Source organism: Micromonospora sp. DT46 (genome assembly GCF_049841735.1).
Lineage (GTDB): Bacteria > Actinomycetota > Actinomycetes > Mycobacteriales > Micromonosporaceae > Micromonospora > Micromonospora reichwaldensis.
Genome location: NZ_JBNCKW010000011.1, coordinates 1 through 213,128, shown reverse-complemented (window position 1 = coordinate 213,128; position 213,128 = coordinate 1). Strand labels below are relative to the sequence as shown.

195 protein-coding genes, 3 tRNA genes and 3 pseudogenes are annotated in these 213,128 nt (G+C 74.1%); 130 read left to right on the top strand and 71 right to left on the bottom strand.

The genetic code is table 11. The annotated features are described in order from the left end of the window. Window positions 1-968: 968 nt before the first annotated feature. From ACLQ20_RS28015 to ACLQ20_RS27990, 6 genes are all read right to left on the bottom strand, one after another. Window positions 969-1,964 (bottom strand): TauD/TfdA family dioxygenase, encoded by a 996-nt coding sequence (locus ACLQ20_RS28015; RefSeq protein WP_151457695.1) that lies wholly within the window; start codon window positions 1,962-1,964, stop codon window positions 969-971. A gap of 51 nt (window positions 1,965-2,015) precedes the next feature. After that, on the bottom strand, window positions 2,016-5,021 hold the full coding sequence (locus ACLQ20_RS28010; RefSeq protein WP_425858065.1) for a condensation domain-containing protein: 3,006 nt from the start codon (window positions 5,019-5,021) through the stop codon (window positions 2,016-2,018). A 2-nt stretch (window positions 5,022-5,023) separates the two neighbouring features. Further along, on the bottom strand, window positions 5,024-6,814 hold the full coding sequence (locus ACLQ20_RS28005) for a non-ribosomal peptide synthetase (protein ID WP_151455671.1): 1,791 nt from the start codon (window positions 6,812-6,814) through the stop codon (window positions 5,024-5,026). Window positions 6,815-6,818: 4 nt separating this feature from the next. Continuing rightward, window positions 6,819-7,640 (bottom strand): hypothetical protein, encoded by an 822-nt coding sequence (locus ACLQ20_RS28000; protein WP_151455670.1) that lies wholly within the window; start codon window positions 7,638-7,640, stop codon window positions 6,819-6,821. Window positions 7,641-7,717: 77 nt separating this feature from the next. After that, the gene (locus ACLQ20_RS27995; protein WP_151455669.1) at window positions 7,718-8,467 is read right to left on the bottom strand and encodes an ABC transporter permease; all 750 of its coding nucleotides are present in this window, start codon (window positions 8,465-8,467) and stop codon (window positions 7,718-7,720) included. After that, entirely contained in the window at window positions 8,467-9,411 is a 945-nt protein-coding gene (locus ACLQ20_RS27990) for an ABC transporter ATP-binding protein (RefSeq protein WP_151455668.1), read from the bottom strand. The genes ACLQ20_RS27995 and ACLQ20_RS27990 overlap by 1 nt, the downstream gene beginning before the upstream one ends. A gap of 230 nt (window positions 9,412-9,641) precedes the next feature. On the opposite strand from ACLQ20_RS27990, the gene ACLQ20_RS27985 reads away from it, so the two are divergent. The 6 genes from ACLQ20_RS27985 (at window position 9,642) to ACLQ20_RS27960 (ending at window position 15,021) form a co-directional block, all read left to right on the top strand. Continuing rightward, the gene (locus ACLQ20_RS27985) at window positions 9,642-9,872 is read left to right on the top strand and encodes a hypothetical protein (RefSeq protein WP_151455667.1); all 231 of its coding nucleotides are present in this window, start codon (window positions 9,642-9,644) and stop codon (window positions 9,870-9,872) included. A 1-nt stretch (window position 9,873) separates the two neighbouring features. Further along, window positions 9,874-11,346: an amidase gene (locus ACLQ20_RS27980; RefSeq protein WP_327030699.1), complete on the top strand. Its 1,473-nt coding sequence runs from the start codon at window positions 9,874-9,876 to the stop codon at window positions 11,344-11,346. A gap of 120 nt (window positions 11,347-11,466) precedes the next feature. Then, window positions 11,467-12,399: an ABC transporter ATP-binding protein gene (locus ACLQ20_RS27975; RefSeq protein ID WP_151455665.1), complete on the top strand. Its 933-nt coding sequence runs from the start codon at window positions 11,467-11,469 to the stop codon at window positions 12,397-12,399. Window positions 12,400-12,407: 8 nt separating this feature from the next. After that, entirely contained in the window at window positions 12,408-13,232 is an 825-nt protein-coding gene (locus ACLQ20_RS27970; protein WP_151455664.1) for an ABC transporter permease, read from the top strand. A gap of 38 nt (window positions 13,233-13,270) precedes the next feature. Beyond that, on the top strand, window positions 13,271-14,419 hold the full coding sequence (locus tag ACLQ20_RS27965; protein WP_425858078.1) for a sensor histidine kinase: 1,149 nt from the start codon (window positions 13,271-13,273) through the stop codon (window positions 14,417-14,419). Continuing rightward, window positions 14,416-15,021 (top strand): response regulator transcription factor, encoded by a 606-nt coding sequence (locus tag ACLQ20_RS27960; protein ID WP_101411373.1) that lies wholly within the window; start codon window positions 14,416-14,418, stop codon window positions 15,019-15,021. The genes ACLQ20_RS27965 and ACLQ20_RS27960 overlap by 4 nt, the downstream gene beginning before the upstream one ends. 9 nt (window positions 15,022-15,030) lie before the next feature. On the opposite strand, the gene ACLQ20_RS27955 is transcribed toward ACLQ20_RS27960, so the two are convergent. Next, the gene (locus tag ACLQ20_RS27955) at window positions 15,031-15,999 is read right to left on the bottom strand and encodes a peptidoglycan DD-metalloendopeptidase family protein (RefSeq protein WP_151455663.1); all 969 of its coding nucleotides are present in this window, start codon (window positions 15,997-15,999) and stop codon (window positions 15,031-15,033) included. 204 nt (window positions 16,000-16,203) lie between these two features. On the opposite strand from ACLQ20_RS27955, the gene ACLQ20_RS27950 reads away from it, so the two are divergent. Then, window positions 16,204-16,929, top strand: a complete 726-nt coding sequence (locus ACLQ20_RS27950) for a Clp protease N-terminal domain-containing protein (protein ID WP_151455662.1) — start codon at window positions 16,204-16,206, stop codon at window positions 16,927-16,929. A gap of 6 nt (window positions 16,930-16,935) precedes the next feature. Here ACLQ20_RS27950 and ACLQ20_RS27945 read toward each other — a convergent pair whose 3' ends face one another. Then, on the bottom strand, window positions 16,936-17,454 hold the full coding sequence (locus tag ACLQ20_RS27945) for a hypothetical protein (protein ID WP_132240844.1): 519 nt from the start codon (window positions 17,452-17,454) through the stop codon (window positions 16,936-16,938). Between the two features lie 124 nt (window positions 17,455-17,578). Next, entirely contained in the window at window positions 17,579-17,770 is a 192-nt protein-coding gene (locus tag ACLQ20_RS27940; RefSeq protein WP_151455661.1) for a DNA repair protein, read from the bottom strand. 337 nt (window positions 17,771-18,107) lie between these two features. Here ACLQ20_RS27940 and ACLQ20_RS27935 point away from each other — a divergent pair, with 337 nt between their 5' ends. Next, window positions 18,108-18,791 carry a GNAT family N-acetyltransferase gene (locus tag ACLQ20_RS27935; RefSeq protein WP_151455673.1) on the top strand — a complete coding sequence of 228 codons (684 nt, stop codon included), beginning with the start codon at window positions 18,108-18,110 and terminating at the stop codon, window positions 18,789-18,791. 203 nt (window positions 18,792-18,994) lie between these two features. Here ACLQ20_RS27935 and ACLQ20_RS27930 read toward each other — a convergent pair whose 3' ends face one another. The 3 genes from ACLQ20_RS27930 to ACLQ20_RS27920 are packed head-to-tail and all read right to left on the bottom strand — an operon-like array spanning window position 18,995 to window position 20,731. Further along, window positions 18,995-19,693, bottom strand: a complete 699-nt coding sequence (locus ACLQ20_RS27930; protein WP_132240842.1) for a TetR/AcrR family transcriptional regulator — start codon at window positions 19,691-19,693, stop codon at window positions 18,995-18,997. Further along, window positions 19,656-20,147, bottom strand: a complete 492-nt coding sequence (locus ACLQ20_RS27925; protein ID WP_151455660.1) for a thiol-disulfide oxidoreductase DCC family protein — start codon at window positions 20,145-20,147, stop codon at window positions 19,656-19,658. The genes ACLQ20_RS27930 and ACLQ20_RS27925 overlap by 38 nt, the downstream gene beginning before the upstream one ends. Next, window positions 20,144-20,731 (bottom strand): hypothetical protein, encoded by a 588-nt coding sequence (locus ACLQ20_RS27920; protein WP_425858063.1) that lies wholly within the window; start codon window positions 20,729-20,731, stop codon window positions 20,144-20,146. The genes ACLQ20_RS27925 and ACLQ20_RS27920 overlap by 4 nt, the downstream gene beginning before the upstream one ends. Before the next feature lie 166 nt (window positions 20,732-20,897). Here ACLQ20_RS27920 and ACLQ20_RS27915 point away from each other — a divergent pair, with 166 nt between their 5' ends. Further along, complete coding sequence (locus tag ACLQ20_RS27915) at window positions 20,898-21,254, top strand: STAS domain-containing protein (RefSeq protein ID WP_425858062.1); 357 nt, start codon at window positions 20,898-20,900, stop codon at window positions 21,252-21,254. Window position 21,255: 1 nt separating this feature from the next. Here ACLQ20_RS27915 and ACLQ20_RS27910 read toward each other — a convergent pair whose 3' ends face one another. Together ACLQ20_RS27910 and ACLQ20_RS27905 are read right to left on the bottom strand one after the other, a co-directional pair. Further along, complete coding sequence (locus ACLQ20_RS27910; RefSeq protein WP_425858061.1) at window positions 21,256-22,458, bottom strand: PP2C family protein-serine/threonine phosphatase; 1,203 nt, start codon at window positions 22,456-22,458, stop codon at window positions 21,256-21,258. 91 nt (window positions 22,459-22,549) lie between these two features. Continuing rightward, window positions 22,550-24,001 (bottom strand): glycoside hydrolase family 3 protein, encoded by a 1,452-nt coding sequence (locus tag ACLQ20_RS27905; protein WP_151455629.1) that lies wholly within the window; start codon window positions 23,999-24,001, stop codon window positions 22,550-22,552. Between the two features lie 166 nt (window positions 24,002-24,167). Here ACLQ20_RS27905 and ACLQ20_RS27900 point away from each other — a divergent pair, with 166 nt between their 5' ends. Beyond that, on the top strand, window positions 24,168-25,343 hold the full coding sequence (locus ACLQ20_RS27900; protein WP_358122615.1) for an ROK family transcriptional regulator: 1,176 nt from the start codon (window positions 24,168-24,170) through the stop codon (window positions 25,341-25,343). A gap of 165 nt (window positions 25,344-25,508) precedes the next feature. Here ACLQ20_RS27900 and ACLQ20_RS27895 read toward each other — a convergent pair whose 3' ends face one another. Both ACLQ20_RS27895 and ACLQ20_RS27890 read right to left on the bottom strand, forming a co-directional pair. Further along, the gene (locus ACLQ20_RS27895; protein WP_425858060.1) at window positions 25,509-26,522 is read right to left on the bottom strand and encodes an ABC transporter permease subunit; all 1,014 of its coding nucleotides are present in this window, start codon (window positions 26,520-26,522) and stop codon (window positions 25,509-25,511) included. Further along, on the bottom strand, window positions 26,519-27,529 hold the full coding sequence (locus ACLQ20_RS27890; RefSeq protein WP_327030705.1) for an ABC transporter ATP-binding protein: 1,011 nt from the start codon (window positions 27,527-27,529) through the stop codon (window positions 26,519-26,521). Before ACLQ20_RS27890 ends, ACLQ20_RS27895 begins: the two co-directional genes overlap by 4 nt. Before the next feature lie 130 nt (window positions 27,530-27,659). On the opposite strand from ACLQ20_RS27890, the gene ACLQ20_RS27885 reads away from it, so the two are divergent. Both ACLQ20_RS27885 and ACLQ20_RS27880 read left to right on the top strand, forming a co-directional pair. Then, a complete protein-coding gene (locus ACLQ20_RS27885) occupies window positions 27,660-28,454 on the top strand; it encodes an ABC transporter ATP-binding protein (RefSeq protein ID WP_327030706.1) in 795 nt (264 codons plus the stop codon). A gap of 81 nt (window positions 28,455-28,535) precedes the next feature. After that, a complete protein-coding gene (locus tag ACLQ20_RS27880; RefSeq protein WP_327030707.1) occupies window positions 28,536-29,432 on the top strand; it encodes a ribokinase in 897 nt (298 codons plus the stop codon). 72 nt (window positions 29,433-29,504) lie between these two features. Here ACLQ20_RS27880 and ACLQ20_RS27875 read toward each other — a convergent pair whose 3' ends face one another. Continuing rightward, a complete protein-coding gene (locus ACLQ20_RS27875; protein ID WP_425858059.1) occupies window positions 29,505-30,254 on the bottom strand; it encodes a hypothetical protein in 750 nt (249 codons plus the stop codon). A gap of 57 nt (window positions 30,255-30,311) precedes the next feature. After that, window positions 30,312-30,791 (bottom strand): DUF6232 family protein, encoded by a 480-nt coding sequence (locus tag ACLQ20_RS27870; RefSeq protein ID WP_132240829.1) that lies wholly within the window; start codon window positions 30,789-30,791, stop codon window positions 30,312-30,314. 626 nt (window positions 30,792-31,417) lie between these two features. Between ACLQ20_RS27870 and ACLQ20_RS27865 the strand changes: the two genes are divergently transcribed. Further along, a complete protein-coding gene (locus ACLQ20_RS27865) occupies window positions 31,418-31,819 on the top strand; it encodes a nuclear transport factor 2 family protein (protein WP_225852309.1) in 402 nt (133 codons plus the stop codon). On the opposite strand, the gene ACLQ20_RS27860 is transcribed toward ACLQ20_RS27865, so the two are convergent. After that, window positions 31,816-32,292: a DUF6232 family protein gene (locus tag ACLQ20_RS27860; protein ID WP_151455623.1), complete on the bottom strand. Its 477-nt coding sequence runs from the start codon at window positions 32,290-32,292 to the stop codon at window positions 31,816-31,818. The two genes, ACLQ20_RS27865 and ACLQ20_RS27860, sit on opposite strands and share 4 nt — an antisense overlap. A 99-nt stretch (window positions 32,293-32,391) precedes the next feature. Between ACLQ20_RS27860 and ACLQ20_RS27855 the strand changes: the two genes are divergently transcribed. Both ACLQ20_RS27855 and ACLQ20_RS27850 read left to right on the top strand, forming a co-directional pair. After that, window positions 32,392-33,165: an enoyl-CoA hydratase/isomerase family protein gene (locus ACLQ20_RS27855; RefSeq protein WP_327030708.1), complete on the top strand. Its 774-nt coding sequence runs from the start codon at window positions 32,392-32,394 to the stop codon at window positions 33,163-33,165. A gap of 119 nt (window positions 33,166-33,284) precedes the next feature. Then, a complete protein-coding gene (locus ACLQ20_RS27850) occupies window positions 33,285-34,907 on the top strand; it encodes an acetolactate synthase (RefSeq protein ID WP_425858058.1) in 1,623 nt (540 codons plus the stop codon). Between the two features lie 43 nt (window positions 34,908-34,950). On the opposite strand, the gene ACLQ20_RS27845 is transcribed toward ACLQ20_RS27850, so the two are convergent. Genes ACLQ20_RS27845 through ACLQ20_RS27835 form a run of 3 tightly spaced genes read right to left on the bottom strand, consistent with a single transcriptional unit; the run spans window position 34,951 to window position 36,149 of the window. Next, window positions 34,951-35,385 (bottom strand): PLD nuclease N-terminal domain-containing protein, encoded by a 435-nt coding sequence (locus ACLQ20_RS27845; protein WP_327030710.1) that lies wholly within the window; start codon window positions 35,383-35,385, stop codon window positions 34,951-34,953. 27 nt (window positions 35,386-35,412) lie between these two features. Then, window positions 35,413-35,760, bottom strand: coding sequence for a DUF202 domain-containing protein (locus tag ACLQ20_RS27840; RefSeq protein ID WP_327030711.1), 348 nt, complete (start codon window positions 35,758-35,760; stop codon window positions 35,413-35,415). After that, a complete protein-coding gene (locus tag ACLQ20_RS27835) occupies window positions 35,757-36,149 on the bottom strand; it encodes a YidH family protein (protein ID WP_151455619.1) in 393 nt (130 codons plus the stop codon). Before ACLQ20_RS27835 ends, ACLQ20_RS27840 begins: the two co-directional genes overlap by 4 nt. A gap of 40 nt (window positions 36,150-36,189) precedes the next feature. Between ACLQ20_RS27835 and ACLQ20_RS27830 the strand changes: the two genes are divergently transcribed. The 4 genes from ACLQ20_RS27830 (at window position 36,190) to ACLQ20_RS27815 (ending at window position 39,516) form a co-directional block, all read left to right on the top strand. Beyond that, window positions 36,190-36,987, top strand: coding sequence for a GNAT family N-acetyltransferase (locus ACLQ20_RS27830; protein ID WP_425858057.1), 798 nt, complete (start codon window positions 36,190-36,192; stop codon window positions 36,985-36,987). A gap of 2 nt (window positions 36,988-36,989) precedes the next feature. Next, window positions 36,990-37,397: a hypothetical protein gene (locus ACLQ20_RS27825; protein ID WP_151455617.1), complete on the top strand. Its 408-nt coding sequence runs from the start codon at window positions 36,990-36,992 to the stop codon at window positions 37,395-37,397. 367 nt (window positions 37,398-37,764) lie between these two features. Beyond that, the gene (locus tag ACLQ20_RS27820) at window positions 37,765-38,544 is read left to right on the top strand and encodes an electron transfer flavoprotein subunit beta/FixA family protein (protein ID WP_425858056.1); all 780 of its coding nucleotides are present in this window, start codon (window positions 37,765-37,767) and stop codon (window positions 38,542-38,544) included. A 12-nt stretch (window positions 38,545-38,556) separates the two neighbouring features. Further along, a complete protein-coding gene (locus ACLQ20_RS27815) occupies window positions 38,557-39,516 on the top strand; it encodes an electron transfer flavoprotein subunit alpha/FixB family protein (protein WP_425858055.1) in 960 nt (319 codons plus the stop codon). 220 nt (window positions 39,517-39,736) lie between these two features. Here ACLQ20_RS27815 and ACLQ20_RS27810 read toward each other — a convergent pair whose 3' ends face one another. Beyond that, entirely contained in the window at window positions 39,737-40,522 is a 786-nt protein-coding gene (locus ACLQ20_RS27810; protein ID WP_425858054.1) for an anti-sigma factor, read from the bottom strand. Beyond that, entirely contained in the window at window positions 40,476-41,078 is a 603-nt protein-coding gene (locus ACLQ20_RS27805; RefSeq protein WP_151457463.1) for an RNA polymerase sigma factor, read from the bottom strand. Before ACLQ20_RS27805 ends, ACLQ20_RS27810 begins: the two co-directional genes overlap by 47 nt. Window positions 41,079-41,307: 229 nt before the next feature. Between ACLQ20_RS27805 and ACLQ20_RS27800 the strand changes: the two genes are divergently transcribed. From ACLQ20_RS27800 to ACLQ20_RS27770, 7 genes are all read left to right on the top strand, one after another. Beyond that, complete coding sequence (locus ACLQ20_RS27800) at window positions 41,308-42,138, top strand: DUF4397 domain-containing protein (protein WP_358122707.1); 831 nt, start codon at window positions 41,308-41,310, stop codon at window positions 42,136-42,138. Further along, complete coding sequence (locus tag ACLQ20_RS27795; protein ID WP_425858053.1) at window positions 42,135-42,791, top strand: class F sortase; 657 nt, start codon at window positions 42,135-42,137, stop codon at window positions 42,789-42,791. The genes ACLQ20_RS27800 and ACLQ20_RS27795 overlap by 4 nt, the downstream gene beginning before the upstream one ends. Before the next feature lie 119 nt (window positions 42,792-42,910). Further along, a complete protein-coding gene (locus ACLQ20_RS27790; protein ID WP_425858052.1) occupies window positions 42,911-44,086 on the top strand; it encodes a cysteine desulfurase family protein in 1,176 nt (391 codons plus the stop codon). 229 nt (window positions 44,087-44,315) lie between these two features. Further along, window positions 44,316-45,389, top strand: a complete 1,074-nt coding sequence (mnmA, locus tag ACLQ20_RS27785) for a tRNA 2-thiouridine(34) synthase MnmA (protein WP_425858051.1) — start codon at window positions 44,316-44,318, stop codon at window positions 45,387-45,389. Window positions 45,390-45,484: 95 nt separating this feature from the next. Then, the gene (locus ACLQ20_RS27780; protein ID WP_151456953.1) at window positions 45,485-46,489 is read left to right on the top strand and encodes a methionine synthase; all 1,005 of its coding nucleotides are present in this window, start codon (window positions 45,485-45,487) and stop codon (window positions 46,487-46,489) included. A gap of 36 nt (window positions 46,490-46,525) precedes the next feature. Further along, window positions 46,526-46,885 (top strand): VOC family protein, encoded by a 360-nt coding sequence (locus tag ACLQ20_RS27775; protein ID WP_151456952.1) that lies wholly within the window; start codon window positions 46,526-46,528, stop codon window positions 46,883-46,885. A 110-nt stretch (window positions 46,886-46,995) separates the two neighbouring features. After that, a complete protein-coding gene (locus ACLQ20_RS27770; RefSeq protein ID WP_425858050.1) occupies window positions 46,996-47,997 on the top strand; it encodes an ADP-ribosylglycohydrolase family protein in 1,002 nt (333 codons plus the stop codon). 162 nt (window positions 47,998-48,159) lie between these two features. Here the strand turns inward: ACLQ20_RS27770 and ACLQ20_RS27765 are convergent, their stop codons facing one another. After that, a complete protein-coding gene (locus ACLQ20_RS27765; RefSeq protein ID WP_151456950.1) occupies window positions 48,160-48,690 on the bottom strand; it encodes a type II toxin-antitoxin system PemK/MazF family toxin in 531 nt (176 codons plus the stop codon). Window positions 48,691-48,889: 199 nt separating this feature from the next. Here ACLQ20_RS27765 and ligA point away from each other — a divergent pair, with 199 nt between their 5' ends. The 6 genes from ligA to ACLQ20_RS27735 all read left to right on the top strand — a co-directional run bounded on the left by ligA (window position 48,890) and on the right by ACLQ20_RS27735 (window position 59,965). After that, window positions 48,890-51,025 carry an NAD-dependent DNA ligase LigA gene (ligA, locus tag ACLQ20_RS27760; RefSeq protein ID WP_327030718.1) on the top strand — a complete coding sequence of 712 codons (2,136 nt, stop codon included), beginning with the start codon at window positions 48,890-48,892 and terminating at the stop codon, window positions 51,023-51,025. A gap of 216 nt (window positions 51,026-51,241) precedes the next feature. Next, window positions 51,242-53,905 carry an EAL domain-containing protein gene (locus tag ACLQ20_RS27755; RefSeq protein ID WP_425858049.1) on the top strand — a complete coding sequence of 888 codons (2,664 nt, stop codon included), beginning with the start codon at window positions 51,242-51,244 and terminating at the stop codon, window positions 53,903-53,905. A 252-nt stretch (window positions 53,906-54,157) separates the two neighbouring features. Beyond that, on the top strand, window positions 54,158-54,463 hold the full coding sequence (gatC, locus tag ACLQ20_RS27750) for an Asp-tRNA(Asn)/Glu-tRNA(Gln) amidotransferase subunit GatC (RefSeq protein ID WP_151456241.1): 306 nt from the start codon (window positions 54,158-54,160) through the stop codon (window positions 54,461-54,463). Further along, entirely contained in the window at window positions 54,460-55,935 is a 1,476-nt protein-coding gene (gene gatA / locus ACLQ20_RS27745; protein ID WP_151456242.1) for an Asp-tRNA(Asn)/Glu-tRNA(Gln) amidotransferase subunit GatA, read from the top strand. Before gatC ends, gatA begins: the two co-directional genes overlap by 4 nt. A gap of 13 nt (window positions 55,936-55,948) precedes the next feature. Next, the gene (gatB, locus tag ACLQ20_RS27740) at window positions 55,949-57,442 is read left to right on the top strand and encodes an Asp-tRNA(Asn)/Glu-tRNA(Gln) amidotransferase subunit GatB (protein WP_151456243.1); all 1,494 of its coding nucleotides are present in this window, start codon (window positions 55,949-55,951) and stop codon (window positions 57,440-57,442) included. A gap of 165 nt (window positions 57,443-57,607) precedes the next feature. Beyond that, the gene (locus ACLQ20_RS27735) at window positions 57,608-59,965 is read left to right on the top strand and encodes a transketolase-like TK C-terminal-containing protein (RefSeq protein ID WP_151456244.1); all 2,358 of its coding nucleotides are present in this window, start codon (window positions 57,608-57,610) and stop codon (window positions 59,963-59,965) included. A gap of 728 nt (window positions 59,966-60,693) precedes the next feature. On the opposite strand, the gene ACLQ20_RS27730 is transcribed toward ACLQ20_RS27735, so the two are convergent. The 3 genes from ACLQ20_RS27730 to ACLQ20_RS27720 all read right to left on the bottom strand — a co-directional run bounded on the left by ACLQ20_RS27730 (window position 60,694) and on the right by ACLQ20_RS27720 (window position 65,380). Next, window positions 60,694-62,265, bottom strand: a complete 1,572-nt coding sequence (locus ACLQ20_RS27730; protein WP_425858048.1) for a metallophosphoesterase — start codon at window positions 62,263-62,265, stop codon at window positions 60,694-60,696. 57 nt (window positions 62,266-62,322) lie between these two features. Next, the gene (locus tag ACLQ20_RS27725; RefSeq protein WP_327030721.1) at window positions 62,323-63,498 is read right to left on the bottom strand and encodes a PQQ-dependent sugar dehydrogenase; all 1,176 of its coding nucleotides are present in this window, start codon (window positions 63,496-63,498) and stop codon (window positions 62,323-62,325) included. 67 nt (window positions 63,499-63,565) lie between these two features. After that, the gene (locus tag ACLQ20_RS27720) at window positions 63,566-65,380 is read right to left on the bottom strand and encodes a SpoIIE family protein phosphatase (RefSeq protein WP_425858047.1); all 1,815 of its coding nucleotides are present in this window, start codon (window positions 65,378-65,380) and stop codon (window positions 63,566-63,568) included. A gap of 191 nt (window positions 65,381-65,571) precedes the next feature. Between ACLQ20_RS27720 and ACLQ20_RS27715 the strand changes: the two genes are divergently transcribed. After that, window positions 65,572-66,498 (top strand): 2-hydroxyacid dehydrogenase, encoded by a 927-nt coding sequence (locus tag ACLQ20_RS27715; protein WP_425858046.1) that lies wholly within the window; start codon window positions 65,572-65,574, stop codon window positions 66,496-66,498. Window positions 66,499-66,519: 21 nt separating this feature from the next. Here the strand turns inward: ACLQ20_RS27715 and ACLQ20_RS27710 are convergent, their stop codons facing one another. After that, complete coding sequence (locus ACLQ20_RS27710) at window positions 66,520-66,897, bottom strand: PH domain-containing protein (RefSeq protein WP_327030724.1); 378 nt, start codon at window positions 66,895-66,897, stop codon at window positions 66,520-66,522. 203 nt (window positions 66,898-67,100) lie between these two features. Between ACLQ20_RS27710 and ACLQ20_RS27705 the strand changes: the two genes are divergently transcribed. Then, window positions 67,101-69,371: an EAL domain-containing protein gene (locus ACLQ20_RS27705; protein WP_425858045.1), complete on the top strand. Its 2,271-nt coding sequence runs from the start codon at window positions 67,101-67,103 to the stop codon at window positions 69,369-69,371. A 73-nt stretch (window positions 69,372-69,444) separates the two neighbouring features. Further along, window positions 69,445-70,269: a MerR family transcriptional regulator gene (locus ACLQ20_RS27700; protein ID WP_425858044.1), complete on the top strand. Its 825-nt coding sequence runs from the start codon at window positions 69,445-69,447 to the stop codon at window positions 70,267-70,269. Window positions 70,270-70,347: 78 nt separating this feature from the next. Here ACLQ20_RS27700 and ACLQ20_RS27695 read toward each other — a convergent pair whose 3' ends face one another. Both ACLQ20_RS27695 and ACLQ20_RS27690 read right to left on the bottom strand, forming a co-directional pair. Beyond that, on the bottom strand, window positions 70,348-73,362 hold the full coding sequence (locus ACLQ20_RS27695; RefSeq protein WP_425858043.1) for a carbohydrate binding domain-containing protein: 3,015 nt from the start codon (window positions 73,360-73,362) through the stop codon (window positions 70,348-70,350). Between the two features lie 370 nt (window positions 73,363-73,732). Then, window positions 73,733-74,752, bottom strand: coding sequence for a LacI family DNA-binding transcriptional regulator (locus ACLQ20_RS27690; RefSeq protein ID WP_151455349.1), 1,020 nt, complete (start codon window positions 74,750-74,752; stop codon window positions 73,733-73,735). A gap of 386 nt (window positions 74,753-75,138) precedes the next feature. Here ACLQ20_RS27690 and ACLQ20_RS27685 point away from each other — a divergent pair, with 386 nt between their 5' ends. From ACLQ20_RS27685 to ACLQ20_RS27660, 6 genes are all read left to right on the top strand, one after another. Further along, the gene (locus tag ACLQ20_RS27685; protein ID WP_425858042.1) at window positions 75,139-76,428 is read left to right on the top strand and encodes an extracellular solute-binding protein; all 1,290 of its coding nucleotides are present in this window, start codon (window positions 75,139-75,141) and stop codon (window positions 76,426-76,428) included. A 71-nt stretch (window positions 76,429-76,499) separates the two neighbouring features. Further along, window positions 76,500-77,516, top strand: a complete 1,017-nt coding sequence (locus ACLQ20_RS27680) for a carbohydrate ABC transporter permease (protein ID WP_151455347.1) — start codon at window positions 76,500-76,502, stop codon at window positions 77,514-77,516. An 85-nt stretch (window positions 77,517-77,601) separates the two neighbouring features. Further along, the gene (locus ACLQ20_RS27675; protein WP_151455353.1) at window positions 77,602-78,456 is read left to right on the top strand and encodes a carbohydrate ABC transporter permease; all 855 of its coding nucleotides are present in this window, start codon (window positions 77,602-77,604) and stop codon (window positions 78,454-78,456) included. Beyond that, the gene (locus ACLQ20_RS27670; RefSeq protein ID WP_425858041.1) at window positions 78,453-80,900 is read left to right on the top strand and encodes a glycosyl hydrolase 2 galactose-binding domain-containing protein; all 2,448 of its coding nucleotides are present in this window, start codon (window positions 78,453-78,455) and stop codon (window positions 80,898-80,900) included. Before ACLQ20_RS27675 ends, ACLQ20_RS27670 begins: the two co-directional genes overlap by 4 nt. A gap of 190 nt (window positions 80,901-81,090) precedes the next feature. Beyond that, window positions 81,091-81,627, top strand: coding sequence for a hypothetical protein (locus ACLQ20_RS27665; RefSeq protein WP_358117307.1), 537 nt, complete (start codon window positions 81,091-81,093; stop codon window positions 81,625-81,627). A gap of 30 nt (window positions 81,628-81,657) precedes the next feature. After that, window positions 81,658-81,813 carry a hypothetical protein gene (locus ACLQ20_RS27660; protein WP_192581447.1) on the top strand — a complete coding sequence of 52 codons (156 nt, stop codon included), beginning with the start codon at window positions 81,658-81,660 and terminating at the stop codon, window positions 81,811-81,813. Window positions 81,814-81,898: 85 nt separating this feature from the next. On the opposite strand, the gene ACLQ20_RS27655 is transcribed toward ACLQ20_RS27660, so the two are convergent. Further along, the gene (locus ACLQ20_RS27655) at window positions 81,899-82,669 is read right to left on the bottom strand and encodes a hypothetical protein (protein WP_358117304.1); all 771 of its coding nucleotides are present in this window, start codon (window positions 82,667-82,669) and stop codon (window positions 81,899-81,901) included. 288 nt (window positions 82,670-82,957) lie between these two features. Between ACLQ20_RS27655 and ACLQ20_RS27650 the strand changes: the two genes are divergently transcribed. Continuing rightward, on the top strand, window positions 82,958-83,551 hold the full coding sequence (locus ACLQ20_RS27650; RefSeq protein ID WP_151455343.1) for a hypothetical protein: 594 nt from the start codon (window positions 82,958-82,960) through the stop codon (window positions 83,549-83,551). A 249-nt stretch (window positions 83,552-83,800) separates the two neighbouring features. Here ACLQ20_RS27650 and ilvD read toward each other — a convergent pair whose 3' ends face one another. Beyond that, window positions 83,801-85,648 carry a dihydroxy-acid dehydratase gene (gene ilvD, locus ACLQ20_RS27645; protein ID WP_425858040.1) on the bottom strand — a complete coding sequence of 616 codons (1,848 nt, stop codon included), beginning with the start codon at window positions 85,646-85,648 and terminating at the stop codon, window positions 83,801-83,803. A gap of 110 nt (window positions 85,649-85,758) precedes the next feature. Between ilvD and ACLQ20_RS27640 the strand changes: the two genes are divergently transcribed. The 5 genes from ACLQ20_RS27640 (at window position 85,759) to serA (ending at window position 93,785) form a co-directional block, all read left to right on the top strand. Next, window positions 85,759-88,101 carry a putative bifunctional diguanylate cyclase/phosphodiesterase gene (locus ACLQ20_RS27640; protein ID WP_425858039.1) on the top strand — a complete coding sequence of 781 codons (2,343 nt, stop codon included), beginning with the start codon at window positions 85,759-85,761 and terminating at the stop codon, window positions 88,099-88,101. A 268-nt stretch (window positions 88,102-88,369) separates the two neighbouring features. Continuing rightward, the gene (locus ACLQ20_RS27635; RefSeq protein ID WP_151455721.1) at window positions 88,370-90,256 is read left to right on the top strand and encodes an acetolactate synthase large subunit; all 1,887 of its coding nucleotides are present in this window, start codon (window positions 88,370-88,372) and stop codon (window positions 90,254-90,256) included. Continuing rightward, a complete protein-coding gene (gene ilvN / locus ACLQ20_RS27630; RefSeq protein WP_089001623.1) occupies window positions 90,256-90,771 on the top strand; it encodes an acetolactate synthase small subunit in 516 nt (171 codons plus the stop codon). Before ACLQ20_RS27635 ends, ilvN begins: the two co-directional genes overlap by 1 nt. 127 nt (window positions 90,772-90,898) lie before the next feature. Further along, complete coding sequence (gene ilvC / locus ACLQ20_RS27625) at window positions 90,899-91,912, top strand: ketol-acid reductoisomerase (protein ID WP_151455720.1); 1,014 nt, start codon at window positions 90,899-90,901, stop codon at window positions 91,910-91,912. 274 nt (window positions 91,913-92,186) lie between these two features. Beyond that, window positions 92,187-93,785, top strand: a complete 1,599-nt coding sequence (gene serA / locus ACLQ20_RS27620) for a phosphoglycerate dehydrogenase (RefSeq protein WP_151455719.1) — start codon at window positions 92,187-92,189, stop codon at window positions 93,783-93,785. A 63-nt stretch (window positions 93,786-93,848) separates the two neighbouring features. Here the strand turns inward: serA and ACLQ20_RS27615 are convergent, their stop codons facing one another. Together ACLQ20_RS27615 and ACLQ20_RS27610 are read right to left on the bottom strand one after the other, a co-directional pair. Beyond that, window positions 93,849-94,205, bottom strand: a complete 357-nt coding sequence (locus ACLQ20_RS27615) for a hypothetical protein (RefSeq protein WP_151455718.1) — start codon at window positions 94,203-94,205, stop codon at window positions 93,849-93,851. Between the two features lie 321 nt (window positions 94,206-94,526). Continuing rightward, window positions 94,527-95,372 carry an FAD:protein FMN transferase gene (locus tag ACLQ20_RS27610; RefSeq protein ID WP_358117293.1) on the bottom strand — a complete coding sequence of 282 codons (846 nt, stop codon included), beginning with the start codon at window positions 95,370-95,372 and terminating at the stop codon, window positions 94,527-94,529. 223 nt (window positions 95,373-95,595) lie between these two features. On the opposite strand from ACLQ20_RS27610, the gene ACLQ20_RS27605 reads away from it, so the two are divergent. Beyond that, window positions 95,596-96,627, top strand: a complete 1,032-nt coding sequence (locus ACLQ20_RS27605; RefSeq protein ID WP_425858038.1) for a 3-isopropylmalate dehydrogenase — start codon at window positions 95,596-95,598, stop codon at window positions 96,625-96,627. 223 nt (window positions 96,628-96,850) lie between these two features. Then, window positions 96,851-97,948, top strand: a complete 1,098-nt coding sequence (locus tag ACLQ20_RS27600; RefSeq protein ID WP_425858037.1) for a branched-chain amino acid aminotransferase — start codon at window positions 96,851-96,853, stop codon at window positions 97,946-97,948. Window positions 97,949-98,022: 74 nt separating this feature from the next. On the opposite strand, the gene ACLQ20_RS27595 is transcribed toward ACLQ20_RS27600, so the two are convergent. The 4 genes from ACLQ20_RS27595 to ACLQ20_RS27580 form a co-directional block, all read right to left on the bottom strand. Beyond that, window positions 98,023-98,787, bottom strand: a complete 765-nt coding sequence (locus ACLQ20_RS27595) for a tyrosine-protein phosphatase (RefSeq protein ID WP_425858077.1) — start codon at window positions 98,785-98,787, stop codon at window positions 98,023-98,025. Between the two features lie 29 nt (window positions 98,788-98,816). Continuing rightward, window positions 98,817-99,275, bottom strand: a complete 459-nt coding sequence (locus ACLQ20_RS27590) for a PRC-barrel domain containing protein (protein WP_121396159.1) — start codon at window positions 99,273-99,275, stop codon at window positions 98,817-98,819. Window positions 99,276-99,490: 215 nt separating this feature from the next. Further along, window positions 99,491-100,021: a carboxymuconolactone decarboxylase family protein gene (locus ACLQ20_RS27585; RefSeq protein ID WP_132232570.1), complete on the bottom strand. Its 531-nt coding sequence runs from the start codon at window positions 100,019-100,021 to the stop codon at window positions 99,491-99,493. A 2-nt stretch (window positions 100,022-100,023) separates the two neighbouring features. Continuing rightward, on the bottom strand, window positions 100,024-100,584 hold the full coding sequence (locus tag ACLQ20_RS27580; RefSeq protein ID WP_151455713.1) for a peroxiredoxin: 561 nt from the start codon (window positions 100,582-100,584) through the stop codon (window positions 100,024-100,026). Between the two features lie 338 nt (window positions 100,585-100,922). Here ACLQ20_RS27580 and cimA point away from each other — a divergent pair, with 338 nt between their 5' ends. Continuing rightward, entirely contained in the window at window positions 100,923-102,503 is a 1,581-nt protein-coding gene (gene cimA / locus ACLQ20_RS27575; RefSeq protein WP_425858036.1) for a citramalate synthase, read from the top strand. Between the two features lie 36 nt (window positions 102,504-102,539). Here the strand turns inward: cimA and ACLQ20_RS27570 are convergent, their stop codons facing one another. Further along, the gene (locus ACLQ20_RS27570) at window positions 102,540-103,529 is read right to left on the bottom strand and encodes an endonuclease/exonuclease/phosphatase family protein (protein ID WP_425858075.1); all 990 of its coding nucleotides are present in this window, start codon (window positions 103,527-103,529) and stop codon (window positions 102,540-102,542) included. 402 nt (window positions 103,530-103,931) lie between these two features. On the opposite strand from ACLQ20_RS27570, the gene ACLQ20_RS27565 reads away from it, so the two are divergent. The 7 genes from ACLQ20_RS27565 to arfB all read left to right on the top strand — a co-directional run bounded on the left by ACLQ20_RS27565 (window position 103,932) and on the right by arfB (window position 109,600). Continuing rightward, complete coding sequence (locus ACLQ20_RS27565) at window positions 103,932-104,459, top strand: hypothetical protein (protein WP_151455711.1); 528 nt, start codon at window positions 103,932-103,934, stop codon at window positions 104,457-104,459. Window positions 104,460-104,822: 363 nt separating this feature from the next. Beyond that, a complete protein-coding gene (locus ACLQ20_RS27560; RefSeq protein ID WP_358117280.1) occupies window positions 104,823-105,872 on the top strand; it encodes an AAA family ATPase in 1,050 nt (349 codons plus the stop codon). Beyond that, the gene (locus ACLQ20_RS27555) at window positions 105,869-106,888 is read left to right on the top strand and encodes a DUF58 domain-containing protein (protein WP_425858035.1); all 1,020 of its coding nucleotides are present in this window, start codon (window positions 105,869-105,871) and stop codon (window positions 106,886-106,888) included. The genes ACLQ20_RS27560 and ACLQ20_RS27555 overlap by 4 nt, the downstream gene beginning before the upstream one ends. Continuing rightward, a complete protein-coding gene (locus ACLQ20_RS27550; RefSeq protein ID WP_151457531.1) occupies window positions 106,885-107,844 on the top strand; it encodes a VWA domain-containing protein in 960 nt (319 codons plus the stop codon). The genes ACLQ20_RS27555 and ACLQ20_RS27550 overlap by 4 nt, the downstream gene beginning before the upstream one ends. 44 nt (window positions 107,845-107,888) lie before the next feature. Next, window positions 107,889-108,752, top strand: coding sequence for a S1C family serine protease (locus ACLQ20_RS27545; protein ID WP_151457530.1), 864 nt, complete (start codon window positions 107,889-107,891; stop codon window positions 108,750-108,752). Window positions 108,753-108,862: 110 nt separating this feature from the next. Next, entirely contained in the window at window positions 108,863-109,165 is a 303-nt protein-coding gene (locus ACLQ20_RS27540) for a hypothetical protein (protein ID WP_151457529.1), read from the top strand. Window positions 109,166-109,174: 9 nt separating this feature from the next. After that, complete coding sequence (arfB, locus tag ACLQ20_RS27535) at window positions 109,175-109,600, top strand: alternative ribosome rescue aminoacyl-tRNA hydrolase ArfB (RefSeq protein ID WP_132232586.1); 426 nt, start codon at window positions 109,175-109,177, stop codon at window positions 109,598-109,600. 99 nt (window positions 109,601-109,699) lie between these two features. On the opposite strand, the gene ACLQ20_RS27530 is transcribed toward arfB, so the two are convergent. Together ACLQ20_RS27530 and ACLQ20_RS27525 are read right to left on the bottom strand one after the other, a co-directional pair. Next, window positions 109,700-110,596, bottom strand: coding sequence for a 3-methyladenine DNA glycosylase (locus ACLQ20_RS27530; protein WP_358117275.1), 897 nt, complete (start codon window positions 110,594-110,596; stop codon window positions 109,700-109,702). Between the two features lie 34 nt (window positions 110,597-110,630). Further along, window positions 110,631-111,920, bottom strand: coding sequence for a hypothetical protein (locus ACLQ20_RS27525; protein ID WP_151457600.1), 1,290 nt, complete (start codon window positions 111,918-111,920; stop codon window positions 110,631-110,633). 173 nt (window positions 111,921-112,093) lie between these two features. Here ACLQ20_RS27525 and ACLQ20_RS27520 point away from each other — a divergent pair, with 173 nt between their 5' ends. The 4 genes from ACLQ20_RS27520 to ACLQ20_RS27505 all read left to right on the top strand — a co-directional run bounded on the left by ACLQ20_RS27520 (window position 112,094) and on the right by ACLQ20_RS27505 (window position 113,751). Further along, window positions 112,094-112,897, top strand: a complete 804-nt coding sequence (locus ACLQ20_RS27520) for a fumarylacetoacetate hydrolase family protein (RefSeq protein ID WP_151457599.1) — start codon at window positions 112,094-112,096, stop codon at window positions 112,895-112,897. Between the two features lie 107 nt (window positions 112,898-113,004). Beyond that, window positions 113,005-113,076 (top strand) — tRNA-Gln (locus ACLQ20_RS27515). Between the two features lie 135 nt (window positions 113,077-113,211). After that, a tRNA-Glu gene (locus ACLQ20_RS27510) sits at window positions 113,212-113,284 on the top strand. A 394-nt stretch (window positions 113,285-113,678) separates the two neighbouring features. After that, window positions 113,679-113,751: transfer RNA gene (locus ACLQ20_RS27505), tRNA-Glu, on the top strand. A 236-nt stretch (window positions 113,752-113,987) separates the two neighbouring features. Here the strand turns inward: ACLQ20_RS27505 and ACLQ20_RS27500 are convergent. Continuing rightward, window positions 113,988-114,674, bottom strand: a complete 687-nt coding sequence (locus ACLQ20_RS27500; protein WP_013284529.1) for an IclR family transcriptional regulator — start codon at window positions 114,672-114,674, stop codon at window positions 113,988-113,990. A 49-nt stretch (window positions 114,675-114,723) separates the two neighbouring features. On the opposite strand from ACLQ20_RS27500, the gene leuC reads away from it, so the two are divergent. The 4 genes from leuC to ACLQ20_RS27480 all read left to right on the top strand — a co-directional run bounded on the left by leuC (window position 114,724) and on the right by ACLQ20_RS27480 (window position 119,813). Beyond that, on the top strand, window positions 114,724-116,172 hold the full coding sequence (gene leuC, locus ACLQ20_RS27495; RefSeq protein ID WP_151457653.1) for a 3-isopropylmalate dehydratase large subunit: 1,449 nt from the start codon (window positions 114,724-114,726) through the stop codon (window positions 116,170-116,172). 12 nt (window positions 116,173-116,184) lie between these two features. Continuing rightward, window positions 116,185-116,772, top strand: a complete 588-nt coding sequence (gene leuD, locus ACLQ20_RS27490) for a 3-isopropylmalate dehydratase small subunit (protein ID WP_151457654.1) — start codon at window positions 116,185-116,187, stop codon at window positions 116,770-116,772. Between the two features lie 172 nt (window positions 116,773-116,944). Continuing rightward, a complete protein-coding gene (locus tag ACLQ20_RS27485) occupies window positions 116,945-117,676 on the top strand; it encodes an HU family DNA-binding protein (RefSeq protein ID WP_425858034.1) in 732 nt (243 codons plus the stop codon). 130 nt (window positions 117,677-117,806) lie between these two features. Further along, window positions 117,807-119,813 (top strand): endonuclease/exonuclease/phosphatase family protein, encoded by a 2,007-nt coding sequence (locus ACLQ20_RS27480; protein WP_425858033.1) that lies wholly within the window; start codon window positions 117,807-117,809, stop codon window positions 119,811-119,813. Window positions 119,814-120,001: 188 nt separating this feature from the next. Here ACLQ20_RS27480 and ACLQ20_RS27475 read toward each other — a convergent pair whose 3' ends face one another. The 4 genes from ACLQ20_RS27475 to cofC form a co-directional block, all read right to left on the bottom strand. Next, the gene (locus tag ACLQ20_RS27475) at window positions 120,002-120,985 is read right to left on the bottom strand and encodes an NUDIX hydrolase (protein WP_151456686.1); all 984 of its coding nucleotides are present in this window, start codon (window positions 120,983-120,985) and stop codon (window positions 120,002-120,004) included. A 24-nt stretch (window positions 120,986-121,009) separates the two neighbouring features. Further along, complete coding sequence (locus tag ACLQ20_RS27470) at window positions 121,010-123,151, bottom strand: RNA degradosome polyphosphate kinase (protein WP_425858073.1); 2,142 nt, start codon at window positions 123,149-123,151, stop codon at window positions 121,010-121,012. A gap of 341 nt (window positions 123,152-123,492) precedes the next feature. After that, window positions 123,493-123,690 carry a cold-shock protein gene (locus tag ACLQ20_RS27465; RefSeq protein WP_192581542.1) on the bottom strand — a complete coding sequence of 66 codons (198 nt, stop codon included), beginning with the start codon at window positions 123,688-123,690 and terminating at the stop codon, window positions 123,493-123,495. A 21-nt stretch (window positions 123,691-123,711) separates the two neighbouring features. After that, entirely contained in the window at window positions 123,712-124,347 is a 636-nt protein-coding gene (gene cofC / locus ACLQ20_RS27460) for a 2-phospho-L-lactate guanylyltransferase (RefSeq protein ID WP_151456688.1), read from the bottom strand. A gap of 127 nt (window positions 124,348-124,474) precedes the next feature. On the opposite strand from cofC, the gene ACLQ20_RS27455 reads away from it, so the two are divergent. The 5 genes from ACLQ20_RS27455 (at window position 124,475) to ACLQ20_RS27435 (ending at window position 129,444) form a co-directional block, all read left to right on the top strand. Then, entirely contained in the window at window positions 124,475-125,212 is a 738-nt protein-coding gene (locus ACLQ20_RS27455) for a lysophospholipid acyltransferase family protein (RefSeq protein ID WP_151456689.1), read from the top strand. Continuing rightward, window positions 125,209-126,207 carry an NAD(P)H-dependent glycerol-3-phosphate dehydrogenase gene (locus tag ACLQ20_RS27450; protein WP_151456690.1) on the top strand — a complete coding sequence of 333 codons (999 nt, stop codon included), beginning with the start codon at window positions 125,209-125,211 and terminating at the stop codon, window positions 126,205-126,207. The genes ACLQ20_RS27455 and ACLQ20_RS27450 overlap by 4 nt, the downstream gene beginning before the upstream one ends. Next, the gene (locus tag ACLQ20_RS27445) at window positions 126,204-127,325 is read left to right on the top strand and encodes a cystathionine gamma-lyase (protein ID WP_151456691.1); all 1,122 of its coding nucleotides are present in this window, start codon (window positions 126,204-126,206) and stop codon (window positions 127,323-127,325) included. Before ACLQ20_RS27450 ends, ACLQ20_RS27445 begins: the two co-directional genes overlap by 4 nt. 28 nt (window positions 127,326-127,353) lie before the next feature. Next, complete coding sequence (locus ACLQ20_RS27440) at window positions 127,354-128,145, top strand: putative protein N(5)-glutamine methyltransferase (RefSeq protein WP_425858032.1); 792 nt, start codon at window positions 127,354-127,356, stop codon at window positions 128,143-128,145. A gap of 246 nt (window positions 128,146-128,391) precedes the next feature. Further along, entirely contained in the window at window positions 128,392-129,444 is a 1,053-nt protein-coding gene (locus ACLQ20_RS27435) for an ROK family protein (RefSeq protein ID WP_425858031.1), read from the top strand. A gap of 213 nt (window positions 129,445-129,657) precedes the next feature. On the opposite strand, the gene ACLQ20_RS27430 is transcribed toward ACLQ20_RS27435, so the two are convergent. Together ACLQ20_RS27430 and ACLQ20_RS27425 are read right to left on the bottom strand one after the other, a co-directional pair. Continuing rightward, entirely contained in the window at window positions 129,658-129,858 is a 201-nt protein-coding gene (locus ACLQ20_RS27430; RefSeq protein ID WP_121396135.1) for a DUF397 domain-containing protein, read from the bottom strand. Window positions 129,859-129,862: 4 nt separating this feature from the next. Beyond that, window positions 129,863-130,708, bottom strand: a complete 846-nt coding sequence (locus tag ACLQ20_RS27425) for a helix-turn-helix domain-containing protein (protein WP_425858030.1) — start codon at window positions 130,706-130,708, stop codon at window positions 129,863-129,865. 279 nt (window positions 130,709-130,987) lie between these two features. Here ACLQ20_RS27425 and ACLQ20_RS27420 point away from each other — a divergent pair, with 279 nt between their 5' ends. Next, on the top strand, window positions 130,988-131,206 hold the full coding sequence (locus ACLQ20_RS27420) for a hypothetical protein (protein WP_425858029.1): 219 nt from the start codon (window positions 130,988-130,990) through the stop codon (window positions 131,204-131,206). A gap of 114 nt (window positions 131,207-131,320) precedes the next feature. On the opposite strand, the gene ACLQ20_RS27415 is transcribed toward ACLQ20_RS27420, so the two are convergent. The 3 genes and pseudogenes from ACLQ20_RS27415 to ACLQ20_RS27405 form a co-directional block, all read right to left on the bottom strand. Then, on the bottom strand, window positions 131,321-132,415 hold the full coding sequence (locus tag ACLQ20_RS27415) for an ATP-binding protein (RefSeq protein WP_425858071.1): 1,095 nt from the start codon (window positions 132,413-132,415) through the stop codon (window positions 131,321-131,323). A gap of 3 nt (window positions 132,416-132,418) precedes the next feature. Next, a pseudogene (locus ACLQ20_RS27410) lies at window positions 132,419-132,604 on the bottom strand (tetratricopeptide repeat protein); the annotation flags it as partial. A 28-nt stretch (window positions 132,605-132,632) separates the two neighbouring features. After that, window positions 132,633-133,799: a tetratricopeptide repeat protein gene (locus ACLQ20_RS27405; RefSeq protein WP_425858028.1), complete on the bottom strand. Its 1,167-nt coding sequence runs from the start codon at window positions 133,797-133,799 to the stop codon at window positions 132,633-132,635. Window positions 133,800-133,999: 200 nt separating this feature from the next. On the opposite strand from ACLQ20_RS27405, the gene ACLQ20_RS27400 reads away from it, so the two are divergent. Continuing rightward, on the top strand, window positions 134,000-135,106 hold the full coding sequence (locus ACLQ20_RS27400; RefSeq protein ID WP_151455420.1) for a D-alanine--D-alanine ligase family protein: 1,107 nt from the start codon (window positions 134,000-134,002) through the stop codon (window positions 135,104-135,106). A 168-nt stretch (window positions 135,107-135,274) separates the two neighbouring features. Here the strand turns inward: ACLQ20_RS27400 and ACLQ20_RS27395 are convergent, their stop codons facing one another. After that, entirely contained in the window at window positions 135,275-135,925 is a 651-nt protein-coding gene (locus tag ACLQ20_RS27395; protein WP_151455419.1) for a DUF3515 family protein, read from the bottom strand. After that, the gene (locus tag ACLQ20_RS27390) at window positions 135,926-136,159 is read right to left on the bottom strand and encodes an Lrp/AsnC ligand binding domain-containing protein (protein ID WP_132232626.1); all 234 of its coding nucleotides are present in this window, start codon (window positions 136,157-136,159) and stop codon (window positions 135,926-135,928) included. A gap of 125 nt (window positions 136,160-136,284) precedes the next feature. Between ACLQ20_RS27390 and ACLQ20_RS27385 the strand changes: the two genes are divergently transcribed. Beyond that, the gene (locus tag ACLQ20_RS27385) at window positions 136,285-137,223 is read left to right on the top strand and encodes a thiamine-phosphate kinase (RefSeq protein WP_327030758.1); all 939 of its coding nucleotides are present in this window, start codon (window positions 136,285-136,287) and stop codon (window positions 137,221-137,223) included. Window positions 137,224-137,252: 29 nt separating this feature from the next. Continuing rightward, entirely contained in the window at window positions 137,253-137,720 is a 468-nt protein-coding gene (locus tag ACLQ20_RS27380; protein WP_151455416.1) for a GNAT family N-acetyltransferase, read from the top strand. A gap of 201 nt (window positions 137,721-137,921) precedes the next feature. Here ACLQ20_RS27380 and rpmB read toward each other — a convergent pair whose 3' ends face one another. Next, a complete protein-coding gene (rpmB, locus tag ACLQ20_RS27375; protein ID WP_011905179.1) occupies window positions 137,922-138,113 on the bottom strand; it encodes a 50S ribosomal protein L28 in 192 nt (63 codons plus the stop codon). Between the two features lie 293 nt (window positions 138,114-138,406). Here rpmB and ACLQ20_RS27370 point away from each other — a divergent pair, with 293 nt between their 5' ends. The 11 genes from ACLQ20_RS27370 to mutM all read left to right on the top strand — a co-directional run bounded on the left by ACLQ20_RS27370 (window position 138,407) and on the right by mutM (window position 148,661). Next, a complete protein-coding gene (locus ACLQ20_RS27370; RefSeq protein ID WP_327030760.1) occupies window positions 138,407-140,023 on the top strand; it encodes a DAK2 domain-containing protein in 1,617 nt (538 codons plus the stop codon). Further along, on the top strand, window positions 140,020-142,221 hold the full coding sequence (gene recG, locus ACLQ20_RS27365; RefSeq protein WP_358117244.1) for an ATP-dependent DNA helicase RecG: 2,202 nt from the start codon (window positions 140,020-140,022) through the stop codon (window positions 142,219-142,221). Before ACLQ20_RS27370 ends, recG begins: the two co-directional genes overlap by 4 nt. A gap of 42 nt (window positions 142,222-142,263) precedes the next feature. Then, the gene (locus ACLQ20_RS27360) at window positions 142,264-143,178 is read left to right on the top strand and encodes a serine hydrolase domain-containing protein (protein ID WP_425858027.1); all 915 of its coding nucleotides are present in this window, start codon (window positions 142,264-142,266) and stop codon (window positions 143,176-143,178) included. A 147-nt stretch (window positions 143,179-143,325) separates the two neighbouring features. After that, a complete protein-coding gene (gene rsmD, locus ACLQ20_RS27355; RefSeq protein WP_151455412.1) occupies window positions 143,326-143,889 on the top strand; it encodes a 16S rRNA (guanine(966)-N(2))-methyltransferase RsmD in 564 nt (187 codons plus the stop codon). Next, window positions 143,886-144,374: a pantetheine-phosphate adenylyltransferase gene (gene coaD / locus ACLQ20_RS27350; protein ID WP_132232638.1), complete on the top strand. Its 489-nt coding sequence runs from the start codon at window positions 143,886-143,888 to the stop codon at window positions 144,372-144,374. The genes rsmD and coaD overlap by 4 nt, the downstream gene beginning before the upstream one ends. A gap of 186 nt (window positions 144,375-144,560) precedes the next feature. After that, window positions 144,561-145,058: a hypothetical protein gene (locus ACLQ20_RS27345; RefSeq protein ID WP_132232640.1), complete on the top strand. Its 498-nt coding sequence runs from the start codon at window positions 144,561-144,563 to the stop codon at window positions 145,056-145,058. Window positions 145,059-145,167: 109 nt separating this feature from the next. After that, window positions 145,168-145,731 (top strand): YceD family protein, encoded by a 564-nt coding sequence (locus ACLQ20_RS27340; RefSeq protein WP_151455411.1) that lies wholly within the window; start codon window positions 145,168-145,170, stop codon window positions 145,729-145,731. A gap of 5 nt (window positions 145,732-145,736) precedes the next feature. Further along, window positions 145,737-145,910, top strand: a complete 174-nt coding sequence (rpmF, locus tag ACLQ20_RS27335) for a 50S ribosomal protein L32 (protein WP_018786309.1) — start codon at window positions 145,737-145,739, stop codon at window positions 145,908-145,910. Between the two features lie 114 nt (window positions 145,911-146,024). Then, window positions 146,025-147,020 (top strand): phosphate acyltransferase PlsX, encoded by a 996-nt coding sequence (locus tag ACLQ20_RS27330; RefSeq protein WP_151455410.1) that lies wholly within the window; start codon window positions 146,025-146,027, stop codon window positions 147,018-147,020. After that, window positions 147,017-147,811, top strand: a complete 795-nt coding sequence (gene rnc, locus ACLQ20_RS27325; RefSeq protein WP_151455409.1) for a ribonuclease III — start codon at window positions 147,017-147,019, stop codon at window positions 147,809-147,811. Before ACLQ20_RS27330 ends, rnc begins: the two co-directional genes overlap by 4 nt. Beyond that, window positions 147,804-148,661 carry a bifunctional DNA-formamidopyrimidine glycosylase/DNA-(apurinic or apyrimidinic site) lyase gene (mutM, locus tag ACLQ20_RS27320; protein ID WP_151455408.1) on the top strand — a complete coding sequence of 286 codons (858 nt, stop codon included), beginning with the start codon at window positions 147,804-147,806 and terminating at the stop codon, window positions 148,659-148,661. Before rnc ends, mutM begins: the two co-directional genes overlap by 8 nt. A gap of 67 nt (window positions 148,662-148,728) precedes the next feature. Here mutM and ACLQ20_RS27315 read toward each other — a convergent pair whose 3' ends face one another. Beyond that, window positions 148,729-149,571 (bottom strand): endo alpha-1,4 polygalactosaminidase, encoded by an 843-nt coding sequence (locus ACLQ20_RS27315; protein WP_425858026.1) that lies wholly within the window; start codon window positions 149,569-149,571, stop codon window positions 148,729-148,731. A gap of 105 nt (window positions 149,572-149,676) precedes the next feature. After that, window positions 149,677-150,906, bottom strand: a complete 1,230-nt coding sequence (locus tag ACLQ20_RS27310; RefSeq protein ID WP_425858025.1) for a CAP domain-containing protein — start codon at window positions 150,904-150,906, stop codon at window positions 149,677-149,679. A 374-nt stretch (window positions 150,907-151,280) separates the two neighbouring features. Between ACLQ20_RS27310 and ACLQ20_RS27305 the strand changes: the two genes are divergently transcribed. The 3 genes from ACLQ20_RS27305 to ACLQ20_RS27295 all read left to right on the top strand — a co-directional run bounded on the left by ACLQ20_RS27305 (window position 151,281) and on the right by ACLQ20_RS27295 (window position 156,026). Then, the gene (locus ACLQ20_RS27305) at window positions 151,281-151,475 is read left to right on the top strand and encodes a hypothetical protein (protein ID WP_091621030.1); all 195 of its coding nucleotides are present in this window, start codon (window positions 151,281-151,283) and stop codon (window positions 151,473-151,475) included. A 319-nt stretch (window positions 151,476-151,794) separates the two neighbouring features. Further along, window positions 151,795-155,406, top strand: a complete 3,612-nt coding sequence (smc, locus tag ACLQ20_RS27300) for a chromosome segregation protein SMC (RefSeq protein WP_425858024.1) — start codon at window positions 151,795-151,797, stop codon at window positions 155,404-155,406. Beyond that, window positions 155,406-156,026: an HAD-IA family hydrolase gene (locus tag ACLQ20_RS27295; RefSeq protein ID WP_151455315.1), complete on the top strand. Its 621-nt coding sequence runs from the start codon at window positions 155,406-155,408 to the stop codon at window positions 156,024-156,026. The genes smc and ACLQ20_RS27295 overlap by 1 nt, the downstream gene beginning before the upstream one ends. Window positions 156,027-156,055: 29 nt before the next feature. Here ACLQ20_RS27295 and ACLQ20_RS27290 read toward each other — a convergent pair whose 3' ends face one another. Both ACLQ20_RS27290 and ACLQ20_RS27285 read right to left on the bottom strand, forming a co-directional pair. Continuing rightward, a complete protein-coding gene (locus tag ACLQ20_RS27290) occupies window positions 156,056-156,577 on the bottom strand; it encodes a DinB family protein (protein ID WP_151455316.1) in 522 nt (173 codons plus the stop codon). Between the two features lie 113 nt (window positions 156,578-156,690). Beyond that, window positions 156,691-158,403, bottom strand: a complete 1,713-nt coding sequence (locus ACLQ20_RS27285) for an alkaline phosphatase D family protein (RefSeq protein WP_151455317.1) — start codon at window positions 158,401-158,403, stop codon at window positions 156,691-156,693. A 150-nt stretch (window positions 158,404-158,553) separates the two neighbouring features. On the opposite strand from ACLQ20_RS27285, the gene ftsY reads away from it, so the two are divergent. The 8 genes from ftsY (at window position 158,554) to ACLQ20_RS27245 (ending at window position 168,175) form a co-directional block, all read left to right on the top strand. Next, window positions 158,554-159,741 (top strand): signal recognition particle-docking protein FtsY, encoded by a 1,188-nt coding sequence (ftsY, locus tag ACLQ20_RS27280; protein WP_151455318.1) that lies wholly within the window; start codon window positions 158,554-158,556, stop codon window positions 159,739-159,741. A gap of 7 nt (window positions 159,742-159,748) precedes the next feature. Beyond that, the gene (locus ACLQ20_RS27275) at window positions 159,749-160,612 is read left to right on the top strand and encodes an aminoglycoside phosphotransferase family protein (RefSeq protein ID WP_192581443.1); all 864 of its coding nucleotides are present in this window, start codon (window positions 159,749-159,751) and stop codon (window positions 160,610-160,612) included. Between the two features lie 193 nt (window positions 160,613-160,805). Continuing rightward, window positions 160,806-162,251 (top strand): ammonium transporter, encoded by a 1,446-nt coding sequence (locus ACLQ20_RS27270; protein ID WP_358117221.1) that lies wholly within the window; start codon window positions 160,806-160,808, stop codon window positions 162,249-162,251. A 25-nt stretch (window positions 162,252-162,276) separates the two neighbouring features. Then, a complete protein-coding gene (locus ACLQ20_RS27265; RefSeq protein WP_176733926.1) occupies window positions 162,277-162,615 on the top strand; it encodes a P-II family nitrogen regulator in 339 nt (112 codons plus the stop codon). A 12-nt stretch (window positions 162,616-162,627) separates the two neighbouring features. Next, window positions 162,628-164,961 carry a [protein-PII] uridylyltransferase gene (locus ACLQ20_RS27260; protein ID WP_425858023.1) on the top strand — a complete coding sequence of 778 codons (2,334 nt, stop codon included), beginning with the start codon at window positions 162,628-162,630 and terminating at the stop codon, window positions 164,959-164,961. Window positions 164,962-165,142: 181 nt separating this feature from the next. Further along, on the top strand, window positions 165,143-166,702 hold the full coding sequence (gene ffh / locus ACLQ20_RS27255; protein ID WP_151455319.1) for a signal recognition particle protein: 1,560 nt from the start codon (window positions 165,143-165,145) through the stop codon (window positions 166,700-166,702). After that, window positions 166,699-167,025 (top strand): Uma2 family endonuclease, encoded by a 327-nt coding sequence (locus ACLQ20_RS27250; RefSeq protein WP_425858069.1) that lies wholly within the window; start codon window positions 166,699-166,701, stop codon window positions 167,023-167,025. The genes ffh and ACLQ20_RS27250 overlap by 4 nt, the downstream gene beginning before the upstream one ends. A 70-nt stretch (window positions 167,026-167,095) precedes the next feature. After that, window positions 167,096-168,175: an amidohydrolase family protein gene (locus tag ACLQ20_RS27245; protein ID WP_151455320.1), complete on the top strand. Its 1,080-nt coding sequence runs from the start codon at window positions 167,096-167,098 to the stop codon at window positions 168,173-168,175. A 92-nt stretch (window positions 168,176-168,267) separates the two neighbouring features. Here ACLQ20_RS27245 and ACLQ20_RS27240 read toward each other — a convergent pair whose 3' ends face one another. After that, complete coding sequence (locus ACLQ20_RS27240) at window positions 168,268-168,870, bottom strand: TetR family transcriptional regulator (protein WP_151455321.1); 603 nt, start codon at window positions 168,868-168,870, stop codon at window positions 168,268-168,270. 103 nt (window positions 168,871-168,973) lie between these two features. On the opposite strand from ACLQ20_RS27240, the gene proS reads away from it, so the two are divergent. The 12 genes and pseudogenes from proS (at window position 168,974) to ACLQ20_RS27180 (ending at window position 177,469) form a co-directional block, all read left to right on the top strand. Continuing rightward, window positions 168,974-170,389 carry a proline--tRNA ligase gene (gene proS, locus ACLQ20_RS27235; RefSeq protein ID WP_151455322.1) on the top strand — a complete coding sequence of 472 codons (1,416 nt, stop codon included), beginning with the start codon at window positions 168,974-168,976 and terminating at the stop codon, window positions 170,387-170,389. A gap of 148 nt (window positions 170,390-170,537) precedes the next feature. Beyond that, window positions 170,538-171,185: a DUF402 domain-containing protein gene (locus ACLQ20_RS27230; protein ID WP_425858022.1), complete on the top strand. Its 648-nt coding sequence runs from the start codon at window positions 170,538-170,540 to the stop codon at window positions 171,183-171,185. Between the two features lie 310 nt (window positions 171,186-171,495). Next, window positions 171,496-171,993: a 30S ribosomal protein S16 gene (rpsP, locus tag ACLQ20_RS27225; protein WP_425858021.1), complete on the top strand. Its 498-nt coding sequence runs from the start codon at window positions 171,496-171,498 to the stop codon at window positions 171,991-171,993. Continuing rightward, window positions 171,968-172,228, top strand: coding sequence for an RNA-binding protein (locus ACLQ20_RS27220; protein WP_172862164.1), 261 nt, complete (start codon window positions 171,968-171,970; stop codon window positions 172,226-172,228). The genes rpsP and ACLQ20_RS27220 overlap by 26 nt, the downstream gene beginning before the upstream one ends. Window positions 172,229-172,230: 2 nt before the next feature. Then, window positions 172,231-172,818, top strand: a complete 588-nt coding sequence (rimM, locus tag ACLQ20_RS27215) for a ribosome maturation factor RimM (RefSeq protein WP_192581565.1) — start codon at window positions 172,231-172,233, stop codon at window positions 172,816-172,818. Between the two features lie 20 nt (window positions 172,819-172,838). Next, window positions 172,839-173,612: a tRNA (guanosine(37)-N1)-methyltransferase TrmD gene (gene trmD, locus ACLQ20_RS27210; protein ID WP_425858020.1), complete on the top strand. Its 774-nt coding sequence runs from the start codon at window positions 172,839-172,841 to the stop codon at window positions 173,610-173,612. A 143-nt stretch (window positions 173,613-173,755) separates the two neighbouring features. Beyond that, window positions 173,756-174,112 (top strand): 50S ribosomal protein L19, encoded by a 357-nt coding sequence (gene rplS / locus ACLQ20_RS27205; protein ID WP_101414582.1) that lies wholly within the window; start codon window positions 173,756-173,758, stop codon window positions 174,110-174,112. Window positions 174,113-174,295: 183 nt separating this feature from the next. After that, a pseudogene (gene lepB / locus ACLQ20_RS27200) lies at window positions 174,296-175,170 on the top strand (signal peptidase I). Between the two features lie 9 nt (window positions 175,171-175,179). Then, window positions 175,180-175,800: a signal peptidase I gene (gene lepB / locus ACLQ20_RS27195; protein ID WP_151457074.1), complete on the top strand. Its 621-nt coding sequence runs from the start codon at window positions 175,180-175,182 to the stop codon at window positions 175,798-175,800. A 48-nt stretch (window positions 175,801-175,848) separates the two neighbouring features. Beyond that, window positions 175,849-176,343 carry an NUDIX hydrolase gene (locus ACLQ20_RS27190; RefSeq protein WP_151457075.1) on the top strand — a complete coding sequence of 165 codons (495 nt, stop codon included), beginning with the start codon at window positions 175,849-175,851 and terminating at the stop codon, window positions 176,341-176,343. Beyond that, complete coding sequence (locus tag ACLQ20_RS27185; RefSeq protein WP_151457076.1) at window positions 176,337-177,149, top strand: ribonuclease HII; 813 nt, start codon at window positions 176,337-176,339, stop codon at window positions 177,147-177,149. The genes ACLQ20_RS27190 and ACLQ20_RS27185 overlap by 7 nt, the downstream gene beginning before the upstream one ends. Next, a complete protein-coding gene (locus ACLQ20_RS27180; protein WP_007075222.1) occupies window positions 177,146-177,469 on the top strand; it encodes a DUF2469 domain-containing protein in 324 nt (107 codons plus the stop codon). Before ACLQ20_RS27185 ends, ACLQ20_RS27180 begins: the two co-directional genes overlap by 4 nt. A 134-nt stretch (window positions 177,470-177,603) precedes the next feature. Here ACLQ20_RS27180 and ACLQ20_RS27175 read toward each other — a convergent pair whose 3' ends face one another. Beyond that, window positions 177,604-178,710 (bottom strand): sulfite oxidase, encoded by a 1,107-nt coding sequence (locus tag ACLQ20_RS27175; RefSeq protein WP_151457077.1) that lies wholly within the window; start codon window positions 178,708-178,710, stop codon window positions 177,604-177,606. Window positions 178,711-178,915: 205 nt separating this feature from the next. On the opposite strand from ACLQ20_RS27175, the gene ACLQ20_RS27170 reads away from it, so the two are divergent. Continuing rightward, window positions 178,916-179,611, top strand: coding sequence for a murein hydrolase activator EnvC family protein (locus tag ACLQ20_RS27170; protein ID WP_425858019.1), 696 nt, complete (start codon window positions 178,916-178,918; stop codon window positions 179,609-179,611). On the opposite strand, the gene ACLQ20_RS27165 is transcribed toward ACLQ20_RS27170, so the two are convergent. After that, entirely contained in the window at window positions 179,499-180,680 is a 1,182-nt protein-coding gene (locus tag ACLQ20_RS27165) for an aminotransferase class V-fold PLP-dependent enzyme (protein ID WP_425858018.1), read from the bottom strand. The two genes, ACLQ20_RS27170 and ACLQ20_RS27165, sit on opposite strands and share 113 nt — an antisense overlap. Before the next feature lie 132 nt (window positions 180,681-180,812). Here ACLQ20_RS27165 and ACLQ20_RS27160 point away from each other — a divergent pair, with 132 nt between their 5' ends. After that, window positions 180,813-181,397 carry a GNAT family N-acetyltransferase gene (locus ACLQ20_RS27160; RefSeq protein WP_425858017.1) on the top strand — a complete coding sequence of 195 codons (585 nt, stop codon included), beginning with the start codon at window positions 180,813-180,815 and terminating at the stop codon, window positions 181,395-181,397. A gap of 232 nt (window positions 181,398-181,629) precedes the next feature. Here the strand turns inward: ACLQ20_RS27160 and ACLQ20_RS27155 are convergent, their stop codons facing one another. Beyond that, window positions 181,630-182,757 carry a tyrosine-type recombinase/integrase gene (locus ACLQ20_RS27155; RefSeq protein WP_425858067.1) on the bottom strand — a complete coding sequence of 376 codons (1,128 nt, stop codon included), beginning with the start codon at window positions 182,755-182,757 and terminating at the stop codon, window positions 181,630-181,632. 648 nt (window positions 182,758-183,405) lie between these two features. On the opposite strand from ACLQ20_RS27155, the gene ACLQ20_RS27150 reads away from it, so the two are divergent. Next, window positions 183,406-183,741 (top strand): hypothetical protein, encoded by a 336-nt coding sequence (locus tag ACLQ20_RS27150; protein ID WP_358117196.1) that lies wholly within the window; start codon window positions 183,406-183,408, stop codon window positions 183,739-183,741. A gap of 7 nt (window positions 183,742-183,748) precedes the next feature. Here the strand turns inward: ACLQ20_RS27150 and ACLQ20_RS27145 are convergent, their stop codons facing one another. The 3 genes from ACLQ20_RS27145 to ACLQ20_RS27135 are packed head-to-tail and all read right to left on the bottom strand — an operon-like array spanning window position 183,749 to window position 186,886. Further along, complete coding sequence (locus tag ACLQ20_RS27145; RefSeq protein WP_425858016.1) at window positions 183,749-184,957, bottom strand: DNA-processing protein DprA; 1,209 nt, start codon at window positions 184,955-184,957, stop codon at window positions 183,749-183,751. Continuing rightward, on the bottom strand, window positions 184,954-186,474 hold the full coding sequence (locus ACLQ20_RS27140) for a YifB family Mg chelatase-like AAA ATPase (protein ID WP_151456855.1): 1,521 nt from the start codon (window positions 186,472-186,474) through the stop codon (window positions 184,954-184,956). The genes ACLQ20_RS27145 and ACLQ20_RS27140 overlap by 4 nt, the downstream gene beginning before the upstream one ends. Before the next feature lie 52 nt (window positions 186,475-186,526). Beyond that, window positions 186,527-186,886, bottom strand: coding sequence for a YraN family protein (locus tag ACLQ20_RS27135; protein ID WP_151456854.1), 360 nt, complete (start codon window positions 186,884-186,886; stop codon window positions 186,527-186,529). A 295-nt stretch (window positions 186,887-187,181) separates the two neighbouring features. Here ACLQ20_RS27135 and ACLQ20_RS27130 point away from each other — a divergent pair, with 295 nt between their 5' ends. The 8 genes from ACLQ20_RS27130 to ACLQ20_RS27095 all read left to right on the top strand — a co-directional run bounded on the left by ACLQ20_RS27130 (window position 187,182) and on the right by ACLQ20_RS27095 (window position 196,442). Continuing rightward, window positions 187,182-188,504, top strand: a complete 1,323-nt coding sequence (locus ACLQ20_RS27130) for a hypothetical protein (protein ID WP_425858015.1) — start codon at window positions 187,182-187,184, stop codon at window positions 188,502-188,504. A 309-nt stretch (window positions 188,505-188,813) separates the two neighbouring features. Then, window positions 188,814-189,737, top strand: coding sequence for a 30S ribosomal protein S2 (rpsB, locus tag ACLQ20_RS27125; protein ID WP_425858014.1), 924 nt, complete (start codon window positions 188,814-188,816; stop codon window positions 189,735-189,737). A gap of 135 nt (window positions 189,738-189,872) precedes the next feature. Then, the gene (gene tsf / locus ACLQ20_RS27120) at window positions 189,873-190,703 is read left to right on the top strand and encodes a translation elongation factor Ts (protein WP_151456852.1); all 831 of its coding nucleotides are present in this window, start codon (window positions 189,873-189,875) and stop codon (window positions 190,701-190,703) included. A 159-nt stretch (window positions 190,704-190,862) separates the two neighbouring features. Next, entirely contained in the window at window positions 190,863-191,630 is a 768-nt protein-coding gene (gene pyrH, locus ACLQ20_RS27115) for a UMP kinase (protein WP_089001535.1), read from the top strand. 75 nt (window positions 191,631-191,705) lie between these two features. Then, a complete protein-coding gene (frr, locus tag ACLQ20_RS27110) occupies window positions 191,706-192,263 on the top strand; it encodes a ribosome recycling factor (RefSeq protein WP_151456851.1) in 558 nt (185 codons plus the stop codon). Window positions 192,264-192,557: 294 nt separating this feature from the next. After that, the gene (locus ACLQ20_RS27105) at window positions 192,558-193,760 is read left to right on the top strand and encodes a phosphatidate cytidylyltransferase (protein WP_327030781.1); all 1,203 of its coding nucleotides are present in this window, start codon (window positions 192,558-192,560) and stop codon (window positions 193,758-193,760) included. A 104-nt stretch (window positions 193,761-193,864) separates the two neighbouring features. After that, window positions 193,865-195,016, top strand: a complete 1,152-nt coding sequence (gene rlmN / locus ACLQ20_RS27100) for a 23S rRNA (adenine(2503)-C(2))-methyltransferase RlmN (protein ID WP_132232738.1) — start codon at window positions 193,865-193,867, stop codon at window positions 195,014-195,016. A 31-nt stretch (window positions 195,017-195,047) separates the two neighbouring features. After that, window positions 195,048-196,442, top strand: a complete 1,395-nt coding sequence (locus ACLQ20_RS27095; RefSeq protein WP_425858013.1) for a DivIVA domain-containing protein — start codon at window positions 195,048-195,050, stop codon at window positions 196,440-196,442. Window positions 196,443-196,542: 100 nt separating this feature from the next. Here the strand turns inward: ACLQ20_RS27095 and ACLQ20_RS27090 are convergent, their stop codons facing one another. Continuing rightward, the gene (locus ACLQ20_RS27090; RefSeq protein WP_121396083.1) at window positions 196,543-196,764 is read right to left on the bottom strand and encodes a DUF2631 domain-containing protein; all 222 of its coding nucleotides are present in this window, start codon (window positions 196,762-196,764) and stop codon (window positions 196,543-196,545) included. Window positions 196,765-197,070: 306 nt separating this feature from the next. Here ACLQ20_RS27090 and ACLQ20_RS27085 point away from each other — a divergent pair, with 306 nt between their 5' ends. Beyond that, the gene (locus ACLQ20_RS27085) at window positions 197,071-198,654 is read left to right on the top strand and encodes a Rieske 2Fe-2S domain-containing protein (protein ID WP_425858012.1); all 1,584 of its coding nucleotides are present in this window, start codon (window positions 197,071-197,073) and stop codon (window positions 198,652-198,654) included. Window positions 198,655-198,766: 112 nt separating this feature from the next. Beyond that, the gene (locus tag ACLQ20_RS27080; RefSeq protein ID WP_151456833.1) at window positions 198,767-199,414 is read left to right on the top strand and encodes a TMEM175 family protein; all 648 of its coding nucleotides are present in this window, start codon (window positions 198,767-198,769) and stop codon (window positions 199,412-199,414) included. Here ACLQ20_RS27080 and ACLQ20_RS27075 read toward each other — a convergent pair. Further along, complete coding sequence (locus ACLQ20_RS27075) at window positions 199,395-200,990, bottom strand: phytoene desaturase family protein (RefSeq protein ID WP_425858011.1); 1,596 nt, start codon at window positions 200,988-200,990, stop codon at window positions 199,395-199,397. The two genes, ACLQ20_RS27080 and ACLQ20_RS27075, sit on opposite strands and share 20 nt — an antisense overlap. Before the next feature lie 92 nt (window positions 200,991-201,082). On the opposite strand from ACLQ20_RS27075, the gene ACLQ20_RS27070 reads away from it, so the two are divergent. After that, complete coding sequence (locus ACLQ20_RS27070; protein ID WP_151456830.1) at window positions 201,083-201,736, top strand: hypothetical protein; 654 nt, start codon at window positions 201,083-201,085, stop codon at window positions 201,734-201,736. 16 nt (window positions 201,737-201,752) lie between these two features. On the opposite strand, the gene ACLQ20_RS27065 is transcribed toward ACLQ20_RS27070, so the two are convergent. Next, window positions 201,753-202,478 (bottom strand): TetR/AcrR family transcriptional regulator, encoded by a 726-nt coding sequence (locus tag ACLQ20_RS27065; protein ID WP_151456829.1) that lies wholly within the window; start codon window positions 202,476-202,478, stop codon window positions 201,753-201,755. A gap of 101 nt (window positions 202,479-202,579) precedes the next feature. On the opposite strand from ACLQ20_RS27065, the gene ACLQ20_RS27060 reads away from it, so the two are divergent. Both ACLQ20_RS27060 and ACLQ20_RS27055 read left to right on the top strand, forming a co-directional pair. After that, window positions 202,580-204,763, top strand: a complete 2,184-nt coding sequence (locus ACLQ20_RS27060; protein WP_151456828.1) for an MMPL family transporter — start codon at window positions 202,580-202,582, stop codon at window positions 204,761-204,763. 49 nt (window positions 204,764-204,812) lie between these two features. After that, window positions 204,813-205,085 (top strand): annotated as a pseudogene (locus ACLQ20_RS27055) (translocation protein TolB); the annotation flags it as partial. Here ACLQ20_RS27055 and ACLQ20_RS27050 read toward each other — a convergent pair. Beyond that, window positions 205,064-205,918 (bottom strand): YhjD/YihY/BrkB family envelope integrity protein, encoded by an 855-nt coding sequence (locus ACLQ20_RS27050; RefSeq protein ID WP_425858010.1) that lies wholly within the window; start codon window positions 205,916-205,918, stop codon window positions 205,064-205,066. The pseudogene ACLQ20_RS27055 and the gene ACLQ20_RS27050 overlap by 22 nt on opposite strands. A gap of 51 nt (window positions 205,919-205,969) precedes the next feature. Here ACLQ20_RS27050 and ACLQ20_RS27045 point away from each other — a divergent pair, with 51 nt between their 5' ends. After that, complete coding sequence (locus ACLQ20_RS27045; protein WP_151456570.1) at window positions 205,970-206,533, top strand: GNAT family N-acetyltransferase; 564 nt, start codon at window positions 205,970-205,972, stop codon at window positions 206,531-206,533. Between the two features lie 157 nt (window positions 206,534-206,690). On the opposite strand, the gene ACLQ20_RS27040 is transcribed toward ACLQ20_RS27045, so the two are convergent. Next, window positions 206,691-208,007, bottom strand: a complete 1,317-nt coding sequence (locus ACLQ20_RS27040) for a family 43 glycosylhydrolase (RefSeq protein ID WP_151456569.1) — start codon at window positions 208,005-208,007, stop codon at window positions 206,691-206,693. A 156-nt stretch (window positions 208,008-208,163) separates the two neighbouring features. Here ACLQ20_RS27040 and ACLQ20_RS27035 point away from each other — a divergent pair, with 156 nt between their 5' ends. From ACLQ20_RS27035 to ispG, 5 genes are all read left to right on the top strand, one after another. Further along, window positions 208,164-208,529, top strand: coding sequence for a hypothetical protein (locus ACLQ20_RS27035; RefSeq protein WP_425858009.1), 366 nt, complete (start codon window positions 208,164-208,166; stop codon window positions 208,527-208,529). 320 nt (window positions 208,530-208,849) lie between these two features. Continuing rightward, window positions 208,850-209,335 (top strand): Uma2 family endonuclease, encoded by a 486-nt coding sequence (locus ACLQ20_RS27030; protein WP_425858008.1) that lies wholly within the window; start codon window positions 208,850-208,852, stop codon window positions 209,333-209,335. A 43-nt stretch (window positions 209,336-209,378) separates the two neighbouring features. Then, window positions 209,379-210,593, top strand: a complete 1,215-nt coding sequence (gene dxr, locus ACLQ20_RS27025) for a 1-deoxy-D-xylulose-5-phosphate reductoisomerase (RefSeq protein ID WP_151456566.1) — start codon at window positions 209,379-209,381, stop codon at window positions 210,591-210,593. Then, window positions 210,593-211,843 carry a M50 family metallopeptidase gene (locus tag ACLQ20_RS27020; RefSeq protein ID WP_151456565.1) on the top strand — a complete coding sequence of 417 codons (1,251 nt, stop codon included), beginning with the start codon at window positions 210,593-210,595 and terminating at the stop codon, window positions 211,841-211,843. The genes dxr and ACLQ20_RS27020 overlap by 1 nt, the downstream gene beginning before the upstream one ends. Before the next feature lie 9 nt (window positions 211,844-211,852). Continuing rightward, window positions 211,853-213,025: a flavodoxin-dependent (E)-4-hydroxy-3-methylbut-2-enyl-diphosphate synthase gene (gene ispG / locus ACLQ20_RS27015; RefSeq protein ID WP_089001519.1), complete on the top strand. Its 1,173-nt coding sequence runs from the start codon at window positions 211,853-211,855 to the stop codon at window positions 213,023-213,025. Window positions 213,026-213,128: the final 103 nt, after the last annotated feature.

The window sequence follows — 213,128 nt, the reverse complement described above, 5'->3', positions numbered from 1 at the left end:
AGTTCGAGGTGGTGGCCGTTGTTGGTGACTTCGGTGCTGCCGAGTACGGAGAAGCGCATGGGTGTGCTCCGGTGGTCTGGTGGTGTGGTGGGGGTGGGTTTTGAGTTTCCCATCGGTGGTCATTGGGGAGGCACCCCTAGGGCACCCCGCAGGAGGTGTGGGTGCATGGTGGGTGTCATTGGGTTGGCAGTGTGGAGTTGCTGGTCAGGCATTGTCGGGTGGTGGTGGGGCATGAGACCGTCATCCGGGTCCGATGAACGGCGCACACACGGTGCGGGAACGGCGCCCCGCACCGGTGCGGATCGGTAACGACGTGGACCGGGACACGTTCTCTTCCCGTCGCCGCCCGACTGCCCGGCGCCACCGTTCCCCACATCCGGGCGTGGAAAGAACCGCGTGCCACGGCAGGGCCGCGCGCCGGCGCGCGCGACGATTCCGCGCGACGCATTGACGGGAGTCGCCAGCCCGTGAATGGGCCGGGGGCGGGCGACCGGGGGCGCGGAATGGTCGACCCTCGCGCCGGGAGGCGAATGGCGGCCTCGTGGGGGCACGCACCGATCGGTCAGGTGCGAATGGTGCCACGCCCGACCGCGGGGATTGACACCGCGGTCGGTGATGCGGGCCGGTCGGGATGCACGGCGCCGGACGGGGCCAGCGCGGGCGGGTGTCGTCGCCGGCGGACGGCGTCCGCCGGGCGCGCCCCGGACACGCTGGTGCGGCCACCGCACGGACGCGGCGGTGGGGCCACCGCATGGACGCGCTGATGGGGCTACCGCGCGGACGCGGCGGTGCGGCTACCGCACGGACACGCTGGTGGAGCTACCGCACGGAAGTGGTGGTGCGGCCACCGCACGGACGCGGTGGCGCGGCTGCCGCGTTCCGGCGCCGGTCACCACCGCGTCCCACGGTCCGTCGTCGACGAGCTGGCCCGTGCGTACGGGCCAGCTCGTCGACCTTCGGTCGGGCCGTCAGTTGCCGCTGTCGAGCACGTTCCCGTCGTGCGGGCGCAGGGCCCGGGAACGCCGGAAGTCGCGGTGCACGAAGATCCGCTGGAGCCACCGGTCGTAGCCGTCGTAGCGGGGCGTGAACTCGGTCCGCCCGTGCAGGGCCAGCCGGTTGTCGACGAACGCGAGGTCGCCGGGCTCCAGGATGAACGTCCGGCGGACGGTGCGCAGCGCGTCGCCGAGCACCGACAGCGCCTGCGTGGCCTCCGGGTCGAGGGGGAACGAACTCTGGAAGTCGACCTGGACGTCCGGGTCCTCGGGGCTGCCGCTGAGGATGCCGTGCGGTTCCGGCGCGCTGCGCAGGTCGCCGAACGACGCCGGCGGCTCGGTGACGAACCGTGGCTCGTGCAGCACCTTGCGGACCTGCTCGGACAGCAGGGGCAGCGCGTTGCGGATCGACGTCACCTGCAACCCGGCCACGTTGTCGTGGTCGTTGCGCAGGCAGTGCAGCCCGACGTAGTCCGGACGGTAGACGTGGAAGGCGTTCTCCACGTGCATGGACAGCGTCACCGAGCCCGCGTTGCCCTGGAACTTCTCCATGCCCGGCACCGGCACGACGTCCTGCACCAGCGCGCCGCTCTTCTCCTCCTTGAAGGCGATGAGCTCCCCGAGTTGCAGCCCGAGCAGCACCTGCGCGGCGGCGGGCACGGTGGACTCGCGCTGCGCCGAGCCGGCCACCGTGGGCGTGCACGGCAGCTCGTCGGCGTCCACGGGCAGGTTCCGCACCAGCAGCACGGCGTCGGGCCCGGGATCCCAGGCGAAGCGCCGCACCATCTGGCGCAGGCGTACGGGCAGGTTGCTGGAGAGTTCGCGGGCCGTTTCGAGCCAGGCGGCCGAGTCCACCAGGCGCGGCGGTCGGCCCGCCAGGTAGCGGGCGATCGTGTCGACCTCGATGTTCTCCTCGCGGGTCAGGACGATCGATCGGTCTGTACTGCGTGTGGGCTGGACGTCGACGGTCACGCCGAGCCTCCTCTGCTGAGGTCCGAGACGGTGTGGGGGTTGAGCGATCGGTCAGTCGTCGTCCTCGTCGTCGTCCCAGAACGCGTCCTGCAGGTGCTCCGCGAGCTGCCGTGGCGTCGGGTTGGCGAACAGGTCGGCGAGCTGTACCGGCATCGACAGTTCGGTCCGCACCCGCTGCACGAGCTGGGCGCCCAGCAGCGAGTGGCCACCGCTGGCGAAGAAGTTCGAGTCCGCGTGCAGGCCCGGCCGGTCGAGCATCTCGGTCCAGATCCCGACCAGGGCGGCGGTCGTCTCGTCCGGCGGGTCGACCTCGGCCGCCGTCCGCGCCGCCGCGAGCGCGACGAGGGCCGCGCGGTCCACGGTGCCCGCCACGGTGACCGGCAACTGGTTCAGCACGACCAGGTCGGGCGTGAGCGGCAGGGCGGCACGGGCGTGCTCGCGCAGCCGCTCCGCCACGTCGGGCTTGCGGGACTCGACGAACGCGACGACCGTGCCGTCCTGCGCGTCGCCGGTGGACCCGACGGCGGCGACCGCCTCCACGTCCGGGTGGGCGGCGAGGACGGACTCGATGTCGCGGAGGTGGATCCGCTGGCCGGCGACGCGTACGTGGGCCGACAGGGGGCCGACGACGTCGATCCGGCCGTCCGGCAGCAGTCGCGCGAGATCCCCGGTGCGGTGGAACCGCCCGTGCGTGGGGTGCTCGCCGAACCGGGCGGCGGTCAGCTCCGGCCGGCCGTGGTAGCCGGCGGCCAGCGTGTCGCCCGCGACGCACAGCTCTCCGCGTACGCCGATGCCCAGCTCGTGATCGGTGCCGGGCTCGGTGACGAACACGCGGGTCGCCGGGAGGACACCGGTGCCGTCCCGTCCGCCGTCGAGCGCGGCGTACCCGGCGACGCCGGGCGTGGTGTAGCCGTGGTGCGGCGTGCAGCCGGTGGCGCGCAGCTGCGCGGCGAGCGGGCGGGGGAGCGGTTCGTGGGCCACCAGGACGGCCCGGCCCGCGAGCCGGGCGCCCGCGTGCTCGACCACCTGGCGCCACACCGCCGGCGACGCCTGCACCACGGTCACGTCGTGCCGCTGGACCAGCTCGCCGAGCGCGTGGCCGTCGGCGCGGGCCTGGTCGGGGGCGACGACGACCCGGCCGCCGGTGGTCAGCGCGACCAGCAGCTCCGTCAGCGCCGCGTCGGTGGCGGCGCTGCCCAGCCAGGCGGTGACGGCCGGCCCGTTGGCGGCGACCCGCTCGGCGAGCCGCGCGACGGCGCAGGCCAGCGCCCGGTGGGTGACGGTCACCGCGAGCGGGGCGGGCGCGTCGAGGTCGTACTCCAGGTAGGCCACCGCGTCGAGGTCGACACCGGACGGCGCGTCGGTGCGGACCGCGTCGGTGGCGGCGGGGATGGCGGGGATGCGTACCGCGCCGGGCACGGGGAGGCCCTCGGCCGCCAGCACCGGGGCGGCACCCGAGTCGGCCAGCCGCGCGGCGAGGTCGGGGATCGGCTGGGTCGGATCGAGCAGGACGCAGCGCCTGCCCGCCAGCCACACGCCGAGCCACGCGGCGGCCAGCTCCGCGCCGCGCGGCGCCAGCACCGCGACCGTGCTCCCGTCCGAGGCGGCGACCAGGTCCCGGGTGGCGAGCGCCGCCGACCACAGCCGGCCGTACGACACGTCGTCCGCCCCGTCCCGCACCGCGACGAGGTCCGGGCTCGCGGCGACCGTCGCGTGCACGGCGTCCAGCACGGACGCCGTGGTGGCCGTCTCCGGCGCCGACGCCGGCAGGGCGAGGTCGTCCGCGCCCCGGCGGGACAGCTGCGCCACCGGCCGCTCCAGGTCGTCGCCCAGCCGCACGAGCAGCGCGTCGTACCGTTGCAGCAGCAGCCCGACGTCGGCGGCGTCGAAGGCGTCGACGCAGAACGCCGCGCGGACGGTGGTCGCGTCCTCGCCCGGCATGATGAAGAACTCCAGGTCGAAGCGGCTGTAGCCGTTCTCCACCATGACGTGGCGCAAGGGCATCCCGGTCAGGGTGGCGGAGGCGTCGACGGTGCCGGGCACGTAGTTGAACAGGTGCCGGAAGAACGAGCTGCGCCACGACGACGGCGCGTCGCCGAGCACGGCGGGGGAGACGTGCTCCAGCGGCACGTCGGCGTGGCTGATCGCCTCCAGGAAGGTGCTGCGCGTCTGCTTGACGACGGCGCGGAAGTCGGCGTCCGGGTCGACCCGCACCCGCAGCGGCACCAGGTTCGCGTGGTAGCCGATGGCGTTCATGCTGCGCTGGTCGCGCACGTTCACCGGGGTGCCGATGACCACGTCGGAGCCCGCGCCGTGCTGGGCGAGCAGCACCGAGTACGCCGCGAGCAGCACGACAGCCTCGGAGGCGCGCAGTTCGCGCTGGAAGCGGCGCACCACGGCGCGGGCCGGCGCGGAGAGCTCGTGGTGGACGGTGCGGGCGCGCAGGGACGGCGCCCCGACGGGCGGCAGGGCGCACCACAGGCCCGCCTCGGCGGCCCGCAGCCCGTCGAGGTTCTTGCGCCAGTACGCGACGCTGCGCTCGTTCGGCGCGCGCTCCGCTAGCGCGGCCAGCGGGGCGTCGTCGGGCCGGCCGCCCGCCGCGAGCGCCTCGTAGCCGGCGAGCAGTTCGCGGAGCAGGATCGTGGTCGACATGGCGTCGAAGTTCAGGTGGTGCACGACGACGCAGCACACGTCGGCGTCCGCTCCCGCGCGGATCCCCGCCCGCAGCAGGGGGCGGCCGTCGATCTCGAAGGGCTCGGCGGCGAACGCGGTCAGGTCGGCGTCCATCCCGTCGTCGCCGGCCGGGATGTCCACCACCGGCACGTCGAGCTGGTCGGCGGCGAGCACCTCCCGGGTCAGCGTCGCGTCGTCGGAGCGGAACACGGTGCGCAGCACCTCGTGCCGGGCCAGCACCGCCCGCAGCGCCGCGGTGAACAGCCCGCGGTCGATCCGGCCGGCCACCTCGAAGGCGACCGCCACGTTGTTGACCCCGGTGTCCGGCACCAGCCGCTCGAGCAGCCACATGGCTGCTTCCTTCCTGCTGGCCGCGATGCTCATGCTCACTCGTCCCCTCGGTCGGTGTCGGCGCAGACCTCGGCGAGCCGCGCCACGGTCCGGTTTTCCAGCACGTCGCGCAGCGACAGGGTGAGCCCGCGCCGGCGTGCCTCGTTGACCAGTTGGGCGGCGCCGAGGCTGGTGCCGCCCCGGACGAAGAAGTCGTCGTCGACGCCGATCGAGGAGACGGCCGTGTAGGTGGCGAAGAGCTCGCAGAGCAGCGCCTGCAACTCGTCGGCCGGCGCCCGCCCACCCGGGGTCGCCGCGACCTCCGGCGCCGGCAGGGCCGCCGTGTCGAGCTTGCGGTTGACGGTCAGCGGCAGCGCCGGGAGGCTCACCACGGCGCTCGGCACCATGTACTCCGGCAACGTCTCGGCGAGGTCCTTGCGCACCTGCTGCGCGTCGATCCTCGCGCCCTCCCCGGGCACGACGTACGCGACGAGCTGCTTGACCTCCGGCGTGTCCGTACGGATCACCGCCGCCGCGTGCCGCACCTCCGGACGGCGCAGCAGTGCCGCCTCGATCTCGCCCAGCTCGATGCGGTAGCCGCGGATCTTGGCCTGGTTGTCGACCCGCCCGCAGAACTCGTACTCGCCGTCCTCGGTGGGCCGGACCCGGTCGCCGGAGCGGTACATGCGCGAGCCGGGCGGGCCGAACGGGTCGGGCAGGAACCGCTCGGCGGTCAGGCCCGGCCGGTGCAGGTAGCCCCGGGCCAGCTGGCCGCCCGCGATGTGCAGCTCGCCGATCTCGCCGGGCCGCACCGGGCGCAGCTCGTCGTCCAGCACGTGGTAGCGCACGTCGGGCATGGGCTGGCCGATGGGCAGCGGCCCCGGCGGCACCGGCTGGTCGGGCTCGATGACCACGGTGCTGCACCCGACGGTCGTCTCCGTCGGGCCGTACTCGTTGACCACCCGCGCGCCGGGGTGCCGGCGGCGCCAGGCGTCGACGGTCTCGCCGAGCAGCAGCTCGCCACCCGCCATCAGCTCCCCGGTCGGGGACGCCTGGGCCGGCAGCGCGGTGAGCAGCGGGATGTGCGACGGCGTCACCTTCACGAAGGTGGGCCGCTGCTGCCCGGCCGGTCCGGCGGCGGGCGTGCCCATCTCCTCCAGGGCGCCGATGTGCACGCAGCCGCCCGTCATCAGCGGCGCGTAGAACGCGGTGACCGTCAGGTCGAACGCGAACGAGGAGTGCAGCAGCGCCCGGCCGCGTACGCCCGGGTAGGAGCGCACGACGTGGCGCAGGTACGTGCCGAGCTGGCGATGCTCGATCAGCACGCCCTTTGGGCTGCCGGTGGAGCCGGAGGTGTAGATGACGTACGCGACGTTGGCGGGCCGCAGCGGGGCGAGCCGGTCGGCGTCGGTGACCTCGGTGTCCGGCTGCCCGGCGTACGCGTCCGGGTCGTCGAGCAGGACCCGCGGCAGGTCGGCCGCCGGCACCGCGTGCTGGTCGTCGCCGGTGGTCAGCAGCAGCATGGGCCGCGCGTCGGTGAGCATGTGCTCCAGCCGCTGCGGCGGGTAGCTGAGGTCCAGCGGCAGGTAGGCCGCCCCGGCCTTGAGGGTGGCGAGGGCGGCGACCACCAGGTGCGCCGAGCGGATCCCGATCGCCACGAGCCGCTCCGGGCCCGCGCCGAGCGACACCAGCCGGTGCGCGAGGCGGTTCGCCTCGGCGTCCAGCTCGGCGTACGTCCTGTGGTGCTCGCCCCACATGACGGCGATGGCGTCCGGGGTGCGCCGCACCTGTTCCGCGAACAGGTCGGTGAAGAGCGCGGGCTCGCCGCCCGCCGGGCCCGGTGCCACCGCGCTACCCCGCGATCCGCTGACCGGCGTCCGCACCGGTCATCAGGCCGGAGACCGTCGCGGCGACGTCGGGGTGACGCAGCATCTGGTCGTGGTCGACGGCGAGCGGGATGGTGCGCCCGAAGCCCTGCCCGCGCTGGGTCGAGTGCGCGGAGGTGATCGCCGTCGCCGTCGCCCACTGCGGGGCGGGGTCGATCTCCGTCGCCGCCCGCAGGTAGCCGACGAACGAGGCGAAGCTGCCGCCCAGTTCGGCCCGGACGTCGTCGTCCAGGCCGAGCCGGCGGCCCGCCACGTCGATCGCGTCGGAGAAGATCCCGGCGAGCGCGGGACCGATGAGGGTGAGGTCCTCGAGCCCGTGCTTCTCCTGCACCGCCTGGCCGTCGGCGTGGAACGCCGCGATCTCCTCGGGGGTGAGGATGGTCCGCAGCGCGTCCGCGGCGGCGTGGAAGTCCCGGTACAGCCCGACGATGTTCGGCAGCTCCGGGTCCAGCAGGACCAGCCTCGGCGCCTCGTCCTGCGACTCGGCCAGCCGGGACGCGAGGGGGGCGGCGAACACCGCGCCCACGCAGTAGCCGATCACGGTGTCGACGGTGCGTTCCCGCCGGCGTACGCCCTTCGCCCACCGCTCGACGTAGTCGGCGCCGGACATGGTGTCCTCGGCGCCGGAGGCGGGTGCCACGGTCTCCCAGATCTCGCCGGGCGCGCTCAACAGGGGCACCAGGTCGCGGAAGCACGCCTGGGTGCGGCCGGTGCTGGTGAAGTCGACGGTGAGCGTGAGGCCGCCCGGCCCGCCCTTGCGCAGTATCTGCCAGGAGTTCTTCTTCACGATGGGATCCCTCGTCGTAGCGGTGCGTACGTTCGTCGTTCAGGGGGTGCGGCCCGTGCGCTCCCGGTCGCGGGCGCTCAGACGCGGGCGCTGTCCTTCAGGTACCGCAGGATCACGGCGCCGCCGAGCACGACGGTCCAGCCCGCGAGCACCACGGCGGCGAGCCCGAGCCGGGCGGTGTCCTCGAACGGGCTGTGCCCGATTTCGGCCAGCCAGTGGCTCGGCATGATCGCGGACGCCGTCTGCATCCAGTCGGGGAACGCGACCGACGGGACCAGCGCGCCGCCGAGTACGCCGAGCAGCATGTGCGAGACGGAGGTGAGCACCTGCACGCTCTCGGCCGTGGCGACCTGGCCGATGAAGACGCCCAGCAGCGCGAACGGCAGCGTGCCGACCCACACCCCGAGCACCAGTTGGAGCCAGCCGCCCACCGGCAGCCGGACGCCCTCCAGCAGCGCGCCGGTGAGCGCCACCGCCGTGATCGCCGGCAGCGCCACCACCATCGCCGCGGTCAGCTTCGCCGCCAGGTAGGAGGTCGGGGACAGGGGGGTGATGCGCAGTTGGCGCTGCCATCCGGTGGACCGCTCGATCGCCACCCTGGTGCCGACGTTCAGCGCGACGAAGAGCGCCCCGAAGGCGGCGAGACTGCCGAGCAGGTGCTCACTGAAGTTGATGCCGGCGCCTCCGCCGGCCAGGTTGGCCTGCATCATGTCGAACAGGTTGGCCTGCATCAGGTAGAGCAGCGTCGGGAACAGGAACGCGACGATCCAGAACTTGCGGGCCCGGAGCACCCGCTTCACTTCGAGCTTGAGGAAGCCGGCGCTCATCAGGCGGCCCCGCCCTTCGTCGCGGTGAGGGCCAGGAACGCCTGTTCCAGGCCGAGGGCGCCGATCTCGACGTCGTACGCCTGGGGGAAGCGCGCGAACAACTCGCGGGCGGTGGCGTCGGAGTCGGAACTGACGATCTCGACGCGCTGGCCACGGGCCTCGGCGGTCATCACGCCGGGCAGCAGGCGCAGCTGCTCGACCGTCGCGTCCGGGACGGTGGCCGACAGCGAGCGGCCCGCCACCACGGAGCGGATCTCCGTGACCGTGCCGTCGGCGATGATCTTCCCGGCCTGTACGAGCACCACCCGGTCGGCGAACTCCTCGGCCTCCTCCATGTAGTGGGAGGCGAACACCACGGTGCGTCCGGAGTCGGTGAACTCCCGCATGGCGGCCCAGAACACGTGGCGGGACTCGACGTCCATCGCCACCGTCGGCTCGTCCAGCACCAGCAGCTTCGGGTCGGACACGAGGGTCATGGCCAGCCGCAGCCGCTGGCGCTGACCGCCGGAGAGCCGGCTGCGGCGGTCGGCGACGTCGGTGAGGTCGGTGCGGCGCAGCACCTCGGCGATCGGCAGGGGGGCGGTGTGCAGCGACGCCACCATCGTGAGCAGCTCGCGGATCGACACGTCGTCGAGCAGGGCGCCGTCCTGGAGCGTCGCCCCGATGACGCCCCGGGTGATGGCCTCCCGGGGGGTGTGCCCGAAGACGCGGATCTCGCCACGGTCGGGGCGGGTGAGCCCCAGGATCATGTCGACGAGCGTGGACTTCCCCGCACCGTTGGGCCCGAGCAACGCGACCACCTCGCCGGGAGCGATCCGCAGGTCGATGCCGTTGACGGCGCGCACGTCGCCGTAGCTCTTGTGCACGTCCGCCACGTCGATCGCCTGTGGGTCCACCGCACCGGGCGTGGGTGTGGCCACGAGGTTCGCGATTGCGTTGCTCATTGATTTCCCCATTTAGATCGGTGCGGGTATGCGAATAGTATTTAGCAGCGCTAGGGAGCGGGGAGCCAGGAATTCCGGGGCCGCCGCCGCGAGAATTGGCGTCCGAGGCGCCTTATTCCGGGGTGGTGAGGGGTGACCGTAGGGGTTACCCCGCGATGGCCGTACCCGCCATCGTCGGACCTGTCGTGGTCCTGGGCTGCGCATTCCGTGGCCCGTGCGGGGAGGTGTTCGTGACACGTCAGAGGCGGAACGGTGACGGTCATTCGTCGACCGTCGACGCGGGAACGGATGTCATGGGTCGTGACGACGCCACGGCCGAGTTGTTCGCCTTTCCACACACCGACTTCTTTCGGGAAACTGTGACGGGCACCGAACGGGAATTGGCCGGTAATCGGCCCGTCAATTCCGCCGCCCCGCGAACCGTCGCGACCGGCCGGCCCGATCACCAGGTGGTGAGCTGACATGGACCGCCTCGCCGCCGCAGCCGAGCGGGCCGACCGGCTCGGGCCGATGCTCGGCACCTTCCTGCACCGCTTCCCTGTCGACGACCCCGGCACGGACGGGCCGCTGCGCGGCACGCTGATCGGCGTCAAGGACGTCGTCGCCGTCGCCGGCGCGCCGAGCACCTGCCAGAGCGTCGTGCACGACGCGGGCTGGTGGGCCGACCGCGACGCGACCGTGGTGGCACGGCTGCGCGCGGCGGGCGCGGTGATCGTGGGCAAGACCACGATGGCGGAGCACGCGCTGTCCCGGCCGGACCCGGACGCGTCCTTCCCGGTGCCGCGCAACCCGTGGGACCCCCACCGGTGGACCGGCGGGTCGAGCTGCGGCAGCGCCAACGGCATCCCCGCCGGGTTCTTCGACGCGGGTGTCGGCACCGACAGCAACGGCAGCATCCGGATCCCGGCCGCGCTGTGCGGCGTGACCGGGCTGAAGCCGACGCAGGGCCTCCTGCCGGCGGCGGGTGTCCGCCCGCTGGCGCGGTCGGTCGAGACGGCGGGTCCGCTGGCCCGTACGGCCCGGGAGTGCGCGCGGCTGCTCGCCGTGATGGCGGACCGGCCCGCGGAGCTGTCCCGGCCGGCGCTCGCCGACCTCGCGGGCGTCCGTGTCGGCGTCCCGGGGGACCTCGTGCGGTACGCCGCCGCGCTGACCGACGACACCGCCGCCGCCTTCGACGCCGCGCTCGACGAGCTGCGGGCCGCCGGGGCGGAGGTCGTCGACGTGCCCCTCGACGAGGCGTTCCCGCTCTTCGCCGCGCAGCTCGTGACGATGCTGGTGGAGGCGTTCGAGGTGCACGGGGCGCAGTTCCGGGCGCGCTGGAACGACTACGGCCGGCCGTTCCGGTGGAACGTCGCGCTCGGCGGCGTGCTCCCGGCGGAGACGTACCTGCGGGCCCAGCGGGTGCGTGGGTGGGGCGCCGAGGCCCTGCGGGCGCGGTTGCGGGACGTCGACGTCATCGCCACGCCCGCCTGGCCGTCCGCCGCCCCCCGCTACGACGACCAGGCCAGCCTCCAGACGATCTCCTTCCTGCCCAGCATCTGGAGCGCGGTCGGCTTCCCCGCGCTGGCGCTGCCGATGGGGGCCGACGGCGACGGGTTGCCGCTGTCGCTGCAACTGGCCGCCGCCCCCGGCCGCGACTTCGAGCTGGCCGCCGTCGCCGACGTCTACCAGCGGCGTACGGGCTGGCACGAGCGCGAGCCGAAGCTGGAGGTCGTGACGGACCTCGCGGCGGTCTGCGCCCCGGAGGCGCCCGCCGACGGGGTCGACCCCGTCCGGCGGGAGCGGCTGGCCCAGGCGTTCGGCGAGCTGGGCGTCCCGCTGGGGGAGGGGGACCTCGACCAGGTGACCATGACGTGGTCGAAGGTCCAGGCTCTCGCGGGGGTACTGCCGGAACTCCCGGTGGACGTGCCGCCGTTCGTCGCCACCACCGGGTGAGCCGCCGGGGGCGGGCGTCGCGCACGTGGCGGACGCACGGGTGAGGCATGCGTACGACACGGTCGGAACGTGACGCGGCGGGGGTTGGTTCTGTCGCCGGTCGACGGCAGCCTGTGAAGCATGGATGACGTCGTGATCGAAGTGGACGGGCTGCGGCGCAGCTACGGGGAGTTCGAGGCGGTGCGGGGGATCTCGCTGCGGATCCAACGAGGCGAGCTGTTCGCCCTGCTGGGCACCAACGGTGCCGGCAAGACCACCACCATCGAGGTCCTGGAGGGACTGCAACCGGCCACCTCCGGCCGGGTCCGGGTGCTCGGGCTGGATCCGGTGCGGGAGCGGGCCGCGCTGCGTCCCCGGACGGGGGTGATGCTCCAGCACGGCGGGTTCACCGGTGCGCTGACCGTCCGGGAGACGGTGGAGATCTGGCGCTCCCTCACCGTCCGGCCGCAGACCACCGCGGAGGTGCTGGACCTGGTCGACCTCGGCGACCGGATGAACGTGGCGGTCGAGCAGCTCTCCGGCGGCGAGGGCCGGCGGCTGGAGCTGGCGCTGGCCGTGCTCGGCCGCCCGGAGGTGCTCTTCCTCGACGAGCCGACCACGGGCATGGACCCGGCCTCCCGGCGCCGCACCTGGGACGTCGTCCGCGAGCTCCAGAAGGGTGGGACCACCGTCCTGCTCACCACGCACTACCTGGAGGAGGCGGAGGTCCTCGCCGACCGGGTGGCCATCATGCGGGGCGGGAGCATCGTCGCCACGGGCGCCCCGGAGGACGTCGTACGCACCCTGCCCGCCCGGATCAGCTTCCGGCTGCCGGCGACGGACGCCCTTCCCGACCTGCCGCACGCCGCCCGCATGGTCGAGGGCGACCGGGTCACGTACGAGTCCCGCCAACTCCAGAGCGACCTCACCCGGCTGCTCGAATGGGCCAACGCGGGCGACATCCGACTGGCTTCCCTGTCGGCCCGACCTGCCACCCTGGAGGATGTCTTCCTGGACATCGCCGCCGACCACGACCAGACCGACCAGCACGCGGAACCGGAGGCCGCCCGATGAGCGGGACGATGACGACGCAGAGCCCCACCACCACCGCCACCCCGCGCGACCGGGCGACCAGGCCGCTCTGGCAGATGGCCGCGATGCTCAAGATGGAGCTGCTGGCGCTGCGTCGCAACTGGACGGCCACCGCCATGTCCGTGGTGACCCCGCTGATGATCGCCATCCTGCTCATCAGCGAGTACGGGGGCGAGGCGGTGCCCGGCGTCCGCCGGGTCGTCAGCATCACCACCCTGATCATGGTCTTCCTGGTGCACCACCACCTGACCACCGTGTACGCGTCGCGCCGCCAGGAGCTGGTGCTCAAGCGGCTGCGGGCGGGGCTCGCCTCGGACCGCACCATCCTGCTCGGCACGGCCAGCAGCACCGTGGCGATCTTCCTCGCCCAGTTCGTCGTGCTGGTCGGTTACGCCCTCCTGGTGCTGGGCCTGCCGATGCCGAAGAACCCGCTGGTCATGGCGCTGGCGTTGCTGATCGGGTCCGCGATCATGGCGGCCTTCTCGGCGGCGCTCTCCGCGATCACCCGCAGCTCCGAGGCGGCCATGCTGACCACCCTGCCGACCCTGGTGATCTTCCTGGCCACGCCGGGTGCGCTGCTGCCGCTCGGCGCGCTGCCGGAGTCGCTGGAACGGATCCTCTGGTTCCTGCCCATGGGGCCGTTCACCGAGATCATGCGCGTCGGCTGGCTCGCCCGCACCGACGAGGGCCAGGCCCTGAGCTTCGCCGGGACGCTGGTCGAGACGCTGCCCTCCTTCGGGGTGCTGCTGGTCTGGCTGGCGGTGTCGCTGTTCACGGCCGCCCGGTACTTCCGATGGGAGCCCCGGCACGGATGATCGAGGTCATCGCGCCACCTGGCATCGGGAGCGTGAGCATGGAGCGGGCGCAGGTCGAGCGTGACGTCGGCCTGCGCCGCGCCCGTGCCGTCACGTTGAGCACCGTCGGCAGCGGCGTCCTGGGCACGTTGCTGCTGGCCGCCGTCGGACTGTCGCGGGAGGAGGATCCCCGCTGGGCGGCGGCCGGGGCGGTGGGCGTCGTCCTGTTCGTCGCCGCGCAGAGCGGAGCGCTGTACGGGGCGATCACCCCGTGGCTGGCCGAGTCGACGCGGCGCCGACTGCTCGCCGGGTTCGTCTGCGCCGCCGTGCTCTCCGTACCGCTGGTCGGGCCCGTGGGCGGGCCGGAGTGGGCGACCTGGGGATTCCTGGGGGCGTCGGTGATCGGCTCGGTGTCCCTGCTGCGGCAGTGGTGGGCCGCCGGCCCGGCGGTGCTGCTGTCCGTGGCGACGGCCGCCGGGGTGGCGGCCTGGAACGGGGCCCCGGTCCGCGGCCAGGTCACCATCGTGCTGGTAGCCGGCCTCTCCATGGCCGCGTGGAACGCCCTCCAGCTCTGGCTGTGGGGGCTGCTCGTCCAGGCACAGCGGGGACGGGCCGCCCAGGGGCGGCTCGCGGCCACCGAGGAGCGGCTGCGCTTCGCCCGCGACGTGCACGACCTGCTCGGGCACAGCCTCTCGGTCATCGCGCTCAAGGCCGAGCTGGCGTCCCGGCTGGCGGCGACGGACGCCGGGCGCGCCAGCCGGGAGGCCGCCGAGGTGCAGCGGCTGGCCGCGTCGGCGCTGGTCGAGCTGCGCGAGGTGGTGCACGGGTACCGTGCGGTGGACCTCGGGGACCAGATCGCCGCGGTGGAGCAGGTGCTGCGTTCCTCCGGCATCCGCTGCGCGGTCGCGCTGCCGCCGGACGACGTACCGTCGGAGATCGCCCGGCAGCTCGTCGCGGTGCTGCGGGAGGCCAGCACCAACGTGTTGCGGCACAGCCGGGCCACCTGGTGCACCATCGAGATCAGCCAGGACGAGGACGAGGTACGGATGACAATGACGAACGACGGCGCCGAGGGGGCGTCGCCGGACCGGCACAGCTTCGGGCTGCGCGGGCTGGCCGAGCGGCTGGCCGAGGCCGGGGGGACCCTGCGCCACGGGATCGACCACGGGGTGTTCCGCCTCGACGTGACGGTACGGACCCGCCCGTGATCAGGGTGCTGCTCGCCGACGACGAGGACCTGATCCGGGCGGCGCTGGCCGCCCTGCTCGGTCTGGAGTCCGACCTGGAGGTGGTGACCGAGGCGCCGGACGGGCGGGCCGCCGTGACCGCCGCGCTCGCCCACCGGCCGGACGTCGCCGTGGTGGACCTCCAGATGCCGGCCCTGGACGGGCTGGAGGTGACGGCGGAGCTGGCGCGCGTCCTGCCCGCCTGCAAGGTGGTGATCCTGACCGGGCACGGCCGGCCGCCGCACCTGCAACGCGCGCTGGCGGCCGGGGCCAAGGGGTTCCTGCCCAAGGGCGCGCCGGGCGGGACGCTCGCCGACGTCATCCGCCGCGTGCACGCCGGCGGCCGGTACGTCGATCCGGCGCTGGCCGCCGACGCGCTCACCGCGCCCGAGTGCCCGCTCACGCCGCGCGAGCTGGACGTGCTGCGGCTGGCCGAGTACGACACGCCGGTGGCGGAGGTGGCCCGGCGTACCCACCTGTCGGCGGGCACGGTCCGCAACCACCTCTCCGCGGCGGTCAGCAAGCTCGGGGTGGCCAACCGGGCGGAGGCGTTCCGCACCGCCCGGGACAACGGCTGGCTCTGACGGGCCCGCTCAGATGAGCACGCTCCAGGTCACCGGGCCGACGAGACCGTCGACGACGAGGCCGTTGCGGCTCTGGAAGCTGCGTACCGCGCTGGTGGTGACCGCACCGAAGCCGCCGTCGACGAGGAGGCTCGCCCCCCGGGCGTTGAGCGCGGTCTGGAGGCCGCGCACCAGGTCACCGGAGTTGCCCTCCCGCAGGGGCAGCACGAGCGCGGTCCAGGTGATCGGGCCGACCATGCCGTCGGCGTAGAGGCCCCGGCCGCTCTGGAACGACCTGACCGAAGCGGCGCAGCCCGGCCCGTAGACCCCGTCCACCACGACGGAGACGCCGCGCGCCCGCACCAGGTACTGGATCACCCGGGGCACCCAGCCCGAGGCGCCCTGGCCGACGCTCGGGTAGCCGGTGCTGCCCACCGGGGCCGTGGAGCCGAGGGTGATGCCCCGGTTGGCCAGGAAGACCCGGGGGTCCATCGAGGTCAGCCGGGGGTTGTGGATCTCGAAGTGCAGGTGCGGGCCGGTCGAGTTGCCGGTGGTGCCCATCAGGCCGACCAACTGGCCGCAGCTGACCTGCTGGCCGGCGCTGACCAGCACCCGGTGCAGGTGGCCGTAGTAGGAGAAGTAGCCGTCGGCGTGGTTGATGTGGACGCTGTTGCCGGTGCGGCCGCCCAGCGGACCGCTCGCGGTGTCACCCGGGTACGAGTTGGTCTTGATGTCCCGGACGGTCCCGGCGGCCGTGGCGTAGACCGGGGTGCCCTGGCTGTTGGCCACGTCCCAGCCCAGGTGACCGGGCCGGCTGGGGCTCTTGTAGCCGGAGGTCAGCGTGCCGCGCGTCGGGTTGCTCCAGCCGGCGACGGCGGCCATCGCGGGGCTGGGCAGGCCGACGACCCCGATCCCCACGCCGACGCCGAGCGCCGTGAGGAGGGTGCGGCGTCGGGCCGGTAGGTGGCTCAGGCCGGCTGTCTCCGGTGCGTCACACATGTTGCCTCCGATGTTCGTCCCGAGGGGGCGGTTGGACGATGGAGACCGGATCGTAAATCTTCTATATCGTCGGGGCAATGGTGAAACTTTCCTACGATCCGTCACGCACCGTGATTCGACGGGGTCGCGGGCCCGGGGTGCGCCACGGACGATTGCCGTCAACTTCAGGTTGACGGTCGACCGTCGTCAACCTATGGTTGACGCATGACGGAACCAGTGCAGATGAACAACCCGGTACGCCTGGACGACCTGATCCAGGCGATCAAGAAGGCGCACACCGATGCGCTCGACCAGCTCACCGACGCGGTCATCGCGGCCGACCACCTCGGCGACGTCGCCGACCACCTGATCGGCCACTTCGTCGACCAGGCCCGCCGCTCGGGCGCGTCCTGGACCGACATCGGCCGCAGCATGGGCGTCAGCAAGCAGGCGGCACAGAAGCGCTTCGTGCCGAAGGCGGACGAGACGCCGCTGGACCCGCAGCAGGGCTTCGCCCGGTTCACCCCCCGGGCCCGCAACGTGGTGATGGCCGCGCAGAACGAGGCCCGCGCCACCGGCCACGCCGAGACCCGCCCCGAGCACCTGGTGCTGGGGCTGCTCAGCGAGCCGGAGGCGCTGGCCGCGAAGGCGATCGTCGCCCAGGGAGTGTCGCTGGAGCGGGTGCGCGAGGCCGCGACGGCCGCGCTGCCGCCCTCGTCCGGCGAGGTGCCCGACCTGATCCCGTACGACGCCCAGGGCAAGAAGGCGCTGGAGCTGACCTTCCGGGAGGCCCTGCGGCTGGGGCACAACTACATCGGCACCGAGCACATCCTGCTCGCGCTCCTGGAGCACGAGAACGGTGCCGGCGCCCTCAGCGGGCTCGGCGTGACCAAGGCCGCGGTCGAGGCCTCGGTGGCGGCGGCGTTGCGGGCCGTCCAGGAGCAGGGCTGACCCGGCTCAGGGCGCGGCGGGGAAGCCGTAGCGGGCGGCGTGCTCGGGATCCGTCGGGTCGACCTGACGGATCCCGGCGTCGGCGAGCCGCTTGTTGACCTCGTCGAGCCGCTCGCGCACCAACCGGGCCTCCTCCTCGGTGACCCGGCCCCGGTGCGGCCGGCCGGCGTGCTCGATCGTGCCGTAGTCGACCCGTTCCGCGCCCTTGCGGGCCTTCGGCGGGCGGACCCGCTCGGCCGTCTTCAACAGCTGCGCCATCGGCACGTCGGTCGCCATCGCGTCGAACTCGCTCGCGGTGAGCACCACCCGGCGCGGCTCGCCGTCGCCGTGCCGGTCGTGGATCTCGACCACCGCGACGTCCAGCGCGGCGTCGTCGATGCCCTCCACCTCGACCGGGGTGGCGTCCAGCCGCACGGGCCCCGCGACCAGGTCAGGGTGCTCCAGGACGACGACGCGGACCACCTCGTCGTCGGGCTGGATGACCGTGCCGCTGAAGTCGGAGACGTGGATCGTCTTCTTGCCCATGCGCGGAGCTTCTCCTGTCGTAGGCCGGGATGCCGGACCAGAAGAAATTACCCGACAGGTGTGCGAAAGCCGCCGGTGGACCGTCCGGGTGTGTCGCGCAGCCACCCCCCGCCACGCGGGACGGTCAGCGGGTGTTCAGGCCGCCGCGCGAGGCGGCGCCGGCCGGCTGCTTGTCCACCTCGCTCCACGGCAGCGCCTCGGCCCCGGCGCGGTGACCCCGGTACGCCGACTGGGCCGGGAACCGCCCGGTGGCCTCGGTGGCCCGCCAGAGTCGCTCGGGGGCCTGGTGGTACCGGTCGTTCGGCTGATTCGGCATGACCATACCGTCCCAAACAAAGTTGTCCATGTATGAAAATGAATATGACGGACGGTCGATGCGTCTGGTTCCCGTGATCGGCCGCCGTCCCACGAACCCGCGGTCATCGACGTACCTGTACGTCTACCCGCCCGCCGCGCCGCCCAACCCTCGACGCCGGCCCGCGTGCCACGGCGCCGGGCCCGCCGGGTCACGGGACGCCGGGTGGGCCCGCCCCGTGACGGGTTCCGTGACGTGGTGCCGCCGTGCCCGCGTACGGTGATCGTCGGCGAGGCGGGCCGGGTGTCGGCGGCCCGGACGCCGAATGACCACGACGGCCGCGGGGAGGTGGGCGGCGATGCTCGACCGGCGGCTGCACCTGCACCTGGCGAGCTGGCTCGGCCAGTGGCCGGCGGGGCCCGGGCTGCACGTGGTCGGCTCGCACCGGCGGGCCCGACCGGCCTGGGACGGCCGGCTCCGGCCCGCCGTCGCGGTGACCGCCGGCGCGAGCACCGTGCTCTCCGTGGCTCCCGACCGGGTCGCGGCGGTCCGCGAGCTGGCCCGGCTGCCGGGCGGGCCGCCGCTTCCGGCGCTGCCCGCCGCGGTCGGACGACCCGGCTGGGCGGTGCACGACGACGTGTTCCGGTGGAGCGTGGCGCCGGCCCCGCTGCCGGACGTGGGGGAGTGGACACCTCCGGGCGCCGCCGGGCTGCCGTCCTGGCTGCGCCTGTTCGACCGGCCGGTGCTGGTGGTGCGCGACGCCCGGGGGCGCTATCTGGCCGGGGTCGGGATCAAGCGGCACGACGCGTACGGCCACGAACTCGCCGTCGGCACCGTGCCGGCGGCCCGGGGGCGGGGGCTGGCCCGGCGGCTGGTCGCCCAGGCGGCGCGCCGGGTGCTCGACGAGGGGGCCGTCCCGACGTACCTGCACGACCCCGCCAACACCGCCTCCGCCCGGGTGGCGACCGCCGCCGGCTTCCCCGACCGGGGCTGGCGCTCGTTCGTCGTCTACCCGCCCCGAGCGCGCCCGGACCCACTCTGACCGCGTGCCCCCTCACGGCGGGGCGCGGACCGTGGATCCCGGGCCGGATCCACGGTCCGCAGTCTCCCCCAGGGTCCCGCAGGTGACGTGCGCACCGATCACGCTACGTAACTGTGGGGGTGAAGGCAAGATGCCGTAGGTGCGATCCGGGTGTCGAATAGCGGACTTGACCTGCGGCTACTCGGGGGATGGCGTCGTAAGGGTCAGTGACGCAGCGTACGAATGAGGTCGAGCACCTGCCGGGTCACCGGGCGCAGCACGCGCAACCGGGACAGCCCCACCAGCCGGTCGACCAACGGCACCGCACCGTCGATGAGCTGCCGGGTGCGGGTCTGGCCGGGCGAGCGGTCGTAGACCCAGTAGAGCACCACCCCCATGTACCCCAACCAGAGCAGCTCCGGCAGGTGCGGGCGCAACTCCGGGTCGACCCGGGCGGTGGAGCCCTCCAGCGCCTCGGCGAAGAGACCGATCGCCGCCTCGCGCGGGCCGGACGACTCCGCCGAGAAGGGGCTCAGCGGGGAGGTCGGCTCCGCCGCCGTCTTGAAGAAGCTGGCGGCGAAGGAGTGCGACGGGGTGAGCACGTCGATCCCGGCGTGCATCACCCCCGCCAGCCGGGCGGCGAGGTCGGGTTCCCGGGCGAGCACCGGCCCGGCCGCCGCCCGGTGCTCCACCTGGGAACGGGCGTAGAACTCCTGGATCAGGTGTTCCTTGGAGCCGAAGTAGTAGTAGGCGTTGCCCACCGCCACCCCGGCCTCCTGGGCGATGGCGCGCATGGTGGTCCGGGCGTACCCGCGCTCGCGGAACAGCCGCATCGCGGTGTCCAGGATGAGCTGCCGGGTCTGCTCGCCGCGCGCGGTCGCCGGCTCACCCGCAGCGGTCGTCGGCGCAGTCTGCTCGGTCATCGGGGTCACCGTATCCCGCCAGGTCGTCGCCCGGCTCCGCCCACGGGTCGCGAACGCGTTCGCGGACCGAGGCGGCGGCGGCGACCACCCGCCGGGCCAGGGGGAGCAGGTGCGGTCGGGCCAGCCGCTCGGCGGCGCCCCGGTGGTCGGCCAGGGCCCAGAGGCAGGCGAACCAGGCGCCGTCCCCGGCGTACACCTCGCCGGTGTCCGCGACCACGGTCAGGTCGCGCAGCGTGGCGTCGTGGTCCAGGCCGGGGAAGCGCCGCCGGGCCTCGGCCGAGCCGGCGGGCACGAACTCCAGGGGTACGAGCTGGGCGCGGGACGCCAGCCAGCGCCGGGCGGACCGGCAGAGTGGGCAGTGCGCGTCGTAGAGGACGGTGAACCCCCGGACGCCACCGCCCCCGTGCGCGGTGGCGTCCGGGAGTCCGCCCGACCCGAGGGGCCTGACGGTCATCGGACGGGCGGGCTGCCGGCCGGCCCGGTCTCCGCCCCCGGGCCGGCGGGGTGCGGGCCGGTAGGGCGCGGGCCGGCGGGCTGAGCGCCGGCGGGGTGAGCACCGGCGGGGTGCGGGCCGGCGGGGTGCGGGGCGGCCGGGTGTGGGCCGGCGGGGTGCGGGCCAGCCGGGTACGGGCCGCGGGGCGCGGGCGGCATCGGCAGTCGGCCGACCGGGGCGAGCGGCGGATGGGTGGCGAACTGGCGCAGCCGACCACGGCGGTACCGGCCGAGCGCGAAGACGTTGAAGAAGTGCAGCGCGCCGAGCACCAGCAGCACCAGGCCGATCTTGAGGGACAGCTCCTCCATGGCCTGGGCGGTGGACCCGACCGGGTCGGGGTGCTTCATGGCCACCGTGACGTAGCCGAGGTTGAGCAGGTAGAAGCCGACGACGAGCAGGCTGTTGACGGCCTTGGCCAGCCGTTCGTCGGCGAAGACCTCCTCCAGGAAGACCAGCCCGTTGCGCGACAGCGCCCGGGCCACCCAGACGGTCAGCCCGATGCTGATCGCCAGGTAGACCAGGTACATCCAGACCTTTGTATCCATCGCCGACGCCCCTCTTGAACGTGTTCAAATGTTGTCGCCTCAGCGTAGGCGACTTCTTGAACACGTTCAAGAGGGGCGTCGTGACCGTCGGCGTGGTCCGGTCGGGCGGGGGTCGGTAAGGTCGAGTCGCGCCGGTGCCGGCGCGACCTTCGACGGTGAGGCGGCCATGGACCGGGGTGAGCGGAACGCGGAGCCGGGCCAGGTGGTCCTACGCCCGGCCGGTGAGATCGACATGGCCACCGCTGGCGAGTTCGAGGCGACGCTCACCGAGGCGCTGCGCCGACCCGGCGTCCGGGAGGTCGTCGTCGACCTGGCCGACCTGCGGTTCCTGGACTCCAGCGGCGTACGCGTCCTGGTGCACGGCGTCTCCGTGGGCCGCGAGCGCGACGTGACGATGTGGGTGACCGGCCCGCAGCCGGGCGTGGCGCGGGTCCTTCGGATCACCGGGGTCGGCACCCTGCTCGGGCTCGTCGACTCCGACGCCGACGAATCCGTCGCGCGGGGATGGCGCGGGCTGGACTGACTCAGGGCTCCGAGTTCGCCGCCGCGGCGGCGGACCACTCGACCAGTAGCAGGGTCGCGTCGTCCTGGTGCGTCCCGCCCTGGTGTTCCGTCACCGCGTGACTGAGGCGGCGCAGCGTCTCCGCCGCCGGGCGACCGGAACCGATGTGCCGCTCGGCGAGATCCGCCAGGCGGGAGAGCCCGAACATCTCGCCCGCCGCGTCGCGCGCCTCGGTGACTCCGTCCGTGTACAGCAGCAGCCGGTCACCGGGCTCCAACCGGGTCCGCGCCACCTCGACGCGGCCGTCGGGCAGGCCGAGCGGGAGCCGGCGGCCCCCGGTCAGCCCCTGCACGGCCCGTCCCCGGCGCAGCAGCACCGGCGGCGGGTGTCCCGCGTTGACGTACCGCAGCGTTCCGGAGCCGGTGTCGAACTCGGCGAGCACGGCGGTGACGAACCGCGCGTCGTCCCACTGGCCGGCGATCGCGGCGTCCACCGCCCGGACCAGGCCGGGCAGGTCGGAGCCGGTACGCCGGGCCGCCCGCAGCGCCGCCAGCGCCACCGAGGTGGTGAGCACCGCCGGCAGGCCGTGCCCGACCCCGTCGAGGATCGCCAGCGTCAGGGTTCCGCCGTGCACCGCGTAGTCGAAGGCGTCGCCGCCGACCTCGTAGCAGGGCTCGAGCAGGGCGCTGACCACCGCCTCCGAGGTGGCGAAGGTCAGCGGCGGGAGCAGGTTCCAGAGCAGCTCGGCGGAGACCCCCATCGGCCGGCTGCGCCGCACCCGGTGCAGGGCGTCCCCGTAGTCCCTCTTGCTGGTGACCAGGTGGCCGACGAGCCCGGAGACGAGCCGGCAGCCGTCCCGTAGCGCCTCGTCGGCGAGGTCGGCGTCGGCCGGCGGAAACACCTCCAGCAGTCCCAGCCGGTCGGTGCCGTTGACGATCGGGACCCACAGCCGGGGCGGTGGCCCCTGCCCCGCGTGCACCTCGACCTGGGTGAAGGCCCGCCCCGCGAGGCTGGTGTCGATCGGCAGCACCTCCGGCGCCGCCCGCCTCGTCCCGGGCAGCGGGCGCAGGCCGTGCTGCTCGGCGTCGACCAGGTACACGGTCGCCGTCACGCCCAACGGCCCGAGCACGGCGTCGACCGTGGCGGCGAGCTCGTCCGGGGGCAGCCGGTGGGACCGGGACACGAGGTCGGCCAGGGCCCGGTGCCATGGGTCGGTGGCGGTCATGCTGTCGCATACCCCGGCCGGGCCCGGTCGAAGCGGCCGGGCCCGCCCGTGAGTGACCGCCACCTGCCGGCGCGTACCCCCGGTGCCCGCGTCAGCCGGTCAGGCCGAGCACCTCGGCGGCCGCGCGGCCGCAGGCGTGGCTCGCGCCGTACGTGGTGACGAACGCCCGTACGCCGGCCGGACGCCACCGGGAGGGCCAGCCCATCTCGACCACGGTCACCGGGTGCTCGGCGGCCAGCGCGGTCACCAGGTCCGCGCCGCCCGGCAGCCGGTGCAGATGGCGGCCGACCAGCACGATCGGCCGGTCCCCGGCGAGCTGGCGCAGGGCGGCCGGCCCGGTCTCGGTGGCGACCACCCGCAGCTCCTCCGTGCCGTCCAGGTGCGGGCCGAGGCCCCACGGCACCCGCCCCTCGGCGATGGTCGACGCGGCGTGCAACTGGACGATCAGCGGGCGGTCCAGGCCGGTCAGCTCCCCCTCCACCCGCACGGCGCGCCGCGCCGCGGCGTACCCGAGTCCGTCGGGGGCGGCCGGCGTCGTGCCGGCGGTCCGGGTCCAGGCGGCGAGCGCGGCGGCGCGGCCGGCCGCCTCCTCCACCCGCGAGCGGTCCAGGCGGCCGTCGCCGAGCGCGCCGACGATCTCCGCGACCACCCGCTCGACCAGCTCGGCGTCGACCTGGGCGCCGATGCACAGCAGGTCGGCACCGGCGGCCAGGGCCCGGACGGCGGCCGGGCCGACCCCGCCGGCGGCCACCGCGGCGCCCTTCATCTCCAGCGCGTCGGTGATGACGGTGCCGGTGAAGCCGTACTCGCCGCGGAGCAGGTCGACCAGGACCGCCCGGCTGAACGTGGCGGGGCCGTCGCCGGTCAGCGCCGGCACCCGGATGTGCGCGGTCATGACGGCCCGCGCGCCGGCCTCGACGACAGCGGCGAACGGCGGCAGGTCGCGCCGGCGCAGCACGTCGAGCGGCACGTCCACGGTGGGCAGTTCGTGGTGGGAGTCGGCGACCGTCGCGCCGTGGCCCGGGAAGTGCTTGGCGCAGGCGGCGACCCCGGCGGCCTGGAGGCCGGTGACGGCGGCGGCGGAGTGCGCGGCGACCCGGGCCGGGTCGGCGCCGAACGAGCGGGTGCCGATCACCGGGTTCTCGTCGGCGGTGTTCACGTCCACGGTCGGCGCGAGGTTGACGGTGACGCCGAGGGCGGCCAGCTCCGCGCCGATGGCCTCGTAGACGCGGCGGGTCAGCGCCACCTCGTCGATCGCGCCGAGCGCCGCGTTGCCCGGGTACGGGCTGCCGGTGGCGTGCGCCAGCCGGGTGACATCGCCGCCCTCCTCGTCGATCGCGATCAGCACGTCCGGGCGGCCGGCCCGCAGGGCGGCGGTGCTCGCCGCCACCTGCCCCGGGTCGTGGACGTTGGTGCCGAACAGGGTGTGCCCCGCGAGCCCCTCGGCGACCAGGTCGACCGCCCAGCCCGGGGGAACCGGCCCCGGGTACGCGGCGAGCAGCGTGCCGAGCGCGAGCCGGCGCAGTCCTGGATCCAGCCCCACGTGATCTTCCCCTTTCGTCCCCGCGGCACGGAAGTCGTACCGGCGGGGGTCGGTGACGTACCGGGTCGGCCGACCACCCCGCTCCCGGGCGGCCGATACGCTGTCGGCTACCCGCTCGCAGGTCGGTTTACAGTTAGCAAGGTTTACCAAAACTAGAGGACGTGGCATGAGTGCGACCCGGCTGCCCGGCACCCCCCGCCTGTTGCGGGCGCTGAACGACCGCGCGGCGTTGGAGCTGCTGCTGGAGCGGGGGCCACTGACCCGGGCCCGGCTCGGCGAGCTGACCGGGTTGTCCAAGGTCACCGCGTCCCAGCTCGTCGAGCGGCTGGAGGAGCGTGGCCTCGTCACGCGGGTCGGCGAGCAGGCCGGCGGGCGGGGGCCCAACGCCCAGCTCTACGCCGTGCGGCCCGGCAGCGCGCACGTGGTCGGGGTGGACGTGGGCGCCGACCGGGTGGTGGCCGCCTGCGCGGACATCACCGGGGCGGTGATCGGCCGCGTCGAGCAGTCGGTCCGCGACACCGACGACCCCGTCGGGGTGGTGCACAACGCGGTCGTCCAGGCCGCGAGCAGCGCCGGGGCGCAGCTGGCGAGCGTACGGCGGATCGTGCTGGGCACCCCGGGCCTCGTCGACCCGGGGACGGGCGACATCACGTTCGCCTTCAACCTGCCCCGTTGGCACACGGGTCTGCTGGCCGCGCTCCGGGACGACCTGCACACCCAGGTGGTCTTCGAGAACGACGTGAACCTGGCCGCCGTCGCCGAGGCGCAGTCGGGCGCGGCCCAGGGACTGACGGACTTCGTGCTGGTCTGGGTCGGCGCCGGCGTCGGCCTGGCGATCGTGCTGGGCGGCCGGCTGCACCACGGCAGCAGCGGCGCCGCCGGCGAGATCGGCTACCTGCCGGTGCCCGGGGCGCCCATCCCGCGTGACGTGTCCCGCCGGGCGAAGCCGGCGTTCCAGCAGCTGATCGGCGCGGACGCGGTCCGCGACCTGGCCCGCGCGCACGGCTACCCGGACGACAGCGGCGCGGTGGCGGTACGGGCGGCGGTGGCCGACGGCACGGCGGGCGGTCCCATGCTCGACGAGGTGGCCCGCCGGCTGGCGCTGGGCGTGGCGAGCACCTGCGTGGTGCTGGACCCGCCGCTGGTGGTGCTCGCCGGCGAGGTCGGCCAGGCCGGCGGGGCGGCGCTGGCCGAGCGCGTGCAGCACGAGGTCGCGGCGATCACGCTGGTCCGTCCCCGGGTCGTGCCGACCGGGCTGACCGAGGAGCCGATCCTGCGGGGTGCGCTGCGTACCGCGCTGGACGCCGTCCGCGACGAGGTCTTCGGCTCGACCGTCGGCTGACCGGGGCCGGCCGCCCGCCGGCGCGGAGCGCGCGCCGGACCCCGCCGACCAGGGTCGGCGAGGTCGGCGGCGGCCCGGCGTCATGTGAAGGAATATTTCATCGCGGGCCGGGATGCTGCAAGGTCCTGCCGCGCTCGCGCCCGCACCGTCGACGGCGGACGGGCGTCACATCAGGTCGCGGCGGCGGAACGCCACAAAGGCGGCGGCGACCAGCGCGCCGGTCAGCCCGAGCAGCAACACCAGCGCCGGCTGCCAGGTCACCACGTAGAGGCCGTTGCAGGAGTTGGAGACCCCGTTGTCGCACGCCCGGTAGTCCCAGAACTCGACCCGGCCGTTGAGCAGGGCGGCGGCGTAGCTGGAGAGCATGTACCGGTCCACCTTGATGACCTCCAGGATCTCCATCACCAGCCGGGCGCCCAGCTCCCACACCACCAGGTAGCCGGCGATCGCGCCGAGCGCCGCCGAGGTGTGCCGGCCCAGGGTGGCGACGGCGAACCCGACCACGGTGAGCAGCAGCACCAGCAGCATGCCGCGCCCCCAGTTCGCGCCCAGCGAGCCCCAGAACTCCCCGTCGAGCCGCCCCGGCCGCCCGGCGACCTGCGCGATCAGCCAGAACGTCCCGAGGTACGCCGCCGAGGCCAGCACGGACAGCAGCGCCGTCCCGCCGAGCAGCGTGCCCAGCTTGGTGCCGAGCACGGTCATCCGCCGGGGACGCCAGAGCAGCAGGTTGACCACGCCACCGGAGTTCAGGTCGGCGCCGATGTAGGAGGCGCCGACCAGGAAGCCGAAGAGCGCGAGGAAGGCGATGAGGAAGTAGAGCAGCGGCTTCGCCTCCTCGGCGAAGGTGAACACCCCGGCGAGGTAGTCGGACGCCACGGGCGCCCGCTCCATCAGGGCCGGGTCGACCTCGCTGCAGTCGTCGGGGACGTACTCCTGCACGTCGTCCGCCTGCACGACGCCGCGCTGCCGGTCCAGGCAGAGCTGGTGGGTGCGCTCCAGTTCGCTGCGCGCCGCGGCGGCGGACTGCTGGGCGTCGAAGACCTCCTGGGCGGTGGGCCGGTGGGAGCTCGCCAGGGTGGTCGCCGCCGTGACGCCGAACGCGAGCACCAGCAGGACGAGCATGAGCTGCACGAAGCGCCGGGCGCCGAGACGCTCCAGCTCGGCACGGACCAGGTTCACGCGTCCACTCCCCGCTCGTCGAGGTCGATCACCGGTTCGGAGGGCCCGCCGTCGGGCAGCACCGAGTCGTCCACCTGCCGGGGCAGCGTCGGGTGCGCCGCCGGGCCGGTCAGTTCGAGGAAGGCGCTCTCCAGGTCGGGCCGCAGCGGGGTCAGCTCGCGCACCCAGAGGCCCGCCTCACCGAGGGTGCGGCTGACCTCGGTGGCGTCGTCCACGTCGGCCACCACCAGGTGGTCGTCGTGCCCGGTCGCCGCCAGCCCGGCCGCCGTCAGCAGCTCCACCGCCCGCTGCGGATCGTCCACCCGCACCAGCAGCTCGTGCCGGTCGAAGCCGGCCAGCACCTCGTCGACGCGCCCGGCGGCCACCCGCCGGCCCCGCGAGATGATCGTCACGTGGTCGCAGATCAGCTGGATCTCGGCCAGGATGTGGCTGGAGACCAGTACGGTCACGCCGGCCTCCGCCAGCGAGCGCATCAGGTCCCGCATCTCCCGGATGCCGGCCGGGTCCAGGCCGTTCGCCGGCTCGTCCAGGATCAGCAGCTCCGGGTCCTTGAGCAGGGCGGACGCCACCGCCAGCCGCTGCTTCATGCCCAGCGAGTAGCCCTTGACCCGTTCGTCGCCCCGGTCCCGCAGGCCCACCTGCTCCAGCACCTCGTCGACCCGGGCGACCGGCACGCCGCCGGCCCGGGCGAGCAGGCGCAGGGTGCGGTGGCCGGTGAAGTTGCCGAAGAACTGCGGGCTCTCCACGATCGCGCCGACCCGCCCGGCCACCAGGGGCAGCCCGTCCGGCGAGGGGACGCCCAGCACCGTCATCCGACCCGCGTCGGCCCGTACCAGCCCGAGCAGGGCGCGCAGCGTGGTGGTCTTGCCCGACCCGTTGGGGCCGAGGAAACCGTGGATCTGGCCGGCCTCCACCAGCAGGTCGAAGCCGTCGACCGCCACCCGGCGGCCCTGCCGCACGCTGTGGAAGGTCTTGCGCAGCCCCTCGATCTCGATGACCGCGCTCATCCGCGCGGCTCCCTGCTCCGACCGGGCATGGACCGTCCTCCGCTTGTGGTGACCAACGACACGGCGCCCCACCCTATGGCCGGGGCGCCGCCCGTGGGGGGCGCCCCGCGTTGCGTGGTTGGATGGTCGGGTGACTGGGGACGAGGATCTGGTGGTCAGCCTCGACGGCGTCGGCGTACGCCGGGCTGGCACGGCACTGCTGCACGACGTCGACTGGCGGGTCGAGTTGGACGAGCGCTGGGTTGTGCTCGGGCCGAACGGCGCGGGAAAGACGACCCTGCTCAACCTCGCCGCCGGGCGGCTGCACCCGACCACCGGCACCGCCCACGTGCTCGGCGAGCGGATCGGCCGCACCGACGTCAACGAGCTGCGGACCCGCATCGGGCTCTCCACCGCCGCCCTCGCCGAGCGGGTGCCCGCCGAGGAGCGGGTCAGCGACGTCGTCGTCACGGCCGCCTGGTCGGTGCTCGGTCGCTGGCGGGAGAGCTACGACAGCAGCGACGAGGCCCGGGCCCGCGCCCTGCTGGGTCAGCTCGGCATCGGCGGCCTCGCCGAACGCGCCTACGGCACCCTCTCCGAGGGGGAACGCAAGCGGGTGCAGATCGCCCGCGCGCTGATGACGGACCCGGAGCTGCTGCTGCTCGACGAGCCCGCCGCCGGGCTCGACCTGGGCGGGCGCGAGGACCTGGTCGCCCGGCTGGCCGAGCTGGCGTACGACCCGGACGCCCCGGCGCTGGTGCTGGTGACCCACCACGTGGAGGAGATCCCGCCCGGCTTCACCCACGCGCTGCTGCTGCGCGAGGGCGGCGTGGTGGCGCAGGGGCTCCTCGACGACACGCTGACCGGGGACAACCTCTCCAAGACCTTCGGGCTGCCGCTGGTGGTCGAGCGCTCCGGCGACCGGTTCACCGCCCGCGCCGCCTGACCGACGCCCCGGCCCGGACGACAGCCACCGGCCGGGGTCCTAGACTTCGCCGCAGCGCAACCCGGCGGCGAGGAGGTGGCGATGCGGCAGACCCGGGTCGTCGTGGTGGGCAGCGCCAACATGGACCTGGTGGGCACCGCCCCCGCCCTGCCCCGACCGGGGGAGACCCTGCTCGGCACCGACTTCGTCATGGTGCCCGGCGGCAAGGGCGCCAACCAGGCCGTCGCCGCCGCCCGGGCCGGCGCCTCCTGCGCGTTCCTCGGGGCGATCGGCTCCGACTCGTTCGGCGTCACCCTGCGGGCGCGGATCACCGCCGCCGGGGTCGACACCGGGCAGCTCCGCACGACGTACGGCACGTCGGGCGTGGCGCTGGTGATGGTCAACGCCGAGGGCGAGAACGCGATCCTGGTCAGCCCGGGGGCCAACGCCTCGATGACCGGCCTGACCGAGCCCGAGCTGACCGCCGTACGCGGGGCGGACGTGCTGCTCGCGCAGCTGGAGATCCCGGTCGCGACGGTGACCGAGGCGGCCGTCGTCGCCCGGGCGGCCGGCACCCGGGTGGTGCTCAACGCCGCCCCGGCCGTGCCGGTGCCGCCGGAGCTGCTGGCGGCGACCGACCTGCTGGTGGTCAACGAGACCGAGGCACAGGCGCTCACCGGGCGCGGCCGGGACGAGCCGTCGGCTCTGCTCGACCTGGCGCCCCGGGCGGTGCTCACCCTCGGCGCGGAGGGCGCCTGGTACGGGGACCGGGACGGCACCGCCGTGCACGTGCCGGCGGTCAAGGTCGACGTGGTGGACTCCACGGCCGCCGGGGACGCCTTCACCGCCGCGCTCGCCGTGGCCTGGGGCGAGGGCCGGGACGTGGTCGACGCGGTGCGCTGGGCGGCGGCGGCCGGGGCGGCCTGCGCCCGCCGACTCGGCGCCTCCGTCGCGCTGCCCACCCGGGCCGAGATCGACGAGCTGTACGTCCCCGCCTGATCCGGTCGACCCACCACCCGGGGGAGTCCGTCCGACAGGATCAGCGCGACGATCCGCGACGGTGCGCGGCGGTCACGCCTCGGCGTCGTCGGTGAGCTTCTCGCCCCGGCGGCGGAGCATGCCCAGCCCGGGGATGCCGGCGACGGCGAGCTTCAGGTCGCGGGTGACGTCGAGCAGGTCGTGCAGGTCCGGGCCGACCCGGTCCAGGGTGGCCAGAATCGGCAGGATGTCCGCGGTCAGGTGCTGCTTGAGCTTCGGCAGCTCGTCGACGAGCCGGATCGCGGCGTTCACCTCCTCGTGGCTGAGCTGCTCGACGAAGCGGTTCGCCATCGGAGCGCCCCGGCGCAGCGCCGGCTCGTACGCCGTCAGCAGCTCCGCGGCGGTGGCCGCCGCCTCCGCTGCGGTGCCCACGGTGCCGGCGGCCCGTACGGCCACCGCGTCGGCCTCGGCGACCACCGCGCCGGCCGTACGGGACACCTTCTCCGCCTCGCCGACCACGACGGCCGCGGCGGCCGCCACCTCGGTGGCCGTCTCGATCGCGGTGGTCGCGGCGGCGCTGATGACGGCCACCTCCCGTACCGCGCCCTCGGCGTCGGTGAGCACCCGGTCGGTGCGGTCGAGGGTCTGCTCGATCCGGTCCACCACACCGTCGACGCGGTCCACCACGCCGTCGACCCGCTTCAGCAGGGCCTCCACCGAGTCCAGCACGGCGAACGCGCGGGCCGGCACGGCGGCGAACGAGGCCGCCGAGCCGAGGGCCTGGTCGAGGGCGGAGCGGGTCAGACCGACGACCGCGGCGGGCCGGGGGAGGGGAATCACCATGGCACCAAGTGTGCGTCGCCCGCGCCCGCACCGCCGGACAGGGCGGCGGGAGCGGGGTCAGGAGTCGGTGTACTGCTCGACCGCGCGCTGCACCGCCCGGTAGATCTGCCCGAACCGCAGCGCGTCCGGGGTGCGCAGCAGCAGCACCTCCCGGCCGTGGTGCTGGACCCAGAGCTCGTGCACCTTGCTGCCCCGCTCGTAGGAGCGGTCGAGCCAGCCGAGCGGGATCTCCAGGAAGGGGGCGAGGGCCAGCGCGCCGACCACGCACGCGGCAAGAATGATCAGCGCCAGCTGCCACTCGCCCCGGTCCTGCGCCGACCAGGCCAGCGAGAGCACGCAGACCACCGCGACCAGGGGAGGCAGCGAGAGGAGCAGGACCAGGACGCCGCGCCCCAGCACCCGCCCCCGTACCGCCAGCGTCTTCGGCCCCTGCGCATGCCAGACGTACGTCACGTCGGCGATCGCCACGGCGTGGCCCCCGGCCCGGATCGACTCCGACGTCACCTGCACCGCGTCGTCCCGGTAATAGATGGTCATCACTAAGCCTAACCACTGCGGGGCGGGTCGCGCCGCTCGCGCCGCTCGCGCCGCCCGCTCCGGCGGAGGTGGCGTCGGGCGGGTCGCGCCGGGCGGAGGTGGTGCCCGGCGGGGTCATGTCGGGCGGAGATGGTGTCGCGTCGGCCCTATGGAGCTGAATCGTCTATGACATCGCCCTCTGGGTCGCTGGCGCTCGTCCCGATGCCGGACCGGCTGAGTCGTTCACGTCATCAGCTCGAAAGGACGCGCGAGGCGCATCCGCCGCTGCCGCGCGACGGGTGCGCCTGGATCCGCCTCGATCCGTTCTCCGGACCGGCGCCAACGGCAAGGCGTTGGAACGTCACCGCAAGGGTGTCCGAGCGACCCCGGAGTTGGTCCCCGGAGCCGGCCACGGCCGGGCAGCTGTCGAGCTGCCCCGTTCATGGGACCGCCCGGGGCGTGCGAGCCGGGGGCCGACTGGCGCGCCTGCCCCGTCGGGCGGGGCAGCTCGACAGCGCGGGCGGCAGGCCATCTTGCCCGACGAGGGGCCTCAAGGCCCGCGTCGCCAGCGCGTCGTCCCTGGCGGCCCGGACGTCCCTGGCGGCCCGGGCCGCCAAGGACGGCCCGGGGCGGTACCGTGACCGGTCATGACGGAGCAGGAGCGCAACGTCGAGGTGGTCCGCCGCTACCTGCGGACCTTCGTCACGAAGGACCTGGCGGAGTTGCGCGCGGTGGTCGACGAGGACGTGCTGATCTACGGTTCCGGCACGCCGGTCCGGGGGCGGCAGCACGTCGAGGGGGCTGTCACCTCGCCGGGGCTGACGGTGCTCGATCAGGAGATCGTCGAGATCTTCGCGGCTGGCGACCGCGTGGTGGTGTCGCTGGCGCAGACCTACCGGCGGGACGCCACCGGCGCGACGGCGGTGCAGAGCGCCTGCAAGATGTACCGGCTGGCCGGTGGCCGGATCGTGCAGTTCTGGGGCGAGCAGGACCTGTTCGGACTGCTGCGCGGCCTGGGCATGCTGCCGGACGGGCCGATCAGGTTCTAGCGGCGGCGGGGCGACACGGGCTGGCCCGCCTCGACGGCCCGCTGCACCGCCCGGTAGATCTGGCCGAAGCGCAGCGCGTCGCCGGTGCACAGCAGACGCACCGGCTGGCCGCGCCAGCGGGCCCAGATCTCCAGCTGCCGGCTGCCCCGGGCGTACGAGCGGTCGAGGTGCTCGAAGAGGAAGTCGGCGACCGGGCCGACCGCGAGCCCGATCAGCACCGAGGTGCCGACGATGGCGATGGTGACGGTGAGGGAGCGGTCCAGCCAGAGCGCCAGCGCGATGCCGAGGGCGGCGGCGACCAGGGGGCCGGCGAGCGCCGCGCCGATCGCGCCGCGTCCGACGAGCACCCGCCAGGACCGGCTGCCGCGTTGGTGCCAGACCATGCTGATGTCGGCCAGCCGGAAGGTCCGGCCGTCCACCCGGACGGCGGTCGAGGTGACCTGCACGGACCTGTCGTCGTAGTACGTGATCATGGCGGTACTCCCGGTGGCGGGCCTGAGACCACAGTACTTACCCCAACGATCCGGGCCGTAAGGTTGGCACGCGACTTCGACGAGGAAGTGAGGGCCAGCGTGGGCGAGTTCGTGCGGTTGGAGACCAAGGACGGCATCGGCACCATCCGGCTGGAGCGGCCGCCGATGAACGCCCTGAACACCCAGGTGCAGGAGGAGTTGCGCGCCGCCGCCGCGGCGGCCACCACCGACCCGGGCGTCCGTGCCGTCATCGTGTACGGCGGGGAGAAGGTCTTCGCGGCCGGCGCGGACATCAAGGAGATGGCCGACATGTCCTACGTGGACATGGCGGACCGGGCGGCCGGCCTGTCCAGCGCGCTCGGCGCGATCTCCCGGATCCCCAAGCCGGTCGTCGCCGCGATCACCGGCTACGCCCTCGGCGGCGGCTGCGAGCTGGCGTTGGCATGCGACTGGCGGGTGGTGGCCGAGGACGCCAAGCTCGGGCAGCCGGAGATCAAGCTCGGCATCATCCCCGGCGCGGGCGGCACCCAGCGGCTGGCCCGCCTGGTCGGCCCGGCCCGTGCCAAGGACCTGATCATGTCCGGCCGGATGGTCGACGCCCAGGAGGCCCTGCGGATCGGCCTGGCCGACCGGGTCGCGCCGGCGGCCGAGGTCTACGACACCGCGGTCGAGCTGGTCCGCCCGTACCTCACCGGCCCGGGGCAGGCCCTGCGCGCCGCCAAGCTCGCCGTCGACGCCGGTCTGGACATGGACCTGAACTCCGGCCTGGCCTGGGAGAGCCAGCTCTTCGCGGCGCTGTTCGCCACCGACGACCGGCGAGAGGGCATGGCGGCGTTCGTGGCGAAGCGCAAGCCGGACTTCACCGGTCGTTGACCGGCCCCGGGCCGGCGGGGTGACCCGCCGGCCCAGGCATCGAGTCGAGAACTGTTCACATTCCGCCTACCGGTGAGTAGCGTGTGACTCCGGCCATGCGGACGAAGGGAAGAGCGGCGATGACGGAGCGGATCGAAGGTCACGGCGGGGAGCTCGCACTCGCGGCGCTGCGTGCGTACGGGGTGCGGGAGATGTTCACCCTCTCCGGCGGGCACGTCTTTCCGCTCTACGACGCCGCGCACAAGACCGGCTTCCCCCTCTACGACGTACGGCACGAGCAGTCGGCGGTCTTCGCCGCCGAGGCGGTGGCGAAGCTCCAGCGCCGACCCGGCCTCGCCGTGCTCACCGCCGGCCCCGGCGTCACCAACGGCATCTCGGGGCTGACGAGCGCGTACTTCAACGCCTCCCCGGTGCTGGTGCTGGGCGGCCGGGCCCCGCAGTTCCGCTGGGGCTCGGGCAGCCTCCAGGAGATGGACCACCTGCCGCTGGTCGCCCCCGTCACCAAGCACGCCGAGACGGTGTTCAGCCCTGACGACATCCCGCGCGCGGTGACCGCGGCGCTGACCGCCGCGCTCACCCCGCACCGGGGCCCGGTCTTCCTCGACTTCCCCCTCGAGGCGGTCTTCTCGGTCTCCGACGCCGAGCTGCCCGCGCTGCCGGGCATCGCGCCGGTCGAGCCCGACCCCGACGAGGTGGCGAAGGCGGCCGGCTTGGTCGCCGCCGCGAGCCGCCCGGTGATCATCGCCGGCTCCGACGTCTATGCCGGGGACGCGGTCGACGCTCTGCGGGCCGCCGCCGAGTCGCTCCAGGTGCCGGTCTTCACCAACGGGATGGGCCGGGGCGCGCTGCCGCCGGAGCACCCGCTCGCCTTCGCCAAGGCCCGTCGCGTGGCGCTGCGGGGCGCCGACGTGGTCGTGGTGATCGGCACCCCCCTCGACTTCCGGCTCAGCTTCGGCGACTTCGGCGACGCCCAGGTGGTGCACATCGTCGACGCGCCCAGCCAGCGGGCCGCGCACGTGCAGCCGGCCGCCGCCCCCGCCGGCGACCTCCGGCTGATCCTCACCGCCCTGGCCGACCACCCGGGCGACCGGGCCGACCACGCCGACTGGATCGCCGAGCTGCGTACCACCGAGGACGCCGCGAAGGCCCGCGACGCCGAGGAGATGTCCGCCGAGACGGACCCGATCCGGCCCGCCCGGGTCTACGGCGAGCTGCGCAAGGTGCTGGCCCGCGACGCCATCACCATCGGCGACGGCGGCGACTTCGTCTCGTACGCCGGCCGCTACCTGGAGCCCGCGCAGCCCGGCACCTGGCTCGACCCCGGCCCGTACGGCTGCCTGGGCACCGGCATGGGCTACGCGATGGGCGCCCGGGTCAGCCACCCCGACCGGCAGATCTGTGTCCTCATGGGCGACGGCGCGGCCGGCTTCTCGCTGATGGACGTGGAGTCCCTCGCCCGGCAGAAGCTGCCGGTGGTGATCGTGGTCGGCAACAACGGCATCTGGGGGCTGGAGAAGCACCCGATGCGCGCCATGTACGGCTACGACGTCGCCGCCGACCTCCAGCCGGAGCTGCGCTACGACCACGTCGTGAGTGCCCTCGGCGGGGCCGGCGAGACGGTGGCGAAGGCGGGCGACCTCGGCCCGGCGCTGCGGCGGGCGTTCGACGCCGGCGTGCCGTACCTGGTCAACGTGCTCACCGACCCGGCCGACGCGTACCCCCGCTCGTCGAACCTGGCCTGAGCCGGGCCCGCTGCCGTCGTCGGGAGGCCGGCGACGGCGGGGCTCAGGACGCGGGCGTGGACCCCTCGGGCCGGTCCTCCTCGCGCGGCGGCTCGCCGTCGCGGCGGCGCATCTCGTCCTCGCGGCGGCGCAGGTCCTCCTCCCAGCGGCGGAACAGCTCGCCGTCCTCGCGCCGGGAACGCTCGCCGAGCGAGCGGAGGAACTCGGGGTCGTCGTCGGGGGCGACCGGGCGGGGCCGCTCCCGGGGCGGTAGGAGCCGGCCCTTCGGCGTTCCGCCGGCGAGCTGCCCGGGGACGCGCTCGCGCCCGGCGGCGAACCAGGCGAGGGAGCCGAGCAGCGGGAAGAACAGGATGATCAGCACCCAGGCGATCCGGGGCAGGGCTTTGATCTCGCCCTCCTCGGCGGAGAGGCAGCTGATCAGCGCGCAGACGGCGAGGACGATCTGCACGACGAAGAGGAGGACGTAGAACCGGGCCATGCGTCAATCATGGCGCACCGGGCCCCGTCAACCCAGGCCGCTCGCCGCCAGGAGGGTGCCGAGCAGCGCGAAGCCGGCCGTGGCGAGGGCGACCAGGGGCAGCGACCGCCCGTAGCCGGGGAACGGACCGGTGCCGGTGGCCCGCCGCCAGCAGACCGCCAGTGCCGCGCCCCAGCCCAGCACGGCGACCCCGGCGACCAGCGCGCCGAGCGTCCCGTCGGCGGCCGGGCCGGTGAGCGCGAGCCGCACGGTCAGCACCATGATCACGGTCAGCGCCAGCGCCGTACGCCGCCAGGCCAGCCGGGTCCGCTCGGGTTGCAGCCCGGGATCGCGCGCGGGCCGGTCCCGCCGTGGCGGCTCCGTCTGGTGGCTCACGGGCCGCCGACCGCCCGGGCCAGCACGGCCGCGACCAGCAGCAGCGCGCCGAGGCCGACGGCGAGGGCGAGCACCGCCGGGAAGCGCGAGGCGGGCAGTTCCTCGCCGAGCCGGATGGCCCGCTCCGTACGCGCCCAGTGGTCGACCGCCCGCACGGCGACCGTGCCGCCGAGCAGCAGCAGTGCGACGGCGATCGCCTCGCGCAGGTGCGCCAGCGGCAGCGGCGGCAGGAACTGCGCGGCGGCCAGCCCACCCGCGACCAGCGCCAGCCCGGTACGCAGCCAGGCCAGGAAGGTCCGCTCGTTGGCCAGCGAGAACCGGTAGTCGGGGGTGCTGCCGACCGCGCGCAGTTCGCGCGGGTCGAACCATCGCCTGATCGCCTGCCACACGTGGCTATTATCCGTTTCCGTCCGGTCGTAGCCTGGTGCGGTGACGGATCTTGACGTGACGACGCTGCGGAAGACCTACGACGACCAGTTGCGGGCGCTGGTGCCCGACCCGTTGCCGGCCGGGGTGGCGGTGGAACGGGACGGCCCGCTGTTCCGCATCCTCGGCCTCGACCACGGCGGTTTCCTCACCTACCGTGACCTCGGCGGGCTCAGTGGCGCGGCGCTGGACGCGCTGATCGCCCGGCAGGTGGAGATCTTCCGGGCGCGCGGCGAGTCGGTCGAGTGGAAGCTGCACGGCCACGACGAGCCGGCGGACCTGCCGGACCGGCTGCGCGCGGCGGGATTCGTGCCGGAGGAGCGGGAGACCGTGGTGGTCGGGCTGGTCGCGCCGCTCGCCGCCGCGCTTCCGGTCGTCCCCGAGGGCGTACGCCTGCGCGAGGTGACCGCCCGGGCGGACCTGGACCGGATCGTGGCGATGGAGGAGACGGTCTGGAACTCCGACCGCAGTCACCTGGCGATCGCCCTGGAGAAGGAGATCGCCGCCGACCCGCAGTCGATCACCGTGGTGGTGGCCGAGGCGGGCGACGAGGTGGTGAGCGCGGGTTGGGTGCGGTACGTGCCGGGGACGGGGTTCGCCACGCTGTGGGGCGGTTCGACGCTGGCGCCGTGGCGCCGCCGGGGCATCTACCGCGCGCTGGTCGGCCATCGGGCCCGGCTGGCGGCCCAGCGCGGCCGGACGTTGTTGCAGGTGGACGCGTCCGACGACAGCCGGCCGATCCTGGAGCGGCTCGGTCTCGTCCCGGTCACGACCACCACCCCGTACGTCTACACTCCGTGATCATGGAGCAGCGGTTGACGGCCGAGGAACGGCTGACCCTCAAGACGGGCGCGTTCGGGGCGGTGTTCCTGGTGGCCAACGCGGATCCGGGGATGCTCGCCCTGTTCCGGGAGAGCTTCGCCGCCTCCGGTGCGATGGCCGACAGCAGCGGGGTGGTGAAGGAGGCGCTGACCAGCGGTCCGCTGCCGAAGTTGCCCCGGGACTCGGCGCTGGAGATCGAGGCGGTGGTGCTGCCGGCGCTGGGCAGTTCCGTGCGGATCCTGCGGGAGAAGTCGCCCGGGGACGTGGCGGGCTACCGCGAGGTCGTGCTGTCCGCTGCCGAGCGGGTGGCCGCCGCGCACCGGGGGGTGGCCCCGGCCGAGGCGGCGGTCATCGAGCGGATCCGGGACGCGCTCGATCAGCCGGCGTGAGCCGGGTCGGGCGACCAGAGCGCCCGGACGGTGGCCCGGACGCAGCGGTCGCGGAGCCGGCCGCAGGCGCACCGGTACGCCTCGGGCCGCGTTCGGCGGCAGCGGTGCCGCGGGACGTCGGGACGACCTTCGCTGGCCTTTTCTGACATTTCGTGACACCTCCCGATTCGTCAGATTACCCGCCCGCAGGGCCGTTCGTGAGCTGTGTCACCCTGAGGTTGCCGGAGGCGGATGCTACTGGCAGGTAACATTGCGCCGTGGGCAACTGCACAGCACCGCGCGGTTGACCGGCGTCAACGGACGCGCGAGGCTGCGCCCCAGACCGGGCGAGCGATCGCAACACCAACAGGAGGGTCGTCGAAGCGCGATGAACATCGTCGTACTCGTCAAGCAGGTGCCCGATTCGGGCGCGGACCGCAGCCTGCGTGCTGACGACAACACCGTCGACCGCGGTTCGGCGAACAACGTGATCAACGAGATGGACGAGTACGCCATCGAGGAGGCGTTGAAGATCAAGGAGGCGCACGGGGGCGAGGTGACCGTCCTGACCATGGGTCCGGACCGGGCGACCGAGTCGATCCGTAAGGCGCTGTCCATGGGTCCGGACAAGGCCGTGCACGTGGTGGACGACGCCCTGCACGGGTCCTGCGCCGTGGCGACGTCGAAGGTCCTCGCTGCCGCGCTCGGTCAGTTGAACGCCGATCTGGTGTTGTGTGGCAGCGAGTCGACCGACGGCCGGGTGCAGGTCCTGCCGCACATGCTCGCCGAGCGGCTGGGCATCGCGGCGCTGACCGGCGCCCGCAAGCTCACCGTGGACGGCTCGACCCTGACCGTGGAGCGGCAGACCGAGGAGGGCTACGAGGTGGTCACCGCCACCGCGCCCGCCGTGGTCTCCGTCTGGGACACCATCAACGAGCCGCGCTACCCGTCCTTCAAGGGCATCATGGCCGCCAAGAAGAAGCCGGTGCAGACGCTCTCCCTGGGTGACCTCGGCGTCGCCCCGGCCGAGGTGGGCTTCGAGGGCGCGACCAGCGCCGTGCTGGAGCACACCAAGCGTCCGCCGCGTTCCGGTGGGGCAAAGGTCACCGACGAGGGCGACGGCGGCGTGAAGCTGGTCGAGTTCCTCGCCACCGAGAAGTTCGTGTGAGGGGTTGGGGTCATGTCTGAGGTTCTGGTCGTCGTCGAAGCCACTCGGGAGTTCGGCGTCAAGAAGGTCACCCTGGAGATGCTCACCCTCGCCCGCGAGTTGGGCACGGCGAGCGCGGTCGTGCTCGGTGGCCCCGGTGCCGCGGAGGCGTTGAGCGCCAAGTTGGGTGAGTACGGCGCGGAGAAGATCTACGCGGCCGAGAGCGAGGAGATCGACGGCTACCTGGTGGCCCCGAAGGCGACCGTGGTGGCCGAGCTGGTCACCCGCGTGCAGCCGGCCGCGGTGCTGTTGGCGTCGTCGCAGGAGGGCAAGGAGATCGCCGCCCGGCTGGCGGTCAAGTTGGACAACGGCATCCTGACCGACGTGGTCGGCCTGGCCGCTGACGGCACGGCCACGCAGGTGGCCTTCGCCGGTTCCACGATCGTCAAGTCCAAGGTCACCCGCGGCCTGCCGCTGGTGACGGTCCGGCCGAACTCGGTGAACCCGACCCCGGCGGCGGCCACCCCGGCCGTCGAGCAGCTCACCGTCGCGGTGACGGACACCGACAAGCTGGCCAAGGTCGTCGACCGGGTCGCCGAGCAGAAGGGCTCCCGTCCGGAGCTGACCGAGGCCGGGATCGTGGTCTCCGGTGGTCGTGGTGTGGGTAACGCCGACAACTTCAAGCTGGTCGAGGAGCTGGCCGACCTGCTCGGCGGCGCCGTGGGGGCGTCGCGCGCGGCTGTCGACTCCGGCTACTACCCGCACCAGTTCCAGGTGGGTCAGACCGGCAAGACGGTGTCCCCGCAGCTCTACGTGGCGCTCGGTATCTCGGGTGCGATTCAGCACCGGGCCGGTATGCAGACGTCGAAGACGATCGTCGCGGTCAACAAGGACGGCGAGGCGCCGATCTTCGAGCTGGCCGACTTCGGTGTGGTGGGCGACCTGTTCAAGATCGTCCCGCAGGCCGCGGACGAGATCCGCAAGCGCAAGTGAGCTGACGTCCGTCCGAGTGAGGGCCGGGAACCGTGGCGACGGTTTCCGGCCCTCGCCGTTTCTCCGGCCGGCGGAACGAGCCGCCGCAAGCTGGCCCCAGACGCGACTGGCGGCCAGAGGATGGGCACCGAACCATCGGGGGCTGAGCCCGCGGGAACCGCCGGCCGGGGCCGGCGATGGGAGCTGATCGGCGGGCCGGGGAGCTGAGCCGGCCCGCCGATCAGCCCGTCAGGGTGCCCCTCACCAGGCTCTTGCCGGAGTGGGCGGTGTTGTTGTCGTACGTCTCGGCGGAGACGTCGACAACCGAGTATGCCTCAAGGTCCACGTTCGGCGGCAACGGCAGCAACTCGTCCGTCGCGTCGCCGAGCACGCCGACCGAGAACATCTTCATGGTCCGCGGGTCGATGAGCCACACCTCGTAGTACCCCGGGACGTCCGGGAGATTCGCCAGGTGCAGGTGCAGCCGGCCGTCGTCGAAGACCCGGGCCTTGCCGTTGGCGTCCGGCGGCGTCTCCCCGTACGCCTTCAGCGGCGCGCTGGCCAGCACCACCCGCTGCGGGGCGGGCTCCGGCGTCGACCCGGTCGCGTCGAGCACGGCGACGGTGCCGACGACCCCGATCGCGGCGGCGGCCACCGCCGTCGCGGCGGTCACGGCCCAGCGCGACCAGCGCCCACGCCTCGGCGCGAGGAGCACCCCGCCCGACCGGTCGGACGGCCGTTCGCCCGAGGGGCGCTCGTCGGGCGACCGTTCGGCGCGCGGCCCGGGCAGCGCCGGGAGGGTCTGCGCCGCGCGGATCTCCGTGACGATGCCCTGCCAGACGTGCTCCGGCGGATCGGGCAGGTCGTGCAGGCCCTGGGCGTCGGCGCCGAGGCCGGCCACGTGCCGGAGGGTCTCCATCTCGGCCCGGCAGTGCGCGCAGGTGTCGAGGTGGGTGTTCTCTCCGGCGTCCGCCTCGGTCTCACCGAGCGCCAGGAAGACCAGCCGGTCGTGGTCCAGGTGCGGCACCGTCCACCTCCCATCTGCGTTTCAAGCTCGCCATGCCGCGCCGGATGTGACTCTTGACCGTGCCGAGCGGCACCCCGGTCACCGTCGCGATCTGCTGGTGGGTCAGGTCGTCGAAGAACGCCAACTCCAGCATCCGCCGCTGGTCGTCGGGCAGTCGGGCCAGCTCGTCGGCGACCACCAGCCGGTCGACCACCGTGTCCGGATCCGGGCCGGTCGGCGCCGACTCCGGCAGCTGCCGGACCGTATCGACCACCCGGGTCTCCCGCGCGGAGGCTCGCAGCCGGTCGACCACCTTGCGGCGGCCGATGCCGAGCAGCCAGCCGACCAGCGAACCCTTGGCCGGGTCGAAGGTCTCCCGCCCCAGCCAGGCGGCGACGAAGGTGGTCTGGGTCACGTCCTCCGCGTCGCTGCGGTTGGCCAGCGTGCTGGTGGCCAGGTGCAGGACCGCCCGGCCGTACCGGTCGTACGCCTCCCGCAGTGCCCGTTCGTCGCCCGCACGGAAGCGGGCGGCGAGGTCGTCCTCGGGTGGGTACGGCTCCTGCCGTGCCGCTGTCACAGGGCGGCTCGCCTTCCAGGGGGCATGCCCGACTGTAGCTCCCACAGCCATCGCCCCCACCTCCGGTCGGTCTGGTCTCAGCAGCTCTTCGCTCCGCGGGCGGCTCTCGGATGCGGCTCCGCCGGGCGAAAAGAAGTTGCCTCCGGTCGCATCCGGCGGCGGTGGACCGGGCGTAACTCGTTTTGCACACCAGGCCTGACGAACCAGCACCAATCATCAGGAGGCAGACATGCAGCTCTCGTACTTCCGTCGGGTCGCCGCGGGCGGCGCGGTCGCCGCGCTGACGTTCGCCGGAGCCGGCGCCCTCACCGCCACCCCGGCGTACGCCGCCACGTCCAAGGTCTCCGTCGTGCACGGCATCCCGGACACCCCGGTCGACGTGTACGTCAACGGCGAGAAGACGCTGGACAACTTCAAGCCCGGCGACGTGGCCGGCCCGCTGAACCTCGAGGAGGGCGCGTACGACATCGCCCTCACCAAGCCCGGCGAGCCGATCGCCCAGGCCATCCTCAGCGTCGACGACGCCGCGGTGCCGGGCGGCGCCAACATCAGCCTCGCCGCCCACCTCGACGCCGCCGGCAAGCCGAAGATCACGCCGTTCGTCAACGACACCGGCAAGGTGGCCGCCGGCAAGGCCCGGCTGATCGTCCGGCACACCGCCGCCGCCCCGGCGGTGGACGTGCGCGCTGGCGGCACCCCCGTCTTCGAGGACCTGACCAACCCGAACGAGGCCAAGGGCGACGTCGACGCGGGCGCCGTCAAGGCGGACGTGGTGCTCGCCGGCACCGACACCGTGGCGATCGGGCCGGCGGACCTCGACCTCAAGGAGGGCACCGCGACGATCGTGTACGCCATCGGCTCGGCCGAGGCGAAGAACCTCGACGTCGTGGCGCAGACCATCACCGGCCTGCACTCGGCCCCGGCCGGCGTGCCCAGCGGCGACGGCGGCCGGGCCGGCACCGGCGTGGACACCTGGTGGTACGTGCTGACCGGCGCCGGCGTGCTGCTCCTGGTCGGCGGCGGGGCACGGGTGGCCACCGCCCGGACCGGTCGCCGGTGACGGTGCGCCACCGCGGGGCGCTGGCGGCCGTTGCCGCCGGCGTCGCCGCGCTCACCGTCGCGACCGTGGTCGCCTGCGGCTCCCGGCCGGCCGGGGACGTCGGGGCGACCGAGGCCGCCGACCTGGCCGGCGCCACTGCGAGCCCGCCGGCCGCCGGCCCGTCGGTGCCGGTCACCCGGGGCGGGCTGCCCGGCGGTACGCGGACCGTCCCGCCCGTACGGCTGGTCATCCCCGCCATCGACGTCACCGCCACGGTCGACGCGGTGGGCGTCAACGGCGCGACCGGCGAGTTCGAGGTGCCGCCCAGCGTGGACCGGATCGGCTGGTACCGCCACGGCCCCGGGCTGGAGGCGCAGGCCGGGTCGGTGGTCGTCGCCGGGCACGTGGACAGCGCCACCCAGGGCGAGGGCGCCTTCTTCCGGCTCCGCGAGCTGGACCGCGGCGACACCCTCACCGCCGCCGGCGGCGACGGCGTCCGCAGGGAGTACCGGGTCGTCGCCCGGGAGGAGTACCGGAAGACGAAGATCCCCCTCGACCGCTACTTCGCCCGGGACGGCAAGCCCCGGCTGACCCTGATCACCTGCGGCGGGCCGTTCGACGCCGAGGCACGCCGGTACCGCGACAACATCGTGGTCACCGCCGTGCCGGCCTGACCGGATCGCCGGTTCCACGCGGGCGCGGGCCGGGACGGGAGCGCACGCCTCCCGCCCCGGCCCCGCACGGCCTACTCCGGCCTCCGCCGGGTCCGGCTGCGGTCGTAGGCTGAACCGTGATGGCTTACCTGGATCACGCGGCGACCACTCCGATGCTCGACGAGGCACTGGAGGCGTACGTCGCCACCGCCCGCGAGGTCGGCAACGCGTCCTCACTGCACGCGGCGGGCCGCCGCGCCCGGCGACGGGTGGAGGAGTCGCGGGAGCGGGTGGCCGCCGCGCTGGGCGCCCGGCCCTCCGAGGTCGTCTTCACCGGCGGCGGGACCGAGAGCGACAACCTCGCGGTGAAGGGCATCTTCTGGGCCCGCCGGTCCGCCGACCCCCGGCGGGACCGAGTGGTCTCCAGCGCCGTCGAGCACCACGCCGTGCTCGACGTGGTGGACTGGCTCGTCGACCACGAGGGGGCCGGCGTGGGCTGGCTCTCCGTCGACGCCGCCGGCCGGCTCAGCCCCGACGAACTGCGCGCCGAGATGGCCGCCCATGGCGACAGGGTCGCGGTGGTGACCGCGATGTGGGCCAACAACGAGGTCGGCACCGTGCAGCCGGTCGCCGAGCTGGCCGCGGTCGCCGCCGAGCACGGGGTGCCGTTCCACACCGACGCGATCCAGGCGGTCGGGCAGGTGCCTGTCGACTTCTCCGCCGCCGGGATCGCCGCGCTGACCGTCACCGGGCACAAGCTCGGCGGTCCCGCCGGGGTCGGTGCCCTGCTGCTCGCCCGCGACGTGTCGGCCACCCCGCTGCTGCACGGCGGCGGCCAGGAGCGCGACGTGCGCTCCGGCACCCTCGACACCGCCGGCATCGTGGCCTTCGCGGTCGCGGTGGAGTCGGCGGTCAAGGGCCAGCAGGAGTACGCGGCCCGCGTCGCCGCGCTCCGCGACGACCTGGTGGAGCGGGTCCGGCACGCGGTGCCCGAGGTCGTCTTTAACGGCGACCCGACCGACCGGCTGCCGGGCAACGCGCACTTCTCCTTCCCCGGCTGCGAGGGCGACGCCCTGCTGCTCCTGCTGGACGCGCAGGGCATCGCCTGTTCGACCGGCTCCGCCTGCTCCGCCGGGGTGGCCCAGCCCTCACACGTGCTGCTCGCCATGGGCGCCGACGACGACCGCGCCCGCTCCTCGCTGCGCTTCACCCTCGGCCACACCAGCACCCCCGCCGACGTCGACGCCCTCATCGCCGCCCTCCCGGCCGCCGTCGAGCGCGCCCGCCGCGCCGCCGCCCTCCGCACCCCCCGCTGATGCCCGCCCCTCCCTCCCACCCCCGCCCCACCCGTGGGCCGATCATGCAGTTGTGGCGCCCGAACCGTGACCTTTCGCGGCATTCGCCCACCACCACAACTCCATGATCGACGAGGCGGGCGGGAGGACGGGGAGGGCGGGTGGGTGGGGGAGCGGCGGGGTGGGTGGGCGGGGTGGGTGGGTGGGGATGGGGCGGGGATAGGGTCGGTGGGGCGAAGGGAGTGAGCCGGTGAGGGTGTTGGCGGCGATGTCGGGCGGGGTCGACTCGGCGGTCGCGGCGGCGCGGGCCGTCGAGGCGGGACACGACGTGACCGGCGTGCACCTGGCGCTGGCCCGCAACCCGCAGACCTATCGCACCGGCGCGCGCGGCTGCTGCACGCTGGAGGACTCCCGGGACGCCCGGCGGGCCGCCGACGTCATCGGCATCCCGTTCTACGTCTGGGACATGGCCGACCGGTTCCACGAGGACGTGGTCGACGACTTCGTCGCCGAGTACGCGGCCGGCCGTACGCCCAATCCCTGCCTGCGCTGCAACGAGAAGATCAAGTTCGCCGCGGTGCTGGACCGGGCCGTGGCCCTGGGCTTCGACGCCGTGGTCACCGGCCACCACGCCCGGCTCGGCGCCGACGGCCTGCTGCGCCGCAGCGTCGACCTGCCCAAGGACCAGTCGTACGTGCTGGCGGTGCTCACCCGCGAGCAGCTGGACCGGTCGATCTTCCCGCTCGGGGACTCGACGAAGGCGCAGGTCCGCGAGGAGGCCGCGCGGCGGGGGCTGGCGGTGGCCGACAAGCCGGACTCGCACGACATCTGCTTCATCGCCGACGGGGACACCCGCGGCTTCCTCGCCCAGCGGCTCGGCGAGGCGCCCGGCGCGGTGGTGGACGCCGCCACCGGCGCGGTGGTCGGCAGCCACACCGGCGCGTACGCGTACACGGTCGGGCAGCGGCGTGGCCTGCACCTGGACCGTCCGGCGCCGGACGGCCGGCCCCGCTACGTGCTCTCCATCACGCCGAAGACCAACACCGTGACCGTGGGCCCGGCCGAGGCGCTGGAGGTTTCCCGGGTGCGCGCCGAGCGTCCGGTGTGGACGGGCGGCCCGCGCCCCGACGCGCCGCTGGAGTGCGAGGTGCAGCTGCGGGCACACGGGGACGTGGTGCCGGCGACGGTCGAGCTGACGGCCGACGGGCTGCGCGCCGAGCTGCGTCGCCCCGTCCGTGGGGTGGCCGCCGGCCAGGCCGTCGTGGCGTACCGGCCGGACCCGGCCGGCGACGTCGTGCTCGGCTCCGCCACCATCGCCGGCTGACCGGGACCGGGAACGTGCCTCCGGCGCGGGCGTCGGCAGAGCGTCCCCGTCCGGTCCCGGGCGGCCGGCGTCCGCGTACCGGATAGTCTTCGGCCGTGGCAGATCAGGTGTGGCCCTGGCCGGCCGGCGCGGCGACCGGCATCGGTTCGCTTCCCGGCACCGACATCGCCGAGGCGCAGCGGATCGTCCTCGGCGAGCTTCCCGCCCTGCCCCACCTGCCGGAGCTGCCGGGCCGGGGCCCCGGCGCCGACCTCATCGGCCGGACCGCCGGCCTGCTGGTCGAGCTGCCGGTGGAGCTGTACGCCGCCCGCTGGCGGATCGCGCCGCGCCCGGGACGGGACGTGCGCCGCGCCCGCGACCTGATGGAACGCGACCTCGACCAGCTCGCCGAGCAGGCCGAGGAGTACGCGGGGCCGGTCAAGATCCAGGTCGGCGGCCCGTTGACCCTGGCCGCGTCCCTGGAACTGCCGATCGGCGGCCGGATGCTGCGCGATCCCGGCGCGGTCCGGGACCTCACCAACTCGCTCGCCGAGGGGCTGCGCGGGCACGTGGCGGCGGTCGCCCGCCGGCTGCCGCGCGCCACCGTGCTGCTCCAGCTCGACGAGCCGTCGCTGCCGACGGTGCTCGCCGGGCGGGTGCCCACCGAGAGCGGGCTCGGCGCGTACCGGGCCGTGGATCCGAGCGTCGCCGCGTCGCTGCTGCGTACGGTCGTCGAGGCGGCCGGGGTGCCGACCGTGGTGCACTGCTGCGCGCCGAACGTGCCGCTGGAGCTGATCCGCTCGACCGGCGCCGTCGGCGTGGCCCTCGACCTCGGCCTCGTCACCGACCTGGATCCGCTGGGCGAGGCGATCGACGCGGGGCTCGGGCTGCTGGCCGGCGCCGTGCCCACCACGCCGTCGGCCGCCGGTCGCGCGCCGACCTCGGCGCAGGTCGCCGATCGCGTACGCCAGCTCTGGGACCGCCTCGGGTTCCCCCGCCGGCAGCTTGCCGAGCAGGTCGTGGTGACCCCGGCCTGCGGCCTCGCCAACGCCACCGGGCAGTACGCGCGCGCGGTGCTCGCCGCCTGCCGGGACGCGGGTCGGCGGCTCGCCGAGGACTGACGTTTGCCGTCGTACGGGCGGGGCAGGAAGGCCGACATGATCGGACAACTGCGCACCGTGGTCATCGACTGCCCCGACCCCCGGGCCCTGGCCGGTTTCTACGCGGAGCTGCTGGGCCTGCCCCTCGACGGCGACGCCAGCGACGACGGCTGGGTCGTGATCGCCGGTTCGGGGCACCGGCTCGCCTTCCAGAAGGCACCCGACCTGCGCCCGCCGACGTGGCCCGACCCGGAGCGCCCCCAGCAGTTCCACCTGGACGTGCAGGTGGCGGACGTCGAGGTGGCCGAGAAGCGGGTGCTGGAGCTCGGCGCGCGGCGGCTGCCCGGCGAGGGCGACGACTTCCGGGTCTACGCCGACCCGGCCGGTCACCCCTTCTGCCTGGTCTTCTCCGACTGACCCGGGCCCGTCACGCTCCGGGCGGTCCGGCACGCCCTCGCGGCCGGGTGGCGGGTGCCGGCGACGGCGTCGAGTGGTGCGGGTTGCGGGCGGGCGGCATGATCGCGGGAATGATCGACACCTCGCTCCGGCGGGCCGCCGGCTCCCTCTTCGGCCTCGCCTACGGTGACGCGCTGGGCAAGCCGACCGAGTTCCTGACCGTCGCCGAGATCGTTCGCCGCTACGGGCCGGCCGGCCCGCGTGACCTCGCCGGCGATCCGGCGCTGGTGACCGACGACACGCAGATGGCGCTGGCGGTCGGCTGGGCGCTGCACGACGCGCCGGCGCCGACCCCGGAGGCGGTCGAGCCGCTGCTGCGGAGGCGTTTCCTCGATTGGGCGGCCAGCCCGGAGAACAACCGGGCGCCGGGCATGACCTGCCTACGGGCCTGCGCCGAACTGGAGCGCGGGGTGCGCTGGCAGGAGGCGACGGTGGCCGGCTCGAAGGGCTGCGGGGCCAACATGCGGGTCACCCCGGTCGGCCTGGTCGACGTCGACCTCGACACCCTCGCCGGGCTGGCCCAGCTCCAGGCGGGGCTGACCCACGGCCACCCGACCGGCCTCGCGGCCAGCGAGCTGACCGCGTACGCGGTGCGGCTGCTGCGCGACGGCGCGGCGCTGGCGGAGCTGCCCCGGCTGCTCGTCGACCGGGCCCGCGACCAGCGGCGGGTCTACCGCGCCGACTGGCTCGGCGACCTGTGGCAGCGCCCCGGCGTGGACGCGCCGGAGGACTTCATCGCCCGGGGCTGGGACGAGTGCCTCGCGGTCCTCGGTCGCCTCGACGCCGCGCTGGCCGCCCCGGACGACGGCGGCGACCCGTGCCGGCACACCGGCGAGGGCTGGATCGCCGAGGAGGCGCTGGCCACGGCCCTGTTCTGCGCGATCCGGCACGCCGACGACCCGGTGGCGGCGCTGGCCCGGGGCGCCACCACCGCCGGCGACTCCGACTCGATCGCCGCGCTGGCCGGCGCCTTCGTCGGCACCGCGCTGGGCATGGCGGCCTGGCCCGCCCCGTGGGCCGCCCGCATCGAGTACGCCGACCAGCTCACCACCCTGGCCCGCGCCTGGGACTGACCCGCGAAGCTTCCCGGGCTGGCGGGCGGGCGGCACGGTCGGCCCGGGATAGCGGGCCGTCACCGTCGCCGGCGGCCACGCTGCAACGCGGGTCAGGCGCCCGGCACGGTCGCCCGTTCGGCGCGGGTCAGGCGCCCGGCACGGTCGCCCGTTCGGTGCGGGTCAGGCGCCCGGCAGGTGGGGGAGGCGGCGGATGCGACGCCACAGGACGGGGTCGCAGTCGCCGGCACGGCGGGAGAAGTCGGCGAGCGGGACGTGCGCCGGCTCGGCCAGGTCGACGAAGCTGTCGTGGTCGGCGTCGGGGTCCCACTCGCGGGTCGGGATGCGGATGTGGTCGTCGCGGGCGCTCTTGTCCTGACTGGTGATCTTCAGGACGTCGGCGCCCCCGTCGTCGGTCCGCAGCACCAGGCAGGGCCGCACCTTCGAGCCGGTGCCGTCGGCGTACGGCACGTCGGCCCACCAGATCTCGCCGGGACGCGGCGCTCCGGCGGGAGACCGCTCGGCGGTACGCGGTCGGGGCGGCGCGGTGGACCGGCCGGGACCGCCCGACGGTCTCCGGCGGCCGGGCCGGGTGCCCGGTCGACGGGGCGGACGCGGAGCGGCGTCACGGCCGCCCCGCCGCCGATCGTTCCACGCCCAGCCGGCGGCCACGGCCAGCACGATCACCGCCGCCCAGAGCAGCCATTCCGGCATCCGTACCCCCGCCTGGTCAGTGGGCGCGGCGCGGACGCCGCGGGTTCGACGGCGGAGCGGATCCGCCCCCGCGGCCCCGCCGTCCGGCGATCCTCGCACGGCCGGGGCCCCCGCGCCGATCGGGCGCGACGGGTGGCCGGCGGATTGTCCCACCGGACCGATACGGTGCCGAGGTAGCGGAATCACGGGAGGTCGCACGGTGTCCGAGGAAACCATTGCCCAGCAGGTCACTCCGGCACAGGAGGCGGCGGCCGGCGCCGAACCGACCCCCGACGCCCGGGAACGGCACGCCACGCTCAGCCAGGAGCTGACGGAGCACCAGTACCGCTACTACGTGCTGGACGCGCCGACCATCCCCGACGCCGAGTTCGACCGGCAACTGCGGGAGCTGGAGGCGCTGGAGGAGCAGTTCCCGGCGCTACGCACCCCCGAGTCGCCGACGCAGCGGGTCGGCGGCACCTTCTCCACCGACTTCACCCCCGTCGCCCACGCCGAGCGGATGCTCTCGCTCGACAACGCCTTCGCCGACGAGGAGCTGGCGGCCTGGGCCGAGCGGGTCGAGCGCGACGCGGGCGGGTCGGTTCCCTACCTGTGCGAGCTGAAGGTCGACGGGCTCGCCATCAACCTCACCTACGAGCGCGGGCGACTGGTCCGGGCGGCGACCCGGGGCGACGGCCGCACCGGCGAGGACGTCACCGCCAACGTGCGCAGCATCCGCGACGTGCCGGGCCAGCTCGCCACGTCGGCCGAGTTCGGCGACGTGCCCGAGTTCGTCGAGGTCCGGGGCGAGATCTACTTCCCGGTGGCGGCCTTCGCCGACCTCAACGCCGGCCTGGTCGAGCAGGGCAAGCCGCCGTTCGCCAACCCGCGCAACGCCGCCGCCGGCAGCCTGCGCCAGAAGGACCCGCGGGTCACCGCCTCCCGGCCGCTGCGCCTGGTGGTGCACGGCATCGGCGCCCGCCGTGGCTTCCAGCCGGTCACGCAGTCCGAGTCCTACGCGGCGTTGAAGGCGTGGGGGCTGCCGACCAGTGACCGCTGGCGGGTGGTGCCCGACCTGGCCGGTGTCGCGGAATACATCGCCCACTACGCCGAGCACCGGCACGACGTCGAGCACGAGATCGACGGCGTGGTGGTCAAGGTCGACCCGGTCTCCATCCAGGGTCGGCTCGGCTCGACCAGCCGGGCGCCGCGCTGGGCGATCGCCTTCAAATATCCGCCGGAGGAGGTGAACACGAAGCTGCTCGACATCGACGTCGAGGTCGGACGCACCGGCCGGGTCACGCCGCGCGCCGTCCTCCAACCGGTCAAGGTGGCCGGCTCCACCGTCGCCTACGCCACCCTGCACAACGCCCGGGAGGTCGAACGCAAGGGCGTCCTGATCGGCGACATCGTGGTGCTGCGCAAGGCCGGCGACGTGATCCCCGAGGTGCTCGGCCCGGTGGTCGACCTGCGTCCCGCCGACGCCCGGCCGTTCGTCATGCCGACCACCTGCCCGGCCTGCGGCACGCCGCTCGCCCCGGCGAAGGAGGCGGACGTCGACATCCGCTGCCCCAACTCGCGCACCTGCCCCGGTCAGCTGCGCGAGCGGGTCTACCACCTCGCCGGCCGCAAGGTGTTCGACATCGAGGCGCTCGGCCACAAGGGCGCGGCAGCACTGCTCGACGCGGAGGTCATCACCGACGAGGGCGACCTGTTCTCGTTGGACGAGAAGCAGCTCGCGCGCTCGCCCTTCTTCGTCAACAAGGACGGCACGCTCGGCAGCAACGCCGTCAAGCTGCTGGACAACCTGGCCGTGGCCAGGGAACGCGACCTGTGGCGGGTGCTGGTGGGCCTGTCCATCCGGCACGTCGGCCCCACCGCCGCGCAGGCGCTCGCCCGGCACTTCCGCTCCATCGAGGCGATCGACCGGGCCGGCGAGGAGGAGCTCTCCTCTGTCGACGGCGTCGGGCCGACGATCGCGGCGAGCATCCGGGAGTGGTTCGCCGTCGACTGGCACCGCGAGCTGGTCCGCAAGTGGCGCGAGGCCGGCGTACGGATGGCGGAGGAGGCGGTCGACGAGGGGCCGCGTCCCCTGGAGGGGCTCACGGTCGTGGTGACCGGCACGCTGCCCGGGTTCAGCCGCGACCAGGCGTCCGAGGCGATCCAGAGCCGGGGCGGCAAGGTGAGCGGGTCCGTCTCCAAGAAGACGTCCTTCGTCGTGGTGGGTGAGAATCCCGGCTCGAAGGCCGACAAGGCGGCCAGCCTGAAGGTGCCGGTGCTGGACGAGGACGGCTTCCGGGTGCTGCTCGACGCCGGCCCGGAGGCCGCCCGGGAGGTCGCCCGCACCGAGGAGTGACGACCGGGCGGAGGCGGCCACCGCCCCGGCGGGGCAGGCAGGACGGGGCGACCGACCGGGCCGCGACGGCGGGAGGCGCCCGGTCGAGATACCAACTTAATTACGACTACGACCGATTCGCGACTGTCGTGCCGGGCATTGAGACACGGAGGGCGTTTCATTGGTGGCACGGCGTGCGACCGGTCACGCCCGTGGACAGAGCCCTCGGGAGGTGTGATGGAGTCCGCGGACTCGCGAAACTCCGTTCCGCCTGGCCGGGCACGCCCGTTCTTCGCCTTCGTCTGGTCGGTGGCCGCGCTGGCGGCGGTGCTCTGCGTACGCCCGCTGCTCGACCTCTCGGCCGAACTGCCGCGACTGCCGGTGGCGTTCTGGGTGATGGCGGCCCTGGCCGTCGGCTGCGACGCGCGCCCGTTCGTCCCGCCCGGGCGCCGGCAGACCTCCGCGGTCTTCCCGTCCACCTGCTTCACCTTCGCCATCCTGCTCGGCTGGGGGTTCGGCCCGGCGGTCCTGGTGCAGGCGGTGGCCGTCGTCGTCTCCGGCTGGCGGATGGGCCACGCCCCGTGGCGGACCGCCTTCAACGCCGCCCAGTACGCGGCAGCGCTGGGCGCCGCGTACGCGGTCACCTGGCTGGGGCCCGGCAGCATCTTCGACGGCGGCCGGCTGCGCGGCACGGACGTGCTGGCGGTGGGCGGCGCGACGGTGGCCTGGTTCGCCGTCAACTACGCGCTGGTCAGCACGGCCGTCCGGCTGCGCTTCGGCGACCGGTGGTGGCCCAGCCTGCGGCAGGGGCTGGGCTTCGAGCTGCTCTCCACCGGCTCGTTGCTGCTGCTCGCTCCGGTGCTGGTCGCGGCGGCGCGGGTCAGCGCGGCGCTGATCCCGCTGGTGCTGGTGCCGCTGTTCGCCGTCTACCGGATGGCCCGGCTCAGCGTCGAGCAGCAGCAGCTCGCCTCGCTGGACCCGCTCACCGGCCTGCCCAACCGCAAGGCGTTGCTGGCCGAGGTCGGCGAGCAGGTGCACGTGCACTCCGAACGGGCGGCCCGCGGCGAGCCCGCCGCCCGGCTGGCCCTGCTCCTGATCGACCTCGACCGGTTCAAGAACGTCAACGACGCGCTCGGGCACGCGGTGGGGGACCGGCTGCTGGTCGAGGTGAGCGCGCGGCTGACCGACGTGGTCGGCGAGGGCATGGTCGCCCGGCTGGGCGGGGACGAGTTCGCCATCGTGATGACCGGCCTGGCCGACGTCGACGAGGCCCGGGAGCTCGCCGGCCGGGTGGTGCGGGCGCTGGCCGAGCCGGTGTCGCTGGACGGGTTGCCGCTCGACGTGGGCGGCTCGATCGGCGTCGCGCTCTTCCCGGAGCACGGCGAGGACTTCGCGACCCTGATGCGCCACGCCGACGTGGCGATGTACGACGCCAAGCACCGCAACGACACCGTGGCGGTCTACGCGGCCGAGTCCGACCACAACTCCGCCGAGCGGCTCGGCCTGCTCGCGGACCTGCGCCGGGTGCTCGAGGCGGGCCGTCCCGAGACCGCCCCGCCCGCCGGGGACGGTGCCGGCGCCCCGGGCGGCGACGGGGCGGTGGCCGTCCCGGCGGGACCGACGCCGGGCGGCCGGCTGCCGGGTGACGGGCGGGCCGGCGGCGCGCGGGGCGGGGACGGGGCCGAACTCCCGGCCGACGTCGCCGGCCTCACGCCCAGCTCCGGCCTGACGTCCGGCTCCGGCCTCACGCCTGGCTCCGGCCTCACGCCTGGCTCCGGCCTCACGCCTGGCTCCGGCCGCTGGCGGCTGCGCCGCCGCCGGAAGCGGCCCGGTCCGCCGCCCGGCGACGAGCTGATCAACCGGATCGTGACCGCCGCGGACCCGATCCGCCGCCGGACGATGGCGGCGGGGGAGACCGGCCCCGACCGGGGCGACGGTCCCGGCCGCCGCAACGGCGCCGGGCACCCCGGCGGGCAGGGCGCCGCGGTCGTACGCCGGCAGGGGCCGCCCGTCGACGACGGCGCGGGGGATCGCGGCGGCGACCTGGCCCCGACGGGCCGGCGCGGTGCCCGGCACGGCGCGGCCGGCCGGCGGGACGCGGACACCGCTGCGGCCGTCGACGCGGGCGAGATCACCATGTACTACCAGCCGCAGGTCGCCATCGCGACCGGCGAGGTGGTCGGCGTGGAGGCGCTGCTGCGCTGGCGGCACCCCCGCCGGGGGATGGTGGACCCGGAGGAGCTGATCCGGGTCGCCGAGCAGAGCGCGGTGATGCGGCTGCTCACCCGCCGGGTGGTGGACGACGTGGTGGAACAGCTCGCCAAGTGGTCGGCCGCCGGAATGGGCCTGCCGGCGGCGCTCAACGTCAGCGTGCGGGACCTGCACACCGGGGAGATCGCCGACCAGATCGCCGACCGGCTCGCCCGCTACGGCGTGCCGCCGCAGCGGCTGCAACTGGAGATCACCGAGGGCGCCCTGATGGCCGACCCGCGTCGGGTGCTGGCCACCATCACCCGGCTGCACCGGATCGGCGTGGGCATCTCGTTGGACGACTTCGGCACCGGCTACTCCTCCCTCCAGCACCTGCGGCGGCTGCCGCTGTCCGAGGTAAAGGTGGACCGCTCCTTCGTGCTGGGGATGGCCGAGGACGCCGACGACGCGGCGATCGTCAAGTCGACGATCGAGCTGGCGAAGGCGCTCGGGCTGCGAGTGGTCGCCGAGGGCGTCGAGGACGAGCGCACCTGGCGCATGCTGCACGCGGCGGGCTGCGACGCGGCACAGGGCTGGTTCTACGCCCGCCCGATGCCGGCCGAGGAGCTGGTCGGCTGGCTGGCCCGCTACCGGCCGGTCCGCCCGACGCCCAGCCCCGACGCGGAGATCCCCCGTCGGCACGCCCGCTGAGCCACCCCGCCCCGCGCGGCGCGGCCGTCGGCACACGACGCCCCGCCGCGCCGGTCGCGCCGTGTCCCGGCCGGCGGTCCGGTGGCGCGGGCTCGGAGGGGAGTTGGAGGCGCCCCGCCGCGCCGGAGGGGGAGTCGGGGACGCGCCGTCGGGGCGGAACAATAGACTCGCTCCGGTCACCGCGCGTCACGCATCTCGGCCGCGCGGCCGACACCCGGTCCGACCCGCAGCACCGTCACGAAGGGGGCACCGATGGCCGCCATCTCCCGCGAGGAGGTCGCGCACCTGGCGCGACTGTCGCGGCTAGCCGTCTCGGAGGAGGAGCTGGACACCTTCGCCGGCCAGCTCGACGTGATCCTCCAGGCGGTCGCGCAGGTCGGCGAGGTCACCGCGGCGGACATCCCGCCGACGTCGCACTCGGTGCCGCTGACCAACGTCCTGCGCGACGACGTCGTGGTGCCCGGGTTGACCCCGCAGGAGGCGCTGTCGGGTGCGCCCGACGCCGAGGAGCAGCGGTTCCGCGTACCGCGGATCCTGGACGAGGATGTGGCGTCATGAGCGATCTGATCAGACTGACCGCGACGGAGATCGCCGGGCTCGTCGCCGCCGGTGAGGCCTCCGCCGTCGAGGTGACCCGGGCGCACCTGGACCGGATCGCCGCCGTCGACGACCGGGTGAACGCGTTCCTGCACGTCGACTCCGAGGGCGCGCTCGCCGCCGCCGCCGAGGTCGACGCCCGCCGCGCCGCCGGCGAGGAGCTGGGCCCGCTGGCCGGCGTGCCGGTCGCCGTCAAGGACGTGCTGACCACCAAGGGCGTGCCGACCACCGTCGGGTCGAAGATCCTGGAGGGCTGGCGCCCGCCGTACGACTCGACGATCGTGCAGCGGCTGCGCGCCGCCGGCACGGTGATGCTCGGCAAGACCAACATGGACGAGTTCGCGATGGGCTCCTCCACGGAATACTCGGCGTACGGGCCGACGCACAACCCGTGGGACCTGAGCCGCATCCCGGGCGGCTCGGGCGGCGGCAGCTCCGCGGCGCTGGCCGCGTACGAGGCGCCGCTGGCGATCGGCTCCGACACCGGCGGCTCGATCCGCCAGCCCGGCGCGGTCACCGGCACCGTCGGCGCGAAGCCCACCTACGGCGGCACCTCCCGCTACGGCCTGGTGGCGTTCTCGTCCTCCCTGGACACCCCCGGCCCCTGCGCCCGTACGGTGCTGGACGCCGCGCTGCTGCACGAGGTGATCGGCGGGCACGACCCGCGCGACTCCACCTCGATCCCGCAGCCCGTGCCGGACGTGGTGGCCGCCGCCAGGCTCGGCGCGACCGGCGACCTGACGGGCGTGAAGCTCGGCATCGTCACCGAGTTCGCCGCCGAGGGCGCCGAGCCGGGCGTGCTGGCGGCGTTCCGCGAGTCGGTCGACGCGCTGGCCAAGCTGGGCGCCGAGATCGTCGAGGTGTCCTGCCCCCACTTCCGCTACGCGCTGCCGGCGTACTACCTGATCGCCCCGAGCGAGGCCTCCTCCAACCTGGCCCGGTTCGACGGCGTCCGCTTCGGCCTGCGGGTCGGCGACGACGGCAACCGGTCGCTGGAGGAGGTCATGTCGCTGACCCGGGAGGCCGGCTTCGGCGCCGAGGTCAAGCGCCGCATCATGATCGGCACGTACGCGCTCTCGTCGGGCTACTACGACGCCTACTACGGGCAGGCGCAGAAGGTCCGCACCCTCATCACGCGGGACTTCACCGCGGCGTTCGAGCGGGTCGACGCGCTGATCTCGCCGACCACCCCGTTCGTGGCGTTCCCGCTCGGGGCGCGCACCGCCGACCCGTACCAGATGTACCTGGCCGACCTGTTCACGATCCCGACGAACCTGTACGGCGGGCCGGGCATCTCGGTGCCGTGCGGGCTCTCCGACGGGCTGCCGGTCGGTTTCCAGATCATGGCCCCGACGATGGCCGACGACCGCATGTACCGGGTCGCCGCCGCGCTTGAGAGCGCCGTCGGCACCTTCACCCCACCGGCACTGTGAGGCAGGAGCTCAGATGACGACGACACTGCCCGCGTACGACGAGGTCGTCGCGCGCTACGAACCGGTGATCGGCCTGGAGACCCACGTCGAGCTGGGCACGAACACCAAGATGTTCTGCGGCTGCCCGACGGACTTCGGTGGCGAGCCGAACACCCGGGTCTGCCCGGTCTGCCTGGGCCTGCCCGGCTCCCTGCCGGTCGCCAACCGGGCCGCCATCGAGGCGACCATCCGGATCGGCCTGGCGCTGAACTGCTCGATCGCCGAGTGGTGCCGCTTCGCCCGGAAGAACTACTTCTACCCGGACATGCCGAAGGACTTCCAGATCAGCCAGTACGACGAGCCGCTGTGCTTCGAGGGCTACCTGGACGTCGAGGTCAACGGCGAGCTGGTGCGCATCGGCATCGAGCGGGTGCACCTGGAGGAGGACACCGGCAAGACGCTGCACGTCGGCGGCGCCACCGGTCGCATCCACGGCGCCACCGAGTCGCTGGTCGACTACAACCGGGCCGGCATCCCGCTGGTGGAGATCGTCACCAAGCCGGTCCCCGGCACCGGTGCGCTCGCCCCCGAGGTGGCCCGCGCGTACGTCACCGAGCTGCGCGACGTGCTCCGCTCGCTGGGCGTCTCCGACGTGCGGATGGAGGAGGGGTCGCTGCGCTGCGACGTGAACACCTCCCTCAACCTGCCCGGCGAGGAGTGGGGCACCCGCACGGAGACCAAGAACGTCAACTCGCTGCGGTCGGTCGAGCGGGCGGTCCGCTCGGAGATCATCCGGCAGGCGTCCGTGCTCGACGCGGGCGGCCGGATCACCCAGGAGACCCGGCACTTCCACGAGGACACGGGCGACACCACGCCGGGCCGGTCCAAGGAGACCGCGACCGACTACCGGTACTTCCCGGAGCCCGACCTGGTGCCGCTGGCGCCGGACACCGCCTGGGTCGCCGAGCTGAAGGCCGCCCTGCCCGAGCTGCCCCGGCTGCACCGCCGGCGGCTCCAGGAGCAGTGGGGCCTCTCCGACGCGGACATGCAGTCGGTGCTCAACGCCGGTGCCGTCGAGCTGATCGAGGCCACGGTCGCCGCGGGCGCCACCCCGGCCGCCGCCCGCAAGTGGTGGCTGGGCGAGCTGTCCCGGCGGGCCAACGAGACCGGCGTGGAGCTGGCCGACATCGGGGCCACCCCGGCGCAGGTCGCCGAGCTCCAGGGCCTGGTCGACGCCGGCAAGCTCAACGACAAGCTGGCCCGTACCGTGCTGGAGGGCGTGGTGGCCGGCGAGGGCTCGCCGACGCAGATCATGACCAACCGGGGCCTGGAGGTCGTCTCCGACACGGGCGCGCTCACCGCCGCCGTGGACGAGGCGATCGCCGCCAACCCCGACATCGCCGACAAGATCCGCAGCGGCAAGGTCGCCGCGGCGGGAGCCCTGGTCGGCGCGGTCATGAAGACCACCCGTGGCCAGGCCGACGCCAAGACCGTCCGCGAGCTGATCCTGGAGCGCCTCTCCGCCTGACCTGAAAGGAAGGGCACCTTCCTGACGTTTTCCGTATAGGAAGGTGCCCTTCCCTACACCTGAGCCGCCGCGTGCGTCCGTCGTGCGCGGCGGCTGTGCACGCCGCGCAGCCCGCCCGCCCCCGACCGGCCGTCAACGGTGACTGCCGGACCCCTGGAGTCGACCGTGAACCGTACCGACCTCGACGTCCTCGACGAGATCCAGCAGCGGGTGCTCTGGCTCGCGACCCGGATCGTGGACGCGGCCAACCACGACCGGGACACCGGCGACGGGGTGAAGGTCGGCGGGCACCAGGCGTCCAGCGCCTCGCTGGTCACCGCCATGACGGCGCTGTGGTTCGCGCACCTGGACGCCGAGGACCGGGTGGCGGTCAAGCCGCACGCCTCGCCGGTCTTCCACGCCATCCAGTACCTGCTGGGCAACCTCGACCGCTCCTACCTGACGAGGCTGCGCGCCCGGGGCGGGCTCCAGTCGTACCCGTCGCGGACGAAGGACCCGGACGAGGTCGACTTCTCCACCGGCTCCGTCGGGCTCGGCGCGGCGGCGCCGCTCTTCGCCGCCGCGACCCGGCGCTACGTCGACGCGCACTTCGGCGCCCGCCCGCACTCCCGGTTCGTCGCGCTGATCGGCGACGCCGAGCTGGACGAGGGCAACATCTGGGAGGCCGTCGCCGACCCGGCCACCACCGGCCTGGGCAACGTGACGTGGCTGGTCGACTTCAACCGGCAGTCGCTGGACCGGGTGGTGCCCGGGGTGCGGATCAACCAGTGGCGGGGTCAGTTCGAGGCTGCCGGCTGGCACGTGGTGGAGGTCAAGTACGGCCGTCGGCTCGCCGAGGCGTACGCCCGGCCGGGCGGCGAGGCGCTGCGCGACTGGATCGACGCGATGCCCAACGAGCAGTACCAGTCGCTGTTCGGGCTCACCGGTGCGGCGCTGCGCAAGCAGTTCCTCGACGGCGCACCCGACGGCATCGAGGCGTTCATCGCCGACGTCGGCGACGACGAGCTGGGGCCGCTCGTCACCGACCTGGGCGGGCACGACATGGCGGCGATGCTCGACGCGTACGCCCAGTGCGACGCGGTCACCGACCGGCCCAGCGTGGTCTTCGCGTACACCGTGAAGGGTTGGGGTCTGCCGATCGCCGGCAATCCGCGCAACCACTCGGCGCTGCTCACCGCCGAGCAGGTCGACGCGCTGCGCGCCGCGCACGGGCTGACGCGCGAGACCGAGTGGGACCGCCTGGACCCGGCGTCGGAGGCCGGCATCCGGGCCGGCGCGCGCCGGGAGGCGCTGTCCCGCGCGCCCCGCGAGCGGGCGCTGGGCGTCACCGTCCCGGAAACGACGCGGGTACGCGCGAACAAGCCGATCTCGACGCAGGAGGTCTTCGGCCGGGTGCTGGTCGAGCTGGCCCGCAACCCGGAGGTGGGCCGCTACCTGGTCACCACCGCGCCGGACGTGGCGACCTCCACCAACCTGGCCGGGTTCATCAACAAGACCGGCGTCTTCGCCCCGACCGAGCAGCGCTCCTGGACCGAGGACCGGATGCTGCGCTGGACGGAGAGCCCCGCCGGGCAGCACATCGAGCTGGGCATCTCGGAGATGAACCTGTTCCTGCTGCTCGGGCAGCTCGGCCTGTCGTGGGACCTGTCGGCGCAACCGCTGCTGCCGGTCGGCACGGTCTACGACCCGTTCGTGCTGCGCGGCCTGGACGCGTTCCTCTACGGCACCTACTCCGGCTCCCGGTTCGTGGTCGCCGGCACCCCGTCGGGCATCACGCTCGCCCCGGAGGGCGGCGCCCACCAGTCGACCATCACCGCCTCGGTGGGCCTGGAGCTGCCCGGGGTGACGTTCCTCGAACCCGCGTACGCGGCCACCCTGGACTGGCTGCTCTGCGACGCGCTGGGCCAGATCGCCGGCGGGGCCGCCCCGTCGGCGACCGCCGCTCCGGCCGAGGACGGGGCGTACTACTTCCGGCTCAGCACCCGCCCGATCGACCAGGCGCCCTTCGAGGCGGCGCGGGCCCGGCTCGGCGACGCGGTGCTGCGCCGGCAGGCGGTCGCCGGGGCGTACCGGCTGGTGGACGCCCACGAGGCGTACCCGCACCTGGCCGACGCCCCGGTGGTGCAGCTCGCCGCCTCCGGCGCGGTGCTGCCCGAGGTGCTCGCCGCGGCGGCGGAACTGGCCGAGGAGGGCATCGCCGCGCACGTCGTCGACGTCACCTCGCTGGACCGGCTCTACCGGGCCTGGCAGCGCACCCTGCGCCAGGGCGTGCGCACGGCCACCGTGCCGAGCGTGCCGGGCGCGCTGCGTTCGGCGTTCGCCGACCGGGTGCCGGTGGTGACGGTGCACGACGCCGCTTCGCACGCCATGGCCTGGCTCGGCTCGGCGCTCGCCGCCCCGGCGGTGCCGCTGGGCGTGGACGAGTTCGGCCAGTCCGGCAGCGTCCACGAGCTGTACGACCTGCACGATCTGCTGCCCGGCAGCATCGTCAACGCCGCCCTCGCGGCCCTGTCCCTGCGCTGACCCTGCGCTGACCCGCAGGAGCCTGTCGCGGCCCGTCATCCCGCCGCGCGGGCGGGCGCGGTTGCGGGTGGACGGCGGCGGCTGGGCGGGCCTGCGGCGTGGGTGCAGGAGGGCGGCCGGGACCCGGTCCCCAGCCTTGTGCTGCGAGACGCTCGAGCCATCGCCGAGCAGCGTCAAGGCCTCCTACGGTCATCCGGCGCAGGGCCAGCCGACGATCGCGGGGCTGATTACCGACAGTAATTTAGGCCCTGTGTGACGGGGTGTGACGGCAAGCGAGAGGTGCGGCAGTGCCGCTTGCGCCCTTTGCTCTGCAGCCGCGGATGCACCATGCCTCTGACCAGCTACGGCGCAAAACGCGCCCGGCGAATGCCGACAGCGGATCGTTGCTGTCAGTCACTGGTGCATCCGTGGCTGCAGAGCAAAGCGTCCGAGGGCGTGGTCGGCACCGAACGAGGTCGCTTACTGAAGGTGACGGCCGCAGGTGGCGGACGGCGGCGCGGTGACGGCCGCAGGTGGCGGACGGCGGCGTGGTGACGGCCAGGAACGACCGCTCGATGCCGTCGATGGCCAGCATCACGACCGCGGCCACCTCGGCGTGCGCGACGACTCGGGGACCAAGGCCGGGCGATCAGGGGCAGGGCAGGGCAGGGCAGTCGGAGGCGCGGCGGTCAGGCGGGGCGCGATCACACGCGCGGCGTTCGGGGCGTGCCGGGTCGACGCGGCGGCGATCAGCGGGTCGGGGTGGGGGTGGCGGGGACGGGAGCACCGGCCTTCGGGTCCTCCACGACGTGCCGCTCCAGGTTCACCTGCGCCTGCCCCGTGCCGCCGACGGTGATGTCGTCGTACGCCTGGAGCAGCTTGTCCTTGTCGAAGTAGAGCACCGTCATCGACAACGGGGTGGGCTTCTCGCCCTCCAGGCCGCGCAGGCCGGCACCGCCCGTGGACCCCTGCACCATCAGCTGGGTGGGTTCCTTCCCGGGCACCTCGGGCAGCTTCGAGACCTGCCGGTCGTGGGTGTGCCCGGCGAGCACCAGCGGGCACGCGCCCGACAGGGGACCGGCGGAGGCCGGGTCGTGCACCAGCGCGATGTTCACCGGGCGCGGCGAGCTGCCTACCGTGGCCGCGAGCTGGTCGCCGACGCCGATGAGCTGGTCCGCGGTCTGCTGGGTGAGACCGCTGCCCGCCGGCGAGGTGTTCTTGTCGGGGGTGAAGCGCGGGTCGCCGATGCCGGCGATGGTCAGCCCCGCGACCGTGGTGGTCGTGTTGCTCAGCACGATCGCGTTCGGCTGGCGGGCCACGGCCGCCGCGGTCCGCCCCGAGTCGTGGTTGCCCCGGATGTAGACGTACGGCTTCCTGAGCAGGCCGATCGAGCCGACGTACGAGGCCTCCGGCTCGGAGCCCCAGTCGGTGATGTCCCCGGTGTCGATCACCACGTCGATGCCGAACTGCTCGACGACGGTGCGGATGAGCTGCCAGCCGGTCGGGTTGAGGTGCATGTCGGAGACGTGCAGTACGCGGGTCGTGCCGGGGGCGGGCTCGTAGACCGGCAGCGACGACACGGTGGTGTAGAGCTGGCTGACGTTGCCGACGATGCGCTGGAGCTGCTCGGCGTACCGGGTGTAGTCGTTCGCGATCCGTCGGGCGTCACCGACGATCGCGGGGGCGTTGACCAGCAGCCCCTCGTAGCGCGGCTCCTCGATCGACTCCGGCCGGATGGTGGCCGCGGCGGTGCCGAGGCTGCTGGCGGTGATCACCAGCGCCAGCCCGCCCGCCCAGGCCGCCCGGCGGGTGTCGCGGAAGAGCAGCAGCGCCAGCAGCAGGGTGACCAGCACCGCCGAGGCGAGCGTCCGCAGGCCGAGGCGCAGCACGCCCTCGCGGACGTCGTCGACGGCCGACTGGCTGGCCCGGTTGATGCTCGCCGGATCGTCGAGCAGCGCCTCCGTGCGGCTCTGGTCCAGCGCGCCCAGCTCCACCGTCAGGTGGGTCGGCCCGTCGTGGCTGTCGAGCAGCAGTGCGCCCAGCGGCGGGATGTCGACGGTGGTGCCGCCGCCCAGCGCCGGCGCGACCGTGAGGTCGGCCTGGAACGGGCCGATGTCCGTGCTGACGCGGCCACCGGCGAGCACGCCGATCACCACGCCGACCAGGGCTACGACGAGGACCGCCAGGGTCCACCCGGTCGCGCGGAGGGCGCGCCGGCCGGTCCGGTCGGCGCCACCCCGCCGGAGCGGGCGCGGGGCAGGACCGGTCGCCGGGGCGTCCTCGCCCCGGTTCGCGTGCTGTTCGTTCTCCTGGCCGTCCATGGTGAGATTCTGACCTGCCCACTGAAGGATCTTGGGAAACCCGGACGAGCCGGTGCGTCAGCTCCGGCCGGCCCCGCCGCCCGCGAAGACCAGCCGCAGCAGCCGGTCGTCCTCGGGTTGCGGCTGGCCCCGCCCGTCGTGGTTGGAGGTGCTCACCCAGATCGAGCCGTCGGGAGCGGCGGCCACGGCACGCAGCCGCCCGAAGCGGTCGGTCAGCAGCTCGCGCGGCTGGCCGAGCACGGTGCCGGTGTCGGTCAGCTCGACCAGCCAGAGTCGCTTGCCGCGCAGGCACGCGGTGACGAGCAGCCGGTCCACGGCGGTGAGCCCGGAGCAGGACGCGTCCGACGTCGGCCACTGGGCGATGGGGTTGACGAAGCGCTTGTCGTCGCCGCGCCCCTCGACCGTCGGCCACCCGTAGTTGCGCCCCTTGGTGACCTGGTTGATCTCGTCCCAGGTGTTCTGGCCGAACTCCACGGCGTACATCCGCTTGCCGGCGTCCCAGGCGATGCCCTGGACGTTGCGGTGGCCCAGCGACCACACGGGGGAGTTCGGGAACGGGTTGCCGGGCGCCGGCTTGCCGTCCTTCGTGATCCGCAGGATCTTGCCGCCGAGGCGCTTGACGTCCTGCGCCTGCGGCCGGTCGCCGGCGTCGCCGGTGCTCGCGTAGAGCAGGCCGTCCGGGCCGAAGGCCAGGCCGCCACCGTTGTGGATGCCGGCCTTGGGGATGCCGGTGAGGATCGGGGCCGGCGTGCCGCCCAGCTCCAGCCGGGCGATCCGGTTGTCCCGCTCGGTCGTGTAGTAGACGAAGACCGACTTGTCGCGCTGGTAGTCGGGCGAGACGGCGATGCCCATCAGCCCGCCCTCGCCGGACGCCGCCACGTCTGCGATGGTCTGCACCGGGGTGACCTTCAGCCCGTCGGGCCCCGACTCGGGGCCGACCCGCAGGATCCGGCCGCTGTCGCGCTCGGTGACCAGCGCGGCGCCGTCGGGCAGGAAGGCGATCGCCCACGGCACCCGCAGGCCCTTGGCCAGCACGGTGGTGACGACCTCCTGGCCGGCGCCGCCGGGGCTCGCCGTCGCCGACGGCGTCGGGAAGGTCGGCGGCTCACCGGCCGGGTCGGGCTCCGGCTCGCCGAGGCTGCAACCGGCGGTCGCCAGCAGCAGCGTCGCGCACGAGGCCGCCAGGGCCGTCCGGAGACGGCGGGTGCGGGGGTACGGGGGACGGGCGCTCACCCGGCCCAGGGTAGCCCGCCGGAACGTCCCACCGGGGTCGACGGATCGGACCGACTCGGTGGGGCGGTCAGATCGCCCGGACGGCCAGCAGCGCGACGTCGTCCTCCCGGTGGGGCGCGGCGGTCAACAGCAGGTCGCAGAACTCGCCCAGCGGCAGCCGGTCCGTACCGCCCAGCCGGGCGACCAGCTCGGTCATCCCCTCGTCGATGGACCGGTCCCGCCGCTCGATGAGGCCGTCGGTGTAGAGCAGCAGGGTGTCCCCGGTGGCCAGGTGGGCGTGCCGGCTGGTCCGCCGCACCGGACGGTTCAGCCCGAGCAGCGGCTCCGGCGTCCCGGCGAGCACCTCCACCGTGCCGCCGGCCCGCACCACGAGCGGCGCGGGGTGGCCCGCGTTGCACCAGGTGACCCGCTGGCCGCCGGCGTCGTCGGCGCGCAGCCGCACCAGGGTCGCGGTGGCCGCGGCGGGGATGCGCAGCCCGCGAATCGTCTCGTCCAGGCGGCTCATCAGCTTGTCGACCGCGTCGGGCCGGCCGTACGCGTTGCCCCGGACGAGGTTGCGCAGCTGTCCCATGGTCGCGGCGGCCTCGATGTCGTGCCCGGCCACGTCGCCGATCGCCGCGATCAGCTCCCCGCCGGGCTGACGGAAGGCGTCGTACCAGTCGCCGCCGACCTCGACCCGGTCCGCCGCCGGCTGGTAGCGGGCGGCCAGTTCGAGGTCGTCGGTGACGGGCAGCCGCGGCAGCATGCTGTGTTGCAGGACGTGCGCGACGTGCCGCTGTTCGCCGTACATCCGGCTGTTGCCGATCGCCTGTCCGGCCCGGCGGCCGACGTCCTCGGCGATGAGCAGGTCGCTGTCGTCGAAGTGCCGCCGTTGGGGCCCGTTGATCAGGGTGATGCAGCCGAGCACCCGTCCGGCGTCGGTGATCGGCACGCTGAGGTGCGACGAGAAGCCGAGGCGGGCGGCGATCTCCGGCATCTCCGGCCCGATCGTGCCCCGCCGCACGTCGGCGAGGGTGGCGGCGCTGCCCAGCACGGGCCGCCCGGTACGCAGCACCGCCCGGGTGATCGAGTCGGGGCTCAGCCCCGTGCGCATCAGCTCGGCGAAGCGGGCGACGTCGGGGGCGCGGGCCGGGTCGCGGTGCGCGGCGGTCACGTCGCGCGGCGCCCCGTCGGGCCCGACCAGGGTCACCAGCGACCAGTCGGCCAGCAGCGGCACCATCGTGTCGCGCAGGTGGCGCAGCGCGGTGGCCACGTCGAGCGTCCCGGCCAGGGTTCCCGCCAGCCCGGCCAGCAGCTCCAGCCGCCCGTTGGCCTCCTCCGCGCGCCGCCGGGCCTGCTCGGCGCCCTCCAGGGCGATCCGCAGCCGCAGCTCGGAGGAGCAGGCGGCGGCCAGGTCGGCGAGCGTCCGCAACTGCTCGGCGGTCCAGTCGCGCGGCTTGTCGTCGATCGCGCAGAGCGACCCGAGGACGTGTCCCTCCAGGTCGGTCAGCGGCATCCCGGCGTACGCCACCACGCCCAGCTCGGGCACGGCGAGGTTGTCCCGCAGGGCGGGGTGGAGCCGGGCGTCCGGCAGCACCATCGGGGTGCCGAGGTCGACGACGTGCTGGCAGAACGAGTGGCTCAGCGGGGTCTGCCGCCGGGCGGCCCACGGCCGGGCCAGGCCCACCTCGCCGGGGAAGAACTGACGTTCGGCGTCGACCAGGGAGACCAGCGCGACCGGCACGTCGAGCAGGTCCCCGACCAGCCGGGCGAACCGGTCGAACGCCTCGTCGGGGGCGGCGGTCAGCCGGGTCTCGGCGAGGGAACGCAGCCGGTCGGGATCGCGGAGCGCCGGGATCGGGTCGGCCCGCTCCGGGGTGTCGTCGCGGGAGCCGTCGGTCATTGACCCACCTGTCCGTGCCGGATGGAGGCCGACCGGCACTCCGGTCCTCCCTTATACCCCCTCCGGACCAGAATCGACGCGGTCGCCGGAGCGTCGCCCTGATCACCTCAGCCGCGTCGGGCGGGCCCGTCCGGGTGCCGGGGGCCGCCCCGCGCGGCGGGCACCCCCGCCGGGGGCTATCGTCGGCGGGCGTGAAGGTATGGATCCCGCACCAGGCCGGCCGGACACTCCTCGGTGAGCTGCCGCCGGAGGTCACGGTCGAGGTGGCCGAGGACGTCTCCCGGCTCCCCTCGGACACCGCCGGCGTCCGGTTCTGGGTGCCCCCCTTCCTGGCCGGCGGGGACGCCACCGCGCTGCTGCGCGAGCTGCCCGACCTGGCGGTGGTGCAGCTCCTCTCCGCCGGGGCGGACGCGTGGGCCGGCCGGGTCCCGCCCGGCGTGACGCTCTGCGACGCCCGGGGGGTGCACGACCCGTCCACCGCCGAGTGGGTGGTCGCGGCGATCCTGTCCCAGTTGCGCGGCTTCCCGGCCCTCGCCCGCGCGCAGGCCCGGCGCGACTGGGCGTACGACGAGGTGGCCCCCACCGACGAGCTGACCGGCAAGCGGGTGCTGATCGTCGGGGCGGGCTCCATCGGCACGGCGGTGCGGGACCGGCTCGCCCCGTTCGAGGTGAGCTTCACGCTGGTGGCCCGGACCGCCCGCCCGGAGCAGGGCGTGCACGGCGTCGAGGAGCTGCCGGGGCTGCTTCCCGAGGCAGACGTGGTGGTGCTGCTGGTGCCGCTGACCGAGCACACCCGGGGGCTGGTCGACGAGAGGTTCCTCGCCGCGATGCGGGACGGCGCGCTGCTGGTCAACGCCGCCCGTGGGCCGGTGGCCCGGACTCAGGCACTGGTCGCCGAGCTGCGTACCGGCCGGATCTCGGCCGCGCTGGACGTCACCGACCCCGAGCCGCTGCCCGCCGACCACGAGCTGTGGGCGATGCCGAACGTGCTGCTCACCCCGCACGTGGCCGGATCGGTGCGCGGCCTGCTGCCGCGCGCGTACCGGCTGGTCGGCGACCAGGTCCGCCGGTTCGCCGCCGGCGAGCCGCTGATCAACACGGTGGTGGACGGCTACTGAGCGGTGCCGGCGCGACGGTGCTCAGCCGGTCGCGCCGGGCAGGGCCTGGCCGGTGGCCGAGATCAGCCGGGGCAGGTCGGTGCCGCGTACGGCCGGCAGCGTGACGCGCTGGCCGTCGTCGAGCCGGGCGACCGCCCGGCCGCGCGGGTCAGCGGCCAGCTCGACGACCCGGTCCCAGCTGATCCGGCGCTGCCCGACCAGCGCCCGCAGGCGCAGCTCGTGGGCGTCCGCGTCGGTGCCGGCCCGCCACGCCCACACCGTGACGGCGAGCGGGACGAGCAGCACCGGCAGCAGGTACCACCGGGCGCCGGCCACCGGCAGGGCGCCGAAGAAGGCGACGATCGCGGCGGCCAGGATGGCCTGGTTGTGCCGGAAGTGGACGGTGTCGGAGCTGCTCACCCCCCGATGATCCCACCCCCGCCGGCCCCCGTACGCGCCGGGCGGCACCGGGGTGGACCCGAGCGTCAGTGACGGGGATCACTGTCGACTCGGCGTCACCGACTTCGTGCCCGCTCGTTGCCGACTGATGGGCAGCGGACCAACCCCGGGTCCGCAGCCCCGCACCGTCGCACCGCCCGTGCCCCCTCACGAAGGCGACCGCCGTGCCCCTCGCGTACCCGCAACGCGCGTCCATCCCCCGTCCCACACTGCCGGACACCCTCGTCCTCGCCGCCGTCGCGCTGCTTCTGCTCGCCGGCGCGGCCGGTCGGGTGCCCGCCCTGGCCGTCGTGGCGCTGGCCGGCGCGGCCAGCTGCGCCCTGGCCGGCGCGCGGCTCTCCCGGCTCATCGCCGTCCCGCCGCCGACCCCCGCACCGGTCCCCACCCGGTCCCGCGCCGCCCGCCGGCGCGCGGCGCCGCCCCGACGCGTCGCCGTGCTGCTCGACGCCGCGGTCGTGACGGCGGGGCTCACCGCCGCCGTGCTCCCGCTCGCCGAACCGGGCCGACGCTCCGCCGTCGTCGTGTCGGGGCTCGCCGCCTCCGCCGCGTTGTTCGTCGCGGGTCTGCCTCCGGCGGCGCGGCGACCCCGCCCGTCCGCCCGGGTCCGGCTCCGTGGGGCCGTCGACGCGACCGCCGCCGGCCTGGGGCTGGTCCTCGCCGGCTGGCTGCTGCTGCCCCGCGACGCCCTCGACCCGCCGGTGCGGTTCGCCGTTGCCGTGGTCCTGGGCGGCCTCGCGCTCGCCGTGCTCATGGTGCTGACCGGGCCGCAGCGGCGGACCGGCGCGGCCCGCTGCCGGGGCGGGGCGGCACTCACCCTGTCCGGGCTGGTGGTGCTGGCCGTCCTGCAGACGGGCACGGCACCAGAGCGGGCGGCGCTGGTGTCCGTACCCCCGCTGGTGGGTGGGGTGCTGCTGACGGCGGCGGGGGCGCGGCGGGCGACCCGTCCGGAGCCCGACCCGCCCGCCCCGCCGACCAGGGTGTGGCCCCGGGCCGTGGTCCCGGCCGCCGCGGCCGTGGCGGCCGTCGGATGGCAGCTCCGCGACGGCGGGCCGCCGGACCTCACCGCGGTCCTGCTCGCGCTCGCGCTGGCCCCGCCGTTGGTGCTCCGCGACCTGCTCCGGGCGCACGATCCGGCGCAGCCGACCGGCCCCGGCGACCCGCCGGTCGGGCACCGCCCGGCGGACCCGGACCGGTCCGGCGCGCCCGTGGACCGGCCGGCGCTGCTGCGGGCCCTCGCCGCCCTCCGGAACGCGCCGGCCCCCGCCGGCGCGCTGCTCGTCGTCGACCTCGACGGACCCGGCCCCGCCTCCGACGGGCACCAGGGCCGCGAGGACGTGCTGGCCGAGGTGCTCCGCCGGGCCCGCGCGGTGGTCGGCCCCCGGGACCTGCTCGCGGACGTCACCGCCACCGGCTTCGCCGTGGTGACCGAGGTCGGGCCGGTGCTGGCGTACGCGCTGGGCACCCGGCTGCTCGCCGCGCTCACCGAGCCGTACCGCGCGGCGGGCGGGCTGCTGCGGCTGCGGGCCGGCATCGGGCTCGCCGAGATCGGCAACGGCGGCCCGGAGGACGTGCTGCGCCAGGCGGACCTGGCCCGGCGGCGGGCCGTGCAGCTCGGCCGGGACCGGGTCGAGTGGTACGACGCCTACCTGGAGGAGCAGCTCGTCCGCCGGCTCGACCTGGAACGGGAGCTGCCCGGGGCGGTCGCCCGAGGCGAGTTCGACCTCGTCTACCAGCCGGTGCTCGACCTGACCGACCGGCAGCCGGTGGGCACGGAGGCGCTGCTGCGCTGGCGCAGCCCGGTGCTCGGCACGGTGCTTCCCGCCGAGTTCCTGCCGGTGGCCGAGGACCTCGACATCGTGGGCGAGCTGGGCTGCTGGGTGCTGGACCGGGCCTGCCGGCAGCTCGCCGCCTGGTCGGCGGGCAGCCGGCAGCTCTGGATGGCGGTGAACGTGACCGTCCGGGAGCTGACCTCCCCCGACTTCGTGCCGCGGACGGCGGCCGTGCTCGACGCGTACGGGTTGTCGCCGGACCGGCTGGTGGTCGAGGTGGCGGAGCCCCGGGTGGGCGCCGAGCTGCCGACGGTGGTGGCCCGGCTGGCCGGGCTGCGCTCGCTGGGCGTGCGCACCGCGCTGGACGACTTCCGGGCCGAGCACGCCTCGCTGGCGCAGCTCCGCCGGTTGCCGATCGACCTGCTCAAGGTCGGCCCGCAGCTGGTGGACCCGGCGGACCCGCAGCGCCCGCTGATCGACGTGGTGGTGAACGTGGGGGACCGGCTGGGGCTGGACATCGTGGCCGAGGAGTTGGAGTCGGCGAGCCTGGTCGACGGCGCGCGGGGGGCCGGCTGCCGGTACGGGCAGGGCTTCGCGCTGGCCCGCCCGGCCACCGCCGAGCGGGTCGAGGCGTACTTCGAGGAGTTCCCATCGGCCTCGCGCTGACCGGGCGGCGAAGTTCCCCCGCCCCCGCCTGGTTGACTCTGACACCGTGTCAGGGCCGAACGTGTGAGGGGCCATGTTCACCATCGGAGACTTCGCCAGGCTCGGCCGCGTGTCGGTCCGCATGCTGCGTCACTACGACAGCATCGGGCTGCTCCGCCCGGCCGCAGTGGACCCGCACACCGGGTACCGGTCCTACCGGGCCGAGCAGCTCCGCCGGCTCAACCGGGTGATCGCCCTCAAGGAACTGGGACTCACCCTCGGGCAGGTGCGGGCGATCATCGACGACGCCGTCGAGGTCGCCGAACTGCGCGGCATGCTGCGGCTGCGCCGGTCCCAGCTGGAGGCTCAACTGGCGGCCGACACCGCCCGCCTGGCCGGGGTCGAGGCGAGGCTCCGCATGATCGAGACGGAGGGTCGGATGACCAGCCAGGACGTCGTACTCAAGGAACTGCCCGCGGTCCGGGTGGCGGAGCTGACCGGGGTGGCCCGCAGCTACGAGACGCCGGACATCTCCACGGTGATCCAGCCGCTCTACCCGGAGCTGTTCCGGCGCCTCGGCGCGGCGGGCGTCGTGCCCTCCGGCCCGGGGCTGGCCTGGTACGAGGCGACGGGGGAGGGCGAATCCGTCGTGGTGCACGCCGGGGTGACGGTGGCCGCCGACCCCTCGGCGGCCCGGGACTTCGGCGTCGTCGACCTGCCCGCGGTGCCCACCGCGGCGACGATCATCCACCACGGGCCGATGGACGAGGTGGAGGGCAGCATCCAGGTGCTCGCCACCTGGATCGAGGCGAACGGCTGGCGGGCCGACGGGTACACCCGCGAGTTGTACCTGGACTACTGCCCGGACGAGCCCGAGAAGGGCGTCACCGAACTCCAGTTGCCGGTGGTCGCGGCGTGAGCGGCGGTCCGACCCGGGTGCGGGTCGGGCCGCCGGTGGTGGCGGAGGCGGCCGGTCCGGCCGCCTCCGACACCGGCGTCACCGCAGGTAGGGGCCGGTGTCGCCGACCTTGCCCGGCGCCGGGTTGCCCGGCAGGTCCAGCACGTACACCCGCAGGTTGCCCTGTCCGCTGACCGTCGCCGTCAGGGTCCCGTTGGTGACCGTCCGGACGTCGCCGGTGACCGCGTCGGTGTAGCGGCCGTTGGGCACGCCGGTGAACGTCGCGCTCCCGGAGACCGTGACCAGCGCGAAGCTGTCCACGCCGCCGGCGGTGAAGCGCCGCTTGTACGCCATGGAGTTGCCGCTGATCCCCTCGGTCGAGTACTGCCCCTTCTGCAGGGCCGGCACTGCCCGGCGGATCAGGTTGAGCCGCTGCACGTGCTTGACCAGCGGCTTGTCCAGCGTGCTGGCCACGGGGCCGGTGGCCGAGGCGACCCGGCCGAAGCCCGCCGCGGTGACCGTGCCCGCCAGGTGACCGCCGTAGTAGGCGCGCCCGGTGGTGGCCAGCGGGCAGGTCGGCCCGCAGTCGATCTTCGCGCCCTTCTGGAACTCGATCTCCGAGCCGTAGTAGAGCGTCGGGATACCCCGGAACGTCCACATGAGGCTCATGTTCTCCGCCCAGGCGCCGGTGCCCCCGGTGTAGCGGGTGTTCGACTTGTTCGGGCCGTAGTCGTGGCTGTCGACGTACACGACGTTGTAGGTCGCGTCGTTGTAGCTGTCGTCGGAGTCCCTGCCGTTGCCGAAGGCGTTGTTCGCGTCGCCGAAGTTCATGTGCATGCGCATGTCGATGACGTTCATGCCGGAGAACTTCGAGTGGTCCGGCGCGTGGTAGGTGTTCCCGCGCAGGAACGCGTTGTCGCTGGTCGGCTGCCCGTTCGGGCCGAGCAGCTGCTCGTGGTCGTACTGCTCGATGGCCGCGCGCACGTTGTCGGGGCTGTACTCCTTGCGCTCCTTCCAGGTGAAGAACTGCGCCGAGTGGTTCACCGAGCCCCGGTTCCACTTGTCGTTGACGAACGCGGCGACCTCACCGAAGACGTAGAAGTCCCGGCCCTTCTCGCCGTGCCTGGCCAGCGCGTGCTGCTGGATCGCCGGCAGGAAGCGCCGGTTCCAGGTGACGCGGGGGATGTGCACGGCGGTGTCGATGCGGAAGCCGTCGACCCCCATGTCGATGAACTTGTTGTACGTGTCGATCAGGTACTTCTGCACGGTGGCGTTCTCGGTGTTGAAGTCGGCCAGATCCTCGTGCAGCCAGCAGCTACGCGAGTCCTCGCCCTCCCAGTTGCCGATCCAGCACTGGTGGTACAGGTCGGCCGGGAAGAGCTTGCTGGTCGGGGTCGGCCACTGGCACTCGTAGAGGCGGAAGCCCTCGGGGCTGGTGCCGGCCGGGGCGCCCCAGCGCGGGCACTGGTTGCCGGGCGGTGCGGTGGTCGACCAGACGTCGCCGTTGTAGGGGCGGCCCTTGGCGAGGGCGTTCTGCGCCGGGGTCAGCTCCGGGTCGGTGCCGGGGTGCTCGACCATGGGGTCGTACGAGCGGCCCGGCTCCTGCTTGCTGTACATCCACTTCCACTGCTCGTCGCGGGCGCCGTACACCGTGGGGGTGAACAGGCCCTTGGCGCCCCAGCGGGAGCTGTGGTTGTAGACCACGTCCTGGAAGACCTTGATCCCCTTGACGTGCGCGGCGTTGATCAGGTCCTGGTAGCTCGCGCCGGGGCTCTCCAGCCGCGGGTCGACCCGCTGGAAGTCCCAGCCGTGGTAGCCGTGGAAGTCGTAGTCGGACCGGTTCAGCACGACCGGGGTGATCCAGAGGGCGGAGAAGCCGAGCCCCTTGACGTAGTCGAGCTTGTCGATCAGACCCTTGAAGTCGCCGCGGAACATCGGGTCGTCGTTGGCCGCGTTGCCCGACTTGACGTGCTGGCTGCCGCCCCGGTTGTTGGTGGCGTCGCCGTCGGCGAACCGGGCGGTCATCACGAAGTAGATGCTGTCCTCGCGGGGGTCGCCGCCGAGCGGGGTGCCGGCTGCGGGCGGGGGCGTGCTGGTGCCGGTGGTGACCGCCACGGGGGCGCTGGCCGGGGAGGTGTTGCCGGCCGCGTCGTACGCCCGGACGGTGTACTCGTAGCGGGTCTGCGGGCTCAGCGCGTCGTCGACGTGGCCGGTGCCGGCGGTGGTCACCGTGACGGTGCCCTGCGACCCGCCGGTGCGGGTGAGCCGGTAGCCGGTGACCCCGCGGTCGTCGGTGGCCGCGGCCCAGGAGACCGCGACGCGCAGCCCGTTCGCGGTCGCGCCCAGTCCGGTGGGGGTGGACGGCGCGGTGGTGTCCGGCGTGTCGGGCGGGCACGGTGCGGCCCCGCCGGCGGTCACCACCCCCGCCTTGACGGTGCTCACCCCGGCGCCCAGGGTGTAGTCCGCGCCGTTGTTGTTGTCCCAGGCGCCGGCGCCGTTGTTGAACGCCGCCCGGAGCGTGGCGGCGGTGCCGAGGTCGACCACCCGGCGGGCCCATCCGGCGCAGCCGGCCTGCATCGGCGCGCCGGGGACGGTGGTCCAGGCCCCGCCCGCGGGCTGGTAGTGGATGTTCGCGGCGGACCAGCCCCTGGTCCCGACGTGGTACCAGACGTCGGCCGTCCGGCCGGCCGGCGGGTTCGACGGGGTGGGCGTGGGCGAGGGGGTGCCGGCGCAGGGGTCGCCCGTGCCGACCACGCCGTCCGCGACGGTCACCGTCCCGGTGCCGGTGCGGTAGTTCGCGCCCCGGTTGTTGTCCCAGGTGGCGCCGTTGTGGTTGAACACCACCTGGAGGCCGGTGGCGGTACCGGCGTCGATGGTGCGTTTGCGCCAGCCGGCGCACGCCGCCTCCATCGCCACCCCGGGCACGGCCGTCCACGCGCCGCCGTCCGGCGCGTAGTGGACGTTGACCTGGCCGGTCCAGGTGGCGGCGGGTCGGTAGTAGACGGTCACGGAGTTCGCGGCGGAGGCGGTGCTGAGCGGGGCCAGCCCGACGGCGATCCCGGCGGCCAGCGCGGCCGCGATCGTCCGTCGTCGTCGTCCGGTGCTGGGATGCATCGGAGCTCCTCGGGGGTGGTAGTCGGCGAGGGCCGAGGGGGACGGGGTGCCTTGCGTGACAGCCGTCGACTGTGGGGGATTGTCCGGACCGGACAGTGACGTGACGGATCACGTCACAGGATGACGAATGTTTCTGCAAGGTCTTGCAAGTGGCGAGAAAGTTACCACCATCAACGTCCCGACACCAGGCGTTCACTGATCGGACGGAGGCCCGCTGGCCCCGGACGTGCGGAGCCGGACGCGCGGTGGCCCCGGCCGCCGCCGCGCGGCCCGGGTGATCGATTAACCGGTTAAGTCGACAGGCGCGGGGCGGCGCCCACGAGGTCCCGCCGTCGCCTCGGCCGGGAGGTCGACGGGCGGGGCGCCCGGCTCAGCTCGCGCGCGGCGGGGCCGTGCTGCCCCGGGGCGTGAGGTGGGCGGTCCCGTCCTGCACCTGCCGGGCCGGCGCGCCGCCGATCACCGCCAGCAGTTCCCGGGCGGCGTGCGCGCCGTACGCCGGGATGTCCCGGCCGAGCGCGGTCAGCGGCGGGTGCACCAGCTGGCAGAGCGGCGAGTCGTCCCAGGCCACGATGGACACCTCGCCCGGCACGGCGAGGCCCATCTCCTGGGCCACCGACAGCCCCGCTATCGCCATCACGTCGTTGTCGTAGATCACGGCGGTGGGGCGGCCGGCCGAGCTGAGCAGCCGCCGGGTGGCGCGCGCCCCCTCCTCGCCGGTGTAGTCCGACGGCACGGTGACCGCGTCGGCCAGGCCGAGCCGGCGGCACACCTGGGTGAACGCCTCGGTGCGGATCTCGGTGTGCAGCAGGGCGGGCAGGCCGCCGACGCGGGCGATCCGGCGGTGGCCGAGGGCGACCAGGTACTCCACGGTCTCGACCAGCGCCGCCGCGTCGTCGGACCAGACGCTGGCCAGCCCGCCGGTGCCGCCCGGGCCGCCGATCACCACCGCGGGCAGGCCCAGTTCCTCCAGCACCGGCACCCGGCGGTCGTCGGCGCGCAGGTCGCAGACGAGGACGCCGTCGACGCGGCGCTCACCCCACCACCGGCGGTAGACCGCGACCTCCGCCTCCTGGTCGGCCACGACCTGGAGGGTGAGCGCGTACGACCGGGCGGAGAGTTCGGCCTCGACGCCGCTGATCAGCTCCATGAAGAACGGCTCGATGCCGAGCGTGCGGGCGGGGCGGCAGAGGGTGAGGCCGACCGCGTCGGCGGTGGCCCCGGAGAGGGAGCGGGCGGCGCGGCTCGGGTTGAAGCCGATCTCGGCGGCGATGGCGAGGATCCGCTGCCGGGTGGCCTCGGAGACCCCGGGCTGGCCGTTCAGCGCATAGGAGACCGCCCCCTTGGACACCCCGGCGCGGCGGGCGACGTCGGCGATCGTGGGTCGCTTCACCGGCGTACTCCTCCAACTCTCCCGCCCGGGCGGGTGTCACCACAAGGCCGGGGCGACCGGCGGCGGTCCACGCTACTGCACCCGGCGCGGGGAAGGCCGGCGCGACCGGTGCGCGGCGTCGGGCCGGTCGCCGGCTTTCCCGGTTAAGTGATCTGGTGTGGCTCGGCTCGGTCCCTTGCCGCACCGCCAGCCTGCGTTCCGCTGTCTCGCAGAAATGCCTCCACCTCCCATGATCGCGCTCCCACGACCGGTGCAGATTACCGTGAGACACCGATCGTGACTGCCCGTTGACAGCGCCGAAACTGCCCCGTACGGTGGCGGAACTTATCCGGTTCAGTCAACGACTCTCGATGTCGGGAGCGTTCCCATCTGGCGCGGAGGATGACATGAGACGGTCCTTGACGCACTGGGCCAGGGCGGCCGCCGTCGGCGCGGTCAGCCTGGTCATGGTCGCGGCGTGCAGTGGCAACAGCGGAGGTGGCGGCGACTCCCAGGCGGGTGGCCAGGTCACCCTGAAAATCAACTTCTGGGGCGACTTCGGGCTCGACGAGCTCAAGGCGAAGTACGAGGACGCCAACCCGAACGTCAAGATCAGCCTGAACACCGGCGAGTACAACGCCCAGCACGAGGATCTCCAGAAGAAGCTCGTCGCCGGCTCCGGCGCGCCGGACATCGCCGCCGTCGACGAGGGCTTCGTCGTCCAGTTCCGCGGCCAGGCCGACAAGTTCGTCAACCTGCTCGACAAGGGCGCCGGCACGTACGAGCAGAAGTACCTGCCGTGGAAGTGGAAGCAGACCCTGACGCCCGACGGCAAGACCCAGATCGGCCTCGGCACCGACGTCGGCGGCCTGGCCATGTGCTACCGCACCGACCTGTTCAAGGCCGCCGGCCTGCCCACCGGGCGCGACCAGGTCTCCGCGCTCTGGCCCACCTGGGACAGGTTCATCGAGGTCGGCCAGCAGTACACGGCCAAGAGCGGCAAGAAGTTCATCGACGCCGGCACCAACATCTTCAACCCCGTCCTCGGGCAGCAGCCGGTCGGCTTCTACGACGAGAGCGAGGCGCTCCAGATGGACGGCGGCCCGAAGGTCGCCTTCGACGTGGCGGCCCGGACCATCGCCGCGGACCTCTCGGCCAACCTCACCGCGTTCTCGCCCGAGTGGAACAGCGGCTTCGTCAAGGGCAACTTCGCCGTGCTCGCCTGCCCGGCCTGGATGCAGGGGCACATCAAGAACACCGCCCCCGGCACCAGCGGCAAGTGGGACGTGGCCGCGATCCCCGGCGGGGGCGGCAACTGGGGCGGCTCGTTCCTGACCATCCCCAAGCAGGGCAGGAACGTCGACGAGGCGTACAAGTTCGTCGAGTGGCTGATCCAGCCCGAGCAGCAGATCGAGATCTTCAAGAAGGTCGGCAACCTGCCCTCCCAGCCGGCGCTCTACCAGGACCCGGCGATCAAAGACTTCACCAACCCCTTCTTCAACAACGCCCCGGTGGGTCAGATCTTCTCCAAGACCGCGGAGAGCCTGACCCCGCAGTACCTCGGCAAGCGCAACGGCCCGACCCGGGTGGCGGTGGAGAACGTCCTCAACCGGCTGGCCACCGGAAACCTGAAGGGCAAGCCCGACCAGGCGTGGACCGAGGCGGTCAAGGAAGCCGAGAAGGCCGCCAGGTCCTGACCGCGCGCCGGTCGGGGCGGGCTCGCGCCGCGCCCCGACCGGCCCTTACTTCGGTGCCTGGAGGTGCCCCGATGTCCACCACCCGCGCCGCCCCCACGGCGCCCCGGCCCGGCCAGGAGCCCGGTGCGACGGCCGAACGCCGGGGCCGCCGACCAGAGCCGGGCGGCTGGCGTACCCGGTTGTACCGCTTCGACGTGCGCTACGTGCCGTACCTGCTGATCGCCCCGTTCTTCCTGCTCTTCGCCGTCTTCGGGCTCTTCCCGATCGTCTTCAACGGCGTCGTCGCCCTGCGCCACTGGCGGCTCGACGATCCGACGCTCACCGGCTGGGCGGGGCTGGAGAACTTCCGCCGCCTCTTCACCGACGACGACTTCTTCAACGCGCTCGCCAACACCTTCGGCATCTTCCTGCTCTCCACCGTGCCGCAGCTGCTGCTGGCGCTGATCGTCGCGTCGCTGCTGAACCGGAAGCTGCGGGCCCAGACCTGGTTCCGGGTCGGGGTCCTGCTGCCGTACATCACCCCGGTGACGGCCTCCACGCTGATCTTCTCCGTGGTCTTCGCCCGGGACACCGGCATCGCCAACTGGGCGCTGTCGCTGCTCGGCATCGGCGAGACCGAGCCGATCGACTGGCGGTCCGCGAAGTGGTCCTCGTGGATCGCCATCGCCACCATGGTCAACTGGAAGTGGATCGGCTACAACGCGCTGCTCTACCTGGCCGCCATGCAGTCCATCCCGCGCGACGTCTACGAGGCCGCCGCCGTCGACGGGGCCGGGCCGTGGCGCCAACTGTGGCGGATCACCGTGCCGATGATCCGGCCCGTGGTCATCTTCACCGTCGTGCTCTCCACCATCGGCGGCCTGCAACTGTTCACCGAGCCGATGCTCTTCGACGCCAACCCGGCCCTGGGCCTCGGCGGCGACGACGGGCAGTGGCAGACCGTCGCGCAGCTCATCTACAAGGTCGGCTGGCGGGACCTCAACCTCGGCTACGCCGCCGCCATGTCCTGGGCGCTCTTCCTGGTCATCCTGCTCGTCGCGGCGATCAACGCCGTCATCACCAACCGCCTGGGAGGTGGTAAGCGGTGAGCGCGAGGAGTGAGCTTGCGAGCCCCGCAGTCGCGAACGAAAGGTGGCACAGGTGAGCGCCTCGAATCCCCGGCGGGGGGCGCTTATGGGCCGGGCGCCGCAGCACATGCCCGGCACCGTCTGGACCTACCTGTTCCTGAGTGTCGTGATCGCGTTCTCGGCGTTCCCGCTCTACTGGATGTTCGTCATCGCCACGAACACCGACGAGGCGCTGGCGCAGATCCCGCCGCAGGTGCTGCCCGGCGGTCAGCTCGTCACCAACCTGCGGGAGGTCTTCTCCATGCAGGACGTGTTCTTCCTCCAGTCGCTCGGCAACAGCGTGATCGTGTCGTCGGTGGTGACGGCGTCGGTGCTCTTCTTCTGCGCGCTGGCCGGCTTCGCCTTCGCCAAGCTGCGGTTCAAGGGGCGCAACGCGCTGATGGTCATGGTCGTCCTGACCATGACGGTGCCGAACCAGCTCGGCGTCGTCGCCCTCTACATCCTGATGGGCCGGATGCCCGGCGAGGGCGGCTGGAACGGCACCCTCCTCGCGGTGATCGTGCCCGGCCTGGTCACTGCGTTCGGCGTCTTCTACATGCGGCAGTTCATCCTCGACGCGGTCCCCGACGAGCTGGTCGAGGCCGCGCGGATGGACGGCGCGAGCACCATGCGGATCTTCTGGAGCGTGGTGGTGCCGGCGGTCCGGCCCGCCATGGCGGTGCTCGGCCTGCTGACCTTCGTCGCCACCTGGAACGAGTTCCAGTGGCCGCTGATCACCCTCGGCGGCACCGACTACCCGACCTCGATGGTCGCCCTCTCCGACCTCGCCAGCGGCAACTACGTGCTGTACCGGCGGGTGCTGGCCGGCGCCCTGGTCGCCACCCTCCCGCTGCTGGTGATGCTCTTCATCGGCGGCCGTCAGATCGTCCGAGGAATCATGGAAGGCGCGGTGAAGTCGTGACCCGGCAAGCGTTGCACGAGGGCTGGACCCTGCGGGCGGTGGAGGGGCCGCAGGTGCCGGCCGCGATCGCGGGCCGCGCGGTGCCGGCCACCGTTCCCGGCTGCGTGCACACCGACCTGCTGGCCGCCGGCCTGATCCCCGACCCGTACCTGGACGACAACGAGAAGGGGCTCGCCTGGATCGGCCGCACCGACTGGGTCTACGAGGCCACCTTCACCCATCGGCCGGGCGGCGACGAGCGGGTCGACCTGGTTTGCGCTGGCCTCGACACCGTCGCCACGCTCACCCTCAACGGCGCCGAGGTCGGCCGCGCCGAGAACATGCACCGTGGTCGCCGCTTCGACGTCCGGTCGCTGCTGGTCGCCGGGTCCAACACCCTGGCCGTACGCTTCGACTCCGCCTACCGCTACGCCGAGGCGCAGCGGGACCGGCTCGGGGACCGGCCGAACGCCTACCCGGAGCCCTTCCCGTTCATCCGCAAGATGGCCTGCAACTTCGGCTGGGACTGGGGGCCGACCCTGGTCACCGCCGGCATCTGGCAGGAGATCGGGCTGCACGCCTGGTCCACGGCGCGGCTGGCCGTCGTGCGTCCCCTGGTGACCGTCGAGGCCGGCGACGGCCGGGTGGAGCTGCACGTCGAGGTCGAACGGGCCGGCGCCGCGCCGCTCACCGTGCGGGCGACCGTCGCCGGCGCGGCGGCCGAGGCGACGATCCCGGCGGGGGAGCGCACGGCCGTGCTGACCCTTACCGTCCGCGACCCGGCGCTCTGGTGGCCCAGGGGGTACGGCGAACAGCCGCTGCACCCGCTGGAGGTGACCCTGCACGACGCCGACGACCACCCGCTCGACACCTGGTCGCGGCGGATCGGGTTCCGCTCCGTACGCCTCGACACCACCCCCGACGCGCACGGCACCCCGTTCGCCCTGCACGTCAACGACACCCCGGTCTTCGTCCGGGGGATGAACTGGATCCCCGACGACGCCTTCCCCACCCGGATCACCCGGGACCGGTTGGCGCACCGGTTCCGGCAGGCCGCCGACGCGAACGTCAACCTGCTGCGCGTCTGGGGCGGCGGCCGGTACGAGTCGGACGACTTCTACGACCTCGCCGACGAGCTGGGCCTGCTCGTGCAGCAGGACTTCCTCTTCGCCTGCGCCGCCTACCCCGAGGAGGAGCCGCTGCGCGCCGAGGTCGCCGCCGAGGCCGCCGAGCAGGTGGTCCGGCTCGCCCCGCACCCGTCGCTGGTGCTCTGGACCGGCAACAACGAGAACATCTGGGGCTGGCACGACTGGGACTGGCAGGAGCCCCTCGCGGGGCGCACCTGGGGACGCGGCTACTACCTGGAGCTGCTGCCCCGGATCGTCGGCGAGCTGGACCCGACGCGGCCGTACTGGCCGGGCAGCCCGTGGTCGGGCCGCGAGGAGATCCACCCCAACGACCCGGCGCACGGCACCACGCACATCTGGGACGTCTGGAACACCGACGACTACACGAAGTACCGCGAGTACGTGCCGCGCTTCGTCGCCGAGTTCGGCTACCAGGCGCCGCCCGCGTACGCGACGCTGCGCCGGGCGCTGTCCGACGAGCCCCTCGCACCCGACTCGCCGGGCATGGCGCACCACCAGAAGGCGATCGACGGCGACGCCAAGCTCCGGCGGGGACTCGACGCGCACCTGCCGGCACCGGCGGACTTCGACGACTGGCACTGGCTGACCCAGCTCAACCAGGCGCGCGCGATCCAGCTCGCCGTCGAGCACTTCCGCTCCCACCGGGACGTCTGCGCCGGCACCATCGTCTGGCAGCTCAACGACTGCTGGCCGGTGACCTCGTGGTCGGCCGTCGACGGCGACGGCCGCCGCAAGCCCCTGTGGTACGCGCTGCGCCGGGCGTACGCCGACCGGCTGCTGACCGTCCAGCCCCGCGACGGCGGCCTGGCCCTGGTCGCGGTCAACGACGGGTCGACCCCGTGGCGGGCGACGGCATCGGTGACCCGGCTGACCCTGACCGGCGAGCCCCGGGCGAAGACCACGCTGGAGCTGGACGTCGGTGCGTACGCCAGGATCGAGCTGGCGCTGCCGGCGGAGCTGGCGCGGCCGGACGAGGCCCGGCGCGAGCTGCTGGTGGCCGAGGCGGGCGGGACGGCCGAGCGGGCGCTCTGGTTCTTCGCCGAGGACCGCGACGCCGACTGGCCGGCGGCCCGGTACGACGCGGCGGTCGAGCCGGTCGACGGCGGCCAGCGGGTCCGGGTCACCGCCCGCACGGTCCTGCGGGACCTGACGCTCTTCCCGGACCGGCTGGACCCGGCGGCCGAGGCCGACGAGGCGCTGGTCACCCTCCTGCCGGGGGAGACGGCCACGTTCACGGTGCGCGCGGACGCCCCGCTGGACCCGGCGGCCCTGACCACCCGCCCCGTCCTACGCTGCGTCAACGACCTCGCCGGCTGACCCGGCCGGTGCCACGACGGAGATCTTGGCAAGATTCGGCCCCCGGAGGGGCCGTTCCGTACCAAGATCTCCGTCGGGCGCACCCCCAGGGCGGGCGGCCCGGTGTCTGGGGAAGGATCCATCAGGAGCGGAGGGCCGGCCGGGGGCGGGAGCCGACCCGCCGGAGGTCGCACCAGCCACAGGGAGAACCATGATCGCGGAGCACATTCGTGACGCGTCGGCCACGGCGGTCGTGTTCGGTTTCTTCGCGTCCGGCTGGTTCGGCTGGGCGCAGGAGGCGCCGCCCCGGCGGTGGCCACCGTTCCTCGGTGCCGGATCGGTGCTCTCGTTGCTCACCGCGGTCGCCGGCGGCATCCTGACCTGGCGGCGCTGGTCCGACCCGACGGCCTTCGACGCCGACACCAGCCGTGCCTTCGGAGTCGTCGTGGGCATCGAGTTCGGCGTCGCCGCGCTCGGTGCCGGGCTGCTCGCCCTGCGGCGCCGACGGGACCTGATCCCGGTCTGGGTCGCCCTCGTGGTGGGCCTGCACCTGTTCCCGGTCGCGGCGCTGATCGACTATCCGCTGGTCCACGTGGTCGCCGCCCTGGTGACGGCGGTGGCGCTGGCGGCGGTGCCGGTGGCCCGGGCCCGCGCCGTCGCGGTGAGTGCGGTGGTCGGCCTCGCCACTGGCGTGGTGTTGCTCGCCGCCGCCGTGTCGTCGCTGGTCATCGCCCTGGTCGCGTACTGAGGCGGGCTCGGTCGACGCTGCGAGTTGAAGGTGTTGGCCACTCTCGGCGTCGCCGGTCGGCTGCGCCGCGACGGCCTGGTCTTCCCCGACACCCCGGCCGCGATCCGGTACGCCCGGGCCGTCGTGCTGCCCGGCGGAGAAGGCCTGGCCGGCGACGACGCTCAGGAGGCGGCCAGGGCTGGGTGAGCAGCGTCGTCACGCTCCGGATGAGGAAGAAAGTGCGAGCGGCAGCGACGAGGTCGGGGTGGTGACTGGCGGCCCGTGCCCGCCGCTACCAGACGATCACGTCGAAGGTGAACGTCTTCCCTGGTTCGTAGCGCTTGACGGTCAACCACGCCCAACGTTTTTCTGTCGTCCGCACACAGAAGGACTGGTCTGTCCGGAGTTGTTCGCTGAGGATGTCGTTCTGTCGGGTGACGGACGTCTCGCAGGCGCTTTCGGACGGCGTCCCGTCGATCACGACGACGTCACCAGGGGTCCGCACCGGTGGGGTCCCGCGGTTCAGATACACGTCCAGGCCCTGGCCGGCCGAATAACCGTACTGGACGTTCCAGTTCGTAGCCGTGGAGTCGAGGTCGAGGGAGTAGCTCATCGAGAGAGTGACTCCCTCGTCGGCGCGACTCGGAGGCTTCACGCCGTCGGAGGTCGGGCTCACGGTGCTGCTCGGAGCGGGGGCGTCGGTCGGGTCGGTGGGACGGCCGGTCGGTGTCGCCGGGAAGGTCGGCGCTGAGGTGGGGGACGTCGGGACAGCGCTGGTCGGTCGGTCGTCGGGGCTGGGGGTCGCCGCGACCGTCGTGGGTTTACCCGTACTCCGGCCCACGATGCGGTCGGTGGCCGCGCCGGTCACCGCCGACAGGACCACCAGGATCATCACCACCACGGTGGCGAGTACGGGGCGGCGCTGCATCCAGAGCCACCCCAGCGCCCAGCAGGCCGCGGCGAGGCCGGCGAGCCCGACCGCCACCACGGCCCAGGCGCCGGCGCTGGTCAGGTACTGCATGACGCCCGCCACCGCGCCCACCACGCCGGCAGCCGTCGACACCAGCACGACCCGTCTGTCCGAAGGTGGTGGACTCGGCTGGTTCACTGCGCCGCTCCGGGTCGCTCACCGGTGCCGAGGCAAAGATCGGGGGACATGGCTCAATTCGACGCCGCACTCCTCAGTGGAGCCAGGAAGTGTTGCCCATCCGACAGTCCTGCTCGGGGTGCGGTTACAGGATGGACAAACGTCCTTGCTGCGCCTCATTGCATCGACAGGCAACAATGACGAGGCATCGACGTCTCTCTCGGGAGGTATTACATGAGTCGTTTTCGTCGCATACTGCTCGCGATGGCGCTCGTCGTCACTGCGGCGCTGCTGGTACCGGCCACACCAGCCAGTGCCGTTGGTCAGCCGGTGAAGATCTGTTTCCAGGTCGGTGAGTTCGGCGGTCGGCCGATCTTCGACTGTCATGAGATCGTGCTGCCGGAGTTCAAACCGAGACCGATCGGGCCGATCGAGTGTCTGAGTTGCCCGCCGGTCTACGAGTTGTGGGACCGGATCGACCCGGAGAAGCGCTTCGAGTATCTGAACCGGCTGGGTCGGGGCATGTCGCTGCTGGGGGAGGCGGCACAGGCCGTGGACCCGATCAAGGCGGAGCGCCTGCGGGAGTTGGCGACGGAGAGCTTCTGGTCGTCGGCGAAACTGCTGGAGGGTTCAGAGGTGAAGCTCCGCCAGGTCGGCTGGGCGGACCTGGAGAACGAGAAGTTCCACGGCGACCCGGATCCGCAGCCGTCGCTGGTGGCGAGCGGGGAGAACCTGGTTGGCGGGCTCGAACTGATGCAGAAGGCGCTCGGTGATCCGCAGCCGGAGCCCAACATCGCGGCGGCGATGGCCCGCTTCGACCAGGCGTACAAGGACCTCGGAACGCTGTTCGCCGGCTGAGCCCTCGGTTGCCACGGGTGCGACGGTCCCGGATGCGTCGCACCCGGTGCACGACACCGTTGTCCTTCTGACGTCGTGGACGATTCGCCGCCGGCTGGTGGCGCGGCGCGGCCCGGACGTCACCGCCTGATGTCACCAACGACTCAGCTCGACAGCGTCGTACGACCCTTCGCCCCAGGCGAAGGGTCGTACGGCGTCACCGTCCCGGGAGCACGGGTACCCGCTCACGAAGACGGCCCGCCGCGGCGGCTACTCCGGGACGCGGCGGTAGGCGCCGTCGCTGGCCGAGGTGGCCATCGAGGCGTACGCGCGCAGCGCCGCGGACACCGGCCGCTGCCGGTCGACCGGGGTGTACGGCTTGTCGCGCTTCTCCTGCGCGATGCGCCGGGCCTCCAGCACGTCGGGGGCCACGTTCAGCTCGATCGACCGGCCCGGGATGTCGATGACGATCTCGTCGCCGGACTCGACGAGGGCGATCAGCCCGCCGGAGGCCGCCTCCGGGGAGGCGTGCCCGATGGAGAGCCCGGAGGTGCCGCCGGAGAATCGGCCGTCGGTGAGCAGCGCGCAGGAGCGGCCCAGCCCCCGGCCCTTGAGGAACGAGGTGGGGTAGAGCATCTCCTGCATGCCGGGGCCGCCCTTCGGCCCCTCGTAGCGGATCACCACCACGTCGCCGGCGACGATCCGCTTGTTGAGGATCGCCTCGACGGCGTCGTCCTGGGACTCGTAGACCTTGGCCGGGCCGCGGAAGGTCAGGCACTCCTCGGGCACCCCGGCGGTCTTCACCACGCAGCCGTCCGGCGCGAGGTTGCCGTGCAGGATCGCCAGGCCGCCGTCGGCGCTGTAGGCGTGCGCGAGGTCCCGCACGCAGCCCCCGGCGGCGTCGGTGTCCAGCGACGACCAGCGGTTGGTGGTGGAGAACGGCTCGACGGTGCGCACCCCGCCCGGGGCGGCGTGGAACAGCTCGACCGCCTCCGGCGTCGGCGAACCGCCCCGGACGTCCCAGTCGGCGAGCCAGCGCTCAAGGTTGGGGGAGTGCACCGCGTGCACGTCCCGGTGCAGCAGGCCGGCCCGGTCCAGTTCGCCGAGGATGGCCGGGATGCCGCCGGCCCGGTGCACGTCCTCCATGTGGTAGTTCGGGGAGTTCGGGGCGACCTTGGCCAGGCAGGGCACCCGGCGGGAGACGGCGTCGATGTCGGCGACGCCGAAGTCCAGCTCGGCCTCGCGGGCGGCGGCGAGCAGGTGCAGGATCGTGTTGGTCGAGCCGCCCATCGCCACGTCGAGCGCGACGGCGTTCTCGAACGCGGCCCGGCTGGCGATCGCGCGGGGCAGCACGGAGGCGTCGTCGCCGTCGTACCACCGCTTGGCGATCTCCACGGCGGTGCGGCCGGCCTCGACGAAGAGCGACCGGCGCGCGGCGTGGGTCGCCAGCGTCGAGCCGTTGCCCGGCAGTGCCAGGCCGATCGCCTCGGTGAGGCAGTTCATCGAGTTGGCGGTGAACATGCCGGAGCAGGAGCCACAGGTCGGGCAGGCCGACCGCTCGATCTCGCCGAGCTGGTCGTCGGTGACGGCCTCGTTGGAGGAGGCGATCATCGCGTCGATCAGGTCGATCTTGGAGTGCACGATGCCCTCGATCGCCACGGTCTTGCCGGCCTCCATCGGCCCGCCGGAGACGAAGACGGCCGGGATGTTCAGCCGCAGGGCGGCCAGCAGCATGCCCGGGGTGATCTTGTCGCAGTTCGAGATGCAGACCAGGGCGTCGGCGCAGTGCGCGTTGACCATGTACTCCACCGCGTCGGCGATCAGCTCCCGGCTGGGCAGGGAGTAGAGCATGCCGCCGTGGCCCATGGCGATGCCGTCGTCCACGGCGATGGTGTTGAACTCGCGGCCCACCCCGCCGGCCTCCGCCACCGCCTCGGCGACCAGACCGCCCATGTCCTTGAGGTGCACGTGACCGGGCACGAACTGGGTGAAGCTGTTGGCGATGGCGACGATCGGCTTGCCGAAGTCGTCGTCGGTCATCCCGGTGGCCCGCCAGAGGGCCCGGGCGCCGGCCATCGTCCGACCGTGCGTGGAGGTCTTCGACCGCAGCTCAGGCATGCCCACAAGTGTTACACCGTCGCGGGGACGGCCGGCTGCCGTGCGCGACGTGTCCCAAAGGTTGCACACCCGGCCCCCCACGCCGCGCGCACATCCGGCACAGTTGGGACGTGCAGTTCCCCCCGGGCATGGTCGCGGTCGCGGTGCTGTGCGGGCTGGTCGCCGCGGCGGCCACCGCGCTGTCGGCCGTCGGCGCCCGGCGCAGCGCCGGGCCGCACCGGCAGGCGTACGCGCTGCTCGCCGCCGCGTCCGGGGTGGCGCTGGTCACCCTGCTGGTCGGGGTGGCCGTGGCGCTCTCCACCGCCGGGCACGCGGGGCACGCCCCGGACGGGCACACCGGCTGGGCCGGCGTCGTGTCGATCGGCACGGCGACCAGCGGGCTGCTCTTCTCCGCCGGACTGCTCCGGCTGCCCGGCGTGGCCGCCACGGCGGCGGCCACCGTCCGGCTGGCGCTCGACGGCCTGGTGATGGCGACGGCGTTCTGGTTCGTCGGCTGGGTGGTCTTCTCCGAGCCCACCCGGCTGCTCGGCGACGCCACCCCGGTGGCCTGCGTGCCGATCCTGCTCGCCACGGTCAGCGCGGCCCTGACCGCCGGGCTCGCCCTGATCGTGGCCTTCCGCGCCCCGCCGCCGCGCGGTCGCGCCGCCTGGGTCGGCGCCGGGGCCACCGCCGTGACCTGCGGCGGGCTCGGCATCGCCACCGGCCTCTGCCAGGCCGGGCCGGGCATGGCGCTGGTCGGGGCGGGAGTGCTCGCCGCCGGCCTGGTCGCCGCCGCGTCGGCCGCCCGCCGCCCCGACGCGGCGGACCGGCCGCCCCCCGACCTGATCCGCCGCGACGGCGCGTACGCGTTCGTCCCGATGTTCGCCATGGCCGCCTCGGCGATGTACCACCTGCTCCAGGACGGCCGGTTCGACGCGCTCGGCATCGTCGCCGGTAGCGTGGAGGGCTTCGCCCTGGTGACCCGGCAGTACCTCACGCTGCACGACGTGCGCGGCTACGCCCGGCGGCTGGCCGAGCGGGAGGCGCACTTCCGCGAGCTGGCACACACCGACCAGCTGACCGCGCTGGCCAACCGGCGGGGGCTGTTGCAGGCGTTGCACCGGTGCGCCGAGGCCGGCGCCCCCTGCGTGCTGCTCGGGCTCGACCTCGACGGCTTCAAGCACGTCAACGACATGCGCGGCCACGACGTGGGCGACGCGGTGCTGGCCGAGGTCGGCGAGCGGCTGCGCGCCAACCTGCGCCCCGGCGACGTGGCGGCCCGGCTCGGCGGCGACGAGTTCGCGGTGCTGATGCACGGCCAGCCCGCCGACGCGGACCGGGTCGCCGAGCGCCTGCTCGGCGTGCTCGGGCGCGCCTACGACCAGCCGGAGGGGCCGGTCTTCCTGTCGGTGAGCATCGGGGTGGCCGGCTGGACGGGCGAGCCCGACGTGGAGCTGCTGCTGCGCCACGCCGACCTGGCGCTGCGCTACGCCAAGCAGCGCGGCAAGAACCGGATCGAGCGCTACGACGCCGCGTACGACCAGCTGCTGCGCCGGCGTACCACGCTGGAGCACGAGCTGCGCGGCGCGATCGAGCGCGACGAGCTGCGCCTGGTGTTCCAGCCGGTCGCCTCGCTGCCCTCGGTGCGCCCGGTCGGCGCGGAGGCGCTGCTGCGCTGGCGTCACCCGGTGCTGGGCAAGGTCGGCCCGGACGAGTTCATCCCGCTCGCCGAGGAGTGCGGGATGATCGCCAAGCTGGGCGCCTGGGTGCTGCACCAGGCGTGCCACCAGCTCTCCCGCTGGCTGGCCGACGGCCACGACGTCTGGGTCTCGGTCAACGTGTCCCCCCGCGAGCTGCACGCCCCGGAGTACGTGGTCCAGGTCGCCGAGGCGCTGCGCGCCCACCGGGTGCCGCCGCAGCGGCTGGTGCTGGAGGTCACCGAGCACGCCGTCGCGACGGACCTGGACGAGCTGATCCGGCGGCTGACGGCGCTGCGGCTGACGGGTGTCCGGATCGCGCTGGACGACTTCGGCGCCGGGTACTCCTCGCTGGGCCAGCTGCGCCGCCTGCCGATCGACATCCTCAAGATCGACCACGGGCTGGTCGCGGAGCACGAGCCGGTGCGTCCGGTGGGCCGGGACGGCCCGGCGTTCGCGCCGATGGTCGACATCGTCATGCGCCTCGGCCACCAGCTCGGTCTGGAGGTCATCGCCGAGGGGGTGACCACGCCGACGGAGCTGGCCGCCGTGGTCGCCGCCGGCTGCCGGTTCGGCCAGGGGGCGCTCTTCGGCTGGGGCGTGCCGGCCGAGCACCTGGAGGCGATGCTGGAGGCGGCCACGTCCCCGGGGGCCCGCCCGGCCCCGGCACCCGCCCCGGCCGGCCCGCCCGCGGCGCCGCCGCCCCGGCGGCTGCCGACGCTGCCCGCCCCGCGCCCCTCCGGGCCGGGGTCCGCGCAGGTGGAGCAGGGTTCCTAGCGCCCCGGACGGGTGAAACCCGGCGGTCCGTGAACCAACATGTGGGATCAGTTGACTCATCGCGTGAGATGCGTCAGGCTTGCCGCATGTCGTCGTACCGGTCGCTGCGAGTACTTACCTGAGCGCACTCTCCACATCGAGAGTGCGCTGGCCCCGTGCAACCTGCACGAGGGCTTTTTTGTTGCCGTCGGACCCATCGACGCCGGGCGTCGCCCCGCGTCACCCGCTCGAACAGCCGCACCCACTCCAGCCGAAGGCCTGAACCGCCATGACGAGACCCACGCCAGAGACACTCGCCCACTCCGCCCGGCGGGCCCGCACGGTCGCCGAGCCCGCGAGCGACGCCGAGCACGCCGGCGCCGCCCGCACCGCGGCCACCCCGGCCGTCCCGGGGGTACGCACACCCGCTCCGGCCCAGGTCAGCGGCGCCGGTTCGCTCGTGCGGTCCCTCGAGGCGCTCGGCGTCGACGTCGTCTTCGGCATCCCGGGCGGCGCCATCCTGCCGGCGTACGACCCGCTCTACGACTCCACCGTCCGGCACATCCTGGTCCGCCACGAGCAGGGCGCCGGGCACGCGGCCACGGGCTACGCCCAGGCGACCGGCCGGGTGGGGGTCTGCATGGCCACCTCCGGCCCCGGCGCGACGAACCTGGTCACCCCGATCGCCGACGCGTACATGGACTCGGTGCCGATCGTGGCCATCACCGGTCAGGTCGCGCGGCCCTCGATCGGCACGGACGCCTTCCAGGAGGCGGACATCCAGGGCATCACCCTGCCGGTCACCAAGCACAACTTCCTGGTGCAGGAGGCCGAGGAGATCCCCCGGGTGCTGGCCGAGGCGTTCCACCTGGCCGCCACCGGCCGGCCCGGGCCGGTCCTGGTCGACATCCCCAAGGACGTCCTCCAGGCGCCCACCACCTTCACCTGGCCGCCGACGCTGGACCTGCCCGGCTACCGCCCGACCCTGCACCCGCACGGCAAGCAGATCCGCGAGGCGGCCCGGCTGATGGCCACCGCCCGGCGCCCGGTGCTCTACATCGGTGGCGGCGTGCTGAAGGCCGGCGCCACGGAGGGGCTGCGCCGGCTGGCCGAGCAGACCGGGATCCCGGTGGTCACCACGCTGATGGCCCTCGGCGCGTTCCCCGACTCGCACCCGCAGCACCTGGGCATGCCCGGCATGCACGGCACGGTCTCCGCGGTCTACGGCCTGCAGAAGGCCGACCTGATCGTGGCCCTGGGCGCCCGCTTCGACGACCGGGTCACCGGCAAGCTGGACTCGTTCGCCCCGGACGCGGCGGTGGTGCACGCCGACATCGACCCGGCCGAGATCGGCAAGAACCGGCACGCGGACGTCCCGATCGTCGGCGACGCCCGGCACGTCATCGACGAGCTGATCGCGGCGGTGACCAACGAGCAGGCGGCCGGCCGACGCGCCGACCTCGCCGACTGGTGGACCCAGCTCGACGACCTGCGCAAGCGGTACCCGCTGGGCTACGAGGAGCCGGCCGACGGCACCCTCTCCCCGCAGTACGTGATCAAGCGGCTCGGCGAGCTCGTCGGCCCGGACGCGATCTACGTCGCGGGCGTCGGCCAGCACCAGATGTGGGCCTCGCAGTTCATCTCCTACGAGAAGCCGTACACCTGGTTGAACTCCGGCGGCCTCGGCACGATGGGCTACGCGGTGCCGGCGGCGATGGGCGCCAAGGTCGGCAAGCCCGACACGGTGGTGTGGGCGATCGACGGCGACGGCTGCTTCCAGATGACCAACCAGGAGCTGGCCACCTGCGCGCTGGAGGGCATCCCGGTCAAGATCGCCGTGATCAACAACGGCAACCTCGGCATGGTGCGGCAGTGGCAGACCCTCTTCTACGGGGAGCGCTACTCCAACACCGACCTCGGCACCCACAAGCACCGCATCCCCGACTTCCTGAAGCTCGCGGAGGCCCTCGGCTGCGTGGGCCTGCGCTGCGAGAACGCCGAGGACGTCGACGCGACCATCGCCGCCGCGATGGCCATCGACGACGCACCGGTGGTCATCGACTTCGTCGTCGGCAAGGACGCCATGGTGTGGCCGATGGTCGCCGCCGGCACCAGCAACGACGAGATCATGTTCGCCCGGGGCGTCCGCCCGGCCTTCGACGAGGATGACATCTGATGACCATGCACACCCTGAGCGTCCTGGTGGAGAACAAGCCGGGCGTCCTGGCCCGGGTCTCCGGACTGTTCTCCCGGCGCGGCTTCAACATCGACAGTCTCGCCGTCGGGGAGACCGAGAACCCGGACGTCTCGCGGATCACCATCGTGGTCAACGCCGAGTCGTCCCCGCTGGAGCAGGTCACCAAGCAGCTCAACAAGCTGGTCAACGTGCTCAAGATCGTCGAGCTGGACCCGCAGGTCTCGGTCGCCCGGGAGCTGCTCCTGGTCAAGGTGCGCGCCGACCGCGCCGCCCGGGCCCAGGTGCTGGAGACGGTGGGCCTGTTCCGGGCCCGGGTGGTCGACGTGGCGCCGGACACGCTGACCATCGAGGCCACCGGCACCCCGGACAAGCTCGACGCGCTGCTGCGCGACCTCGAACCGTTCGGGATCAAGGAGATGGTCCAGTCCGGGCTGGTGGCGATCGGGCGCGGCTCGCGCTCCATCACCGCCGGACCCTCGCTCCGGGCCGCCTGACCCCGACCCGGCCGGCGCCCCGCGCCGGCCGGGACCGCCCGACCAGTGCCGGCGCGTAGCGCCGCCTGGGACCGACACCGCACAGATCCACGACGGGCCGCCCGGGCCGCCGTACGAAAGGGAAATCATGAGCGTTGAGGTGTACTACGACGACGATGCCGACCTGGGCCTGATCCAGGGCCGCAAGGTGGCGGTGATCGGGTACGGCAGCCAGGGCCACGCCCACGCGCTGTCGCTGCGCGACTCCGGGGTCGACGTGGTGATCGGTCTGCCGGAGGCCTCCAAGAGCCGGGCCAAGGCCGAGGAGCAGGGCCTGCGGGTGCTCACGCCGGCCGACGCGGCGGCTGAGGCCGACGTCATCATGATCCTCGCGCCGGACACCGCCCAGCGCAGCATCTACGCCGAGTCGATCGCGCCGAACCTGGCCCCGGGCAAGGCGCTCTTCTTCGGCCACGGCTTCAACATCCGCTACGGCCTGATCAAGCCGCCGGCCGACGTCGACGTGGCGATGGTCGCGCCGAAGGGCCCGGGCCACCTGGTCCGCCGCCAGTACGCCGACGGCAAGGGCGTGCCCTGCCTGGTCGCCGTCGAGCAGGACGCCAGCGGCAGCGCCCTCGCGCTGGCCCTGTCGTACGCCAAGGGCATCGGCGGCACCCGGGCCGGCGTCATCCGGACCACCTTCACCGAGGAGACCGAGACCGACCTCTTCGGCGAGCAGGCGGTGCTCTGCGGCGGCGCGGCGGCGCTCGTGCAGACCGGCTTCGAGGTGCTCACCGAGGCGGGCTACGCCCCCGAGGTGGCCTACTTCGAGTGCCTGCACGAGCTGAAGCTGATCGTCGACCTCATGTACGAGGGCGGCATCGCGAAGATGCGCTACAGCATCTCCGACACGGCCGAGTACGGCGACCTCTCCCGCGGCCCGCGCGTCATCGACGCCCGGGTCAAGGAGGAGATGCGCAAGATCCTCAGCGAGGTCCAGTCCGGCGAGTTCGCCCGGGAGTGGGTGGCCGAGGACGAGGCCGGCCGGCCCAACTTCAGCAAGTGGCAGGCCGAGGGCGCGGCGCACCCGATCGAGGAGACCGGCAGCAAGCTGCGCGGCATGATGAGCTGGGTCGACCGCCCGATCACCGAGACCGCCTGACGCACACCCCCGGCGGCCCGGCCCGGGCGCTCTCCCCGGCGCCCGGACCGGGCCGCTTTCTGTGCGCACCGCCACGCCGCGCGTCGTTCACCGGCGCATCGTCACCCGTTGTGAGGGCACTCACCCCGTAGTCCGGGACATGCCGGCCGGCCGGCCCCCTACGATCGCGGGGTAGGTGCGTAGCCGGCACCTGACGGCCATGGCCCGGATCAGCGCAGGGCGCAGCGCGGCGTCCCGCAGCCCGGCCCACCTCTGACGACAACTACGAGGACCAATGACTCCTGTCGTACTGATCGCCGAAGAACTCGCCCCCGCCGCCATCGAGGTGCTCGCCCACGACTTCGACGTCCGTCACGTCGACGGCACCGACCGTCCGGCCCTGCTCTCGGCGCTCTCCGAGGCCGACGCCGTCATCGTGCGCAGTGCCACCCAGATCGACGCCGAGGCGATCGCCGCCGCGCCCCGGCTGAAGGTCGTCGCCCGGGCGGGCGTGGGTCTGGACAACGTCGAGGTGCCGGCCGCCACCGCGCGGGGCGTCATGGTCGTCAACGCTCCCACCTCCAACATCGTCTCCGCCGCCGAGCAGGCCCTCGCGCTGCTGCTCGCCGTGGCCCGCAACACCGCCAGCGCCAGCGCGGCGCTGAAGGCGGGGGAGTGGAAGCGGTCGAAGTACACCGGCGTCGAGATCCAGGGCAAGACCGTCGGCGTGGTCGGCCTCGGCCGCATCGGCGTGCTCTTCGCCCAGCGGATCGCCGCCTTCGGCACCCGGCTGATCGCGTACGACCCCTACATCCAGCCGGCCCGCGCGGCCCAGCTCGGCGTCCGCCTGGTGGGCCTGGAGGAGCTGCTGCGGGAGAGCGACTTCATCTCGATCCACCTGCCGAAGACCCCGGAGACCGTGGGCCTGATCGGCGAGAAGGAGCTGGCCGTCGTCAAGCCCGGCGTCCGGATCGTCAACGCCGCCCGGGGCGGGCTCGTCGACGAGCAGGCCCTGGCTGACGCGATCGCCGAGGGCCGGGTCGCCGGCGCGGGCGTGGACGTCTACGCCAAGGAGCCCTGCACCTCCTCGCCGCTGTTCGCGTTCGACAACGTGGTCGCCACCCCGCACCTGGGCGCCTCCACCGGCGAGGCGCAGGACAAGGCCGGCCTGGCCGTGGCCAAGAGCGTGAAGCTGGCGTTGCAGGGCGAGTTCGTGCCGGACGCCGTGAACGTGCAGGCCGGCGGCGTGGTCGCCGAGGACGTGCGGCCGCTGCTGCCGCTGGCCGAGAAGCTCGGCCGGGCCTTCACCGCCGTCGCGGGCGGGGTCGCCGCCAGCGTCACCGTCGAGGTGCGCGGCGAGATCGTCAACCACGACGTGTCGGTGCTGAAGCTCGCCGCCACCAAGGGGCTGTTCAGCTCGGTGGTCGAGGAGCAGGTCACCTACGTCAACGCGCCGCACCTGGCCGCCGAGCGCGGCGTCGAGGTCACGCTGGTCGCCCAGTCCGACGCGGTCGACCACCCCAGCCTGGTCACCGTCCGCGGCGCGCTGCCCGACGGCCGTACGGTCAGCGTCTCCGGCACGGTGACCACCGCCGGCGGCCGCGACGTTCTCAAGCTCACCGAGGTCGACGGCTTCGACGTGGAGATCGGCGCGGAGGGCATCCTGGTCTTCCTGCGCTACGTCGACCGCCCGGGCGTGGTCGGCACGGTCGGGACGCTGCTCGGCGAGGCCGGCGTCAACATCGCGGCGATGCAGGTGGCCCGCCGCGAGGCTGGCGGCGAGACCCTGATGACCCTCACGGTCGACCAGGCGCTCGGCGCGGACCTGCTCACCTCGGCGGCGGAGTCGATCGGCGCGGTCGCGGCCAGCGCGGCGGACCTGCGCGACGAGTGACCTGAGCGCGCGACAGCGGGGGCCCGGCGATCCGCCGGGCCCCTCGTCGTGTCCGGGGAATGGTCAGCCGGGCAGCCGGGCCGGCGGCGGGTAGACCGAGCCGTCCTGTGCGTCGAAGAGCATCAGGTCGTACGCGCCGGCCAGCCGTTCGATGTCGAGCAGCACCTGGTCCTCGCAGGTCGGGTGCAGGTTCAGCTCGATGTGGTCGCTGGCCGCGTGCAGCGGCGCCACCGCCCACGGGGTGCCGGGGCCGGCCGGCCGGTCCGGATAGCTGCCGGTGATGGCGCGGTAGAACGCCACCAGCCGCGGGTCCGGGTACCGGTCGACGTGCTGTCCCTGCCGGCACCGCAGCACCGCCGCCCGCACGTCCTCGGGTGTCGCCCCGTCCGCCAGGGCCCACACGCTCAGATCGAAACTCACGGCGGACAGCGTGCCATCCGCCGTTCGCCGCGTCGAAATCGGCCCGCCGGCCCGGATCGGCACGCTCCAGTCACGACGGTCCGCTGTGGAGACCCTTGCGTTGAGTTGCGTCGATTCGCTAGCGTATCGGTGCGGTCACTGGCCGAGCTCGCGGCGTGGGCCCGTCTTCGGGTGACGAGGTCGACGTCGGGCCGACCGGCCCGCACCCCTCGATTGCGCGAGCCACGCGCACTCGTCGCTGACCGGCCCTCACGGTCGTTGCCGAGACCGTGGGGGCCGATCGCGCGTCCGGCCCACTCGCCGGGCCGACGCGGGACCGGCTCAGCGGCGGTGGGCGAAGAGCACGCGGTAGTCCGACCCGTCGCGGAACCAGTCCAGGCCGGCCGGCCCGGCGGCGTAGAGCGCGGTGGCGTAGGCGTCGGCGACGGCGAGGTCCGGCCCGACGACCGTCGCGGCGGCCAGCTGGTCGGCGGGCTCGCCGGTGTGCGGGTCCACCACGTGCCCCTGCCGGCCGCTCACCCCCGAGGTGCCGACCGCGCCCGCGGTCATCTCCAGCACGAGCGGCGCCCGGTGCTGGTCCGTCGGGTGGTGCACCGCCACCCGCCACGGGCCGCCGTGCGCCGCGTGCCCGCGGACGACCAGGTCGGCGCCGCTGAGCACGGCGTAGTCGTGGATGCCGGCGGCGCGCAGCCGGGCGGCGGCCCGCTCCACCGCCCACCCGCCGAGCAGGCCGCCGGGGTCGAAGCCGCCGGGCACCGCCCAGGCGTCGAACCAGCCGTCGGTGGCCGCCCGCATCGCCGCGCAGCGGTCCACCAGGTCGGCCAGCGGCGGGTACGAGTCGGGGCTGATCTCGCCCCGGCGCAGCCGGGAGACCAGGCTCTCCGGCCGGGTCGGGCCGTAGGTGAGGTCGATGGCCCGCAGTTCCGCCACCGCGTCCCGCAGCGCCTCCCCGACACCGCGACGGCCCAGCCACTCGGGGGCGTTGAGCAGCAGCGAGTATTCCGCCGTGGAGGTCCGCACGGCGTGCTGGACGGCGATGCGGTCCTCGCCGACCGCGCCGGGCCGGTCCACGCGGTGACTGCGGGCGCCCAGCCGCAGGTCCGGCCGGCGCGGCTGGAAGGCCGACTGGTCCACCCACCGGGTCCGTGGCTGCTGGTCGATCCGCATGACGTTGCTCCCTCGCTGACGCCGGCCGCGTCCTCGCGGCCTCCGTCACGGGCCCCCGTTGACCCGCTCGTCATCACGCTAGGCAGCGGAGATGACCCCCCCATGAATGCCACCTGGGAGGATCCTGTGCATCCTCCTTTCCCGCATTCTGGAAGGTCCGTACCGGGAGGCGGGACGGCGGCGTACGGTCGGACGAAACGGCGAGGCGAGGGAGCACAGGGACGTGGCACGGATCGCGGTGGTGGCCGGGGACGGGATCGGACCCGAGGTGGTCGCGCAGGCCCTGAAGGTCATCGACGCCGTGCTGCCGGGGGTGGACGCCACCGAGTACGACCTCGGCGCCGCCCGCTGGCACCGCACCGGCGAGGTGCTGCCCGACTCGGTGCTCACCGAGCTGGCCGGGCACGACGCGATCCTGCTCGGCGCGGTCGGCGACCCGACCGTGCCGCCGGGCGTGCTGGAGCGGGGCCTGCTGCTCAAGCTGCGCTTCGCCTTCGACCAGTACGTCAACCTGCGCCCGTCGCGGCTCTGGCCCGGCGTGGCCGGGCCGCTAACGAGCGTCAAGCCCGGCGAGGTCGACCTGGTGGTCGTCCGCGAGGGCACCGAGGGCCTCTACGCCGGCGCCGGCGGCGCGCTGCACCGGGACACCCCGGCGGAGGTAGCCACCGAGGAGAGCCTGAACACCCGGCACGGCGTGGAGCGGGTGATCCGCGACGCCTTCGCCCGCGCCGCGCGCCGGGAGCGGCGCAAGGTCACCCTCGTGCACAAGACCAACGTGCTCACCCACGCCGGATCGTTGTGGGCGCGCGCGTTCGAGGCCGTGGCGGCCGAGCACCCCGACGTGACCACGGAGTACCAGCACGTCGACGCCGCCGCGATGTTCCTGGTCACCCAGCCGCAGCGCTACGACGTGGTGGTCACCGACAACCTGTTCGGCGACATCCTCACCGACATCGCCGCCGCGGTCACCGGCGGGATCGGGCTGGCCGCCAGCGGCTGCATCAACCCCGAGGGGGCGTACCCCTCGATGTTCGAGCCGGTACACGGCTCGGCGCCGGACATCGCCGGGCGCGGCGTGGCCGACCCGGTGGCGGCCGTACTCTCGGCGGCCCTGCTGCTCGACCAGCTCGGGCACGCCGACGCCGCCGCCCGGGTCACCGCGGCGGTGGGCGTGGAACTGGCCGGCCGGGCCTCGGGCGCGGCACTGCGCACCGAGGAGGTCGGCGACCGGCTGGCCGGGTACGCCACCTCCTGAGGCCGCCGGCCACCCACCCCGAGGTTCCGACGACGCCGCCCGGCCGCACCCCGGTCCGGCGGCGCTGCCCGGTCGCACCCCGGTCCGACGGCGCGCACCCGTCCGACGCTGCCGGTACGCCGGGCGGCGCTACCCGCTGAACGACCGTTCGGGGTAAGTTTCTCGCACCAGATTTCTCGGCATGCGGACCCGTGTGCCGTAGTCCCGCAGGGAGGTCAGCGCGATGAGCGGTGGTGACAAGCTCGACTTCGAGATCCGTCCGAATCCCGCGCCGGTATCCGTCGCAGACCGGGCCGCCCTGCTGGCCAACCCGGGGTTCGGGCGGGTCTTCACCGACCACATGGTCACCATCCGGTACGCCGACGGCAAGGGCTGGTACGACGCCCGGGTCGAGGCGCGGGCGCCGATCCCGATGGACCCGGCCGCCGCGGTGCTGCACTACGCGCAGGAGATCTTCGAAGGGCTGAAGGCCTACCGGACGGCCGACGGCGGGGTCACCATGTTCCGCCCGGAGGCCAACGCGGCCCGGTTCGCCGCCTCCGCCCGGCGCATGGCGATGCCGCCGCTGCCCGAGGAGACGTTCGTCGACTCGCTGCGTCAGCTCGTGGACGCCGACCAGGGCTGGATCCCCGAGGGCGAGGACGGCAGCCTCTACCTGCGGCCGTTCATGTTCGCCAGCGAGGTGTTCCTCGGCGTCCGGCCCGCCAACGAATACCTCTACGTGGTGATCGCCTCGCCGGTCGGCGCGTACTTCTCCGGCGGGGTGAAGCCGGTGACGGTCTGGGTCTCCCCGGACTACACCCGGGCCGCCCCGGGCGGCACCGGCGCCGCGAAGTGCGGCGGCAACTACGCCGCCTCGCTGGTGGCGCAGGCCGAGGCGATCGAGCACGGCTGCGACCAGGTGGTCTTCCTGGACGCGGTGGAGCGGCGCCACGTCGACGAGCTGGGCGGCATGAACGTGTTCTTCGTCTACGACGACGGCACCGTGGTCACCCCGCCGCTGACCGGCACGATCCTGCCCGGCATCACCCGGGAGTCGGTGCTCACCCTCGCCGCCGACGCCGGGCACCGGATCGAGGAGCGGCCGGTGAGCTTCGCCGACTGGCAGGCGGACGCCGCGAGCGGCCGGCTCCGCGAGGTGTTCGCCTGCGGCACCGCCGCGGTCGTCACCCCGATCGGGCAGGTGCGCTTCCCCGACGGCGAGTTCCTGGTGGGTGGCGGCGAGCCCGGGCGGGTCACGACGGCCCTGCGCCAGCAGCTCGTCGACCTTCAGCGGGGCAGGGCCGACGACCCGCACGGCTGGGTCCGCCGCATCCTCTGATCCGCCCCTGACGGCACCGTCCCCCGCCCCCGCGCCGCCCGGTGCGGGGGCGGCGCCGTCACGGGAGGGTGGGGTCAGGTCAGCAGGTGCTCGCGCAGCGCGGTGAGTTGGGCGTCGGTGACGCCAGCGTGGCGCAGGTAGCCCTCCACCGAGCCGTGGGCCTCCCGCAGCTCGGCGAGGAAGAGCGTCATGGCCTCGGCGGGGCAGGTCAGCACCGGCAGGGTGTGCCCCGCCCGCTGGCCGGTGGCCTCGAACCAGGCGCGGTACCGCTCGCCGGCCTCGGTGCTCAGGGCGTAGTCGGCGGCGATGTCGTCGTCGGCGACGCCGAGCACCGCGAGGGTGAGCCCGCAGACGATGCCCGTGCGGTCCTTGCCGGCGACGCAGTGCACGACCACGGGGGCGCTGGCGTCGTCGGCGATCAGCCCGATCGCCTCGGCGAGCCCGGCGGTGCCCGTCCCGGCGAGGTCGGCGTACCGGTCGGCCAGGTAGCGGGCCAGGTCGGTGCCGGGACGGTAGGGCCGCTCGCCCCACTCCGCGTGCTCCGGGTGGATGTTGCGCCAGGTCAGGCCGTCGAAGTGGGGGACGCGGCCGTCACGCTCCACCTCGTACGGGCGGCGCAGGTCGATGACCGTGCGGACGCCCAGGGCGGCGAACGCCTCCCGGTCTGTGTCGTCGATGCGGTGCAGGGAGTCGGAACGGTAGAGCCGCCCCGGGCGTACCGTGCGACCGTCGTGGCCGACGTGGCCGCCCACGTCGCGGAAGTTGAACGTCGCGGAGAAGGGGATCCTGCGACCGACCTCGATGGAGTCCACGCTGACACGGTAACGGCCTCCCACGATCCGCGGGAGGCCGTCGCGCGCCGTGCCGGTCAGCGGGCGGTGCCGGGCGGGATGGCCGAGTACGTCTCGCCGTAGTAGCCGCCGAGGCGGTCCCGGTAGGTGGGGTCGGTGTCGGCGGTCTCGTCGTACTCCGGGGCGGCCTTGATCTGGTCCTTGCTCCGGTCGACGTACACCTTGCGCTCGTCGTGGTCGACGTGGTTGACGGTGCCGGCGGGGACCATGACCTTCCGGCCGAAGATCCACGGCCCGGTGTCCACCACGAGGTAGCTGTCGTTGACCTCGTGACTGGCGCTGTCGATCTTGCCGATGCCGCCGTCGGTGGCCTCGACCTTGTAGCCGACCAGGTCGGCGTCGGCGACCCTCGCGGTGTCGCGGTAGCGCCACGGGTCGAACGTGCCGGCCGGGGCGCCGCCGGCGAACTCGCCCTGGCCGCCGCCGCGCAGCGGGTCCGGGCTGCCGTGGGTGCTGTGCGGGTCGAGCCTGTCCATCTGACAACTCCTGCCCCGACTGTCGCCAGTCGTCTCGCCGGTCCGGGTGTCTCTCGTCTGCTCCCGAGGAGCTACCCGGGCCGTCCCCACCGGAAACGGCGGGGCGGGCGCCGGGGACGACGCGGGGCGGACGCCGGAGCAAGACGCGGGGCCGGTGCCGGGGACGACGCAGGGCCGGCGCCGCATCGCGGCGCCGGCCCTGCGTGTCGTACCTGTCAGGCGAGCGCGGCCTGGGCGTCCAGGGTCACCGCGGCGGCGTGCACGACGGCGGCGATGCGCAGTCCCTCGTGCACCTGCTCGCGGCTGAAGCCCGCGTTGCGCAGGGTCTTCTCGTGCGACTCCAGGCACACCCCGCAGCCGGTGATCGCCGAGACCGCCAGGCACCAGAGCTCGAAGTCGGCCTTGTCGACGCCCGGCTTGGCGATGATCTGCATCCGCAGCCGCGCCGGGATCGACTGGTACTGCTCGTCGCCGATCAGGTGCTTGGCCCGGTAGTAGACGTTGTTCATCGCCATGATCGCGGCGGCGCCCTTGGCGGCCTCGACCGCCTCCGGCCCGAGGTGGGTGGCTGCCTCGGCCGCGATCTCGCGCAGCACCACCGGGTTGCGCGCCGCGACGGCACAGGCCAGGGCGGTGCCCCACGCCTGCTCCGGCTTCAGCGTGCTGGTGGCGATGGTGGAGCCGAGGTTGAGCTTGATGTCCTTGGCGTACTCGGGCAGAGCCGCCTTGACCGCGTCCAGACCCATGGTCAGGCCCCGGCGCCGGCGAGGAGCTTGGTGGCGTCCAGGGTGTCGCCGCCCTTGTTCCAGTTGCACGGGCAGAGCTCGTCGGTCTGGAGGGCGTCGAGCACCCGCAGCACCTCGGAGACGTTGCGGCCGACCGAGCCGGCGGTCACCATGACGAACTGGATCTCGTTGTCCGGGTCGACGATGAAGGTCGCCCGCTGGGCCACGCCGTCCTCGCCGAGCACGCCGCAGGCGGCGGTCAGCTCACGCTTGACGTCGCTCAGCATCGGGAACGGCAGCTCGCGCAGGTCCGGGTGGTCCTTGCGCCACGCGTAGTGGACGAACTCGTTGTCCACCGACACGCCGAGGACCTGAGCGTCCCGGTCGGCGAACTCCTCGTTCAGCCGGCCGAACTCCGCGATCTCGGTCGGGCAGACGAAGGTGAAGTCCTTCGGCCAGAAGAAGACGACGCGCCACTTCCCCTGGTGCGACTTGTGGTCGATCGACTCGAACGCCTTGTCGGCGTCCAGCGACACGCAGGCGGTGAGTTCGTACTCGGGGAAGCGGTCACCGACAGTGAGCACAGGTCCTCCTTGACAGCGGCACGAGGCCGGTAACTGGATCGGTTCCAGATACTTCCGCAGCTCCGTTTCCGCCGGTCGGCGGCCGGGTGACTTGTGAAGTCGATCACCGACGGCGGGTCGTGCCGGCGAGCCGGTCACCCGTGCGGTACCGGGACCCTCCGTCACCGTCCCGCCATGTGGATTACGCCTCCCAAAACCAGGCCCCGGATGGCAGAGTGGCGATCGTGACCAGCACCGACCTGATTATTCGCACCTAGCGCGCCGGCCTCCCCTCCGCCGAGCGCGCAGACCTCCCGCATCCGCGGGGGGTCTTTTTGTTGCTCCGAAAGGACTCCCTGATGACGTTCCAGGTGTACGACACCACGCTGCGCGACGGCGCCCAGCGCGAGGGGCTCAGTTACTCGGTGGTCGACAAGCTCGCGGTGGCCCGCCTGCTCGACGAGTTCGGGGTCGGCTTCATCGAGGGAGGCTGGCCGGGCGCCGTGCCGAAGGACACCGAGTTCTTCCGCCGGGCACGCGCCGAACTCGACCTGAAGCACGCGCTGCTGGTCGCGTTCGGGGCCACCCGCCGGGCCGGGGTGGCCGTCGGCGAGGATCCGCAGGTCCGCGGCCTGCTCGACGCGCAGACGCCGGCGATCGCCCTGGTCGCCAAGGCGGACCTGCGGCACGTCGAGCGGGCGCTGCGCACCACCGCGGCCGAGAACCTGGCGATGGTCCGCGACACGGTGGCGCACCTGGTGGCCGAGGGGCGCCGGGTCTTCGTCGACGGGGAGCACTTCTTCGACGGCTACCGGTCCGACCCGGCGTACACGGCCGCCGTCGTGGAGACCGCCCTCGCCGCAGGCGCCGAGCGGGTGGTGCTCTGCGACACCAACGGCGGGATGCTGCCCTCCCAGGTGACCGCCGCCATCGCCGACCTGACCGCGCGGCTCGGGGTCGGCCCGGAACTGCTCGGCATCCACTGCCAGAACGACACGGCCTGCGCGGTGGCCAACACCGTCGCCGCCGTGGAGGCGGGGGTACGCCACTTCCAGGGCACCGCCAACGGCTACGGCGAGCGCCCCGGCAACGCCGACATCTTCGCCGTGGTCGCCAACCTCCAGCTCAAGCTCGGGCTGCCCGTCCTACCGGAGGGCTGCCTGGGGCAGATGGTGCGGGTCTCCCACGCCGTCGCCGAGATCGCCAACATCGCCCCCGACACCCACCAGGCGTACGTCGGGGCCGCGGCCTTCGCCCACAAGGCGGGGCTGCACGCGAGCGCGATCAAGGTGGATCCGCTGCTCTACAACCACGTGGACCCACAGGTGGTGGGCAACGACATGCGGATCCTCATCACCGAGATGGCCGGCCGGGCCAGCGTCGAGCTCAAGAGCCGTGAACTCGGCCTGGACCTGGCCGGCCATCCGGAGGCGCTGTCGCGGGTCACCCGGCGGGTCAAGGAGCTGGAGGCCGACGGCTGGTCGTTCGAGGCCGCCGACGCGTCGTTCGAGCTGCTGGTCCGCTCGGAGCTGGACACCGCCCCCGCCAGGCCGTTCGCGCTGGAGTCGTACCGGGTGCTGGTCGAGCACCGGGAGGACGGCGCGGTGGTCTCGGAGGCGACCGTCAAGATCCGCGTACGCGGGGAGCGGGTGATCGCCACCGCCGAGGGCAACGGCCCGGTCAACGCCCTGGACGAGGCGCTGCGGGTCGGGCTGGCCCGGCACTACCCGGAGCTGCGCGACTTCGAGCTGGCCGACTACAAGGTGCGGATCCTGGAGGGGACCCACGGCACCGGCGCGGTGACCCGGGTGCTGCTGGAGACGGTCGACGGCAGCAACCGCGACTGGACCACGGTCGGCGTGCACCCCAACGTGGTCGAGGCGTCCTGGCACGCCCTCGTCGACGCGCTCACCTACGGCCTCGACCGCGCCCGGGTCTGAGCCGCCCCGGCCCCCGCGCACCGGCAGCCGGGAGCCTCACCCGGCCGGGAGGCGCAGCTCGGCGAGGACGGCGCGGTGGTCGCTGCCCCGCACGGGGTGCACGGTGACCGCGCGCACCGCGATCCGCCGGTCGACCAGCACGTGGTCGATGGTCACCGGCGGGATCGGGTCCCCGTCGTACGGGCCCCAGGTGCCGACCAGGCCCGCGCCGGCCTGATCGGCGGCGTCGACGTAGCCGGTGTCCAGCAGGGCGCGCAGCGGGGCGTGGTCGAGGGTGGCGTTGAAGTCGCCGGCGAGGATCCGCAGCGGCCCGTCCGGGGTGGCGGGCGGCTGCGCCGCCAGGTCGGCGCGCCAGTGGCCGACCTGGTCCACCGCGTACGGGGCCGACGGGTGCGCCGACTCGACCCGGACCGCCGGCGCCCCGGGGACCGCCAGCGTGCCGTAGGCCTGGTCGAAGCCCCAGCCGCCGCGGTTGTGCCGGACGCCGCCGTCGCTGATCGGGAACCGCGCGTAGAGGCCGGAGCCGACGGTGCCGGTCTGCGGGTGGAGCTGTCGGTGGGGGAGCAGCCCGGGCAGGCCGAGCCGGTCCAGCTCCGCCTCGGCGTCCGGGGTGAACTCCTGCACGGCGAGCACGTCGACCCGGTGCCGCCGGACCAGGTCGACCAGCGCCCGCACGTCGCCGGCCCCGGCGAGCAGGTTGGCGGTCAGCAGCCGCACCGTCGGCCCGCCGGCCGGGGGCTGGCCGGACGGCAGTGCCCGGGGCGCCACCACGGCCACCAGGGTCGCCGTGACCAGCGCCGCGACCACCGCGGGCCACCGGCGCCGCAGGGCGAGCGCGAGCACCAGCGGCAGGAGGCTCCCGGCGGCGGCGTACGGGGTGAAGGCGAGCAGTTGCACCAGCGGCCCCCGGTCGAGACCGCCCAGTCGTACCGCCGCCCAGGCGACCCCGGGCGCGACGGCGGCCCAGCAGAGCGCGGTGCGCAGCGGCGCCGTCCGGCGGCCCGTCGCCGGCCGCGCGGTCTCGATGATCACGGCCGGAGGATAGCGCCCGAGCGCCCGGCCGGCGGTCCCGAACGCGCCCACGCGGCGGCCCCGAAGCATCTCGCGTGACACTTTCGTGAATGGTCCAGCGTTCGCTTCTCACAATTATGCGATCACGATTCGAGTAATTGACGAGGCGTGATCGACTATTGACCCACGGCATTTCGTGGTGCTACCTTCCAGTGGGTTGAGACGTCGAAACTCTGAGTAGTAATACCTGCTCAGAGCCGGTGAAAATCGTTGAAGCGACAACATCTAGGTGCGGCCTGACGGTGTGGGCTCCAGGCGGTTGTCGCTATTTTCCCGGCCCGAAAAAATGGAAGTCAACCGTCCCGCTTTCAAGTGGGGTCGGTCGAATCCGCACGGTCAACAAAAGGGAGACCTGTCATGACCACACTCTTCCGACGCAAGGCGGTGGCGGTGGCGTTCGCCGCGCTGGCGCTCACCCTGGCCGGAGGCGGGATCGCCGTCGCCCAGCCGGCGGCGCAGGCGCCCGCCGAGGTCGCCCAGCCGGCCGCCCGTCAGCCCGGTTCCGGCAGCCAGCCGGCGGTGACCCCCGCCGAGGCGCGCAAGGCCAGGGCTGCGCTGGCGCAGGGCCCCTCCGCGCTGGCGAGCGCGCCGGGCACTGTCGCCTCCGCCGTCGTCGCCAGCAACGGCACCCTGCTCCGCGGGTCGCCCGAGGTGGTCTCCGCCACCCGGTACGGCCCCGGCGAGTACCACGTGGTGTTCAACTACAACGTCTCGCTGAAGACGTTCGTGGCCACCATCGGCACCACCGACCCGTACAACGTGCCCCCGGGCGGCGAGATCTCCGTCGCGCCGCGGCTCCAGACGCCGAACGCGGTCTTCGTCCAGACCCGCAGCTCGTCGGGGAACGGGGCCGACCGGCCGTTCCACCTCGTCATCGCCAACTGAGCGCCCGCAGACGGCGCCGGCCCCCTCACCTGGATGCGGGGGCCGGCGCCGCCGTCCCCGCCGCCCCGCCGTCCCGTCCCGCCCCGCCCCGCCGCCCCGCCCCGCCCGCCCCGTCGCAGGGTCGATCATGCAGGTGTGGTGGGGGTTGTGCCCCGAATCGCGCCTTGTGCGGGGCGCCGCAACTGCATGATCGACGCGGCGCTCGGGGGCGTGGGCCGACGCGGGGCTCAGGGGGTGTGGGCGACGCGGGCTCGGGGTGTGGGGGGCCGGGTCGGGAGGGTTGTCCCGGTTCGGGCCGCTAAGGGCCGTCCCCGCGCCGATAATCCGACGTTTGTCCGACCGCCGGCACGGGAAGCAAGCACCGTGACGGACATCTCGGACACCCTGGCCAGCGTGCCCAGCCCGGCCGATCCCGATGCGACCCCGGCCGACCTGGAACAGACGCTCTTCGAGGTCAAACGCGTGATCGTCGGGCAGGATCGGCTCGTCGAGCGCCTGCTCACCGCCCTCATCGCAGACGGGCACTGCCTCCTGGAGGGCGTGCCCGGGGTGGCCAAGACGCTCGCCGCGCAGACCCTGGCCACCGTGGTCGGCGGCACCTTCTCCCGGATCCAGTTCACCCCGGACCTGGTCCCCTCCGACATCGTCGGCACCAGGATCTACCGCGTGTCGCGCGAGGACTTCGACATCGAGCTGGGCCCGATCATGGCGAACCTGGTGCTCGCCGACGAGATCAACCGGGCCCCGGCCAAGGTGCAGTCCGCCCTGCTGGAGGCGATGGCCGAGCGGCAGGTCTCCATCGGCGGGCACAGCTATCCCGTGCCCGAGCCGTTCCTGGTGCTGGCCACCCAGAACCCCATCGAGTCGGAGGGGGTCTACCAACTGCCGGAGGCGCAGCGCGACCGGTTCATGATGAAGGTCGTCGTCGACTACCCGAGCGACGCCGACGAACTCGCCATCCTCTACCGGATGAGCGCCGACCGGCCCGTCGCCCGGCGGGTGCTCGACCCGCAGCGACTGCGGGACCTCCAGGCCCGCGCCACCCACGTCTTCGTGCACCACGCGATCGCCGAGTACGTGGTCCGGCTGATCTTCGCCACCCGGGACCCCGGCCGGTTCGGCCTGCCCGAGATCGCCCCGCTGCTCGCGTACGGGGCCAGCCCCCGGGCCACCCTCGGCCTGGTCCGCGCCGCGCGGGCCCAGGCGCTCCTGCGCGGTCGCGGGTACGTGCTGCCCGAGGACGTCCGCGAACTCGCCGTCGACGTGCTCGCCCACCGGCTGGTGCTCTCCTTCGACGCGGTCGCCGACGGGGTGGCCGCCGAAGCGGTGGTCCGGCGGCTGGTGGAGGTCGTGCCGCCGCCGCGCGTCGCCACCGCCAAGCCGGAACACGCGGCCGACCTGGCGGCGGCATGAGGTGGCGCGGGGCCACCGCGCCGGCCCCCGGGCCGGCCGACCCGGGACTGGCCGACCTCACCGGGGACCGGCGGCTGCGCCGGCTGGAGCTGACCGTCACGCGCCGGCTCGACGGGCTGCTGCACGGCCGGTACCGCGGCCTGCTGCCCGGGCCCGGCAGCGAGACCGCCGGCAGCCGGGAGTACCGGCCCGGTGAGGACGAGGTGCGCCGGATGGACTGGGCGGTGACCGCCCGCACCACGGTCCCGCACGTGCGCGAGGTCGACGCCGACCGGGAACTGACCACCTGGCTGCTGGTCGACGCGAGCCCCAGCATGGAGTACGGCACCGCCGAGCTGGACAAGCGGGAGCTGGCCGTGGCGGCCGTCGCGGCGGTCGGCTTCCTCACCGGCGGCGTGGGCAACCGCCTCGGCGCGCAGGTGCTCGGCCCGGACGGGCTGCGCCGGTTCCCGCCCCGCAGCGGACGTACCCATCTGCTCGGGCTGCTCCGGGCCCTGCTGACCGCCCCGCGCGTCGGCGGCCACGACCGCGACGAGCCGGCGCCGGCGGGCCCCGACATGGCCGACGGGCTGGCCGCCGTGCACCGGGTGGCGCTGCGCCGCGGCCTCGTCGTGGTGGTCTCGGACTTCCTCGACGGACTGCCCGACGACCCGCGGCAGGCGCCGTCCTGGGAGGTGCCCCTGCGCCGCCTCGCCGCGCGGCACCAGGTGCTCGCCGTGCAGGTCACCGACCCCCGGGAGCTGGAGTTGCCCGACGTCGGCCTGGTCACCCTCGTCGACCCGGAGACCGGGCGGCGGCGCGAGGTCTGGACCGGCGACCGCGCGCTGCGCGAGCGCTACGCCGCCGCCGCGACCGCCCAGCGCGAGCAGGTACGCCAGGCGCTGCGCCGCAGCGGGGCCACGCACCTGCCGCTGCGCACCGACCGGGACTGGGGCGCCGACATCGTGCGGCACGTGCACGCCCAGCGGCGCCTCGCGGCCGCCCCGGCGCGGGCGGCCCGGGGAGGTGCGGCGTGATCTGGCAGTCGCCCGCCCGGCTCTGGCTCCTGCTCGGGGTGCTCGCCCTGGCCGGCGGCTACCTGCTCATGCAGCGCCGACGCAGCCGGTACGCCGTCCGCTTCACCAACCTGCGGCTGCTCGACCGGGTCGCGCCGCACCGTCCGGCCTGGCGGCGGCACGTGCCGGCCGGGCTCTTCGTGGCCATGCTGGCGCTGCTGGTGGTCGGCTTCGCCCGGCCCACGGCGGAGGTCCGGGTGCCCCGCGAACGGGCCACGGTGATGGTCGCCGTGGACGTCTCCACCTCGATGCTCGCCGGCGACGTGGAACCGGACCGGCTCAGCGCCGCCAAGGAGTCCGCCCGGCGCTTCGTCGACGGCCTGCCGGACGAGTTCAACGTCGGGCTGGTCGCCTTCGCCGGCAGCGCGGCGGTGCTGGTGCCGCCGAGCACCGACCGGGAGGCGCTGCACGAGGGCGTCGAGCGGCTGGTCGAGGGGGCCACCGGGGTGCAGGGCACCGCCATCGGAGAGGCCATCAGCACCTCGCTCGGCGCGGTGAAGGGCTTCGACAGCCAGGCGGCGAAGGACCCGCCGCCGGCCCGGATCATCCTGCTCTCCGACGGGGCGAACACGTCCGGCATCGACCCGATGGAGGCGGCGTCCGAGGCGATCGACATGAAGGTGCCGGTGCACACCATCTCCTTCGGCACCCCGGGCGGCACGGTGGACCGGGGTGGCCGGCCGATCCAGGTGCCCGTCGACGGGCAGACCCTGCGCGCGGTCGCCGAGGAGACGGGTGGCGTGTTCCACGAGGCCAGCACCAGCGACGAGCTGCGCGCCGTCTACGAGGACATCGGGACCTCGGTCGGCTACCGCATCGAACGGCAGGACGTCTCGGCCCGGTTCATCGGGCTCGGGCTGGTGTTCGCCATGGGCGCGGCGGCCGGCTCGATGCGCTGGTTCGCCCGGCTGCCCTGACCCCGTACGGCCACCGTCGAGAAGGACACGTGAGGAGCGTACGCATGGCAGTGCAGACCGGGCTGGGCGAACCGCGCGGCCCCTGGTTCATCTCGCCGGAGCTGGATCCGGACGGGCGGGCCCGGTGGGGCGGGCCCGGACCGGACGGTGGCTCGGCGGGCCGCGGCCCGCGCGGGCGGGTGCTGGCCGCGCTGGCGGTGGTGGCCCTGTCGACCGCCTCCGGGGCGGTGGCCGGCGGCATCGTGGCGGGCCGCGACGAGGCCCCGGGCCCGGCGGCGGCCTCGGCGGCCCCGGTCCCGGCGGAACTGGTGACCGCGGCCGGGAAGACCGTGCCGGGGGTGGTCTCGGTGCTGGTGGGCGGGGCCGGCGGCGCCTCGGCCTCCGGCTCCGGCTTCGCCGTCGACGACCAGCAGCACATCATCACCAACGACCACATCCTGGCCAAGGGGCGCGGCGGCTCGGTGACGGTGGAACTGCCCGACGGGCGGCGGTTCGCCGCCGAGGTCGTCGGGCGGGAGCCGCGCAGCGACCTCGCCGTGCTGCGGGTGCCGCCGTCGGCCGGCCTGGCGGCGTTGCCGCTGGCCAAGCCGGGATCCACCCGGGTGGGGGAGCCGGTGCTGGCGGTCGGCTCGCCGCTCGGGCTGTCCGGCACCGTCACCGCCGGCATCGTCAGCGCCCTGGACCGGCAGGTACGCCTCGGCGACAACCGGCACACCGCCGTGCAGACCGACGCCTCGATCAACCCGGGCAACTCGGGCGGCCCACTCGTCAATGCGCGCGGCGAGGTGGTCGGGGTGAACACGGCCATCGCCACGATCGACGGCAACGGCTCGATCGGCATCGGCTTCGCCATTCCCATCGAACAGGTGCAGCAGACCGCCGACACGATCATCGGGAAGGGTGGCTGAGCTGCGGGCCCGCCGTCGGGGGCGGCCCGGGAATGTGAAAACTGTCGGATACCCGGCGCGAAATGATCGGCCAATGGAAATATCACGCTGAGTATGGATAACTGGCTCGGGTGGAGCGTCCTGGAATCGTGGTCCTCCTGCTGGTGGGCCTGTTGATCGGTACCGGTGTGGGGTCGGCGTACGCCCGGGCACGACGCGGGTGGGCCGACTACCAGACCGTCAAGAAGACCGTGCCCGGCGCCCGGAGCGCCGCGTGGCTGCTGATCAAGGCGGCCACCACGAAGATCGGGGTGATCGCCCTGCTGCTGGTGGGGGCGGTCGCGTACGCCGCCGCCGACTCCGACGGGAGTCCCGACCCACCCGCGCAGACCCCGGGTCCGTCCGCTACCCCGAGCGTCCGGCAGGGGCGCTAGCCTCGGGGGGTGGACGACGGACTGCGGGTGAACGACCGGTGGACCGTTCCCGCCGCCGAGTTGCGGGAACGGTTCTCCCGGTCGTCCGGGCCCGGCGGCCAGGGTGTCAACACCACCGACTCGCGCGTCGAGCTGAGCTACGACCTGGCCGCCTCGCCCGGCGTGCCCGAGCCGCTGCGGGCGCGGGCGCTGGAGCGGCTCGCCGGCCGGCTGGTCGACGGCGTGCTCACCGTGGCCGCCAGCGAGCACCGGGCGCAGCTGGCCAACCGGGAGGCCGCCCGCGAACGGCTGGCCGCGCTGCTGCGCGAGGCCGCCGCCCCGCCGCCCCCGCCCCGCCGGCCCACCCGCCCGTCGCGGGGCGCGAAGGAGCGCCGGCTGGCCGACAAGAAGCGCCGGTCACAGCGCAAGCGCGACCGCCGCGTCGACGGCGACTGACCCGAGACTCCCCACGGGGCCCGGTGTTCCTCGCCGTCATCGACGGGGTCCCCGGCGGCCAGCTCCACGGCTCAGCGGGCAGACCGCTGGCTCAGGGGGTCACGCCCCCACCCGTGTCGATGGCGCCGCCTGTTCGAGCAGCGCCGCGCAGACACCGATGAGCCGGGCGCGTAGCTGGCCGGCACGCTGTGCGAACTCGCGTTGACGCGCCGCGTACTCGGCCTTGCCCTCCGGCGTCTCGATGGCCACCGCGGGCTGCCCGTAGGAGGAGAAGTCGTACGGGGACGCCTGCATGTCGAGTAGCCGGATGTCCCTCGCCAGCTCGAAGCAGTCGAGCGCCAGGTCCCCCGGAACCGCGGGCCCCAACTTGGTCGCCCACTTGTGGCAGTCCATCGATGCGTGCAGGCAGCCCGGCTGGTCGAGTTCCACCTGGCTCTCCCTCGTGGGTCGGAGCCGGTTGAGGCCGACCGCGTCCGGGGTGAAGAAACGGTACGCGTCGAAGTGCGTGCAGCGGATCTGGTGCGAGTCGACGACCGCGTCGGTGCCCTCCTGCCCGAGTCGCAGGGGGAGCGGGTGCCGATGCTCACGCTGGCGGTACACCATCGCCCACTCGTGCAGGCCGAAGCAGCCGGTGAAGGCCGGTCGCGACGCGATCGCGGACAACAGGCGGTGGATGAAGCGCACCGACTCGGCCCGGTCGACGAGGAACGCCGCGACGTCGAAGCTCACCGCCCCGTCCGCCGCCGTCGCGTACCAACGCCACTGCCGGTGCGGGGCGGAGCCGTCCGGGCCCGGCGCCAGGGAGACGCCCACGCCCGGGTGCCACCGGCGGAGCACCGAGGGCCGGGTGCCGTAGTAGTCGTACAGGAAGTCGTCGATCGCGTGGCGTTCCCCCGTGGCCCTGCGGGCGCGGTGGCCTGCGGTCAGGGCGTCCGCACGCCTCTCGTGCGCCTCCAGGAGGGCAACCCAGGTCGGCGGGGCGAGGGCGGCGGTCACGAAGCCAAGGGTACGACCGCCGCCCGGCGCCCGGTCAGGGCACGTCCACCCGGACCCCGGCGGAGAACACCCCGCTGCGCAGCTCAAGCTGCTCCGGCGGCGCCTTCCCGGCGACGGTGAAGACCAGCGGCAGCACCGTCCGGCTGCCGGCCGCCATCGGCTGGGCGAAGACGTCCCGGCCCTGGTTGGCGGCCCGGGTCGCCTGCTCGTCGGTGCTGACGAAGTTGCCGTCGGGCAGGTACGCCCGTTGCAGCCGGCCGTGCCAGCTCTGCTGCTCCGGGGTGAGGTTGCGTACCCCGACCGTCGCCTCGCACTGCCGGGCCGTGGCGCCGGGCTCGCACGCGACGCGGTACACGGTGAACTCGAACGCCGACTCGCGCAGCGGCTCGCCGACGGCGCCGTTGACCCCCTGGCCCAGCCACGCGCCGCTGGTCGGCTGGCTGTCGGTGTCGACGGCCGCGACCTGCCGGGTGGCCGTCCAGGCGGCGGTGCCCACCGTGCCGGCGAGCACGACGGCGGCCACCGGGACGATCAGCCAGACGGACGGCTTGCGGCGGAGCTGTTCCGGTCGTGGCGCGGCCGGGCGTGGGTAGACCGTCCCCGGATGCTGGCCGGAGAGGGCCGCGGCGACCGGTCGGCGGCGCCGGCGCCAGGTCCACACCCCGCCCACCGCGAGCACCGTCACCGTGCCGAGCCCGGCCAGCAGCACCGGCGTCCGGCGCCACGGCGGCGTCTCGGAACGCTGGGGCGCGGCGGCCGGCACGCCCGCTGTCCAGGTCGCGGTCGCGCAGTCGTACGGCCGGCTGCCGTCGCGGGCGTAGGCGCAGGCCGGCGCGGTCAGCGGCCGGGCGGGGGCGGCGGCGGTGAGCGCCGTGCCCAGGGTGGTGGTGCTGCGGGCGGGCAGCTTCAGCTGCCAGGTCACCTCGGTGGCCGACTGCCCGGTGCCCCGGGCGGCCCGGGTGGCCCGGCCCCCGGCGGTGATGGCGGTCGCCGAGGCCCCGGGCGGCAGTTCCTGCCGGACGGTGGTGTCCACCGGCGTGCCACCGCTGTTGCGGACCTGGATCCGGTAGCGCGGCGCCGGCGTGCTCTCCGGCACCACCGCGACCGTGACCGGCGGCTTCGCCACCGGCGGGGCGGCCCGGGTCGGGGTGGGCACCGCCGGCGGCGCCGACGGCATCGCCGGCTCCGGGGTCGGCGCGACCACCGGTGGTGGCGCGGCCGCCGCGGGTGGGGCCGCCGCCGGCAGTGCCGGCACGGCGGAGAGAATGCCGAGGCAGTGTACGAACACTGCGAGGGCCCTGTGGTGTCGTGTCGATGCAGGCATACGAACGAACCTCCGGAGCCGACGCTAGGGGCGCGACGACACCGGGCGGGTACGAAGTCGCGAACTCCGCCCCCGCGAGCGGACGGTGTCGTAGGGTGCGCCCTCCCGGCGTCCCGGGCGCGCCTGACTGCGGCCTCGGCCGGGTCGCGGGTCGCCGGGGCTAGATTGGCCTGGTGCGTATCGCTCGTTTTGCTCATGCCAAGGGAATGTCGTTCGGGGTCGTCGAGGGCGAAGCGGAGGCGGGCCCGCAGGGCCTGACCATCGCCGAGATCGAGGGCCACCCGTTCGGCCAGATCACCTTCAGCGGTGCCCGCTGGGCGCTGTCGGACGTCCGCCTGCTCTCGCCGATCCTGCCCAGCAAGGTCGTCTGCGTCGGCCGCAACTACGCCGAGCACGCCGCCGAGCACGGCAGCGAGGTGCCGAAGGAGCCGCTGCTCTTCCTCAAACCGTCCACCTCCGTGATCGGGCCCCGGGACGCGATCCGGCTGCCGATCTTCTCGAAGCAGGTCGAGCACGAGGCCGAACTGGCCGTGGTGATCGGCGCGCCGGGCGCCCGCCGGGCCGACCGGGCCGCCGCGGAGCGGGCCATCTTCGGCTACACCTGCGCCAACGACGTCACCGCCCGGGACCTCCAGCGCTCCGACGGGCAGTGGACCCGCGCCAAGGGCTTCGACTCGTTCTGCCCGATCGGGCCGTGGATCACCACCGGGCTCGACGTCCGCGACCTGGAGATCCGCTGTGAGGTGGGTCGCAATCCCGAGGAGATGGAGGTCCGCCAGCTCGGCCGGACCCGCGACATGGTCTTCGACGTGCCGGCCCTGGTGTCGTACGTCTCGCACGTGATGACGCTGCTCCCCGGCGACGTGGTGCTCACGGGCACGCCGGCCGGGGTTAGCCCGCTGCTGGACGGGGATACGGTCACCGTGCGGATCGAGGGGATCGGAGACCTCACCAACCCGGTGGTGCCCGTCGCCTGATCCGCGTCGAGGCCCCGTTTCCGCAGTTCAGGGGCGGTTTGGGGGACTCGATTTGGCCTGCTGGCACCGGGAGGGTAAAGTTTGATCCCGGCACCGCAAGGGGCCAATGGGGTATGGGGTAATTGGCAGCCCGACTGATTCTGGTTCAGTTAGTCTAGGTTCGAGTCCTGGTACCCCAGCGCAGCCGAGGTTCGCAAGAGCTTCGGGCGCTGGATCTCGTAGGAGACGACTCCGGTTCCCGTTCAGGGGATCGGGGTTCTCTCTGATAGAGTCCAGCGGCACCGCTCGGCAGAGTGGTGCCGCAAGTCAGTTCTGGCCCCGTCGTCTAGCGGCCCAGGACGCCGCCCTCTCAAGGCGGTAGCGCCGGTTCGAATCCGGTCGGGGCTACATCTCAGAACGGCCCGTTCCACTCCGGTGGGGCGGGTCGTTTCGCATGTCCCACGCCGGCGCTGTTCGTTGCCGCGTGGTCGCCTGCCGCCGCGACACGGGTGGCAAACGCCGGCGGCTGCGACCCGCCGTGTGCGGCTCGGGCTCGCCCCTGCGGGCCGACCCGTCTCCGCCCCGCCGTGGTGCGGCTCGGGTCCGCCCCTGCTGGCGACCGGTTTCCGTCCCGGCCGGTCGTGGCCTCGGCCGAAGCGTGGTCTCCGGTCGTCCGATCCTGGTCGTCCGGGTGGTGGAGTGCCGGGACGACCGTCCGGTCGCCCCGATTTCCGTCCCGGTGGGGGCCGCCGCTAGACTACAGCGGCACCGCTCGCAAGGGCGGTGGAAGCAGTGAAGTCTTGGCCCCGTCGTCTAGCGGCCCAGGACGCCGCCCTCTCAAGGCGGTAGCGCCGGTTCGAATCCGGTCGGGGCTACATCTCAGAACGGCCCGTTCCACTCCGGTGGAACGGGCCGTTCGGCATTCCACCCTCCCGCCCGGGCTGTCCCCGCGCGCGGTACCCCCGCCCCTGGCCACGCCGCTGCCGGTCGTGTCGACCAAGAAGTTTTCGCCCGGTCCGGGGTCGAACCCGGGCGGAAACTTCTTGATCGACACGGGGCCGATGGGCGGCGGTGGGGGTGAGCCGGCGGGTGGGTGGGGTGGGTGGGGGCGTCAGAGGCCGGAGAGGCGTTGGCCGGCTCGGACCACGGCCATCGCGTGGCGTTCGCCGGGGCGGCGTCCCAGGCGCTCGATGGGCCCGGAGATGCTGATCGCGGCGATGACCCGACCGGTGCGGTCGCGGATCGGCGCCGAGACACTCGCCACACCGGCCTCGCGTTCGGCGACGCTCTGCGCCCAGCCCCGGCGGCGTACCTCGGCCAGGGTGCGGCCGGTGAACTTCGACCGGGGCAGCAGCGGCATCACGGCCTCGGGCGGCTCCCAGGCGAGCAGGATCTGCGCCGCGGAGCCCGCCGTCATCGGCAGCACCGAGCCGACCGGCACGGTGTCCCGCAGGCCGCTGGCCCGCTCGGCGGCGGCCACGCAGATGCGCTCGTCGGCGCGGCGCAGGTAGAGCTGGGCGCTTTCGCCCGTCGCGTCCCGCAGCGCCGCCAGCAGCGGCTCCGCCGCCGTCAGGAGCACGTCCGGGGCGGCATTGGCGAGCTCACCCAGGCGCGGGCCGGGACGCCATCGACCCTGGGTGTCCCGGACGAGCATCCGGTGGATCTCCAGCGCCTGCGCCAGCCGGTGCGCGGTGGCCCGGGGCAGCTTGGTGCGTTCAACGAGTTCGGCCAGGCTGGCGCCGTCGACGCAGGCGGCCAGGATGACCACCGCCTTGTCGAGAACGCCGACACCGCTCATACTGTGTCCCACAAGCCGAAACTTACCTCCCAGAATTTAGGATGTCCAGATGGTGGGAGTCACTACTACCGAGCCGAGGACCCTGGCCGAGAAGGTCTGGGACGCGCACGTCGTACGGTCCGCCGAGGGCGAGCCCGATCTGCTCTTCATCGACCTGCACCTGCTGCACGAGGTGACGAGCCCGCAGGCCTTCGACGGGCTGCGCCTCGCCGGGCGCCGGGTGCGCCGCGCCGACCTCACGCTCGCGACGGAGGACCACAACACCCCGACGGGGTACGCCGACCCGTCGTTCCGCCTGCGGCGCGGCGACCTGCTCACCATCGCCGACCCGACCTCGCGTACGCAGATCGAGACGCTGCGCCGCAACTGCGCCGAGTTCGGGGTGCGGCTGCACCCGCTGGGCGACGAGAACCAGGGCATCGTGCACGTCATCGGCCCGCAGCTTGGCGTCACCCAGCCCGGCATGACCATCGTCTGCGGGGACTCGCACACCGCCACCCACGGCGCGTTCGGCGCGCTCGCGTTCGGCATCGGCACGAGTGAGGTCGAACACGTGCTGGCCACCCAGACGCTGCCGCAGAGCCGGCCGAAGACGATGGCGGTGAACGTGACGGGGCAGCTCGGTCCCGGGGTCACCGCCAAGGACCTGGTGCTCGCGCTGATCGCCCAGGTGGGTACGGGCGGCGGCCGCGGGCACATCGTCGAGTACCGCGGCGAGGCGATCCGGTCGCTGTCCATGGAGGGGCGGATGACCATCGCCAACATGTCCATCGAGTGGGGCGCCAAGGCCGGCATGATCGCGCCGGACGAGACCACCTTCGCGTACCTGAAGGGGCGGCCGAACGCCCCGAAGGGCGCCGACTGGGACGCGGCGCTGGCCTGGTGGCGGACCCTGCCCACCGACGAGGGCGCCACCTTCGACGCCGAGGTGACCCTGGACGCCGGCGCGGTCACCCCGTTCGTGACCTGGGGCACCAACCCGGGCCAGGGCGCGCCGCTGGGTGCCGTGGTGCCGACCCCGGAGGAGTTCGTCACCGAGGCCGAGCGGACCGCCGCCCGGCGCGCGCTGGAGTACATGGACCTGCGCCCCGGCACCCCGCTGCGCGACCTCGCGGTCGACGTGGTCTTCGTCGGGTCCTGCACCAACGGCCGGCTGGAGGACCTCCGGGCCGCCGCCGACGTGCTGCGCGGGCAGCGGGTCGCCGACGGGGTGCGGATGCTGGTCGTGCCCGGCTCCGCCGCCGTGCGCGAGGCGGCCGAGTCGGAGGGGCTGGACAAGGTCTTCACCGACGCCGGCGCCGAGTGGCGCTTCGCCGGCTGCTCCATGTGCCTGGGGATGAACCCGGACACGCTCTCGCCGGGCCAGCGCTCCGCCTCCACCTCCAACCGCAACTTCGAGGGCCGCCAGGGCCGGGGCGGACGCACCCACCTGGTCTCCCCGCCGGTCGCCGCTGCCACCGCCGTGGCCGGCCGGCTGGCCGCTCCCGCCGACCTGTAGAAGGGCACCCAGATGGAGAGGTTCACCACCCACACGGGCACCGCCGTGCCGCTGCGGCGATCCAACGTGGACACCGATCAGATCATCCCCGCCGTGTACCTCAAGCGGGTGACCCGGACCGGTTTCGCGGACGGCTTGTTCAGCGCCTGGCGGGAGGACCCGGAATTCGTGCTCAACGATGAGACCTATTCGGGTGCGTCGATTCTTGTGGCCGGTCCGGAGTTCGGCACCGGCTCCTCCCGGGAGCACGCCGTCTGGGCGCTGCGCGACTGGGGGTTCCGTGCCGTGATCGCGCCCCGCTTCGGCGACATCTTCCGGGGCAACGCCCTCAAGGAGGGGCTGCTCCCGGTCGAGCTGGAATTGAAGGCGGTCGAGGAGATCTGGGACCTGGTGGAGGCCGACCCGACCACCCCCGTCACCGTGGACCTGACCGCCCGCGAGGTGCGTGTCGGTGAGGCCACCTGGTCGTTCCCGATGGACGACTTCAGCCGTTGGCGGCTGCTGGAGGGCTTGGACGACATTGGACTCACCCTCCGCCACGAGGCGGAGATCAGCGCCTTCGAGGCCGCCCGGCCGCCGTTCCTGCCCTCGGTCGCATAGCCGTACGCCCGATCCCACAGCGGTTTCCGCCCCCGCCGGTCTCACCGGTGGGGGCGAATCCGTTACGACACAAGGGCTTTTTTCGACCGAATGTTTGTGTCCCGGCAGCACAGGGCATACCGTGCGCGCAGAATGGCTCGCGTCGAGTCAGTTGCACAATCGGGAGGAAGTCGTGAACAAGGCCGAGCTCATCGAGGCGCTCGCCGTTCGCCTGGGGGACCGGAAGACGGCGACGGCCGCGCTCGACGCGGTCCTCGCTGAGGTCCAGGCGGCGGTCACCAAGGGCGAGAAGGTGGCGATCACCGGATTCGGAGCGTTCGAAAAGCGCGTCCGGGGCGCCCGAACAGCGCGCAACCCACGGACCGGCGAGGCGGTGAAGGTCAAGAAGACATCCGTCCCGACCTTCCGTCCCGGCGCCGGCTTCAAGGAGATGGTGGCCAGCGGCAAGGTGCCGAAGGCCACGGCGGCGGCGAAGAAGACCACGGCTGCCGCCGCCAAGACCACGTCCGCCGCCAAGACCACCGCGGCGGCCAAGACGACGGGTGCCAAGGCCACCGGGGCGAAGGCCACGGGTGCCAAGGCCACGGGTGCCAAGGCCACCGGAGCCAAGGCCACCGGGGCCAAGGCAGCGGGCGCGAAGGCGACCGGGACCAAGGCGACCGGGACCAAGGCGACCGGGACCAAGGCGACCGCGGCGGCCAAGAAGGCCCCCGCGGCGAAGGCGACCAAGACCACCGCGGCGAAGAAGACCGCGACCACCAAGGCCGCCCCGGCGAAGAAGACCACCGCGGCGACCAAGGCCACGGCGGCGAAGAAGACCACCGCGACGGCGAGCAAGAGCGCGGCGGCGAAGAAGGCGCCGGCAAAGAAGGCGGCGGCGAAGAAGACCGCCACCAAGCGCTGACCCTGGCGGTACGACAAGGGCGTCCACCGACGGTGGGCGCCCTTCGCCGTGTCCACCCCCACCCGTTGACCCCGACCGTGCCCCGCCCGCAGAATCGCCGCACCCCTTCCGGTCGGCGAAAGGCAGCCCGGTGCGCTACCGCCACCTCACCACCGTCACCCTCGCCCTGGGCGTCGTGCTCCTGGTCGACGTGCTGCGCGTCTTCCTGCCGGCGGTCATCACCATCTTCGGGCAGGCCGCCTCGACCCCCGCCGAACTGCTGGGGGCGTTCGCGTTCGGCTGGTTCCTGCTCGCCCTGGCCGCGCCCGCGCTGATCCGTCGGGTCGGCGCCCGCCCCGTGACACTCGTCGCCGCGGTGCTGCTGGTCGTGGCCCGGCTCGCCGTCAACGGCCAGCCGGGCGGGCGGCTCCAGCTCTGGCTCGCCACGGCCGGGCTGCTCGCCGGGCTGGTCTGGCTCGCTGGTGCCGCCGCCGGCACTGATCGCCCCGTGCCCGGGTTGGCGCTCGGGCTGGCGGTCGGGGCCGTCCTGCACACGGTGCTGGACACGTACCGCTCGGCGTTCTTCGGGGACTGGCCGGCATGGTTGGCGGCCGTCGGGGTCGCGGGGCTCTTCCTGGCGGGGCAGGCGCGGCCCGCGCCGCCGGCCGGGACGGGCGGCGTACGGAGCTGGCTGCTGGCCGGGCCGGCGCTGCTGCTCGCCGGCATGGTGGCGCTCTCCCCGGCGGTCGCCCGGACGGCGATGTCTTACCAGTTCGGTCTGCTGCGGTCGGATCCCGCCGACGAGGTGGGGGTGGCCACCGTGCCGCTGTTCGGCCCCGCCCCGCTCGCCGTGGCGGTCGGCGGGTTCCTGCTCGCCGCGCTGGCCCCGCCCCGCCGGGGCGCCTGGCGGTGGCTCGGGCCGGTGGCCCTGGTCGGCGGGGCCGTCCTCGTCGCCCTCGGACGCGGGGAGTTGCTGCTGCCGGCCGTCCTGCTCACCGCCGTCGGTCTCGGCGCGTGCCTGGCGTCGGCCGGTGCGGCGGACGGGCGGGGCGACGACGGCGCGGACCAAGCCCGCACCCCGGTCCCCGACGGCGCTGGGCAGGACCCGGCGCGGGCGGCCGGTGGCGCGGCGGACCCGGCGCGGGGGGGCGGTGACGGGCAGGACCCGGCGCGGGCGGCCGGGCGGCGCGGGTACGCCGCCGTCGCCGGGATGCTCGTCTTCGCCGTCGCGGCGGTGGCCTACTACTCCGCCTACGACCTCGGCCACCCCAACGCCGGAGTGCCGGTGGCGGTGGCGGTGCTGGTCGCCGCCGTCGCGCTGGCGAGGCGTCCCACCCCGGGGCCGGCCCGGTCGCCGCTGCCGCCGGTGTGGACGGCCGCCACCGCCGCCGTGGTGACGCTGCTGGCCGCGGTCGCCAGCGACGAGTTGCTCTCCGCCACCAACCGGGACGGGCCGCCGGAGACGGTGCGGGTGGCGGCGTACAACGTGCGGATGGGGTTCGGGATGGACGGCCGCTTCGACCCGGACGCGCTGGCGCGTGCCGTCGCCGGGGCCGACGTCGTGGCACTCAGCGAGGTGGACCGGGGCTGGCTGCTCAACGGCGGCCACGACACGCTCGACCTGCTGGCGGAGCGGCTGGACATGCCGTACGTCTTCGCGCCGGCCGCCGATCCGCTCTGGGGCGACGCCGTGCTGAGCCGGTGGCCGCTGGACGCGGCGCGGACCCGGCCGCTGCCGGCGGTCGGCGCGCCCACCGGTGCGCAGGCCCTCGGCGTCACCGTGAACTTCAGCGGGGGCGTCCGCCTGGCGGTCGTCGCCACCCACCTGCAACCGCCGCCCGGCGAGGACCCGGTGGTCCAGGCCCGCGCGGTCGCCGACTTCGCCGTGCGGTACGCGGCCGGCCGTCCCCTGGTGGTCGCCGGAGACCTGAACACCGAGCCGGGCGACCCGGCGTTCACCGAGTTCACCCGGGCCGGTCTGGTCGACGCGCTCGCCGCCGCCCGCCCCCTGCCGACCAGCCCGGCGGACACCCCGCGCCAGCAGATCGACCACGTCTTCGTCACGCCCGACCTGGCCGCCGGCGACGCGGCGGCCCCGCCAGGGACGGCCAGCGACCACCTGCCGGTCGCGGTGACGCTGACCCTGCCACCGGCCTGACCCGCCGCCGAACGGGGCGGCCGGACCGCCGCCCGCCGTCCGCCGCCCGACGGGGCGGCCTGACCCGCCGCCCAGCGGGGCGGCCTGACCCGCCGCCCAGCGGGCCGGCCTGACCCGCCGCCCAGCGGGCCGGCCTGACCCGCCGCCAGCGGGCCGGTCGGGACCGGCCGGCCCCGGTGGCCGCGCGGTCAGAGGCGGTCGCCGGCGAGCAGGCGGTCGCCGGCGAAGGCGAGCAGCCAGCCGCCGCCCTTCGGGGTGGTGAAGTCGCCCGGCCGCCCGCTGAGCCGGGCCAGGGCGCCCGGGATCACCTTGCCCTGGCTGCACACCCCCACCGGCTCGCCGGTGGCCGCCAGCGCGGCCAGGCGGGCGGCGGCGGCCAGCGCGCACTCGTCGGGCTGCTGGCCCGGCCGCGGCTCGTCCAGGTCGCCGTCGATCTCGATCGGCAGGTCGAGCAGCGCCGCCGCCGGGTCGAGGGTCTGTACGCAGCGGCGGGCCGAGGCCGACAGCAGCCGCGCCGGCCGGACCAGCGCTACCAGCGGGGCGAGCGTGTGGGCCTGCGCCCAGCCTTTAGCGTCGAGCGGCCGGCCGGTGTCCGGGCCCGACCAGGTGGCCCGCTTGCCTGCGTGGGCGTGCCGGACCAGCGCCACCGTCCCGGTGACCGTGGGCAGGGCCGCGTACGCGGCCAGCACCTCGGCGTCGTGCGGGTAGCTGACCAGCCGGAGCGCCTCGTCCACGCCGAGCCAGCGCACGTCGTCGACCTCGGTGCCCGGCTGGAAGCCGCCGGTGCCCACCGCCCGCATCGACCAGTAGTCGACCACCTTCGGGCGGCCCTCGCTGCGGTAGCGCACGGTGGGCAGCCGCACCTGCGGCACCGCCCGGACGTCGGTCTCCTCGGCCACCTCCCGCACGGCGGCGCGCAGCGGATGCTCGCCCGGCTCCAGCTTGCCCTTGGGCAGCGACCAGTCGCCGTAGCGGGGCCGGTGCACGAGGCAGACCAGCACCCCACCGCGCGGGGCGGCGTCCGTGCTCCCGGCGGCCGGCCCTTCGACCGGCCCGGGGTCGTCGGCGGGGCGCCACACGACACCACCCGCCGCCCGGATCGGGGGCGCGGCGTCGGGGAACCCGGGCGGCCGGCCCCGGCCGGGGCCGGCCGCGTCCCGCTCATCCAGCATCAGGTCAGCCTATGCGGGTACCGGTCAGCCCGCCGTGCCACCGACGCGACGCAGCAGCAACTCCTGGAGGTGGACCCGCGGTTCCTCGGCCGTGCCGGTACGCCGGCTCCAGGTGCCGTCCGCCGCCAGCTCGAACGCGTCCACGTCGGGGCTCATCGCGGCGGTCAGCACGTGGTCCAGCTCGGCCCGGGCGACGGGGTCGCTCACCCGCACCAGCGCCTCGACCCGGCGGTCCAGGTTGCGGTGCATCAGGTCGGCCGAGCCCATCCAGAACTCGGCGTCGCCGTCGTTGCCGAACCGGAAGATCCGGGAGTGCTCCAGGAACCGGCCCAGGATCGAGCGGACCCGGATGTTCTCCGAGAGGCCGGGCACCCCCGGGCGCAGCGTGCACATGCCCCGGATCACCAGGTCCACGTGGACGCCGGCCCGGGAGGCCCGGTAGAGCGCGTCCGTGATCTTCTCGTCGACCAGCGAGTTCACCTTGATCTGCACGAGCCCGGGCATGCCCAGCCGGACGTGCGCGATCTCCCGCTCGATGCGTTCGATGAGGCCGCTGCGGATGCCCTGCGGCGCCACCAGCAGCCGGCGGTACGCGGTCTGCCGGCTGTAGCCGGTGAGGACGTTGAACAGGTCGGTCAGGTCGGCCCCGATCTCCGGGTCGGCGGTGAGCATGCCGAAGTCCTCGTAGAGCCGGGCGGTCTTCGGGTGGTAGTTGCCGGTGCCGATATGGCAGTAGCGGCGGATCTGGTTGCCCTCCTGGCGTACCACCAGGGCGGTCTTGCAGTGCGTCTTGAGCCCGACCAGGCCGTAGACGACGTGGCAGCCGGCGCGCTCCAGCTTGCGCGCCCAGCCGATGTTGGCCACCTCGTCGAAGCGCGCCTTCAGCTCGACCAGCACCACCACCTGCTTGCCGGCGGCCGCCGCGTCGACGAGCGCGTCCACGATCGGGGAGTCGCCGCTGGTGCGGTAGAGGGTCTGCTTGATGGCCAGCACGTCCGGGTCCGCGGCGGCCTGCTCGATGAAGCGCTGCACGCTGGTGGCGAACGAGTGGTACGGGTGGTGGACCAGGATGTCGCCGTCGCGCAGGGTCGCGAAGACGCTGCGCGGCACCTCGCCCTCGGTGAGGCGGGGGTGGGTGGCCGGCACGAACGGCGGGTCCTTCAGGTCCGGCCGGTCGGCCTCGTCGTAGAGCTGCCAGAGCGCGGAGAGGTCGAGCAGGCCGGGCACCCGCAGCACCTCCTGGTCGTGCATGTCCAGCTCGCGGACGAGCAGCTCCAGCACGTGGTCGGAGACCGAGGCGGCCACCTCCAGCCGCACGGGCGGGCCGAACCGGCGCCGGGCCAGCTCCCGTTCCAGGGCCTGGAGCAGGTCCTCGTCGCGGTCCTCGTCGACCTCCACCTCGGCGTTGCGGGTGACCCGGAACAGGTGGCACTCGACCACCTGCATGCCGGAGAAGAGCTGCCCCAGGTGCACCGAGATCAGGTCCTCCACCGGCAGCATCCGCACGCCCGGCAGGTCGCGGTGCACCCGGACGAAGCGGGGCACGTTGTTCGGCACCTTCACCCGGGCGAAGAACTCCGAGCCGCCGTCCGGGTCGCGGACCGCCACCGCGAGGTTCAGCGACCGCCCGGAGATGTACGGGAAGGGGTGCGCCGGGTCCACCGCCAGCGGGGTCAGCACCGGGAAGATCTGCTCCCGGAAGTACGCGCGCAGCCGTTCCCGCTCGGGGTCGTCCAGGTCGGCCCAGCGCAGGATCCGGATGTCCTCGGCGGCCAGCTTCGGCAGCACCTCGTCCGTGAAGCAGGCCGAGTGCCGGGCCACCAGCGTCGCGGCCTTCCCGGCGACCAGTTCCAGCTGGGTGCGCAGCGGCATCCGGTCCCCGCCGCGTACCGGCAGGCCGGCCTGGAGCCGGCGCTTCAGCCCGGCGACCCGCACCATGTAGAACTCGTCGAGGTTGCTGGCGAAGATGGCCAGGAACTTGGCCCGCTCCAGCAGCGGCGTGCGCGGGTCCTCGGCGAGCGCCAGCACCCGGGCGTTGAAGTCGAGCCAGGAGAGTTCCCGGTTGAGGAAGCGGTCCTCCGGCAGCGGCTCCGCTGCGGGGGGCTCGTCGACGAGGTCGGGCGCCGGCGCCTCGACGGGCGGCGCCGCATCCAGCACCTCCTCCAGCCCGGCGGAGGCGGCCGCGCCGCCGGCACCGGCGGCGTCGGCCGAGCCGGTCGCGGCGGACCCTCCGCCCGGGGTCGCGGCGGAACCTCCGCCCGGGGTCGCGGCGGACCCTCCGCCCGGGGTCGCTGTGGGCGCCTCGCCCTGGGTCGCGGCCGGCGCCGCCTCCGGGGTCGCGGCCGTCGGGTCGGCGTGGAAGCGGCCGTCGGCGCCCCGGGACCGGGTGCCGTTGCGGGGGGCGGCCGGGTCGGTGGACGGTCGGTTGGCGGAGGGCTTGCGAGGGGTGCTCACCTGCCCATAATCACCCGGATGCGGTTAACGCAAAATGAACTTCGACCAGCCGCTCAGGCCATCGTCGGCAATGTCACCCGGACCACCGCGCCGGTGTCGTCGGTCTCGACGCGCAACCGCTGGCCGAGGCGGAGCAGGCGCAGGCCGGAGGCGTCGAACGCCCGGGCCGGGAAGGCCAGCTCGGTGCCGTCGTCGAGGAGCAGCGTCCCGCTGCGGGTCGCCGCGTCGTAGGTGGCCACCGTGCCCTGCATGACCCGCACGCTACACGCCCCTCAGGCCGGGCAGCCGGCGGCGGCCAACGCGGCCGTGCGGGGCCCCAGCCCGAGCCGGGCCGCCGCGGCCAGGTCGGCGGCGGTGTCCACGTCCCGGCGCAGGCTCGGCCAGTCCCCGGTGAGGGCGAGCGCCCCGCTCGCGGCGTGCGCGGCGGCCGAGCCGACCCCGAAGCGGGGATCCAGGGCCACGCCCGGCGGCGCCGCCAGCAGCACGGTGCCCTGGCCAGGGGCGTCGGCCACGTACCCGCGTACGCCCGGGGGCGCGGCCTGGGCCGCCCGCAGCGCCGCCGCCAGTTCGGCCGGGCGCAACGCGGGCAGGTCGGCGGTGAGCCCGGCCACCCAGCCGCCGCCCGCGACCGACGCGCCGTGCCGGAAGGCGGCGTTCAGCCCGGCGCCGGGGGCGTCGGGCAGCGCCCGGGCGCCCGCGCGGCGGGCGGCCTCGGCCACCCGGGCGTCGTCGGTGACGACCAGCACCCCCGCCACCGCCGGGCAGGCCCGCACCGCGGCGACCGTGTCGGCGGCCAGGGCCAGCGCCAGTTCCTCGTGCGGTACGGCCGGCAGCGCCCCCCGCAGCCGGCTCTTCGCGGCGGCCAGGCGCTTCACGGGCACCACCACGGTCCACCTCGGCTGACTCACACCGCCATCCTGCCAGCCGTACGGCGGTACCCTCTCTGGCCGGACCCGGGTCGAGCAGGCATGATTTCCGCTGCGGGCGTCACCGGGTGCGGATCCGGTGCAGGGCGGGGCGGCACGAGGAGGCGCGGTGACACGGCGGAGGCTGGGGTTCTGGCAATGGTTCGCCGTGGTGCTGGTCAAGCCGGTGATGACCGTCTGGACCCGGCGCAGCTGGCACGGCATGGAGCACCTGCGCGGCGACGGCGGCGTGATCATCGTGCCGAACCACATCTCGCACGCCGACCCGCTCGTCGCGGCCCACTTCGTCTACGACTCCGGCCGTTGGCCGCAGTTCCTCGGCAAGGCCAGCGTGTTCCGGGTCCCGGTGATCGGCTGGATCCTGCACCGGTGCCGGCAGATCCCGGTCGAGCGCAACACCGTGGACGCGGTGCGGTCGCTGGACCACCTCGTCGCCGCGCTCGACCAGGGCGGCGCGGTGGTGATCTACCCGGAGGGCACCATCACCCGCGAACCGGAGCTGTGGCCGATGAAGGGCAAGACCGGCGCCGCCCGCCTCGCGCTCGCCACCGGGGCGCCGGTGGTCCCGCTCGTCATGTGGGGCCCGGAGCGCATCTTCGACCCGCGCCGGTCCCGACTGGACCCGCGCCCCCGGATCCCGGTGACCGTGGTCGCCGGACCCCCCGTCGACCTGGGCCGATGGGCCGGGTCGACCCCGACGAAGGCCGTCCTCGAGGAGATGACCGACACCATCATGCTGCGCCTTCGTGACATGCTCACCGAGATCCGGGGCGGCACCCCGCCACCACTGTGGGAACGGACGGCGCGCCCCGCCGTCGATCGGCGGCGGCCGGGGGCGGCGGCGTGAGCGGGCACGTCGCGGTCCTGGGTGCCGGCTCGTGGGGCACCGCGTTCGCCAAGATCCTCGCCGACGCCGGGCGGGACGTCACCGTCTGGGCCCGCCGCCAGGCGGTCGCCGACACGATCCGGGCCGAGCGGCGCAACCCGGAGTACCTGCCGGACGTGCTGCTGCCGTCGCGGGTCACGGCGACGGGCGACGCCGCCGAGGCGATCACCGGGGCCGAGCAGGTGGTGCTGGCCGTACCGTCGCAGACGCTGCGCGGCAATCTGGCCGAGTGGACCGCCCACCTGCATCCGGACGCCACCCTGGTGTCGCTGATGAAGGGCATCGAGCTCGGCACCACCAGGCGGATGAGCGAGGTGATCGTGGAGACCGCCGGGGTGGCGGCGGACCGGGTGGTGGTGGTCTCCGGCCCCAACCTGGCCCCGGAGATCGCCGCCGAGCAGCCCGCCGCCACCGTGGTTGCCTGCACCGACGCCGACCGGGCCACGCAGGTGCAGCGCTCCATCACCACGCCCTACTTCCGCCCGTACACCAACGACGACGTGATCGGCTGCGAGCTGGGCGGCGCGGTGAAGAACGTGATCGCCCTGGCGTACGGCATCGCCGTGGCGATGGGGTTCGGCGACAACACCCGGGCCATGCTCGTCACCCGGGGACTGGCCGAGACGGCCCGGCTCGGGGTGGCCCTGGGCGCCGACCCGCTCACCTTCGCCGGCCTGGCGGGGATGGGCGACCTCGTCGCCTCCTGCTCGTCGCCGCTGGCCCGCAACCGCACCTTCGGCGAGCACCTGGGCCGGGGCGCGACCCTGGAGGAGGCACGCGTCGCCACCCGGCAGACCGCCGAGGGCGTCAAGAGCGCGCTGGCCCTGCGCGACCTGGCCCGGGCGCACGCGGTGGAGATGCCGATCACCGAGCAGGTCGAGCTGGTCTGCCACGAGGGCATGGACCCTCGGCTCGCCGTCGAGGCGCTGATGAGCCGCACCACCAAGCCGGAGTGAGCGACGTGACCGAGGACCACGACGGCACCCGCTGCGTCCGCGCCGGCCTGCCCGAGCCGGCTCCCGGCCAGCCGTTCCTGCCCGGGCCGGTGTTCGCCGCGCCGTACCACCTGGACCCGTGGGCGGGGCCGGCGGCGGCGCCCGACGGCTACGGCCGGCCGGACAACCCCACCCGGCGGCTGCTGGAGGCGGCGGTCGGGGAACTGGAGGGGGGCGACTGCCGGGTCTTCGCCAGCGGGCAGGCCGCGATCACCGGGCTGCTGCTGACGTTGCTGCGGCCGGGGGACACCGTGGTGCTCCCGTCGGACGGCTACTTCGCCGTCCGGGCCTTCGCCGCCGACACGCTGGAGGGCATCGGCGTACGGGTGCTCCTCGCCCCGACCGCCGGCCCGCACCCGGCCTTCGACGGCGTACGCCTGGTGCTGCTGGAGACCCCGGCCAACCCCGGCCTGGACGTCGCCGACGTGGCGGCGCTGGCCGCCCGGGCGCACGCCGCCGGTGCCCTGGTGGCGGTCGACAACACCACGGCGACGCCGCTCGGGCAGCGCCCGCTCGACCTGGGCGCCGACGTCGTGGTGGCCTCCGGGACGAAGGCCCTGACCGGGCACTCCGACCTGCTGCTCGGCTACGTCGCGACCCGCTCGCCCGAGCTGCGGGACGCGGTCACCGCCTGGCGGAACGTCACCGGGGCCGTGCCGGGCGCGTTCGACGCCTGGCTCGCGCACCGGTCGCTGGCCACCCTCGACCTGCGGCTGGCCCGGCAGACCGCGAACGCGCAGGCCCTCGCCGGGCTGCTCGCGGGGCGCGACGACGTGACCGGGCTGCGCTGGCCGGGGCTGCCCGGCGACCCGGCCCACCCGGTGGCGTCGGTCCAGATGCGACGGATCCCCGGGGTGCTCTGCTTCGACCTCGGCGACGCCGGGCGGGTGGCGCGGTTCCTCGACGCGGCCCGGCTGGTGGCCGCGGCCACCTCCTTCGGCGGCCTGCACACCACCGCCGACCGGCGGGCCCAGTGGGGCGACGACACCCCGCCCGGCTTCGTCCGGCTCTCCTGCGGGGTCGAGGACGCCGTCGACCTGGTCGCCGACGTGACCGCCGCACTGGACGCCAGCCGCTGAGCACCGGACACCGGCCCGGAGGTGCCCCGTGACCGTCTTTTCCTTCCGCCCCGACCGGCCCGCCCTCGTGCACCGGCTGCGCGCCGCCGGCTGCGTCTACGCCGAGGACGAGGCGGAGTTGCTGATCGCCGCCGCCGACTCGGCCGAGGCGCTGGCCGGCCTGGTCGACCGCCGGGTCGCCGGGCTGCCGCTGGAGTACGTGCTCGGCTGGGCCGAGTTCTGCGGCGAGCGGATCGCCGTCGACCCCGGCGTGTTCGTGCCGCGTGCGCGTACCGCCCTGCTGGTCGACGTCGCCGTCGCGGTGACCGGCCCGGCGGCGGCCGTGGTGGACCTGTGCTGCGGCTCCGGCGCCACCACGGTGGCGCTGGCCCGCCGGCTCGCGCCGCGCTGGCTGGCCGCCGCCGACGTGGACCCCGCCGCCGTGGCCTGCGCCCGGCGCAACCTGGCCCCGCTGGCCGTGCCGGTCTTCGAGGGCGACCTGTACGACCCGCTGCCGGTGCGCTGGCGGGGCCGGCTGGACCTGGTGCTGGCCAACGCCCCCTACGTGCCGACGGCGGCGGTGGCGCTGATGCCGCCGGAGGCCCGGCTGCACGAGGCGCCGGTGGCCCTCGACGGCGGGCCGGACGGCCTGGCGGTGCTGCGCCGCGTCGCCGAGGGCGCGGCGCGCTGGCTGGCCCCGGGCGGGCACCTGGTGGTCGAGGCGGGGGAGGGGCAGGTGGAGGCGCTCCGCGCGGCGCTGACCGCCGTGGGCCTGCACCCCACGGTGACCCGGGACGACGACCGGGACGCCACCGCCGTCTCGGCCCGCCGCCCGGGCTGACCCGCGGCGCCGTCCTCCTCAACGCGCTGCTCCTGAACGCGCCGTCCTCAACGCGCTGGTCCTCAGCGCGGTCGGGCCCGTCGGGTCGCCGGCGGCCCTCGACCGGCTGGGGTGTCCGCGTCACGGCGCTGTCGAGCTGCCCCGTCGGTGAGACCACCCGTCATCCGGCGTCAGCCGCGCGGCCTGGCGGGGGCGGGGAAGGGGAACTAGCCTCACGGCAGGCGTGGCGGCGGAAGGCGGGTTGTCGTGGGTGGTGCGGACGTGCCGATGGTCGTCGGGCTGGACAACGGGGGGACCAGCAACAACGCCACGGTGCTCACCGTGGACGGCCGGTTCCTGGTGGACGGCCTGGTGGAGAACCCGAGCGAGGTACGCGCCGGCCCGGCGGCGGCGATCGAGGCGCTGGCCCGCGCGTTCGACGGGGTGCTGGCGCTGACCGGGGTGCCCCGCACGGCGGTGCGCGCGGTCGGGCTGGACACGCCGGGGCCGGCGAGCGCGACCGGGGTGATCTCGTCGCGCGGGTCGACCAACTTCTCCCAGCCGGCCTGGCGCGGCTACGACGTGCGGACGGCCCTGGAACGGCGGCTCGGCCTGCCGGTGCTCTACCACAACGACGGCAACGCCGCCGCGCTCTACGCCCACCACGCGCACTTCGGCGCGGAGGCGATGCGCCGCTCGTCGGTGTCGGCCATCGTCGGCACGGGGCTGGGCGGCGGTGTGGTCGAGGCGGGCCGGGTGGTCGCCGGGGCGGCCGGGATGGCCGGCGAACTGGGACACGTGCACATCCCGCTGACCGGGCTGCTCGCGCCGGACCAGCCGGTGCCCACGTGCGCCTGCGGCTTCGCAGGGGACGCCGAGAGCGTCGCCTCGCTGACCGCCATCGGGCGGAACCTGCTGCCGTACTGGCTGGGACGCTTTCCGGACCATCCGCTGGCCGCCGAGCCGCCGGAGCGGGCGGCGAAGCTGGTCCGGGGCTACGGCGAGCGCGGCGACGCGTTGGCCCGGGAGGTGTTCACCCAGCAGGCGATGGCGCTGGGTCGACTCTTCACCGTGGCGGCCAACTTCACCGATCCGCACGCGTACTTCGTCGGGGGCGGGGTGGTGGAGGCGGCCCCGGAGTTCCGGGACTGGTTCCTCGCGACGGTGCGGGAGCACACGGTGCTGCGGGAGGAGCAGGCCGCGTCGGCCACCTTCGCCCTGGTGCCCGAGCGGGACATGGCCGGCGCCCGGGGCGTGGCCATCGCGGCGCTGGAGGCGCTGCGCGCCGGCCCCGCGCCCCGCCCGGTCGTCGCGGGCTGACCCGCCCGTCTCCCCGCCGGGCTGACCCGTCCGTCTCCCCGCCGGGCGAGGGCACTGCGCCCGCCTCCAATGCGAGGTGGTGCGGCCGGTCGTCGCCCGTCGGGTCCGACCCCGCCGGGCGACGGCCCCACCGGCTCCCATCGGTGGGACCGCCGCCGGCGGGGCGCCGGCGCGACGGGTCAGCGGGCGCGCCGGCGCCCCCGGAGGGAGGGGTCAGTGTCCGGGCGGCGCCCCGACGAAGGCGGCCCAGGCGGCCGGCGGGAAGAGCAGCGCGGGGCCGGACGGGTCCTTGGAGTCGCGGACGGCGACCGTGCCCGGGACCACCGCCATCTCCACGCACGCCCCCTCGTCGCCGCTGCGGCTGCTCTTGCGCCACCGCGCCACGGCCAGCGCCGCGCTGATCGTCGGTGTCATGGTCCTACCGTCCCTTCAGGAGTTGGAGGAGCTGGTCGCGGCTGTCCGCCGGGCTGAGCGCGACGGTCCGCAGGTGCTCCATGATCTTGGTGCAGGTACGCAGGTCGCCCGGCCGGTCGAGGACCATCTGCCCGGCCACCGTCTCGACCGAGGCGATGACCGGGTCCTCCGGGTCTGCGAACTCCAGGATGTGCAGCGAGCCCCGGGTGCCCCGGTGGTAGCCGGCGGCGAGCGGGATCACCTGGACCGTGATGTTGGGCAGCTCGCCCATCTTGACCAGGTGGTGCAGCTGCGACTCCATCACCGACCGGTCGCCGACGGGCCGCAGCAGCGCGCCCTCGTCGATGATGGCGTCCAGGATCGGCGGCTGGTCACTGATGAGCCGCTGCTGCCGGTCGAGCCGGAACTGGACCCGCTGCTCCACCTCGTCGTCGCGCAGGGTGTGCGGGCCGCCGCGCATCACGCCCCGGATGTAGTCGGCGGTCTGCAACAGCCCCGGCACCACCGAGGGCTCGAAGTTGGCGATGCCGGTGGCCTCGGCCTCCAGCGCGATGAAGTCGATGGTGCGCCGGTCGAGCAGGTGCGAGTAGGACACCCACCAGCCGGGCTTGCGCGCGTCCTTGGCGAGCTGCACGGCGGCGGCCACCTCGTCCGGACCGACCCCGTAGAGGGTGAGCAGGGCGCGCACGGTGGCGGGGCTGACCAGCGTCTGCGCGTTCTCGTAGCGGGACAGGGTGCTGCGGGTGCTGCTGATCTCGTCCGCCGCCGCCTCCAGCGTGAGGCCGGCGGCTTCCCGGTGGGTGCGCAGCGCGATGCCCAGTCGCCGGGCACGGGCGGTCTTCGGAGCCATGCATCGATCGTCGCACATCTTCCCGGGAACGTGTAGATGAGAGAACGTCGATGAGAGTTGCATTCATGGCTGTAGACATGTCAGTCTGTCATCGCGTCCTCACTGCCGGTTGTCGTGGCGACGGCGGTGGTGAGCGACCGGAGGGGAAGGGGCGCGCGGCGATCGGGTTTCTCCCCCGTACCCGATCGCCGCGTGCCACGCCCCGTGGCCCGTCAGCCGGAAGGGGATCGACGTGCCTACTGCCCGACAGGCTCGCGCCGACCGCCCCGGCGGGCACCGATGACGCGGTTCCTGGTGGTGCTCACCGACGTGCGTGCGGCCGAGGGCGCCGGACGCGACGAACGCAACTGCCCCGAGCGCCGCCGTCAGGTGGTCGGGGCGAGCAGCCGCGAGGCGGCGGACCGGATCGCGGGCGCATTCATGGCGCTGGGCATGGTGCGGGCCGGCCGGCAGCGGGTCAAGGTGATCGCCATCGGCCGGCGGCACGCGCGCGGCTGACGCCGCCGAGGGCGGTGCGGTCGCAGGAGGCGGCCCCGCCGGGTGGGAGGGCCGCCCGGCAGGCGGCCCGGCCCGGCGGGAGGCGCGGCCCGGCGCCCCGCCGGGCCGTCCGCGTCACAGCATCCGGCGCCGCTTCAGGTAGGCGACCAGGTCGTCGTAGACGCCCCCCTCGTTGGCGAACATCGCCACGTTGCGGGCGGTGGCCATCCACGGCTTCGTCGACGGCCGGACCTCCTTGACCGCCCGCTCCAGGTCGCGGTGCTCGATCATCCGCACCTCGCCGGTGCGTACCGAGTCGGCCATCGCGAACTCGGCGGCCGTCTCGCAGAGGTGGGCCAGGTCTGCGCCCGAGTAGTCCTCGGTGGCGGCGACGATCTTCCGCAGGTCGATCCCCGCGATCGGCCGCTCCCGCAGGTGGTACTCCAGGATGGCGCGGCGTGCCTCGGCGTCCGGCGGCAGCACCAGCACCACCCGGTCGAGCCGCCCGGGACGGCGCAGCGCCGGGTCGACGTCCCACGGGGTGTTGGTGGCGGCCAGCACGAAGACCCCCTCGTTGCTGCCCTCCATCCCGTCCAGCTCCGCCAGCAGCTGGTTGCCCAGCGTCCGCATCGAACTGGAGCCGACCTGCGAGCGCTTGTGCCCCAGCGCGTCGACCTCGTCCAGGAAGAGCACGCAGGGCGCGTTGCGGCGGGCCGCCTGGAACAGCTCGTGCAGGTTGCGTTCCGAGTTGCCCATCCACATGTCGAGCACGTCCACGATGGACAGCGAGATGAACTTCGCGCCCATCTCCCCGGCGACCGCCCGGGCCAGGAACGTCTTGCCGCAGCCGGGCGGGCCGTAGAGCATCAGGCCGCCACGGAGGCTCTTGCCGTACATCCTGCGCAGCTCCGGGTTGCGCAACGGGCCGAGGAAGGCCAGCTCCAGCCGCTCCTTGACCGCCGACATGCCGCCCACGTCGGCCAGCCGGATGCCGGAGGCCTCCACGTCGTACACCCGGTCGGAGTGGCCGGCGACCGGCTCCGGCTCGTCGCCGGCGCGGGCGAACCGCGGCGGCACCACGTCGGCCAGTTCCTGCTCGTAGGCCGCGAGGGGGTCGTCGTCGGCGGTCGTGGCGGGGCCGCCGGGCCCTGCGGCGGGCGCGGGCCGCTGCGGCGTCGTCGGGGCCGGCGTGTGCGGCGGGGGTACGGCCGCGCCGAGCGCCCGCTGCATCAGGGCCTGGGCCTGCTCGTTGCCCGGGTCCCGGGCGAGCGCCTGCCCGATCTGCGCGATCCCTTCCGGCCCCCGCCCGGAGTCGAGCAGCAGCCCGGCCAGGTGCAGCCGCAGCGGCAGGTCGTCGGGGCGGCCGTCGAGGGCGGCCAGCAGGCTGTCGATGAGGGCGTCGGAGCTCATAGGTGCAGCAGCGTAGCGACCGTTCCCGCCGCTCCGCTCACCCTCGTGCCCCCGCCCCCGCCCCGGCCGCGTCGCCCCGGCGGCCCGTCCGCCGCCGCCCTCCGTGCAGCAGCAGCGCCGTCCGGTACAGCAGCCGCACGACGACGGTCGACACCCAGCCGGTCACCAGCCCGTAGAGCCGGACCGCCAACGTGACGACAGTGATCATCACCCCGAGGATCGCGAGGTTGCCGGCGACGGAGTCCTCCGCCGGCCGGTACCCGCCGAGGACCGAGGCGACCGCCGCGGCGACCACGGCCGCCGCCCACAGCAGCACCGCCGGCTGGCGGCGGTCCGCCCGCACCTTCAGCCGGACCGCGAGCGGTTGGGCGCGCCACACCCACCGGAACAGCAGGGCGAAGGCGGCCAGGAACAGGACCGCCGCGCCGAGGGCGAGCGGCCGTCGCCACGGCCCGAGCGTGCCCGCGACCAGCGCGAAGACCACGAGGTGCCCCACCGTGGCTGCGGCGAGGACGTCGTAGAGACGCCACAGGACCGCCCGGGCGCCCTGGCCGTGTGCCGTGCCGGTGGTCCGGTCGCCGGGGGCGAGGGCGAGCGCGGCGCTGAAGCCCCGACCCGCGCGGCCCAGGCGTTCCCGGCGCAGGTCGACCACCGCGAGGTCGTGCAGTGCCGCCTGGTTCTGCGGGTCCAGCTCCAGCGCGCGTACGCAGGCCCGCCGGGCCAGGGTCAGCTCGCCGGCCCGCAGGCACACCTGCGCGTCGACGACGTGGGCGTCGGCCTCGTCCGGCGCCAGCCGGAGCACCGTGTCCGCCGCGTCCCGGGCGAACACGAGCGCCCGGACACCGGGCTGGTGCAGCAGCACCTCGGTCAGCGTCGCGTGGGTCCGCCACTCGTGTGGCGCGGCGGCCACCGCGGCCCGCGCGCACAGCAGCGCCTCCCGCCTGCGCCTCATCGCCACCAGCGCCATCGCCCGCTGCCGCAGCGCCCACTCGTGCCCGGGCGCGACCGCGAGGACGCGCCCGGTGGCGGCCACCGTGCCGGGTGGGTCCCCGGCCAGGTCGTAGCAGCGGGCCAGCAGGCAGCCCGCCTCGACGTCGTCGGGGCGCTCGCGCAGCACCCGGCTCAGCTCGTGGAACGCGTCCGGCCAGCGCCCGACCTCCAGCAGCATCCGGGCCCGCATGACACGGCCGTCCCTGGTGTCCATGGTCGCCTCCCCCGTCCGGCGCCCACCCTAACGACGCGCGACGGCGGCCGGGTGCCCGTCACCACCCGTACACGCCGTGTCGACCGGTTGCGCTGCCGCCCGCCTCTGCCCGGGTATCGGCTGTCGGCGCTCACCACGCACAGTAAGGTCAACCGGGTGAGCGCCACGACCGGAGCAGTCGCGTACGAAGAGGTGACGCAGTGACCACCCCAGGCAGGACCCGCGTGGCGATCGTGTTCGGCGGCCGCAGCCCGGAGCACGGCATCTCCTGCGTGAGCGCCGGCAGCGTGCTCGGCGCCCTCGACCCGGACGAGTTCGAGGTGGTGCCGGTGGGCATCACCCGGGCCGGCCAGTGGGTGCTGACCAGCGGCGACCCCGGTCAGTTGGCGATCAACGCGCGCCGGCTGCCGGAGATCACCGCCGAGTCCGGCACCGACATCGTGCTGCGGGCCGACCCGACCGGCAACGGGCTCATGGTGCTCGACCCCACCGAGGGGCCCCGGGCGCTCGCCGACGTCGACGTGGTCTTCCCGGTGCTGCACGGCGCGTACGGCGAGGACGGCACCATCCAGGGCATGCTGGAGATGGCCGGCATCCCGTACGTCGGGGCGAACGTCTTCGCCTCCGCCGCCGCCATGGACAAGGAGTTCACCAAGAAGCTCTGCGCCGTCGAGGGCATCCCGGTGGGCCCGTACGCGGTGCTGCGTAACGGGATGACGTTGAGCGAGGCGGAGAAGGAGCGGCTCGGCCTGCCGGTCTTCGTGAAGCCGTCCCGGGCCGGTTCGTCGTTCGGCATCAGCAAGGTCGACGACTGGGCCGACCTCGACGCGGCGGTCGCCACCGCCCGGCAGATCGACCCGAAGGTGCTCGTCGAGGGTGCGGTCGTCGGGCGCGAGATCGAGTGCGGCGTGCTGGAGGGCGAGGCGGGCGGCGCGCCGGAGGCGTCCGTGCTGGCCGAGGTCCGGGTGGTCGGGGACTACGACTTCTACGACTTCGAGGCGAAGTACATCGACTCCGAGTCCGCCTGCGAGTACGACATCCCCGCCGGCCTGCCGGAGCGGGTGACCCGCCAGATCCGGGAGTACGCCACCCGGGCCTTCACCGCGCTCGACTGCGCGGGCCTGGCCCGGGTCGACTTCTTCGTCACCCCGGAGCTGGACGTCTACCTCAACGAGATCAACACCATGCCGGGCTTCACCCCGACGTCGATGTTCCCGCGCATGTGGGCGGCGTCCGGGCTGGAGTACCCGAAGCTGGTCAACCGCCTCATCCGCACCGCCCTGCACCGCGGCGTCGGCCTGCACTGAGCCGCTCGCGCCGGGAAGGGCGCCCGCCTGACGCCTGACGCACAGGAAGGGCGCCCGCCTGACGCCTGACGCACAGGAAGGGCACCCGCCTGACGCCTGACGCGCGGGAAGGTGCCCTTCCCACCGCCCGCCCCGCGCACGCGAGGCGGGCCGGGTGCGGAGACCGTGTCAGGTCCGGCAGCCGCTGGGGGTGTCGGCGGCGGCGACGGAGGGCACGGAGGCCACGATCGTGTCCGAGACGGGGGCGACCCACTGCAACCCCTGCCCGTAGAAGTGCGGCACGCGGACCGTGACGGCGGTCTCCCGGTCCATGGTGGTGAGCACGGTGGCGTCGCGTTCCTCGCTGGCGTACCAGCAGACCCGGTTGACCGTCCAGACGTGGTCGGTGTCGTCGACGGCCGGCGTGGCCCCGCCGCAGGCGACGGTGACCGCCGGGTCGCCGTACGCGGCGTTCTGCTCCGGGCCGGCCGTGACCGGGCGCTGGGCGAGGTCGTTGACCGTGGGCGGCAACTGGGAGAGCAGGGCGCGGCAGACCGTGGCGGGCCGTTCGGCCAGCGCCGGCGCGGCCATCTCGACCGGGGCGGTGGAGCGCGGCCCGGCGCTCGTGGCGGTCGCGCTCGGCGTGGCGGCCGGCTCGGCCCGCTCGTCGGGGGAGAGTTGGGCGAACGCGAACGCGCCCACCAGCACGGTGACCGGCAGCGCGATCAGCGTGGCGACCAGCGCGGCGCCGCGGGTCGTGCGGTCGCGGGTCGGGCGGTCGGGGGCCACCTCGTCCGGCTGGGCGGAATCGGTCACGGGAGAGTCAGTGATCTTGTCCACTTACAGGCGCACCACCGAACATGTGAGGGTGCGGGTGATGCCGGGCACCATCTGCACCTTGCTGACGATGAGTTTACCGAGCTCGTCGACGGTCTTCGCCTCGGTGAGCACGACCACGTCGTACGGCCCGGTGACGGCGTCGACGCGTACCACGCCGGCAAGGTCCGAGATGAGACCGGCCACGTCACGCGCCCGGCCGACCTCGGTCTGGATGAGGATGTACGCCTGTACCACGACTCGACCTCCGTCCGTCGCCGCCCTGGAGCGGCCCGAAGGGAGAAAGTACCTTACGGACCAGGTCTGATCCCTATCGGTGGTCAAGGAGAAGCGGTGAGCGAGCAGCACGGCGGAGGAGCGGCATGAGCGTCGCGGGGATCGGCGAGTTCGGCCTGATCGACCGGGTGACCGCCCGGTTGTCGTACGGATCGACGGTACTGCTGGGCCCGGGGGACGACGCGGCGGTGGTGGCCGCCCCGGACGGCCGGGTCGCGGCCTCGACCGACGTGCTGGTGGAGGGGCGGCACTTCCGGCGGGACTGGTCCAGCGCGCGTGACGTCGGCCACCGGGCGGCGGCGGCGAACCTGGCCGACATCGCCGCGATGGGGGCGCAGCCGACCGCGCTGCTGGTGGCGCTCTGCATGCCGCCCGAGCTGGATCCCGCGTGGGCCGAGGAGCTCGCCGACGGGCTGGCCGCCGAGGCGGCGAAGGTCGGCGCGAGCGTGGTGGGCGGGGACATGTCGGGCAGTCCGACGCTGACCATCGCGGTCACGGCCCTCGGCGACCTGGGGGGCCGGCCGCCAGTGACGCGCTCCGGCGCGCGGCCCGGTGACGTGCTGGCCCTGGCCGGCCGCATCGGGTACGCGGCGGCCGGGCTGACCGTGCTCTCCCGGGGCTTCCGTACGCCCCGGCTGCTGGTGGAGGCCTGCCGGCGGCCCGAGGTGCCCTACGCGGCCGGGCCGCACGCCGCCCGGCTCGGCGCCACCTCCATGATCGACGTGTCGGACGGGCTGCTCGCCGACGTCGGGCACGTGGCGAAGGCGAGCGGGGTCGCCGTGGACGTGCGCCGGGACGCCTTCGAGGTGCCCCGGCAGATGCGCGACGCCGCCCAGGCGCTCGGCGTCGACCCGTACTCCTGGCTCCTCGCCGGGGGCGAGGACCACGCGCTGGCCGCGACCTTCCCGTCGGCGGTGGCGCTGCCGGACGACTGGCGGCCGATCGGGCGGGTGACGGAGGGCTCGGGTGTCACGGTCGACGGGCGGCCGTACGACGGACCCGCTGGCTGGGACCACTTTCGGTAAGGCCCGATCGGCGTCGTACCCTTTACTCCGTGAGTGAGATCGAGATTCGGGCCGAGCGTTTCGACTCGCCGGTGGCGCAGCGGCTGATCCGCGCCGCGCTGGCCGACCTCGGTGCCCGGTACGGCGGCAGCGGCGACGAGACCCCGGTCGACCCGGGCGAGTTCGCGCCGCCCGCCGGCGCCTTTCTCGTCGCCCACCTCGGCGGCGAGCCGGTCGGCTGCGGCGGCTGGCGCAGCCACGGTGACGAGGGTGACACCGCCGAGCTGAAGCGGATGTACACCGCGCCGGCGGTCCGGGGCCGGGGCGTGGCCCGGGCGGTGCTGGCGGCGGTGGAGCGCTCCGCGCGGGAGCACGGGCGCAAGCGGATCGTCCTGGAGTGCGGCGACAAGCAGCCGGAGGCCATCGCCATGTACACGGCGGCCGGCTACGAGCGCATCCCGAACTTCGGCTTCTACCGGGACGCCCCGGGCTGCATCTCCTTCGCCCGCACGCTCTGACCGTTCTGCCCGTGCCCTGACCCGTTTCGGCGCGCCGAGGGCCGCCGGCCCCGTCTCGCGCCGGGGGCCGTTCCGGACCTCGGCGCCGGCACGGCCCGTGCGCGGACGGGCGTCGGCGGGGGAGCGTCGCCGGACACGACAGAACCGGCGGACCGCAACGGCCCGCCGGCAATGACGAGTGTGAAGCTGGGGCCTACCGCGTCAGGCGCGGGTGACCTTGCCCGCCTTGATGCAGGAGGTGCAGACCTTCAACTTCTTGGTGTTGCCGCCACCGGCCGGGGTACGCACCGACTGGATGTTCGGGTTCCAGCGGCGGTTGGTCCGCCGGTGCGAGTGGGACACGTTGTGGCCGAAGCCCGGTCCCTTGCCACAGACGTCGCACACGCTAGCCACGGGATACTCCTGGGATTGAAACGTTCATGAGGTCGCCGCCAGGCGCAGCCCGGGCAACCTGGCCAGGTTACCCGATGACCCGGGACCCGACCAACCGGCCCCGGACGCAGGCCCGAGGTGGGGCCGGCACCGCGCGACGCGGGTCCCGGTCGCCCGGCCCGCACCCGCCCCCGCGGCATCGCCGCACCTGGGGACACGCCACGAGGATAGTGGGTGCGCCGCGGCTGCCGGACACGCCGTGGGAGTCGCGTCGACCCCGGCGCGTGTCGGTGCGCGCCAGTAGGCTTCTCGCCGTGCTGGACACCCTCGACGCCGCCGCGGTCCGCCGTTGGTGCGCGGGCGGGCTGGTCGCGCTCAAGCGCCACCAGGGCGAGATCGACGACCTGAACGTCTACCCGGTGCCCGACGGCGACACCGGCACCAACATGGTGCTCACCCTCACCTCGGCCCAGCAGGCGCTCGCGATGGACCTCGGCACCCTCCCGGAGGACGGGCCCACCGCGCACGGGCACGCGTTGCGGCTGATGGCCCGGGGCGCGCTGCTGGGCGCGCGGGGCAACTCGGGGGTGATCCTGTCGCAGATCCTGCGCGGCTTCGCCGACGCCGTCGCCGCCGCGCCCGCCGTGCGGGGGCGCGAGCTGGCCGCCGCCCTGCGCGACGGCACCGCCGCCGCCTACGCCGCGGTCGCCCGCCCGGTCGAGGGCACGCTGCTCAGCGTCGTCGCCGCGGCGGCGCACGCCGCCGAGCGGGCCGACAGCGACGACCTGCGGGCGGTCGTCCGGGCGGCGGCGGGCGGGGCGGCGCACGCGTTGGCGCGCACCCCCGAGCAGCTTCCGGCGCTGGCCCGCGCCGGCGTGGTGGACGCCGGCGGCCAGGGCCTGTGCCTGCTGCTCGACGCCCTGGTCGAGGTCGTGACCGGCGAGAGCCCCGAGCGTCCCGCGCCCGCGCCGCGCCCGGTCCGCCCGCCGGCCACCGCCGTGCGCGAGACCGGTTCCGAGGAGTACGCGTACGAGGTGCAGTTCCTGCTCGACGCCGGGCCGGAGGCGGTGGCCCGGCTGCGGGAGGAGCTGGCGGCCCTGGGTGACTCGCTGGTGGTCGTCGGCGACGGAAACGCCGGCACGGGCACCTGGAACGTGCACGTGCACGTCAACGACGTGGGCGCGGCCATCGAGGCGGGCGTGGTGGCGGGCCGGCCGCACCGCATCTCGGTGACCCGCTTCGCCGACCAGACCGCACCGGTGTCGCCCCCCGCGGCGGCGGACGGGCGGGCCGCCGTGGTGGTGGCCGCCGGCGCGGGCATCGCCGAGCTGTTCGCCGGCGAGGGCGCGACGGTGGTGCCCGGCAACCCGTCGATCGGCGAGCTGCTGGACGCGATCCGCGCCACCGGGGCGGCCCGCGTGGTGGTGCTGCCCAACGACCCCGACACGCAGGCGGTGGCGAACGCCGCCGCCCGGGAGGCGCACGGGCTCGGCGTGAAGGTCAGCGTGGTGCCGACCCGCTCACCGGTGCAGGCGCTGGCCGCCCTCGCCGTACGCGACCCGGGGCGGCGCTTCGCCGACGACGTGATCGCGATGGCCGAGGCGGCCGGCGCGTGCCGCTACGCCGAGGTCTGCTATGCCCGCCGCGAGGCGCTGACCGTCGCCGGCCCCTGCCGTCCCGGCGACGTGCTGGCGCTGGTCGAGGGGGAGGTGCACCTGATCGGGTCCGACCTGACCGACACCTGCGCCGCCGTGGTCGACCGGATGCTCGGCGGCGGCGGTGAGCTGGTGACCCTGCTCTCGGGGGCGGACGCTCCCGACGGGCTGGCCGACGCGGTCCGCGAGCACGTCGGGCGGCGCTGGCCGTTCGTCGAGGTGCAGGCCTATCCGGGCGGGCAGCCGCACTATCCACTCCTGGTGGGGGTCGAATGACGTCCGAGCCGGCCACGATGGACACGCCGCTGAAGAAGCTGGTCGGCGAGAAGACCGCGAAGGCCCTCGCCGGGCACCTCGACCTGCACACCGCCGGTGACCTGGTCTACCACTTCCCGCGCCGCTACGACGAGCGCGGCGAGCACACCGACATCCGGTCGCTCGACGTCGGCGAGCAGGCCACCGTGCTGGCCCAGGTGCAGCGCACCGCCGTACGCCCGATGCGCCAGCGCCGGGGCAACCTGCTGGAGGTGACGGTCGGCGACGGCTCGGGCGGCACCCTGACCCTGACCTTCTTCGGCAACCAGGCCTGGCGCGAGCGCGAGCTGCGCCCCGGCCGGTGGGGGCTCTTCGCCGGCAAGGTCACCGAGTTCCGGGGCAAGCGGCAGCTCAACGGCCCGGAGTACGTCCTGCTCGGCGAGGGCGGCGACGGCGAGGCGGCGGCCAACGAGGAGATCGAGGAGTTCGCGGGCGCGCTGATCCCGGTCTACCCGGCCGCCGCGGCGGTGCCCACCTGGGTGATCGCCCGCTGCGTCCGGGTGGTGCTGGACACCTTCACCGCGCCGGAGGATCCGCTGCCCGCGACCCTGCGGGCGAGCCGCAACCTGGGCGGCATCGACACGGCGCTGCGCGAGATCCACCGACCGACCAGCAAGGAGGCGCTCTACCGGGCCCGGCACCGGCTCAAGTGGGACGAGGCCTTCGCCGTGCAGCTCACCCTGGTGCAGCGCAAGCACCGCGCCGCCGCCTCGCCGGCCCGGCCCCGCCCGGCGAAGCCCGGCGGCCTGCTCGACGCCTTCGACGCCCGGCTGCCCTACGAGCTGACGCCCGGCCAGCACGACGTGGGCGTGGAGATCGCGGCGGACCTGGCCACGGCCCACCCGATGCACCGGCTGCTCCAGGGCGAGGTCGGCTCCGGCAAGACGGTGGTCGCGCTGCGCGCGATGCTCCAGGTGGTCGACGCGGGCGGGCAGGCCGCGCTGCTGGCCCCGACCGAGGTGCTCGCCGCGCAGCACCACCGGGGCATCCTCGACCTGCTGGGGCCGCTCGGGCGGGCCGGCGAGCTGGGCGCGGCCGACGACGCCACCCGGGTCGAGCTGGTCACCGGCTCGCTGGGCGCGGCGGCCCGGCGGCGGGCCCTGGCCGAGGTCGCCGGCGGCGCCGCCGGCATCGTGCTCGGCACCCACGCCCTGCTCTACGAGGGCGTCGACTTCGCCGACCTCGGCCTGGTGGTGGTCGACGAGCAGCACCGCTTCGGCGTGGAGCAGCGCGACGCGCTGCGCGCCAAGGCCGAGCAGCCGCCGCACGTGCTGGTGATGACGGCCACCCCGATCCCGCGCACGGTGGCGATGACCGTCTACGGCGACCTGGAGACCTCCACGCTCTCCCAGCTGCCGCAGGGCCGCTCGCCGATCGCCTCGCACGTGGTTCCGGTCGCCGAGAAGCCGGCCTTCCTGGACCGGGCCTGGCGCCGGGTGCGCGAGGAGGTGGCCGCCGGGCACCAGGCGTACGTCGTCTGCCCGCGCATCGGGGAGGGGCCGGCGAGCGAGGAGGAGCCGCCGCCGGAGGACGACAACGGGCGGCGGCCGCCGATGGCGGTCACCGAGGTGGCGCCGCTGCTCGCCGAGGGGCCGCTGCACGGCCTGCGCATCGGCGTGCTGCACGGCCGGCTGCCGGCCGACGAGAAGGACGCGGTGATGCGCTCCTTCGCGGCCGGCGACCTCGACGTGCTGGTCGCCACGACCGTGGTCGAGGTGGGTGTCAACGTGCCGAACGCGACCGTGATGATCGTGCTCGACGCCGACCGGTTCGGCGTCTCCCAGCTGCACCAGCTGCGCGGCCGGGTCGGCCGGGGCTCCGCCCCGGGGCTCTGCCTGCTGGTCACCGAGGCGCTGGAGGGCACGCCCGCGCGGGAGCGGCTCGACGCGGTGGCCTCCACCACCGACGGGTTCAAGCTCGCCGAGCTGGATCTGGAGCAGCGCCGGGAGGGCGACGTGCTGGGCGCCACCCAGTCGGGGCGCCGCTCGCACCTGCGGCTGCTCTCGCTGCTGCGCGACGCCGACCTGATCCGCGACGCCCGGGCCGAGGCGATCGCCCTGGTCGAGGAGGACCCGGAGCTGGCCCGGCACCCGGCGCTGGCCGCGTCGGTGGCGGCCCTGGTCGACGAGGAACGCGCCGAATACCTGGAGAAGGGCTGATCTAGGCTTCGAAGGATGTCGGCATCCTCATTAGACAGTGGCGTGCTCCTGCTGGCCCGGGGCGACGAGATCGTGACGGAACAGGTCGCCGGGGTGGCCGATCGGAGCACCGGTGTCCACTGCGCTTCCGGGACCCGGTTCCAGATCGCCTCGATCAGCAAGCAGATGGCCGCCGCCGCGGTGCTGCTGCTCGCCGAGCGGGGTGCGCTGAGCCTGTCCGATCCGGTCGTGCGCTGGCTGCCCGGCCCGCCGCCGGAATGGTCCGCCATCACGCTGCACCACCTGCTCACCCACACCTCGGGCCTGGGCCACTGGGAGCAGTACCCGGCGGTCGATCTCGCCGACCCGGCTGAGCCGGACGACCTGCTCGGCTCGTTCGCCGCGGTGCCGCCGCTGTTCCGGCCCGGAGCCGGGTGGCACTACAGCAGCCCCGGCTACGTGCTGTTGGCCCGGGCCGTCGAGCGCGCGGCCGACCGGCCGTACGCCGAGTTCCTCGCCGAGGAGGTCTTCGCGCCGCTGGGCATGACGGGCAGCTTCGCCGGTGCGGGCGACGGACGGCCGGACGTGGCGGTCGGACACGAGGGCGGCCGTCCGGTGCCGTCCTGGGACCTGGCGACCGTGGGCATGGGCGCGGGTGACGTCTGGTGCACCGGGACGGACCTGCTCACCTGGCTCGACGTGCCGCGCCGGGGGCGGCTGCTCGCCCCGGCCTCGGTGACGGCGATGACCGCTCCACACGCGCCCACCGGCCGGCCCGGGGAGGCGTACGGCTACGGGTTCTTCGTCGGCCCGCTGGCCGGCAGGCGGGCGCTGCACCACTCGGGGGACAACGGCGGCTACAAGGCGTTCGCGGCCTGGCTGCCCGACTCGGACCAGCGGCTCGTGCTGCTGACCAACCAGGCCGAGGTCGACCCGGTCATGGTCACGTCGGTGCTCGGTCCCCCCGAGGTGCGTTGATCGGGTGCGGACGCCGACCGGGTGGCGGGCGTGCCGCGGTGCGGGCCGGCGGGGCCGACAGGCCGTGGCGGGTCCGCTCGTCGCCTCGGGTGCTTCGTCCACCGGCCGGGCCGTCGCGTAGCGTCGGGGCATGGGCAGGGAGCGACGGTGACCCGGATCGTGGCCGGAACCCTTGGTGGGCGGCGGATCGCCGCGCCGCCCGGCGCGGGCACCCGGCCCACGTCGGACCGGGTGCGCGAGGCGCTGTTCAGCGCCGTGCAGGCCGAGGTCGACCTGGCCGGCGCCCGCTTCGCCGACCTCTACGCCGGCTCCGGGGCGGTCGGCCTGGAGGCCCTCTCCCGGGGGGCCGCGCACGTGCTGCTGGTGGAGTCCGACCCCCGGGCGGCCCGGGTGGTCCGGGAGAACGTGGCCGCGTTGCGCGCCGCCCCGGCCGCCCGGCTGGTCACCGGCAAAGTCGCCACCGTGCTGGCGGCCGGCCCGGACGGCGACCCGTACGACGTGGTCTTCGCCGACCCGCCCTACGCGGTGCCGGACACGGAGATCACGGCGATGCTCGTCGCGCTGGTCGACGGCGGCTGGCTGGCCCCGGACGCCCTGGTGGTGGTGGAGCGGTCCAGCCGCACGGGGCCCGTCGGGTGGGTGCAGGGCATCACCGGCGAGCGCAGCCGGCGCTACGGCGAGACGACCCTTTGGTACGGTCGCCGATCATGAGACGTGCGGTGTGTCCCGGCTCGTTCGATCCGGTCACCAACGGGCACCTCGACATCGTCGGCCGGGCGAGCCGGCTGTTCGACGAGGTGATCGTGGGCGTGCTGGTCAACCAGTCGAAGAGCGGCCTGTTCACCGTCGAGGAGCGGATCGACATGCTCCGCGAGGTGACCGCCTCCTACGACAACGTCCGGGTCGAGTCGTTCCGCGGCCTGCTTGTCGACTTCTGTCGGGCGCAGCAGGCGAGCGTCCTGATCAAGGGCCTGCGGGCGGTCAGCGACTTCGACTACGAGTTGCAGATGGCGCAGATGAACATCGGCCTGGCCGGCGTCGAGACCCTGTTCATGCCGACCAATCCGCTCTACTCGTTCCTCTCCTCGAGCCTGGTCAAGGACGTGGCGAAGTGGGGCGGCGACATCTCCGCCCACGTGCCCGACCGGGTCCGCGAGGAGTTGAGCGCCCGGCTCGTCCCGCCGTCGCGCGACTGACCGCCCGGGGCCGCAGTTCCCGCCGGCACCGTGCCCGGCGGGGACTGCGCTGTGGCGTACCGCGACGCGCCGGGCCGGGGTGAGCGGTGCGCTGTGGTCGGGGCGCGACATGATGTGTGCAGCGGGAAACCGGCCGTAGCCCGCATCATGTAGGTCGGCCCGACGAACGACAGGAGTGAGGTACCGGTGGACCCGCTCGATCGCATCGACGAACTGATCGCCATGGTGGAGCAGGCGCGCTCCGTCCCGATGTCGCGCAACAACTGCATGGTCGACCGGGGTGAGTTCATCGCGATCCTCGATGAGCTGCGCGCCGAACTCCCCGCCGACCTGCGTCGGGCCGCCGCGCTGCTGGACGAGCGGGACAAGATCATGGAGGCCGGCAAGCGCGAGGCCGACCGGATCATCAGCGAGGGTGAGGCGGAACACGCCCGACTGGTCTCGGTGAACGAGATCACGGTCTCCGCCGAGCACGAGGGCGCGCGGATCATCGCGGAGGCCCGCGCCGAGGCGCAGCGCCTGCGCGAGGAGGTCGACGACTACGTCGACACCGCGCTGGCCAACTTCGAGCAGTTCCTCACCCGGGCGCTGGCCTCGATAGAACGCGGGCGGGACAAGATGCACGCGCTGCGCGAGATCGGCACCTTCGGTGGGGAGGAGGCGGACCGCCCGCTACCCTTCTGAGCGGCACCTCACCAGCCGGCAGATGGGGCGGGCGCCGCCCCCGGTTCGACGGTACGGCGGTCGCCCAGGTAACCTTTTTTGTCGGCCTCTCACCGGCCGGAGTCTGACTATGCCCAAACACACGCCTTCGACACTCAACCCCAGGTCGCCGCTGGTCCTCGACACGAGGGAGCTGCCGCGCCGGCCTGGTGCGTTGCGTACGGAAAAGCGGGTGGTGCCGGCACCGGCGGACCTCGGCGGCGAGATGATCGCCGTGCCGCAGGGCGCTGACCTCGACCTCGACCTGAGGTTGGAGTCGGTGTCCGAGGGCGTGCTCGTCTCCGGGACCGTCAGCGGTCGCGTCCGGGGCGAGTGCGGTCGCTGCCTTCGCGAGATCGACGACTCGCTGGCCGTGCGGATCCAGGAGCTGTACGCGTACGAGAACAGCACCACGGACACCACGACCGACGAGGACGAGGTGGGCCGGATGCAGGGCGATCTGATCGACCTGGAACCGGCGCTGCGGGACGCGGTGGTGCTCACGCTGCCGACCAACCCGCTCTGCCGGGAGGACTGCCCAGGCCTGTGCCCCGAATGCGGGGTGCACTTGGACGATCTGCCGGCCGACCACAGTCACGAGCAGATCGACCCGCGTTGGGCGGGCCTGTCGCAACTGAACCGTAAAGAGGAGTAGGAACCGTGGCCGTCCCCAAGCGCAAGATGTCGCGCAGCAACACCCGCGCCCGCCGGGCGAACTGGAAGGCGACCGTGGTCGCGACCGTGGCCTGCCCCCAGTGCAAGTCGGCGAAGCTGCCCCACGCCGCCTGCTCCGTCTGCGGCACCTACAACGGCCGCCAGGTCCTCGAGGTCTGACCTGGACGCCGAGTGACGCCCCCGACCCCTGGTCGGGCGGCGCGCGCACCCTGGCAATCGCCCGGTGCCCCGGCTCCCTCCGACGCCGGCCGGCCTGTTCCGGCCGGCGTTCCGATGGAGCCGGGCACCGCGCGGATCGCCGTTGACCTCCTCGGCGGGGACGACGCTCCCGCCGTCGTGGTTGACGGCGCTCTGCGGGCCGTGCGCGCCGACCCGGACCTGCATCTGCTGCTCGTCGGCCCGGCCGAGGCCGCCGGCGAGGTGATCCGCGCCCTCGACCCGGCACAGCGTGCCCGGGTCACCGTGCGGCCGGTCCGCGCCGTCGTCGGCATGGCCGACCATCCCGTGGCCGCCCGTGCCGACAGCACCGTCCGCGCGGTGGTGCACGCCGTCCGCGACGGCGTCGCCGACGCGCTCGTCTCCGCCGGGTCCACCGGCGCCACCGTCACCGCCGTCGCGCTCGGCCTCGGCCGCTGGCCGGACGTGCGCCGGCCCGCGCTGATCGCCACCCTGCCGGCCGTCGCCGGCCCGGTGGTCCTGCTGGACGTGGGCGGCTCGCTGGAGCCGCGCCCGGCCACCCTGGCCCGCCACGCCGTGCTCGGCGCCGCCTACGCGGCGGTGGCCCACGCCGTCGTCGCGCCCCGGGTGGGGCTGCTGTCGGTGGGCACCGAGGCGGGCAAGGGCGATCGCGCCCGCCGGCTCGCCGATCCCGTCCTCGCCGCCGCGTCGCTGCCCTGCGACGGCCGCTACGTCGGCCTGGTCGAGGGGTACGACGTCTCCCTCGGCACGCGCGCCGATGTGGTGGTCACCGACGGGTTCACCGGTAACGTGCTGCTCAAGGCGATCGAGGGCGCGTACGCGATGGCCGGCGGGCCCCCGTCCGGCGGCGGCGCCCCGCGCGCGGCGGCCCTGCTCGGGGTCGCCGGGACGGTCGTCGTCTGCCACGGCGCCGCCCGCGCCGAGGACGTCGCCGCGGGCATCGCGCTGGCCGCCCATCTCTGGCGACGACGCGCCACCGACCACGTCCGCGCGCTGCTCGACGGCGCCGAGGCGGGCGACCGCGAGGAACGCACCGACCGCTCCACCGACACCGAGGTACCCACATCATGAGCAACGACAAGCGGCGGCGGGCGTCCGTCGGTCACCTGGAAGCCGCGTTCGGCGTCAGCCTGGATCCGGAGCTGCTCCAGCGCGCCCTGACCCACCGCTCGTACGCGTACGAGAACGGCGGCCTGCCCACCAACGAGCGGTTGGAGTTCCTGGGCGACTCGGTGCTCGGCGTGGTGATCACCACCGCGCTCTTCCACAACCATCCCGACCTGCCCGAGGGACAACTGGCCAAGCTGCGGGCCAGCGTGGTCAACATGCGGGCCCTCGCCGACGTGGCCCGGGGCCTCGGCCCGGACGGGCTCGGCGCCTATCTGCTGCTCGGCAAGGGGGAGGAGACCACCGGCGGCCGGGACAAGGCGAGCATCCTCGCCGACACCCTGGAGGCTCTGCTCGGCGCGATCTACCTCCAGTACGGGCTGGACACCGCCGCCATCGTCATCCACCGGCTCTTCGACCCGCTGATGGCCGAGTCGGCCGGCCGGGGTGCGGCCCTGGACTGGAAGACCAGCCTCCAGGAGCTGACGGCGGCGCTCGGGCTCGGCGTCCCCGAGTACCGCATCGAGGGCACCGGCCCGGACCACCTCAAGACGTTCACCGCCTGGGTGGTCGTCGCCGGCAACCGCTACGGCGGGGCCGACGGGCGCAGCAAGAAGGAGGCCGAGCAGCGGGCCGCCGAGGCGGCCTGGCGGACGCTCACCGAGCAGGCGGAGCGGGAGCCGGTCGGGCCGGAGGGCCCGGCGCCCGAGGACGGGACGGCGCAGACCGCCGAGGCGGGCCTGGGCCGTGCCTGAACTGCCGGAGGTCGAGACCGTCCGGCAGGGGCTGGCCCGGTGGGTCACCGGCCGGCGGATCTCCGCCGTCGAGGTGCGCCACCCCCGCGCGGTACGCCGGCACGCGCCCGGCGGCGGGCACTTCGCCGACGTGCTGACCGACCGGACGGTGCTGGACGTGCGCCGGCGCGGCAAGTACCTGTGGCTGCCGCTGGACAGCGGCGACGCCGTGATCGGGCACCTGGGCATGTCGGGTCAGCTGCTGGTGCAGCCGGCCGACGCCCCCGACGAGACGCACCTGCGGGTCCGGTTCCGGTTCTCCGACGACGGTCCCGAGCTGCGTTTCGTCGACCAGCGTACGTTCGGCGGCCTGTCGGTCTCGGCCGGGGGCGCGGAGCTGCCGGCGGAGATCGCGCACATCGCGCGGGACCCGATGGACCCGCAGTTCTCCGACGCGGCGTTCGTCGCCGCGCTGCGCCGGCGGCGTACCGAGGTCAAGCGGGCGCTGCTGGACCAGACGCTGATCTCCGGCGTGGGCAACATCTACGCCGACGAGGCGCTGTGGCGGGCGAGGCTGCACGGCGCCCGCCCCACCGACGCGCTGACCGGCCCGGCCGCGCTGCGGCTGCTGGGCCACGTCCGGGACGTCCTCGGCGAGGCGATCAAGTCCGGCGGCACCAGCTTCGACGCCCTCTACGTCAACGTGAACGGGGAGAGCGGCTACTTCGACCGGGCGTTGAACGTCTACGGCCGGGAGGGGCTGCCGTGCCACCGGTGCGGCGCACCGGTGCGCCGCGAGGCGTTCATGAACCGTTCGTCGTACAGCTGCCCGCGCTGCCAGCCCCGCCCCCGGGCGGCCCTGCGAGGCTGACCCCACGCGGTCTCCGGGGCACGGGCGGCGCGTTCGCCCGGCCCGGCCCGCGAGGAGGTGCCGGTGGTCAGGGCGCCGCGCAGGGGAGTCGCCACGCGTCGAGCCGGCGTTCCTTGCGGATCGAGGAGAGACCGTAGCCCAGCGTGGTGACGCAGAAGTCCGTCGTCGAGCCGGCGTACTCCACGTGGAACACCGGCTTGCCCGCCTCGACGAACGGGAGCAGCCGGGCGCACTGGTCCAGCCGCACGCACTCCTCGTTGACGGCGAAGTCGAAGTCCGGGGCCAGGGCGGCCACCTGCCCCAGGTCGTTGATCAGGCCGGGGGAGAGGCTCAGCGAGCGGGCCAGCTCGGCCAGCCGGCGGTTGAACCGCAGTTGGTCGTCGAAGTCGAGCGGGAAGCCGGACCGGTGCGCGTACCCGTCGGCGTCGGCCAGGGCGACCGCCCCGAAGCCCTTGCCCCGGCAGAGCCGGAACCGGTCGGCCAGCACCGGCCGCAGCGCGTCCCACTGCCGTACGTCGAGCCAGCGGCCCTGCGGCCGGCGGGACGCGGCACCCCGTACGGCGGCCGGGAGGCGGTCCGCGTCCGGGTCGGTCGGCAGGACGGAACCGACGTGCACCTGGCAGACCAGCCGGCGGTCCCGGGAGCGCAGCTCGGCGGTCTGCGCGGCGGTGGTGGAGACCGGGTCGAGCAGGAAGACGTCGGCGTCGACGGTGAGGTCCAGCACGCCGCTGAGCTGCCACTGCCACTGCCACCGGCCCGCCGACGCCGCCGGCCAGGCGGTCGGGGCACCGGGCGCGGCCAGGTCCGGCCGGCAGGCGGCGAGCACGCTCAGCAGGACGAGTGCGACACAGGCCGGCAGGGCCCGGCGCAGGCTCCGCCCGACGGCGCGCGTACGCGGCCGGATCCGCATCGGCAGCTCCCGGGTCGCGGGCGGCGGCACACCGCCCGGAGCGGGTACGCCGTGTCGGCGTACCTCACCCGGTCAAACGAGTACGGCCCCGGCCACGACTCGCGTTCAGCGCGGCGCGGCGAAGACCTGCGTCCAGTACGGCCCGTTGCTGTTGGCGACGCCGACGCCGATCTCGGTGAAGGCGCAGTTCAGGATGTTGGCCCGGTGTCCGGAGCTGTTCATCCAGGCGTCCATGACGGCGGCCGGCGTCTTCTGGTTCCAGGCGACGTTCTCGCCGTAGGTGCGCCAGGAGTAGCCGACCCGGTCCAGCCGGGTCCCGACGTTGCTGCCGTCGCTGCCCGTGTGCGACATGTTCCGGTGGTCGGCCTGGTCCTGGCTGTGCCGCTGGGCGGCGGTCGTCAGCTTGTCGTCGACGCTCACCGCGCCGCAGCCGGCCTTGGCGCGCTCGGCGTTGACCAGGGCGACCACCTGGCTGGCCTGGCTACCGCCCCCGCTGCTGACCGGGGCCTTCGTGCCGCCGCCGGCCGGCGCCGTGCTCCGCTCGGCGCTGCGCCGCGAGGGCGCGGTGGTACGCGACGGCGCAGGAGTCGACCTGGTGCTCTTCGTGGCCGACGGGGTGGGCCTGGCGGTGGTCGGCGCGGTGCTCGGGGTGGCGCTCGGGGTGGGCGGGGCGAGCGTGTCGCCGGGCGCCGGCTCGCCGCCCGGCAGCACCGGGGCGGCGGCGACCGTGTCGTCGACGGCGGTGGGGTCGGTCGCCGGGCCGTCGCCGGTCAGCGCGACCGCGCCGACGCCGAGGCTCACCACCAGCGTGGCGGCCGCGGCGGCACCGCCGATCACCAGCGGGCGGGGGAAGCGGCGGCGGGGGCGGTGGCGGCCCTCGGCGGTGGCCGGCGCCGTCGCGGCCGGGGCGGCCCGGAGCGCGGCGAGGTCGACGGGGGCGGTCGGGTCGTCGACCGGCCAGGCGCCGGCGGTCCGGTCCGCGGGGAAGGGGCGCTCCGCCGGGTACGCCCCGTCCGCCGGGCTGGCGGACCCGGGGGCCCAGCGGGGGTCCGGCTCGGCCTGCCAGCGGTCGGTGGGCTCGGGCCGCCAGGTCGCGGTCGCGTCGGTGGTCTGCGGCTGCCAGGTCCCGGCCGGCGCGGCGGGCTCGGGCTGCCAGCGGGCGGTCGGCTGGTCGCGGTGCCACTCGTCGGCGGGCTGCTCCGGGTCGTCCCCGAAGAGGTAGGCGGACCTCGGCTCCGGACGGTCGGTGAGCCAGGCCGGCGGCTCCTCGCCCAGCGGCTGCTCGCGGCGCCGGTCGGCGCCGTCCGGGTGGTACGGGTCGGTCCAGCCGTACACGCCTCTGCCTCCAGGGGGTCGGTTGCGGGCCGGGGTGACGCTACGTGGCGGGCGTGAACAGCGGCAACGTGGCTAAGGAAGAGTTAAGGGGAAGCCGGACGGCAGGGTGGGGACTTCCCGGGATCCGAGGCGTAGAGTCAAGGTGTCCGGACAGAGTGTGTCCGCGCCTTGTGGCAGCCCCCCGGCAAGTGGACAGGCCGACGTGGAAATGATCTACGGCCTGCGAGAACTTGACGAAAGAGGGGGTGTCGGCTCAATATGTAGGTGTCGCCAGTCGCGCCCGGTCATGCCCAGAATCGCCTGGGATGACAGCCGCGTACACATTTGGGCGCGCGTTGGCCGGCCCTTCCGGCAGCGCATATCAAGGAGTCAACATGGCTAAGGCCCTGTACGGCCACGTAGGTGCGGCGCCCGATCGGCGTCTGCTCGACGAGGTCACCCGACTGCGTACCACGGTTCGGGCTCTGGAGTTCGAGATCACGCGGCTGCGTGCCGAGAACGATCGGCTCGCGGCGGCTGCGGCGGAGGCGGACGATCTGCTTCGTCTGGCCGAGCCCGCGCTGACCTGATCTCCAGATCGCAAAACTGAATCGCATCACGCAAAAAGAGCGCGCCGACACTTCTGTGCCGGCGCGCAGCTCTGTCCCCACCCCTTTTCGCCGCACCAATTCGTGATCTTGTGCGGCCCGCCGCGACGATTCCCGTACGACTCCGGCCGACGGATGGTCCGCACCCGGGCGGGCCGGCCCGCGTCACCTGGGACGGGCGCCCGGCGGTCGCCAGGCGGGTCGCGTGCCCGGCGGTTCCCGGTCCCGGGTTAGTCTGCGGGTTCACCCAGGTCCGCGCAGCCGGCGACGGTACGGCGGCCACCGGACGAGGATCGAGAAGGTGCATCTCAAGAGCCTGACGGTGAAGGGCTTCAAGTCCTTCGCCTCCGCGACGACGCTCAAGCTGGAGCCGGGGATCACCTGCGTGGTCGGCCCCAACGGCTCCGGCAAGTCCAACGTCGTCGACGCCATCGCCTGGGTGCTCGGCGAGCAGGGCGCCAAGGCGCTGCGCGGCGGCAAGATGGAGGACGTCATCTTCGCCGGCACCGCCGGCCGGGCCCCGCTGGGCCGGGCCGAGGTGACCCTCACGATCGACAACACCGACGGCGCGCTGCCGATCGAGTACACCGAGGTGTCGATCACCCGCCGGATGTTCCGCTCCGGCGAGAGCGAGTACGAGATCAACGGCGACACCTGCCGGCTGCTCGACATCCAGGAGCTGCTGTCGGACTCCGGCATCGGCCGGGAGATGCACATCATCGTCGGCCAGGGGCGCCTCGACGGGATGCTGCACGCCAAGCCGGAGGACCGGCGGTCGTTCGTCGAGGAGGCGGCCGGCGTCCTCAAGCACCGCAAGCGCAAGGAGAAGGCGCTGCGGAAGCTCGACGCGATGCAGACGAACCTCAACCGGCTCACCGACCTCACCGCCGAGCTGCGCCGCCAGCTCAAGCCGCTGGGCCGGCAGGCGGAGGTGGCCCGCCGTGCCGCCGCCATCCAGGCCAACCTGCGCGACGCCCGGCTACGGCTGCTCGCCGACGACCTGGCCACCCTGCGCGCCACCCTGGACCGGGAGATCGCCGACGAGACCGCCGTGCGCGAGCGGCGCGAGCAGGTCGAGGCCGAACACACCGAGGTGCAGGCGCGGCTGGCCGAGCTGGAGGCGGCCCTCGCCGAGGACGCGCCGCTGCTGGCCGCCGCGCAGGACACCTGGTACAAGCTCTCCGCCCTCTCCGAGCGGTTCCGCTCCATCGAGCAGCTCGCCCGGGAACGGCTGCGGCACCTCAGCGCCACTCCCGACGACGAGCGCCCCGGTCGCGACCCCGAGCAGTTGGAGGCCGAGGCCGAGCGGATCCGGGAGCAGGAGGAGGAGCTGCGCGGCGCGCTCACCGACGACCAGATCCGGCTGGCCGAGGCCGTCGAGCACCGCCAGGAGCTGGAGCGGCAGCTCGCCGCCGCCGAACGCGAGCTGGTCGCCGCGGCCAAGGCGATCGCCGATCGGCGGGAGGGCCTGGCCCGGCTGACCGGTCAGGTCAACTCCGCCCGCGCCCGGACCACCAGCGCCGGCGAGGAGATCGAGCGGCTCGCCACCGCGCACGCCGACGCGCTGGCCCGGGCCGACCAGGCCCAGGCCGAACTCGACGCGGTCGCCGAGCAGTCCACCGAGGCGGACCGGGACAACGCCGACCTCGACGCCCGGCACGCCGAGGCGGTCGCCGCCCAGGAGCGGGCGCAGGCCACCGTGCGGTCACTTACCGACGCGGAGCGGACGGCGGAGAAGGACGCCGCCACCTGGAAGGCGCGGGAGGAGGCGCTCGCCCTCGGCCTGCGCCGCAAGGACGGCGCGGGCGCGCTGCTGGCCCGCGCCGACGAGGTCCCGGGCCTGCTGGGCAGTCTGGCCGGGCTGCTCACGGTCGCGCCCGGGCAGGAGGCCGCGCTCGCCGCCGCGCTCGGCGGGCTCGCCGACGCGGTCGCGGTCAGCGGCGTCGACGAGGCGGTCGAGGCCATGCGGTTGCTGAAGATCTCCGACGCCGGTCGCGCCGGCCTGCTGGTCGGCAGCCCCGCCGGGCCGGGCATGGACGGGCCCGCCGACGCGCTGCGGCCGAAGCTGCCCGACGGCGCCCGCTGGGCGCCCGACCTGGTGGAGTGCTCCCCGCAGCTCCGCCCGGCGGTGCACCGGGCGCTGCGCGACGTGGTGCTGGTCGACGACCTCGCCGCCGCGGCCGAGGTGGTCGCCGGCAACCCGGAGCTGCGCGCGGTCACCCCCGACGGCGACGTGGTGGGGGCGTACGCGGCGGCCGGCGGGTCGGCCAAGGCGCCCAGCTTCATCGAGGTGCAGGCCGCCGTCGAGGAGGCCCGGTCGAACCGGCTCGCCGCCGAGGTCACCGGCGCGGAGCTGCGCGAACAGCTCGTCGACGCCCGCGCCGAGGTGGCCGCCGCCAAGGAGACGGTGCAGCACGCCGCCGCCGCCAAGCGGGAGGCGGAGAGCCACCGCAACGCCGCCGCCCGCCGGCTGGCCGAGCTGGGCGCGGCGGCCCGCTCGGCGAAGGCGGAGACGGACCGGCTCGGCGAGTCCCGGGCCCGCGCGGAGGCCGCCCGGGAGCGGGACCTGCTCACCCTGGCCGAGCTTGAGGAGCGGCTGCGGCTGGCCGAGGAGACCCCCGTCGACGCGGAACCCTCCACGGAGGAACGCGACCAGCTCGCCGCGATGGTGCCGCAGGCGCGGCAGAACGAGATGGAGGTCCGGCTCGCGGTGCGTACCGCCGAGGAGCGGGTCTCCTCGATCGCCGGCCGCGCGGACTCCCTGCGCCGGCAGGCCACCGCCGAGCGGGCCGCGCGGGAACGCGCGGCGGCCCGGCGCGCGGCGCGCACCCGGGGCGCCGGGATCGCCCGGGCCGTGGCGGGCGGGGCCCGGGAGGCCCTCGCCCGGCTGGCCACCTCGATCGCCGCGGCCGAGGAGCACCGCGACGCCGTGGCGCGCGAGCGCGCCGCCCGCGAGGCCGAACTCCAGGAGGTACGCGGCGCGGCCAAGCGGCTCGGCGCGGAGCTGGAGCGGCTGACCAGCCAGGTGCACCGCGACGAGGTGGCCCGCGCCGAGCAGCGGCTGCGCATCGAGCAGCTGGAGGCCAAGGCCGCCGAGGACTTCGGCCTGGACGTGGAGACCCTCGTCGCCGAGTACGGCCCGGCCCAGCCCGTCCCGCCCACCCAGGCCGACGTGGCGGCGGCCGAACGCGACGGCCTGCCGGTGCCCGAGCCGGTCCGCTACGAGCGGCCGGTGCAGGAGAAGCGGGCCGCCAAGGCGGAACGGGAACTGGCCCTGCTCGGCAAGGTGAACCCGCTGGCCCTGGAGGAGTTCGCCGCGCTGGAGGAGCGCTACAAGTTCCTCTCCGAGCAGCTGGAGGACCTCAAGGCCACCCGCCGGGACCTGCTCACCGTGGTCAAGGACGTCGACGACCGGATCCTGGAGGTCTTCGCCAGCGCATTCGCCGACACGGCCCGGGAGTTCCAGCAGGTCTTCACCGTGCTCTTCCCCGGTGGCGAGGGGCGGCTCGTGCTCACCGACCCCGACGACCTGCTCACCACCGGCATCGAGGTCGAGGCCCGCCCGCCGGGCAAGAAGATCAAGCGGCTGTCGCTGCTCTCCGGCGGAGAGCGTTCGCTGACGGCGGTGGCGATGCTGGTGGCCATCTTCCGGGCCCGGCCCAGCCCGTTCTACATCATGGACGAGGTCGAGGCGGCGCTCGACGACGTCAACCTGGGGCGGCTGATCACGCTGCTGGCCCAGTTGCGGGAGAAGAGCCAGCTCATCGTCATCACGCACCAGAAGCGGACGATGGAGGTCGCCGACGCCCTGTACGGCGTGACCATGCGCAACGGGGTGACCCAGGTGATCAGCCAACGGCTCAACCGGGCCGACGGAGACGAGCGGCGTGGCCGCGGCGAGGAGAACGAGTAGTGGGTCGGGAACGGGCGACGGCGCTCCTGGTGGACTTCGACGGCGTCCTGCGCAGGTGGGACCCGGCGGTGGCCGCCGGGGTGGAGCGGGAGTACGGCCTGTCCGACGGCGTACTCACCGAGATCGCCATGCAGTGGGGGCGGCTCCAGCCGGTGCTGACCGGCCGGGTCAGCCACGCCGACTGGATGGCCAGCGTGGCCGACGCGCTGGCCGACTCCGTGGGCGGCCCCGAGCGGGCCCGGGCGGCCGTGGAGCAGTGGCAGCGCTACCGGGGCGAGGTGGACCCGGAGGTGCTCGCCTTCGTCCGCGAGGCGCGGGCCGGCGGCATCCGCGTCGGGCTAGGCACGAACGCCACCGACCTGCTCGATGCCGACCTCGCCGCGCTCGACCTGACGGACGAGTTCGACGTGGTGGTCAACTCGTCCAGGGTCGGGGTGAACAAGCCGGCGAAGGAGTACTTCCAGGCGGCCTGCGAGGCCCTGGAGACCCCGGCGGCCCGGGTGCTCTTCGTCGACGACGAGGACTGGGCGATCCGGGGCGCCCGGGTCGCCGGCCTGTCGGCGCTGCGCTGGAGCGGCCCGGCCGACCTGCGGTACGCGCGGGCCGCCCTGGCGTACTGACCGGTTCCGTCCCGCCCCGGCGGGGGCTACTACTCGCCCGTGACGCCGTCGATGCGTTCGCGGATCAGGTCGGCGTGGCCGTTGTGCCGGGCGTACTCCTCGATCATGTGCACGTAGATCCAGCGCAGGTTGAACGTCCGGCGCTTCGGGCCGACCTCGGTGAAGGTCTCGTCGAGCGAGCGGCCGGCGGCGGCGGCGCGGGCCAGCGCCACCTCCCGGTGGTAGGTGGCGAAGTCGGCCTCGGCGTCGGCGGCGCTGACGTCGTGGTCGGCGTCCGGGTTGTCGGGCGTGAAGTAGGGGTAGTCGACCTGCTGGCCGGCGAGGTTCTCCCGGAACCACCAGGCCTCCACCTCGGCCAGGTGCCGGACCAGGCCGAGCAGGGTGAGCCCGGAGGGCTCGACGCTGGGCGTCTTCAGTTGTTCGGCGGTCAGCCCGGCACACTTGAGCAGCAGGGTCTGCCGGTGGAAGTCCAGCCAGCCCTCCAGCATGGTGCGCTCGTCGCCGACGTAGGGCTCGGGGGTCCGGGTGATCTCCGGTGCTCGCCAGGTCATGCCGGTCATCCTGGCTGGCACCTCCGACAACCGGCGAGCGGTTTATCGGGGTGCCGGCGCGTGGGCGGTGGCCCGCCCGTCGCGGGTGGGCAGGCCGGGGCGCGCCGGGAGGCTCACCCGCCGGGGGTCAGGCCCTGCCGCATGACCTCGCGCAGGTGGCCGTCGCTGGTGGTGCCCTCGATCGTCACCTCGGCCGTCCGGCCGGCGTGCACCAGCGTGGCGACCGCGTTGCCGAAGTACGGCCCGGCCAGCCGCTTCCAGCGGAACGGCGGGCGGCGTACGCCGGCGGTGCGGGCCAGCGCCCGGGTGGCCCCGGACGGCCCGGACGACCAGCCCAGCTTCATCAGCGGGCGCATCCCGGCCGGGACCTGGTTGTGGATGGGCGAGCAGGTGAGCTGGTGCACCGGGGTGACCACGCTCCGGTCGTCGAACCGCGCCCGCGCCACGTACGAGTGGTGCACGTCGCCGGAGAGCACGCTGATCGACGCCGGTGGCGCGTACGCCGGGCCGGCCCCGACGCGCTCGCCGGGCTCGCCGGGGGTGCCGCTGCCGAGGCGGGCGAAGAGCGCGCCGAGCGCGTCGAACGAGCGGCGGAACGCGGCCCAGTGCTCCAGGTCCAGCCCCCGGCGCAGCTTCTCGGCCAGCCGGGCGACCCAGGGCCGCCGCGAGTCGGCCAGCTTCTCGTTCCACGCCTCCACGTGGTGGATGCCCGGCGGCAGCAGCCAGGGCAGGGACGCGCCGACCACCAGGTGGTCGTAGACGCCGTGGGCGCGGTCGAGGAACCACGACCACTCGCCCGGGGGCAGCATCGCCCGCTGGCCCGGCTCCAGCACCCGGCTGCACCGGTTGTCGAGCATGACCAGCCGGGTCCGGCCCAGGTCCAGCGCGTAGCTCCACTGGTACTGCACGGCCCGCCACCGTTCGGTGTCGTGGGCGAGGTCGGCCTCGGTGTCGACCCGCTGCCCGAACTCGCGCAGCACGCCGGTGGCGTCCTCCGCCGCGACGACCTTGGCGTAGACCGGGTCGGCGGCGATCTCGTCGGGGGAGAGATTGCCCAGGTGCTGGTAGACCCAGTACGAGGCGAGGCCGCTGGTGATCCGCTCCGCCCACCACGGCTGCTCGCGCATGTCGGAGCGCCAGGAGGCCGAGGTGTTCCAGTCGTCGATGACCTCGTGGTCGTCGAAGATCATCACGCTCGGCACGGTGGAGAAGAGCCAGCGGATCTCCGGGTCCCGCCAGGACTCCAGGTAGAGCTTCGTGTACTCGTCGAAGCTGACCACCTGGTCGCCCGGCGCGCCCTTCGGCCGGCGGCGGCGCCGCTTCAGCAGCCGCCGGACCGTGGGCGACGTCACGTCCGCGTAGACCTGGTCGCCGAGGAGCACCAGCAGGTCGGGCACCTCGGTCGTAGCCGGGTCGGCCATCAGCCGCCGGGCGTACGCGTCGAGGGCGTCCGGGGGCAGCCGCCGGGTGGTGGCGTGCTGGGTGGTCTCCCGGCAGGAGCCGAAGACCAACCGGACCGGCTGGTCGAGGTCGTCGGCCGCCCGGGTGCGGATCACGCTGGGCGGGAAGTCGCTCTTCGGCACCGGCCAGGCGACCTCGTCGTCGATCAGCACCTCGTAGGTGGTGGCGCTGTCGGGGGTGAGCCCCTCCACGACGACGAGCGCGTAGTGGTGGTCGTACGCCGAGAAGGTGGGCGCGGTGCCGCCGGCGCCGTCGGCGGTGCGGACGGTGACCACCGCGGGCGCGCTGGTCTCCACCCAGACGGTGGCCGTCGTGCCGACCACCCTGCGGAGCAACGGGCCGATGAGCAGGTGTGCCGCGGGCATGGTCGACCTCCAGATGAGCGGACTTCATCTTTACTACCCGGCCGGCGGTCGCACCACTGCTGGCTGTGAGCGAGCCTACCGCCGGCCTCCGCGGACCCGGTCGGGAGCGGTGGCTGGGACAGCTTCGCCGGCATCTGACAGGATTCCGGCATGACCGAATACCTCCTCATCGCGCTCGCCCTGCTCGGCGTGCTGATCCTTGGCGGCATCGGGCTGGTCGTGCCGCGGTTGCGCCGGCGACCGGAGCCGCCGCTGCCGAAGACGGAGGTCGACACCCGGGCCGAGGAGGACCTGGCCGGCCCGCCGGTCCAGGCACCGGAGGCCGAGTTGTCCACCGGGATCCTGGTGGAGCCGCCGGTGGTGGAGGCCCCGGCACCGGTGCTGGAGGTCCCCGAGCCGACCGCCGGCCGGCTGGTCCGGCTGCGCTCGCGGCTGTCCCGCTCCCAGAACGTCTTCGGCAAGAGCCTGCTCGGCCTGCTCAGCCGCGACCACCTCGACGAGGACACCTGGGAGGAGATCGAGGACAGCCTGATCACCGCCGACGTCGGCGTCGACGCCACCCGCGACATCGTCGACCGGCTGCGCGAGCGGACCCGGGTCCTCGGCACCCGCTCCGGCGGCGAGCTGCGCGCCCTGCTCGCCGCCGAGCTGGTCAACGCGCTCGACCCGACCCTGGACCGGTCCCTGCGGACCGCGCCCAAGGAGGGCGTGCCGGCGGTCGTGCTGGTCGTCGGCGTCAACGGCGCGGGCAAGACCACCACCTGCGGCAAGATCGCCCGGGTGCTCGTCGCCGACGGCCGCAGCGTGCTGCTCGGCGCCGCCGACACCTTCCGGGCGGCCGCCGCGGACCAGCTGGAGACCTGGGGCGGTCGGGTCGGCGCGGAGACCGTGCGGGGCCCGGAGGCGGCCGACCCGGCCAGCGTGGCCTTCGACGCCGTCAAGCGGGGCATCGACACCGGCGTGGACACCGTGCTCATCGACACCGCCGGCCGGCTGCAGAACAAGATCGGCCTGATGGACGAGCTGGGCAAGGTCAAGCGGGTGGTGGAGAAGCACGGCCCGATCGACGAGACACTGCTGATTCTCGATGCCACCACCGGGCAGAACGGGCTGGAGCAGGCCCGGGTCTTCACCGAGGCGGTCAACGTGACCGGTGTCGTGCTCAGCAAGCTCGACGGCACCGCCAAGGGCGGCATCGTGATCGCCGTGCAGCGCAAGCTGGGCATCCCGGTCAAGCTGGTCGGGCTCGGCGAGGGCAAGGACGACCTGGCCCCGTTCGACCCCGCCCAGTTCGTCGACGCGCTGCTCGGTACCGAGCCGCTCGCCCGGGACGCGTAACCTCGCAGTGACGACCGACGATCGCGCCTACGCCGGGTGGCGCGACCCCAGCCACCCGTCGACGGGCCTCGGGAGACCGTACGTGACTTCGCAGGAGATCCCGCTGCACGGCGGGAACGTCAGCACCGTCGTCCGGGTCGGCGACACGGTCCGGCGCAACGCCGGGCCGTGGACGCCCTCGGTGCACGCCCTGCTGCGCCACCTGGAGTACGTCGGGTTCACCGGCGCCCCCCGCGCGCTCGGCATGGACGAGCGCAACCGGGAGGTCCTGTCGTACCTGGAGGGGGAGTGCGGGGAGTACCCGCTGGCCCCGCACTGGGTCACCGACGAGGCGCTGGTGACCGTCGCCACCATGCTCCGCATGTTCCACGACGCCCAGTACGGCTTCGTCCCGCCGCCGGGCGCGGTGTGGCGCTCGTTCGGACCGCCGCCGCCGGACACCGAGGTGATCTGCCACCACGACGCCGCCCCGCACAACGTGATCTGGCGGCCCGACGGCACCCTGGGGCTGATCGACTTCGACCTCGCCTCGCCCGGCGCCCGGATCTACGACGTGGCGTACGCGGCCTGGACCTGGGTGCCGATCTTCTCCGACCGGGACTCGATCACGCTCGGCTGGAAGCACCCCGACCGGCCGCGCCGGCTGCGCCTCTTCGCCGACGCGTACGGGCTCATCCCCCGGGACCGGCACCGGCTGATCCGGACCATCCGCAAGCGGATCGTGGACCACGTGGAGGGCATCCGCCGGATGGCCGCCGCCGGTGAGCCGGCCTTCGTCCGGATCGTGCACAAGGGGCACCTGCGCCGGCCGATGCGGGACCTGCGGCTGCTCGACTACGAGCGCAACGCCCTGGAGTACGCGCTGCGCTGAGCGGTCCGTGCTGTCGGCCGCGCCGGCCGGCGGTGAGCTTCTCTTCACACGTCCGAAACAACCCGTCACCGTTCGGAAATCGACGGGTGACGCTGGGGGAAACAGGGAGCGAGCAGGCTTCCGCCCATCCGGCGTACGGGCGACGCTGCCCCGGAAGCCGTGAAGGAGGGAACTTCACCTTTAGGAGGCCAGCGTGCCTGAGGCACCCACGATCGATTCCGGCAACACCGTGTGGTTGCTGGTGTCGACGGCGCTCGTGCTGCTCATGACGCCCGGACTGGCGCTGTTCTACGGCGGCCTCAACAGGTCCAAGGGTGTACTGAACATGATGATGATGAGCTTCTCCGCGATCGGGCTCATCTCCGTTTTGTGGTGGTTCTACGGTTTCAGCATCGCCTTCGGTAGCGATGTCAACGGGCTCTGGGGCGACCCGGGCGCCTACCTCGGTACCAAGACCTTCCTCGCCGAGACCGACCTCTGGGGCGCGACGGCGGAGAACCCGAGCGGCATCGGCGTCCCGCTCTACGTGTTCATGGCCTTCCAGATGATGTTCGCCGTGATCACCGTCGCGCTGATCAGCGGCGCGATCTCCGACCGGGCGAAGTTCGCCGGCTGGCTGCTCTTCGCGTTCGGCTGGGCGACGCTTGTCTACTTCCCGGTCGCGCACTGGGTGTGGGGCGGCGGCATCATCGGCGGCGACCTGCACGCGCTCGACTTCGCCGGCGGCACCGCCGTGCACATCAACGCCGGCGCGGCGGCTTTGGCCCTGGTGCTGGTGCTCGGCAAGCGGCTCGGCTGGCCCCGGGAGGGCATGAAGCCGCACAACATCCCGCTCGTCGCGCTCGGCGCGGGACTGCTCTGGTTCGGCTGGTTCGGCTTCAACGCCGGTTCCGAGCTCACCGTCGACTCGGTCGCCGGCCTGGCCTTCATCAACACCCAGCTCGCCACGGCCGCCGCCGTGCTCGGCTGGATCGTCGTCGAATGGATCAAGGACAGGAAGCCGACCCTGGTCGGCGCCTCGTCCGGTGCCATCGCCGGCCTGGTCGCCATCACCCCGGCCTGCGGCTTCATCGCCCCCTGGGCGGCGGTGCTGCTCGGTCTCGTCGCCGGGTCGGTCTGCGCGCTGGCGATCAGCCTCAAGTACAAGCTCGGCTACGACGACTCGCTCGACGTGGTCGGCGTGCACTTCGTCGGTGGCTGGATCGGCTCGCTCTGGCTCGGCCTCTTCGCCACCAACTCGGTCAACGGCGCGATCACCGACGTGATCGGCGCCTCCGACGGGCTCTTCTACGGCGGCGGGGTGACCCAGCTCGGCCGGCAGGCCCTGGCCGGCCTGATCGTCACCGTCTGGTCCTTCGCGGTGGCCTGGGTGCTCGCCTTCGGCATCGAGAAGACGATCGGCTTCCGCCTGCGGGCCGAGGACGAGGTCGGCGGCATCGACATCGCCGAGCACGCCGAGAGCGGCTACGACCTGTCGCCGGCCACCGGCAGCGGCGGGGGCAGCGCGTTCGCCATGGCCGGGCTGACCGGCGCCAGGCCGGCGACGGAGCCGGCGACCGCGCCTGCCGAGCCCACCGTGCCGGCTGCCGAGCCGGCCGAGCCGGCCGCCGGGTCCGCCGCCGAGACGGTCGCCCGTTAACGTTCCTGGGATGGAGGGGTTGGACATGAAGCTGGTGACCGCGGTCATCAAGCCGTACCAGCTGGACGCGGTGAAGGAGGCCCTGCACGCCCTCGGCGTGGCCGGCCTGACCGTCAGCGAGGTCCAGGGCTACGGGCGGCAGAAGGGGCACACCGAGGTCTACCGGGGTGCCGAGTACACGGTCGAGTTCCTGCCCAAGATCCGGGTGGAGGTGCTCACCGACGAGATCGACGTCGACAAGATCGTGGACGCCGTCGTCGGCGCCGCCCGGACCGGCAAGATCGGAGACGGGAAGGTCTGGGTGACCGCCGTCGAGGAGGTCGTCCGGGTCCGTACCGGCGAGCGCGGCCTCGACGCGCTCTGACCGGCCACTGACATGACCTCGTCGACCAGGAAGAACGCGTCGGGACACACCGGCAACGGCGCCGCCGCCCTCCTGGTCGACGAGGTCGTCGGCGTCGACGGCGGCATCGGGGCGACGGCGCGGGCCGCGCGGGCCGACGCGTACGACCGGTGGCTGCGCGGGCTGCTGCCGCAGCGGCCCGGGGTGGCGCTGATCGCCGTCGGCGGGCTGGGGCGCCGGCAGTGCGCGCCGCACGGCGACCTCGACCTCGTCCTGCTGCACGCCGGGGTGCCCGGCATGGACGAGCTGGCCGCCTCGATCTGGTATCCCGTGTGGGACGCCGGGCTGCGGCTGGACCACTCCGTCCGGACCGTCGCCGAGGCGCTCTCCGTCGCCCAGGACGACGTGAAGGTGGCCCTCGGGCTGCTCGACGCGCGGCTCGTCGCCGGGGACGCCGCGCTCGCGGACACCCTCGTCCGCACCGCCGCCGACCACTGGCGGCGCACCGCCGTACGCCAGCTCCCGGCGCTCCGCGAGATCACCGCCGCCCGCTGGGCCGCCCACGGCGAGCTGGCGTTCCTGCTGGAGGGCGACCTGAAGGAGGCGGCCGGCGGGCTGCGCGACGTGGGCATCCTGCGGGCGATCGCCACCGCCGGGATCACCGACGCGCTGCGCCCCGCCGTCCGCGCCGCGCACCTGCGGCTGCTCGACACCCGGGACGCGCTGCACCGGCAGGCCGGCCGCCGGGTCGACCGGCTGGTCGCCCAGGAACGCGACGGGGTCGCCGCGCTGCTCGGGCTCCGGCAGTCACCGGCTGGCGGGTCCGACACCCCGCAGCGGGCCGCCGCCGAGTCGATCGGCGACGGGGACGCGCTGCTGCGCCGGGTCGCCGGGGACGCCCGGACCGTCAGCCACGCCCTCGACGACGCCTTCCGCGCCGCCGACCGGCTCCGCTCCGGCCGCCGCCGGGGCGCCGACGGGCGTCCGCTGCGCCGACCGGTCGCCCGGGACGTCGTCGAGCACGACGGCGAGCTGGTGCTGGCCCGCACCGCTATCGGGGCACGCCCCGACCCGAGCCTGTCGCTGCGGGTCGCCGCCGCCGCGGCCGTCACCCGGCTGCCGATCGCCCGGGCCACCTGCGAGTGGCTGGCCGCGTACTGCCCGCCGCTGCCGGCGCCGTGGCCGGCCGAGGCCCGGGCCGCGCTGGTCACCCTGCTCGGCGCCGGTCCCGGCCTGGTGCCGGCCTGGGAGACCTGCGACCGGTACGGGCTGATCGAGGGCTGGCTGCCCGAGTGGACCCGGCTGCGCAGCCTCCCGCAGCACAACCCCGTGCACCGGTTCACCCTCGACCGGCACCTCGTGCAGACCGCCTACGAGGCCAGCCGACACACCCGCGAGGTGGACCGCCCCGACCTGCTGCTGCTCGGCGCACTCCTGCACGACGTCGGCAAGGGGCTTCCCGGCGACCACAGCACGGTCGGGGTGCCGCTGGCGGAAGCGGTGGCCGCCCGGATCGGCCTGCCCGCGCCGGAGGTGGCGCTGATCGGCACGCTGGTCCGGCTGCACCTGCTCCTGCCCGACGTGGCCACCCGGCGGGATCTCGCCGACCCGGTCACCATCGCCGGGGTGGCCGAGCGGGTCGGCGACCCGACCACGCTGGACCTGCTGCACGCCCTGGTGCGGGCCGACGCCGCCGCCACCGGCCCGGCCGCCTGGTCGGACTGGAAGGGCCGACTGGTCGCCGAGCTGGTCACCCGGGTGCGGACCGCGCTGGACACGGGCGCGCTGCCCGCCCCGCCCGCCCCCGATCCGGCCCTGCTGGCGGGGCCCCTGCCGGTCGTACACCTGACGGCCGACCGGGTGGCGGTGGCCGCGGCGGACCGGCGCGGCCTGCTCGCGACGGTGGCCGGCTGCCTGGCGCTGCACCGGCTGGAGGTGCTCTCCGCCGACGCCTCCACCGTCGACGGCCGGGCCCTGGTCGAGTGCCGCGTGCAGCCCCGGTACGGGCTCGCGCCCGACCCGATCGCCCTCGGCGCCGACCTGCGCCGCGCGGTGAACGGGGACGTCTCGGTCACCCAGCGGCTGCGCGGCCGGGCCCTGGCGGCGCGGTCCGAGGGGGCCGCGCCCCGGGTGGTGTGGCACCGCGAGGCGGCCACCGACGCCGTGCTGCTGGAGCTGCGCGCCGCCGACGCGGCGGGCCTGCTCTACCGGGTCACCTGCGCCCTCGACGAGGCCGGCGCCCAGGTGCGGGCGGCCCGCATCTCCACCCTCGGCGGCGACGTGGTGGACGCCTTCTACCTCGTCGGCGGCTGGCCGGACGACGCCGCCCGGGCCCGTCTGGAGGCGGCGGTGCTGGCCGCCGTGTGACGATGTGCCTCCCGCCGGCCCGGGGAGCCTCGGCGCGCGCGGGCGTGCCGGCGCTCATCCGCGCCCCGGCTGTGCCCGGCCCGGAGCGGCCGTGCGGCCCGGCCGGCTACCCTAGCGGTGGCCGGACACCTCGCCCGGTCGCCGATGTGCCCGCCGGAACACTGACAAACGGGATGTTCGCGTGTTTGACACCTTGAGTGACCGCCTGTCCGGGATCTTCACCAAGCTCCGCGGCAAGGGTCGGCTCACCGACGCCGACATCGACGCCACCGCGCGCGAGATCCGCCTCGCGCTGCTGGAGGCGGACGTCGCGCTGCCGGTGGTCAAGGGCTTCATCGCCAACGTCAAGGAGCGGGCGCGCGGCTCCGAGGTCTCCCAGGCGCTCAACCCGGCGCAGCAGATCATCAAGATCGTCAACGAGGAGCTGATCAACGTCCTCGGCGGCGAGGGGCGGCGGCTCCAGTTCGCCAAGCAGCCGCCGACGGTGATCATGCTCGCCGGCCTCCAGGGTTCCGGTAAGACCACCCTCGCCGGCAAGCTGGCCCGCTGGCTCAAGGCCCAGGGCCACCAGCCGCTGCTGGTCGCCGCCGACCTCCAGCGCCCCAACGCCGTCGGGCAGCTCCAGGTGCTCGGTGGCCGCGCCGGCGTCGAGGTGTACGCCCCCGAGCCCGGCAACGGCACCGGTGACCCGGTGCAGGTGGCGCGCGCCTCGATCGAGCACGCGAAGCGGGCCGCCCGGGACATCGTCATCGTCGACACCGCCGGCCGGCTCGGCATCGACGCCGAGATGATGCAGCAGGCCGCCGACATCCGCGACGCGGTCGAGCCGGACGAGGTCATCTTCGTCATCGACGCCATGGTCGGCCAGGACGCGGTGCGCACCGCCGAGGCGTTCCGCGACGGCGTGGGCATCACCGGCGTGGTCCTCTCCAAGCTCGACGGCGACGCCCGCGGTGGCGCCGCGCTGTCGGTGCGGGAGGTCACCGGGCAGCCGATCCTCTTCGCCTCCACCGGCGAGAAGCTGGAGGACTTCGACGTCTTCCACCCCGACCGGATGGCCAGCCGGATCCTCGGCATGGGCGACGTCCTCACTCTGATCGAGCAGGCCGAGCAGGCCTTCGACACCGATCAGAAGGAGAAGATGACCGCCAAGCTGATGGGCGGCGAGCAGTTCACCCTGGAGGACTTCCTCGACCAGCTCATCGCGGTCCGGCGGATGGGCCCCATCGCCAACGTGCTGGCCATGATGCCGGGCATGGGGCAGATGAAGGACCAGCTCGCCGAGGTCGACGACAAGCACTTCGACCGGGTCACCGCGATCATCCGGTCGATGACCCCCGCCGAGCGCACCAACCCGAAGATCATCAACGGCTCGCGCCGGGCCCGCATCGCCAACGGCTCCGGCGTCACGGTGATGGACGTCAACCAGCTGCTCAACCGCTTCACCGAGGCGCAGAAGATGATGAAGCAGATGGGCGGCATGATGGGCCTGCCGGGCGGCGGCCGGCGCAAGGCGACCAAGTCGCCGAAGAACAAGCGCAAGGGCACCAAGGGCGGCAACCGGCCGCGCGCCGGGGCGGGCGCCGGGATGCCGGGCGGCTTCCCGGGCGGCATGCCGCAGCTCCCGCCGGGCATGGACCCGAACGACCTGGCCGGCGGCCAGGGCCTCCCGCCGGGCTTCAAGCTGCCGAAGATCGACTTCAACAAGCTCGGCAAGGGCGGCGACGGCCGGCCCCGCTGACGCGTGTCGCTGGCGACCGCTCGCCCGTCCCCGTCGAGGACGCGCTGCTGGCCGTCGAGGTCCTCTCGCCGACCTCGACGTTCCGCGACCGCTACGACAAGGCGAAGGTCTACGCGCACGCCGGTGTGCGGACGTACTGGGTGGTCGACCCGCTGCACGAGCGGATGACCCTCACGGAATACACGCTCGGCCCCGCCGGCGAGTACGAGGCGGTGACCCACACCGAGGACCTCTTCGTCACCGAGCGGCCCTGGAAGGTCTCCGTCGACCTGCCCGCGCTGACGGCACGGCGGGCCGGGCTGCTGGCGCGCGACGAGGGCTGAACGCCGCCGGCCCGCGCGGGGCGGGAAGAATGGCGGCGGACCGCCCCCTTTGCGCGTAGACGGAGGACGCATGGCCTGGCACGTACGCGGCGTGGTGCTGCCCGACGACGAGGTCCGTGACCTCTGGCTGGTCGGCGACCGGGTCACCTTCACCCCTGTTGCCGGCGCGGAAACGATTGCCGACGGCGGGTTCGTGCTGCCCGGTCTGATCGACGCGCACTGCCACATCGGCATCGCCCGCGGCGGCGCCCCGATCACCTCGCTCGACCAGGCCCGCGAGCTGGCCCGCGTCGACCGGGACGCCGGGGTCCTCGCCATCCGCGACGCCGGGTCGCCCTACCCGTACCCCGAACTCGACGACGAGCCCGACCTGCCGCGGCTGGCCCGCGCCGGCCGGCACGTCGCGCCGCCGAAGCGCTACCTGCGCGACATCGGCGTCGAGGTGGGCGCGGCGGAGGTGGCGGCGACGGTGGCCGCACAGGCGCGCGCCGGCAACGGCTGGGTGAAGCTGGTCGGCGACTGGATCGACCGGGGGGTGGGCGACCTGGCCCCGGCCTGGGACGCCGACACCATGGCGGCCGCCGTCCGGGCCGCGCACGCCGCCGGGGTACGCGCGGCCGTGCACACCTTCTCCGAGTCGGCCGTCGAGATCATGGTGCGCGCCGGGGTGGACTCGGTGGAGCACGGCACGGGCCTCAGCCTGGACCTGATCGACGAGATGGCCCGCCGGGGCACCGCGCTCATCCCCACGATGATCAACATTCGGACCTTCGGCGGGATCGCCGAGCAGGCCCGGGAGAAGTTCCCCGGCTACGCCGAGCACATGCTCGCCCTGCGCGACCGCTTCCCCGAGGTGGTCCGTTCGGCGCACGAGGCCGGGGTCCCGATCTACGTGGGCACGGACGCGGGCGGCGGCATCGACCACGGCCTCGCCGCGGAGGAGATGCTGCTGCTGCACGAGCAGGCCGGCATGTCCACCACCGACGTGCTCGCCGCCGCGTCCTGGCGGGCCCGCGAGTGGCTCGGCTTCCCCGGACTGGTCGAGGGTGGCCTGGCGGACCTCGTCGTCTACGCCGAGGACCCGCGCGCCGACCTGCGCGCCGTACGCACCCCCGCCCGCATCGTGCTGCGCGGTCGCGTCGTCCGCTGACCCGCCGCGCCGGGGCGTCGGCGCGGATGCTCCCGGTCGGGCCGGTGGCGCTCCCGACCGGCGGCGCGGCGCTGCCCCGGGGCGGCGCCCGGTCAGCCGGTGTGGGCCTGGGTGACCGCGTGCAGGAGCAGGTACACCGCGAGGTCGGCGAGGGCGGCGGCGGTCTGCGCGACGGGGGCGCCGGGCAGGACGATGTGGCTGATCACCAACCGGACGACCGAGTCCGTGGCGAACGCGACGGCGTTGCGGTCGGCGCCCGGCAGCACGCCGTCGGCCCACTCCAGCAGCACCTCGGTGGCCTCGGTCAGGACCAGCTCCGACCGGGTGGTGAGGTAGGGCAGCAGGTCGTCCGAGCCGCCCCGGGAGCTGGTCAGGACGGCCTTGATCAGCGGGTCGTCGGCCGCCTGCGTGAGGGTGTGCGAGATGGTGGCGTGCGCGGCGGCCCGCACGTCGTCGCCGTGGGCGCGCAGCAGGGCGCGTACGTCGCCGACGAACCGGTCGACCTCCCGCCGGGCGAGCGCCTCGGCCAGCCCCGCCTTGGTGCCGAACTCGTTGTAGACCGTCTGCCGGCTGACCCCCGCCGCGCGCGCGACGGCACCCATCCGGACGCCGTCCCAGCCGGTCGCGATGGTCAATGCCCGGGCGGCCTCGACGATCGCGTCCCGGGAACGGGTGCCGTCCCTCACCTCGCCCATGGTGGTCGAATCCTAGCCCGGCCGCACCGCCCGGCACGGCGGAGACCGCCGACGTCGCGCCCGATGACGTCGTCCCTTCGGCCGACGCATAGGATGTGCGGTCATGGCACGCGTGCTCACTCCCCGTGCGGAGGACTTTCCCCGCTGGTACCAGGACCTGATCGCCAAGGCGAAGCTGGCCGACAACGGCCCGGTCCGGGGGACCATGGTCATCCGCCCGGCCGGCTACGCCATCTGGGAGCGGATGCAGGCCGAGATGGACGCCCGGATCAAGGCGGCGGGCGCGGAGAACGCGTACTTCCCGCTCTTCATCCCGGAGAGCTACCTCAAGCGCGAGGCCGAGCACGTCGAGGGCTTCTCGCCGGAACTCGCGGTGGTCACCCACGGCGGCGGCAAGCAGCTCGCCGAGCCGGTGGTGGTGCGCCCCACCAGCGAGACCGTCATCGGCGAGTTCATGGCCAAGTGGATCGACTCCTACCGGGACCTGCCGCTGCTGCTCAACCAGTGGGCCAACGTGGTCCGCTGGGAGCTGCGCCCCCGGATCTTCCTGCGCACCAGCGAGTTCCTCTGGCAGGAGGGGCACACCGCGCACGCGACCCGCGACGACGCCCGCGCCTACGCCCGCCGGATCCTGCACGAGGCGTACGAGGACCTGATGGTCAACGTGCTCGGCATCCCGGTGGTCGTCGGCCTGAAGACGGCCCGCGAGCGCTTCGCCGGCGCCACCGCCACCTACACCTGCGAAGGCATGATGGGTGACGGCAAGGCCCTCCAGCTCGGCACCAGCCACGAGCTGGGGCAGAACTTCGCCAAGGCCTTCGACATCAGCTACTCGTCGGCCGAGGGCGGCCGGGAGCACGCCTGGACGACCTCCTGGGGCACCTCCACCCGGATGCTCGGCGGCCTGATCATGTGCCACGGCGACGACAACGGGCTGCGCGTGCCGCCGAAGCTGGCGCCCGTGCAGGCGTACGTCATGGTGGTCAAGGACGGCGAGGGCCCTGGCGGCCCTGCCGAGGTGGCGAAAGAGCTTTGCGACGCGTTGCGCGACGCGGGCGTCCGGGTCGCGCTCGACGACCGCGTCGACACCCCGTTCGGCCGCCGGGCCGTCGACGCCGAGCTGCGCGGCTATCCCGTACGCGTCGAGGTCGGTCCCCGCGACCTGGCCGCCGGCAACGCGGTCGTGGTCCGGCGCACCGACGGCTCGAAGTCCCCGACGCCGGTGGCCGACGTGGTGACCGCCGTGCTGGCCGCCCTCGACGCCGACCAGCGGGCCCTGCACGACCAGGCGCTGGCCCACCGGAAGTCCCGCACGGTCGAGGTGTCGACCCTCGCCGAGGCGATCGAGGCGGCGGCCACCGGCTGGGCCATGGTGCCGTGGTCGGCGGTCGGCGTGCAGGGCGAGACGGAGGCGAACGGCCAGGGCGTCACCGTGCGCTGCCTGCTGCGCGCCGACGGCTCGGTGCCCGACTCCGAGGACGAGCCCGACCTGGTCGCCATCCTGGCCCGCGCCTACTGAGCCTCGTCGCACCCCCTCAGGTGCCGCGGCAGCTCGCTCAGGCGTCAGGAAGGGACCCTTCCTGACGCCTGAGGTAGCGGAAGGGTCCCTTCCTCGCACCTCGGAGCGGTGGGCGGGAGCGGGGGGCCTGGGCCGGTAGGGTCGGTCCGTGAGATTCGAACCTGGGCGGCTGATCGTGCACCGCAACGTGCGCCGGGGCCGGATCGGCTGGGTACGCACCGCGCGGGTGGTCAGCGACGACGACCGGGGCCTGCTGCTCTGGGTGCCCCGCGACTCCCCGGTCGCGAGCGAGATCACCGAGGCCGGGCTGGGCATGCGGGCGGTGCCGTTCAGCGAGTGGATCTCCTCGTCGTACCGCCTGGCCACCGGCCGGTGGGACGGCCCCTCCGTGCTCAAGTTCCTGCCCGCCGGGGCGGCCCACTCCGTGTGGTGGTTCCGCGACGCGCACGACCGCTTCGCCACCTGGTACGTCAACCTGGAGGAGCCCGGGGTGCGCTGGGACGACGGCGCGCTCGCCGGCGTCGACATGGTGGACCAGGACCTCGACGTGGTCGTCCGCCCCGACCTGGGCTGGGAGTGGAAGGACGAGGGGGAGTTCGCCGAGCGGCTCGCCTTCCCCGACCACTACTGGGTGACCGACGCCGACGCCGTCCGGGCCGAGGGGAAGCGGGTGATCGCGCTGGCCGAGGCGGGGGAGTTCCCCTTCGACGGCACCTGGTGCGACTTCACCCCGCCGCCCGACTGGACCGTCCCCGACGGGTTGCCGCCCGGCTGGGACCGCCCCCCGGTGCGCTGACCCGGCCCGATCCGCCCGCGCGTCCCGGTGGCGCACCGCCCTCGATCGGCGGGGCCGGCCGCCGGCCGGCGACTGTGCTTTCGGTCACTTCTGCCGCCCGGCGGGTGACCGGGGGCGGTCCGGTGCGAGCGATCGGGGCCCGATCTGGCAGAATGGCTGGCTGGTATCCGGCGCGCGTCCGGCGCCCTCTAACCCGGGCACGTCGCCAGTCCACCGAGCAGTCTCCGGCCCAACCCCACTGTGCCGGTCGACACTCACCCGTGCACCGCCCGTACCGGGCAGGTGAGATCGCAACAGGAGCGAAACAACTGTGGCCGTAAAGATCCGGCTCCTGCGGATGGGCAAGATCCGCAACCCGCAGTACCGCATCGTCATCGCCGACTCGCGCACCAAGCGCGACGGCCGGGCGATCGAGTTCGTCGGGGTCTACCAGCCGAAGGAAGACCCTTCGGTGATCGAGGTCAAGTCGGAGCGGGTCCAGTACTGGCTGTCCGTCGGCGCCCAGCCGAGCGAGGCGGTGCAGCGGCTGCTGGAGCTGACCGGTGACTGGCAGAAGTTCAAGGGCCTGCCGGCCCCGCCGCCGCTGAAGGTCGCCCCGGAGCGGGTCGACCGCACCGCGGCGTACGAGGCCGAGGCGAAGGCCGCCGCCGGGCTGGCCGAGGCGCCGGCGAAGCCGGCCAAGAAGGCCGCCAAGGCCGAGGCGCCGAAGACCGAGGCGCCGAAGACCGAGGCTCCGGCCGAGGCTCCGAAGACCGAGGCTCCGGCCGAGGCCCCGGCTGCCGCTGCCGACGCCGGTGAGCAGGCCTGACATGCCTCTGCGTCCGGCGTTGGAGCACCTGGTCAAGGGCATCGTCGACCACCCCGATGACGTACGCGTCCGGATGGTCGACTCCCGTCGGGGCAAGCGGCTGGAAGTCCGCGTGCACCCGGAGGACCTCGGCACGGTGATCGGGCGGTCCGGCCGGACCGCCAAGGCGCTGCGCCAGGTGATCGGCTCCATCGGCGGGCGCGGCGTACGCGTCGACATCGTCGACTCGTACTGATGCTGCTCGTCGTCGGCAGGGTCGGCAAGCCGCACGGCATCCGCGGTGAGGTCACCGTCGAGGTGCGGACCGACGAGCCCGAAGCGCGGTTCGCCCCAGGCATGGTGCTGCGCACCATGCCTGGGGCGACGCCCCGGGCGCGCCGCACCGAGCCCGTGGCGCCGCAGCCGTCGCCGGCCGCGCCCGAGCAGGGGGTGGCCTTCCGGGTGCCCGCCGAACTGGTCGTGGAGTCCGCCCGCTGGCACCAGGGACGGATGCTTGTCGCGTTCGAGGGCAGCCTGGACCGGGACGTCGCCGAGGCGCTGCGCGGCACCCTGCTCGCGGTCGACAGCGCCGACGTCGCCGCGCCGGAGGACCCGGAGGAGTTCCACGACCACCAGCTCGTCGGGCTGGCCGTGGTCACCCCCGACGGCGACCGGCTGGGCGAGGTGGCCCGGATCGACCACGCCCCCTCCTCCGACCTGCTGGTGCTGCGCCGTCCCGAGGGCGGCACCGCGCTCATCCCGTTCGTCAAGGCGATCGTCCCCGAGGTTGACCTCGCCGGCGGTCGCGTCGTCGTCGACCCGCCGGCCGGTCTGCTCGATCTGTAGAACCGCTGGAGCACCCCCGCATGCGCGTCGACATCGTGTCGATCTTCCCGGAGTACTTCGCCCCGCTGGACCTGTCGTTGATCGGCAGGGCGCGGGCGAACGGCACGCTGCGGCTGGCCGTACACGATCTGCGGATCTGGACCCACGACGTGCACCGCACGGTCGACGACACGCCCTACGGCGGCGGGCCCGGCATGGTGATGCGGCCGGAGCCGTGGGGCGAGGCGCTCGACGCTCTCGCCCCGGCGGAGTTGACCGCGCCCCGGCTGGTGGTGCCGGCCCCGACCGGCGCCCCCTTCACCCAGGCGATGGCGCACGAGCTGGCCGCCGAGCCGCACCTGCTCTTCGCCTGCGGCCGGTACGAGGGCATCGACCAGCGGGTGCTCGACCACGCCGCGACCCGGATGCCGGTGACCGAGGTCTCCCTCGGCGACTACGTCCTCTTCGGCGGTGAGGTGGCGGTGCTGGTGATCCTGGAGGCGGTCACCCGGCTGCTGCCCGGCGTGCTCGGCAACGCGGGTTCGCTGGCCGAGGAGTCGCACGCCCACGGGCTGCTGGAGGCCCCCATGTACACGAAGCCGGCGACCTGGCGGGGGCTGGAGGTGCCGGAGGTGCTCCGCTCCGGCGACCACGGCAGGATCGCCCGCTGGCGGCGGGACGAGGCGCTGACCCGCACCGCGACGCGTCGTCCCGACATGCTCGCCGCGGTGGACCCGCAGCGCCTGGACAAACGGGACGTCGCCGCGCTGGACCGGGCCGGATTTCAGGTGCCGCCGGGGGATGTGGCAAAGTAGGGGGGTTGCCGCAGCCGGCCGCGCCGCGGCCGGCTGCGAGGATCCTCGACCGGGGTCGGGTCACCGACCGCCCACCCGGGGATCAGAATCACCCACCCGCGCACCGATTGACGGTGCGCCGTGAGCCTCACGAGGACGCAGCGATGAACATCCTGGACGCCCTTGACGCCCAGTCGAAGCGCACCGACCTCCCCGACTTCCGTGCCGGTGACACCGTCAAGGTGCACGCCCGCGTCGTCGAGGGCGCCCGGTCCCGTGTCCAGATCTTCCAGGGCGTCGTCATCCGCCGCCAGGGTGACGGTCTGCGCGAGACCTTCTCGGTCCGCAAGATCAGCTTCGGCGTCGGTGTCGAGCGCACCTACCCGATCAACAGCCCGGGTATCGACCGGATCGAGGTCGTGACCCGCGGTGACGTCCGCCGCGCCAAGCTCTACTACCTGCGCGAGCTGCGGGGCAAGAAGGCCAAGATCAAGGAGAAGCGCGAGAAGCAGCCGAGCTGACCTCGCGCTCGCCACGCCGCCGAGCTGCGCGTATGTCGTACCGACCGGACCGCACTACCCTGGTCGCTACGGGCGCAGCCGGGCGACGTCCCGCCACGACGGCGGAGCGACGACCACTACCGCCCGGGGAGCCCCGACAGGGTTCCCGGGCGGTAGTGTCATTTCTGCTGACCGGAGAGTGGCGTGGTGCAGACGCTTGACGAGGACGGCGCCGTCGACCCCTGGCGACGGCGCGCCCGCCGGCCCCGCCGACAGATGCCCCTCTGGCAGGAGCTGCCGCTGCTGCTGGTCGTCGCGTTCTGCCTCGCGGTGCTGATCCGCACCTTCCTGCTCCAGGCGTTCTTCATCCCCTCCGGCTCGATGGAGGACACCCTCCTCGTCGGGGACCGGGTCCTGGTCAACAAGGTCGTCTACGACGTGCGCGACCCGGTGCGGGGCGAGGTCGTCGTCTTCCGGGGCACCGACCGCTGGGCCCCGCAGGTCGCCGAGGGGCCGGAGCCCGGGTTCGCGGGCAAGCTCAGCCGGACCGTCGGCGACCTCGTCGGCGTCAGCCGCCCCGGCGAGAAGGACTTCATCAAACGGGTCATCGGCCTGCCCGGCGACCGGGTGAAGTGCTGCGACGCCGAGGGGCGGGTGCTGGTCAACGGCACGCCGCTCGACGAGTCGTCGTACGTCCTGCGCGACTCGCCGCTCGACATCCCGCCCAACCCCCGCGAGTGCCGGTCCCGGCGCTTCGACGAGATCGTGGTCCCGCCCGGGCAGATCTTCGTCATGGGCGACCACCGGATGGTCTCCCAGGACGCCCGCTGCCAGGGCCCGGTGCCGATCGAGAACGTGGTGGGCCGGGCGTTCACCGTGGTCTGGCCGTCGTCGCGCTGGAGCGCCCTGTCGGTGCCCGCGACCTTCGACGACGTCGCCGACCCGCCGGCCGCCACCACCGGCGCCCCGCCCCCGGTCCGCCCCACGCCGGACGGCGATCTGGTGCTGTTCGCCCCGACCGCTGTCGCGCTCGCCGTTCTCGCGCGTTCCGGACGGTGGCGCTGGGCCGGGCAACGTAGGCTCGTGCCGTGATTGACGAGCAGACCGACAAGCCGCGCAGTTCCTTCTGGAAGGAGCTGCCCATCCTCCTGGGTGTGGCGATCCTGGTCGCGGTGCTGGTGCGCGCCTTCGTGCTGCAGACCTTCTTCATCCCCTCCCCGTCGATGGAGAACACCCTCCAGATCGACGATCGGGTGCTGGTCAACAAGCTGGTCTACGACTTCCGGTCCCCGCACCGGGGCGAGGTGATCGTCTTCAAGGCCCCCATGGAGTGGAGCGCCAACCCCGACGGCGAGGACTTCATCAAGCGCGTCATCGGCGTCGGCGGCGACCACGTGGTCTGCTGCGACGCGCAGGACCGGCTGGTGATCAACGGCAAGTCGCTGGACGAGCCCTACATCTACCCCGGCGACAAGACCGCCGAGGAGTTCGACATCACCGTCCCGAAGGGCCGGCTCTGGGTGATGGGCGACCACCGCGAGGCGTCGGGCGACTCGCTGGAGCACTGGCAGCAGTCCGGTCAGGACATCACCGTCGCCACGATTCCCGAGGGCGAGGTCGTGGGGCGGGCCTTCACCGTCTTCTGGCCGTTCGGCCGGGCCACCTGGCTGAGCGTCCCGAAGCCGTACGAGGCCATCCCCGAACCGTAGGGGCCGCCGGGCGTGTGCGTTGTCGGCGGCGTCTGGCAGGCTGGTGCGGTGACCGTCTACACCCCCCGGCGTGCCGCGCGCGTCCTGCTCGTCGACGCGGCGGGTCGGGTGCTGCTCTTCTGCGGCTCCGACCCGGCCCGTCCCGAGCACGGGCGCTGGTGGTTCACCCCCGGCGGCGGCCTGGACGAGGGGGAGACCTACCCCGAGTGCGCGGCGCGGGAGCTGGCCGAGGAGACCGGGCTGCGGCTGCCGGCCCCGGCGTTCGGGGCGCCCGTGCACCGCGACGTGACGGAGTTCCCCTTCGACGGCGTGTGGTACCGGCAGGAACAGGAGTTCTTCCTGGTGCGGGTGGCGGGCCACGAGGTCGACACCGCCGGCTTCAGCGAGATCGAGCGGGCCACCGTCGCCGCCCACCGGTGGTGGTCGCCGGACGAGCTGACCGTCAGTGGCGAGCGGTACTACCCGCCGGACCTGACGACGGTGCTGGCCCGGGCGCTGGCCGCCTCGCCCGCGCCCACGGCCGGACAGGACGCGCCGTGCTGACGCCCCCGCGCACGGTGGTGCGCCGCGAGGGCGGGCTCTACGCGCTGGAGCGCGCGTTGCAGCGGCGCGGCTTCCGGCACGTCGCCGGGGCCGACGAGGCGGGTCGCGGCGCCTGCGCCGGGCCGCTGGTCGCCGCCGCCGCGATCCTGCCCGAGGGCCGCCGCGGCGAGATCGACGGGCTGGCCGACTCCAAGCTGCTCACCCCCGCCAGCCGGGAGCGGATCCACGACGAGGTCGTGGCCCGCGCGCTGGCGTACGCCGTGGTGGTGATCCCGGCCGAAGAGGTCGACGAGCGGGGCCTGCACGTGAGCAACCTGGCCGCGATGCGTCGCGCGCTGGCGTCGCTGACGACCCGCCCCGACTACGTGCTGACCGACGGCTTCGGCGTGGACGGCCTCGACGTGCCGGGGCTGGCCGTGTGGAAGGGCGACCGGGTGGCCGCCTGCGTCGCGGCGGCGAGCGTACTCGCCAAGGTCACCCGGGACCGGATGATGGTCGAGCTCGACGGGGCGTTCCCGGGCTACGGGTTCGCCGAGCACAAGGGTTACATCACCGCGGAACACACCGCGGCGCTGCGGGACCGGGGGCCGTGCCGGGAGCACCGGTTCTCGTACGTCAACGTGGCGACGGTGTCCGGTCGCGACGGCGCCCCGCCCCGGGCGCGCCGGCCGGCGGACGCGAGGCGGGACGAGCCGATGGAGCGCTCCTGCCCGCCAGGGGGTACCGTCGGCGTGGCGTTGGGCGAGCAGCCTCAGCCTCCGGCGTCGGTGGGGGAAGATGTGGTCATGGAAGGCGGAGTGCGATGAGCGCGGAAGACCTCGAGAAGTACGAGACCGAGATGGAGCTCCAGCTCTACCGGGAGTACCGCGACATCGTCCGCCAGTTCTCCTACGTGGTGGAGACGGAGCGCCGGTTCTACCTGGCCAATCAGGTCGACCTGCACGTGCGCAACTCCGACGGCGAGGTCTACTTCGAGGTCGAGATGCACGACGCCTGGGTGTGGGACATGTACCGTCCGGCCCGGTTCGTGAAGAACGTCCGGGTGATGACCTTCAAGGACGTCAACGTCGAGGAGCTGGAGAAGCCCGACATCTCGCTGCCCGCCGACTCCGGCTTCGGCGGCTGACCCACCGCTCCGCCGCCCGCCCGGCTGACCCACCGCTCCGCCGCCCGCCCGGCTGACCCACCGCCGGGCGTACGAGCCCATCGGCGCCCCCACCGCCGCGCGGCCGTCGTCCCGCTCCTCCCCGGCAGCCCGGCTCACCCCGCCAGCACCACGACCTCGACCCGCTGGACGAGGTTGTTGGCGAAGCCGCCCCGGTTCCACGCCTGCTCGACCGGTTGGCTGCGCCCGGAGGCGTCGGTGGCGCGGGCCCCGAGGACGTGCCGCCCCGGCTCCGCCGCCCACTCGTAGCGCCACCGGCGCCAGGCGAACTCCCCGCCGACCTGCTCGTCCAGGATGGCCGGTCGCCAACTGGCCCCGCCGTCGGTGGTCACCTCCACCGAGACGACCGGGGCGTGGCCGGACCAGGCGCGACCGTCCAGCGTGCACGGACCGGGCCGCAGCACGCGGGTGCGGGACATGAAATCGGGGAAACCGGGCGGCCGGACCAGCGCCCGCGGCTCGATCCGGGTCACGGGCACACCGGGGTCGTCCGCGTCCCGCCGCAGCCGGTAGGCGACCGCGTTCTGGTAGCCGTCGAACGCCTCAGTGCGTACGTCGATCGCGCGCAGCCACTTGACGTGCGCCATGCCGTACCAGCCGGGCACGATCAGCCGCAACGGGGCACCGTGCTGCGGCAGCAGCGGAGCGCCGTTCATCTCGTACGCCAGCAGCACCTCCTCGCGCAGCGCGTCGGCGGCCGGCAGCGCCCGCTGGTAGTCCTGCTCGACGCCGCGTTCCACGCCGTGGTCGGCGCCCGTGAAGACCACGTCCACGGCGTCGGCGGCGATCCCCGCCTCGCGCAGCAGCGGCGCCAGCGGGGTGCCGGTCCACTCCGCGTTGCCGACCGCCTCGACCAGCCACGGCTGGCTCACCGGCCGGGGGTGCAAGAGGGCGCGCCCGTTGCCGGCGCACTCCAGCGTGACCCGGCGGGTGACCCGGGGCCGCTCGCGCAGCGCCGTGAGGTCGAGGGCCAGCGGCCGGTCCACCGCGCCGGCCACCGTCAGCGCGTGCGCGTCCGGGTCGAGGTCCGGGATGTCGTAGTGGATGAGCAGGTAGTGCAGGCCGGCCGGGGTCACGTCGTAGCGCAGCGCCTCCAGCGGGATGCCGTGGTTGCGGGCGGCGAGCTGCAACTCCTCGGCGGTGATGCCCTCGCCGGGTTCCGCCAGGCGGGAGGGCCCGCTGGCATCGTGCACAGTGGTCATCGAGGACCTCCCCGGCCGGACGGCGGCGGCTCCGCCGTGCGCCCGTCCCAGCCTAGGGCCTCGCCGGCGCTGCCGGGCACGCCCAGGAAGCAGCGCGCCTAGCAGACCGCCCGGCCCTCCGGGGGCCGTCCACAGGACGACCGTCGTCCACAGGCGAGCGTGCCGGGGGTGGCGGGGGCGGGCGGGTGCCGCGCAGGCTGCGCCCATGCGACCTGCCGCCCGTACCGCCGTCGCGCTCTGCGCGGCCCTGCTGTTCCTCGGACCCGCCGCGCCCGCCGCCCGGCCGGTCCCGGCGGCGGGGCGAGCGTTCGTCCCGGCGGCACCGCCCGGGGTCGCACCGCCCATGGTCGCGCCGGCCGGTGCCGTGCGGTTCCGGTGGCCGCTCGACGGCGTCCCGCGCCCGGTGCGCCGGTTCGACCCGCCGCCCCGGCCGTGGCTGCCCGGGCACCGGGGCGTCGACCTGGCCGCCGCGCCGGGCGCGACCGTGCGGGCCGCTGGCGTCGGCACGGTGCTCTTCGCCGGTCTGGTCGCCGGCCGTCCCGTCGTCACCGTCGGGCACGCCGACGGGCTGCGGACCACCCACGAGCCGGTGTCGCCGACGGTCCGCCCCGGCGAGACACTCGCGGCCGGGGCACCGCTGGGCACCCTCCTCGCGGGCCACCCGGGCTGCCCCGCCCCCGCCTGCCTGCACTGGGGGTTGCGGCGCGGCGCCGACTACCTGGATCCGCTGGCCCTGCTCGGCCTGGGACCCGTGCGGCTGCTGCCGCTCGACGGGGGCGACCCCGCCCTCAGCGCTGGGCGAGCAGCGGGGGCAGCCGCACCGAGAGCCGCTCGTACTCGTCGGGGGTGTTGTAGACCTGGGCGCAGAGCCGCAGCCAGCCGCGTCCGTTCCAGGCCATGACGGCGACCTCGGTGGCGAGCCGCTCGGCGATCCGTGCCCGCAGCGCCCGCGCCGCGTCGAGCGTGCTGCCCAGACCCGCCGGCAGCGGCACGATCCGCATGGCGATCCCCGGTCCGCCGGGGTCCGGCAGGTCGGCGGGGGCCACCCCGAGTGCGTCCCCCAGCAGCCGCTGGCCGTACGCCGCCAGCGCGGCGTTGTGCCCGCGTACCCGGTCCACGCCGAGGCTGCGCAGCGTGAACAGGCCCACCGGCGCGGCCAACCAGCCCGTGTAGTCCTGCGTCGCCGCCCACTCGACGCGGCCGGGGAACCCGGACTCCTGCTCCCAGGAGACGGCCAGCGGTTCGATCCGTTCCCGCCACGGCGGGGCGACCGCCAGCACGGCGGTGCCGCGCGGCGCGTACGCCCACTTGTGCAGGTTGCCCACCCAGAAGTCGGCGCCGACGTCGCCCACCGGTGCCGGAAGCATGCCCGGGGCGTGTGCGGCGTCGACGAGGACCGGTATCCCGTGCTCCCGGGCCACGCCGACGATCGCGGCGACGGGGAAGAGCCGGGCGGTGGCCGAGGTGAGCTGGTCCACGACGAGCAGCCGGGTCCGGCCGGGGCGCAGCCCGGCGCGGACGATCTGGACGATCTCCTCGCCCGAGGCGGCCAACGGGACGGGCAGGGTCCGGTTGACCGCCCCCGTACGCCGGCACTCCCGGGCGATGGAGAGGCCGACCGCGCCGTAGCCGTGGTCGGTGGTGAGCACCTCGTCGCCGGGACGCAGGCCGATCGACTGGAGCACCACCGCCACGCCGGTGGTGGCGTTCGGGACGAGGGCGGTGCCGTCCGGGTCGGCGCCCAGGAACCCGGCCAGGTGCCGGCGGGTGTGGGCGATCCGGTCGACCAGGCCCTGCGTGAAGAAGCGCAGCGGGTTGGCCTCCATCTCGTCGCGCAGCCGCTGCTGGGCCCGCTGCACGGCGATCGGCACCGCGCCGAACGAACCGTGGTTCAGGTGGCTGACCGCCGGGTCGAGCGAGAAGAGCAGGCGGGCTGCCGCGATCGGCCCGGGCGGCTGCGGGAGGCTCACCCGGTGATCGTAGCGACCGGTCGATCCATCGCCGCCGTTCCGCCGGGTACGGTCCGCCGGGCGCCCACCCGGGACGCGGTTCCACCGAGCCCGTGCCGGTCGACCGTCCTCGATCCCGGAGAATCGCTGGTCATGGACGTCGAACTGCGCTGGCCGACCGCCGCCGACCGGCAGCTGCGCGCCGAGGTGCACCGGGTGCTGCACGCCGTCGCCGAGCGGGGCGGCGCGATCGGGTACGCGGTCCCGCCCGGCCGCGCCGAGACCGACGCCTGGCTGGACGGGGTGCTCGGTCTCGTCGAGGCCGGCGACGCCGCGCTCGTCCTCGCCGTGCTCGACGACCGGGTGGTGGGCACCGGGTCGTGGCGGCGCGGTCCGAAGCCGATCTTCACCCACTACGCCGACCTGGAGAAGATCACCGCACACCCCGCCGCCCGTGGCCGCGGCATCGGTCGGCTCGTCACCGGCGCGCTGATCGACGACGCCCGCAAGGCCGGCGTCGAGACCCTCGCGCTGGGAGTGCGCGGCAACAACCACGGTGCCATCGAGCTGTACGAGCGCCTCGGCTTCCGCGAGTGGGGTCGGCTGCCGAACGTCATCGAGGTGGGCGACGAACGCTACGACGACGTGCGGATGTGCCTGGACCTCGGGCGCGAGCCGCACGTCGTGCTCCGGGGCTCGGCCGCCGACGGGCCGGGCTCGTCGCCGCGCCGGACCTGAGCACCCGCCCCTGCCTGCCCGGCAGGTCAGGCCGGCTGCCGCACCCGGGCCGCTCGTGCCCGGGCTGCTCGTGCCTGGGCCGCTCGGTTCTGGGCCGCTCGGGTCTCGGCCGCTCGGTTCTGGGCCGCTCGGGTCTGGCCGCTCGTGCCCGGGCTGTTCGGGCCCCGGTTCCCGCTCCCAGGCTGCTCGGGTCTGGGCGGCTCGGGTCCGGGGTGGCCTGCGACGGCGGGACTCAGGCGCGTGGGTGGGCCTGGCGGTAGGCGGCGCGGAGCCGCTCCACGGACACGTGGGTGTAGATCTGGGTGCTCGCCAGGGACGAGTGGCCCAGCAGTTCCTGCACCGCCCGCAGGTCGGCGCCGCCCTCCAGCAGGTGGGTGGCCGCCGAGTGGCGCAGTCCGTGCGGGCTGATCGGGGGCAGGCCGGCGGCCTCCGCGTACCCGCCGACGATCCGCCGTGCCGTCGTCGGGTTGAGCCGTCCGCCGCGGGCGCCGAGCAGCAGCGCGTCGCGGGAGTGCGGTGCGGCCAGCGCTGGCCGGCCGTGGCGCAGCCACTCGTCGAGTGCCCGCTGCGCCGGCACCCCGTACGGCACGGCCCGTTCCCGGCCACCCTTGCCGAACACCCGCACGACCCGTCGCGCGTGGTCGATGTCGGCGACGTCCAGACCGCACGCCTCGCTGATCCGCACCCCCGTGCCGTAGAGCAGCTCCAGTAGCGCCCGGTCCCGCAGCAGTACCGCCTCGGCGACCTGGTCAGCCGCAGGGGGAGGACCCGACGACTCTGGCGACGCCGGCCCGGACCCGTCGTCGGCGGGCGACGCCGGCCGCGCGCCCTTCTGGTCGGGTGATGCTGGCCGGAAGCCCTCCTCGTCGGTTGATGCTGGTCGGGAGCCCTCCCCGTCGGGTGACGACGGTCCTGAGTCGTCCTCGTCGGGTGACGGCGGTCGGGAGCCGCCGTCGGCGGGGGGTGGCGGCCCGGTCGGGGCGAACCGGCCCGGCGCTTCGACCAGTGCGGCCGCCTGGTCGGCACGCAGCACGGTCGGCAGGTCCCGGTGGGCGCGCGGGCTGGACAGGGCGCCGGCCACGTCGGCGGGAAGCAGCCCGCAGCGGTGGGCCCACGCGCTGAACGTCCGCGCCGAGGCCGCCCGGCGGGCGAGCGACGTCCGTGCGGCCCCCATCGTCCGCTGCTTCGCCAGCCAGCTGCGTAGCACGGCGAGGTCCAGCTCCGGCAGGTCGGCGCAGCCCATCCGGTGGGCGTGGTCCAACAGCGACACCACGTCACCGACGTACGCCCGGACGGTGTGGGCGGACCGGTTGCGCACGGCGGCCAGGTACCCGGCGAAGTCGTCCACCGCCTCGCGCATCGCCGGTGGGAGCGCCTCGTGGGTCGCCCGGGTGCCGTTCGCCTCCCGGCTCACCGCGGTCCCCTCGCCGCCACCCGCCGGGCGCCCGGTGCGCCTCGCGTGCGCGTCCCTCCCACGCCGGGCCGAGCTGCGAACGGCGCCTGGCCGGGCCGAGGTGCGAACGCCGCCTGGCCGACCCGCACGGGGGGGCGCACCCCTCGGTACGCCCCGGTGCGGATCGAGGCCGTGGTGGCGATGGGCGGCGGATCCTCGGGCGGCACGGGACCAGCCTACGGTCGCCCGACGCCACCGGCAGGCCACCGGACCGGGCACGGCACTGGCCGCCCGACGCCACCTCGCCGGGCAGCGCACCTGGCCGCCGGTCACCGGCTGGGCACCGGGGCCGGTCAGCGCATCGGGCCGCCGGCCACCGGCAGGCCACTGGGCCGGGCAGCGCACCGGGCTGCCCGGCCACCGGCTGGGCACCGGGCCGTCCGGGCGCCCGGTCGGCGACCGGCCGTGCGGGCTCGCGGGTGTTCCCGGCGCGGACGCGCGGTCCGGGTGGTGGATTGCGTCGGCCGGTGCGCGCAGACTTGTCGTACCAACGGGTGTGGGCCCTGGCCGTGGTCGCCGTGCGACGGGACCAGGCTCGACGAAGGGGGACCGGGCATGGGGGTGGACGTCGTCCTCTACCGGGCGGTCGGGGTGGGCTCCGACCGACGCCGCCTTGTGCCGGCCGAGGTGCTGCCCGATCCCGACGACGTACTGCTGAACCTCGTCCGGCGCGTCCGTGGCACCGGGCGTACCCCTCTGCTCGACCGGGTGGATCCGGTCGGCGAGCTGGTGGTCCCTGCCGGCCAGGCGCCGCAGCTCCTCGCCGAGGTGCGCTGCCTCGCCGAGGTGTCGCGGTCGACGCCGGAGCTGACGCACGTGCGCCGGCTGGACCGGTTGGCGCGGCGCTGCCGGCAGGACCGCGCGATGGAGATCCGCTTCGAGGGTGACTGACGGCGGTTCACGGTCCCCCCGGCGTCGCCGGTCGTCCGGCGGTCGCGTTCCCGGCCGGCGGGGGCGCGAGGGCGTACCCGTCGTCACGGCGGAGCACCAGGGCCAGTTCCTCGAGCATCGACAGCTTCCGCAGCGCGGTACGGACGGGCACCCCGGCCCGCGCGGCGAGGACGTCCACACCGACTGCGCCCCGGCGGGGCAACGCCTCGACGACGGCCCTCGCGTCGTCGTCGAGCAGGTCGGCCGGCTGCTGCGGGCCGCGCGGTACGGGCGCCAGGTCGCCGATCCGCCCGACCTCCTCCAGCACCTGCGCGACGCCGGTCACCAGCCGGGCTCTCGGATACTCCCGCAGCGTCTCGTGCGCGCCGACGGACATCGCCGACGTGACCGGGCCGGGCACCACCATGCTGGGCCTGCCCAGGGCGAGCGCCCGGTGGGTGGTCTGGGTGGCGCCGCTGCGGGCGGCCGCCTCCACCAGCACCGTGCCGAGGGTGCCCGCCGCGATCACCCGGTTGCGGATGAGGAACCGGGGCCGCAGCGGATCGGCTCCCGGCATCCACTCACTGACCAACAGCCCGGTGTCGGCGATCCGGTCGAACAACGCCGCGTTGCCCATCGGGTAGGGGCGGTCCACGCCGCAGGCGAGCACCGCTACGGTCAGGCCACCGGCGTTGAGCGCGCCCCGGTGGGCCGCGGCGTCGATGCCGAAGGCTCCGCCCGAGACGACGGTCCAGTCCCGGTCGGCCAGCCCGTAGCCGAGTTCCGTGGCGATGTGCGTGCCGTACCCGGTGGCGGCGCGGGCGCCGACGACCGCGACGGAGCGGTCGAACGCCTCTGCGAGCGGCCACGAGCCGCGTAGCCAGAAGCAGAGCGGCGGGGCGGTCTCGATGTCCACCCGCCGGTAGGCGCCGGGCAGCCGGAGCCGGCGCAGGTCGCCGACCCGGACGGGCCACTCGTCGTCGCCGGGGACGACGATCCGGGCGCCGAGGCGGTCCGTGCGGGCCAGCGCCTCGGCCGCGACGGCCCGGGCGTCGCCGGCCGCGCAACGGGCCGCCACGGTGTTCCGCAGCGTCTCCTCCGGCGCGCCCCCGTCGAGCAGGAGGTCGAGCGCCGCCACCGGGCCGAGCCGGTCGACCAGCCGGTGCACCGACCAGGTGCCGGGCTCGGCGAGCCAGGTGAGCGCCACCCTGGCCAGGGTCTCCTCGTCGGTGCTCACGTCGCGTCCCCCGTCCTGAGTTGGATGGCCTCCCGGACGTCCTCCCGGTCGGGGCGGTCCCGACCGTCCAGATCCGCGATCGTCCAGGCCAGGCGGATGATGCGGTCGAAGCCCCGGGCCGACAGCGACCCGGCGTCCAGCCGGACCCGCAGCTCGGCCGTGTCCGGCCCGGGCAACCGCCACGGCGGGCGGCGCAGGTACGGGCCGGGTATCTCGGCGTTGAGCCGGTGACCGAGCACCGCCCAGCGGGTGGCCGCCGCCTGCCGGGCCACCGCCACCCGCGCGGCGACGGTGGCGGAGGGCTCGCTGTCGACGGTGGCCTGCATCAGCTCGGCCGCGCGGACAGGTGGCAGCTTCACCTGCACGTCGATCCGGTCCAGCAACGGCCCGGAGAGCCGGCTGAGGTAGCGCCGCCGGGCCTGCGGCGGGCACTCGCAGTACGCGTCCCCGGCCGGCTTGGCGCACGGGCACGGGTTGGCCGCCAGCACCAACTGCGTACGGGCCGGGTACTCGGCGCCGCCCCGGCTGCGGACCAGCCGGACCCGGCCGTTCTCCAGCGGTTGGCGCAGCGCCTCCAGCGCGCCCCGGCTGAACTCGGGCGCCTCGTCGAGGAAGAGCACGCCCCGGTGGGCGAGCGAGATCGCGCCGGGGCGGGCCAGCCCGGAACCGCCGCCGACCAGCGACGGCACCGTCGCCGTGTGGTGCGGTGCCTGGAACGGCGGGCGGCGCAGCAGCCGGCCGCCCGGTGGCAGCAGCCCGGCGATGGAGTGCAGCGCGGTGACCTCCAGCGCGGCCTCGTCGTCCAGCTCGGGCAGGATCGACGGGAGGCGCTCGGCGAGCATGGTCTTGCCGGCTCCCGGCGGCCCGACCAGCGCCAGGTGGTGCCCGCCCGCCGCGGCCACCTCCAGTGCCCGCCGGCCCAGCCCCTGCCCGGCGACCTCGGCCAGGTCGGGCCCACCACCGGCCGGCGACGGGCCGTCCGGCTCCGGCTCGATCAGGGGCGAGCCGTCGCGGATGAAACTGACCAGCCGGTGCAGCGTGTCGACCGCCCGGACCCGGACCCCGGGGACGACCGCCGCCTCGGCGGCGTTGCCGGCCGGCACGATCACCTTCCCGACGCCGGCCCGGGCGGCCGCGGCGACCATCGGCAGCACACCGCGCACCGGGCGGACCGTGCCGTCGAGGCCCAGCTCGCCCAGGACCACCACGTGTTCCAGGGGCAGCAGCGGCAGCTCGCCGGAGCCGCCCAGGAGGGCCGCCGCGATCGCCAGGTCGAACGCGGAGCCGAACTTCGGCAGGTCGGCCGGCAGCAGGTTGAGGGTGATCCGCCGGTTGGGCCACCGCTGACCGGAGTTGACCACGGCTGCGCGGACCCGGTCCCGGGCCTCGTGCAGGGCGGTGTCCGGCAGCCCCGAGATGACCACCGCCGGCAGGCCGGCGGCCAGGTCGGCCTCGACCTCCACCAGGTGCCCGGTGACGCCCACCAGGCCCACGCAGAGCACCTTCGCGTAGCTCACGACGCCACCCGCCGTCGCTCGACGCCGCACCCGGTCCGGTCGGGTCCGCCCATCAGAACGCCCCCTTGAGGTGCTCGACCCGGGCGGCGCCGGCGCCGGTCAGGCGTACGGAGACGACGTCGAAGCGCACCTCGTCGGCGGTGGTGCCGGTGTCGGCGAGCCACCGGGCGGCGAGCCCGCGCAGCCGCCGCGCCTTGGCCGGTACGACCGCCTCCGCAGGCGACCCGTACTCGTCGGTGCGGCGGGTCTTCACCTCGCAGAAGGCGAGCACCGGCCCGTCCCAGGCGATGATGTCGATCTCTCCGGCCGGGCAGCGCCAGTTCCGGGCCACCGGGCGCAGTCCCGCCCCGATCAGGTGCCGGACGGCGCACCGCTCCCCGTACGCGCCGACCGCCTGGTTCCGCTTCGTCATGTCCGGCACGGTGCACCCGGCGGGCGGGCAGCCGCCGCCCCGTGCCCCGGAAACTGTGGACGACGGGCACACTGTGGACGAACGGACGATCATGCCCTCGTCGTGCTATGCGGTCCGCCTCGGTGGACCGCCGCCACGAGCCACCGCGTTCGGCGCTGAGCTGGGCCTGCCCGCCCGCCGCCGTCCCCGCCGCCGTCGTCCCCGGCCAGCGGCGGCGGGTGACCGGTGCTCCCGGTGGCGCGGATGTCCCGGGGGCGAATGGCGCCCGTGGAGCCGGTCGCATACCGTGCCGGACGTGGACGGACGACGGAACTTTGTCGAAGATCAGGAGTCGCGCTGGTATCCGGCCGACCGCGACCGTGACCGTGACCGTGAGAGCGGCTACGGGGAGGCGGACTGGCGCGGTCCGGCCGAGAGCCGGTACCGGGACGACGACCTGAACGCCCCCGAGCAGCGCCGGTCCGCCGAGGACGGCCGCTACGGTGACTCCACGGGAACCCGACGCGGCGAACCAGGACGCTTCGGCACGTCGGCGGAGCCCGACTCCGGGCGCTTCGCGGCCGTCGAGCCCGACTCGGGCCGGTTCGGCGCTGTCGAGCCCGACTCCGGCCGGTTCGGCGCCGTCGAGCCCGACTCGGGGCGTTTCGCGGCCGTCGACACCGACCGGGGCCGCTTCGGCGGGTCGGAGGACTCGGGCCGGTTCGCGGCCACGGGACGGGAGGACCCGAGCCGGTTCGTCGTGCCGGGACCGGAGGATTCCGGCCGGTTCGCCGTCACCGGCCCCGAGGATTCGGGCCGGTTCCCCGCCACGGGATCGGAGCCCGGGAGGTTCGGCGAGGCCGATTCGGGGCGCTTCGCGGCGGTGCCGCCGCTCGGGGAGGCCCGGTCGGAGACCGAGGGATACCGGACGAGCCGCTCGCGCCGGGCCGAGTCGGACCCGGACGTCTCCGGGGAACTGCCCGGCGACCGCCCGGGCCGGCGCGCCGCCCGGGAGTCGAGGGAGGCCCGCGACGCGCTGTCGACGTCGGGCGTCGACGCGCTGGCCGGGGCGGGACCCGTCGAGCGGACCGCGGAGCCGGCCCGCCCGGCCCCGCTGGGCGGCTACCCGATCGTCGCGCCCGGTCGGGTGGCCGAGGCCGCGAGCGCGGCGGAGACGCCGGTCGACGAGCCCGTCCGGCCGGTCGAGCCCCCGCACCCGCTGGAGATGCCGACCGGGCCGATGCCGCCGATCGCGCCCCGCGGTGACCTCGCGCCAGGGGAGCTGCCGGCGTACCCGTCGGTGGTCGCCCCGCTTCCGGGAACGCCGGCGGGCGACGGGGTCTACCGGACGCGGCGGCCGGCGCTGGCCGCGCTCTTCACCCTGCTGGTCCTGGTGTTCGAGGTGCCCGCGATGCGGGTGCTGCTCAACGGCGTGACCGGCGACCCGGTCTCGACGGCTGACGTCGTGGTGGGGATCTTCCTGGTCTGCGGCCTGCCGATCTTCGCGATCGGCCTGTACGGGCTGCGCACCGGCGGGCTGTCGCTCGCGGAGGGGAACCGGGGCTGGCTGCGTCCGCCGACGGCGTACCTGACCGTGGGCCTGGTGCTCTTCGTCGCCGCCGCGCTCGCGGTCCGCTGACCCTCGACCGTCAGGAGCGCCCCGCCTGACGGCTGGCCCCGGCCGGGGCGGGCGCGCCGAGTGCCGGAAATGGGCGTTCCGACCCCTTCCCCGCACCCGAGGCATCGGGGGCGGGGAAGGGGCGTACACTGGTCGACTGGCGACCGCCTCGCGCGGTCGACCTCGCGCGCCCTCTCCACGAGTCGTCGTGGGGCGACGGCCTCCCTGGTCCCGATCTTGGTCGGGCCCGCCATGGCCGCCGACCGGGCGCCAGGACGCCCGGCCGCCTGGTCGGGCGGGACAACCAGGGACCACGAGGAGTACCCCACCATGGCCGTCGTGACCATGCGTCAGCTGCTGGAGAGCGGTGTCCACTTCGGGCACCAGACCCGGCGCTGGAACCCGAAGATGAAGCGCTTCATCTTCACCGAGCGCAACGGTATCTACATCATCGACCTGCGCCAGACCCTCGACTACATCGAGAAGGCCTACGCGTTCGTGCGCGGGACCGTCGCCGAGGGTGGCAGCATCCTCTTCGTCGGCACCAAGAAGCAGGCCCAGGAGGCCATCGCCGAGCAGGCGACCCGGGTCGGTCAGCCCTACGTCAACCACCGCTGGCTCGGCGGCATGCTGACCAACTTCCAGACGGTCTACAAGCGGCTCCAGCGGATGAAGGAGCTTGAGGCCCTGGGTGACCTGAGCGGCACCGCCGCCGGGTACACCAAGAAGGAGACCCTGCAGCTCTCCCGCGAGAAGATCAAGCTGACCCGCACGCTCGGCGGTCTGCGGGACATGCAGAAGCTCCCGGCCGCGATCTGGGTGGTCGACACCAAGAAGGAGCACATCGCCGTCGACGAGGCCCGCAAGCTGGGCATCCCGGTCATCGCGGTGCTCGACACCAACTGCGACCCGGACGAGGTCGACTTCCCGATCCCGGGCAACGACGACGCGATCCGCTCGGCCGAGCTGCTGACCAAGGTCGTGGCCGCCGCCGTCGCCGACGGCCTGATCGCCCGTTCCGGCCGTCGTCGCGGTAGCGACGAGAAGCCGGAGCCGGGCGTCGCCTCCGACGAGCCGCTGGCCGAGTGGGAGCGCGAGCTGCTCGAGGAGCCGAAGAAGGCCGACGAGCAGGCCCCGCAGGCCGAGCAGGCCCAGCCGGTCGAGCAGGCCCCGCAGGCTGAGCAGGCCGAGCAGGCTGAGCAGGCCCCGCAGGCCCAGCCGGTCGAGCAGCCGGCGACCGCCGCCGCGGAGTGACCGCACCGCCGCCTCCCCGCCGCCCGGTCTCCCGGGCGGCGGGGAGCGGCAGGTACGCCGGGCACGTCGCGCCCGGATCCGGGTAACCGGCACCAGGACCAACCCACCCGCAGTCTCAACACCGAAGAGAGAGCCATGTCCAACTTCACCGCCGCGGACGTCAAGAAGCTCCGCGACCTCACCGGCGCCGGCATGATGGACTGCAAGAAGGCGCTGACCGAGGCCGAGGGCGACTTCGACAAGGCCGTCGAGATCCTGCGCGTCAAGGGCGCCAAGGACGTCGGCAAGCGGGCCGGCCGTACGGCCGCCAACGGTCTGATCGCCCACTCCGGCAAGGCGCTGCTCGAACTCAACTGCGAGACCGACTTCGTCGCCAAGACCGACGCGTTCATCGAGCTGGCTCAGCAGCTGGTGGAGCACGGCGAGCGCAGCGGCGTCGGCACCGCCGAGGAGCTGCTCGCCACCGAGCTGGACGGCAAGACCGTCGCCGACCTGGTGCAGGAGCAGTCCGCCAAGATCGGCGAGAAGCTCGTCCTCAACCGGTTCGCCAAGCTCGACGGCACCACCGCCGTCTACCTGCACCGCAAGAGCCAGGACCTGCCCCCGGCGGTCGGCGTGCTCGTGCAGTACACCAGCACGGCCGGCGACGAGGCGTCCGACTCGGACGCCCGGGGCGTGGCGATGCAGATCGCCGCCATGCGGCCGAAGTTCCTCACCCGGGACGAGGTGCCGGCCGACGTCGTCGAGTCCGAGCGGCGCATCGCCGAGCAGACCGCCCGCGAGGAGAACAAGCCCGAGGCGGCCCTGCCGAAGATCGTCGAGGGTCGGGTGAACGCGTTCTTCAAGGACTACGTCCTGCTCGAGCAGGCGTCGGTCGCCGACAACAAGAAGTCGGTGAAGCAGCTGCTGGCCGATGCCGGCATCGAGGTCACCCGCTTCGTGCGGTTCGAGGTCGGCCAGGCCTGAGCCGCCCCGGGCGCTCTGCGCCCTGCGGGCAGGGAACGTCGACGAGGAGGCCGCCGGTGTACGTGACAGGCACCGCGGCCTCCTCGTCACATAGGGTCGGCTACGGCAGTTTCGCGGTACGCGGCGTACGGGACGTGCGCATGGGGAAGGGCGGGGCGGATGACGCAGGTTGTGAGTGACCGGAGTCTGGCGGCGGACGATCCGACGGCGCCACCCCCCGGTCGGGCCCGCCGGGTGGTGCTGAAGCTCTCCGGTGAGGTGTTCGGCGGGGGCGCGATCGGGGTGGACCCGGACGTCGTGCAGGCCATCGCCCGGCAGATCGCCACCGTGGTCCGCCGCGGCGTGCAGGTCTCGGTGGTGGTCGGCGGCGGCAACTTCTTCCGGGGCGCGGAGTTGCAGAAGCGCGGCATGGACCGCGCCCGGGCCGACTACATGGGCATGCTCGGCACCGTGATGAACTGCCTCGCGTTGCAGGACTTCCTGGAGAAGGAGGGCATCGAGACGCGCGTGCAGAGCGCGATCACGATGGCCCAGGTCGCCGAGCCGTACATCCCGCTGCGCGCCATCCGGCACCTGGAGAAGGGCCGCGTGGTGATCTTCGGCGCGGGCGCCGGCATGCCGTACTTCTCCACCGACACCGTGGCTGCCCAGCGGGCCCTGGAGATCCGTGCCGACGTGGTGCTGATGAGCAAGAACGGCGTGGACGGCGTCTACACCGCCGACCCGCGGATCGACCCGACCGCCAGCAAGTTCGACTCGATCACCTTCTCCGAGGTGCTGCGGCGTAACCTGCGGGTCGCCGACGCCGCCGCGTTCAGCCTGTGCATGGAGAACGGCCTGCCGATGCTGGTCTTCGGCGCGCAGGGCGACGACACCATCATCCGGGCCGTGGGTGGCGACAAGATCGGCACCCTGATCACCGCCTGAGCGGTCCGACCCGACCTCAGCGGTCCCTCCGACACGACAAGCCCACGACGAGCACAGAAGGAGGCGAGGAGACCGGTGATCGACGACACCCTCCTCGAGGCCGAGGAGAAGATGGAGCGTGCGATCGAGCACGCCAAGGAGGAGTTCGGCGCGATCCGCACCGGTCGCGCCAACGCCGCCATGTTCTCCAAGATCATCATCGACTACTACGGCAGCCCCACGCCGCTGCCCCAGATGGCGTCCATCGGGGTTCCCGAGCCGCGCATGGTGATCATCAAGCCGTACGACAACTCGCAGATCAACGCCATGGAGAAGGCGATCCGCGACTCCGACCTCGGCGCCAACCCGAACAACGAGGGCAACCAGCTCCGCATCCTGCTCCCGCAGATGACCGAGGAGCGCCGCCGAGAGATGATCAAGGTCGCCCGGCACAAGGGTGAGGAGGCCAAGGTGGCCATCCGCAACATCCGCCGCAAGGGCAAGGAGGAGCTGGACCGGCTCGTCAAGGACGGCGAGGTCGGCGAGGACGACGGCCGCCGCGCCGAGAAGGAACTCGACGACCTGACCCAGCGCTTCGTCGCCGCCGTCGACGACCTGGTCAAGCACAAGGAGAGCGAGCTTCTCGAGGTGTGAACCGTGCGCCGGCACTCCACCGGCGACGACGACGTCGTGGCACCGGCGCTCCACCGCCCGATCCCGGGCAGCGGGCCCGGTGCCACCGTCGTCGGCGGGCCGGCACGGGGCCGGTCGGACGTGAGGGATCGGCGGGTGCAGTAGGCTCGGCAGGATTCCCGGCACCCTGCGGTGAATGGTGGGAATCGGCCGGCCGTCGGGCGGGTCAACCGGACGGAACAGTCGCGCGGGTAGGGGAATGGTTGTGGTTGTGCGTCAGCTGGTGGATCTCGTACCGGTCCCGCTCGGTGCGTGATGTCCCACCTCGATCCCCACGGCAGCGCCGAGCCCCGCGGCTGGGACCGCCCCGACGCGCCCGCTCCCGCCCCGGCGCCCGCCCTCCCCTGGCCGGAGCCCGAGATCGATCCGGGTCGGTGGGACCGCCGTCCCGCCGTGCTCCCCGACGCGTACGCCGAGGCGCCGGCCCGCTCCCGCCCGCACGCCGACGTGGCGGCGGCCGGTGAACCGGCGGCGATGAACGGCCAACGCGACCGTCCCGACGACTCGGATTACCCGACCACCCAGCTCGAACCGGTCCGGGACGTCGAGCCGGAGCCGGAGCCCGTGCCGCCTCCGGGCCGCCGGCAGCGCGGTCGGCGCCGGGCCGGCGCCGACCGGCCCCCGACCCAGCAGCCCGTTCCGAGCCGGGCCGGGCGCAACCTGCCGGCAGCCGTTGCCGTCGGCGTGGGCCTCGGCGCCCTGATCGTGGTGCCGCTGTTCTTCTACCGGACCGCCTTCCTGGTGGTGGTGGCCGCGGCGGTCGCCATCGGCATGTGGGAGATGGCCCGGGCGGTACGCCGCAGCGGCGCACACCCGCCGCTGGTGCCGCTGATCGCCGGCGGGGTGCTCACCATCGGGCTGGCCTGGTTCTCCGGCCCCGACGCGCTCAGCCTCGGCCTGCTGGTGACCGTGCTGGGCACCATGGTCTGGCGGCTCGGCGACGGGCCGGGCGGCTTCCAGCGTGACCTGACCGCCGCCACCCTCATCGCCGTGTACGTGCCGTTCCTCGGCGGCTTCGCCGCGCTGCTGGCGGCGGTGCCCGAGGACGGCGACCTGCGGGTGCTGGTGACGCTGGCCGCGGTGGTCCTCTCCGACACCGGCGGGTACGCCGCCGGCGTCAGCTTCGGCAAGCATCCGATGGCCCCCTCGATCAGCCCGAAGAAGTCCTGGGAGGGCTTCGCCGGCTCGGTCACCGCCGCGGCGCTGGGCAGTGCCCTGCTGCTCTGGCTGCTCCTCGACGTGGCCCCGTGGTGGGGCGCGCTCTTCGGGTTGGCGATCTCCGGCGCCGCCGTCCTCGGTGACCTCGCCGAGTCCATGATCAAGCGGGATCTCGGGGTGAAGGACATGAGCAACCTGCTCCCCGGGCACGGCGGCCTGATGGACCGGTTGGACTCGATCCTCTTCGCGCTGCCGACCGCGTACCTGCTCCTGGCGGTCTTCGTCCCGGTGCTGGAGTGAGGCGTGAATCACCCGTCGTCAGTGGTCCCGCCCGGGCGGCGGGGGGCGATTCGGCACCTCCGGACAGGTGTGTCGGCCGTCCGGCGTGACAGACTGGACGCGCCATGACGAGCTTGCCCCTGATTCCCGCAGACCCCGACGCCCCCGGGCGGCGGCCCGCGATGCCTCCCCGTCACCTCGCCGATCTCGACCTCGCCGGCCGCCGCGCCCTGGTCGCCGAGCTGGGGGAGCCGGCGTTCCGCGCCAAGCAGGTCTCCACCCACTACTTCGGTCGGCTGGTGCGCGACCCGGGGCAGATGACCGACCTGCCGGCCGCCACCCGGGAGAAGCTCGCCGACCAGCTCCTGCCCCGGCTGCTCACCCCGGTCCGCGAGCTGGCCTGCGACGACGGCGCGACCCGCAAGGCGCTCTGGCGGCTGCACGACGGCTCGCTGGTGGAGAGCGTGCTGATGGGTTACCCGGACCGCGTCACCGTCTGCATCTCCAGCCAGGCCGGCTGCGGCATGGCCTGCCCGTTCTGCGCCACCGGGCAGGCGGGGCTGACCCGCAACCTCTCCACCGCCGAGATCGTCGACCAGGCGGTCTACCTGGCCGGGGTGGCCGCCTCCGGAGCGGTGGCGGGTTCGCCGCCGCGCCTGTCGCACGTGGTCTTCATGGGCATGGGCGAGCCGCTGGCCAACTACTCCCGAGTGGTCGCGGCGATCCGCCGGCTGGTCGCCCCGGCGCCCGAGGGGCTCGGGCTGTCGCAGCGCCACATCACGGTCTCCACGGTGGGCCTGGTCCCGGCCATCCGCCGACTGGCCAGCGAAGACCTCTCGGTGACCCTTGCGTTGTCGCTGCACGCCCCCGATGATGAGCTGCGCGACGAACTCGTGCCGGTCAACCAGCGCTGGAAGGTGTCCGAGGTGCTGGACGCGGCGTGGGACTACGCGGCCCGCACGGGGCGTCGGGTGTCGATCGAGTACGCCATGATCAGAGACGTGAACGACCAGCCGTGGAGAGCCGATCTGCTCGGGCGGCTGCTGGCCGGGAAGCTGACCCACGTGAACCTCATCCCCCTCAACCCGACTCCGGGCAGCCGTTGGGACGCCAGCCCCAAGCCGGTCGAGCGGGAGTTCGTCCGGCGGCTGCGCGAGGCCGGGGTGTCGACGACCGTGCGGGACACCCGGGGTCGCGAGATCGACGGAGCGTGCGGGCAACTCGCCGCCGCCGAGGACATTGACACCGACACCGACCGGGCCGGGGAGAAGGCGTGACCGGGCGTAGCGAACGAGACCAGGAGACATAGTGGCGAGTCAGGGTCAGCGTTTCCGGCGTAAGGCGCTCCGCCGGGGATACAAGGTCGACGAGGTCGACGCCTTCCTGGACCGGGTCGAGGCGACGCTCGACGGCCGGCCGGTGGGCGCCCCCGTCGCCTCCCAGGAGGTCCACGACGTCGTCTTCCGGGTCCGCTTCAACGGCTACGACGAGTGGCAGGTCGACCTGCACCTCGACCGGGTCGAGCGGCAGCTGGCCGAGCTGGAGGAGCGCGGTGGCGCCGGCGGCCGCGGCGGCGACCCCCGCGACGCCGACCGCCTCGGTCCGCCCGACCGCATGGGTCCGCCCGACCGGATGGGTCCTCCGGACCGCATGGGCCCGCCCGACCGCATGGGCCCGCCCGACCGCATGGGCCCCCCGGTGCGCGACGACCGTGGCATGTCGCCGGTCCCGCAGCCGATGCCGCCCCGGCCGATGCCGGCACAGGCCGGTCCGCCCGGCGACCGCTACGGCCGCTACGACGAGCCCACCGGTGCCTTCGCCGGTGGCTACGACGCCCCGCGGGGCGGCTACGAACCGCCGCGCGGCCCCGGTGGCCCCGGCGGACCCGGCCCGATGGGACCGGGCGCCCCGATGGGCCACGGCGCTCCGCCGCCGCGCGGCCTGCCCGCCGGCCCCAGCGGCTACGGCGACGGTCCCGGCAACTACGGCGATGGTCCCGGCAACTACGGCGACCGCCCCGGCAACTACGGTGACGGCCCCGGCGGTGGCTACGGCGACGGCCCCGGCAAGTACGGCGACGGTCCGGGCGGTGGCTACGGTGACGGCCCCGGCGGTGGCTACGGTGATGGTCCTGGCGGCTACGGCGATCGCCCGGGCGGCTACGGCGACGGTCCCGGTGGCTATGGGGACGAGCCGCGTTTCGACGGGTTCGAGGCCGGCCGGCGCGCTCGCGCCGACATGACCGCCGAGATCCGGATGCCTGAGCGGGACCCGCGTGACATGCGGGGCCGGGGCCCGGCCGGGCCGCCTCCGCAGCCGCAGCCGGGCTTCGGCGGCCCACCGCACGCCGGTCCGCCGGTGGGTGGTCCGCCGGTCGCTGGCCCACCCGTCGGTGGCCCACCCGTCGGTGGCCCGCCGCCGATGGTCGGCCCGCCGATGGCCGGCCCGCCCGGCAGCGACCTCTACCGCGTCGACCAGATCCGTCGCAGCTTCCAGGTGCGCCGGTTCGGCAGCGGGTACGACCCCGACCAGGTCGACCGGTTCTTCGACACGCTGCTGGGCGGCATGCAGGGGCGCAACCCGATGCCGGTGAACCCGAAGGAGCTGGACACGCTGCGCTTCGGGCTGGTGCCCGGTGGCTACTTCGAGGCCGAGGTCGACGCCGCGCTCAAGGACGTGCAGGACATCCTGTTCGGCCGCTGATCCGCGTACGGCGAGGGCCCGCTCCCCGGTCGGGGGCGGGCCCTCGTGCGTGTGGCCTCCGGCGCGCGGACCGGTGCGACGCCGGCTGACGCGGGTGCGGTCAGGACCGCAGGCCGTTGCGCCGCAGCACGGTGTCGCCGATGACGATGAGCAGCAGCAGCACGGCCAGGCCGATCAGCCAGATGTTCTCGACCCTGCCCTCGTGGTTGCCGCAGAGCATCGCCAGCAGGGCCAGCGCGGAGACCACCGCGCCGATCCGCCCGGACTTGCGGTGCCCGGGCTTGTGCTGGTCTGGCGACGTTACCGGCTCGCTTCCTGCCACTGTCGGTCCTTCCCTCGCGATCGGATCTCCGGTTAGTCTGGCACGCCTCGTGCCGGGCCCGGCGCTGGGTCCGACCGATGGGGCGGACCGCACGATCCGCACGGGCGCGGCGGGCGTCGGCCCGGGGTACGTACGAGGGCCGGCCGGGACTTCGGCACGGTGCCCGGCGTCGGGCAGGTGGCCGGGACCAAGGGCCCGGCTCGACCCGGGCGCATCGGCACTACCGGCGTCGCGGGTAGGTCGCCAGACTCCCTCCGGTAGCGTTTCTGGCGTACACCTTGTTTGTCGTTTTGAGGGGGAACTGCGGTGCGAGTGACCGGTACGGGGCACGCCAGCATGCGGATCGACACGGCCGCGGGCAGCATCCTGTGCGACCCGTGGGTCAATCCGGCCTATTTCGCCTCATGGTTCCCGTTTCCGGACAACTCCCTGCTCGACTGGGAGGCCCTCGGCGACGTCGACTATCTCTACGTGTCGCACCTGCACCGGGACCACTTCGACGCGGCGCACCTGAAGCGCTTCGTGTCGAAGGACGCCACCGTGCTGCTGCCCGCGTTCCCCACCTCCGAGATGGAGGACGAGCTGCGGGAGCTGGGCTTCACCAAGTTCCTGAAGGCGCCGAACGAGCAGGTCGTGGAGCTGGACGGCGGCCTGAAGATCATGATTCAGGCGCTGACCAGCCCGACCGACGGCCCGATCGGCGACTCGTCGCTGTGGGTGGAGTACGACGGGGTGCGGCTGCTCAACCAGAACGACGCCCGTCCCACCGACCTGAGTGCCTTCGCCGAGCTGGGCCACGTGCACGCGCACATGCTCCAGTTCTCCGGTGCGATCTGGTACCCGATGGTCTACGAGCTGCCGCAGGCGGCGAAGACGGCGTTCGGCAAGCAGAAGCGCGACCGGCAGTTCGACCGCACCTGGCGCTACATCGACGACCTGAAGGCCGACCACGTCTTCCCGATCGCCGGCCCGCCCTGCTTCCTCGACGACGAGCTGTGGCAGTTCAACGACATCCACGGCGACGAGGGCAACATCTTCCCCGACCAGTCGGTCTTCCTGAGCGAGTACGCCAAGGTCGGCGGCACCAACGGCGTCGTGCTGCTCCCGGGCAGCGTCGCGGAGATCACCACCTCCGGAGCCAGCACGACACACCCGGTGCCCGTGGAGGAGTTCTTCGCCAACAAGGTGGCCCACCTGGAGGAGATGCGCGAGCGCAAGCGGCCGGTCATCGAGGCCGAGAAGGCGTCCTGGCGGCACCCCGAGGTGGACGTGCTCAAGGAGATGCAGCGCCGGATCGAGCCCCTGCTTGAGGAGTCGATCTACCTGGCCAAGGGGGTCGGCGGCCCGGTCCGCTTCGACCTGGTCAGCTACGACGGCGAGAGCGTCGAGTCGATCGTGGTGGACTTCCCGGGCAAGCAGGTCCGGCCGTACGCCGACGAGAAGGTCCGCTACCGGTTCCGCACCGAGCGGGCGTTGATCGAGCACCTGCTGCACATCGGCGAGGTGGACTGGGTCAACTCCCTCTTCCTCTCCTGCCGCTTCTCGGCGGCCCGGATCGGCCAGTACAACGAGTTCGTCTACGCGTTCTTCAAGTGCCTCTCCACGGAGCGGCTCCAGTACGCCGAGGGCTGGTACGACGAGCACGAGCGGAGCACTGACGCCGAGGACATCACCCTCGGTGACTGGGTGGTGCAGCGGCGCTGCCCGCACCTGAAGGCGGACCTGACCCGGTTCGGCATCGTCGAGGGCGACCAGCTCACCTGCCAACTGCACGGCTGGAGGTTCGACCTGGCCAGCGGCCGGTGCCTGACCAGCGTCGGGCACAAGGTCCGGGCACACCGGGCCGGCGAGCAGCAGACCCCCGCCCCGGCGGGCGAGGCGGCCAGCTAACGGCGATTTCCCCGCGCCCGCCGCCCCCGCCGGGTGACCATCAGGTCGACGAGGGGGTGACGTGGCCGAGGGAGTGCGCAAGAGCGGCTACCGGTACCGACGTGACCGGGAGATGGTCCGGGACGCCTCCCGGGTGGAGACGTTCAGCGACGGCGTCTTCGCGGTCGTGCTGACGGTGATGGCCGTCGAACTGCTCCAGAACGGCCCGGCGAGGGCCGGTGGGAGGGAGCTTCCCGACGCCCTCGCCCACGCCTGGCCGTCCTACCTGGCGTATGTGATCACCTTCGGCATCGCCGGCCAGATCTGGCTCGGCCACCACAACATGTGGCGGTACGTGGTCCGGGTAGATCAGCTGCTGCTGGTGTTCAACCTGCTCGTGCTGCTCTTCGTGGCCGCGATCCCGTTCACCGCCGACCTGCTGTCGGACAACCTGCGCGGCGGGTCGACCGAGCAGCGGTTGACCGCCGCACTCTACTTCGGCACCGTGCTCGGCGAGTCGATCTTCTTCAACCTGAGCTGGTGGTGGGCACGGCGGCGAAGGCTGCTCCACCCCGATCTGGATCCCCGGCTGGCCCGTGCGGTGGCGCGGCGCCTGCTGCTGCGCCCACTGCTCTACCTGATCGCCTTCGCCTTCGTCTTCGTCAACGCGGTCCTCAGCCTTCTGCTCTACCTGCTGCTCCTCGGTCTCTCCCTCATTCACCGTCCCGGCGACCTGCCCCCCGCCGAGGCCGGCGGCGAGGTCAGCGGCCGAGGTCGGTGAGGACGCGGCGGGCGGCGTTGTGGCCGGCGGCGCCGATGACGCTGCCGGCCGGGTGGCAGCCGGCGCTGCCCGCGTAGACGCCGTCGACCCCGGTGGCGTACGGCATCCGGTCGGTGAACGAGACCGTGTTGTCGACGTGGTGGATGTGCCCGCCGGTGATGCCGAAGTGCGCCTCGATGCCGGGCGGCGGCAGCGGCACGGCGTCGGCGATCAGGTCGGCGGTGCCCGGGGCGTACCGCTCGCAGATGCCGATCAGGCGGTCGACGTAGCCGGGCAGCGCCTCGCCCCAGGTGGTGCCGGCCAGCTCGTACGGCACCGACTGCACGAAGAGCGCCGACGAGTGGTGCCCCCGGCCGTCGGACAGCGACGGGTCCACGGTGGTGTGCAGGTACCACTCGATGGTCGGCTCGGCGGGCAGCCGACCCGCCTGCACGTCCGCCCACATGGCGCGCAGCGCCGCCATCGGCGACTCGCCGCCCCCGCCGGTCAGGGACTCCGAGCCGGGCAGCAGGTGGATGGTCGAGCCGAACGGGCTCGGGGAGCCCCGGGGCAGGCAGGAGAAGCGGGGCAGCCCGGTCAGCGCCAGGTTGAGCTTGAGCGTGGTGCCGGGCCGGCGGACCGCCGCCATCCGCTCGGCCAGCGGCGCCGGGAGCGCGCCGTCGGGCAGCAGGTCCATCAGCCGGTACGGGTCGCACGCGCCGAGCACCACCCGCGCGCCGATCTCCCGCCCGTCGGCGAGTACGACCCCGCTGGCCGCGCCGCCGTCCAGGGTGATCGCATGCACCGGCGTGCCGGTGCGGATCGTCGCGCCGGCGGTCCGGGCGGCGTCGGCGAACGTACGCGACACGGTGCCCATCCCGCCCTCGGCGATCATCCACGTGCCGTCGGAGCCGGGCAGCCGGCACATGTTGTGGACGAGGAAGTTGTGCCCGGTGCCCGGGTCGTCGGGGCCGGCGTTGAGCCCGGAGAGGCCGTCGGTGACCGCGTACATGCTCATCAGGAGCTCGGAGCGGAAGTCGAAGCGGGCCAGGTGGTCGGCGACGGAGCCGCGGACGAGGTCGACGAAGACCTGCCGCAGCGCCGGCCGGACGTACCGCTCGGCGGTCTCCTCGACGGGCAGCGGCTCGGCCAGCCAGGCCGGGGCGAGGTCGTCACGCAGCGCGGCCAGCTCGGCCTGGAGGGCGTCGTCGGCGGCCACGTCGGCGGGGGAGAAGAACTCGGCGAGCTGCGCGCGGGTGGCCGCCGTGTCGCTGCCGAAGAGCAGGTACGGCGAGCCGGGGCCGCCGGGGGTGGGCAGGAAGTAGTGCGGGTCGCGGCGCAGCACGGGGATGCGCACGTCCAGCGTGGCGAGCAGTTCCGGCGGCATCAGCCCGAGCAGGTACGACCCGGTGGAGTGGCGCAGCCCCGGCACCTTCGGGAACGGCGCCTCGGTGCGGGTGGCCCCGCCGATGACGTCCGCCGCCTCCAGCACCAGCACGTCGAGCCCGGCGCGGGCGAGCAGGATCGCGGACACCAGACCGTTGTGCCCGGCGCCGACGATCACCACGTCGGCCCGGGGCGGCAGCTCGTCACCCATGCCGGTGGAGCCTAGCGCCCACAGGTCCCGCCGGTCAGCCCTTCCGCCGCCGGTCGGCCCTTCCGCCGCCGGTCGGCCTAGGCTTGCCTGCCATGGCAGCACCCTTCAGCGCGCCCACCCCCGCCCCGAACGCCACGGTGCTACCCACCGGACGGCGCCGTGCCCGGGTCGGCCTGCCGCTCTCCCTGTTCCTCGTCCTGGCCGGGATCGGCGGCCTCGTCGCGGCTGTCGCGGTCGTCGGCGGAAGCCATCAGCCACGGTCACCTGTGGCGGGGCTCGTCGCGGCGGGCACCCTGGCGGCGCTCGGTGTGCCGGGTGTCCTGCTCTTCGTGGTGTCCTGGCGGCAACGGCGGACGAGGATCCTCGTCGACCACATTGGCCTGTGGTTCGACAAGGGGGACCGGCGGAACGTCATCCCGTGGCACAGTCTCGCCGGCGTCGGCCTGTTCACGAGCCACGGGCACAAGGCCAGTTTCCACTCCCTGGAGCTGTACCCTACGGGCCACATCGACCGCGACGACCCGGTGCTGTGGACACTGGTGCGCGAGGAGGCGCCGTTCCGCCCCGGGCTGCCCCACCTGCGCCACCGTCTCCGTCTCGAGGCTGCCGACGTGCCCCTGGCGGTATCGGCGGTCCGCCACCACGCGCCGCACCTCTGGCTCGGTGAGTCCCGACGCGAGGGCAGCCACATCGGGCGCCCCGACCGCGCCGGGCACCGGGAGCGGACCCGGGCGCGGGGGCGGTAGCCGGACGCCAGCGAGGTCAGGACGGCGGGCTGTCGTCCGGGGGCGGGCCGGCCAGCAGTTGGGCGGCGAACGTCTCCAGTTCCAGCTCGAACAGCGCCTCGGCCTCGGTGACCGCCCAGTCGAACTGGTGGAAGACCTCCATGGCGACCAGCCCGTAGAGGCGGGTCCAGCCCGAGAGGAAGGCGTACGCGACCTCGATCGGCACCTCGCCGTGGCTGAGCCGCAGCGGCTCCAGCCGCCCGTCCAGGTGCCGCCGGAGCAGTTCGCCGGGCGGGGTGCGGAAGGGGGAGCGGCGCCACAGGTCGAGGATCGGCTGGATGAAGACCGCGCCGAGGCGGGCGCCGGGGTGGTCCGGGGTGGCGTGGCCGCCGACGAAGGCGGTCCGTCCCGGGACGGGGGCGCCGAAGATCAGCCCGAACTCGGCGGGGTGCGCCAGCGACCAGGCGCGGAACGCCCGGGACATGGCCAGCAACCGCGCGACCGGCTCGCCCCCGGCGTCGTCCCCAGCCGCCTCCAGCCGCAGCCGCAGCTCGTTGTAGAGGTCGGCGGCGAGGTCCGCGACCAGCGCCTCCAGGCTCGGGAAGTAGCGGTAGATGGCCGGCGCCGTCATGCCCATGTCGCGGGCGATGGCCCGCAGCGAGATCGCGTCGATCCCACCCGTCACCAGCAGACGGCGTGCCCCGTCCTTGATCTCGGCGACGGTCGCCGTGCGCAGGCGTTCCCGCCGAGTGGGTGCGGCCATCGACAACCACCTTGACCAGAGGAAACACCGTTGCGATAGTTAACGGCGTTCACTGAAATTAGCGATGGTAGCAGCTTAGCCATCTGTGGAGGGAGAGGCGAATGTTCGCCTGGTGGGGACACATGGTGGTGCGGCTGCGCTGGGCGGTGCTGGCCGCCGCCCTGGTGCTGGTCGCTGTCGGATCGACCTGGGGGGCGGGTGTCTTCGGGCAACTGACCGGGGGTGGCTTCGACGACCCGGCCAGCGAGTCCAGCCGGGCCGCCGAACGGATCGACCGCGAGCTGGGGCCGCAGGGCGCAGACCTGGTGGTGCTCTGGTCCAGCGACACGGCGTCCGTCGACCAGCCGGCCTTCCGCGACCCGGTCACGGCCACCGTCACGGGGCTGCGCGCGCGTTCCGAGATCACCAGCGTCACCACCTGGTACGACACGCAGGCCCCCGCGCTGCTCTCCACAGACCGCCGGGCCACCTACGCGCTGATCCAGCTCCGGGCCGCTGACAAGGACGACAAGACCGCCGCGTACGAGGAGCTGCGGCCGGCCCTCGACGCGCCCGGCGTACGGACCGAGGTCGGCGGCGCGACGGCTGCCCTGCACGAGTCGAACACCCAGACGACCAAGGACATCACCCGCGCGGAACTGCTCTCCATGCCGGTGCTGCTGGTGCTGCTCGTGCTGATCTTCGGCGGGCTGGTGGCCGCGTCGACGCCCCTGCTGATCGGCGGGCTGGCCATCCTCGGCGCGTTCGTCACCGTCCGGCTGGTCACCCTGGTCACCGACGTGTCGGTCTTCGCCATCAACGTCATCACCCTGATCGGCCTGGGCATGGCGGTCGACTACTCCCTCTTCGTGGTCAGCCGGTTCCGCGAGGAGCTGGCGGCCGGCCACGACACCCCCGCCGCGATCCGGCGCACCATGCTCACGGCGGGGCGTACGGTGCTGGTCTCCGGGCTCACCATCGCGCTCGCCATGGCCAGCCTGCTGATCTTCCCTCAGGCGTTCCTGCGCTCGATGGGCCTCGGCGGGATCGCCGCCGTGCTGGTCGCCATGCTGGCGGCGCTGACCGTGCTGCCGGCCCTGCTCGCGGTGCTCGGCCGTCGGATCGACGCGCTGCGCGTACCGCTGCCGTGGCGGCGTGGGGCGCGCGGCGGGCGGCCGACGGCGGGGGAGACGGGCGGCGCCTGGGCCCGCATCGCGCACAGCGTGATGCGCCGCCCGGTGCGCTACCTGGTCGGGGTGACCGTGCTGCTCGCGGTGCTGGCCGCGCCGTTCCTGGGGGTCTCCTTCGGCGGGTTCGACGACCGGGTGCTGCCCCCGGACGCCGAGCCCCGGGTCGTCTCCGAGCGGGTCGCCGCGGAGTTCGCCGGCGGCACGATCTCGCCGATCGACGTGCTGGTCTCCGGGGCGTCTCCGGAACAGGCGCAGCCCTTCGCCGACCGGGTGGCCGCCGTGCCCGGCGTGACCGGGGTGCAGGTGGCGGCCAACCGGGGCACGTCGACGCTGCTGACCGTGACCTACCCGGGCGAGCCGGCCGGCGACACCGCGCAGGACGTGGTCCGGGCGCTGCGCGACCTGCCCGCGCCGGACGGCGCCCAGGTGCTCGTCGGCGGCCGGCCCGCCGTCGACCTCGACCTGATCGACGGCCTCGGCGACCGGCTGCCCTGGATGGCCCTGCTGATGGCCGCCGCGACCCTGGTGCTGCTGTTCCTCGCCTTCGGCTCGCTGGTGCTGCCGGTCAAGGCGGTGCTGATGAACCTGGTGTCGATCGGCGCGTCGTTCGGGGTGGTGGTCTGGATCTTCCAGGACGGTCACTTCGCCGACCTGCTCGGCTTCACCCCGACCGGGTTCATCGAGCCCAGCAACCCGATCCTCATGCTCGCCGTGCTCTTCGGGCTGGCCACCGACTACGAGGTGTTCCTGCTCTCCCGGGTACGCGAGGAGTGGGACCGCACGGGCGACAACACCGCCTCGGTGGCGGCCGGGCTCCAGCACACCGGGCGGATCATCACCGCCGCCGCGCTCCTGCTGATCATCGTGGTGGCCGGCTTCGCCACCGGCGAGATGGCGTACATCAAGCTCATCGGGATCGGCATGATCGTGGCGATCGTGGTGGACGCGACGCTGGTCCGGGCGCTGCTGGTGCCGGCCACGATGCGGTTGCTCGGCCACTGGAACTGGTGGGCTCCCGCCCCGCTCGCCCGCTTCCACCGCCGCTTCGGCCTGCACGAGTCCGCCGAGCCTGAGCCGGCGGCCCCGGAGACCCGTCACGCCGAGTTCACCAAATAGAGGCTTCCGTCGATGCCCCGTCGGCCCTGGCGTCGACGGGGCATCGGACCTGCCGGACCGGGACGGCTTTCCGGTGCCGACCCGCCGGCAGGTCGGCGCCGCACGGCACTTCGACGGCGGCGAGGGCTGCTGGTGCGACCGGGGCACCTGCTGGTTCACCACCAAGGGCGCCAACCGGGTGTGGGCGTACGACGCGGTGAACCAGCGCTTCGACCTGGCCTACGACGACTCGCTGGTGCCGGCGGGCGCCGCGCCGCTGACCGGGGTGGACAACATCACCGGCACGGCCGGCGGAGACCTCTACGTCGCCCGGTCGGCGGGCGGGGGGGCGGCGCGGCGGGCGCGCCAGGCGGAGAGGGCGAGGGTGGCGGAGTAGCCGGCCAGCACGATCACGTGGAAGAGGTAGAGCCAGAGCAGGACCGCCACCCCCGCGCCGATTTCGTCGAAGCCCCCGAAGGGCACCCCCAGGTCGATCGGGAGCGAGGCGAAGAGCACGAAGCCGTGCAGGAAGCCGGAGAGGTTCGCCGCGGTGAACGACCCGACGCCCAGCGCGGAGAGCCAGTCCGGCGACGCCGGGCCGACCACCCGGAACAGCCAGAGCAGCACCGGGGTGAGCACCAGCCAGACCGCCAGGAACGACAGCACCACCCCCAGCGCGCCGGTCCAGCCGCCCTGCCGGACCAGGCCGGTGGTCGTGGGCAGCGCCAGCAGGATCGACAGCAGCAGGGCCGGGGCCGGCGCCAGCAGCGGCAGCAGCAGCAGCCGGCCCCGCCAGCCGACCAGCGACTCCTCGCTGCGCGGCACGGCGACCGAGACGAAGGCGCGGCGCAGCCCCTCGCCGTAGAGCGACGCCGGCAGCAGCGACGCCAGCGCCAGCAGCGGGGTCAGGCCCACCCCGGCCTCGACGAGCGCCTGCACCGCGTGGGGCGCGCCGATCGCGTCCGGCAGCGTCTCCACGGCGTGCGAGGTGAGCCGGCGTACCTGCTCGGCGCCCGCCAGCAGCGAGGTCAGCCAGATCGCCAGCAGGGCCACCGGCACCACCGCGATCGCCCCGTAGAAGGTGATGGCGGCGGCGTGCAGGGACAGGTCCCGGCCCCGCAGCGGGCGGAACGCCGCACTGGTGACCCGCTTCGCCCGTTGCCATCCGCCGCCCATCGCGGCTTCTTTCCCCGTACCGCCCCGCGTCACTCATTATGATCACGGGCCATGAGCGTTCTCACCACCCAGCGCCTGGTGCTGCGGGAGTGGACCGTGGGCCCGGCCGACCTGGCCAGGATCTTCGACATCTACTCCCGGCCCGAGGTCACCCGCTGGCTGGGCGCGCCCGGCCTGCCGCTGACCGACCCGGCGCAGGCCGCCGACCGGCTCGCGATGTGGCGGGAGCGGCACGCGGGGCACGGCGGCCGGTACGGCACCTGGGCGATCGAGGTCCGCGACACCGGCGTGGTCGCCGGCACGGTGCTGCTCAAGCCGCTGCCCGGGCGGGACGAGGGCACGCTGACCGAGGACATCGAGGTGGGCTGGCACCTGCACCCCGACTCGTGGGGCCACGGGTACGCCACCGAGGCGGCCCGCGCCCTGGTGGCCCGGGAGTTGGCGACCGGCACCCGGGAGGTCTACGCGGTGGTGGCGCCGGGCAACGAGGCGTCCATGGCGGTGGCCCGCCGCCTCGGTATGACCCACGTCGGCCGCCGCACGGACTGGTACGGCGGCGAGGAACTGGAGACCTTCGTGCTGACCGGTGGGGTCACCGCGCCCGGACCCAGGTGATGAAGCGGTCGGTGAGGCCGTCCCGCCGGACCGAGATCTTGGTAAGAGAGCGCCCCTCCAGGGGCCGTTTCCTACCAAGATCTCGGGGAGCCGGCGGGCTCGGGCGGCCGGCCGCCCAGCCGAGGCCGGCCGGGGCCGGGGCGGGCGGGGCAGCCGGTTACGCCACCTCGACGAAGTCGAGTTCCGCCCAGCGGCTCAGGTGGGTGAACCGGAGCGTGTTGAAGCCCGCGTTGAGCGTGACGTCGACGCCCACCTGCCGCCAGACGTCCCAGCCCGTGTTGGGGTAGGTGACGACCTTCGGGTTCGCGCCGTTGACCGTCAGCGTGTGCTGGGCGTCGCCGTATCCGGCCGCGTAGGCCACGTGGGCGCGGTACCCGCCGGCCCGGGGCGCGAAGACGGTCACCTCGACCCAGCTGTCCGCGTAGTCGATGTACGCCACCACCTGGCCCTGCGACGTGTTCGGGGCGGCGCGCACCCCGCAGTGGTTGAGCGCGCCGCGCTCGGCCTCGTAGCGCACCCGGCTGCCCCGCACCACGGGGTTGCCGCCGGCCCAGCCCAGCGCCGCCACGTACATGCCGCGGGCGGAGTAGTTGTTGATCCAGCCGTGGAAGACGATGTGGTCGCCGCCGGCCTCGCGGACCACGTCCGCGCCGCCCGGCCCCCGCACGGCAGAGTCCAGCGACGCCGTGGTCATCAGCGAGCGGTACGCCTTCGTGTACGGGCCGGTCAGCGAGGTCGACGTGGCGTAGCTGGTCTGGTAGCCGTCGCCGCCGTAACCGCCGAGGGAGTAGAACAGCACGTACTGCGCGCCGACCTTGGTCAGCACCGGCGCCTCGATGATGCCCGCCTCCTCGGCGCGACCGCTGCGCAGCAGCTCCACCCGGGCGCCCTGGAGGGTCACCCCGTCGGCCGCGACCCGTTGCAGCCAGAGGCTCGTCGGCTGGCCGATGGCGTTGCCGTCGTCCTTGTAGAGCAGGTAACGCAGGCCGGTGCTGTCGGTGAAGCTCGCCGCGTCGATGTCGCCGCCCTCGCCGGCGTTGCAGACCAGCGGTCCGGTGCCGACGGAGGTGAACGGCCCGAGCGGCGACGTGGCCAGCGCGGCGCCGAGGCACTGCCGGCCGGTGGCCCGGCTGCGGGCGGTGTAGTAGAGCAGGTAGCGCCCGTCGGCCCGCTGTGACACGTCGGGCGCCCAGGTCAGGCCCCCGTTGGCCCAGGCGCCGAGGGTCGGCATCGCGTCGGCCCGCCTGGTCCACGCTCCGGTCAGTGAGCTGGCCGTGGCGACCGGGACGTTGCCGTGGCCGTTGTTCGTCGAGTACGCGTAGTAGGTGCTGCCGAACTTGACGACGTCGGGGTCGGGGAAGTCGCTGGCGATGACCAGCGAGGGGGTGGCGGTGGCAGCCTGGGCCACGCCCGGGCTGACGAGCAGGGGAGCGGCGACCAGCAGGGCCGCCAGCCAGACGAGACCTCTTCGCATGACGGAAGTCAACCACAGTCATCGATGTACTGAAAGTTTCCTGCGGGCGGATCCGGCGCACTGTTCCGGGTTCCGTCGCCACCTGACCGCCCAGGATCCTGTCGGATCGCCGGGCTACCCTCACCGAGCTTCCGAGAGATTTGCGAGGGGTTACGGATGACGGTGCTCGACGAGGAGACCCGGCGGTTCGTGCAGCAGGCCGTGGTGCTGCCGCCCAAGGCCCTCGCGCAGGCGTGGGAACGTCTGCTCGATCTGCATCCGCAGGGCGGTCGGGCGGCACGCGACGCTGTCAGGGTCTCCGCCGCACAGAACTCGGAGATCGACAACGCGGTGCGGTCGGGGTTGCGGGCGCGGCTGGCGGACCTCGACGCCCACTCGCCGGACCTGTTCTCGGACGCCATAGTTGTCACGGGCAGCGTGGCCCGCGCCATTCAGGCCCGAAGCAACTTGACCGGCGAGCAGTACCAGCTGCTCACCGAGCCGTTCACCGCCGTCGGCATGGCGGTGCCGGAACACCGCTGACGGCGTCGACTGGTCGAGTGGCGGGCCCGTCGATCGCCTGCGCGTGTCCGGCGTCGGACCAGGCGTGCGATCCCGTGCGGCGGGGGCTGCGGCGGCTAGGCTGGACTGCGCAGAATGTCCGCTGAGGGGGTGAGCCCGGATGGCCGAGGCGGCTTTCGCGCCCGAACCCGCGCCGCAGCCCACCGAGCCGTCGTTCGACGTGCTGAGGTGGCGCGACGAGCCGTGGACCGCCCAGCTCGCCCTCGACCTGTTGCCGGAGACCAACGGCCCCAAGGTTGAGGTCCTGAGCGGAAGCGTGATCGTGACGCCACCTGCCGGTTATGACCATCAGGACGCGGAGTTGGATCTCGCGTACCTTTCTCAAGCAGGCGGCCCGCCGGGCCAAGCTGTGGCTCTACCTCGAGGCGAACGTCGTCTCGGGCGACGACCTCTTCATCCCGGACATCGTCATTCTCGACGTGCCGGGTGGCGGGCGGACGACGATGGACATCGGGCACGCCGTGCTGCTCGGTGAGATCGTGTCGCCTGGCAACCGTCGCAAGGACGTCATCGACCGGCCGCGGGAGTACGCCACCGCTGGCGTGCCGTTCTTCCTCCGCGTCGATCTGCGGAACCGGGTGCCCACCATCGCGTTGTTCGAGCTCGTCGAGGGGGAGTACCGGCCGGTGGCGGCCGCCGCCGCAGGTACCCGGTTCGTCATGAGGAAGCCGTTCGCGTTCGCCGTCGACCCGGCCGACCTCCTCGACGAGGAGGCGCCCGAGGGAGACGAGGAAGCGCCGGAGGGGCAGGCCGACGCCGAGGGTTGAGGCTCCCAGCGGGGGCACAGCGACGGTGGGGAAGAATGGCCCGGTGACTTCGCCCCGGGAACTCGTCCTGCTCGGCTCCACCGGTTCGGTCGGCACACAGGCCATCGACATCGTGCGGCGCAACCCGGACCGGTTCCGGGTGGTGGCGCTCGGCGCCGGTGGCGGCAACGTCGAGCTGCTCGCGGCCCAGGCCCTCGAACTGCGCGTCGACGCGGTCGGCGTGGCGAAGGCGTCCGCCGCGCAGGACCTCCAGCTCGCCTTCTACGCCGAGGCGAGCCGGCGCGGCTGGGCCACCGGCGACTTCAAGCTTCCCAAGATCGTGGCCGGCCCGGACGCGATGGCCGAGCTGGCGCAGTGGCCCTGCGACGTCGTGCTCAACGCGGTGGTCGGCTCGCTCGGGCTCGCGCCGACGCTGGCCGCGCTGCGCGCCGGGCGTACGCTCGCGCTCGCCAACAAGGAGTCGCTCGTGGCCGGCGGCTCCCTGGTCAGGGCGGCGGTGACACGGCCGGAGCAGATCGTCCCCGTCGACTCGGAGCACTCGGCGCTGGCGCAGTGCCTGCGCGGCGGTGGCCGGGGCGAGGTGCGGCGGCTGGTCGTCACCGCCAGCGGCGGCCCGTTTCGGGGCCGGCGCCGCGACGAGTTGACGCAGGTCACGCCCGAGCAGGCGCTCGCCCACCCGACCTGGAACATGGGGCCGGTCGTCACGATCAACTCCGCCTCGATGGTCAACAAGGCGCTGGAGGTGATCGAGGCGCACGAGCTGTTCGACGTGCCGTACGCCGACATCGCCGTGATGGTGCACCCGCAGTCGGTGATCCACTCGATGGTCGAGTTCACCGACGGCTCCACCCTCGCCCAGGCCAGCCCGCCGGACATGCGGCTGCCGATCGCGCTCGGTCTCGGCTGGCCCGACCGGGTGCCCGACGCCGCCGCCGCCGTCGACTGGACCAGGGCACACACCTGGGAGTTCGCGCCGCTGGACGACGAGGCGTTCCCGGCCGTCGCGCTGGCCAAGGCCGCCGGCGAGGCCGGCCGCTGCCGGCCGGCGATCTACAACGCGGCGAACGAGGAGTGCGTGGCCGCCTTCGTGGCCGGCCGGCTGCCCTTCCTCGGCATCGTCGACACCCTCCGACGGGTGCTGGAGGACGCTCCCGACTTCGACGAACCAGGTACCGTCGAGGACGTGCTCGCGGCGGAGTCGTGGGCGCGCGCGCACGCGCAGGAGATCATCATCGCGGGTTCGGTGGAAGGAGCTTGATGGCGTACCTGCTCGGGGTGGTGCTCTTCGCCCTCGCGATCCTCATCTCGGTGAGCCTGCACGAGGCGGGACACATGCTCACCGCCAAGGCGTTCGGGATGAAGGTCACCAAGTACTTCGTCGGATTCGGCCCCACCCTCTGGTCCTTCAAGCGGGGCGAGACCGAGTACGGCGTCAAGGGCATCCCGCTCGGCGGCTTCTGCAAGATCGTCGGGATGACCCCCCAGGACGACGACGTCGACCCGGCCGACGAGCCGCGCGCGATGTGGCGGTTCCCGGTGTGGAAGCGGACGATCGTGATGTCCGCCGGCTCGATCACCCACTTCGCCCTCGCCGTGGTCGCACTCTGGATCATGGCGGTCAGCGTCGGCCTGCCCAACCCGCAGTTCCCCAGCACCGAGGCCGAGATCCGCAAGGAGCCGGCGGTCATCCAGCTGTCGAAGTGCGTGGTCCCGGAGAACACCCTGCGCGAGTGCACCACCGCCGATCCCGCCAGCCCCGCCGCCCAGGCGCAGCTGCGCGACGGCGACCGGATCACCGGGATCAACGGCACGCCGATCAACGACTACGGGCAGCTGCTCACCACCCTGCGCGCCCTCAAGCCGGGCGACACGGCGCAGATCGCGTACGTCCGCGACGGCCAGCCGGCCACGACGAGCACGGTGCTCGCGCAGACCCAGCGGCCCCCGCTCGACGACCCGAGGGGCCAGGTCGCCGCGGTCGCCGCGCTCGGCGTGGGCCTCGTGCCCAGCACCCCGCTGCGGGTGACGTACGGGCCGGTCGGCGCGGTCGGCGCGACCGCCGACTTCACCGGCGACATGGCGGTGAACACCTTCGAGGCGATGAAGCGCATCCCGGAGAAGGTGCCGGCCCTCTGGACGGCGATCACCGGCGGCGAGCGGGACATCGACACCCCGATCAGCGTGGTCGGCGCCAGCCGGCTCGGCGGCGAGTTCGTGGAGAACAAGGCCTGGATCGGGTTCTTCATGCTGTTCGTCGCGCTGAACTTCTTCATCGGCGTGTTCAACCTGCTGCCGCTGCTGCCGCTCGACGGCGGGCACATCGCCATCGCCTGGTTCGAGCGGGCCCGGTCCTGGCTCTACGCCCGCATCGGCCGCGCCGACCCCGGGCGCGTCGACTACCTCAAGCTCATGCCCCTCACGTACGCGGTGATCCTGATCGGTGGCGTGTTCACGCTGCTGACCATCACCGCGGACGTCGTCAACCCGATCACGCTCTTCTCAAGGTGAGTGCCTGAAGTGACCGCTGTCAGTCTCGGTATCCCCGCCGTGCCGCCCCCGCCGCTCGCCCCGCGCCGGGTCAGCCGCCAGATCATGGTCGGTCCGGTGCCGGTCGGTGGGGGCGCGCCGGTGTCGGTGCAGTCGATGACCACCACCCTCACCTCCGACGTCAACGCCACACTCCAGCAGATCGCCGAGCTGACCGCGTCCGGCTGCCAGATCGTCCGGGTCGCCGTGCCCAGCCAGGACGACGTGGAGGCGCTGCCCGCGATCGCGAGGAAGTCGCAGATCCCGGTGATCGCCGACATCCACTTCCAGCCGAAGTACGTCTTCGCCGCGATCGACGCCGGCTGCGCGGCGGTCCGGGTCAACCCGGGCAACATCCGCCAGTTCGACGACAAGGTCAAGGAGATCGCCAAGGCGGCCGGCGACGCGGGCGTGCCCATCCGGATCGGCGTCAACGCCGGCTCGCTGGACAAGCGGCTGCTCGCCAAGTACGGCAAGGCCACCGCCGAGGCGCTCGTCGAGTCGGCGCTGTGGGAGTGCTCGCTGTTCGAGGAGCACGGCTTCCGCGACATCAAGATCTCGGTCAAGCACAACGACCCGGTGGTGATGATCCGGGCGTACCGCCAGCTCGCCGAGAAGTGCGACTACCCGCTGCACCTCGGCGTCACCGAGGCCGGCCCGGCCTTCCAGGGCACCATCAAGTCGGCGGTCGCCTTCGGCGCGCTGCTGGCCGAGGGGATCGGCGACACGATCCGGGTCTCCCTGTCGGCCCCGCCGGTGGAGGAGATCAAGGTCGGCAACCAGATCCTGGAGTCGCTCGGGCTGCGCGAGCGGGGCCTGGAGATCGTCTCCTGCCCGTCCTGCGGCCGAGCCCAGGTCGACGTCTACAAGCTGGCCGAGGAGGTCACCGCCGGCCTGGAGGGGCTGCCGGTGCCGCTGCGGGTCGCCGTGATGGGCTGCGTCGTGAACGGCCCGGGCGAGGCCCGCGAGGCCGACCTCGGGGTGGCCTCCGGCAACGGCAAGGGCCAGATCTTCGTCAAGGGCAAGGTCGTCAAGACCGTGCCCGAGGCGCAGATCGTGGAGACCCTGATCGAGGAGGCGCTGCGCATCGCCGACGAGATGGGCGCCGAGCTGCCCGAGGAGCTGCGCGGCCTGCTCCCCGGCGCCACCGTCAGCGTGCACTGACCCACCGCGCCGTCGCGGGGCGGGCCCCCCCCCCCCCCCCCCCCGCCCCGGGCCCCGCCCCCGCCCCCGGCGGGGGCGCCCCCGGGGCCCCCCCGCGGCCGCG

What these genes read in the sequence shown, in the direction of transcription:
- ACLQ20_RS28010 (WP_425858065.1), bottom strand. Translation starts at nt 5,021, where the DNA reads ATGAGCATCGCGGCCAGCAGGAAGGAAGCAGCCATGTGGCTGCTCGAG.
- ACLQ20_RS27995 (WP_151455669.1), bottom strand. Translation starts at nt 8,467, where the DNA reads ATGAGCGCCGGCTTCCTCAAGCTCGAAGTGAAGCGGGTGCTCCGGGCC.
- ACLQ20_RS27990 (WP_151455668.1), bottom strand. Translation starts at nt 9,411, where the DNA reads ATGAGCAACGCAATCGCGAACCTCGTGGCCACACCCACGCCCGGTGCG.
- ACLQ20_RS27980 (WP_327030699.1), top strand. Translation starts at nt 9,874, where the DNA reads ATGGACCGCCTCGCCGCCGCAGCCGAGCGGGCCGACCGGCTCGGGCCG.
- ACLQ20_RS27975 (WP_151455665.1), top strand. Translation starts at nt 11,467, where the DNA reads ATGGATGACGTCGTGATCGAAGTGGACGGGCTGCGGCGCAGCTACGGG.
- ACLQ20_RS27970 (WP_151455664.1), top strand. Translation starts at nt 12,408, where the DNA reads ATGACGACGCAGAGCCCCACCACCACCGCCACCCCGCGCGACCGGGCG.
- ACLQ20_RS27965 (WP_425858078.1), top strand. Translation starts at nt 13,271, where the DNA reads ATGGAGCGGGCGCAGGTCGAGCGTGACGTCGGCCTGCGCCGCGCCCGT.
- ACLQ20_RS27955 (WP_151455663.1), bottom strand. Translation starts at nt 15,999, where the DNA reads ATGTGTGACGCACCGGAGACAGCCGGCCTGAGCCACCTACCGGCCCGA.
- ACLQ20_RS27950 (WP_151455662.1), top strand. Translation starts at nt 16,204, where the DNA reads ATGACGGAACCAGTGCAGATGAACAACCCGGTACGCCTGGACGACCTG.
- ACLQ20_RS27945 (WP_132240844.1), bottom strand. Translation starts at nt 17,454, where the DNA reads ATGGGCAAGAAGACGATCCACGTCTCCGACTTCAGCGGCACGGTCATC.
- ACLQ20_RS27940 (WP_151455661.1), bottom strand. Translation starts at nt 17,770, where the DNA reads ATGCCGAATCAGCCGAACGACCGGTACCACCAGGCCCCCGAGCGACTC.
- ACLQ20_RS27935 (WP_151455673.1), top strand. Translation starts at nt 18,108, where the DNA reads ATGCTCGACCGGCGGCTGCACCTGCACCTGGCGAGCTGGCTCGGCCAG.
- ACLQ20_RS27930 (WP_132240842.1), bottom strand. Translation starts at nt 19,693, where the DNA reads ATGACCGAGCAGACTGCGCCGACGACCGCTGCGGGTGAGCCGGCGACC.
- ACLQ20_RS27925 (WP_151455660.1), bottom strand. Translation starts at nt 20,147, where the DNA reads ATGACCGTCAGGCCCCTCGGGTCGGGCGGACTCCCGGACGCCACCGCG.
- ACLQ20_RS27920 (WP_425858063.1), bottom strand. Translation starts at nt 20,731, where the DNA reads ATGGATACAAAGGTCTGGATGTACCTGGTCTACCTGGCGATCAGCATC.
- ACLQ20_RS27915 (WP_425858062.1), top strand. Translation starts at nt 20,898, where the DNA reads ATGGACCGGGGTGAGCGGAACGCGGAGCCGGGCCAGGTGGTCCTACGC.
- ACLQ20_RS27910 (WP_425858061.1), bottom strand. Translation starts at nt 22,458, where the DNA reads ATGACCGCCACCGACCCATGGCACCGGGCCCTGGCCGACCTCGTGTCC.
- ACLQ20_RS27900 (WP_358122615.1), top strand. Translation starts at nt 24,168, where the DNA reads ATGAGTGCGACCCGGCTGCCCGGCACCCCCCGCCTGTTGCGGGCGCTG.
- ACLQ20_RS27890 (WP_327030705.1), bottom strand. Translation starts at nt 27,529, where the DNA reads ATGAGCGCGGTCATCGAGATCGAGGGGCTGCGCAAGACCTTCCACAGC.
- ACLQ20_RS27880 (WP_327030707.1), top strand. Translation starts at nt 28,536, where the DNA reads ATGCGGCAGACCCGGGTCGTCGTGGTGGGCAGCGCCAACATGGACCTG.
- ACLQ20_RS27875 (WP_425858059.1), bottom strand. Translation starts at nt 30,254, where the DNA reads ATGGTGATTCCCCTCCCCCGGCCCGCCGCGGTCGTCGGTCTGACCCGC.
- ACLQ20_RS27870 (WP_132240829.1), bottom strand. Translation starts at nt 30,791, where the DNA reads ATGACCATCTATTACCGGGACGACGCGGTGCAGGTGACGTCGGAGTCG.
- ACLQ20_RS27865 (WP_225852309.1), top strand. Translation starts at nt 31,418, where the DNA reads ATGACGGAGCAGGAGCGCAACGTCGAGGTGGTCCGCCGCTACCTGCGG.
- ACLQ20_RS27860 (WP_151455623.1), bottom strand. Translation starts at nt 32,292, where the DNA reads ATGATCACGTACTACGACGACAGGTCCGTGCAGGTCACCTCGACCGCC.
- ACLQ20_RS27850 (WP_425858058.1), top strand. Translation starts at nt 33,285, where the DNA reads ATGACGGAGCGGATCGAAGGTCACGGCGGGGAGCTCGCACTCGCGGCG.
- ACLQ20_RS27845 (WP_327030710.1), bottom strand. Translation starts at nt 35,385, where the DNA reads ATGGCCCGGTTCTACGTCCTCCTCTTCGTCGTGCAGATCGTCCTCGCC.
- ACLQ20_RS27825 (WP_151455617.1), top strand. Translation starts at nt 36,990, where the DNA reads ATGGAGCAGCGGTTGACGGCCGAGGAACGGCTGACCCTCAAGACGGGC.
- ACLQ20_RS27820 (WP_425858056.1), top strand. Translation starts at nt 37,765, where the DNA reads ATGAACATCGTCGTACTCGTCAAGCAGGTGCCCGATTCGGGCGCGGAC.
- ACLQ20_RS27815 (WP_425858055.1), top strand. Translation starts at nt 38,557, where the DNA reads ATGTCTGAGGTTCTGGTCGTCGTCGAAGCCACTCGGGAGTTCGGCGTC.
- ACLQ20_RS27800 (WP_358122707.1), top strand. Translation starts at nt 41,308, where the DNA reads ATGCAGCTCTCGTACTTCCGTCGGGTCGCCGCGGGCGGCGCGGTCGCC.
- ACLQ20_RS27790 (WP_425858052.1), top strand. Translation starts at nt 42,911, where the DNA reads ATGGCTTACCTGGATCACGCGGCGACCACTCCGATGCTCGACGAGGCA.
- ACLQ20_RS27775 (WP_151456952.1), top strand. Translation starts at nt 46,526, where the DNA reads ATGATCGGACAACTGCGCACCGTGGTCATCGACTGCCCCGACCCCCGG.
- ACLQ20_RS27770 (WP_425858050.1), top strand. Translation starts at nt 46,996, where the DNA reads ATGATCGACACCTCGCTCCGGCGGGCCGCCGGCTCCCTCTTCGGCCTC.
- ACLQ20_RS27765 (WP_151456950.1), bottom strand. Translation starts at nt 48,690, where the DNA reads ATGCCGGAATGGCTGCTCTGGGCGGCGGTGATCGTGCTGGCCGTGGCC.
- ACLQ20_RS27755 (WP_425858049.1), top strand. Translation starts at nt 51,242, where the DNA reads ATGGAGTCCGCGGACTCGCGAAACTCCGTTCCGCCTGGCCGGGCACGC.
- gatC (WP_151456241.1), top strand. Translation starts at nt 54,158, where the DNA reads ATGGCCGCCATCTCCCGCGAGGAGGTCGCGCACCTGGCGCGACTGTCG.
- gatA (WP_151456242.1), top strand. Translation starts at nt 54,460, where the DNA reads ATGAGCGATCTGATCAGACTGACCGCGACGGAGATCGCCGGGCTCGTC.
- gatB (WP_151456243.1), top strand. Translation starts at nt 55,949, where the DNA reads ATGACGACGACACTGCCCGCGTACGACGAGGTCGTCGCGCGCTACGAA.
- ACLQ20_RS27730 (WP_425858048.1), bottom strand. Translation starts at nt 62,265, where the DNA reads ATGGACGGCCAGGAGAACGAACAGCACGCGAACCGGGGCGAGGACGCC.
- ACLQ20_RS27720 (WP_425858047.1), bottom strand. Translation starts at nt 65,380, where the DNA reads ATGACCGACGGCTCCCGCGACGACACCCCGGAGCGGGCCGACCCGATC.
- ACLQ20_RS27700 (WP_425858044.1), top strand. Translation starts at nt 69,445, where the DNA reads ATGTTCACCATCGGAGACTTCGCCAGGCTCGGCCGCGTGTCGGTCCGC.
- ACLQ20_RS27695 (WP_425858043.1), bottom strand. Translation starts at nt 73,362, where the DNA reads ATGCATCCCAGCACCGGACGACGACGACGGACGATCGCGGCCGCGCTG.
- ACLQ20_RS27685 (WP_425858042.1), top strand. Translation starts at nt 75,139, where the DNA reads ATGAGACGGTCCTTGACGCACTGGGCCAGGGCGGCCGCCGTCGGCGCG.
- ACLQ20_RS27680 (WP_151455347.1), top strand. Translation starts at nt 76,500, where the DNA reads ATGTCCACCACCCGCGCCGCCCCCACGGCGCCCCGGCCCGGCCAGGAG.
- ACLQ20_RS27675 (WP_151455353.1), top strand. Translation starts at nt 77,602, where the DNA reads ATGGGCCGGGCGCCGCAGCACATGCCCGGCACCGTCTGGACCTACCTG.
- ACLQ20_RS27665 (WP_358117307.1), top strand. Translation starts at nt 81,091, where the DNA reads ATGATCGCGGAGCACATTCGTGACGCGTCGGCCACGGCGGTCGTGTTC.
- ACLQ20_RS27650 (WP_151455343.1), top strand. Translation starts at nt 82,958, where the DNA reads ATGGCGCTCGTCGTCACTGCGGCGCTGCTGGTACCGGCCACACCAGCC.
- ilvD (WP_425858040.1), bottom strand. Translation starts at nt 85,648, where the DNA reads ATGCCTGAGCTGCGGTCGAAGACCTCCACGCACGGTCGGACGATGGCC.
- ACLQ20_RS27635 (WP_151455721.1), top strand. Translation starts at nt 88,370, where the DNA reads ATGACGAGACCCACGCCAGAGACACTCGCCCACTCCGCCCGGCGGGCC.
- ilvN (WP_089001623.1), top strand. Translation starts at nt 90,256, where the DNA reads ATGACCATGCACACCCTGAGCGTCCTGGTGGAGAACAAGCCGGGCGTC.
- ilvC (WP_151455720.1), top strand. Translation starts at nt 90,899, where the DNA reads ATGAGCGTTGAGGTGTACTACGACGACGATGCCGACCTGGGCCTGATC.
- serA (WP_151455719.1), top strand. Translation starts at nt 92,187, where the DNA reads ATGACTCCTGTCGTACTGATCGCCGAAGAACTCGCCCCCGCCGCCATC.
- ACLQ20_RS27610 (WP_358117293.1), bottom strand. Translation starts at nt 95,372, where the DNA reads ATGCGGATCGACCAGCAGCCACGGACCCGGTGGGTGGACCAGTCGGCC.
- ACLQ20_RS27600 (WP_425858037.1), top strand. Translation starts at nt 96,851, where the DNA reads ATGAGCGGTGGTGACAAGCTCGACTTCGAGATCCGTCCGAATCCCGCG.
- ACLQ20_RS27590 (WP_121396159.1), bottom strand. Translation starts at nt 99,275, where the DNA reads ATGGACAGGCTCGACCCGCACAGCACCCACGGCAGCCCGGACCCGCTG.
- ACLQ20_RS27585 (WP_132232570.1), bottom strand. Translation starts at nt 100,021, where the DNA reads ATGGGTCTGGACGCGGTCAAGGCGGCTCTGCCCGAGTACGCCAAGGAC.
- cimA (WP_425858036.1), top strand. Translation starts at nt 100,923, where the DNA reads ATGACGTTCCAGGTGTACGACACCACGCTGCGCGACGGCGCCCAGCGC.
- ACLQ20_RS27565 (WP_151455711.1), top strand. Translation starts at nt 103,932, where the DNA reads ATGACCACACTCTTCCGACGCAAGGCGGTGGCGGTGGCGTTCGCCGCG.
- ACLQ20_RS27555 (WP_425858035.1), top strand. Translation starts at nt 105,869, where the DNA reads ATGAGGTGGCGCGGGGCCACCGCGCCGGCCCCCGGGCCGGCCGACCCG.
- ACLQ20_RS27545 (WP_151457530.1), top strand. Translation starts at nt 107,889, where the DNA reads ATGGCAGTGCAGACCGGGCTGGGCGAACCGCGCGGCCCCTGGTTCATC.
- ACLQ20_RS27525 (WP_151457600.1), bottom strand. Translation starts at nt 111,920, where the DNA reads ATGCCTGCATCGACACGACACCACAGGGCCCTCGCAGTGTTCGTACAC.
- ACLQ20_RS27500 (WP_013284529.1), bottom strand. Translation starts at nt 114,674, where the DNA reads ATGAGCGGTGTCGGCGTTCTCGACAAGGCGGTGGTCATCCTGGCCGCC.
- leuC (WP_151457653.1), top strand. Translation starts at nt 114,724, where the DNA reads ATGGTGGGAGTCACTACTACCGAGCCGAGGACCCTGGCCGAGAAGGTC.
- leuD (WP_151457654.1), top strand. Translation starts at nt 116,185, where the DNA reads ATGGAGAGGTTCACCACCCACACGGGCACCGCCGTGCCGCTGCGGCGA.
- ACLQ20_RS27475 (WP_151456686.1), bottom strand. Translation starts at nt 120,985, where the DNA reads ATGCTGGATGAGCGGGACGCGGCCGGCCCCGGCCGGGGCCGGCCGCCC.
- ACLQ20_RS27465 (WP_192581542.1), bottom strand. Translation starts at nt 123,690, where the DNA reads ATGCAGGGCACGGTGGCCACCTACGACGCGGCGACCCGCAGCGGGACG.
- ACLQ20_RS27430 (WP_121396135.1), bottom strand. Translation starts at nt 129,858, where the DNA reads ATGACACCGACGATCAGCGCGGCGCTGGCCGTGGCGCGGTGGCGCAAG.
- ACLQ20_RS27425 (WP_425858030.1), bottom strand. Translation starts at nt 130,708, where the DNA reads ATGGCTCCGAAGACCGCCCGTGCCCGGCGACTGGGCATCGCGCTGCGC.
- ACLQ20_RS27420 (WP_425858029.1), top strand. Translation starts at nt 130,988, where the DNA reads ATGACGCGGTTCCTGGTGGTGCTCACCGACGTGCGTGCGGCCGAGGGC.
- ACLQ20_RS27415 (WP_425858071.1), bottom strand. Translation starts at nt 132,415, where the DNA reads ATGCAGCGGGCGCTCGGCGCGGCCGTACCCCCGCCGCACACGCCGGCC.
- ACLQ20_RS27405 (WP_425858028.1), bottom strand. Translation starts at nt 133,799, where the DNA reads ATGGACACCAGGGACGGCCGTGTCATGCGGGCCCGGATGCTGCTGGAG.
- ACLQ20_RS27385 (WP_327030758.1), top strand. Translation starts at nt 136,285, where the DNA reads ATGAGCGTCGCGGGGATCGGCGAGTTCGGCCTGATCGACCGGGTGACC.
- recG (WP_358117244.1), top strand. Translation starts at nt 140,020, where the DNA reads ATGACGTCCGAGCCGGCCACGATGGACACGCCGCTGAAGAAGCTGGTC.
- coaD (WP_132232638.1), top strand. Translation starts at nt 143,886, where the DNA reads ATGAGACGTGCGGTGTGTCCCGGCTCGTTCGATCCGGTCACCAACGGG.
- ACLQ20_RS27340 (WP_151455411.1), top strand. Translation starts at nt 145,168, where the DNA reads ATGCCCAAACACACGCCTTCGACACTCAACCCCAGGTCGCCGCTGGTC.
- ACLQ20_RS27330 (WP_151455410.1), top strand. Translation starts at nt 146,025, where the DNA reads ATGGAGCCGGGCACCGCGCGGATCGCCGTTGACCTCCTCGGCGGGGAC.
- rnc (WP_151455409.1), top strand. Translation starts at nt 147,017, where the DNA reads ATGAGCAACGACAAGCGGCGGCGGGCGTCCGTCGGTCACCTGGAAGCC.
- ACLQ20_RS27315 (WP_425858026.1), bottom strand. Translation starts at nt 149,571, where the DNA reads ATGCGGATCCGGCCGCGTACGCGCGCCGTCGGGCGGAGCCTGCGCCGG.
- ACLQ20_RS27305 (WP_091621030.1), top strand. Translation starts at nt 151,281, where the DNA reads ATGGCTAAGGCCCTGTACGGCCACGTAGGTGCGGCGCCCGATCGGCGT.
- ACLQ20_RS27290 (WP_151455316.1), bottom strand. Translation starts at nt 156,577, where the DNA reads ATGACCTGGCGAGCACCGGAGATCACCCGGACCCCCGAGCCCTACGTC.
- ACLQ20_RS27285 (WP_151455317.1), bottom strand. Translation starts at nt 158,403, where the DNA reads ATGCCCGCGGCACACCTGCTCATCGGCCCGTTGCTCCGCAGGGTGGTC.
- ftsY (WP_151455318.1), top strand. Translation starts at nt 158,554, where the DNA reads ATGACCGAATACCTCCTCATCGCGCTCGCCCTGCTCGGCGTGCTGATC.
- ACLQ20_RS27265 (WP_176733926.1), top strand. Translation starts at nt 162,277, where the DNA reads ATGAAGCTGGTGACCGCGGTCATCAAGCCGTACCAGCTGGACGCGGTG.
- ACLQ20_RS27260 (WP_425858023.1), top strand. Translation starts at nt 162,628, where the DNA reads ATGACCTCGTCGACCAGGAAGAACGCGTCGGGACACACCGGCAACGGC.
- ACLQ20_RS27245 (WP_151455320.1), top strand. Translation starts at nt 167,096, where the DNA reads ATGGCCTGGCACGTACGCGGCGTGGTGCTGCCCGACGACGAGGTCCGT.
- ACLQ20_RS27240 (WP_151455321.1), bottom strand. Translation starts at nt 168,870, where the DNA reads ATGGGCGAGGTGAGGGACGGCACCCGTTCCCGGGACGCGATCGTCGAG.
- proS (WP_151455322.1), top strand. Translation starts at nt 168,974, where the DNA reads ATGGCACGCGTGCTCACTCCCCGTGCGGAGGACTTTCCCCGCTGGTAC.
- trmD (WP_425858020.1), top strand. Translation starts at nt 172,839, where the DNA reads ATGCGCGTCGACATCGTGTCGATCTTCCCGGAGTACTTCGCCCCGCTG.
- rplS (WP_101414582.1), top strand. Translation starts at nt 173,756, where the DNA reads ATGAACATCCTGGACGCCCTTGACGCCCAGTCGAAGCGCACCGACCTC.
- ACLQ20_RS27180 (WP_007075222.1), top strand. Translation starts at nt 177,146, where the DNA reads ATGAGCGCGGAAGACCTCGAGAAGTACGAGACCGAGATGGAGCTCCAG.
- ACLQ20_RS27175 (WP_151457077.1), bottom strand. Translation starts at nt 178,710, where the DNA reads ATGACCACTGTGCACGATGCCAGCGGGCCCTCCCGCCTGGCGGAACCC.
- ACLQ20_RS27170 (WP_425858019.1), top strand. Translation starts at nt 178,916, where the DNA reads ATGCGACCTGCCGCCCGTACCGCCGTCGCGCTCTGCGCGGCCCTGCTG.
- ACLQ20_RS27160 (WP_425858017.1), top strand. Translation starts at nt 180,813, where the DNA reads ATGGACGTCGAACTGCGCTGGCCGACCGCCGCCGACCGGCAGCTGCGC.
- ACLQ20_RS27155 (WP_425858067.1), bottom strand. Translation starts at nt 182,757, where the DNA reads ATGCGCGAGGCGGTGGACGACTTCGCCGGGTACCTGGCCGCCGTGCGC.
- ACLQ20_RS27150 (WP_358117196.1), top strand. Translation starts at nt 183,406, where the DNA reads ATGGGGGTGGACGTCGTCCTCTACCGGGCGGTCGGGGTGGGCTCCGAC.
- ACLQ20_RS27135 (WP_151456854.1), bottom strand. Translation starts at nt 186,886, where the DNA reads ATGACGAAGCGGAACCAGGCGGTCGGCGCGTACGGGGAGCGGTGCGCC.
- rpsB (WP_425858014.1), top strand. Translation starts at nt 188,814, where the DNA reads ATGGCCGTCGTGACCATGCGTCAGCTGCTGGAGAGCGGTGTCCACTTC.
- tsf (WP_151456852.1), top strand. Translation starts at nt 189,873, where the DNA reads ATGTCCAACTTCACCGCCGCGGACGTCAAGAAGCTCCGCGACCTCACC.
- pyrH (WP_089001535.1), top strand. Translation starts at nt 190,863, where the DNA reads ATGACGCAGGTTGTGAGTGACCGGAGTCTGGCGGCGGACGATCCGACG.
- ACLQ20_RS27105 (WP_327030781.1), top strand. Translation starts at nt 192,558, where the DNA reads ATGTCCCACCTCGATCCCCACGGCAGCGCCGAGCCCCGCGGCTGGGAC.
- rlmN (WP_132232738.1), top strand. Translation starts at nt 193,865, where the DNA reads ATGACGAGCTTGCCCCTGATTCCCGCAGACCCCGACGCCCCCGGGCGG.
- ACLQ20_RS27080 (WP_151456833.1), top strand. Translation starts at nt 198,767, where the DNA reads ATGGTCCGGGACGCCTCCCGGGTGGAGACGTTCAGCGACGGCGTCTTC.
- ACLQ20_RS27075 (WP_425858011.1), bottom strand. Translation starts at nt 200,990, where the DNA reads ATGGGTGACGAGCTGCCGCCCCGGGCCGACGTGGTGATCGTCGGCGCC.
- ACLQ20_RS27070 (WP_151456830.1), top strand. Translation starts at nt 201,083, where the DNA reads ATGGCAGCACCCTTCAGCGCGCCCACCCCCGCCCCGAACGCCACGGTG.
- ACLQ20_RS27065 (WP_151456829.1), bottom strand. Translation starts at nt 202,478, where the DNA reads ATGGCCGCACCCACTCGGCGGGAACGCCTGCGCACGGCGACCGTCGCC.
- ACLQ20_RS27060 (WP_151456828.1), top strand. Translation starts at nt 202,580, where the DNA reads ATGTTCGCCTGGTGGGGACACATGGTGGTGCGGCTGCGCTGGGCGGTG.
- ACLQ20_RS27050 (WP_425858010.1), bottom strand. Translation starts at nt 205,918, where the DNA reads ATGGGCGGCGGATGGCAACGGGCGAAGCGGGTCACCAGTGCGGCGTTC.
- ACLQ20_RS27045 (WP_151456570.1), top strand. Translation starts at nt 205,970, where the DNA reads ATGAGCGTTCTCACCACCCAGCGCCTGGTGCTGCGGGAGTGGACCGTG.
- ACLQ20_RS27040 (WP_151456569.1), bottom strand. Translation starts at nt 208,007, where the DNA reads ATGCGAAGAGGTCTCGTCTGGCTGGCGGCCCTGCTGGTCGCCGCTCCC.
- ACLQ20_RS27035 (WP_425858009.1), top strand. Translation starts at nt 208,164, where the DNA reads ATGACGGTGCTCGACGAGGAGACCCGGCGGTTCGTGCAGCAGGCCGTG.
- ACLQ20_RS27030 (WP_425858008.1), top strand. Translation starts at nt 208,850, where the DNA reads ATGACCATCAGGACGCGGAGTTGGATCTCGCGTACCTTTCTCAAGCAG.
- ACLQ20_RS27020 (WP_151456565.1), top strand. Translation starts at nt 210,593, where the DNA reads ATGGCGTACCTGCTCGGGGTGGTGCTCTTCGCCCTCGCGATCCTCATC.